The organism is Kaistella jeonii (genome assembly GCF_000812865.1).
In the GTDB taxonomy this organism is placed as follows: domain Bacteria; phylum Bacteroidota; class Bacteroidia; order Flavobacteriales; family Weeksellaceae; genus Kaistella; species Kaistella jeonii.
Genome location: NZ_JSYL01000002.1, coordinates 115,343 through 346,028, shown reverse-complemented (window position 1 = coordinate 346,028; position 230,686 = coordinate 115,343). Strand labels below are relative to the sequence as shown.

Genomic DNA, 230,686 nt, shown 5'->3' with positions numbered 1-230,686 from the left:
GGAAATCATTCTGCGTGGGATAATCCGCTTGCAACGCAGCATCCAGATTGGTACACGAAAACGAAGGAAGGAAATTTTCAGCCAACGCCTTGGTACGATTGGGATGATGTGATCGATTTTGATTACGACAATCCGGATTTTAGAAAATACATGACCGATGCTCTGAAATATTGGGTAAAAGAAACCAATATCGATGGTTATCGCGCCGATGTCGCGGGATTTATTCCCACCGATTTCTGGGAAAATGCGCGACAGGAACTGGATCAGATAAAGCCGGTATTTATGCTGGCGGAATGGGAGAGTCGCGATCTGTATAAAAAATCTTTCGACATGACGTATTCCTGGAGTTTGTGGGATCAACTGCGCGTTGCGACAAACCAACAGAAATTATCAGGTTTGGTCGAATACCTTTCTCACGATGTAAACACCGTCCCAAGAAATGCGTATCGAATGACTTTCACCGATAATCACGATAAAAATTCCTGGGAAGGAAATCCGTACTTGAATTTTGGGCCTGGCTTGAAAACTGCGATTGTAATGACTGGAGTCGTCAACGGCATGATGCTTTGCTATAGCGGTCAGGAAGCAGGTCTGAACAGAAGTCTGAAATTTTTTGAAAAAGATCCGATCGAATGGAAAGATGATGTAAATGCAGATTTATTTAGGAAATTATTTCATTTAAAACACGAGAATCAAGCGTTGTGGAATGGAAAATATGGCGGTGAAATGATTCATGTTGTGAATGATCAGCAGGATAAAATCATCTCCTTTTATAGAGAAAAAAATAAGGATGTTGTTTTTCCAATCTTGAATTTTTCAAATGAAACGGTTTCTGTAAACCTTGATACAAAATATGATCAGGGAAATTACAAAGAACTTTTTAGCGGAAAAATTTTCAATATCGAAGAAAAGACAAATTTAAAACTGGAACCGTGGTCTTATCTTGTTTTAGTGAAGGAATAATTATTGCTTAAAAAACTTAGAAAAACTTAAATATGAAAAAGATCCTTTTATTGATGATATTCTCCGCTGTTCTTTCGTGTAAGAAAGACAAAGAAAGCTTAGTGCAAAATGATGCCGATTCTACAAAATCAGTTCTCGACAGTATGCAAATTCCAGCCTTTAAAAACACTGAAGAATCTGTTGCTTTTAAAATTATACCTCAAAATATTACCAGCGAAAAAGGAAGAGCAATTTTTAAGCAAAACGGAAACGTACTCTTTTATTTTGATCAAAATTCCAACGAAGGCAATATAAGGATTGATGGAAAAGATTATCCTCTGAACAGATTTAATTTTACTGAAAACAACTATTCTATTTCTGGAAGTGGAGTAGAAATTGAGGCTACAAACGGTGATTTTAAGGATGGAAAAGATGATTGTATAGAAGGTGATTTCCAAGAAGTAAAAGTTTCGCTCAATGATAAAATAGTTAATCTAACCAATATTACTGCGGAAGATTGTCCGAACTACTAATTTAAAATTCTTCGTTTTCACTCCACTGCGATTCGTCGAAAGAATGGCTGTCTTGCGCCAAAAGTTCAGCTTCACGTTCCAGATATTCTTTCATCGTAAAAGTCACAGTATCGTTGCTTTTTTCTTTGGCCAATCTTCTCGTCACCGCTTTATCAATAAGCATAAACCGTTGTCCAAGTCTTCTCGCTGCATAAGCGCGCATTCCTGTAGCTTTCAAAATATCTACCGCCATATTTACTGCGGTTCCCAATGTTTCGCGGTAAATGTTATCGACTCCATTATTAATGAAATCATAAGCATCGAGACGATTTTTTGAACGAACAAAAAATTTCAGTTGCGGAAATTTTTCCCGAGCATATTCGAGAATAAATTTATTTTTCTCCGGACTGTCTAAACAAAGGATGAGCAAATCTGCAGTTTCTGCACCGGCTGAACGTAAAATTCCGGGTTTCGCAGCGTCTCCAAAATAAACTTTAAAGCCATTTTTTCTTAAAATATTTACACGCTCCGGATCATTATCCAAAACAGTAGCTTTCACTCCATTCACGCGCAGTAATCTTCCAACGGTACTTCCAAAATGGCCAAATCCAACAATAATTATTCTTTGTTGTTTGATGGGTTCGGCAATTTCGTCATCATTGTTTTGAGGTTTTGGCCATCTTGGTTCAATGAATTTATCATTAATGATTAGTAAAATTGGAGTAATACACATTGTGATCGCCGTAATTGCGAGAAGTTGTGCATTTAATTTTGGATCCAGTAAATACAGATTTGTGGAATAATTGATGAGTACAAAAGCAAATTCTCCAATTTGAGATAAGGCAAAAGCAACCATGAAATTTTGATCTATCTTTAACTTAAAGAATTTCCCAACGCCGAAAAGAACGCCAAATTTTACTGCTAAAACTACGATCGTGGTTGTGAAAATAAACATCGGATCTTCCATGATGACGAAGAAATTGATGGTTGCTCCAACACTAACAAAAAAAACAGCCAATAGTAATCCTTTAAATGGCTCGATCTGACTTTCAAGTTCATGACGAAATTCACTCGTAGCCAACATTACTCCGGCGATAAAAGCTCCAAGAGCCGGAGATAATCCGACAGCATTCATCAATTCTGAAACTCCAATAACGAGAAATAGGGAAGAAGCGGTCAATAATTCATTCATTCCCGACCGTGAAACGTATCTCAGAAACGGCACAAAAATATAACGGCCTAAAAAAATCAAAAGCAAAACTCCCAGAATAATCGAAAACGGCTGTAACCAATCGGGTAAATATTGCAGCAAGATCATTTGCTCTTTATCTGTTGGTCGTGAAGCTAAAACAGGCAATAAAGCTAAAATCGGAATCACAGCAATATCCTGAAACAGAAGGATCGAGAAGGAAGATTCACCGACTTCTGTGCGGAAAATATCTTTCTCTTTTAAAGTCTGCAACACGATCGCCGTAGAAGAAAGTGCAAAACACAAAGCCGCCACCAAAGCTTGATCAGGACGCCATTTTGCTACATAAAATATGAGGAAAAGTAAGGTCACTGTGATCAACATCTGACTCAAACCCATGCCGAAAATTTTCTTTCTGATGCGCCAGAATTTTTTGGGTTCAACTTCTAAGCCTATTAGGAAAAGCAACATGATCACGCCAAATTCTGTCGTATTCATGATGTCTTCGGAACCGCGACCTGTTAATTTTAAAACAAAAGGACCAATAATAATTCCGCCCAGAATAAATCCGATCACAGAACTCAAACCCAGTTTCCGGACCAATGGAACCATGATAATGGCTGCACCTAAAAAAATGAGGGCGGTCATTGCAAGTGAATTCTCCATTATCTAATGTTGAGGGTTTTTTTAATTTTTCCGGAAATATCCAAAAGTTCTTCTTTGGTTAGATCGTCGGAATTATGAACTGCGATTAATTCTTTTACTTCGATTTGATTTACTTTTAATGATAATGTAAGTGATTTTAATAGTTCTTCGATCGTGGTTTCATACATTCCTTCCGGCGTGTAATGTTCTGCTTTTCCGCCTACAGTTACGATGATGATTACATCTTTATTTTGAAGTGGATGGTTTTTTTCCATCGTCCACGTCATGTCGAAAACCTCGTCGATCCAAAGTTTAAGAAGCGGTGGAATCGAAAACCAGATCAGGGGAAAATGAAAAATGAGTCGCTCGTAGTCTCTGATTCTTTTTCTCTCTTTGAAAGCCTGAATGTGAAAATCAGGGTATTCTTCATACAAATCTTTGAAAACCAAATTTTCAACACCATCATATATTTTTACTAACTCTACGTTGGAAGTAGAATATTCAAAATAAGGATGTGCAAAAATAACAAGGGTTTTCTTCAAGATCTTCGATTTTTTTAAAAATACTGAAAAAAAACAAAAATTACAATTTTATTGAAAAAATAAATTGACTATTTTTGAAATATGAAGGTAGAAAAAGTGGTTTCTAAAGAACATAAGAAGGAATTTACAGAGTTTTCGGCACGTTTGTTTTCTGATGATTCAAATTATATTCGTCCGATTGATAAAGATATTGAGAGTGTTTTTGATACTAAAAGGAATAAATTTTTTCGCTTTGGAGAATGTGAACGTTTTCTCTTTTTAAATGATAAAAATAAAACGGTCGGCAAAATTGCAGTCTTCATTAATAAAAAATATGAACAGGATCAACCAACGGGTGGGATTGGTTTTTTTGACTGCATTAATGATCAGGAAACAGCCAATTTTATCTTTGATTTTGCGAAGGATCGGCTTCAGGGAAAAGGAATGGAGGCGATGGATGGACCGATTAATTTCGGGGAAAGGGATCGGTTTTGGGGACTTTTGATCGAAGGTTTTTCCGAACCACTTTTCGGGATGAATTATAATCCTCCTTATTATAAAGAACTTTTTGAGAATTATGGATTTCAGATTTATTTCAATCAATTATGTTTTGGCCGAAAGATCCATGATCCGGTTGCTGAAAATTTTCTGGAAATGCACGAAAGAATTTCAAAAGTAAAACCGATTTCTGCGAAAAGAATGAAAGCTAAAAATCTGGAAAAATTCGCTGTCGATTTTACGGAAGTTTATAATAAAGCCTGGGCAAATCATGGTGAAGGAAAACAACTTACTAATGCGCAAACGCTGAAACTATTTCTCACTTTGAAACCTGTTATCAACGATCATATTTCCTGGTTTATTTACGAAAATGAAAAACCCATCGCAATGTGGATGAATATTCCCGATCTCAATCAATGGTTCAAATATCTGGATGGAAAGTTTGGACTTTGGCAGAAACTGAAATTTCTTTTCGTTAAGAAGTTCAGAAAAAATAAGAAAATGGTCGGTTTGGTTTTTGGGATTGTTCCGGAATGGCAGAAAAAAGGCATCGACGGCTTTATGATCTGGGAAGGAACGAGACATTTTAGAAAAACCACTGATTTTGAAGATTACGAAATGCAGTGGATCGGTGATTTTAATCCAAAAATGATGAAGATCGCAGAGAATTTAGAAACTGAAGTGACGCGTAAATTAGCGACGTATCGTTATCTTTTTGATCGAGAGAAGGAATTTGAAAGGCATCCGATTTTGTAGAAATTTTTAATTTAAAATTAAATATAAGCTTTAATTAAATTTTACGTCTCGAATATTCAAATAATAAGTCACATTTCCTTTCCAGTGATTTTCTTCGGCGGTAAAGGCGATGTCGAAAGTCTTTTGTCGAAAATCATCGGCAAATTTTCCCAGTTTAAAACCTACACATTCAATGTTTTTTCCTGTAGAATCTTGTTTGATGAAGAATTTTAAATGATTATTATCTTTCCCCATCGTTTTCACATAACCCGAAACTTTTTGATTTTTTAAAACCAGAACGGGTTTCATATTGTTCGGACCAAATGGCGCTAATTTACGGTGGAAGTTGAAGAAATCTTTATCCAGATCATCGATCGTAACGTCGGAATCAATTTTTATGCTTGGTTCTTTTTGATGGTCCTGAATTTTTTGGGCAACTACTTTTTCAAACTTTTCTTTGAATAGTTCAAACTTGTCTTTTTCCATCGAAAGTCCTGCTGCTGCGGGATGACCGCCAAATTTTAGAAAAAGATCTGAACAGTTTTCCAGGGCATCATGCACATCGAAATCAGCAATTGACCGCGCCGAAGCGACCATTTCGCCGTTGTTTCCGTCTGCGAAAACAATAGTAGGTTTATAAAAAGTTTCAGTTAATCTTGAAGCTACGATTCCGATAACGCCTTTGTTCCATGTTGAACCGTAAACAACGGTAGAAAAATTTTGCAGTTGACCAGTTGTTTCTACTTGCAAAAGTGCTTCGATGGTACTGCTCGTATCCATTTCCCGGCGGGAATCATTGAGTGTTATAATGTCACTTACAATTTGATGCGCCTGTTTTAAATTATCGGAAACCATTAATTCTACGGCGGCTTTACCATGGGATATTCTTCCGGCAGCATTTATTTTTGGTGCGATTTCAAAAACGATGTTTGAGATCTCGAAAGTTGCCAGTTTATCTTCGGGGATCAACATTCTTAAGCCCAGATTTCTGGATTTTCTTAAAACTTTTAAACCCTGTTTCGCCAAAACTCTGTTTTCTCCCGTCATTGAAACGATGTCTGCGGCGATAGAAATTGCGAGTAAATCGGTCAATTCGAAAAGTTCAGCTTCCGGAATTTTATAAATGGTATTTAAACCCTGACATAATTTGAACCCAACTCCGCAACCAGACAATTCTTTGAACGGATAGCGGCAATCGACTCTTTTAGGATCTAGAACTGCGACCGCAGCAGGAATTTCTTCGCCGGGTAAATGGTGATCGCAAATAATAAAATCTACGCCTAAATTATTCGCGTATTCAACTTTATCGAGTGCTTTGATTCCGCAATCAAGTGCAATTATTACAGAGAAACCGTTTTCTTTTGCGAAATCGATTCCTTCGTTTGAAATCCCGTAACCTTCAATATTTCGGTCGGGAATATAATAAGTAAGGTATTTTTTATCTACAATTTTGCTGAGGTAAAGATACATCAAGGCAACTGCAGTGGTTCCGTCGACATCATAATCACCATAGACCATTATTTTTTCTCCATTTTCAATCGCTGTTGCAATGCGATCTACCGCAAGTTGCATATCCTTCATAAGGAATGGATTGTGAATATCGTTGAGGTTGGGTTTAAAGAATTCCCGCGCTTTTTGATAATTGTCGATTCCGCGCATGACGAGAATTTTGGATTCAAAGGTGCCGAAACCTAGAGATGTACTTAATCCATCAACAATTTCTTCATCGGGTTCGGGTTTGTAAATCCATTTTTGATTCATAATCTCACAAAAATAGAGTTTTTTTTTGAATTTTTTTTGTTGAAATCTTGATCATTGGATCCTAAGTTCAATTAAATATAAGTTCAATTTTCAGCAAACAAAATTATTTTTTTTAAAGTGAAAGCTAGAAAGAGGGTTCTAATTCAAATTCTTAAATAAATTTCAATAAAGCTTTTAACAATTGTTATTCTTTCATAAAAGAGGAACATTTGGTGCAGAAAAGTAAAAATTTGCCAAATTTAAAGTGCAGTAATTCAACGAAGTAACAATTATTCTGAATTTTTTATAAATAATTTAAATCTAAAAACTTTTGAGGCTCGTAATTTATATTAGAACCAAATTAAAAAATATTTATTATGGAAAAAACAGTTCATGTATCAAACAAAGGAGCAACTTTGGATACAAACAGAAGAAATTTTCTGAAGTTAGGTGGAGTCGGTCTCGTAGTAGCAGGACTTACTTTGGCCGGATGTAGAAATGATGATCCACCATATATGCCGCAAGATGCGATATTTGACCTAGGAGTAGGTGATGTGGGGATTTTAAATTATGCTTATGCATTAGAACAACTAGAAGCTGATTTTTACACGAAAGTGGTTAATAATTTTTACAGTGGTATTTCTGCAGCGGAAAAACAAGTTTTTATAGATATTTATAATCATGAGGTTATTCACAGAGATTTTTTCAAAGCCGCGATTACTGCAGCGGGTGCGACGCCGACACCAAAATTAGAATTTAAATATGACGGTATCGATTTCAGTAGTAGAACATCGATTCTTGCTACTGCCAAAGCATTGGAAGACACCGGTGTTGCAGCTTATAACGGTGCAGGTAGATTAATTAAAAATCTAGATTATTTAGTAATTGCAGGTAAAATAGTAAGTGTTGAAGCGAGACATGCTTCTGCGATTAGAGATATTATTAACCCTAATTCTATGGATTTCTCAGGAGATGACGTAGTTGGTGCAAATGGTTTGGATGTGGCAAAACCACCGAAAGACATTGTTGCAGCCGCTGGTGGATTTTTCAAAACACCATTTACTTGGAAAGAACAAGGAATTGGGTAGAATTTATTAATTTTTAAAACATTTATTATGAACTTACTTACAATATTAGATAAACTTTCGGACGATAAATTTTTCACAACCGAAACTTCAAGATTAGGGAGTCTGTCTCAATTTTCAGACTTCGGAAAAAAAGCCGCACTTGCTGCTATTCCATTAGGATTAGGATCATTTATGGCGACTTCGGCTAAAGCTGAGACAACACAAGAGATGCGTTTTGCGGCAGCTTCGGCTTTAACGGGCGCGCTTCAATTGGCTCTAACTTTAGAATATTTAGAAGACGAATATTACAGAACAGGTCTTGCTGCTTCGGGATTAATTCCTGCAGGAGATAAAGTAGTTTTTCAGCAAATCAGCAAACATGAAACAGCTCACGTTGCTTTCTTAAAAACTGCGCTGACTAATTTAGGAGAAACTCCAGGTACAAAACCAACTTTTGATTTTACAGTTGGTGGAACTTTTCAACCTTTTTCAGATTATCAAACTTTTTTGACTCTTGCGCAAGCTTTTGAAGATACAGGAGTTCGAGCTTATAAAGGACAAGCTGGAAACGTTGCATCAAACAAAGATGTTTTACAGGCAGCTTTGCAAATTCACTCTGTGGAAGCAAGACACGCTTCGAAAGTACGTAGAATGCGTATGAACAAAGGTTGGATCGAGCTTAATGTAGGTGGAAATATGCCTTCACAAACCGATGCAGTGTATGCAGGAGAAGAAAACATAACGCAAGCTGGTTATAATACTGCTACTTTATTTGGAGCTCCAGCTGGATCGGCTTCATTTGATGAAATACTTACCGGAGACCAAGCGGCTGCAATTGCAGGATTATTTATAGTGTAAAACACTCTCGATTATATTTAGTATCCTTTTCAAATTTTATTTGGAAAGGATTTCTTTTGACTAAAAAAAACCGTCTCATCAATTCATGATAAGACGATTTTTAAAATATGTAAACTATTTTAAGAATACATTTGCTGTTGTAATTCTTTTATTTTTTTATCATCCAAATACTCATCATAAGTCATTTGTCTGTCAATAATTCCTTTTGGAGTCAATTCAATAACTCTATTACAAACTGTTTCTAACATTTCATGATCATGAGAAGAAAGTAGAATGGTTCCTTTAAAGTTCGTCAATGAATTATTTAAAGTGGTGATACTTTCCAAATCCAGGTGATTTGTTGGTTCATCCATTAGTAGAACATTTGCTCTTTGTAACATCATTCGGCTAAACATACAACGCATTTTTTCTCCACCTGAAAGGACTTTACAAGATTTCAAAGCTTCATCTCCGGAGAAAAGCATCTTCCCTAAAAATCCACGCATATATTCTTCGTGACGCTCGTCATCGCTTTTTGTAAACTGGCGCAACCAATCAACAAGATTAATATCTTCCTCGAAAAAACTATTATTATCTAAAGGCATATACGATTGGTTTGTTGTAATTCCCCAATTATATTCGCCTTTATCTGCCTTAGTATTGCCAGATAGAATTTCAAAAAACTCTGTAATCGCTAAACTGTTTTTAGAAAGTACTGCGATTTTATCTCCTTTTTTCAGGTTTAGATCGATCTTCGAAAATAGAAGCTCACCATCTTTTGTTTTTTCCAGATTTTTGATCTCTAAAATTTGATCTCCGGCTTCACGTTCTGTATCAAAAATAATTGCAGGATATCTTCTGGAACTTGGCTTAATGTCATCAATATTTAATTTATCGATCATTTTTTTACGGGCAGTTGCCTGTTTCGCTTTTGCAACGTTAGAAGAGAAACGTGCGATAAAATCTTGCAATTCTTTCTTTTTATCCTCTGCTTTTTTGTTGGCTTGTTGTCTTTGTCTCGTCGCTAATTGTGACGCTTGATACCAGAAAGAGTAATTACCAGTATATAAATTCAATTTAGAATAATCTAAATCGGCAATGTTGGTACAAACGGTATCTAAAAAGTGACGGTCGTGAGAAACTACAATTACCGTGTTTTCATAAGTTGACAAAAAGTCTTCTAACCACGCAATTGTTTCAATATCAAGGTCATTCGTAGGTTCATCGAGAATTAGAACATCTGGATTTCCGAACAAAGCTTGTGCTAAAAGAACCTTTACTTTATTTTGATTTTCGAGTTCACTCATCATTTGATAATGCATCTCGTCTTTAACTCCAACATTAGAAAGCATTGTCATGGCATCAGATTCAGAATTCCAGCCACCCAGTTCATCGTAAGTTACTCCGAGTTCGCCTGCTTTTAAACCATCGGCATCAGAAAAATCTTCTTTTGCGTAGAGCGCGTCCATCTCTTCTTTTAATTTGAAAAGTTTCTCGTTACCTCTTAGCACGGTCTCTAATACAGTGAAATTATCGTAGGCAAAGTGATCTTGTTCTAAAACGGACATTCTTTTTCCCGGCTCAAGCGATATATTGCCCGTTGTTGGATCTTGATCTCCAGTTAATATTTTAAGGAATGTAGATTTTCCGGCACCATTTGCACCGATTATTCCGTAGCAGTTTCCTTTCGTAAACATAATGTTCACATCATCGAAAAGTATTCTCTTCCCGAATTGCAATGATAAATTAGATACTGTTAACATATAGTTTTGTAAATTTGGCGCAAAATTACGAAAAGAAATTGGGTTTTGAAGTTTCAATTTTAATGAGCTTATTTCAAGATATTGAAAAGAGACTGAATTTTTAAGATAATATTTAGTTAAAATTGCGTAAATTTAACATATCTTTAAATTATAAAGTAGGAAGTACAATGAAGATAGAAAAAACAATCAATATTTTTAACAAACGTGCTCGTTTCGAATATGAGTTATTAGATGAAATAGAGGCGGGAATGGTGCTTACAGGAACTGAGATTAAATCATTGCGTTCTTCAAAAGCTAGTATTACAGAAGCGTTTTGTCAATTTATTGATGGCGAACTTTACATAATTAATATGATGATTGACGAATATAAACTGGGGACATTTTATAATCACAAAACAAAAAGGGAACGGAAGTTGCTATTGCACAAACGGGAATTGCAAAAGTTTGAAAAAAAACTAAAAGATGTTGGAAATACTATTGTTCCTTTAAAACTATATATTAATGACAAAGGAAAAGCTAAAATTCTTATCGCACTTGGTCGAGGTAAGAAGCTATTCGACAAACGCGACAGTATAAAAGACAGAGAAAATAAACGCAATCTCGAAAGAATATTAAAGAAAAGTTAAAAAAAGACTAAAAATCTTTGTTTATAAAGAAAATTTATATTTATTTTGCATTATCAATTATTTAATCATTTAATTCTATGAAAAATCTAAAATTAGGAATTTCAGCATTGGCTCTTACAATTGCCTCTACTGTTTTCGCCCAGACTACCAGTAACCCGTGGTTAATCGGTGTTGGTGCTCACGGAGTAAATCATGCTGCGGCAGGAGGTAAAATTGGAAATGTTTTTTCTACTGCATTTGGTAGTGGAGATGGCGGTCAATTGTATAACATCAGCAACTTTACGATTACACCTCCACTTTCAAAGTTAACTGTAGCAAGAAACATTAATAAATTATTGGTTCTTGACTGGCAAACTTCCGTAGGGAACGTTGACAATAAAAGAATTGGAATGGGAAAAGAATTTTTCCTAATGACCGGTTTAGGTCTTCAATTCAAATTCAACGGTCTTTGGAACGAAGAATCTTGGTTTGATCCATATTTGAGAGTTGGTGCAAACTACATGAGACACGATTATACAGGTGTTACTTTTCCTTTAACTGATATTAATGGAGAATACTATCCTGGATTTTCTGACGGAATGGCTAGTACACAAAGAAGAAGCGATCACTTTACAGTTTCAACTGGTTTAGGATCTAACTTCTGGTTAACTAAAAACTTTGGTCTTGGTATTCAAGGTGATTACGTTTCTACACCAATTGACAAGTCAGATGTTGCTAACTTTTGGCAAGCTTCTGCTTCACTATTGTTTAGATTCGGTAACAACGATAGAGATAAAGACGGTATCTTAGATAAAGATGATAGATGTCCAGATACTCCAGGTTTAGCAGAATTCAAGGGTTGTCCTGATACTGATGGAGACGGAATTCCAGATATCGATGATCAATGTCCAGATGTTGCAGGTCCAGTTGAAAACAACGGTTGTCCTTGGCCAGATACTGACGGCGATGGAGTAATTGACAAAGATGATGCTTGTCCTACAGTTCCTGGTCCAGCAGAAAACAAAGGTTGTCCTTGGCCAGATACTGACGGTGACGGAATCTTAGATAAAGATGACGCTTGTCCTACAGTTTTCGGATTGAAAGAATACAACGGTTGTCCTAAACCTCAAACTGTAATAGCTGACGAAGCTACAGGAGCTCTTAAAGGAATCTTCTTTAACTTCGACAAAGCGACAATCAGACCAGAATCTAGTTCTAAATTAGATATGGCTTCTGACATTATTAAAAATTCTAACGGTGGTACTTTCTTATTGACAGGTGAAACTGACAAAAAAGGTGCTGATTCTTATAACTTGAAATTATCTAGAGAAAGAGCTGCTGCGGTAGTAAATGCTCTAGAAGCAAGAGGGGTATCTGCAACTCAATTGAAATCTAAAGGTGTTGGTGAAGCTAACGCAGTGGTTTCTGAGAAAGCATCGGATGCTGAAAGAATGACTGATAGAAAAGTAGTTGTAACTGCTGTTGATAGAGCTGCTTTTGACGCAATGGATAAGTCTGACTTACCAGTTGTTGTTAAAAAATCTGCTAAACCAGCGAAGAAAACAATGAAAAAGAAATCAATGAAAAAAAGAAAATAATCAAAAATTATTTCTAAATCATAAAAAAAACGCTCCCATTATTGGGGGCGTTTTTTATGATTTTATGTAAATTTGCAATATTAATAACTGAAACTTATGGGACGCGCATTCGAATATAGAAAAGCCTCAAAAATGGCCCGTTGGGACAAGATGGCCAAAACATTCTCCAAAATAGGAAAAGACATTGCTCTTGCCGTAAAAGCAGGTGGTCCAGATCCGGATTCTAATCCTTCTTTGAGAAGGTGTATGCAAAATGCCAAAGGCGCGAACATGCCAAAAGATAATGTAGAAAGAGCAATCAAAAAAGCCAGTGGTGTAGATGCAGAGCATTATGAGGAAATTACTTACGAAGGGTATGGTTTAGGTGGTGTTGCATTTTTTGTTGAATGTACTACAAACAACCCTACAAGAACCGTTGCGAACGTAAGAGCAATTTTCAATAAGTTTGACGGTAGTCTCGGAAAGAATGGAGAGTTAGCTTTTATCTTTGATAGAAAAGGAATTTTCTCGATTGATAAATCGTCAATCAAAATGGATTGGGATGATTTCGAAATGGAAATGATCGATGGTGGAGCAGAAGAAGTAGATAGTGATCACGAAGAAGTTATGATTACAACAGCATTCGAAGATTTTGGTGCGCTTTCGCACAAATTGGAAGAATTAGGAATGGAAGCAAAAAGTGCTGAATTAGAAAGAATTCCCAATAATTCCAAAGAAGTTACCGAAGAACAGTTTAAAGTCAATATGAAAATGTTAGATCGTTTCGAAGAAGACGATGACGTTCAGAATGTTTATCATAATATGGAAATCACCGACGCCTTACTGGATTCTTTATAAGAAAATAATATCCCATTCATCTTCAATTAACATGGAAGTCTTTTCTTTGCACAAAAGCGATGAAAAGAAATGTTGAGTTAGTTGTAATTTCAGATGTTCATTTAGGAACTTACGGTTGCAAGGCGAAAGAATTGTTAAGATATCTCAATTCCATTCAACCGAGGATCTTAGTTCTAAATGGAGATATCATCGATGTTTGGCAATTCAAAAAGTCCTATTTTCCTAAATCTCATTTGAAAGTCATCAAGAAAATACTTTCTTTCGCTACCAAAAATATTGAGGTTTACTATGTTACCGGAAATCATGATGAGATGTTTCGCAAGTTTGCTGATTTCGAATTAGGAAATCTTAAAATATGTAATAAAATTTGCCTTACTATTGATGAGAAAAAAACCTGGATTTTTCATGGTGATGTTTTCGATGCCTCTGTGCAGCATTCCAAATGGCTCGCAAAATTGGGCGGCAAAGGATACGATTTACTCATTCTTATCAATACGGTTATCAACTGGTTTTTGCAAAAGATGGGTAAAGAGAAATATTCATTTTCAAAAAAAATTAAAAACAACGTAAAAAAAGCAGTAAAATTTATCGGTGACTTCGAGTTAACTGCTTCTGAATTGGCGATTGACAATCATTATGATCATGTTATTTGCGGCCACATTCATCAACCGCAGATTCGGGAAGTCAACAACAAAAATGGATTCTGCATTTATATGAATTCCGGTGATTGGATCGAGAATCTATCGGCGCTCGAATACAACGATATGAAATGGAGTATATTCCATTATGAGAATCATAAGCATTTGTTGAAGGATGATGACAATGAAGAAATTCTGGAGATGAATCATCTAGAATTATTAAAAGTAGTAACCAATTTTTCCTGATGAAAATTCTATACCCATTTCAGGGAACGGGGAACGGACATATCGCAAGAGCGCAGGAAATTATTCCTCTTCTTAAAAAACATGTTGAAGTTGATACTTTAATGAGTGGTCATCAATCGCAACTAAAGACCGATTTTGATGTTAACTTCCATTACAAAGGAGTTTCGCTGCTATACAATAAAACAGGTGGTTTATCATATCGTAAAACATTTACAGGGAATAGTTTTGTTGAGGCTTTTAAAAACGGTAGAGACTTGCAACTTTCTCAGTACGATTTAATTATCAATGATTTCGAAGCTTTGACAGGATGGGCTTGTAAACTGAGAGATTTGCCCATGATGGAACTGAGTCATCAAGCTTCCCTGTGTTTTAAAGAAACTCCGAAACCGGAAAAAAAAGATTTTTTAGGCGAATTGATTTTAAATTATTATGTTCCAAGCGACCACAAAATCGGATTTCATTTTGAAAATTATCATCCGCAGATTAAAAAGCCTGTTATTAGAAAGAAAATTAGAAATCTAAATCCTGCGCGGAAAGGATATTATCTCGTTTACTTACCCAGCTTTTCCGACCAAAATATCATTGAGATCTTAAAGAATATTCCCGTTGAATGGAAGATCTTTTCAAAAGATAGCAAATTACAATATAAGCAAGAAAATCTGGAGATTTTCCCCATCGACGCAATTCAATTTTTACAATATTTTGAAAATTGTGATGGAATTTTGTGCAACGCAGGTTTTGAAACTCCCGCAGAAGCCCTGTTTATGGGTAAAAAGTTATTCGTTATTCCTATTCATAACCAATATGAGCAAGAATGTAATGCTTTTGCTTTAGAGAAAATGGGATTTCCAACCTCCAAAATATTAAATGCCGAAGAGATCAGAAAATGGGTCGATCATGACCATTATTTCACAGTTGATTATCCAGATGATATTGAAGAGATTTTACTCAATGAAGTCTTAACCTTCCAGTAAAATATCTTCCACATCAGTCATTCTGTTCATTACAGATCTTGCGTAAGAACAGTGTGGGTAAACTTTCCAGTTGTTTTCCCGAGCGAATTTAATGGCTTCTTCAACCAGATATTTCCCCATTCCACGACCTTCAAATTTTGCATGAACCAAAACAAAGGAAATAATGAGTTTATTTTCTTCCGGGAAAATGGTGTAAGTTAATCTTCCAACTTCGTCTTCATCATTATTCAACTTAAAAACTCCGCCGTTTCCTGACCGATCATTGGTGTATTTCATTTCTTTCGATTTTGTACTTTAAATTTAGGGAAAATAAATGAAAGCAGGATTTTAGATTTAATAAATCGTTTTGTTTTTCGCGATTGTTGCAGCCCAGCTTGAGCGGAAATCCTTTTTTGGGTCGTCATCTGACGAAACAAAAAAGATTGGGAGCGGAAGATGGATGAAGCTGCCCAGAAAACAATTGAAATTTAAATATCTTTTCCTGTGTAAAAATTGTAATCCTTAATGATGATATCGATGAATCGGCGCTCCGTAAATTTCGTGGAATCAATATCTAACTTCAGAATTTCTTTAATTTTACTCGAAAGTTTAGAAAGGATTTGTCTGTCATCGCTTTTTAGTGCCTTTTGATAATTTTCTTTGATGATTCTGACATCATTATCGGTAAGCGCGATGACTTGTGGAAAAACAGGCAAATAATCTTCTTTCAAATTTTCTAAAATAGTGTGCGAAATGGTAACGTGGTTTTTCAAAGATATGACGGCAGTCCCGGAAGCAATTCCTCCTAAACGCTGATTATTTTTCGATACGATCATGCTGATCAAACCAACCACGCCCGAATTTGAAAACACATCGACCAACCGGAAAAACCAACGAATTAGATAATCCCCAAATCCAGCCTGAAAGCCATCGATCTTTACCACTTTGATCCGAACTGCTTTTTTTCCAAAAGTTTGTCCTTCCAATAGACTTTCGCAAACCAAAGTGTAAATATGAATGGGCAAAGTAATGATGATGATCACGGCCATGACGGACCAGTTGTCGAGCGTATTAAAAAAAGCCCCAAGATTAAAAACGCGGAAGAATATCAGATAGGTGACCAGTAAATAAGCACCTTTGATGAGCATGTCGATGCCAAAAGCCAATATTCTCTCGCCAACACTCGCGGTATTGAAATTTATATTTACATTTTGTGAAGTATTTATGGCGATCAGCGACATATTTTTATTATTTTAGCTTCCTTATGAGAGAAGTGGCATTCATCAAACAAAATAAAGAAAAATGGTTGGGAATCGAGCAGGTTATCGCAGGAAAATTGAAAAAAAATCCCGATGATCTCTCTTCTTTGTACATTAATCTGGTGAATGATTTGTCTTTTGCACAAACGTATTATCCGAAAAGCAAAACCACAATTTATCTAAACAATCTTTCTTCTCTTATTTTTCAGAAAATTTATAAAACGAAACGGACAGAACAAAACCGTCTGCTGTATTTTTTTAAAACTGAAGTTCCGCTTTTAGTTTATCAGTATCGCAGATATTTATTTTATGCGTTTGGATTTTTTATATTATTCACTTTAATCGGATTTATTTCCGCGTATTATGATAAGGAATTTGTGAATATTATTCTGGGAGAAGAGTATGTAAACAAGACAATTGAAAATATTAAAAAAGGCAATGCAGTCGGCGTTTATCAACAAGGTTCTAATTGGGGAAGTACAATTGGAATTACCGTAAATAATCTGAAAGTTGGCGCCATTCTATTTCTTTATGGGGTTTTCGGCGGTGTCGGAACTTTGTATGCTTTGCTCCAGAATTGTATCATGCTTGGTTCGTTTCAATATTTTTTTCACGAACATGGCGCTTTAAAAGACAGTGCAAAAGGAATTTGGCTTCACGGCGTTTTCGAAATTTTCAGTATGGTTGTAGAAACAATGGCTGGATTAATTTTAGGCGCGTCCATTCTTTTTCCGAGAACTTTTTCCAGATTTAATTCCTTTAAATTAGGTTTTAAAGATGCTTTCAAAATATTTCTCAGCACCGTTCCATTTACTATTATGGCAGGAATGATCGAAGGTTATCTCACGAGATATGCTTTGGTAATGCCAGGAATTTTAAACTTTTTAATGATCTTTGGCGCATTTGCAATAATTGGCTCCTATTATTTTATTTATCCATATTACACTTCAAAAAAACACCTCAATGATGCAGTTTTATCAGAAACGGGACTTCGGAACTTTCATTAGCGATACTTTTACGTTTTTTAAAGAGAACGGTAAAAATTATTTCAAAAATTATTTAATGATAAACGGAGTTTTACTAATTCTAATGGTGGTAATTTTCGTATTTGGTTATCGCGAATTATTTTCTCAAATGATGGGTTCAAATACGCAAGGTCAAAATTATAATTTCCAGGCTTATTTTCAGGAAAACAGTGCGGTTTTGACTTTAGTTTCTGCGATCATGTTTATTCTTTTCTTAGTGGTAATGATGGTTTCCTATTCGTACCCGATTTTATACATGAAAAGATTGAGCGAAACTGGAAATAAAAATATCAAAGCTGACGAAATTTTAAGTGATTTAAAAAAGAATTCAGGCCGATTTATTAAGTTTTTTTTAGGTTTAATTTTTATTGTCGCGCCGCTTTCGATGATTATTTTAGGTCTTTCTGCAGTCTTGATATTTGTGGTGATTGGATTTTTTCTACTGATTTTAGTGGGACCAGCAATTATGAATGTTGTCAATTTTTTGATGTTCGATTATTTTAATACAAAGAAAGGTTTTTTCGAATCGCTCAGTTACGCTGTAAGAGCGCAGTTCTCCTATGGAAATGGAAGAGATAAATCTCCTTTTTGGAAATATTGGGGTTCAACAACGGTGATGTATTTTATGATTCAGACGATAACTTCTGTGTTTGCAGTAATTCCACTAATGATTATTTCCGGTGCAATGGTTACGATACCACAAAATGGAGGTCCACAAAATCTCATGGAAGGATCAATGGGAATTTTATTTTTCTCGATTTACGGAGTTTCAATATTGATTTCCTTTTTAATGATTAATGTGATCTTTGTAAACTCGGGTTTGCAATATTATGACAGCAGAACAGATCTTCACCGGAATCTTGATCTTTCCGAAATCGATGCGATTGGTACGAATGAAATTTAGAATATTTTTACTTTTATTACATTTTTCACTCTTCGGAATTTCTCAGAAAATTCCGGATGCTCCTTTTGCAGTAAAGGTTGATTCTTTGGTTTCTTCTTCATCAAAATATCGTGCAGATTCTCTTCTTAAAAAAAATCCTACCTCAAATAATATTGTTTTTCCTAAAAGTTTCGATGAAAAATTTCAGTCAAAATACAAAAGTTCCGATTTCGATTATACGACTGTAAAACCAAGAGAATCTTTCTGGCAGAAACTTACAAAGCGAATCAGAAAGTTTCTGGAGTCTATTTTTGGCGAAGTTGATCCAAACAAAGCTTCTTCGTACACCGAAATTATTTTGAGGCTTTCAGCCATTGTAATTATTGGTTCTGTGCTTTATTTCTTAATTAAATTTTTGCTGAATAAAGACGGAAATTTCTTTTTGGGGAAGAAGAATAAGAAATCCAATATTGCGAATCAAGATTTACAAGAGAATATTCATGAGATTAATTTTAAAGAATCCATCGAAAGATTTGAGCAAGAAAAGGATTATCGTTCTGCGATTCGTTATCATTTTCTTTTTGTTTTAAAGAAATTAGCGGATAAAAAACTCATCAATTGGAATCCCGAAAAAACGAATAAAGATTATTTCGCCGAATTAAAAACAGCCGATTTGAAAACCAGTTTTCAGGAATTGAGTTATATTTTCGATTACGTTTGGTACGGAGAATTTGAAGTAAATGAAGAGCGCTACAACCACTTTAAACAAAAGTTTTTACAATTTAAAATATAGTTATTAAGCGAAAGGATTTAGAAAGAATATGAACAAAACAGTCAAATTATACGGTATTATTTTCATCATCGTGATGTTGATTTTGGCTCTGCTGGAAATCAATAAAACAGAGGTGACGGATTGGCGTAAAAATTTTGATGTGAATCAGAAATCTCCTTTCGGTCTTTTCGTTTTTAATAAAGAAGTAAATAATTTGCTCGATAAAGAAGTAAAACGAACGGAACTTTCTCCTTACAATTACTATAAAACCAATAAGGAAAAGCCACACAATATTTTGATCATTCAATCTGAAATCGATTTTGAATCCTGGAAGAAAATATTAGAAACCGTAAAATCAGGTTCAGATGCATTGATCATTGCCGAAGATTTTCATCCGAAAATTGCAGATTCTCTCCGTTTTACGCCATCTTATGTAAGTGTTCGGAGTGAGAATGTTTTTAAACTTACCGACGAGAAATTTTCTGCAGATTCTATTAAGATTGATAAATTACCTGCAAATCAAGGTTTTTCGAGGATTGATAAAGCGCACGAGATTTTAGGAAAAGCAGTTCTCGATGGAGGAAAAGTGAATTTCATTAAAGTTAATTTTGGAAAAGGTCATTTGTATCTTCATACCGAACCTTTGATTTTAACCAATTATTATCTGTTGAAACCAGAAAATCAAAAGTATGTTCAAGATGTGTTTTCTTATCTGCCGAAACGCGAAACAGTTTGGTTTACCGAATCGAATAAAGCGGCTACAGAATCGCAATCACCGTTAAGATTTATTTTATCCAAACCTGCGCTTCGATTTGCGTGGTGGTTACTTTTGGCTGGACTTTTATTATTCGTTATTTTTAATGCGAAAAGAAAACAGCGAATTGTCCCCATAATCGAACCTTTAAAAAATAAATCGGTTGAATTTGTAAAAAGCATCGGAAATTTATATTTACAGGAGGGTGATTTCCATGATATGATGGCGAAAAAAGCGCAGTATTTTCTAAATAGGGTACGACTTGATTTCATGATCGACACGCAAAATTTAGATGAGAAATTCGCGCAAACATTACACTTGAAAACAGGAAAAAGTATTGAAAAAATAAATGAAGCAATTGATTTCATCAAAAGAGGGCAAGATCCTTACGCGAGTGTGATGAAAGAAGATCTTGTAAAAATGAATCGGTTGCTCGACGAAATATTAAAGTAAAAAACACGAATTTATTAAATATAAAATGATGAATTCATCTCGAAAAAATAAGTATGGAAAATTTTGAAAACCCAAGTTCAGAGCATATAATTCCTGAATTTCAACCGCGACTTGATATGACAGAACTTCAGCAAAGTTTGGAGGCCGTAAAAGCGGAAATTGGTAAAGTGATCGTTGGTCAGGAATCGATGATTGAACATTTGTTAGCAGCACTTTTATCCAACGGGCATGTTTTAATTGAAGGTGTTCCTGGAGTTGCAAAAACCATTACGGCAAAATTATTGGCAAAAACAGTTGATGTAGGTTTTAGTCGAATTCAGTTTACACCCGATCTGATGCCGTCGGATATTTTGGGAACTTCCATTTTTAATGTTAAGAATTCTGAATTTGAATTTAAAAAAGGGCCGATTTTTTCCAGTTTTATTTTGATTGATGAAATCAACCGTTCACCTGCAAAAACGCAGTCCGCTTTGTTTGAAGTCATGGAAGAGCGTCAAATTACAATGGATGGAAAGCAATATGAAATGCAGGAACCTTTTCTTGTCGTTGCAACGCAAAATCCGATTGAACATGAAGGAACGTATCGTCTTCCGGAAGCACAACTCGATCGTTTTCTTTTTAAAATAAATGTTGGTTATCCAAATCTTTTGCAGGAAGTTCAGATTATTAAAAATCAACACGAAAATAAATTAGAAGATAAAACCGATGCTGTTCAGAAAGTAATTTCGGGAGCTCAGCTGAAAAATTATCAACAGATTGTAAAAAATGTTCTTGTAGAGCCACAATTGCTGGAATATATTGCAAAAATCATCGTCAATACAAGAGAAAATCAATTCCTTTATTTAGGAGCTTCGCCAAGAGCGAGTTTGGCTTTATTGATCGCTTCGAAATCTTTTGCGGCAATCCGAGGAAGAGATTTTGTAACTCCGGAAGATATTAAAGAAGCAAGTACTGCAGTTTTGCGCCACAGAATAATGGTTTCTCCTGAACGCGAAATGGAAGGTTTGACCGCAGATGAAATAATACGACAAATTTTGGAGGCGATTGAAATCCCGAGATAAATAATCAGCAATAAGTAATTGGCAATGAGCAATATTAAATTATAAAAATTGAAAAACCTTTATCTCAATAACCGTTTTTTCTTCACGCTTTTCGGCGTGGGAATTACTTATGTTCTGGCTTTTTTCTTTCCGGTTTTAATGGGAGTTGCGCACGGATTTTTAATTTTATTTTTTCTAGCATTCATCGTAGATTACTTGCTTTTGTTCAATCATAAAAATGGAGTTCAGGCGCAAAGAATTTTACCGGAAAAATTGTCAAATGGCGACCAAAATTCAATAAAAATTGATCTTAAAAATAATTACTCTTTTCAAATTAAAGCGAAGGTAATTGATGAAATTCCTTTTCAGTTTCAAAAGAGGGATTTTAATATTGAAAGAATCATTAAACCTAAGAAAAATGTGCTTTTCGAATATATTTTAGAACCGAAAGAACGTGGAGAATACAGTTTTGGAAATCTGAATGTTTTTGCGCAATCCATTTTAGGATTTGTTTCTAGACGTTTTACCTTCCAAAAAGATGCTTTGGTGCCGAGTTATCCCTCGTTTATTCATTTAAGGAAATATGAATTAATGGCGCTTCAAAATGAATTTCTTTTGGGCGGAATTAAAAAAATTCGGAAGTTGGGACATACGATGGAGTTTGAGCAAATCAAAGAATATGTGCCCGGCGATGATATGAGAACAATCAACTGGAAAGCAACTTCGAAGCGAAATCAGTTGATGGTGAATCAGTTTCAGGACGAAAAATCGCAGCGAATTTTTATGCTTATTGATATTGGCAGAACGATGCAAATGCCTTTTAATGGGTTGAGTTTGCTCGATTATTCCATCAATGCGACGATGGCTTTGAGTCATATTATTCTGAAGAAAAATGACCGCGCCGGAATGATGACGTTTTCGAAAAAGGCTGAAAATAAAGTTGCTGCAGATAATAAATCAGGTCAACTGAAAAAAATTTCGCAAGCACTTTATAATATTCAGACCAATTTTTTCGAAAGTGATTTTAGCAGATTGTATCAGGAAGTGAGATTCAATATTGGACAACGGAGTTTGATTTTGCTTTTTACAAATTTTGAAACTTTAGATGCTGTCAACCGACAGATGAAATACCTTCGAGGAATTACTAAAAACCATTTATTAGTTATCATCTTCTTTAAAAACTCTGAGTTGCAAAGTGTAATGAATACCAATCCTGAAAGTATTCAGGAAGTTTATGACGAAATCATCGCAGAGAAATTTGAGTACGAAAAGAAATTGATTATTCAGGAATTGAAAAAATTTGGAATTTATACGATTTATACCCTTCCCGAAAATCTGAATATCGAGGTCATTAATAAGTATTTAGAAATAAAGGCAAGAGGAATTTTATAATTAAAACACTTTCCTTTTTGCTGCTACGTAACTTATAATCTTGTAAATAACCAAAATAAGAAGTAGAATTGTAAACCAGTTCATCTTTTTCAATTTACTACTAATTTAAAAATAGACAGCGTTTTGATATAGCGTTAAATCACCCAATCTTATGAAAATCACCCTCAACAGAATCAACGACGATTATTTATTTGAATGTAAAAATTCAATAGGAAATACAATTCTTTTAGATAATATTTCTCAATCTGAAGGTACGAAAGCAGTTTCTCCCATGGAATCACTTCTAATGGCAGTCGCAGGTTGCAGTGGAATCGATATGGTTTCGATCATGAAAAAACAAAGACAGGAACTCACCAGTTTTTCTGCGGAAGTGGAAGGCGAAAGAATTCAAATGGATGAAGCAAAACCTTTCAAGAATATCATGGTGAAATTCTTTTTGGAAGGAAAAATCGATCCAAAGAAAGCGCAGAAAGCAGCAGAACTTTCCTTTGAAAAATACTGTTCGGTTTCCAAAACTTTAGAACCTAATGTAACGGTGAGTTACGGGGTTTTTGTGAATGGAGAGAAAGTTGGAGTTTAAATTTTAAGAATTTTTACCGTGCTCTAGAACCCATTCTTGGTTGAATGAGTTTTGCAATCGTCGCCGTCCAACCTGTTTGATGAGATGCACCGATTCCTTTGCCTGTATCGCCATTGAAATATTCATAAAACATAATATAATTTTTGAAGAATTCATTATGATTAAGGAATTCATTTCCACCATTAAATGCACGGTTTCCGTTTTCATCTTTCTTAAAAATAGAGTAAAGCCGTTGACTTAAATCTGTGGCAACAAAATCGAGATTTCTCAGTGTACCACTATTTGCCGGATATTCAATTTGCAGATTGTCGCCATAATAATAATGAAAACGCTGTAAACTCTCAACAATTAAGAAATTTATAGGAAACCAGATAGGTCCACGCCAATTACTATTTCCACCAAACATACTGCTGTCACTTTCTGCCGGCGTATATTTTACGGTGAAATCTTTTCCCTCGGCTGAAAAAGTAAACGGATTTTCTCCGTAAACTTTAGATAATGATCGGATTCCGTAAGGGGAAAGAAATTCATTTTCATCTACCATTCGGTTTAAAACTCTGGTCAAACGGCTTTTGCGCAGAACGCTCATCAGATGTTTTCCGCCCTTTCCTTCAACTTCCCAATGGGAAACTAAATTGGCGAGTTCGGGTTTGTTTTTTAAAATCCATTCCATTCTTTTGCGAAAATTGGGTAGTTTTTGCAAGAGGTCATGTTCCACAACTTCTACTGCAAACATCGGAATTAATCCAACGATACTTCTCAATTTTAGAGAAACAGAATCGCCATCATTCAATTGTAAAAGATCGTAGAAGAAACCATCTTCTTCGTTCCAGAGACCATTTTTTGTTTCACCCAAATTGTCCATTGCTTCAGCGATATATAAATAATGTTCAAAAAATTTAATCGCCATGTCTTCATAAATCGGATTGTAAAGTGACAATTCCATCGAAATACGCATCATATTCAATGCATACATTGCCATCCAACTTGTTCCATCAGCTTGTTCTAGATGATCACCATTTTTAAATTCCATACTTCGGTCAAAAGCACCGATATTATCCAATCCTAAAAATCCGCCACCGAAAACATTATTGCCATTTTTATCTTTTCTATTCACCCACCAGGTGAAATTCAGTAATAGTTTCTGGAAAATACTTTCCAGGAAAGGAACGTCGGGTTTTCCATGAATCATTTGATCAATTTTAAAAACTCGAAAAGTAGACCAAGCGTGAACGGGCGGATTCACATCGCTGAAATCCCACTCATAAGCAGGAAGTTGGCCGTTTGGATGAATATACCATTCTTTCGTTAATAATTTTAATTGTTGTTTCGCAAAACCAGAATCCAGGATTGCATAAGGAACGCAGTGAAAAGCCAAATCCCAAGTCGCAAACCACGGATATTCCCACTTGTCTGGCATCGAGATAATATCTTTATTCTGCATGTGTTCCCATTCCGTATTTCGGACGTAATTATCAAAATCTCTTGGGTTTTCATATTTCGAATCTCCCTTCAACCATTTAGAAACGTTATAGTGATAGAATTGTTTGTTCCATAATAATCCTGAAAAAGCTTGTCTTTGCACATTTTTTTCTTCTTCGTCTTTGATCTCGGTCTGAATGTTACTATAGAATTCGTTGGCTTCCTCTTTTCTTAAACTAAGGATCTCGTCGAAGTTATAAAAAGCATCTTCCATATCATGCGGACTAAGGCGGAAATCACAAATCTTGATTTCTCCCGCTTCAATTTCTGACTCCATTAAGAAACTTGCTTTAGTTCCGAATTGTTCAGGATTAATTGCGTTTGCATCTTCATTAATGAGGAGATTATTAATCCCGTCTTTAAAATAGTTCGCAGAAGAATTAGTATTTGGAATTTTATCCGGATTTGTCTCATTATTACAAAATACAGAAGTGGTATTTTGGTCTCTTGCGTATAATCGTTTCAAAGGAATTGAGTCATGTTCGATGTCTATAATTCCGTTAACCGAAGACTTTAGTTGTGGCTCGTAACTTCCATGGCCCCAACTCCAGTTATTTCTAAACCAGATAGTTGGTAGAATTATTAAGGGTGCTTTTTCTTTACTCCGATTGATTACAGTTACTCTGATGAGAAAATCGTCATGATTGATTTTAGCGTATTCAATGAAAATATCAAAATAATTATTATCATTAAAAATGCCGGTATTAACTAATTCATACTCAGGATCCTGTTTCGATCTTCTTCCATTTTCTGCAATTAATTCATCGTAAGGAAATTCGCTGATTGGATATTTATACACCATTTTCATGTAAGAATGAGTGGGTGTATTATCTAAATAATAGAAGATCTCTTTTAAATCTTCGCCGTGATTTCCCTCGTAATTGCTTAATCCAAAGAAACGTTCCTTGATCATTTTATCTTTCCGGTTCCAAAATGAAAAAGCGAAACACAGTCGCTGTTTAGAGTCACAGATTCCTGCGATTCCATCTTCACTCCACCGATAAGCTCTACTGATTGCCTCGTTGTAAGTCGTGTAGCCCCAAGCATTTCCGTTTGGGCTATAATCTTCACGTACCGTTCCCCATTGCCTGTTGCTCACATAAGGACCCCATTTTTTCCAGTCGCTGTCGAGCATTCTTTCTCTTTCTGTCATTTTACCTAAAATTTCTTCTGCAAAATTAAGGAATAAAAATAATTGAAAAGTTTGTGAGTAATCATTTTAATTGCTTCCTTTGCACCAGATTAGTTCATATACATATTGAAAATGTTATCAAGAAAGGTGGAGAGATAAGACTCTATGAAACCTTGGCAACCCTTCGGAAACGGAGAAGGTGCTACATTCTTACCCATTTTGGGTGAAGATAACAGAAATTTTTTTTACCCTTCTCAGGTAGCATTTTCAATTTTAATTTTAATAAAAATTGGAAAATACGCTACAACATATCAAACTCAGAAATCAGAATTTAGTATCAGGAAAAATCCTTGATATTAATTTGTCATATCAAATTTTCGGACCGGATTTGCATTCGGCACCTATCATTTTGGTCAATCATGCTTTAACGGGAAACTCAAATGTTGCCGGTGAAAGCGGTTGGTGGAATTCCCTGATTGGTGAAAACAAAATTATCGATACCAATATTTATTCTGTCGTCTGTTTTAATATTCCCGGAAATGGTTTCGATGGAAATCTAATCGAGGAAGAAAATGTTTTCACGACAAAAGACATTGCCAATATTTTTCTAAAAGGTCTCGAATTTCTCAATATCGCTAAACTTCATACTCTTATCGGTGGTTCTATTGGTGGCGCAATCGCATGGGAAATGCTTGCAATTAAAACTAATTTAGCAAATCATTTTATTCCGATTGCTTGTGATTTTAAAACTTCAGACTGGCTTCATGCTCAATGTTTAGTTCAGCAATTTCTTTTAGACCATAAAGAGGATCCTTTGCAAAAAGCAAGACTGCATGCAATGTTGTGTTACCGAACTCCGGCATCTTTAAATCAACGTTTCAGAAATGAGTTTGATGCAGAAAAGCAAATTCTCAAATCGCACGACTGGCTCAATTTCCATGGAAAATCTTTAGGCGAAAGATTTAGTTTAAGTTCTTATCGATTGATGAATTATTTACTGATATCCATTAATGCCGATTTAGAAAAGCTGCCAGAGATTACTGCTAATATTCATTTCATCGCAGTAGATTCCGATTTATTTTTTCCAGCATTTGAAATGAAAAACTGCTGTGAATTTTTAAAGAAGAATAAACAAAATGTTTTCTATCACGAAGTAAAATCCATACATGGTCACGACGCTTTTTTAATGGAATACGAACAACTTAACCACCTCTTAAATAATATATTTTATGAAAAATAGAACAGAAATAAAAATCTTAAAACATAAATCCATCATCAAATTTGAAGGAACAGATTTCTCGGGAGAAGTTGGAATTGACGGTCGAATTTTTAAAGCTTTAACTTATGCAAGAATCAGCGTTGGCGTAATTTCCCAACAAGCTGCAGAAAATGGAATTTCAGTTTTAGTCAACGAAAGTGATTCTGAAAAAGCCGTAAATTGTTTGATCGATGAATTTGAAACTAAAAGAAAATCTGGTAAAGTAAGTCAGATCTACAGCATTAATCATGTTTCAGTGATGGGATTTATTGCCAAAGATTCAACTAAAATATTGTCAGAATTAGCGCGAAATAATATTTTCCCTTTAATTTTAAATCAAGTTGCTGCTGAAAGTAAAATGAATATTGTGGTGACATCTTCCCAAGATGAAAAAGCCAAAAACATCATTGAGGCAGAAATTTTTGCCAGACCGAAAACCGTTCATTTAGCCATAATCGGTCACGGAAAAGTGGGTTCTACCTTAATCGATCAAGTTCTCAATAATGCAGTAGAAATCCGAAACCGCAAAAAGTTAGATTTGAAAATTATCGCTGTTGCAAATTCAAGAAAAATGGCTTTTAATAAAGAAGGCTTTAATGAAAGTTGGTCAGATGATATTTTAGTTGCGGAAGAAGAAACCAATATGAATTCTCTGATTGAATTTTCTCAAAGAAATCAGTTAGAAAACTTAATCGTCATCGATAATACAGCCAGTGTAGATTTCGTGAAAAATTATACCGCCTTGGCAGAAAATGGTTTCGATCTGGTATCCTCCAACAAGATTTTTAACACGCTACCAATTTCAGAATACCGCGATTTCCGACATGTTTTAGCCAAGAGAAATAAAAAATACCTCTATGAAACTAATGTCGGAGCAGGTTTGCCTTTAATTGATACCATTAAATTGCTTCATCTTTCAGGAGAAAATATCACCAGAATAAAAGGTGTTTTTTCAGGTTCACTCAGTTATATCTTCAATAATTTTTCAGTTAGTGAAGAGAAGTTTTCCACCATTTTAAAAGAAGCGATGGAAAAAGGTTTCACAGAACCGGATCCACGCGAAGACTTGTCAGGAAATGATGTCGCCCGAAAACTTTTGATTTTAGCACGCGAACTCGATTTAAGCAATGAGTTCAGCGATATTAAAATTGAAAATTTAATTGCGGACGACCTTTCAAAATTGAATAAAGACCAATTTCTTGAAAGTTTAAATCTTTTAGATGAACATTTTGAAGAGGTTAAAAGAAATCAAAAAGAAGGTTACGTTTTGCGTTTCGTGGGAGACTTACACGGCGATTTGCAGCAGGAAAAAGGCGAACTCGATGTGAAATTAATTTCTGTTCCTGCCAATTCCGCACTCGGACAATTAAAAGGATCAGATTCAATTTTCGAAATCTACACTGAAAGTTACGGGGAAAATCCACTCGTGATTATGGGAGCCGGAGCCGGAGCAAAAGTAACTGCACGTGGAGTTTTCGGAGATATTTTAAGACTTTCAGAAAATAAATAATCATGGAAAATCAATTTTCAAATTTCGAAACTCAAGCAGTTCGAATCCAGTCAGAACGTTCGCATTTCGATGAACATTCTACGCCACTTTATCTCACTTCAAGTTTTGTATTTCAGGATGCAGAAGATATGCGCGCAAGTTTTGCCGAAGAAAAACAGAAAAATATTTACAGCCGATTTTCCAATCCAAATGTGAATGAATTCACCGCAAAAATGGTTCAATTGGAAGGTGCGGAAGATGGATATTCTTTTGCTACAGGAATGGCTGCAATCTTTTCCACATTTGGCGCACTCCTACATTCTGGCGATCATATTTTAAGTTGCCGTTCCGTTTTCGGTTCTACGCATACACTTTTCACGAAATATTTCCCAAAATGGAATATTGAAACCACTTATTTTGAAGCTTCCGAAACCGATCTCGAAAAATATTTGAAACCATCAACCAAAATCCTTTACATCGAAACGCCGACCAATCCCGCGATCGAAGTTTTAGATTTAGAATTATTAGGGAAATTTGCAAAAAAGCACAATGTGATTTTCATCGTAGATAATTGTTTTGCAACGCCTTATTTGCAACAACCGATAAAATTCGGCGCCGATTTGGTCATTCATTCCGCCACGAAATTAATTGATGGTCAAGGTCGAGTTTTGGGCGGAGTTACCGTTGGAAAAAAAGATTTGATCCGCGAAATTTATTTATTTGCCAGAAATACTGGACCTGCAATGTCGCCTTTCAACGCGTGGGTTTTGAGTAAAAGTCTAGAAACTTTAGCCGTTCGTGTCGATAAACATTGTGAAAATGCTTTAAAAGTTGCTGAGTTTTTAGAAACCCATCCAAATGTTTCTTTGGTAAAATATCCTTTTTTAAAATCGCATCCCAATTACGAAACTGCCAAAAATCAAATGAAAGCCGGTGGAAATATCGTCGCTTTCGAAGTAAAAGGCGGCATCGAAGCCGGTCGAAATTTCCTCAATAAAATAAAAATGTGTTCCCTTTCCGCCAATCTCGGCGACACCCGCACAATTGTCACGCATCCCGCTTCCACAACGCATTCCAAGCTTTCCGAAGCCGAGCGAAATCAAGTCGGAATTACGGCTGGGTTGGTGCGCTGTTCTGTCGGTTTAGAATATATTGATGATATTATTAATGATTTAAAACAAGCTTTAGATTAGAATTTTTTGGGCAGATATTTCCGCCTTCCACTCCCGCTTTTTTTTCTGGTAGTTTCGACTTCGCTCAACCACCAGAAAAAAAGAGCTCCGTTCAAGTCGGGCTGCAGGTAGTTTTTAAGAATGAAGACTTCAGTTAAAATTTAAAAAATGAAAAACACAAAACAATTATATAAAGCATTAAACGAAAGAATTCTCGTCCTCGATGGAGCGATGGGAACGATGCTTCAACGTTATAATTTCACAGAAGAAGATTACCGCGGCGAACGTTTCAAAGATTGGGAACATTCTTTAAAAGGAAACAACGATCTGCTTTCCTTAACGCAACCAGAAGCAATTGAAGAAGTTCACCGAAAATATTTAGAAGCCGATGCAGACATTATCGAAACCAATACTTTTTCCGGGACAACCATCGCAATGGCAGATTATCACATGGAAGAGTTGGTGTATGAACTCAATTACGAATCTGCAAAAATTGCCCGAAAAGTTTGTGATGAGTTCACTGCAAAAAATCCTGAAAAACCAAGATTTGTGGCAGGTTCCATCGGGCCAACAAACAGAACCGCAAGTTTAAGTCCGGATGTTAATGATCCCGGATTTCGAGCAATCACTTTTGATCAATTGCGAATTGCGTACAAACAACAAGCAGAAGCACTTTTAGATGGCGGTTCAGATATTTTATTAGTTGAAACAATCTTCGATACCTTAAATGCAAAAGCTGCACTGTTCGCCATTGATGAAATTCAGGATGAAAGAAATATAGAAATCCCGATTATGGTTTCCGGCACAATCACCGATGCTTCAGGAAGAACTTTGAGCGGGCAAACCGCAGAAGCATTTTTAATATCAGTTTCGCACCTCAATTTATTAAGCGTCGGCTTAAACTGCGCTTTAGGAGCGGAACAATTGACGCCTTATCTGGAAACTTTATCCAAAAATTCGGACTTCTTAATTTCTGCCTATCCAAATGCCGGACTTCCAAACGCTTTCGGACAATACGATGAAAGTCCAGAATTTATGGCGGAGCAGATTAAAGAGTACGCAGAAAAAGGATTGATCAATATTATCGGAGGTTGTTGTGGAACTACGCCCCCACATATTCAAGCAATTGCGGATTTGGTAAAAAATTATGAACCAAGGAAAGTCAGCGTAAATTTTTAGATTATTTATAATTGAATATCAAAAATCCACGAAGTGGCGCTATCAAAAAGCATCAGATAAACGAAACGCTGCCAAATGATAATGAAAAAGAATTGCCAAAAAAGTCTGAAAGACCGTAATCAAAAGCATTGGGTAAGCAAAGCGCCGCCCAATGAAAAAAGAAATATAAAAATAATTTAAGGTCTGAAAGACCGCGATTAAAATTAACCGATGAAATTTTAAAATAAAATCACAAAACATGTCTCAATCCCTAAATAAAATATATGTTCATCTGGTTTTCAGCACTAAACATAGAAATTCTTTGATATCCAATTCAATCAAAGAAGAACTGTTTAATTATTTAGGAGGCATTTGTAAAAATTTAGAATGCAATCCAATTCAAGTTGGCGGATATAAAGATCACGTTCATATTTTATGTTTATTATCCAAAAAAATTCCATTGATGAAACTTATTGAAGAGGTGAAGTCGCACTCTTCAAAATGGATTAAAACTAAAGGAAAAGAGTTTGAAAATTTTTATTGGCAAAATGGATATGGAGCATTTTCGGTAAATCCTAGCGAAATTGAAATTGTTAAAAATTATATTATGGTCCAGGATGAGCATCATAAGACGAAATCTTTTCAGGAAGAATTTTTGGCATTTTTAAAAAAATATGATATTAAATGTGATGAAAGATACATTTGGGATTGATAGTGCGAATGGGATTGCGCCACTTCGTGGCTTTTAAAAAATTAGAAAAGAAATGAAATATTTAAAATTATCCGGTCTCGAACCGCTCATTATAACGCCGGAATCCAATTTTATTAATATTGGTGAAAGAACCAATGTGGCGGGTTCCAAAAAATTCCTTCGGCTCATTAAAGAAGGCAACTATTCTGAAGCCCTGGATATTGCACGAAATCAAGTGGAAGGCGGTGCACAAATTCTGGATATTAATTTTGATGATGGTTTGCTGGATGGGAAATTTGCAATGGTGAAATTTCTCAATTTAATTGCGTCAGAACCCGATATTTCCAGGATTCCAATTATGATCGATTCTTCAAAATGGGAAATTTTAGAAGCCGGCTTGCAAGTTGTTCAAGGAAAATGTGTGGTGAATTCTATCAGTTTAAAAGAAGGTGAAGCAGAATTTATCAATCATGCGAAGAAAATAAAAAGATATGGTGCGGCGGTTATTGTAATGGCTTTTGATAAAAATGGTCAAGCCGATAACTTTGATAGAAGAGTAGAAATTTGCAAAAGATCTTATGACATTTTAGTCAATCAGGTGAAATTTGCGTCCGAAGATATAATTTTCGATTTGAATATTTTTCCTGTCGCAACTGGCATGGACGAACATCGAAGAAACGCTATCGATTTCATAGAAGCCACGAAATGGGTTCGAGAAAATTTACCCAATGTTTCTGTAAGTGGCGGAGTTTCTAATGTTTCGTTTTCGTTTCGGGGAAATGATAATGTTCGGGAAGCGATGCATTCCGTTTTTCTTTACCACGCCATAAAAGCTGGAATGAACATGGGAATCGTGAATCCGACCATGTTGGAAGTGTATGATGAAATTCCAAAGGAATTGCTTGAATTGGTAGAAGATGTGATGCTTGATCGACGAGAAGACGCCACTGAAAGACTTTTGGATTATTCTGAACGCGTAAAATCGACTAAAAAAGAATTCGTAGAAGAATTGGAATGGCGAAAAGAACCTTTACAAAATAGAATTACGCATGCTTTGGTAAAAGGTACCGATCGGTTTATAATTGAAGATGTAGAAGAAGCAAGATCTACTTCAAAACGGCCACTAGATGTTATTGAAATTAATTTAATGACAGGAATGGGCGTTGTTGGCGATTTATTCGGGAGCGGAAAAATGTTTTTGCCCCAAGTGGTAAAATCGGCTCGAGTAATGAAAAAAGCCGTGGCTTATTTGCAACCTTATATTGAGGCAGAAAAAGATGAGAAACAAAAACCGAATGGAAAGATATTAATGGCAACAGTAAAAGGCGACGTTCATGATATTGGAAAGAATATTGTGAGTGTAGTTTTGGGTTGTAATAATTATGAAATTATAGATTTGGGAGTGATGGTTCCAGTGGATAAAATTATTGCTGCTGCGATTGAACACAATGTTGACGTTATCGGTTTAAGCGGATTGATTACGCCGAGTTTAGATGAAATGGTACACGTTGCAGACGAATTGCAAAGAAAAAATTTGAATTTTCCATTATTAATTGGTGGCGCAACAACTTCAAAAGCGCATACCGCAGTGAAAATTTTTCCAAAATACGGAAATACAGTTGTTCATGTAAATGATGCTTCCAGAGCGGTCGGTGTGGTTTCTCAATTGTTGGATCATAATCACGAAAAATATAAAGCAGATCTGAAAATTGACTACGAAGATTTCCGTCAGAAATTTTTAGATCGTCAAATTGAAAAAGTTTATGTTACGATTGATGAAGCCAGAAAACAAAATTTCACCATCGATTGGGAAAGTGAAGTCATTACGAAACCAAAATTTTTAGGAGTTAAAGTAATTGAAAATCAGGATTTACGAGAATTGCTGGATTTTATGGATTGGTCTCCTTTTTTCCGAGCCTGGGAATTACATGGAAAATATCCGCAGATTTTAACGGATGAGGTTGTTGGCGAACAAGCGACCGAATTATTTGAAGAAGCAAAAGTTTTATTAGCTAAAATTTTAGATGAAAAATTGTTTACAGCGAAGGGGATTTTTGGAATTTTCCCTGCAAATGCGAATGAAGAAGACGATATCATAATTTACGATGAAGAGCAAAATGAGATTGCTAAATTTCATACTTTAAGACAACAATTAAAGAAATCTGCGGGAAAAGAATATTTGGCTTTAAGTGATTTTATTTCTCCAAAAACTTTTGGAAAGCAAGATTATATGGGTGCTTTTGCCGTAACAACAGGATTTGGGACGGAAGAGTTAGCGCAAAAATATTATGATGATGGCGATGATTACAACGCAATTATCGTGAAAGCTTTAGCAGATCGTCTCGCAGAAGCCTTTGCAGAATTTTTACATTATAAAGTTCGAACGGAATTTTGGGGTTACGATGAAAATGAAAATCTGGGAAATGAAGATTTGATCGCCGAGAAATATTTGGGAATTCGCCCTGCTCCTGGTTATCCTGCATGTCCAGACCACTTGGAAAAGAAAACAATTTGGGATTTATTAAAAGTTAAAGAAAATATCGAGTTGGAATTGACAGAAAGTTTGGCCATGTTTCCAACTGCAGCAGTTTCCGGATATTATTTTGGAAATCCCAAAGCGAAATATTTTGGTGTTGGAAAAATTAAAGAAGATCAATTGAAGGATTATGCCGAAAGAAAAGGAGTTGATCTGGAATTCGCGAGAAAATGGCTGAGTCCGAATTTAGCGGAATAATTCTTTTACATATTATAAAATCATGAGAAACGATTTTGATTTCACAGCTATGTTAAAATATAACACTACAGAAAAAGGTGGACAAATGACACCTGCAAAATCAGGTTATAGACCTCAAATTAAGTTTGACTTTGAAGAAAGTACAACTTCAGGAAGACAAATTTTTATTGGTACAGACTGGGTTTGTCCTGGAGAAAATGTTAAAGCTGAAATAACACTTTTGTTTCCGGAAATTTTTGAGAATAAATTATTCGAAGGATTAGAGTTTAAATTTATCGAAGGTCCGAAATTGATTGGAACTGGAAAAATATTGCAGATAAATAATAAAATTTTAATAAAAACATAATGCTCAGAGCCACGAAGTGGCGAAATCATCAGCAATGGGTGAAGCCCATTGTAAAAATATAAAAATCCGGTGTGAAGCCCTGAAAGGGCGCAATCAAAATGAGAGATTGAGACCTTCTGAACAAATGGAAGATTAATTAAACGCAAAATCTGCAGCCCGACTTGAACGGAGCTCTTTTTATGAAACGAAGTGGAACAAAAAAGCGGGAGTGGAAGGCGGAAATCGCTGCCCAAATAAATATTTAAAAATTAAAGTGAGATTGCTTCGATAATCCCACACTGACAAATAAACAATGAAGATCACAGAACATATAAAAAACGCTAACGGAAAAACCTTATTCTCCCTCGAAGTCGTTCCGCCACAAAAAGGAATTGGCATCGAAGATCTATATAAAAATATTGATCCTTTGATGGAATTTGAACCACCTTTCATTGACGTTACGACTTCTCGGGAAGAATATATTTACCTGGACAAAGGGAATGGTTTGATGGAGCGAAAAATTACGAGAATGCGTCCCGGAACTTTAGGGATTTGTTCTGCAATTCAGCATAAATATAATGTTGATACGGTTCCGCACGTTTTGTGTGGTGGTTTTACGCAGGAAGAGACGGAATATCTTTTGGTTGACTGTATGTATCTCGGAATCGAAAATGTGATGGCGTTGCGCGGTGATGCAATGAAAGGACAGCAATATTTTGAGCCAACTTCTGGCGGACATAAAAATGCGATGGATCTGGTGCATCAAATGAATGATTTGGGTCGCGGGAAATATTTGCACGATGAAAATATTCTGGATGAAAATAATAAATTCTGTATTGGTGTCGCGGGTTATCCGGAGAAGCATATTGAAGCGCCCTCAATGAATTATGATTTAAAATGGTTGAAGGAAAAAGTTGATGCAGGCGCAGACTACGTGGTAACTCAAATGTTTTTTGAAAATAAAAAATTTATGGAATTTGTGAAACAAGCACGTGAGATTGGAATTACCGTTCCAATAATTCCAGGAATTAAGCCGATTGCTACAAAGAGTCATCTGCAGATGTTACCGAAAGTTTTCAAAATAGATTTGCCGGAAGATTTAATTTCTGCCGTAGAAAAAGCTAAAGATAATACCGCTGTAAAACAGATCGGAATTGAATGGACCATCAATCAGTGCAGGCAATTACTCGATTTTGGAGTTCCAGTTTTGCATTTCTATTCGATGGGAAAAAGCGACAATATCAAAAAAATTGCTTCCGAACTGTTTTAAACTGAGAAATTTTTACAAAAAAAAAGCCACGTTTCAATCTTGAAGCGTGGCTTACTAATGTTTTCTGAATTATTGATTCAAAAAGGTTCCTAACTTTTTTAGATCTTCCTCATTGTTCAACTTGATGTTATTTTTACCGATAAAATCGGTAATTTCTTTTGCTTTGTCTGGGAAATGATTTGCGAACTCTTTCGCACTTTTATTAATTTTAAAAAACTCGTTTTCTGTTTTTATAAAATATAAAGGTTTTTGCGGAATAAAAACTGCTGAACTTCCTGCAATCATAGAATTCGGAGCCGGAGTTGCAGGTTGATATTTGATTATAACTTTCTTTAAAATTCGATATTTCCCGTCAGATAACTCAAAAAAATAGCCGGAATATAGATCGTCTGTTTTTACAAAAACTAATTTCTCTTTCGTACTTAAAAAAGTAAAATAAGGATTAGAGTTGTCTTTTGGAAGCTGATAAACATCCTCATTATTCACGATTTCTACGGTATCTAAAAAACTGTTATACCGAATAGGAGCGGAAGTTGTAGTGTCACCGATCCGTGCATTAATAAATTCTGGATAATAATAAGGAATTCCTTTGATGTCAGAATATTTAATTTTAGTCGCCCCATTATTTATTTCATCAATCAGTTTACCGAACTTTGCGGTTCTGGAAATTTCACCCAAACTGATTTGTTGAGCTTGTAAACCTACCATTACAAATAGAAGAAAAATGGAACTAAAAATTGTTTTCATAGCGTAATAAGCATTTTGAATTTTAAAAAGATCGCCTTTAAATTAAAAGGTCCGAATAATACGATTCAATTTTTTAATTAGAAGTGTTGAGAAAATTGACCAGTCTTGTAAGATCCGAATCCTCATTAAATTTGATTTTGTTTTTCTTCACGAAATCTGTAATTACGTCTTTTTTATCAGGCATTGCAGTCGTTAAATCTTTCACATTTTTAGTCAGTTTGATCACGTCAGAATCTGTTTTGATGTAATAAACAGGATTCAAATTCTCAAATCTTGGGAGAATTGCCGGAGTGAAAGAATTTACTGCAGGAGAACCTTCACGAAATTCAGCTTTCAGTTTTTTTAGCAAAGTATATTTCCCTTTTGCCAGTTCGAAATAATATCCTTGTGGAATATTGCCTGTTGTGACATAAACAAGTACAGCACTCGGGTTTATAAAAGTAATTCGGCCGTATTTTTGAGATTTAGGCAACTCGAAAATATCTTCGTTATTCTGTAATTCTACCGTATCAGTGTAGGTGTTGTATCTTGCTTTGATCAAACTCGTGGCGTTTTCGATATTCGCAGAAACGAAATTCTTTGCAAAATAAGCATTGCCCTCGATGTCAGCATACACCAATGCTAAACCTTTCGGAGCATTTACACGGTCTATAAATTTATTAAACCGGACCGCTTCATTAAAATAATTTGCCTGTGCACTTATACTAATTGCAGTAAATAGGGAAAGTGCTATTGTTGCTAATGATTTCATAGTTTGCATTTCTTTTTTGTAAATATACAGTTTAAAGCGAAAACCGAAAAATTATGTTAACTAACATTCGATTATGATCGTATTTGATGATTTAATTAACCAGAAGTTAGCTGAGGTTATTGTATTTCTTCATTAATTTTTCATAAAAAGTTTGCGACAAAAGCCATTTTAGAGGTACAGCAATTTTTTGTCCGAATTTCCCAAAGTAATAGTGAACTTTCCAGTTTTTTTTAGCTAATAATCTTTCGATATACGCTGCAACTTCCTCAGGTTCGCTGCCTTCATCGACATGAGAATTCATCAATTTATAAACTTTCTCAAAAGTTTTTTTGTAAGGTTCAGAAACTTTTGTTTTCACCCGATTTTCTGCAATATTTGTCTTAATGTCGCCCAAATGTAAAGCGCAGATCTCAATATTCCTAGGTGAAACTTCGTAGCGGATTGCTTCCGTCACTTTATCCAAAGCAGATTTTGAGGCTGAGTAAAATCCTCGAAAAGGCAATCCCATTTCTGAACCAATGCTAGAAATATTGATGATTTTCCCAGATTTCTGTTCCCTCATTTTTGGTAAAACAGCAGTCATCATTTGTACAGAACCAACCAGATTCAGATTAAATAATTTCAGAATTTCCTCCTGCGAAGAATCTTCTACAGCTCCAACCATTCCAATTCCGGCATTGTTGATGAGTACATCGATTCTTTTTTCAGTTTTTAAAATTTCAGAAATAGCGTTTTGAACTTGTTTGTTATCGGTGATATCAGTAAGAATGGTTTTGAAATGTTCAGAATCTGCGGGTTTTCTGCTCAGTCCAAAAACCTGATGCCCTTTTTTTCCAAAAAATTCAGCCAAAGCAAAACCTATTCCGGTAGAAGTTCCTGTAATTATGATCGTCATTTTTTAATCTAATTTTTCTAAGATATTGTCAAAATCTTCCCAGAAATCAGGATATGATTTTTTGACAACATCTTCGTTCTCAATGTTTAAACTTTTAATCAAGCAAAATGGTGCGAAACTCATCGCCATTCTGTGATCGTTGTAAGTTGCGATGGAAATGCTTTCATTTGCCTCAAAAAATTTCTGTGAAGTAATAGAATCATCGGTGATTTCTGCAATGCATCCTATTTTAAACAGTTCGTTTTTTAAAGCTAAAAGTCGGTCGGTTTCTTTTACTTTTAATGTTGATAAGCCTGTAATTTCAAACGGAATATTCATCGCCGTCGCCGTAATACAGATCGTTTGCGCGATATCTGGACAATCATTCATGTCTAAAATAATCTTTTCGGGATAATTAAAATAATATTCCGGGAAAAGTGAGATCCGGGATTCGGCACCTTCTGAGATGGTGTTCACTCCGAAATATTTCCAGTAAATTTCTCGTAAAATAGAATCGCCCTGCAAAGAGTAGGGTTTAAAATATCTCAAATTAATGGTGTCTCGTGCGATCGCCGCAATCGAGTAAAAATAAGAAGCAGAACTCCAGTCGCTTTCCACCACGAACGGAATGATTTGAGAACTTCTCATTGGATTCTGCATATCAGGAAAAATCTGAATGGTATTTTCTTCCCATTGATAGGAAATCCCTATGGTTCTCAAAATTTTCAAAGTCATTTCGAGGTAAGGTTTTGAAGTCACTTTTCCTACTAGATTTATTTCTAAACCATTTTCTAATTTCGCACCTATTAACATCAGTGAAGAAATAAACTGACTCGAAATATGCGCAGGAATCGTCACTGAACTCTTTTCAAATTTTTTACCCATTATTTTCAAAGGCGGAAATCCTTCATTTTCAAGATACGTAATATCAGCGCCTAAATCTCGCAAAGCATCAACCAAATATTGAATCGGGCGTTGTTTCATTCGGTCAGAACCAGTTAGTATAAACGTTTTCCCTTCCTGAATAGCGTAATATGACGTTAGAAATCGCATCGCAGTTCCAGCGTGATGAATGTCGATAATTTCTGAATTACTGTCAAGTGCATTTTGTAAAAGTTGAGTATCCTCAGAATTGGATAGATTCTCAATAATTATATTTTCAAACAACTTATTCAAAATCAACAAACGATTCGAAATACTTTTCGAACCGCTTATTTCTAAGGTTTTATTACCTATTAATTTAGATTTTTCTAATAACATTTAATAATTTAAAATTTATTTCAGCTTTTCATTATTTTGGTGGCGGTCTTTATCTCGATCTGTTTTCGCCTTCATTTTTTTATCAAATGCTTCCTGAAGGTTTGTGCCAGTTTGGTTCGCTAAACATAGCGTGACAAATAAAACGTCGGCTAATTCTTCGCCGAGATCTTTTGTTTTGTCAGATTCTTTTTCACTTTGCTCGCCATATCTTCTTGCAATAATTCTTGCGACTTCACCAACTTCCTCAGTCAACATTGCCATATTCGTGAGTTCATTAAAATAGCGAACACCAACTGTTTTTATCCATTCATCGACTTCATTTTGAAGTTTTGTAATTTCCATATTCAAAAATTATTGATTTCCGAAAGTCCAGATTAAAGCTTTCTCCTTAGTTGCACGGAAAATTGTATTATGATCTTCTTTTGGTTCTGGCGAATAATTCCATTTTACATTGGGAAGATTTGTTGCCTTTAAAATTTGGTCTAATTCAACCGTATATTCCGAAATCTCCTTTGTTCCGGAACCTGCAAACCAAAAACGTTTTTCTTCTTGGGGAAATTTCGCCAAATCATCTTTTGCGTTCTTTACTAAATGATGATCGTTCCACCATAAAGATGGATCAAAGGCAATATAATAATCAAACATTTCTGGATGTTCTAAAAAGGTTTCGGTTACAAAAAGCCCTGAAAGTGATTCGCCGATAATTCCTTTTTTCTCGGTTGTTCTGTATTTTTTGTTAATCACAGGAAATAATTCTTCCTTAATAAATGACCTGAATTCTTTGGAACCGCCAACAAATGGTGCGATTTTTTTATCCTCTGCAATCTTTGTGGAACCAGTTAAATCTCGTCTTCGTTGTGTATTTTCAATTCCTACTAAAATCATTGGCGGAATTTTTTTTGAAAGAATTAGTTCAGAAAGCGTATTTGCAATATGTGGAAAATCTTCCTTGATTCCACCATCTGCCATATAAAGAACCATGAGTTTTTCAGTACTGTTTGAATAATTTGGTGGCGTCCAAACATTAATTACTCTTTTCTCCCCAACAAATTTAGAGTCCACAGAAAAAGTTTCATGCACTGGGATTGAATCTTGAATCGGTGCAGAAGTTCTACAACCGATGAAGAAAAACAAAAAGAGTAGCGCACTATAAACTAATTTCATGTGTTTTTTTTGAATGGTATGTTTTATTGGTAAGCTCCTATTGTTGGTGGGTTTGTTCTTGTAACACCTGCAATGTCTGTGGAAAAAGCTGATAAATAAATACCTTTTCCTTTCGCCGGTGAATCAGCTTTTACTCTCAAATTTAATTTCTGAGTAAAATAATTTTCAAATTTCGGATCTTGATTTTTGATCGTTGCTGCATCTACCGTATAAGTTGATGTGCTTCCGTATTTTAGTAAACAGTTTTGGAATGTCGTTGTAAAAGGTTGTCCAGATGTTTGTTTAAATACGATGGAGTTATCCTTACTTCCATAAATAATAGAATTTTTAATATTTAGAGTTAATGGACCTTGCTCGATCGAAGTTCCATTATCATATTCATTGGTTGCGTAAATGCCGAGTGAAGGAAGAGAATTATTGAAATCCCAGTAATTTGCCAATGTTGAATGGGTAATAGTATAAGTTCCACCTTTGAAAATTCCTAAATCAGCTTCGCCACAATTATTCATGACTAAATTTGAAGCGGTAATAGTCGATTTTACGGCAAAAATTCCATATTCCTGATGGGTGTGAATAATAGAGTTGGTAATGATTGCTGTGGTTTCTTTCATTTCTAAACCTCTGGTTCCACCGAAAACTCGAGCGTAATTCATATTCAATTTAGATCCGACATCGAAAGAAATTCCTTGCCAGTTTTTAGGAATGGTGTCGTATTTTGTTTCACTTCTGTCGCCACGAAATACAACTTCGTTATTTAATTCTCCTTTAACATTCAGTTCCGCATTTTTACCAATTTTCAAACCGCTGTTTTTAAAGAAATAGACTTTCGTTCCTTTCTGAATGTCTAATTTTTTATTCGCATCCAACTTCAGATTCCCAAAAATAATTTTTACTTTTTCGTTTGTCCAGTTGGTGTCGGTTGTTAAAATATTCGGATTGGTTTTACTTTCGATATAAAATTCGGCATCCTGAACCACAGAAAATAAGGTCACATGTTGTTTTCCAGCTGGAGTTTCAACGTTGATCTGGTCTTCAGCAATCGCTTGCGGAGCATTTGCAATCGGCGCAATTTCTACAAAAATATAGAGACTGTCTTTTTTTCTCAGAGGAATATTGGTAAAATCGGTCCCCGCTTTTCCATCGACGTTGATTCTGTATAGTGAAGCATTTCCGCTTCCGAGTGAAATTTTTGGAATCATAACGTCTTTATCTTCGTTATTATAAATTTTCACTGCATACGTTTCAGAACGGACCTGGTTATAAACGGTATCGCAAAAAACAGTATCTGCAGAAAAACGAAGGAGTTGAGTAGGGCTTTCAAAACTGATATCATCTCTGTTACAGCTTACTGCCATTAGAAGAATCCAAAATGAGGCTCCAAGTAAAAGTTTAAATTTATTCATCGATATATAAAATAGGTAGAAGTTTCAAATTTAATTAAAATTGTTGAACATAAAAATTTAAAAATTATCATTGAAGGTATTTGGAGATTAAAAAAATATTTGTACTTTTGCGGTCTAAAATTTAGCAGAAGAATATCCATTACTACTTTCTGAAGCAAGACTCTAATTTATTAAAATTTTTATTATGAAAAACGGAATTCACCCGGAAAACTATAGACTTGTTGTTTTCAAAGATATGAGTAACGACGAGACTTTTCTTTGCAAATCTACTGCAGACACAAGAGACACCATCGAATTTGAAGGATCAACTTATCCTTTGATCAAAATGGAGATCTCTTCAACTTCTCACCCTTTTTACACAGGAAAAGTGAAGTTAGTTGATACTGCAGGTCGAGTTGACAAATTCATGAACAAATACAAAAAATTCGCACAATAATCAGTCGGATTTTTAAGAATATTTAAAGTCTTTCAGGTTTTCTGAAAGACTTTTTTTATTGTAAATTCGCTTGATCATAGAAACTAGATTCGAGAAAATCTAAAATCTAAAATTTGAATTTTAAAATTGTGACTATGCAGCTTGTTTTTTCCGATGCCCAGTTCTGGGAAGATTTTTTACCGCTTACTTTCACCAGACCCGTTGCAGAAATGCGGTGCGGAATTTTAACTTTCTCTGAAAGATGGCAGAAATTACTTGATATTTCAGAGGTTTCTTACCTGACCGAAGATTATCTGCAGGAAAAATTTAAAAAGCCAGAAGACAAAGAGAGTCTTTTGATCGTGCCGAATTTTTTGCCAACTGAAAGTATTTTGTTGCAGATCAAAGATTTGAAACTCGGTGAGGCGTTGGTTTACGACAATGAATTGCTTGCGGCAAAGATCAACATGAAAGATTTTTCTCTCAAGCAGATCGAAAAAATGACAGATATTCATGAGAAACTTCTATTCTTTAAACAACCAACAGATTTGTTTTCTTTTAATGATAAGGCAATCGATTTTGACTTCGAATTAATGACGAAAGGAAGAAATTCTGCCGAATTGTCGGAAACGAATGGATTCTTGGGTGAAGCTCAAAATTTATTTATTGAAGAAGGAGCAAGTGTAGAATTCTCCACCATCAATACGAAAAGTGGAAAAATTTATATCGGTAAAAATGCCGAAGTGATGGAAGGTTGTAATCTTCGTGGTCCAATTGCGCTTTGCGAAGAATCTAAGTTCAATATGGGTGCAAAAATTTACGGTTCCACAACGATCGGTCCATACTGTAAAGTTGGTGGTGAAGTTAATAATATCGTGATTTTCGGATATACCAATAAAGGTCACGATGGTTTTGTAGGAAATTCTGTGATCGGTGAATGGTGCAATATCGGTGCAGATACGAATTCTTCTAACCTTAAAAATAATTACGCTTCTGTAAAACTCTGGAACTATCGAACTAAAAGATTCGCAGATACAGGTTTGCAATTTGCAGGATTGATAATGGGCGATCATTCTAAAACTGCTATAAATACGCAGTTGAATACGGGAACAGTTGTTGGTGTTGCGGCGAATATTTTCAAAAGCGGTTTTCCACCCAATTTAATTGAAAGTTTTTCCTGGGGCGGAATGAAAGGTGATGAAAAATTTAAGCTGGAGAAAGCATATGAAGTTGCAGAATTATCGATGGCTAGAAGGAAAGTTGCTTTTACAGAAATTGACCGGAATATGTTAAAATATATTTACACGAACTTTTAGAGATTATCTAATCCTAATTTAATAAACGATAGAATATGAAAAGAACACTTTTACTATTTAATTTACTTTTCGCAACTTTCAGTATTGTAAACGCTCAAAATATTTACATTCCCGATGTAAATTTCAAAGCATTTCTTGTGGGAAGTTCGCAGATTAATACAAACGGTGACAATGAGATACAGATAACAGAAGCTGAAGCGTTTAGTTTCGGTATGGATTGTAGTGGTAAGAATATAAATGATCTTACGGGAATTGAAGCTTTTGTAAATCTTAGATTATTAAAGTGCTTTTATAATAACCTGGTAAGTGTTGATGTTACTAAAAACACTGCATTACTTGAGTTATGGTGCAATAATAACCAATTGTCTAGTTTAGACGTTAGTAAAAATATTTTCTTGCTAGAACTCCACGCAACAAGTAACAATATTAATTCTTTAGATATAAGCAAAAATATAGCTTTGGAATTTTTATCATGTGGAGAAAACAGTTTATCGAATTTGGATGTAACAAAGAATACGATGCTCCAGTTCCTTTACTGCAACAAAAATCAGATAACAACTTTGGATGTAAGCAAGAATTCAATGTTACAAATTTTGTGGTGCTATGAGAACCAGTTGAGTGCCTTGAACGCTAAAAATGGTAATAATACCACTCTTTCCGTATTTCGCACTTACGATAATCCACAACTTACTTGCATTCAAGTAGATGATGCTATTTATGCGAATAGCCAAATTGGTTTCTTGTGGTGGAAAGATGATTGGGCAAACTATAGTACAGATTGTAACTACATGGGTGTAAGAAATTTTACAAAAAAAGAAATCACATTATTTCCCAATCCTACTAATGATGTTCTCCACTTTTCAGAACAAGTTTCCGATATAAAAATAAGCGACTTCTCTGGTAAAGAAATAATGCAACTTTCCGGTTCGGTGAAATATATAAATCTCCTAAATCTTGCAAAAGGAACTTATATTATTAGTGCCACTATGAAATCTGGGAAAACCATTTCTGAGAAATTTTTGAAAGAATAGAATTGCTGTTTACATATAAATCCTTTCAGTAATAACTTACAGAATCTTTAGATATACATTGGAAACTTTGAATCTCAAATTTTCTTACCTTTGCAAAATTAATTTTCTCCCTTAAATCGTTTATAGCATGCAACTGTATAACACCTTAAGCGCAGAAGAAAGAGCTCAACTTATTGATGAAGCCGGTAAGCAACGTCTTACTTTGTCTTTCTATGCGTACGCCAAAATCTCAGATCCCAAAAAATTTCGCGACGAATTATTTATAGCCTGGAATGCACTTGATGCGCTCGGACGTATTTATGTTGCGCATGAAGGAATCAATGCTCAAATGAGTATTCCGGCAGATCAAATTGAAGCTTTCCGCAATACGCTGGAAGTTTATGATTTCATGAAAGGAATTCGCTTAAATGTAGCAATTGATCAGGACGATCATTCTTTCTTAAAGTTAACCATAAAAGTTCGATATAAAATTGTTGCTGATGGTTTAAATGATGAAACGTTTGATGTTACCAATAAAGGAATTCACCTCAAAGCACAGGAATTCAATAATTTAATGGGAGATCCAAATACGATTGTAGTCGATTTTAGAAATCATTATGAAAGTGAAGTCGGCCATTTTGAAGGCGCAATTACGCCGGATGTTGAAACTTTTAGAGAAAGTTTGCCAATCATTAACGAACAGTTACAAGATTTTAAAGAAGATAAAAACCTCCTCATGTATTGCACAGGCGGGATTCGATGTGAAAAAGCCAGTGCTTATTTTAAGCATCAAGGTTTTAAAAATGTGTATCAATTAGAGGGCGGAATTATCGAATATACCCGTCAAATCAAAGAAGAAGCTATTGAAAGTAAATTCATTGGAAAGAACTTTGTCTTTGACCACCGTTTAGGAGAAAGGATTACAGATGATATTGTTTCGCAATGTCATCAATGTGGAAAACCTTGTGACAATCACACGAACTGTGCGAACGAAGGTTGTCATTTGCTTTTTATTCAGTGTGATGACTGCAAAGTCGCCATGGAAAATTGTTGTTCAACCGAATGTTTGGACATTATTCATTTGCCTCTATCGGAACAGGTAAAGTTGAGAAAGGGAAAAGAAGTTGGAAATAAAGTTTTTAGAAAAGGAAAATCTGAGACTTTGAAATTTAAAAAATCAGGCGATTCACCGAATAAACCTTTAGCTAAAGTTGAAACAAAAAATATCCGTCAAAAAATAGCTGTAAAAAAAGTATTGGTTGGAAAAGCAGAACATTATTACACCAAATCAAAGATTGCACAATTTTTAATTGAAAATAATGAAATTTCTATCGGTGATAAAGTCTTGATTTCCGGCCCAACAACAGGTGAGCAAGAATTGAGGATTTCAAAAATTTTTGCTAATGGAGGTGCTTGTGAAACTGGAAAAATAGGAGATCAAATTACTTTTGAAATTCCGTTTAGAATTCGATTATCCGACAAATTATATAAAGTTTTAGGATAATGAAAACATCAGGAAAAATAGAGTTAATGTCTCCTGCAGGAGATTTTGCGTCGATGCAAGCTGCGATTGATAATGGAGCAGATTCAGTGTATTTTGGAGTAGAGCAATTAAACATGAGAGCGAGAGCTTCCATGAATTTTACTTTAGATGATTTACCAGAAATCTCCAGAAGATGTTCAGAGAAAGGAGTTCGAACTTATCTTACTTTAAATACGATTATTTACGATCACGATTTATCTTTAATCAAAACCCTTCTAGATAAAGCGAAAGCTGCTAATCTTACCGCGGTAATTGCGATGGATCAAGCCGTAATTTCTTATGCCCGACAAATCGGGATTGAAGTTCATATTTCTACGCAGATTAATATTACCAATATTGAAACCGTAAAATTCTACGCACTTTTTGCCGATACCATGGTGATGAGCCGGGAATTGAGCATGAGGCAAATTAAAAAAATCTGTGATCAGATTCTTAAAGAGCAAGTCAAAGGACCTTCTGGAAATTTAGTTGAAGTGGAGATTTTTGGTCATGGTGCGCTTTGTATGGCAGTTTCTGGGAAATGTTATTTGAGTTTACATTCAGCGAATTCGTCCGCAAATAGAGGTGCTTGCAAACAAAACTGCCGTAAAAAATATACGGTTATCGATCAGGAGACCGGTTTTGAAATAGAATTGGATAATGAATACATGATGTCGCCGAAAGATCTATGCACCATCAGTTTTCTAGATCAAATTGTAGACGCAGGTGTAAAAGTTTTAAAAATCGAAGGTCGCGGAAGAGCTCCAGAATATGTTGCGACGGTGACAAAATGTTACAGAGAAGCGATAGATTGTATTGAAGATGGAACATACGACCAGGAAAAAGTTGCAGAATGGATGAAACAACTTGAAACCGTTTATAACAGAGGTTTTTGGGGTGGTTATTATTTGGGACAAAAATTAGGAGAATGGTCTTCTGAGAACGGTTCTGCCGCAACTCAGAAAAAAATTTATATCGGAAAAGGAAGACATTTCTACCCGAAATCAAATATCGCAGAATTTTTAATTGAAGCCTACGATCTCAACGTTGGAGATAGAGTTTTGATTCAAGGTCCAACAACTGGTTCACAAAAAATGATTTTGGAATCAATGCAAATTAATGAAAAACCAGATGCAGAAAAAGCAACAAAATCTGATTTAGTAACTTTTAGAACAGATTTTAAAGTGAGATCTTCTGATAAATTGTATAAAATTGTATCAACAGAATCTATATAATGATTATAGCGAGATCTAACTATCAACCAACAAATATCAACTATCAACTTTAGAAATGATCATCGTAACGCTTCAACGTGAAAAATGTATCGGTTGCAATTACTGTGCAGAATTTGCTCCGGATTATTTTCGGATGTCTAAGAAAGATGGGAAATCTGTACTTTTAAAGACTGAAGATAGAAAAGGTTTTTATACTTTCAAAACTGCAAATGTCGAAGCATTAGAACCTTGTGAAAAAGCCGCGAAAGCTTGTCCCGTCAATATAATTTCAGTTAAATCAATTTAGAAATGACAAAATCTGAACTTAGAATAAAATATACAAAACAACGTGAAACCTTGTCGCAAGATGAGGTTTTATCTTTATCTGAAAAAATATTCTATAATTTTTTGGAGGAGTTCAAATTGGTAGAAAATCAAAAAGTACATTGCTTTTTATCAATGTTAGAAAAAAAAGAAATCGTCACCCGATTTTTTATGGAATATTTTTTTAAAAATAAAATTCGGGTGTTTGTTCCAAAAATTTTTAAAGGAAAATTGATTTCGGTAGAAATTACTCAAGAAACAGCTTTCATCAAAAGCTTTTACGGAATTACAGAACCTGAAAGTAATATCGATTCCGGCGAAAAAGATTTTGATTTTGTGATTACGCCTTTACTGTATTGCGATCAACACGGAAATAGAGTAGGATATGGAAAAGGATTTTACGATGAGTTTTTCGGAAGTATCAATCCAAATTCGATCAAAGTTGGCGTGGGATTGTTTCCACCGAACGAAAGTATTGATGATATTTGGGAAAAAGATTTTCCGCTGGATTATTTAGTAACGCCAGTTGAAGTGCTGTCTTTCTTAGGTTTAACATCGAAATCAACGAAATAAAACTTAAATTCTTTCTTAAATTTTACAGGAGAAAGCTTTAAAATATATTGGGCATTCTTTTCAAATTTGCCGATTAAGCGTTCTTTATTGTCAAAGTATTCGACATCAAATTTTGCAAAATCCAGCGTGTCATTTCCTATAATTTCTTTTTTTACACTGATGTTTCCCACTTTGGCAGTCTTCACCTTAAAACTATCGAGTTGATTTAATATTGGTTTCAACTCATTGGAATCACTTTCTGCAAAGTAACTTTTCATTTGGGCATAAATTACAGAATCGATTTCGGTGTCGCGGTTTCCGGAAGTGTAAAGTGTAGAAAGATCGAAGAGTTCCTGAATCTTTTGTTTCGTAATAAATGAAATTGCCTGCGCACTGTCCATTTTCGTGACAGGATAGGATTTTTCGTTATTATTATTTCTAACTTTTTGAAGATCAGATATTTCACTGTTTTCTTTCTTGCAGGAAAATACCAGAAAAGAAAGTGCAAAAAGCATTGCGATCAAATTATTTTTTTTCTTCATCTGTTCCGATTTTAAATTTAATCATTACTATTTTTCCAGCTTTATCCGTTTGGGTGTCAATTACTTCCAGTTTTTCCAAGGAAGTTGAAGGCAAAGTTACCAAATTAATGTAGCGTTGTTTGTCCATGGTTTCAACTCCATAAAATTGGTTGTCGAAAACCTGGTATATAAGAGCATTATCGCTGATCAGGTAATTCAAAGTAACTCTTTTCTTTTTCAAATCTTTGATCGATTTTGAGTAGTAGAAGAGCATAATTGCGTAATCATTTGGTTTCAACTCAATATTTTCAGCTTCTGGTGCATTTTCCAAATTTCTTTGAATGGTATCTGTTCTGTAATAAGGAGAAGATACGACCATTTTCAGCGTTTTCGACTTGGTTGTATAAACAAATGGCTCGTTCGGTTTTGCTACGTATAAGATAGGAGATTCATTGTCTTTCATTATTTGAACCTGCAATTCTGCGTTGATCTTTGAATTTCGGTCCGCATCAATAAAACTGTAGTAGAATTTTTTGCTGAAGAGTTCATCTTTAAAACCTAATAATCCAACCAATATTGCTAAAATTGCTGAAATACTTAGCCAAAGATATTTTTTTACAAGAGAAATTGTAGATTTTGGATTTGTATTCTTATCAGAATTTTCTTTTACTGAAATTGCTTTAAGGTTTTGATTTTCAGTGTTATTATTTTGTAAATCAATATTTTCAACAGTATTTATAGAGGCATTTACTGCTACTTTTTCACTTTTTTCAAATTTTCTGTCTTCAGCAGGTAAATCTTCTGAATTTACGACTTCACTCTCAAGTTTTTTGATCTCTGCTTCTTCTAGTTCTTCATGTTCTTTTAAGATCTCATCTGCAAAAAGATGGTTCTTTTTAAAGTCGTACCATGAGACGTAACCTGTATAAAGACAGAGGATATTGAGCATATCAATCCGTGGAAGTTTCGTTACGGGTGAATTTTTAAAGTAGGTGTAAAAAGATTTTTCGCTGATGTTTCCTTTCGCGATTTTGCGCAGGTCTTCCTGGAAATAAATGATATCAATGCCTTTCCATTTCGAAATATCATCGAAGGAAGGAGTGTGATTTGCTAGATATTGAGTTTGGACCTCGTTTTTTAGCTGTTCAAAGTGTAATAAATCTAAATCGCTCAATGGCTATAAATTGTATAAATCGTTGATAATCAATATTGTTTTCTTGTAAAACTGTTTTACAAATATATTACAATTAATTTTCTAAAACAAATTTAATTCTGAGTATACCTTTGTCCTGTTCGAAATGAGTAATTAGAACAACACGATCTTTAAAATAACAAACAATTTAAATTCAATTATTATGAAAAAGTCATTATTCGTAGCTGCTTTCGCTGCATTAGCTCTTGTAGCTTGTAAAAAAACTGAAACTGTAGAAACTGCTAACGCTGCTGATTCTGCTGCTGTTGCTGTAACTGATTCTGCTGCTGTTGTTGCTGATTCTGCTGCTACTGTTATCGATTCTGCTGCTGCTGTAACTGTTGATGCTGCTAAAGGTGCTGCTTCTTCAACTACTGCTGCTGGTGCTGAAATGAACAAAGATGCTGCTAAAGGTGCTGCAGAAGCTGCTAAAGGAGCTGCTGAAGCAACTAAAGGAGCAACTAAAGACGCTAAAGATGCTGTAAAAGACGCTGTTAAGAAATAATTAGCAACTACTTTTATAAAAAGATTAACCGTTTCTTTCGAGAAGCGGTTTTTTTTTGGTTATAATTTCTCACAATTATCTATCTAGCTGTTGTCTTAACATTTCATAGCAACTTATCGCAACCGCGTTGCTCAAATTCAAAGAATCAATACTTCCAGACATTGGGATTAAAGTATTTTCACCTTTGCCGATCCAGAAATCACTTAGACCAGAATGTTCGGTTCCGAAAAGTAAAGCTGTTTTTTGATTAAAATCTCTTTTATAAAGATCTTCTGCGCTTTCATCCATCAAAGTGGTGAATATTTTAAAATCGTTTTTTTGTAAAAATTGAAAAAGTTCTTCATTATTGGATTGAAAGATGTTCATTCCAAATAAACAGCCCACACTTGAACGAATTACGTTCGGATTATAGAAATCTGTTTTAGGATCAGTTACGATCAAAGCATCAATTCCGAAAGCTTCACAACTTCGAAGGATCGCGCCAAGATTTCCTGGCTTCTCGATACTTTCAACAATAATTAAAGACGCATTTTCTTTGGGCTGAAACTTATTTAAATCTTCAGTCATTGTTTTGTAGATTCCAATAATTCCTTCCGAACTTCCGCGGTAAGCGAGTTTTTCATATACTTTTTCCGAGACAAGCGTGACTTTTCCTTTTGGGAAATCGTCATCAAAAATACTTTCACAAATAAAAAATTCCTCCGCTTTATGCGCAAAATTTAGAGCGCGTTGATTTTCCTGCTTTCCTTCTATGGCAAAGAATCCTGAATTTTTCCTGAATCTATTGTCTGTAAGTAATCTTGTGAGATTTTTAACTTTTTCGTTATTGGTACTTTCAATTAGCATGGTGCAAATTTAGAAAAAATCTATTCACTGAAATCTATTTGATTATCAGCATTTTCAGTTAAAGTGGAAGGTAAAGTTTTTCTGTTTTTCGCACCTAATTGTTTGAGCTTTTGAGTTTGGGTAACCAGGTTATCATTTCCGGTTGCTAGTTGTTTGAAAGCGTCATTATAAGAATTCTTTGCGTTATCGATATTTTTACCAACCTTCTCCAGATTTTCTACAAAACTTACAAATTTATCATACAGTTTCCCGCCCCGTTCTGCGATTTCTAAAGCGTTTTGATTGTGATCTGCGCGTTTCCAAACATCAGAAATGAGTTTTAAATAGGCTATTAAATTGGTCGGACTGAGTAAAATAATATGTTTGTGATACGCATAATTCCAAAGTTGAGAATCAAATTGAACGGCAGTGAGAAAAGCAGGTTCCACCGGAACAAACATGATCGTAAAATCTAAAGATTCCTTTAGATCATCATATTTTTTCTGGGAAAGGGTGTCGATATGTTTTTTTACGGCAGCAATATGAAGACTTAAGTTTTGTTTTCTGTCTTCGTCATTTTCTGCAGAAACCATTCTTTCGTAAGCATTTAGGGAAACTTTAGAATCGATTATAACCAATTGATTTCCGGGAAGTTTGAGGACGAAGTCTGGACGTTGATTTTCTCCGGCTTCATTTTTAATGTTATATTGAGAATAATATTCTCGGTCTTTTGTTAATCCAGAGTCTTCTAAAATTCGTTCCAAAATCATTTCGCCCCAATCACCCTGAGTTTTGCTTTGACCTTTCAAAGCGGTGGCTAAATTGTTGGCTTCCTGACTAATTTTAGTTGTTTGTTCCATCATTAATTTGATGGTGCTGTTCAATGAAAATCTTTCGCGCGCTTCATTTTCATAAACTTCGTTTACTCTTTTTTTAAAAATTTTCAGGTTTTCGCCAAGGGGTTCTAAAATTGTTTTAAGTTGAGTTTGGTTGAGCGTCGTGAATTTTTCTGTCTTTTCTTCCAGGATTTTATTCGCTAAATTTTGGAATTCGATTTTTGCCAGTTCCTGCATTTTTGAAATTTCTTCTTTCTGCGTTTCTAAAAGAGATTGAAGATTTTCATTCTTTGCAGAAAGTTGTGATTTTGTAGTGATCAAATTTTCCTTCTCGTTTTGGAAATTCTTTATTTCTAAAATTAAATTTGAGTTCTGCGCTAAAAGTTCTTCTTTTTTCGAAGTAGAATTTTGCAGATCAGCATTTGACTTGATGAAGTTTTCATTCAATTCGTCATAAGAATTTCTAGAGACATTCGAAGATTTTAAAATAAAATAGATTAAAACAGCACCAAGAATAGCGCCGAGAGTAATACCAATAATTAACGTGGTGATTTTCATATTTCAAAAATACGAAAAGAAAGTTGTGAAAGTGAAAGTGAATTTTTTATTTTAAGGAAGAAGAATTTTGCCTACTTTTTCTGTTAGATCACCTTTAATAAAATAGTAAATCATTGAAGTTTGTATTTTGTTTACTAATTTAAATGTCTTGCCATTCGAAATATTGTCATAAGTTTCAATTTTTCTGCCAAGCGAATCGTAGAAATACACGGTGTAATTTTTTTCTTTCCCCAGGATTCTGAAATCACCATTTGTTTTAGAATAGATGAGCTGCGCATCACCTTTAATATTAGTGTTTTTTGCCGCCAATGTTAAATTGCGATCACAATTTTTCCCGTTCGCAAAATCTTCAAAACACTCAGAATAAAAACCAAGTTCAAAGATCTTGTCAGAATCAGGCAAACTTAACAAACTGGTTCTGTTACCAATTCCTTCGATAACATAAAGAGTTTCATTCGGTTGTCCCTGACTACCCGGAATATAATAGATCTTGAAAACTTTTCTTATTCTGCCAAAGATATTGGCAAAAGTAATTTGCGTAATGATCCCATAATTTGGGTCGGTGTAATTAATATTGTGTGGTTCTCGAAGGTTTTTGGGAATGGTGTCACCGATATTTAATGAAAAATCGTAAGCTAAAATCTCTTGCAAATTTGGATTGTATAGAACAAATACTTTTTCATTAGAAATATCTTCTCTCATATACAAAAAACCTTCGTCGTATTCGTAAGGGTAATAACTGTTTCCAAATGGACCGTCTGGACATATACTACACGCTGCATAGGAACTGCGGTTTATTTTTTTATAAATATGACCGTTAATAGTAGTTTCTCCCTGAACAGAGAGTTTGTATTTGATATATCGAAGATTAGTATTTCCAGAAGTATCTGCTTCAATTTCCCACCAAACATTGCCATCCTGAAGGAAAGGAATATAATTTTGAGCACTACTGCTACCGAAGTAAAATAGTAATAATAGTAGATATTTTTTCATCCTTCCTGTTTTGATAAAGGTAAGTGATTACAGATTGAACATAAGAATTATTTAAGCAATTTTTATTGCAGAAAGAATTTCAATATTTTTTGCCACATCTGAGCTTTCGAAAGATTTCATTTTCTTTAAAAGTTCTGGTGGCGTTTTGGCAGGAATGATAATATTTCGCGCAATCAGAGTCGCTGCATTATCAATCATATTAATTAAAGACGGACGAATAAATCCGATCGAATTTGATAAAATAATCGCTGTCGCCCAAGATGTTTGTCTGGCTTTTGAAATTGCAAAATCTAAAATTATATTATCTTGACCTTGAGAAATCTGATCAACAAGTTCGATCGGATAACAAATTTTGCTCAATGAATCCTGGACTTTTTGACTAATTGAAGCGATGACTTCATTGATTTTATTAAAATCATTTTCGAGAAGATTTACTTTTCGGTAAGGCATGATCGCCGCAGCGGAAACTCCCAGATCTAAATTAATATGCGCATTGATTCCGAGGATAATATGCTGCATGATGAGAAGATCTTTATTTTTTGAAGCTTCGAAAGCCGTAAACCAGGCATTGCTGCATTTTTTATTATTTTGATAATTTTCTAATGCTCCGAAATAGCGATCGGCAAAAGCGAGATCCAAAGTGACCATTCTGTTTCCATCTTCGAATTTTTTCTTTTTCACGCCGTCTAAAACGGCTAAAGTCATGCTTCGATAAGTGCAGGCAAAATATCCGATCGGACTTTTATTGGTAATGCTCCACGCGATTATTTCGTCTAGTTTTTTGATGACTTCTTCAATTGTTTTCATGGTTTGTGTTTTTAATTTTTTTGTCAATTTTAGCCTTAAATTTCATCTCGTTTTTAGAACGAAATGAATTTTTTTATCTGAAGACGCAAAATTTTACAGTGTTTTCTTGAAGTAAAATTAGAAAATTAAATTGTAAAATTTCGTTGAATTATATTGTAAGTTTCGAAATGAAATATAACCTTTTAGCCCCGATCGCAACGGCATCCTTTTTCTTTTTTCAGGATGGAAAATGCGATGGCAAAAAGAAAAAGACCTGCCTGTCGGCAGACAGGTATAGTGAAGAGTGGGATTAAGCTCCTAAAAAATTTAATTGTTGATCCTCAAAAATTCTTTAGCCAGCTCGATCATTTTCGGGTCACCCGTATATTTACCATGTTCGTCGGAAAGTTTTACGGTGGGAATCCAGTCGCCGTTGATAGATTGTGCGCCAATGAGTTTCATGACGATATTCATTGGTTTTAAGCCGACATCATTGGTTAAATTGGTGCCGATTCCGAAGGAAATTCCGATTCTTCCCTTGCAAGCTTTTGTAATTTCTGCTACTTTTTCTAAATTCAGACCATCTGAAAAAATAATATATTTGAAAAGCGGATTGATGCCATTAAGCTCGTAATGAGCAATTGTTTTATTAGCAAATTCTATGGGATCACCGCTGTCGTGACGAACGCCATCAAAGAGTTTGGCAAATTTTTTATCGAATTGGCGAAAGAAAACTTCTGTCGTATAAGTGTCGGAAAGTGCGACTCCCAAATCTCCACGATAAACATCGACCCAATGTTCCAGGGAAAGTGCGTTTGCCATTTTGAAACCATATTCTGCGCCGTGAAACATGAACCATTCGTGAGCATGCGTTCCAATCGGTTTTACGCCATATTTCATAGCAAAATGTACGTTGGAAGAACCTATGAAATTCCCTGTATTATTGTGTGTCAAAGCTTCGACGACCAAAGATTGTACTTGGTAAGAATGTCTTCTTCTGGTGCCAAATTCTGCAAAAGTTACTCCCAATTCATTGAGCTGATCTGCTTTTTCTAAGGTTTTTTGAATGACGATCTCATTGGATTCTCTTTCTAAAAAATTCGTTTCATAATACAGTTCAGAAATTAAGGCCAAAATTGGAACTTCCCATAAAATAGTGCGATACCATTCACCTTCAACCGTAACTTCCAACTCATTTTCTGTTTGTACGATTTTCACTTCGGATGGATCGTAATGATAACCTGCGAGGAAATCTAAATAAGGTAAATCGAGATATGGACAAGTTACACGCAGAAATTCTTTCTCCTCTTTGGTGAGTTTTAATTCTGCCATTGCGTTGACCGATTTTCGGAGTTCGTTTGCAAAACCTGCCGGGAAATGATGTTTTCCACGATTGATAAACTGGTATTTTACTTTTTCGTTGGGAAACAATTTGACCACGGCATTTTGCATGGTTATTTTATAGAAATCGTTGTCGAGAATTGATTTTAAACGAACTTCATTCATCTTGAAAAATATATTTAAACAAATGTAGAAATTCAAAACAAAAATCGCCTTAGAAAGACGATTTTTTAATATAATATTTTGGTGAAGTTATTTGGAAGATAATTAAATTCCTTTAATACCTTATTTTTTCTCCTTTATTGTGGTGTTTATCCATTTGATAAAGTATTCTATCCGATAATGTAAAATCAATATTCTTTTTTTCGCAAACTCCTTTTAATTTATCCAAATATAGTTCGATCTGTTTTTGAGCATTTGAAAAGTAAAGTGGTAAATTTTGTCCGTAAATAAATCGATATACTCTTTGGTCAATAATCTGATAAACGGAAGGATTTTTGAATCTCAAAATTGTTGATGCCATTGCTAACTTTATCCCATTAGTAGAGAGTAATCTACCTTAAATATCTTTAGTTAGATCCTCATCTAAAACATTATTGATTTTGGTAATTTTATTTAAAAGTTCTATTGTTTGTACGTCAAGTTTAGAATATCTACTCACTTTCCACAAAACGATTTCATTAATAATACTTTGATCAAAGTCGGAATCTAAAAAATCTAATGTTTTAGTTAATGCTGGTTGAAAATTATACTTTGTATTTTGGAAATCATCATCTGTTAATTCAATATCAAAAATCGTATTCATTATCCAATTCGTTTTCTGTTAATTTGTTTACATTGATTAAATACTCTACTTTTTCTTGGATAGTTTCGATGACGGTTATAATGTTTTTAACATTCAAATCATCTATTGACTTTAATAGGTGCAGATTAAATCTGAATTTATCATCGTTTTCGAAAGAGTCATCAAGATGTTCTAGTTCTCCAAACATACTTAGATTAAGTGCATTCGTAAAAAGAATTTGCTCAGTTTCAATTAAATTCTGAACAGACATAATAAGATGGTCTCGATAAAGCATGTAGATTTTTCTATAATATTCTGATTCAAATGATTACTTTTTAATAAACTTAAACGATTTCACACCGTCATAAGTTTTAATAGAAATAATATAATTTGCAGAAGGCAAATGACTGATGTTGATGTCTTTTTTATATTCGGTCATGATCAATTTCCCCGCAAGATCGAAAATAAACACTTTTTCAATATCAAGTTTTGAGGTTTTGATGTGGATGAAATCTGTGGCGGGATTTGGATAAACGACCAAACCACTTTGCACTTCTGAAGTTGCCAGGTCTTTCACTAAAGTAACCGGTTCGCGGTAAAAAGAAATTTCCATTAAAGCTTTTGGAAGGATTTCAAAAGTATAAGCTTCGCAAGTATAGGTAGAATAATCTTCTTCTTTAACGCTGTTGATATTATAACTTTCTGTTGTTGTAGGCGTTTTTAAACTAAGATCTTTGAACCAGGTGAACTGATATTCATCGCCCGAAAGTGATTGGGGCAAAGAAACAGTGCTGCCCAATGTAGCACTTATCGTTTTTATTTCATCATATCTTTGAGGAGAATAAGTGAAATCTGCTAAAACTTTGTTTTTAAGGATAAAATTTTTGATTTCCTGTTTTGTAAATCTGTTATTATCCAGAAAAGTGAGTGCAGGAATTTCATCCGGGATTTCGCCCGACAGTTGATTTCCGGTCAGAGAGATCATCTGCAATTGATCGAGTTGAAGCAATTGGCTCGGAAAACTTCCTGTGATTAAATTTTTGTCCAGATAGAGTTGTTCCAGCGATTTTAAAACCGAAAGACTGCCAAAACCGCCAGAAATTTGATTATCGGAAAAATTGAGATGAACCAATTTCGTCAGTTGAGAAAGTTCGGTTGGAAAAGTTGTAATTTGGTTCGAAGCCAAAGAAAGCCACTCCAGATTTTTCAGATTTGATAAAGTCGATGAATAATTGGTTGAAAATAAATTATGACTTACATCCAGAGAATTTAATGCGGTTAAACTCGAAAGGTCGGTAGGTATTTTGGTCAGTTGATTGCCGGATAAATTCAGTTCAGTCAATTTAATCAGCGTTGATAAATTGCTGAAATTTTGCGAAATCGTATTATTGCTTAGGTTGAGCGACTGCAATTTTGTTAAAGTTGAAATCTTCTGAGGTACAGCATTTAAGCCGATATGCGAGAGATCTAAAACTTCGAGTGCTGAAAAATTTTGGAGAAAATTATTGATATCGCTGAAGATAAACTGGTTATTGCCGACAGAAATTTCTTTCAAATTGAATAGGGGTAAAATCGTCGTGCTCGGATCACCGATTAATCGGTTATTGCTGATGTCCAGTCGAACCAAAGTCGTAAACGATGAAAGGGAAGGCGTAATTTCACCCTCTAATTGGTTGGAGCTCAGATCTAATTTCTGTAGTTTTGAAAATGGAGACACAAAAGCCGGAAAATTTCCTTTTAAAGCGTTCCCGCGAAGATTGATCTCAGTAACGTTGCCGTTTTTAATTTTGATGCCATACCAATATTTGGGATCTTTCTCCAGGTCCCAGGTTTGACTCCACTGTTCCCCGGAAGTTGAGGCGTAAAGGTTAACAAGCGCCGCTCTTTCTGCAAATGAGATACTGTATTTTTGCGAGAAAAAGAGTTGAGAAATGAATAAAAAGAATAGAATTTTCTTCACTGAATGTGTTTTTTTGAGTTACAAATATATATCAAAAGTTGGTATCTGAAATAAAATTTTTAAAATTCGCATATTTGCGAAACAAAGGTCAATATTTATAAGTGTTTATGAAGAAGTATGTTTTCTTATCGATTGCAATTGTTTTAATTTATTTTTTTCAGTCGTTCTTTAACGCGACTGGCAGAATAGGAGCGGACAGTCTTTCCTATTTTGGGATCGCTTCCGATTTGCCCAGATTGGAGACGAACCTTTTTCCATTGGGTTTTCCAGTGGTGATCGAATTTTTCCACAAGATTTTCGGTGATTATTTCTGGGCTTCGAAGATTCTCAATATTTCTATGGTCATCACGATCTTACTGTTTTCCTATTTCAGAAAATTTTATTTTAAAGAGACTGTTTTGCTTTTTGCTGGTAAAACACTGTTTTTTGCATTGAACTATGCTGCTTCCGAAGGTTTATTTGTTTTTATGCTTTATTTTTTGATCTACCTATTTCATGAGAGATTTCAGGATCGGATTAAACCTGTATCTTTTATAATTTTTGCTTCCTTATTATTTATTCTTTTATTTTCTGTGCGATATTCCGGGATCTATATATTTCTTGGATTTGGAATCTTTTTGTTGATGATGTTTTTGAAAAATCATTTTAATCCTTTAAATAGGGATTTTTTTAAAGTGATTTTATGGAGCGGATCTGGAATTTTCGCTTATCTATTTTTTAATCACTATATATATGGAAGTTTCACGGGAGAGAATCTTCGGGGTGTTCCTGCCCAATATTATCCTGTCTATATTTTACGCGATATTCTGGGAGTAACTAATGTTGTAGATCCTTTTGTTGGAATTAAACCTGCTTCCAACAGTTTAGTGAGTCTGAGTTTTCAAGTGGTACTGATGCTTTTTGATGTAATGCTTCTGCGGTATTTTATCAATTTAGTAAAGAGAAAAAAAACGGTTATCGATTTAGATTTTCATCGTTTGCTTTGGATCATTTCGGGTGTTTATACGATTACCGTTTTTGCTTCCGGATATTTTCAGCAAATTGAGGAGATGAATGTAAGAATGTTGGCTGCGGCGAACTTTATTCTGTTTTTCTCTTTTCTCATCATTTATTTCAAAAATTTAACATCGGATAAAGTCCTGTTTAGAATTGGATGTTTTTTTCTGGTCTTCCTCACTTTTTACATTTTAAAAATGCCGGAAAATTATTTTAAAAGTCGAAAACAGATCGAGCCTCAAATGTCAAAATTTGAGCATAAAAAATTTATGTTTAATAATGAAGAGAGAGCAGATATTTCATTGACAACTTATCATCTTCCGATCATTAATAAAACATTTCAGTACCAACATACTAATAATCAGAAGGGAGATATTAAACGCGCAATCGCTGGAACGATCAATCCTCAGATCAAATGGTTAAAGTACGATACCATTAAAGATAAGCGTCAGGTTTTGTATACTTCCGAGATAATTTTGAAATAAATTTCTGTCGGTTAATGCTGCAATTTTTTATTAATTAAATATTTATGATTGTAGATTTAAAAATTATTCCTATTTTTGCACCCTAAAATAAAAAGCAATTTAATGCCTACTATTCAACAATTAGTTAGAAAAGGAAGAGTCGCACTTACCAAGAAGAGTAAATCGGCTGCCCTTGATTCATGTCCACAAAGACGAGGTGTATGTACTAGAGTATATACAACTACTCCTAAGAAACCTAACTCTGCACTTAGAAAAGTTGCAAGGGTAAGACTTTCAAACGGTAAAGAGATCAACGCCTACATTCCCGGCGAAGGACATAATCTTCAAGAGCACTCGATAGTATTGGTACGCGGAGGAAGGGTGAAAGACCTACCGGGAGTACGTTATCACATTGTTCGTGGAGCTTTGGACACCGCAGGTGTAGCTGGAAGAACTCAAAGAAGATCTAAGTACGGAGCCAAAAGACCAAAACCAGGTCAGGCAGCTGCAGCACCAGCAAAAGGTAAGAAAAAGTAATCATTAATTTTTAAGAAACGAAACAATGAGAAAGACGAAAGCGAAAAAAAGACCGTTGTTACCTGATCCAAAATTTAATGATCAACTGGTAACAAGATTTGTAAACAATTTGATGTTTGATGGTAAAAAATCAATCGCATTCAAAATATTCTATGATGCAATGGATATCGTAGAAGCAAAAAAAGGAGAAAACGAAAAAGATTCTTTGGAGATCTGGAAAGATGCTTTAACTAACGTAATGCCACACGTAGAAGTACGTTCACGCAGAATCGGTGGTGCAAACTTCCAAATTCCTATGCCAATTAGAGCTGATAGAAAAATTTCTATGGCGATGAAATGGTTAATTAAATATTCTACTGCAAGAAATGATAAATCAATGGCTATGAAATTAGCTTCTGAAGTTATCGCTGCTGCAAAAGAAGAAGGTGCTGCGTACAAAAAGAAAACAGACACTCATAGAATGGCTGAAGCAAACAAAGCATTTTCACACTTTAAATTCTAATCTGAAATGGCAAGAGATCTTAAATTAACAAGAAACATCGGGATCGCTGCGCACATTGATGCAGGGAAAACCACCACTACAGAAAGAATATTATTCTACACCGGAGTTAATCATAAAATTGGAGAAGTACATGATGGTGCTTCTACAATGGACTGGATGGAGCAGGAAGCAGAACGAGGTATTACAATTACTTCTGCAGCAACTACTTGTGAATGGAATTTTCCAACAACGCAGGGAAAAGTTCTTCCGGAATCTAAATCTTATCACTTTAACATTATCGATACTCCTGGACACGTAGATTTTACGGTTGAGGTAAACAGATCTTTAAGAGTTTTAGACGGTTTGGTGTTTTTATTTTCAGCAGTTGATGGTGTTGAGCCACAATCTGAAACCAACTGGAGATTAGCTGATAATTACAACGTAGCGAGACTTGGTTTCGTAAATAAAATGGACCGTCAAGGTGCAGATTTTTTAAATGTTGTAAAGCAGGTAAAAGAAATGTTAGGTTCTAATGCAGTTCCTATCGTTTTGCCAATTGGATCTGAAGAAACATTTAAAGGTGTTGTAGATCTAATTAAAAACAGAGCAATCGTTTGGGATGAAGCAGGACAGGGTGCAACTTATGAAGTAGTGCCAATTCCTGAAGACATGAAAGCAGAAGTTCTGGAATACAGAGAAAAATTAGTAGAAGCTGTTGCAGATTACGATGATACTTTGATGGAGAAATTCTTCGAAGATCCGGATTCAATTTCAGAAGAAGAGATCAACGAAGCTTTGAGAAAAGCAACGATTGATTTATCTATTATACCAATGACTTGCGGTTCTTCCTTTAAAAATAAAGGAGTTCAGTTTATGTTAGATGCAGTTTGTAAATATCTTCCTTCTCCTATGGATAAAGATGATATCGTAGGAACAAATCCTGATACTGAATTAGAAGTTACAAGAAAACCTAGTGTTACAGAGCCTTTCGCTGCATTGGCTTTTAAAATTGCAACCGATCCTTTCGTAGGTAGATTAGCATTTTTTAGAGCATACTCTGGAAGATTAGATGCAGGTTCTTATGTTTTAAACACAAGATCTGGTAACAAAGAGAGGATTTCACGTATTTACCAGATGCATGCTAACAAGCAGAATCCGGTAGAATATATTGAAGCAGGAGATATTGGTGCAGCAGTAGGATTTAAATCTATCAAAACAGGGGATACTTTGTGCGATGAGAAATTTCCTATCGTTTTAGAATCTATGGTTTTCCCAGATCCAGTAATTGGTATCGCGGTAGAACCAAAAACTAAAGCTGACCAGGATAAAATGGGTAATGCTTTGGCTAAATTAGCTGAAGAAGATCCTACTTTCCAGGTTAAAACGGACGAGGCTTCTGGTCAAACGATCATTTCAGGAATGGGTGAACTTCACTTAGATATTCTTGTTGATCGTATGAGAAGAGAATTCAAAGTTGAGGTTAACCAAGGTCAACCACAAGTTGAGTACAAAGAAAACCTTACGCAGGAAGCCAATCATAGAGAAGTTTACAAAAAACAATCTGGTGGTCGTGGTAAATTTGCTGATATTGTTTTCACTATTGGTCCCGCTACAGATGGCAAACCAGGTTTGGAATTTGTAAATGAGATCAAAGGTGGTAACGTTCCAAAAGAATTTGTACCGGCTGTAGAAAAAGGATTTAAAGAATGTTTGAAAAACGGTCCTTTAGCAGGTTTTGAAGTAGAAGGCTTTAAAATTGTTTTAAAAGACGGTTCTTTCCACCCGGTGGATTCAGATGCTCTATCTTTTGAATTAGCAGCGAAGATCGGTTTCCGTGAAGCTGGTAAAAAAGCAAAACCTGTAATCATGGAACCTATCATGAAAATTGAAGTGGTAACACCGGAAGAATACATGGGAGACATCGTAGGTGACCTTAACAAAAGAAGAGGTACTATCAATGGAATGGATGACCGTAACAACGCGAAAGTAATCAAAGGATTCGTTCCACTTTCAGAAATGTTTGGTTATGTAACTACTCTTAGAACACTTTCTTCAGGAAGAGCAACTTCATCTATGGAATTCGAAAAATACGAAGCAGCACCGCAAAGTGTAGCTGAAGCTGTAATCGAAAAAGCAAGAGGTTAATATTTAAATTAGATTAAAATGTCACAAAGAATCAGAATAAAATTAAAATCTTACGATTACAATTTAGTAGACAAATCTGCTGAGAAGATCGTAAGAACGGTAAAAGCAACTGGCGCTATTGTTAATGGCCCAATTCCTTTGCCAACGAATAAGAGAATCTTCACTGTGTTGAGATCTCCACACGTAAACAAAAAAGCAAGAGAGCAATTTCAACTTTCTGCACACAAAAGATTGATGGATATTTATTCATCTTCTTCTAAAACTGTAGATGCGTTAATGAAATTAGAACTTCCTTCAGGAGTTGACGTAGAAATTAAAGTATGATGATTGTAGAGACGCGATTTCATCGTTGCTTGAAAAAATCTACCTAATATTTAAAATCCCTTTTCGAAAGATCAGGGATTTCTTACTTTGTCAAAGTTCCAAATCTTTGACAAAGTTGAGTAAAAGATATTTTAAATCTGCGCAGATCTGTGAAATCTGTGAGCTATAATTCAAGGAGCAAACAGATTATTTTCCATTCCAAAGATTACACCCGCTTTCCGCTCTATCTTTTCCTCGTCGTTCCTCCTCAAAAAAGGATGCCGCTGCAATCGGGGCTAAAATAAATATTTCTCTTATTTCCGACAGGTTTTTCAAAGTTTGTTTAACCTTGCCAAGGTTCCAAACCTTGACAAGGTTATTCAAATAAGTTTAAATAGAAAAAAGCAAAACCAAAATTCAGTATTTTCACCAAATGAAAGAAATGCTCATCGCCTATATTTTCGGAATATCGATTTTTACCCTTGCAGTTTTCGGCATTGATAAACGCAAAGCCCGAAAACACCAAAACAGGATCTCAGAAAACACTTTATTAATACTGACCTTTTTCGGTGGAACCATCGGTTCAATTGTAGGAATGATCGTCTTCAATCATAAAATTTCAAAACGAAGTTTTCTGTTCAAAATCTTCTTCGTCATCGCTCTTCAGATTTTATTGATCTGTTTAATTTACAACCATCAAAATATTTTTTAGATGCTTAGAAATCGATAAATTCCCGACGTATCTCAAATAAAAAAAGGAATCGCATTGATTCCTTTTTTGTTTAGTTTTTCTTCATGAAATAATCATAATAAGAACAACTCGTTTGCAAAGCCTTTGACGTTTGAGTTTGTACGTAGTTTTTCTTCAACTCAGCGAAATAGGTTCTGTATTTAGTATTTTTTGTTGATGCCATATTTTTCATGTAATCTTCCTGCTTCTTAGAATAATCCGGATCATCATAGTTTATTTCAGGAGAATTATTCGCTTCATACTGGTAATATTTTCCCTGTTCTGCACTTGCCATTTGAAACAGGATTCGCGCTTTCTGTTCATGATCATTAGAGTTTGTCAAGGCTTTATTGTAGAAGCTAACGGCAAGATCAAAATTATCCGGTTTAATGAAGACATTATTGCTGTAATTTTTATAATAATATTGAAACGGACTGTCGGTTGTACCGAAATAATATTTACCACCGTTTGCATTATCAAAATCCATCACAAAAACCTGGCGGAAATATCCGAGGATAGAAGTGTTGTATAATAAGTTTCCAATAAGTTGGTTTGCTTTTGCACCTTTTTCATCTTTTCCATTTCCAATTTTCTGCAGATCCAGAACCGCGGTAGCCAATTCAAGCTTCGTCATATTTGATTTGATCTGCGGAAACTGATTTACGAAATCTTCCGCTTTCATACTTTGCGCTGCATCACTCTGATAACTTTCCCAAACATTGTGCCCGAAAATTAATCCCGAAATATTATTGAAACCGTTATACAATTTACTCGCGTCGGTATATTTTTTATAGTCGTCGGTTGCGTAATCATATCGACCTTCAGGTAAAGGCAGCCCGGAAAATTGTTCGCCCTTTTCATAATATTTTTTGGCACTCGCAAAATCTGCAGAACGAATTGCGAAATCTCCGTAGATGACATTAAAGAAAGCTTCCGGATTTCCCACTTCATTTATATTCTTCGCTATAATTTCTTTCTCGAAATTCGTTTTATCTTTTTTATTACAGAAAACTTCCAGTTTTTTAGTCAGGTCTAAATTTGGATTATAACGCAGATCAGAGAGCTGGTTATTCATCAAAAATGATTTTGCATCATCGCCCTGAATAAAATATCGATTCGCTAAAATATCGCGTAAAAAATCGTTGGTGGATGGTTGCGAATATTCGTCATATCCGTAGTTTTCTGCCAAAGAATCTGTTTCTTTTTTAGGAACTTTAACGGCAAAAAAGTCTTTGTAATCTTTCATCAAATGATCTTCAAAACCAGAATTGATTTCGGGTTGCGATACAATATCATTGAGCATTTTCATTCGGTTAATCTGCGTAAGATATTCCGGGTTTGTGGTTTTGATCTGATCTAAAGTTTCTTTGCTTTTTTCGTAATCTTTCTTCAAAAAAGAAAGATAAGCATCAGTAATTTGCCAGAATTCATCGGCGGATTTCTCTTTTATCTTTGAGGTCAAGTTTTCAAAATCATTAATAAAATTGGCTGATTTATCATCACTGCCATAAACCTGGTTTTGCGTGTAAAACGGAATTCGGTTCGGATTATTAAGCAATTGATCATCACTTTGACCAGAACCTTTCGGTGAAGATTCGTTTTTATTGGAAGAAAATAAGTTGTTGAAGAAATTTTTGATCTTTTGCCAAAAACTAACCTCGCTAATTTCAACTTTATCCTTAACCGTATCTGAAGTTTTTTGATCAGCAGAATTAGCCTTGGAATTTCCTTTTGTCGGAGCGTTAAAGTAAATCGGCAAATAACTTCTCTCCAGTTCATTCACACTTCTTGCGGCGAGAACTTTTAGGATTTCAGAATTTGGATCATTATCGTACATTTTCTCCATCATCAGAATCGGATTGCTGTAATCTTCATAACCTAAAAGAAAATAAGCCATGTTTTTATCTTCCGGAGTCTGCGCTCTTTTTAGCAGATTGTTAAATGAAGCAGAATCGGTTAATTGCATCGAAATAAACGCGCTTTCTTTTCGGCTTTTGCTGTTCTTAAAAACCTGAAAAAAATTCCAGTTCGCCTCGCCTGTCATTTTCAAACCTCGTTGCGCACCGGCTAATTGATCCAAAGCTAAAAAGTATGGAGCGGTTTTTAACTGTAAAGGTTTTACGTATTTTTTGAAAGCCTGCGTCGAAGCTTCATAATTTCTGGTGTAATGATTAAACCGAACCAACTGATAACCATAACGTAATTTAATTTCCGGATTTTTCGCTGCATTATAAAGCGAGGTTAAAGCGGAAACTGTTTTGGCGTAATCGAGCTTCGTCGCATTTTTATCATTCTGCTCCGGAGTAAAATAGAAAGAGTCTGGACTTTCAACATAATTGATTCGCATGAAGGGTTCCAGATACTTGGCTTCGATTAAATAATCAATTGCTTCCGCGTATTTTTGATAAGAACCCAATTTGGAAAGGATTGTATTTCCGGAATTGCCTTTCTTAAAAGAATTCAGATCATTCATCGGTATTTTTTCTACCAAAGTTTGGGTTTCAACATAACTTAAATTATTGCCAAAGAATTTCTGCCAGCTTTCTATATTTTCACTTGGGATTTCGAAATGTTCATGACCATAAAATCTGTTTGATAAAGTATGCAGAAAAGGCAAGTAGGTTTTATCTTTAATGATGCTTTGGGTAAATAAATTGAAATATTCATAGTCTGGATCGTACCATGAACAAGCCACAACTTTCGATGACATTAAAAATAATACGGTAGCGGAAAGAATTAATTTTTTCATAACTAAAATTTGTGGTTGTTAACAAATTTACCATCTAAGTGATAATATACAATAGTGTAATCAGATAATTTTTTGTTTAGAAAGGCTTTGACTTCATTTAATTGATCGTCGGTGATTTCTTCAACTTTAATCGTGAAACCTTTGTTCAGATAATTCCCGAAATAAAAGCCGTCTTTTAAGATCTCAACTTTATCATTTCCGATTTTTTTAAAGTTCGGGTTTTCAAGATGTTTTGCTGAAAGTGCATTAATTAGTTTGTGTTTCCCAAAATGGTTGGTGACAATTCCCCAGGAATAAATAGGCAAAGCAACATCTAGATCTAAAGGATAATGATCAATGTTTTTCAGATAAACTTTTAAGGTTGGTAAATCTAAAATTGAATTTCTTGTGGAATTTTCTAAAGGTGATGATGTAGAGTAACACATCAAATAAACTTTATGAACCGGCGGGATCCCGGAAAGCTTGCTGTTTTTTACCTGATGAAGCCGAAGCGTACAGGTGATTTCTTTTCCGGTAATTTCTTTCAGTTCTTTTAAAAACTCAAAATATTCTTTGTTTGTTCCGGCGGTCCAGTCGCAGTCGATTTGAATTTCTCTTGAAACTTTAAAACCAAATTCTTTTTGTTTTTTAGTAATTAAAGAAGAAACGTTTTTTGCGAGAAAGTTAATTTCATCTAAAGTGATATCGTAGAAGACCTCATTTTTAATGAAAACTACGGGAACAATTTCTTTATCTGTTTTAAAGGTTTCGTCTTTAGTAATTACAGCAACGGGCTGAAATTTCCCATCTACTTTTTCAATATCGAAAAACCGCGTGTATAAATAAGGAAGGTCTGATTTTTTTAGCGCTTCTTTTTCAGCATTGTTTAAAGAAAGGGTCGTGCGCCAATAGTAAAAGGTGTAAGAATGCTTTTCAGAATTTTGGCAGGAGAGGATAAATGCGAAAAGAAAAATTAATCGGAATAATTTCATTCGATAAAAGTATAAAAAATTGTAATATGTTAAAAATCAAAATATTTTTACATGTAATATTGTCATTTCAAAAAATCTTCATACATTTGCACACTCAATTTAAGGAAGAAGTGCGCCTATTTCAAACGTAGAAATCACCACAACCTTGATTGATATTCAGTGAATATAAATAACATATATAAATAATGTCAGGTATTATTGGAAAAAAAATCGGGATGACTTCTCTGTTTGACGAAAACGGCAAAAATATGCCGTGCACCGTTATTCAAGCAGGTCCTTGCTCGGTTTTACAGGTCAGAACCATAGAAAAGGATGGGTACAAAGCTGCTCAACTTGGTTTCGATGACAAGAGTGAAAAGAACGTTGGTAAAGCGTTAATCGGCCATTTTAAAAAGGCTGGTTCTACTCCTAAAGCTAAATTGGTAGAATTCTATCATGCTTTCGTAGAAAAGTTAAGCGTAGGAGATGAAGTGAAAGTAGATCTATTCGCTCAAGGCGAATTTGTAGATGTTACTGGAACTTCAAAAGGTAAAGGTTTCCAAGGGGTTGTAAAAAGACACAACTTTGCGGGGGTAATGCAAGCAACTCACGGACAGCACAACCGATTAAGAGCCCCAGGTTCTATTGGTGCAGGTTCCGATCCATCCAGAGTATTCAAAGGAATGCGTATGGCTGGAAGAATGGGTGGTAAGCAAGTTACTGTACAAAATCTTCAAGTGTTAAGAGTGGATCAAGAACAAAATCTTTTAGTAGTAAAAGGAGCTGTTCCGGGAGCAAAAAATTCTTATGTAATTATTAGAAAATGGAATTAGTAGTACTTAATACATCAGGAAAAGAAACCGGAAGAAAAGTAACTCTTGACGAAACAATTTTCGGAATTGAGCCAAATCAACACGCGGTTTACTTAGAAGTAAAGCAATATCTTGCCGCTCAGCGTCAAGGTACACATAAATCAAAAGAAAGAAGCGAAATTGCAGGTTCAACTAAAAAGTTGAAAAAGCAAAAAGGTTCAGGTTCTGCAAGATATGGTGATATCAAATCTCCAATTTTCAGAGGTGGAGGTCGTATCTTCGGTCCAAAACCAAGAGATTACCGTTTCAAACTGAACAAAGCTTTGAAAAGATTAGCTAAAAAATCTGTACTTTCTGCAAAAATGAGAGACAATTCTATCATGGTATTAGAAAGCTTCAATTTTGATGCTCCTAAAACCAAAGAATTTATTACTTTGAATACTGCATTAGGATTCGAAGGTAAAAAAGCTCTTTATATCTTACCAGAAGCGAACAAAAATGTTTATTTGTCTTCAAGAAACTTAGCGAAAACTAAAGTTTTGACTTATAACGAAATTAGTTCTTATGACTTAGTTCATGCAGGTGAGATTATCTTTTTAGAAGGTGCTATCGAAAAATTTCAAGAAAATTTAAAGAAATAAATCATGTCTATTATTATTAAACCCATCATCTCAGAGAAAGCCAACTATCTTACTGATCTAAGAGGTGCTTATTCTTTCTTGGTTAATCCAAAGGCGAATAAAATCCAGGTTAGAAAAGCGATAGAAGTACTTTACGGTGTGAAAGTTTCAGACGTAAGAACAATGATTTACGCTCCGAAAGTTTCTTCGAAAAATACCAAAAAAGGATTGCAGGTTGGTAAAACCAGCAAATTGAAAAAAGCGATCGTTACCCTTGCAGAAGGAGAAGTGATCGATATTTTCGCAACAGCTTAGGTGATAACCTTCGCTTTATAAATACTATTTTATTAATTATAAATAATTGTAATGTCTGTTAGAAAATTAAAACCTATCACCCCGGGACAGAGATTCAGAGTTGTAAATAACTTTGAGGAAATTACTACCAACAAACCAGAGAAATCTCTAACCGTTGGTCTAAGTAAGTCAGGTGGTCGTAACAATACTGGTAAAATGACCATGCGTTACACCGGAGGTGGACACAAGAAAAAATACAGAATTATCGACTTCAAACGAAATAAATTCGATGTTGAAGCTACGGTAAAAACTGTGGAGTACGATCCAAACAGAACTGCTTTCATCGCTTTACTAGAGTACACAGACGGAGAGAAGAGATACATAATCGCTCCAAACGGTATCAAAGTAGAAATGACAGTAATTTCTGCTGAAACCGCAGAACCAAATGTTGGTAATGCAATGAAGTTGAAAAACATTCCTTTGGGAACTGTTGTTTCTTGTATCGAATTGCGACCTGGTCAAGGTGCAGTAATGGCAAGAAGTGCAGGCTCATCGGCACAGTTAACTTCAAGAGATGGTAAATACGCAATCGTTAAATTACCTTCAGGAGAATCTAGAATGATCCTTACTGAATGTATGGCAATGATTGGATCTGTTTCTAACTCTGATCACCAGCTTACCGTTTCTGGTAAAGCGGGTAGAAGCAGATGGTTAGGAAGAAGACCTAGAACAAGACCAGTTGTAATGAACCCTGTCGATCACCCAATGGGAGGTGGAGAAGGTAAATCTTCTGGAGGTCACCCAAGATCTAGAAACGGACAACCGTCTAAAGGTTACAAAACAAGAACTAAAAATAAAGCGTCTAACCGATTTATCGTATCTAAAAGAAAATAATTATGGCAAGATCACTTAAAAAAGGACCTTTCATTGCTCACACTTTAGATAAGAAGGTTCAGGCAAATATAGAGTCTAGTAAAAAGACAGTAATTAAAACTTGGTCTAGAGCATCAATGATCTCTCCAGACTTCGTAGGACAAACTATCGCAGTACACAACGGGAAATCATTTATCCCTGTTTATGTAACTGAAAACATGGTAGGTCACAAGTTAGGCGAATTTTCTCCGACAAGATCTTTTAGAGGTCACGGTGGTAACAAAAATAAAGGAGGTAGATAATCATGGGATCAAGAAAAAGAGAAAGTGCTTTGGCACGTAAAATAGCAAACCAGGATGTAGCGAAAGCTTTACATAACGATTGCCCGTCTTCCCCAAGAAAGATGAGATTAGTAGTTGATATTATCAGAGGAGTTGAAGTTGATAAAGCTTTGGCAATTCTTAAATTTTCGAAAAAAGACGCTTCTAATAAGTTAGAAAAAGTTTTACTTTCAGCAATGGCCAACTGGCAGTTGAAAAATGAAGGTGCGGATATTGAAGAAGCAAATTTAATCGTAAAAGAAATTATGGTTGATAGTGCAAGACAATTGAAGAGACTAAGACCAGCTCCACAAGGAAGAGGTCATAGAATCAGAAAAAGATCGAACCACATTACATTAATTTTGGGTAACAAAGAAACTAAATAATCAAGGTATGGGACAAAAGACAAATCCAATAGGCAACAGATTAGGGATCATCAGAGGATGGGATTCTAACTGGTATGGCGGAAAAGATTATGGTGACAGACTCGCTGAAGACTTTAAAATCCGAAGATACCTTGAAGCTCGTTTATCAAAAGGAGGAATTTCAAGAATTTATATTGAAAGAACTTTAAAACTAGTTACAATTACAATTACTACCGCTAGACCAGGTTTAATCATTGGTAAAGGTGGGCAGGAAGTTGATAAATTGAAAGAAGAATTGAAAAAATTGACGGATAAAGATATCCAGATCAATATTTTCGAAATCAAAAGACCTGAACTTGACGCGGTTTTAGTTGCAGACAGCATCGCAAAACAAATCGAGAACAGAATATCTTATAGAAGAGCTGTTAAAATGTCAATCCAAAGTACCATGAGAATGGGAGCTGAAGGAATCAAAGTTCAAATCTCCGGTAGATTGAATGGAGCTGAAATGGCAAGAAGTGAAAACTTCAAAGACGGTAGAATTCCTTTATCAACTTTTAGAGCAGATATCGATTATCATATCGGTGAAGCTTTAACTCAGTACGGTAAATTAGGAGTGAAAGTTTGGATTATGAAAGGTGAGGTTTACGGTAAACGTGACTTAATGCCATTAGTAGGACAACAGAAAAAAGGAGCACCTGCAGGAAGAGGAGACCGTAACGACAGAAATGATCGTGGTGACCGACCAGACAGAGGCGACAGAAGACCAAGAGATAGAAAATAATTACAAAATTTTAGAGGACAGTTTTAAATGACCGTTACTTTTTTAAAATCTAAATTCTAAAATCTAAAATTTAAGAAATTATGTTACAACCAAAAAGAACCAAATTCCGTAAAGTTCACAAGATGAAAATGAAGGGGGTTGCTCACAGAGGCAGTCAACTTGCTTACGGAACTTTCGGGATCAAAGCGAATGAAGGAGCTTGGATCACTGCAAGACAAATTGAAGCAGCGCGTATCGCAGCGACGAGATATATGAAAAGAGAAGGTCAGTTATGGATCAAAGTATTTCCAGATAAACCGATTACTAAAAAACCAGCCGAAGTACGGATGGGAAAAGGTAAAGGTGCTGTGGAATATTGGGTATCTGTAGTGAAACCTGGTAAAATAATGTTCGAAGTGGGAGGTGTTTCTTACGAAGTAGCAAAAGAAGCTTTGCGTCTTGCTGCTCAGAAACTTCCTGTAACTACAAGATTTGTAGTGGCGAATGATTTTGTTCAACCTCAATAATCTGAATTATTATGAAAAAAGCTGACATCAAAAATCTAAGCGCAGGAGACATTCAAAACAAGTTGACTGAAGTAAGAGCAGATTTCAATAAAATGAAAATGTCTCACAGCATCAGTCCAATTGAAAATCCTATTCAAATCAGAGACATGAGAAAAACAATCGCACGTCTGGAAACTGAATTAACACTAAAACAACAATAGAATTTCCTTTTATCATGGATAGAAATTTAAGAAAAGAGAGAATCGGAATTGTTTCCAGCAATAAAATGGAAAAGACCATTGTTGTAAGTGAAACTACAAGAGTAAAACACCCAATGTACGGTAAATTCGTTTTGAAAACGAAAAAATATACCGCTCACGATGAGAACAACGAGTGTACTGAAGGTGATACTGTAATGATTACAGAAACAAGACCTTTAAGTAAAAGTAAGAGATGGAGATTAGTACGAATCATTGAAAAAGCTAAGTAATGTTACAAACCGAATCAAGAATAAAAGTTGCTGATAACACAGGTGCCAAAGAAGTACTGGTTATTAGAGTTCTAGGAGGAACTAGAAGAAGATATGCTTCAGTTGGTGATAAAGTAGTAGTTACTATCAAAGATTCTGCACCACAAGGACAAGCGAAAAAAGGAACTGTTTCTAAAGCAGTTGTAGTAAGAACCAAAAAAGCAGTACGTAGAAAAGATGGATCATACATCAAATTCGACGATAATGCTTGTGTTCTGTTAAATGCTGCAGGTGAAATGAGAGGAACACGTGTTTTCGGACCCGTTGCTCGTGAACTAAGAGACAAAGAATACATGAAAGTTATTTCATTAGCTCCAGAAGTGCTTTAATTTTAAAATTTACAAAAATGACAAAGTTAAAAATCAAAAAAGGAGATAACGTAATCATCACTACCGGAAAAAAAGAAATTAAAGGTAAAAAAGGTGAAGTTATTGAAGTGATCAGAAAAGAAGGCAAAGACGCTAGAGTAATTATAGCAGGTTTAAATATTGTTAAAAAACATACTAAACCATCTGCAGGTAATCCACAAGGCGGAATTGTAGAGAAAGAAGCATCCATCCATATTTCAAATGTAATGCTTATCGATAAAAACGGTAAGACGACTAAAACAGGATCTAAGGTTGACGGTGATAAAAAAGTAAGAGTTGCGAAATCAACCGGTGAAACTTTATAATTATAAAAGACGATGGAATATATAGTAAGACCAAAACAACAATATAAAGAGAAAATTGTTCCTGCAATGATGGAAGAATTTGGGTACAAATCTGTTATGCAGGTTCCTAAATTACTTAAAATCGTTGTATCACAAGGTTTGGGTGCTGCATCTGCTGACAAGAAAATTGTTGATTATGCAATCGAAGAATTAACAGCGATCACCGGTCAAAAAGCGGTAGGAACTATTTCTAAGAAAGATGAAGCTGCTTTTAAATTAAGAAAAGGAATGCCGATTGGTGCAAGAGTTACTCTTAGAGCTAATCAAATGTATGAGTTTCTTGATAGATTAAATTCTTCAGCTTTACCACGAATCCGTGATTTTAACGGAATCAAAGCTGATGGTTTCGACGGAAGAGGAAATTACAATTTAGGGATTACTGAGCAGATCATTTTTCCTGAGATCGTAATTGACAAAGTAAAAAAAATCCAGGGGATGGACATTACTTTTGTAACTTCTGCGAAAACTGATAAAGAAGCGAAATCATTATTAACGCATTTTGGTATGCCTTTTAAAAAGAACTAAAAGATGGCTAAAGAATCAATGAAAGCGCGTGAGCGCAAAAGAGAAGCTACGGTAGCAAAATATGCTGAGAAAAGAAAAGCTTTGAAAGAAGCTAATGATTATCTTGGTTTACAAAAATTGCCGAAAGATGCTTCACCAGTAAGACTACACAACAGATGTAAATTAACTGGAAGACCAAGAGGTTACATGAGAACATTCGGTCTTTCAAGAGTAACTTTCAGAGAAATGGCCAACAACGGTCTTATCCCGGGAGTGAAAAAAGCAAGTTGGTAATAATTTAGAACAATCGAGGTGATCAAGTTGATTTGATTGCGGTGAAAATATATTTTGAAAACAGACTTCGGTCTTGGCTCTCTTTAATTTTTACTAAACTCTTATCAAAACTGCTCATCACAAACCAATAATTTAAAATAGAAAAATGGTAACAGATCCAATTTCAGATTTCCTAACCAGAGTAAGGAACGCACAAAGCGCAGGCCACAAAGTGGTGGATATTCCTGCATCGAAAATCAAAAAGGAGATTACAAAAATTTTGTTTGACCAGGGTTTTATCTTGAACTACAAGTTCGAGGAAAGCGCTGTTCAGGGAAATATCAAAATCGCTTTAAAGTACGACAAAACAACCAACAAACCGGTTATTAAAAGCATTCAACGTGCTTCTAGACCAGGTTTGAGACAATACAAAGGGTCAGGAGAACTGCCTAGAGTATTAAACGGATTGGGTATCGCTATTATCTCAACTTCAAGAGGAGTTATGACAGATAAAAAAGCACGTCAGGAAAAAGTGGGTGGAGAAGTAATCTGCTATGTTTATTAATAAATAATCAAAGGAAAATGTCAAGAATTGGTAAAGCAATTATAGAAATTCCCGCTAATGTTACTGTAACCGAGAAAAACGGACTGGTAACTGTGAAAGGACCGAAAGGCGAACTTACACAGCAATTAGAAGAGGGGATCACTCTAAAACAAGAAGACGGAATCTTAACTTTAGACCGTCCATCTGAATCAAAATCACACAAAGCATTACACGGTCTTTACAGAGCGTTAATCAATAATATGGTTTTAGGAACTTCCGAAGGTTGGTCTAAAAAACTAGAATTAGTAGGAGTAGGATATAGAGCATCTAATCAAGGAAACAAATTAGAATTAGCTTTAGGATTCTCTCACGGGATCGTACTGGATCTTCCGAAAGAAATCGTGGTAGAAACTTTATCCGAAAAAGGTAAAAACCCTGTCATCACCTTGTCATCATTTGACAAACAATTATTAGGAATGGTTGCTGCGAAGATCAGATCTTTCAGAAAGCCAGAACCATATAAAGGAAAGGGTGTTAGATTCGTTGGAGAAATTGTAAGACGTAAAGCTGGTAAATCTGCTTAATTTTTAAACTTAAGAACATGGCACTAAGCAAAGTACAAAAAAGAAATAGAATTAAAAGAAGAGTAAGAGGGAAAATCTCTGGCTCTGCTGAATTACCAAGATTATCTGTTTACAAAAGCAATAAAGAAATTTACGCTCAATTGATCGACGATAAAGATGGTAAAACCTTAGCTTCAGCTTCGTCAAGAGCGTTGACTGCTAAAGGAAACAAAGTAGAAATCTCTGCAGAAGTTGGAAAAGCGATCGCTGAAAAAGCTAAAGCTGCAGGAATTGAAAAAATAGTGTTCGACAGAAACGGATTTGTATATCATGGTAGAGTGAAAGCTTTAGCAGACGGTGCAAGAGAAGGCGGACTAAAATTCTAATCATTAAATTTCGGAAATATGTTAGGACTAGATAATATAGAAAAAGTAAAACCGGGAGGATTAGAACTTAAAGATCGTCTCGTTTCAGTAAACAGAGTTACCAAAGTAACCAAAGGAGGTAGAGCTTTCGGGTTTTCTGCAATCGTGGTTGTAGGTGATGAAGCTGGAACCGTAGGTTTCGGATTAGGAAAATCTAAAGAAGTAGCTTCAGCTATTGCAAAAGCAGTAGAAGACGCTAAGAAAAATTTAGTAAAAGTTCCTGTTGTAAATCATACCATCCCTCACCAAACTTCCGCTCGTTACGGTGGTGCAGATATCTTCTTGAGACCTGCAACTCATGGTACCGGTGTAATCGCAGGTGGTACTGTTCGTATGGTAGTTGAAGCTGCTGGAATCAAAGATATTCTTTCAAAATCTAAAGGATCATCTAACCCACATAACGTTGTGAAAGCTACTTTCAAAGCATTATTGGATATCAGAAGACCTGAAGAAATTGCAAAATTGAGAGGTATTTCATTAGATAAAGTGTTTAACGGTTAATTTAAAAAAATGGCAAAGATTCAAGTAAAACAGGTAAAAAGTGCTATTAATAGAACTAAAACCCAAAAAAGAACGCTAGAAGCATTAGGATTAAAAAAACTTCACCAAGTAGTGGAACATGATGATACTCCTTCCATCTTAGGAATGGTAGCTTCAGTTGCTCACCTCGTAGAAGTTGTAAAATAGAAATAGATCAAGAGACAAGAGACTCTAATTAATTAAAGTCTCTTTCTCTAATCTTAAAATCTCAAATCTAAAATATAATGAATTTAAATAATATTAGACCTGCAGCAGGTTCTACTCACAGTACAAAAAGAATCGGAAGAGGACAAGGTAGTGGTAAAGGGGGTACAGCTGGAAAAGGTCACAATGGTCAGCAAGCAAGAGCTGGTTATTCACAAAAAATCGGTTTTGAAGGGGGTCAAATGCCTTTGCAAAGAAGATTGCCTAAATTCGGTTTTACCAACGTAAACAGAAAAGAGTACAGAGCAATCAATATTGATACTATTCAAGTTTTAGCTGATACTAAGAATATCACTGACTTTACTCAAGAAGTATTAGTACAAAACGGATTAGCGAAGAAAAACGAAATCGTAAAGATTTTGGGAAGAGGAGAATTGAAATCAGGTGTTTCCATCTCTGCTCACAAATTCACAAAATCTGCTGAAGAAGCAATTGCTAAAGCAGGCGGTAAAGCAATTACTCTATAATTACGACAATGAAAGAATTTATACAAACACTAAAAAACATTTGGAGTCTTAAGGAATTGAGGGATAAAATTATGTTTACTCTCGGTATCATCCTTGTGTATAGATTCGCATCTTATATTTCTTTACCTGCCATTAACATGTCAGAAGTAGGGAATCTTTTGGATATTTACAAACAGCAAGGAGGCAACAAGCAAGGAGCAGGACTTCTTGGCTTGCTTTCTTCGTTTACAGGTGGTGCATTCTCCAGAGCCTCAATTATGGCGCTCGGGATCATGCCTTATATTTCTGCTTCCATTATTGTGCAGTTGATGGGTATGGCAATTCCGTACCTTCAGAAATTGCAGAAAGATGGGGAAAGTGGTAGAAATACTTTGAACCAAATTACAAGATGGTTAACAATTGCAGTTTGTTTGGTACAGGCTCCTTCTTATCTTACTTCGATCACTCAGATGTTTTTGCCGCATGCACAGTTTGCTTCTGCATATTTTGTACATCCGGAATCAATTATGTTCTGGTTGCCAAGTATCGTAATTCTGGTAGCAGGTTCGGTATTTGCAATGTGGTTAGGAGAAAAAATTACAGATAAGGGAATAGGAAACGGTATCTCGATCTTAATTATGGTTGGTATTTTAGCAGATCTACCTGGAGCATTTATTCAGGAAATCGCTACACAAACCGGAAAAGGAGGATTTGGTACGATCATGATTCTTATTGAAGTTTTATTCTGGATGGTAGTAGTATTATTAGCGATTATATTATCGGTTGCAGTACGAAAAATTCCTATCCAGTATGTAAGCAGAGCACAGGCAAGAGGTGGAGTAACAAAAAATTTGATGCAGGGCGCAAGACAGTGGATTCCTTTAAAGGTAAATGCTGCCGGAGTTATGCCGATCATTTTTGCTCAGGCCTTAATGTTTGTTCCTGGACTTTTAACGAAAGTTGATGAGTCTAATACCTTCTTGGCAGGATTCAAAAATGTTTTTAGTTGGCAATACAATGTATTATTTGCGATATTAATTATCATCTTCTCTTTCTTCTATACTGCGATCACGATTCCTGTGAATCAAATGGCAGATGATCTGAAGAGAAACGGTGGTCTAATTCCAAAGGTAAGACCTGGGAAAGAAACCTCTGATTATCTGGATGATATCCTCTCAAAAATAACTTTGCCAGGTTCGATGTTTTTAGCTATCTTTGCAATCCTTCCGGCAATAGTGCACGGAGCGTTTGTTCAGACGGATAGATTTGCTCTTTTCTTCGGTGGAACATCACTATTAATCATGGTTGGTGTAATACTGGATACGATTCAGCAGATCAATACGTACTTATTAAATCATCATTATGATGGCTTGATGCAGTCGAAATTATCCAGAACAAGCAACAATCTGTAAATAATAAATGGCTAAACAAAAACATATTGAACAAGACGGCGTGATCACGGAAGCACTTTCGAACGCGCAGTTTCGTGTAGAACTGGAAAATGGGCATGTTCTTATCGCTCATATTTCTGGGAAAATGCGAATGCATTACATCAAACTTTTACCTGGAGACAAGGTAAAATTAGAACTTTCTCCTTACGATTTATCGAAAGGAAGAATCACCTTCAGATATTAATTTCAGGTTAACTGAATTTAACTATAAACGAGAACTTGTAGAATTACATAATTTTATTGAAGTTCTAAATTTAAACAAAATGGGAATGATTCCGTAAGATCTCATTTAACCGTTGTAAAATTAAAAAAGAAAAGTAACGAATGAAAGTTAGAGCATCTATCAAAAAAAGAAGTGCTGATTGCAAGATCGTTCGCCGGAAAGGCGTTCTGTTCGTGATCAACAAGAAGAACCCAAAATTTAAACAAAGACAAGGCTAAAATTAAATTATGGCGAGAATTTCCGGTATTGATTTACCAAAGAACAAAAGAGGCGTTATCGGCTTAACCTATATTTTTGGAGTTGGAAGAAGTACTTCTTCTAAAATCCTTAAAGCTGCCGGTATCAGCGAAGACAAGAAAGTCAACGAATGGAATGACGATGAATTGGCATTGATCAGAACCTACATCACTGAACACGTAAAAGTAGAAGGTGAATTGCGTACTGAAACTTCAACTAATATCAAGCGATTGATGGATATTGGTTGCCAACGAGGAATACGTCACAGACTGGGATTACCTTTAAGAGGACAAAGAACTAAAAATAATTCTAGAACCCGAAAAGGAAAGAGAAAAACTGTTGCTAACAAGAAAAAAGCAAGTAAATAATCGGTAAGAATTATGGCAAAACAGACAAAAGCAGTTAAGAAAAGAAAAGTTAAAGTTGAAGCAATTGGGGAAGCTCATATTCAGGCAACTTTTAACAATATCATTATTTCTTTAACGAATAAAAACGGAGAAGTAATCTCTTGGGCATCTGCCGGAAAAATGGGATTCAGAGGTTCTAAAAAGAATACTCCCTTCGCAGCACAAATGGCTGCAGAAAATTGCTCTACAGTAGCTCACGACGCTGGACTACGCAGAGTAAAGGTTTACGTGAAAGGTCCTGGTGCAGGTAGAGAATCTGCCATCAGAACTATTCACAATTCAGGAATTGAAGTTAGTGAAATCGTTGACGTGACTCCTATGCCACATAACGGATGTAGACCACCAAAAAGAAGAAGAGTATAATCTATTATTTTATGTTTTAGTTTTAAATTCTTAATGGTAAACCCATTCTAATCTAAAATCTAAAATCTAGAATCTAAAATCTTAAAAAATATGGCAAGATATATTGGACCTAAAACGAAAATTGCAAGAAAATTTGGTGCTGCAATTTACGGAGATGACAAAAACTTCGAGAAAAGAAAGAACCAACCACCAGGACAACATGGTGTGAACAAAAGAAGAGGATCTAAGAAATCCGAGTATGCTGTTCAGTTAATGGAAAAGCAGAAAGCTAAATATACCTATGGTATCTTAGAGAAACAATTTGCGAACTTATACGAAAAAGCCAACCGAGCAAAAGGTGTTACAGGTGAAGTTCTATTGCAATTGTGTGAATCTAGATTAGACAATGTAGTGTACAGATTCGGGTTTGCAAAAACCAGAGCAGGTGCAAGACAATTGGTTTCTCACAGACACATCACAGTAAATGGAGAATTAGTAAACATCGCATCTTACACTCTTAAAGCTGGAGACGTGGTAGCAATCAGAGAGAAATCAAAATCTTTGGAAGTTATTGCTGATTCATTAGCTTATAAGTCAAGTTATGAGTGGTTACAATTCAACGACGAAACTAAACAAGGTACTTTCATAGCAGCTCCCGAGAGAATTCAAATCCCGGAAGACTTGAAAGAACAGTTGATCGTCGAACTTTACTCTAAATAATAATTTTTTCAAATTTTTGCTCAACCCAAATTATATGGCAATTTTAACATTTATTAAACCCGATAAAGTAATCCTTCTTAACTCCGATGATTTCAAAGGTCAATTTGAATTTAGACCATTGGAGCCAGGATTTGGACTTACGATCGGTAATGCTTTGAGAAGAGTATTGCTTTCTTCTCTAGAAGGATATGCTATTTCCTCTATCAAAATAGAAGGCGTAGAGCACGAATTTTCAACAATTCCGGGTGTTATAGAAGATGTTACAGAAATCATTCTGAATCTTAAACAGTTAAGACTTAAAGCGAAAACTGAAGCTGCTACTGCAGAATCAGTGACTGCAAAAGTTTCCGGACAAACTACCGTAACTGCAGGAGATTTAGGAAAATCAATTCAAGGTTTCGAAATTTTGAACCCAGAGTTGATCATCTGTAATCTTAACAAGGATGTGAAATTTGAAATTACATTCAACGTAGAAAAAGGAAGAGGTTATGTTCCATCGGATCAAAACAAAACTAGTAATGCTGCCATTGGTACCATTGCTATTGACTCTATCTTTACTCCGATCAAGAAAGTACAGTACAGTGTTGAGAATTATCGTGTAGAGCAAAAAACAGACTACGAAAAACTCGTTTTAGATATTGAGACTGATGGTTCCATCTCTCCTCAAAACGCTTTAACTGAAGCTTCTAAGATATTAATTTATCACTTCATGTTGTTCTCCGACGAGAGAATTACACTAGAAACTGAAGCTGTAAAAGCATCTATTCAATACGATGAAGAAACTTTACATACAAGACAACTCCTTAAATCTAAATTAACAGATATGGACTTGTCCGTAAGAGCACTAAACTGCTTGAAAGCTGCTGAAGTAGAAACTTTAGGAGAACTGGTTTCTTACACGAAGTCTGATTTGATGAAATTCCGAAATTTCGGTAAAAAATCATTAACAGAATTAGAAGAATTAGTGCATGCAAAAGGTCTTAACTTCGGTTTCGACGTTGCTAAATATAAATTAGACGCTGACAAATAAATAACAATGAGACACGGTAAAAAATTCAATCACTTATCTAGAACAGCTTCACACAGAAGTGCGATGCTTTCTAATATGGCTTGTTCTCTTATTGAGCATAAAAGAATCATGACTACTGTTGCAAAAGCGAAAGCTTTGAGAGTGTACGTTGAGCCTATCCTTACAAAATCGAAAGACGATACTACACACAACAGAAGAACGGTTTTCTCCTACTTGCAAAGCAAAGAAGCAGTTACTGAATTATTCAGAACAGTTGCTCCGAAAATTGCAGGAAGACCGGGAGGTTATACAAGAATCATTAAAACAGGATTTAGACAAGGAGATGCTGCCGATATGGCAATGATCGAATTGGTAGATTTCAATGAGCTTTACAACCCGAATGCTGAAGAGAAAAAAGTAACAAGAAGAAGCAGAAGAGCGGCTCCAAAAGCGACAGAAACTGTAGCTGAAGCAGCAACGATCCCTGGCAAAGAAGTTAAAACTGAAGAGCCAACAGCAGAAGCTGCTGATTCAACAGAAGAAAAGGCTGCGGAATAATTATCCCAACTTTTATATACTAAAAAGCCATTCATTTATTTGAATGGCTTTTTTTAGCTTAATCCCGCTTGCCGCTATATCTTTTTATTTTTCAGAGCAAAAATAAAAAGGATGCCGCTGCAATCGGGGCTATTAAATTATGCGTTAATTAATACTTTTTCGAAAAAGAAAAACATAACTGGTTTCGTAAAAATATTTTAACTTTTTGATAATCCTCAAATCCTCAAATCCTCAAATCCTCAAATCCTCAAATCCTCAAATCCTCAAATCCTCAAATCCTCAAATCCTCAAATCCTCAAATCCTCAAATCCTCAAATCCTCAAATCCTCAAATTCTCAAATCCTCAACTACTTTTCACTTGACTCTTTTTACTTTTCACTTGGCTCTTCTACCTACTGTCCTCTCGCTTTCTTCAACTTAATAATATTATTTCCCTGCGTAATCGTAATACTATCGGTTTTCGCCATAATCTCAAAATCATAGTTTCCGTAAATCGCGCCATCTGAAGTTTTCTTTTTCTCCGGTGCAGAGATCGTTTTATTATTGCTTCTAATGCTGATGCTTTTTTCTTTATCCGTATTTTTAAAGGTGACCAAAGCAGATGAGCCATCATCAGCAACATAACGGTCTGTATATTCCTGTGCAGTTTTATCTCCGGCATTTTCTGTAACAGTCATACTGTCTTTGGGCAGATTTTCCGAATATCCATTTTCCTGTTTGATAACACCTTTATTACCCTCTGTACTTTTATTACAGCTAAATGTCAACAGAAGTAAGGAAGTTGATAGGGTGATGATTGTCTTTTTCATTGGTAGTGATTTTGTCGTTAATTCAAATTTAATGATAACTTTTCTAATTCTCAGTTAAGCCGTAGAATTAACTAAATTTTAACTCAAACCCTGCTAAAATCATTGCAGAAATCAACGGCAATCATTCAATTTTAACTAAATTTGTAATCATTAATAAAACTTAAAATAAATACAATGAGTTACATTTCTTACATTGAAGCAAGACAAATTTTTGATTCCAGAGGCAATCCTACAATCGAAGTTGATGTTTTCACAGAAAGTGGTGCAATGGGAAGAGCTGCTGTTCCTTCCGGTGCTTCTACAGGCGAACATGAAGCTGTAGAATTACGTGATGGTTCGAAAGAATATGGTGGAAAAGGAGTTTTGAAAGCCATAGAAAATGTAAGAGAAGTTATCGCTCCAGAATTGATTGGGACTTCTGTTTTTGAGCAAAATTTTATCGATCAGCTGATGATTGAGTTAGATGGAACTCCAAACAAAGCCAACCTTGGTGCAAATGCAATTTTGGGTGTTTCTTTAGCAGTGGCAAAAGCTGCGGCGATAGAATTGAAAATCCCCTTGTATAAATATATTGGCGGTGTAAATGCAAATACGCTTCCAGTACCAATGATGAATGTTATTAATGGCGGTTCGCATTCAGATGCTCCAATAGCTTTTCAGGAATTTATGATTATGCCTGTAAAAGCTGATTCATTTTCTCATGCTTTGCAAAAAGGGACAGAGATTTTCCATGAATTGAAATCAATCTTAAAAAAGAGAAATCTTTCTACCGCAGTTGGCGATGAAGGTGGTTTTGCACCAAAATTCCACGGAACTGAAGATGCTTTAGATACTTTAACCCAAGCAATTGCAAATGCTGGTTATAAAGCTGGAGACGATATTATGTTTGCCTTAGATTCAGCAGCTTCAGAATTTTATGTAGATGGAAAATACGATTATAGAAAATTTGAAGGTGAAAATGGTGCCTGCAGAACTCGTGAAGAACAAGTTGATTATTTAGCTGAATTAGCTTCAAAATATCCGATCATTTCCATCGAAGATGGTATGGACGAAAACGATTGGGAAGGTTGGAAATTATTAACGGAAAGATTAGGAAAAACAGTACAGATCGTTGGTGATGATTTATTTGTAACCAATACCGAAATTTTAGCCAAAGGAATTGCCGGAGATATCGCCAATTCAATTTTGATTAAAGTAAACCAGATCGGTACTTTATCTGAAACGATGGCGGCTGTACAAATGGCGCAACATAATAAATATACCACTATAATTTCTCACAGATCCGGAGAAACAGAAGATTCAACGATTGCTGATTTAGCAGTAGCAATGAATTGTGGACAGATCAAAACCGGCTCCGCTTCGCGTTCAGACAGAATGGCAAAGTATAATCAGCTTTTGAGAATTGAAGAGGCTTTAGGAGATACAGCAATTTTTCCAGGATTAGATGCTTTCAAAATAAAACGATAATAGATAAAATTAATCGAGAATGAAAAAAATCGTTTGTGGTTTTCTCTTAATATTCATAAATTAGTAAAAAAATAAATTATAATGTCAGATAACAAAGTTATATTAAATTATGATGGGAAAGCATTTGAGTACCCTATCATAGAAAGTACAATCGGTGACAGAGGAATCGATATCTCAAAACTGAGAGACCAAACTGGATTAATTACTTTAGATTTAGGATATAAAAATACAGGCGCTACTATTAGTGATATCACTTATTTAGATGGTGATAATGGAGAATTATATTACAGAGGTTATCCAATCGAGCAAATTGCAGAAAAATCTAACTTTACGGAAGTTATTTACCTTTTATTGAATGGTAGTTTGCCAACAACCGATCAGTTTGCAGGTTTCGAAAAAGGAATTAAAAAATATAATTTCGTTGCTGATGAGATGAAAAGACTCATCGACGTTTTCCCTCGTTCAGCTCATCCAATGGGAGTTTTGTCCTCTTTAACTTCTGCTTTAACTGCCTTTAATCCAAAAGCGGTAGATGTAACTTCAAAAGAAGATATGGATCACGCTGCAGAAATGCTGATCGCTAAATTCTCTCACCTTTGTGCTTGGACGTACCGTAAAAAAATGGGACTATCCATCAATCATGGAGATGACAGTTTAAATTATGTAGAAAATTTCTACAAAATGTGTTTCCGTCGGCCAAATCAAGAATTTCATTTAGATCCAGTTGTTGTTGGTGCCTTAGACAAATTATTAATTCTTCACGCAGATCATGAGCAAAACTGTTCTACATCAACTGTAAGAATGGTTGGTTCAGCGCATACCGGCTTATTCGCTTCAGTTTCCGCAGGGATTTCTGCGCTTTGGGGTCCACTTCACGGTGGTGCAAATCAGGCAGTAATCGAAATGCTTGAAATGATCGAAAAAGATGGAGGCGATGTCGCAAAATATGTAGAAAAAGCAAAAAATAAAGACGATAATTTCCGTTTAATGGGATTTGGTCACCGAGTTTACAAAAACTTCGATCCAAGAGCACGAATTATCAAAAAAGCTGCAGATGATATTCTAACTTCATTAGGAGTTGAAGATAAAGCCTTAGATATCGCACTACAATTAGAAAAAGTAGCCTTAGAAGATGAATATTTCATCGAAAGAAAATTGTATCCAAACGTAGATTTCTATTCCGGCATTATTTACCGCGCTTTAGGAATTCCTACAGAAATGTTCACCGTAATGTTCGCCTTAGGAAGATTACCAGGATGGATTTCCCAGTGGAAAGAAATGCGTTTACACAACGATCCGATCGGAAGACCAAGACAAGTTTATCAGGGAGCTCAAAAACGCGATTACGTGGACATGAGCCAAAGATAAATTCTTTAAATACCTACAGATTCCCTTTCAATTTATTTTGAGAGGGAATTTTTTTTATTTTTTTTGGGCGCCTCTTTCCACCTACCACTCCCGCTTTTTTGCTCCTCGTTCCTCCTCGCAAAAAGAGCTCCGTTCAAGTTGGGGCGCAGATTATGCGAAAAAGAAAATTTTAGCAAAATTGAAAATTTATGTATCTTAACGATCTGAAAAAAAGCGTTACTCAAGGCATTAAGAACGGACTTTAGTACGTGCAAATTTCGAATTAGTCATTGGCTCTAGCCGAAAAGCTTCCATTATAAAAATCATCAATGTTTAAAAATTCTAACAAAAAAAAATGGATCATTTCCGGAATAATTATTTTACTTCCACTCAATTTTCTGGCTGTCTATCTCATCAAACAAAGCATCGGAATTACAGAGGCATTAGGACATGTTGATAATCAAAAAGCAGCAGAATATCTTCATCAAAAAGTTCTTGCTTATAATGTTTTTGCAGCGGTGGTGATTACCCTCGATTTTGTTTTTATTTTAATTTTGCTCTATTTTTTATTTAAAATCATTACTAAAAATTTTAAAAATTCTCATCAATAATGAAACTTAAAAATTACATATACGGAGAATGGGTTGAAGGCTCCGGAGACGGAACTCAACTCTATAATTCAGTGAACGGTGAAAAAGTTGCCGTTGTCGACACGAAAGGAATTAATTTCGAGCACGCTCTAGATTTCGGTCGAACTGTAGGTTACAAAAATTTAGCTTCGATGACTTTTTATGATCGGGGTGAAATGTTGAAGAATATCGCATTATATCTTCTCGAAAGAAAAAAAAAATATTACGAAATCTCCTACAAAACGGGTGCAACTCACGCAGATTCCTGGGTAGATATAGAAGGAGGTTTCGGAACTTTTTTTACCTATTCAGGTTTGGCAAAAAGAATGTTACCGAACACGCCTTTTTGGGTCGATGGTGATACCCAGAAACTTGGAGCAAACGGAACTTTTCTCGGAACACATATTCTCACGCCAAGTGAAGGAATTTCGGTACAAATAAATGCCTACAATTTTCCGGTTTGGGGAATGTTAGAAAAACTTTCGACCTCTCTTTTAGCGGGAGTTCCGAGTGTCGTAAAGCCTGCAACTCCTACAAGTTATTTAACGCACGCAGTTTTTGAAGATATTATAGAAAGCGGAATTCTTCCGGAAGGTTCACTTCAACTCATTTGTGGAAGCGCCGGAAATATGCTGGAATATATGAAAGACGGAGATTCTGTGCTTTTCACAGGTTCTGCTTCCACCGGGAAAAAATTAAAATCAATGCCTTCAATCGCGCAAAATTCAGTGCGATTTAATATGGAAGCAGATTCCTTAAATTGTTCCATCCTTGGATTGGATGCAAAACTTGGAACTCCAGAATTTGATCTTTTTATCAAAGAGGTTCGAAATGAAATGACCACCAAATCTGGTCAGAAATGTACCGCCATTCGAAGAATCATCGTGCCTGAAAATTTAATTGCAGAGGTACAGAATGCTTTAATAAAATCTTTAGATCAGGTAAAAATCGGAAATCCTTTAAGCCGCGAAACTAGAATGGGCGCTCTCGCTGGAAAAGATCAATTCGCTGAAGTTTCAGAAAAAATCGAATTATTAAAAACAGAAACCGAATTAATTTACGACGGAAAACAGGATTTAGTCGATGCTAATTACGAAAGCGGTTCATTTATGAGTCCGAAATTATTCTTAAATGACAAACCTTTCGAAAAAAATATTTCCCATGATGTAGAAGCTTTCGGCCCGGTTTCCACAATAATGCCTTACAAAGATGCGGAAGAAGCTGCAGCTTTGGCAAAACGCGGAAAAGGAAGTTTGGTCGGTTCTATCATTTCTCACGACGAAAAATTTGTAGCAGAAACTGCCTGGAAAATGGCAACAACGCACGGAAGAATTTTTGTTTTAAACCGAGATAACGCGAAAGAATCAACAGGTCACGGTTCGCCTTTGCCAACATTAATGCACGGTGGTCCAGGAAGAGCAGGTGGCGGAGAAGAAATGGGGGGCTTAAATGGACTTCATTTTTTTCTACAGAAAACTGCGATTCAAGGTTCACCAGATATTTTAACTGCGATCACCAAAGTTTATCAGCAAGGAGCAACACCGACTTATTCAGAAAAACATCCATTCAGAAAATATTTTGAAGAAGTAGAAATCGGAGATTCCCTAGAAACCGCTGGAAGAACTGTAACGGAAGCAGATATCGTAAATTTCGGAAATGTTTCCTGGGATCATTTTTATGCTCATACTGATTCGACTTCATTGAACGGAACTATTTTCGACAAAACTGTTGCACATGGATATTTCATACTTTCCGCAGCTGCAGGATTATTTGTTTCCGGAAAAAAAGGTCCGGTTATCGCAAACTATGGATTAGAAAACGCTAATTTCTTCAAACCGGTTTATGCAGGAGATACGATCACTGTTTATTTAACAGCGAAAGAAAGAATCAACAAAGGTGTAAAAGGTAGAAATGTTCCAAGTGGCGTTGTAAAATGGCTGGTTGAAGTCGTGAATCAAAGAGAAGAAACCGTTTGCATCGCTACGATTTTAACTTTGGTCGCGAAAAAATCTCCTTTCATCAAAATTGACTACAAAGATTTTGCAAAACGATTGAATAATTTAACTGAGAAAACTTTGCCAAATTGGGGAAGAATGAAAGCGCAGGAAATGCTCGAACATTTGGAAGCGACAATGAAATACAGCACCGGAGAATTAGAAACCTCGGAATGTAAAACTCCGACTGAACATATCGAAATGTATCAAGATTCGCTTTATAACTTTAGAAAAATGCCGCAAGATTTCCCTGCACCTTTTTTAGAAGACGATAAATTACCGGATTTGAAATATAAAAACTTAGAAGAAGCCAAAACACATTTCATTGAATCGGTAAAAAACTATCAGATTTATTACCGGGAAAATCCAGACGCTGAACATTTACATTTTGTTTTCGGAACTTTGAATAAAGAGATGATGGAGTTGTTTCACCAGAAACATGTAACGCATCACTTTGAACAATTTGGCTTAGTAGCAGGCTAGTTCTAATTATTTCTGGAGCACAGATTTACACGGAATTATCTGTGGAAATTCGTGTAATCCGTGAGACATTTAGCGTATTTACATAATGACTTTATGGATATTTATAAAGTAATCCATCAAAGCCGGTGGAATCTGTTAAATATAAATTACAAATTATGACTGAAAATGAAATGTCCTATTTGATAAGGAGAGCGATTTTCGAAGTTTATAATACACTTGGACCCGGATTGGTGGAAAGTGTTTAAGAAAAGGAATTAGGATTGGAACTTGAAAATCAGAGTTTAGCAATTAAATTTCAGTTTCCCATTTCAGTCATTTATAAAGGAACTGATTTAGGTTTAGGTTTTCGTACAGATATTTTAGTTGAAGATAGAATTATTATAGAAATAAAATCGGTGTCAGAATTAGCGCCAATTCATCACAAACAATTATTAAATTATCTAAAATTAACCGATCTTCATTTAGGGATTTTAGTTAATTTCAACACCGATGATTTACCAAGAAATATTGTTAGAATTGTAAACGGATACCTGTAAACAAAGATCTGTGCAAATCAGTGAAATCTGTGAGCTATTTCTCGTACAGATTTGACAGATTTTCACAGAAAAATGAAAATAAGTGGAAAAAACCATCGGCGAAAAAGTAGTAGCATTCAACAAGAAATTACATTATTCTGGAGAGCTTCCTGAAGGTTTCGATGTGCTCAATCCTTTCTTCGATAATCCCGAAACTTTAACGGTGATGACCGATTTTTATAAAAAATTCTACAATGATCACAATCAAAGAAAATTCATCATCGGAATCAATCCCAGTCGTCACGGAGCAGGAGTTACCGGCGTTCCATTCACTGATACAAAACGATTGGAAAGTATCTGTGGAATTGAAATGAAATCTGCGCATACGCATGAAATTTCTTCTGTTTATCTCTACGATGTCATTATGAACTTTGGAGGTCCAGAACTTTTTTATAAAGAATTTTACATTAATTCACCTTTTCCTTTGGCAATTATTCGAAAGACTTTAAAAGGTGGATTAAACGCTAATTATTATGATGACAAAAAACTCTTCGAAGCCGTAAAACCTTTTATAATCCAGAGTTTAAAAGATCACATCAGTTTGGGTTTAGACACTTCGGAAGTTTTTATTTTAGGAAAAAAGAACGCCACTTTCATTGATAAGATCAACAGTCAGGAACATTTCTTTGATAAACTGACCGTGTTGGAACATCCAAGATATATCCAGCAATATAAAAGCAAAGAAAAACAATTATACATCGATAAATATTTAATCGCCCTAAATAAAGCATAATGAACAACGGATTCGTCAATCAGGAACTTAAAAATAATATTTCAGAAATCACTTTTGGAACCCCAAAAAGCAATTCTTTGCCGGGAGAAATTTTAGAATTACTCGCTCAAACTATTTTGGAAGAAGGTTTGAAAAAAGAAGTAAAAGCAATTTTATTAAAAAGTGAAGGGGAAAAATCATTTTGCGCCGGAGCTAGCTTCGATGAATTGCTAGAAATTGAAAAACTGGAAAAATCCAAAATATTCTTCGGAGGTTTTGCTAAAGTTTTAAATGCCATGAGATCTTGCGGTAAATTAGTCATAGTGAGAGTTCAGGGAAAAACAACTGGCGGCGGAGTTGGAATTGCATGTGCAGCAGATTATTGTTTTGCCACGAAAGATGCAGCTTTGGCTTTAACGGAATTAAATTTAGGAATTGGACCTTTCGTAATCGGACCCTTTGTAGAAAGAAAAATTGGCAAATCCGCTTATTCTGCAATGTCGATAGACGCAGATTTTCGCAGTGCAGAATGGTGTGAAAGACACGATATTTATCAGTCTGTTTCCGAAAATATTCCGGAGATGGATTCTAAAATTGAAAAATTTATTGAAGTTCTTTCCAATCGAAGTTCAGACGCTTTGGCTTTAATTAAAAAAGTTTCCTGGGAAGGAACAGAACATTTCGAACAGTTGATGCCCGAAAGAATTTTGATGAGCGCGAGTTTAATTTTAGAAGATTCTGCGAAAGAAAATATTGGTAAAATTAAAGAAAGACTTCGCGCCAAATAGTCGATGAATAATAATTCCACCAAAACCGTCCTCATTTTAGGCGCCAATTCCGATGTGGCAAAACAATGTATTTTGCAATATCTGGAAAAGGATTTCTCCATCATTGCTTCTTCTCGAAATTTAAAATCGTTGGAAAATTTCGTTAAGGAACATAAGCTTGACTCCTCCAAAATAAAGTTAAATTATTTCGACGCAACCGATTTTTCCTCCCATCATAAATTTTATGATGAACTGCCTTCAAAACCACATATTGTAATTTATGCTGCTGGCTTTTTAGTTGAAAATCAGAAAGCTTTAAAAGATTTTGAGGGAGCAAAACAAATGATGGAAGTCAATTATATGGGCGCAGTTTCCATTTTAAATATTATTGCGACAGATGACTCCAATAAAAATTTAAAAAGAATTATTGGTTTGTCTTCGCTTTCTGGAGTTCGTGGACGAAAAAGTAATTTTATTTATGGAAGTACAAAATCGGCGTTTACTCAATATTTGGCAGGACTTCGACAAGAGTTGGCTTCTAGAAATATTACGGTAAATGTTTTGGTGAGCGGTTACATTAATACGAAAATTAACGAAGGTTTAAACCTCAATAAATCTTTATTGATGGAACCAGCTTATGTAGCGAAACATATCGTGAATGCCGGAAATTATTTCTCGATCGTTCCCAATTTTAAATGGAAAATCATTTATTATATTTTGAAAATACTTCCGGAAAGTTTAGTTTCAAAATTGCCTTAAAAAATCGGAAAAATTAATTTTCCGCTTCTGATTTTAAAAAAAAACTCTAAAGATTCATAAATGATAGATCTTTATTTTAAATTTTTTTTCTCTTCCCATTTATAGAAAGCAACTGCGATATTTATTTCAAAGTAAGTAAATTCTTCTCCTAATTCTTCTTTGATCGCTTTCAATGATTGAATAGTTTGAGTTTTTGCAATAGCAATTATGGGATCTATTTTGGTCACATCTATCAACTCGCTTGGTTTAATCGTTCCCAATTCTACGAAATTAGCCAAGTGATTTTGAATAGTATTTAAAGACAAATTCCTGATTTTCGCAATCTCTTCCAAGTTATTTCCAGCTTTGTACAGATCGAAAGTTATTGTGTATGTTCCTGCCAGACTTTTATTCTCTTGTTTCGGCGCACGTTGTTTTTTCGGTGTTTTCTCTGATATTTTACTGCTCAAATTATGGTTTGTGCAATAATTTACAATTACTTTTAAAAATAAATCTCCATATTTTTCTATTTTAAAGGCGCCAAATCCACTAATTTCCCCAAGCTCGTCAATCGTAGTAGGAAGATAACCCGCCATTTCCATTAAAGTTGCATCGGAGAAAATCACGTACGGTGGCACATTTTCTTTCTCGGCTTGTTGTCTTCTCAAAATTCTTAGTTCATCAAACAATTCCTGATTTGCATCGATTTCATTGGTTTGATAAGTGGTTTCTATTTCTTCGACTGACACTGCTTTTGCCAATTCTTTTACTTTCTGTAAATTGACTTTTCTCTTTTTAAATAAAACTTCATTGCTGCTTTCCGTTAGTTTTAAAACAGAAAATTCACCTTCTGAATCCCTTAAAAATCCATTTATTGTTAATTGTTTAATTAAATTTTGCCAATGTGTTTTATCTGAATTTGCGCCAATTCCATACGTTGGTAAACCTTTCATGTACTCGGTGATTTTTACACCTTTTGAACCTCGTAAAAAATCAATAATCAAATTTTTTCCGTAGCGTTCTTTTAATCTAAATATTGCACTTAACAATTTTTGAGCATCCAATGTGGCGTCCCAACTTTCAAAATCACTCAAACAATAATCGCAGGAATTACAATTTCCAGGATGAGATTCTCCGAAGTATTCCATCAGATATTGTCGTCTGCATTTTTGCATCTCGGCAAAATCGGTCATTTGTTGCACTTTCCGAAGCATTAAACTCGACTGTTCTTCATTTCCTTCGACCATTGCAAATTTTTTCAGCTTCATCACATCCGCAATGGAATAGAACAAAATGGCTTCACTCGGCAATCCATCTCTTCCGGCTCTTCCTGTTTCCTGATAATAACTTTCGATGTTTTTAGGGAGATCTGCGTGGATTACAAAACGAACGTTACTTTTGTCTATTCCCATTCCAAAGGCAATTGTAGCAACCATGACCCGAGTTTTGTCTTTTATAAAATCATCCTGAACTTTAGCTCTTTCTATTGAAGAAATTCCTGCATGATAAAATTCTGCATCAACACCGTTTTCTTTCAAATTATTCGCCAGATCTTCCGTTCCTTTTCGGGATAAACAGTAAATAATTCCCGAATCGTTTGGATGCTCTTTTAAATATTGCAGAATATGAGTTAAAACCGACTGCTTTGGTTGCACAAAATATTTAATATTAGGTCTGTCAAAAGAGGATATTAAAACAGTCGGATTTTGAAGATTTAATTGTTTGATGATATCTTGCCGTGTTATTTCGTCGGCACTTGCGGTTAATGCAATGATTGGCGTTTCTGAAAATCCTTTTTTAATTCCATTTAAAAATAAATAATCCGGACGAAAATCATGTCCCCAATGTGAAACACAGTGCGCTTCATCTACTGCAAAAAGGGAAATTTTGATTTCTTTCAGTAAATTTAAAAAGTGACCATTATCTGCGCTCAACTTTTCGGGCGCAACATACAACAGTTTTAATTCACCATTTTTCAATTGACGAAAAGTTTCATTTTGCTCATTTGGATTCATCGAAGAATTTAGAAATGCTGCAGAAATTCCATTGACGCGCAAAGCATCAACCTGATCTTTCATCAAAGCAATTAAGGGGGAAATAACAATCGCAGTTCCTTCCAATACCAAAGCTGGAATTTGATAGCACAAAGATTTTCCACCGCCAGTTGGCATCAAGACGAAGGTGTCTTTTTTCGCAATTACATTTTCAACTGCGCTCGCTTGATAGAGTCGGAAACTATCGTAACCAAAGTATTGTTGAAGTATTGCTAAAGGAGATTTCATAAGATTCAAAATTTGTGCAGATTTAAAATTAATTAATTTTTGAGACTTTTTATTCTAATTTTGAATGTCAATTTTACTTAAATTATAAAAGATGGAAGAGTTCGTCGGCAAAATGAGTGTTCCTATCGGTAAAGTTTTCAAAGAATAGCAACGTACGATAATTTTGACAAAAAATTAAAAGATATGTCATTATTTACACCACTCATTTGGATTCTTATCATCCTTCCAATTATTATTTTAGCTATTTTTAGGTCAGAAAAGGTCAATCTGAAATATTTGGGATTGTTCGTTCTTTATTTTTTAACGGATTCTTACATTCAGCATTTGTCGAAACTCTATTTTGATTTAGACTTTTTAGGATTAAAATTCTCTTGGATTGGTAAAATTTTCAGTTTATGTTTTGCTTTGATTGTTATTTTTTCTGTTTCAAAAAAAGACAGAGAAGAAATTGGATTTACAACGAAAACAAATTCAAAAAGTCAGGTAAAATCTGGAATTCTAATTTTTATAGGATTTCTGGCTTTCGATTTTATATTCAAAATGATTCTGTTTCCGAAAGGTGGTAATTTCGATTTAGAAACTTTTGCTTTTCAAATGACAATGCCCGGTTTAACGGAGGAATTGGTTTTTAGAGGGATTTTATTTTGGCTTTTAGACAAAGCTTTCGCCCCGAAATGGAATTTCAAAGGCATAAAATTTGGTTGGGGATTTGTGATTGTTACCATACTTTTTGCAGAAGCACACGGTGTTGTGCTTACAGAAAATTATGAATTCAAGTTTGATATTATTACAATTCTTTACTTAGCCATTATTTCGTCTCTCAGTCTCGGGATTTTGCGCAAACTTTCGGGGAATCTTATTTTTCCCATTATGGGACATAATATCATCAACACGATGAATGCAATTGTTAGAATTTTATAGAAATCATCAATCAAACAGCTTCAAAAAACTATCTTTGAAGCTGTTTTTCAATTAGAAAATTATGCAAAAAATATCTTCAAATTATTTTACCGAAGGTATTGGTGAATTTGATTTTGAACAATTTTACACCAAGCAAAAAAGAGTAATATTTCATTCTTTAATGTGGTTGAGTTTTGCTTTTTTATTATTTTTAAGTTATCGATTAGCGTATCAACTCACCTATTTCAACAGCTTCATTCTTACAGTTCGGATGTGCATTGTCAATATGATTGTTTTCTATTTATTTTTCTATTTACTTCTTCCAAAAATTTTAAAATTATCGTTCGGATTTGCATTGTTTTATTTGATTGTCAGTTTTCCTGTGTTTGTAATTATTTGGCTGTTATCTACTTATGCTTTTTCTCTTATTTATCACAGTCTCGGATTTGAAATTTTAGAAGGAGAATTGAAAGGTGCAATTAAAGCAAGTGCAAGCCAAACTTTCTGGGAATCTATTTCTTTTGAAAGAATAATTTCTCAGACAATTATCTTTATTTCGATTTTATCACCGTTCTTTTTTATTAAAATCTTATTTGAAATTACTAAACTTTATAGCAGAACGATAAAGATTCAAAACCAAAAAAATCTATTGGAAATTAAAAATATTAATATTGAAAAAGATTTTTTGAAATCTCAACTCAATCCACATTTTCTTTTTAATACTTTGAATAATTTATACAGTTTAAGTCTTAAAAAAGACAATGCTGTTCCAGACGTGATTCTTAATCTTTCCGATACAATGAGTTATACTTTGTACGAATCGAACAGTGAAAAAGTAGAACTTTGGAAAGAAGTAGAATTTGTTAAAAACTATTTTGAGCTCGAAAAAATGCGTTATTCTGCGGATAGGAAAATTAATTATGAGTTTCCAACTGAAACAGATTGTAAGAATTTAAAGATTGCCCCACTTTTGACTTTCACTTTTATAGAAAATGCTTTTAAATATGGTTTAAAATCAAAAGAATCAGCTTTTTTAAATCTTAAAATAAAAGTTGAAAACGGGAATTTTATTTTTGTAATCAAAAATGATTTTGAAGAATACAAAAAAGAAAATATTCACGGTGGAATCGGAATTGAAAATGTAAAAAAACGCCTTCAGCTTTTATATCCGAATGATTTTCAGTTAGAAATTCTAAGTTCAAAAAATATTTTTAAAGTGGAGTTAATAATCAATTTAATCAAATAATGGAGAAAATAAATTGTATCATTATCGATGACGAACCACTTGGAAGAGACCTTGTAGAATCATTTGCCAAAGAAGTTTCGTATCTTAATATTCTGGGAATTTTTGAAAACCCGGTGACAGCTTTAGCTTTTCTTCAAGAAAATCCGGTAGACCTTGTTTTCAGTGATATTGAAATGCCAAAAATAAATGGGTTGGATTTTCTACGAACACTAGAAAATCCGCCGGTTTTTATTTAGGAAAAATCATCAAAATTTTGTTGTTAGAAATTTTATACATCGAAGCGCAAGGCGATTATTTGAATGTTAATACAGCATCGCAAAACTATTCAACCCAAATGACACTTAATTCAATGGAAGAGGTTTTACAAAACAAAAAATTCTTTAGAATTCAGCGTTCTTTTATCTTGAATCTTGATTTTGTAAGAAGCATTCACGGAAATATGGTGGAATTACTGAACGGAAAATCGATATCTGTTTCTGTTAATAAAAAGGAAGAACTTTACAAATTGTTAGGATTGTAATTTCTTAAAATAAAAAAGCGAAGAAAAATTTCCTCGCTTCTAATTTATGCTTTTAAATTCAATTTCAACTCCAATTCATCTAACTGCTCATCCGCAATCGAACTCGGCGCATCAATCATAACATCCCGTCCTGAATTATTTTTTGGGAAAGCGATGTAATCTCTGATCACTTCATTTCCATCAAGAATTGCAACCAATCTATCAAAACCTAAAGCCAAACCTGCGTGAGGAGGTGCGCCATATTGGAATGCATTCATCAAGAATCCGAATTGTGCTTCTGCATCTTCTTTGGTGAATCCTAAAAGATTAAACATTTTCGCCTGTAAATCTTTATCGAAAATTCTTACTGAACCACCACCAATTTCATTTCCGTTTAGAATTAAATCGTAAGCGTTTGCTCTTGCTTTTCCTGGATCGGTTTCTAATAAATGAACATCTTCCGGTTTTGGTGCAGTAAACGGATGGTGCATTGCGTGATAACGGTTAGTTTCTTCATCCCATTCTAATAATGGGAAATCGATTACCCAAAGTGGTGCGAATTCTTTTGGATTTCTTAATCCTAATCTGTTCCCCAATTCCATTCTTAAAGCGGAAAGTTGAGTTCTTACTTTATTTTCGTTTCCGGACATTAGGAAAATTAAATCTCCTGCTTTCGCGCCGAATTTTTCTGTTATTTTCTTTAAGTCTTCTTCGTTGTAAAATTTATTGACGGAAGAAGTAACAACACCATCGTTTTGGAATTTGATCCAAATCATTCCGTTTGCGCCAACTTGCGGACGTTTTACCCAATCGATCAATTCGTCGATTTGTTTTCTCGTATATTCTGCACAACCTTCTACATTGATTCCTACCACCAATTCTGCCTCGTCGAATATTTTGAAATCTTTTCCTTTCACCAATTCGTTTACTTCCACGAATTCCATCCCGAATCTGATGTCCGGTTTATCGTTTCCGTATTTTTTCATCGCATCGGCGAAAGTCATTCTTGGGAATTTCCCGAATTCTTTTCCGGCAATATCTTTCAATAAAGTTGCGGTCATTCCTTCGAAGATCTCCAAAACATCTTCCTGCTCAACAAATGCCATTTCACAATCGATCTGTGTAAATTCCGGTTGGCGGTCGGCTCTTAAATCTTCATCACGGAAACATTTTACAATCTGAAAATAACGGTCCATTCCACCGATCATTAACAACTGTTTGAATGTTTGTGGAGATTGTGGCAATGCATAAAATTGTCCCGGATTCATACGACTTGGAACAACGAAATCTCTCGCTCCCTCCGGAGTTGATTTAATAAGAACCGGAGTTTCAACTTCAATAAAATTTTGTTCTGATAAATAGTTGCGGACTTTCTGCGCCATTTTGTGACGGAAGATCAATTTGTCTTTTACCGGATTACGACGAATATCTAAATATCTGTATTTCATACGAAGTTCTTCGCCACCATCAGTTTGGTCTTCAATGGTAAATGGTGGAACTTCTGAGGCGTTCAAAATGGTCAGTTTCTCCACTAAAATTTCGATATTTCCGGTGGCGATTTTAGGATTTTTACTTTGTCGTTCAATTACTTTTCCTTCAATTTGAATCACAAATTCGCGTCCTAATTTTCCAGCAGATTCCAGTAATTCTTTTGAAGATCTGTCTGCATCAAATACCAATTGCGTAATTCCGTACCGGTCGCGAAGATCGATCCACATCATAAAACCTTTGTCCCGAATGGTTTGAACCCAGCCGGAAAGGGTGACTTTTTGATCAATATTTTGGGAGTTTAATTCTCCGTTGGTGTGCGTACGAAACATAATTTTCAGATATTAGAAGTTAAAATTGAAATTGAGATTTACTCTGAAATTTCAGGTGCAAAGATAAGTTTTTTGGATGATTTTTAGAAGTGATTTTTCAGCGATTCCCTGCGTGAGGGATTATCTCTATCTGTTTTTTTGAGGCTGATTCGATGAATGTTTCACATTTGCAATGGAAATCCCGGAATGGAACAAAGTGGAATGAGGAATTGTAATGGAAAGCCCGACCCGCGCGGCTGGAAGTATTTACGGCATAATTATAAGCGCTGGAAAGGGTCACGCCCAAAACTTTATGATTATTTAAGAAGTGCTTGCCAAATTATTATTTTAACTTTGATATAATCAATACATTAAAAATAATTAATTATGGGAAAAGGAGACAAAAAATCAAGAAAAGGAAAAATTACAGCGGGAAGCTACGGTAACAAAAGACCAAGAAAAGCCAGTTCTGTCATAGACATCCCAGTTAAAGTATTAGATGAAAATGATAAAAAAGCGCCGAAAGAGAAAGTGAAAAAAGTAGTCGCTTCTCCAGTAGAGAAAACTGAAAATGCAGAATTAGAAAAAAAACCGAAAGTTGCTGCAAAACCGAAAGCAGATAAAAAAGAAGACACCGAAGAGGTGAAAACTAAAGAGTAGATATAAAAAAAACCGAAGATTAATCCTCGGTTTTTTTTATGATTTGATTTTTGTAGAATTATTTTCCGCCGAAGAGACCGCCTAAAAGTGTACCTAAACCGCCTTGCTCCTGGTTTTGTTGGCCACCACCAAGAACGCTTTCAAGAATTCCTCCGAGACCACCGCCTGAACTTTGGTTCGCGCCACCAAGAACACTTCCTAAAATATCAGTTATAGGATTTGAGCCGCCTTGCGATTGTTGCTGCTGAACCTGGCTGCTTGCGTTGCCCAAAATTCCGCCAAGTAAATCTCCTAAACCACCGCCGGAAGTTATGCCGTTCGATTGCTTTTCCTTACCAATAAATCCCATAATGACAGGAGCCAACATTGCCAAAATTGGTCCGATCTTATCCATTGAAATCCCGGTATTCTGCGAAAGTTGATTTTCTACGGTTGATTTTTGCTCTCCAAAAACATGATCTAAAATTGAACTTCCTTCTTGCTGCCGATCTGCTGCCTGAGAAGGATCGTTCAAGATACTTCCGTCGTGATCTTTGTCAAGCGCTGTATTTAATGCTTCTGCATCTGCAGGACTGTCTTGTGATTTTTTTCTTAAGTAAGAAATAACAAGTGGTGCGGCTACTGCCAATAAAGCGATAACCTGCGTGTTGCTGATTCCGAATTTGTTTTCAGCATCAGAAGCAACTTGGTTTCCTGTGCTGCCTGTGATTAAATCGAGTAAGCTCATAGTGTTTTATTTTTAAGTTAATGATATATGACAATCAAAGTTATCAATAATTAGTCCTAATATTTTTCCCAAAAACTTAAATAAATGTTAAACTTTAATTTTTAAAGATGGGAACATTCGAACAAGCTTCACCAAACATTAGTGATTTTACGAGCGGTTTTAACTGTTCAACCAATTCAATATAAGCGTTCTCTGGAATTGATTCGTCGGAACATCCTTTGACCAAAACCCGCTTACCAATCATTTCTGTAAAATCGTAGGTTTGAACAGCATTGTGCATCAAGAGAACTTCTAAATCTTCGCGATTTCCAAATACTATCTTTTTTGAAGTTTCGGTCAGTTTTGCGGTGAGAAGAAAATAGGCCCAAAGTGGAACGATTGCATCTGCAGAATTATAAATGTAGATATAAGCATCTTTATATTCTTCTGCATTAATGTTCGCAATTTTTTCTCTGAAATCTTTTTCTTTTAAAATCAGTTCTTCGAAAAGGAAATCTTTTAAATCGATACCTATTCTTTTTCCTTTTGGCACCAATTGGGAGAGATCAAAATTGACCAATCCGCTTTCGGCTATTTTATTTTTTATTTCTAAATCAGACATTTTTTTATTTTATCTTTGAACAAAATTAAGGTAAATAATCGGTTTTAATTTGATGGTTGAAAGATCCTAAAACTAAAATTTAAATTCAAAATATCAATTGAAATATTATATCATCGCAGGAGAAGCCTCTGGAGATCTGCACGCTTCAAATTTAATGAAGTCGATTTTGAAAAAAGATCCAACTGCAGAATTTCGTTTCTGGGGTGGAGATTTAATGACTGAAGTTGCGGGATTTCCGCCCGTGAAACATTATCGGGATTTAGCGTTCATGGGATTTCTGGAAGTTGCCAAGAATTTGGGAACAATTCTAAAAAACATTAGATTTTGCAAAGAAGATATTCAGAATTACAAACCTGATGTTTTAATTTTGGTTGATTATCCTGGATTTAATTTAAGGATTGCTGAATTTGGAAAAAATTTGGGAATTAGAATTATCTATTATATTTCGCCGCAACTGTGGGCCTGGAAAGAAGGCAGAGTGGAAAAAATTAGAAAATTTGTAGACGAAATGTTGGTGATCTTACCTTTTGAAAAAGACTTTTACAAAAAACACCACGTTGATGCGCATTTCACAGGACATCCTTTATTAGATGCGATTTCAGATTTAAAGGAAATAAATATTCAGAAATTTAAATCTGATAATAATTTAAACGAAAAGGAAATTATCGCACTTTTACCAGGTTCTCGTGAACAGGAAGTGACGAAAATGTTAGAATTGATGCTTTCGGTTCGTCCATATTTTAAAGAATATCAGTTTGTAATTGCAGGAGCGCCAAGTTTACCGAAAGAATTTTATCAGAAATATGTTGATGAAAATGTGCATTTCGTTTCCAATAAAACCTACGATTTATTGAGATGTTCGAAAGCGGCGTTAGTTACTTCAGGAACAGCAACTTTGGAAACAGCTTTGCTTAATATTCCCGAAGTAGTTTGTTACAGAAGTAGCCGAATCTCCTATGAAATCGGGAAAAGAGTTGTTAAAAACATCAAGTATATTTCTTTGGTTAATTTAATTATGGATCAGGAAGTTGTGACTGAATTGATTCAAAGTGATCTCAACACTAAGAATTTAGTGAAAGAATTGCAATTAATTTTAGAAGGAAAATCCAGAGATAAGATGTTGCAGGATTTTGAACTTTTACGAAAAAAACTGGGCGGAAAAGGAGCAAGCGACCACGCTGCAGATATTATTGTAAAAGGGTGATTTCACGCGTGATTTTATCAGTTGAAGTTGATAATTTTACACGAAAACACCATTGCAAAAACAACCACTATTTATCCTTTCTATTTGTTTTATTCTTGGAATTTTCTTTCAGGATTTTTTCAGCATGGAAAGTGAATTCGTTTACCTCTTTGTAGGATTCAGCTTTTTTACGCTCTTCGTTTTTTTAGTAAAGAGATTTTACTATTATCAATTGCGCCATCTTTCGCTCTTCATTTTGTTTTTCTCTTTGGGAATTTTCGCACACTCTCTGAATTCGCAAAAACCGAAACTTCCAGAATTGAAGAGTAAGGAGAATATTATTTTTAAGATCACAAAAAAACTAAATTCTAATCAAAAAAGCCGTCGTTATGAAATTGAAGCTTGGAAGGGTAATGAATCTTTTAAAAGTGTTTTATCAATTCCTAAAGACGAAAAAGAATTCGATTATCTTCATTATTACAAAGCCGAAGTTTATATCAACAAAATTGAAAAACCGTACAGCGATTTTCAGTTTGATTACGGAAGATATTTAGCGAGAAAAGATATTTATTTTCAAAGTTATTTGCCCAATTCTTTTCAATCAAGTAAACGGGATGATCTTTCTTTTCCGGAGAAAATACGTCAGAAGCGCTTAGAAACTTTAATTAAAATTGACGCTACAAATTTAAATAAAGCCAGTCGGGAATTTACGAAAGGAATTATTCTCGCCGACCGGACAGAAATGGATAAAGAAATTGTTCGGGATTTCAGCAAATCTGGTTTAGTACATATTTTAGCGATTTCTGGTTCTCACATGGCGATTATTTTTTGGTTGATTTTACTTGTTTTGAATCCTATTTTTCCACCTAAACTAAGGAATTACAAAATTGTAATTTCACTTTTATTGATTTGGAGTTTTGCCATATTTATTGATTACGGGAGTTCTGTAGTTCGGAGTTGCGTGATGATTTCTGCTTATTACACTTTTATTTTATTGCAAAGAAAAACAGATTTGCTACATTCCATGGCAATCGCGGGGCTCGCAATTTTAATTACGGATACCAATCAACTTTTTGATGTGGGTTTTCAATTAAGTTTTCTGGCGGTTTTGGGAATATTTTGGTTTAACCAACCTATTTTGAAATATTTACCGAAACCTAAAAATAATTTTCAGAATTTTTTTATGAATATCGTTTCGATTAGTATTTCGGCACAGTTGGCGACACTTCCTTTGGTGATCTATTATTTTCACCAGTATTCTTTTATTTCAATTATTGCGAACTTAGTAGTAATTCCTTTTTCAGAGATTTTGATTATTTTTGCTTTGTTAATGACTTTGCTGACTGCATTTTCTTTGCAATTCACTTTCTTAAATTTGATTTATGATTTCTGCGTAACTTACACTTTGAAAGTAATTCATTTTTTCGCAGATATTGATTTTGCTTTTTATAAAATTATTCCGTTGACGCTTTTAGAAGTTTTCGTGTCTTTTATTATCATCTATTTATTAAGATTTGCGATTTTAAAATTCAATGTTAAAAATCTTCTTCGAGTAACTTATTTTGTTTTGACGTTTATCGCTTTACGTTTGGTTTTAAATTTTAAAGCGAATCAGATCGATGAGATTTTAGCTCATCAATATTTTAAAGAAGCTGTTATTTCGGTAAAAAGTAATAATAAAGTTCAGTTTATTATGCGTGAAAATTCAAATCCGGAAAAAATTGAGCAATATGTGATTGAGCCTTATTTAACATCAAGAAGAACCAAAAATTTTGAAATTGTTCAAATTCCAAAGTCAGTTCATCAGGTCAATATTAATGGAGTAAAGTATAATTTAAAGTAGTTCTCTCAATCAAAAATATTCTTAATTATGAATTAGCTTTTGAACTACTTGATATTAAAGCTTGTTATTTAGAAGTATTACAAACTAAAAGATTGTGACTTTTCTCATCTCCAAATAGCTTAACATTTTTTTAACTTTGTGAAAATTCAAATATAAATATTAATTATGGCAGGATACACAAGTTCTACTATTGGTAGAAAGTACGCAATGGCATTGTCTGCAATGTTTTTGCTCATATTCCTTATCATCCACCTTTCGGTCAACCTACTTTCAGTTTTTGGAAAAGATGGTCCTTACAATTCGGCTTCAGAATTTATGGGGTATAATCCGTTGATTCAGTTTTTAATGCAGCCTATTCTAGGTTTTGCAGTTGTTTTTCACTTTGTGATGGGATTTGTTCTTGAGCTTAAAAACAGAAGTGCAAGACCAATTAAATACGATATGAACAATGGTGCTGCGAATTCTACATGGATGTCGCGTAACATGATCATTTCAGGATTGGTTGTTTTGGCTTTTTTAGGCCTTCACTTTTATGATTTTTGGTGGCATGAGATGAACTTCAAATATATTGAAGGAAACACACCGGACGAAGCGAGATTCTGGCCAGAAATTCATGAAAAATTTGCAGATTTATGGAGAGTAGTGATTTATGTGGTTGCTTTTGTTTTATTAGGACTGCATTTAGCGCACGGTTTTCAATCATCGTTTCAGTCGATCGGTGCAAGACATCCGAAATACACACCTATCATTAAAGCTGTAGGAACTTGGTATTCTATCCTTATTCCTGCAGGATTTATTTTCATTGCATTATATCATTTTTTAACTCAATAGGATTTTAGATTTTATATTAAAGTTTAAAATACGAAGTATTCACGATCTCAAATTTTTATTTTGAAATTCGGGAGTATAATAAAAATTCAAAATTTCTGAAAATGAGCAAATTAGATTCAAAAATTCCAGCTGGCCCTATCGCGGACAAATGGACAAATCATAAAAATCACATGAACCTTGTTTCACCCAACAATCGAGATAAAATCGATATTATAGTTGTTGGAACAGGTTTAGCAGGAGGTTCTGCCGCTGCAACTTTAGCCGAGCAAGGCTACAATGTAAAAGCATTTTGCTATCAAGATTCTCCTAGAAGAGCGCATTCAATCGCTGCTCAAGGTGGAATAAATGCCGCGAAAAATTATCAGGGAGATGGTGATTCTACCTATAGATTGTTTTACGATACCGTAAAAGGTGGTGATTATCGTTCTAGAGAAGGTAATGTTTATCGATTGGCAGAAGTTTCCGGAAGTATTATTGACCAGTGTGTTTCCCAAGGTGTTCCGTTCGGAAGAGATTACGGCGGACAATTAGATAACCGATCTTTCGGTGGGGTTCAGGTAAAAAGAACTTTTTATGCAAAAGGTCAAACCGGACAACAGCTTTTACTGGGGGCTTATTCTGCAATGAGTCGCCAAATCGGAAAAGGAAGAATAAAAATGTATAACCGTCACGAAATGCTTGATTTAGTAATCGTAGACGGAAAAGCAAGAGGAATTATCGCAAGAAATTTAGTGACCGGAGAAATTGAAAGACATTCTGCACATGCAGTTGTTATCGCTTCCGGTGGTTACGGAAATGTTTATTTTCTTTCTACTAATGCAATGGGTTCAAATGTTTCCGCCGCGTGGAAAATTCATAAAAAAGGAGCCTATTTCGCAAATCCTTGTTATGTGCAAATTCACCCAACTTGTATTCCAGTTCACGGTACAGCACAATCGAAACTGACTTTAATGTCAGAATCTTTAAGAAATTCCGGTAGAATCTGGGTTCCTAAAAATATTGAAGATGCAGTAGCAATTCGGGAAGGCAAATTGAAAGCAGAAAGCATTACTCCAGAAAATCGTGATTATTATTTGGAAAGAAGATATCCAGCTTTTGGAAATCTTGTTCCGCGTGATGTTGCTTCGAGAGCAGCTAAAGAAAGATGTGACGCAGGTTACGGAATCGAAAATAATGATACTCAGGAAGGGGTTTTCCTTGATTTCTCTACCGAAATCATTAAAAAAGGAAAAGAGGCCGCTCTTGAACAAAATATTCACAATCCTACTGAACAACAAATTAGTGATTTAGGAAAAGCTTGGATCGAAGAAAAATACGGAAATCTTTTCGTGATGTATGAAAAAATTACAGGCGAAAATCCTTACGTAACTCCGATGAAGATTTATCCTGCAGTTCATTACACGATGGGTGGAGTTTGGGTAGATTACAATTTACAGTCAACCATTCCAGGATGTTTTGTGATTGGTGAAGCTAATTTCTCCGATCACGGTGCAAACAGATTAGGTGCTTCGGCTTTGATGCAAGGTTTGGCAGATGGTTATTTTGTACTTCCTTATACCATTGCAGATTATCTTGCTGCAGATATTACAACAGGTGCAATTCCGACGAACGGTGCTGATTTTGATGTGGCTGAAAAAGGAGTTCAGGAAAAAGTTGATTTCTTTTTAAATAATAACGGAACGCATTCTGTAGATCACTTCCACAAACTATTGGGACACATTATGTGGAATAAAGTAGGAATGGGAAGAACTCCTGAAGGTTTGAGAGAGGCAATTCAGGAAATTGAAGAAGTTAGAAATGATTTCTGGAAAAATGTAAAAGTTATCGGTGACGCAAATAGTTTGAATCCTGAATTAGAAAAAGCTTTTAGAGTAGCTGACTTTTTAGAATTGGGTCAATTGATGGCAATCGATGCTTTGAACAGAGAAGAATCTTGTGGTGGGCATTTCCGCTGGGATCACTCAACACCTGAAGGTGAAGCCAAAAGAGATGATGAACATTACAAATTTGTTTCTTCGTGGGAATATCAAGGACCAGACATTAAGCAAGAGGTTTTACATAAGGAAGATTTGATTTATGAAAACATCGAAGTTAAAACAAGAAGTTATAAATAATCTCCAAAAAAGTAAATAAGAAAATGAGTACACAAAAAGGATTAAACCTGACTCTAAAAATTTGGAGACAGAAAAATAATAAAACAAAAGGTCAATTCGAAACCCACAAAATTTCCGATGTCTCCACGGATTCATCATTCTTGGAAATGTTGGACATGCTTAATGAGCAATTGATCAACGAAGGGAAAGAATCAATCGCTTTTGACCACGATTGTCGCGAAGGAATTTGCGGAATGTGTTCGCTATATATAAACGGAAGACCTCACGGTCCAGATACAGGAATCACAACTTGCCAACTTCACATGAGAATGTTCAAAGATGGCGAAACCATTCATATCGAACCTTGGAGAAGTGCTGCTTTTCCAGTAATCAAAGATTTGGTGGTAGACAGAAGTTCTTTTGATCGAGTGATGGCTGCAGGTGGATTTATTTCTATAAATACGTCTGGACATACTACCGATGCAAATTCAATTTTAGTTCCGAAAGAAGATGCTGATAAAGCGATGGATGCAGCAGCTTGCATCGGTTGTGGAGCTTGTGTTGCCACTTGTAAAAATGGTTCTGCCATGTTATTTGTAGGAGCAAAAGTTTCTCAGTATGCACTACTTCCTCAAGGTAGAGTAGAAGCGAAAAGAAGAGTTTTAAATATGGTGAAAGCAATGGACGAAGAAGGTTTCGGAAACTGCTCTAATACAGGTGCTTGCGAAGTAGAATGTCCGAAAGGAATTACGCTCGAAGTAATCGCAAGATTGAACCGAGAATTTGCAGTAGCCAATATCGAGAAAGAATAAAATATTATTTACCTAATAAATCAAATCGTCTTTTTAACAGAAGGCGATTTTTTTTGTTCTAAATTTTAGATTAATTGTAATCATTTATTTTAATCTTATCAATATAATCACACTATTTTCCTTTTCTTAAAGATTTTCTCCATTAATAATTAATTGTAAATGAATTAGATATGATGTATATATAAATTATTTATTAAAATTGTTAGACTAATCTAACAAATTATGTTTTATTACAAAAACTTTTTTCTATATTTGCCCATACAATAATTTATGAAGCAAATATCTACACTCATTTTAGTACTGTTATGTACATTGCAACTCTCTGCACAAACGGGAAGTTTAGCTGGAGCCGTAAGTTCTAAACAAAAAACTATATCCGATATTTCAGTTAGTATTTTAAAAACATCTTACTCAAAAGTTACAGATTCAGTAGGTAATTATGAAATGGATAATCTTCCCATAGGAAATTATCAAGCAGTAATTTCTTCAGATGGGTACAAAAAAAATATAAAACCTTTCACTATTAAAGAAAATCAAACGACGACTTTAGATTTTGATTTAATTTCTGAATTACATTCAATAGAACAGGTTGTTATTACCGGAACCCGAACTCCGAAAAGAAAAACAAATTCTGCCGTGATCGTAAATCTCATTAACAGTAAAACTTTAGATCAGGTAGTTGCAACTACATTATCTGAGGGTTTAAAATATCAGCCGGGATTAAGGGTAGAAACCGATTGTCAAACGTGTAATTATACGCAGTTAAGAATTAATGGATTGCAAGGTGGTTATTCCCAAATTCTGATTAACAGCCGACCAATTTTTAGTCCTTTGATGGGATTGTACGGAATGGAACAGATTCCTACCAACATGATTGATCGGATAGAAGTCGTTCGTGGTGGAGTTTCGGCACTTTATGGATCAAGTGCAATTGGTGGAACGGTGAATGTAATTACGAAAATTCCCGATGGTAATAATTATAGTTTTACAAATACGCTCCAAAGTATAAAAGGCAAAACAACCGATAATATCATCACTGGAAATGCCTCCTTTGTCAATGAAGACCGGAACATGGGCGTCAGTTTATTTGTGAACAACAGAAACAGAGGACAGTACGATGCAAATGGTGACAACTATTCCGAACTTCCTGAGCTGAAAGACAATACTTTTGGTGCAAATTTTTTCTTTAAACCTGCCATGAATCAAAAATTGGAGTTAAGTTTAAGCAGCATCAACGAATACAGATTTGGTGGTGAAATTGTAGATAAACCAGCTTATTTGGCAAAACAGTCAGAAGAAAGAACGCATAATATTTTGATGGGAAGTGCAGACTATACCATCGGTTTTAATGATAATAAAAATTCATTAAGTTTTTTCTACGGCGGCCAGAAAACTGACCGTAAACATTATACAGGAATTAATCCCGACGATCCCGACGAATTGGCAGCCTTTTTTGCAAATCCTCCTTATGGCACTTCCGACGTAATTACGCATCAAGGTGGAGTTCAGTTCAATAATAAATTTGAAAAATTCATTGTCGGAAGTTCTGTTTTAACCGCCGGTGCAGAATATGTTTACGATAAAGTCTTCGATGAAATCCCAACGTACAGATATGAGATCGATCAAACCACGAAAAATTTTGGAGCTTACGTTCAGAATGATTGGGACATTACGCCAACCTTAAATTTCCTCACCGGATTTCGATTAGATAAACACAATTTGGTCAATCATGCGATTTTTAGTCCTAGAATTTCTCTGCTTTACAAAGGACTTGCAAATACTCAGTTCAGAGCGGGATGGGGAACAGGTTTTCGCGCACCACAAGCTTTTGATACCGATTTGCATATCGCTTTTGCAGGAGGTGGAGTTTCCAGAATTTCTTTGTCTCCAAATTTAAAAGAGGAAAGATCGAATAGTTTCACAGGTTCTGTCAATTATGATAAAGCGACGGAACATTTTATCGCAGGATTTACTGTTGAAGGTTTTTACACGAGATTGAAAGATGCTTTTTTCCAGTTTCCTTTAGGCAAAGATGAATTCGGAGATATTTTTGAAAAAAGAAATGGCGATGAAGCTGTTGTTAAAGGAATTACCATCGAAGCGCGTGCAAATTTTGATTATGTGGTGCAGCTGGATGGCGGATTTACTTTTCAAAAAAGTCAGTTTAAAACTCCGGTTTCAAATGTCGAAGGTTTAGAGCCGAGAAGAGAATTTTTGCGTACACCAAATAATTACGGTTATGCAACGATCACTTACAATCCAAATAAAAACTGGAACATTAGTGCCAATGGAGTTTTCACGGGTAAAATGGTTCTTGCTCACGTTGCGGCCGAAGGAACAGGACAGGATGTTGATGAATATTTCAACGCGAAATCTTTTACAGATTTAGGGTTTCGCGCTGGTCATACTTTCAATTTCCCTAAAATTAAATCCGGAATTGAAATATTTGGTGGAATGAAAAATATTTTTGATTCCTATCAGAAGACTTTTGACACGGGTAAAAACCGGGACAGCAACTTTATTTACGGACCGAATATGCCCCGAACTTTGTTTTTAGGAATACGTATAAAATCTATATAAATTTTTTTTTGGTTTGAATCGTTCAGCTTGTTTAATAATATTGTTTTTTCTCTTTGGTGGAAATCTTGCTTGCTCGCAAAAATTCGCCGAGAAAGTTCATTGGTTAAATTTTACACAGCTGAACGATTCTTTATTATTAAAACCGAAGAAAGTGTTTGTGAATTTTTATGCTGATTGGTGCATGTACTGTAAAGAAATGGAGCGCACAACTTTTCAGGATACAGCAGTGATCAAAGTTTTAAACGAAGAGTATTACGCTGTGAAAATGAATGTTGAAACCAAGGAAAGCTTTGTCTTCGGAAATCAAACCTTTACCAATAAAAGAGTCAAAAAATTAAATCCCGTTCACGAACTTCCGTTACTGCTCGCGAGTAGAAAAAATAAACCATTTTCTTTGCCCGCTTTTATTTTTTTTGATGAAAATTTTCAGGCTCAGTCGAGGTATTTTCAATTCTTAGACAAAGTGGCACTTTTAAAATTATTACATAAAGAGTAGAAATTCAAAGAGAATCATAGATCTTCAAAGATTTACAGCTTTTAAAGTTTATTCTTATTTTCAAATTAAAATGCATTGAATCATTTGAATTGCAGTAAATCTTAACGTTTTTTTGTGAATTGATAGGGGATACATTCAAAATAAAACACCTATTTTTGCGGAAATTTAAATTTAAAAGATGAAAAATTATTTGTTGATGCTTTTCGTTGCTATTGCCACGATATCATGTTCAAAAAAAGTAGAAGTAAAAGGTAATTTTGCAGGCGGTTCTCCATTAGAAAGAATCGAATTTGTAGAAGCTTCAGGTGTTGCAACTTTACCGCTTGTAAATATGGGTGTTGACGCGAAAGGAAGTTTTTCCGGAAGTTTCGATGCACCGAAAGACGGAATGTACATTATGTCGTACGCCGGAAAAACTGCTATGGTTTATCTGAAAGGTGGTCAGACATTTAATATTTCCGGAAAAGCTGAGAATTTCCCAAATCAATTTACCATTACTGGTGATGCAAAAAAGAACAACGATTTTCTTTTGGAAGTTCAAAAGTTCATTCAGACTTACGCTGCTAAAATTAATGTAGGAGAACTGGTTGCGAAAGATGAAGCTAATTTTTTGAAAGAAGCTGACAAAATCAAAACTGACATTGAAAAAAATATCGATGCTTCTGCAAAGAATACTTCAGCGGACAGCGAAGTTGTAAAATGGAAAAAAGACGAATTGAATGCAAGTATCTTAGGATTGATGAATCAGTACGAAACGAATCATGCACAAGCTGCACAGGACGTTGCTTACAAACCTTCTCAGAAATTCAAAGATGCTGTAAAAAAATTGGAGGGCGACAGCGACCGATTATTAAAAGAGCAGCCTATTTACAGAAATTATCTTTTAGGAAAATTAAGTCCGGAAATTCAAACATTTAGTACGACTAACAAAAAAGAAGGCGAACTTCCTTCTTCTATGTTTTCTAGATTTTTAGATACGAAAAAAGACCTGTCACAAATTACCAAAGATTATCTTTTAGCATATGTTATTGGTGGTGATCTTGCGCCGGGAATGACTGCAGAACATGCTGCTGCCGTCGCAAACACCATTAAAGATAAGATCAAAGACGCCGGGATCAAAAAAGATTTAGAGCATCTTCAGTTTGTGATTAGCGGACCGAAAATCGGAGAAGCGGTTCCAACTGCAAAATTGATCAAGCAAGATGGCAGCGATTTTAAACTTGCAGATGTTAAAGGAAAACCAACATTGGTAATGTTTTACGCTTCCTGGAATCCTTATATTTCTGAAGCTACCATTCCTGTTTTGAAAGAAGTTGCTAATTTCTACAAATCAAAAATGGATTTCACTTATGTGAATTTCGATGATACCAAAGATCAGTTCATCAAAACCAGCAATGCAATGTTGAAAGGACTTCCTGGAAATAATGCTTATGCTGATGGTGGATTAAATTCTCAGGTTGCGAAAGATCTAGGACTTTATGGTTTCAAACTTCCTTCTTTCGTTGTTTTAGATAAAGATGGAAAAATTGCAAGCAGATTCTTTAATAATTTAGGAGATCCTGAATTGATCACGGCATTAGATAAAGTTTCTGGTTTGAAAGCGCCGACTGCGCAACCACAAGCACAATTGCAAAATGATTTATTAGCGCCACAACCACAGGCTCAACAGCAGCAGGCTCCACAACCTGCTCCAGCGAAATAAAAATTTCATCAATCATATAATTCCTGACAGATTTTTCTGTCAGGAATTTTTTTTATATTTGATGAAATTCTACTATGAAAACAAAACTACTTATTCCAGCAAACATTTTGATTCCGCTTGCCTTATTTGGTGCAATTTTTACCGTTTTTACAGTGTCATTCGATCTGACATCTTTTGGAATTCCACTCGCAGCCGGAAAATTTCTGACGTATATCGCTTTTCTGTGCAGTTTTCTTGTCGCTCTTGTTTTAATATCTGATGTTTTCAGAAACAACATTCCGGGGAAATATCTCTGGACTTTAGGGTTTTTGATTTCAGGTGGAATTACAGGTTTATTTTATCTGCGAAGCCGGCCGAAATATTTTGTCCAGGCTTGAGGTGAAAGTTTTCTAAATCGATAGGATTCAAAATATTAAAGAGTTTCTTTAAACACTTAATTTGAAAGAGAAGGCGATTTATCGTCTTTTTTTTATTTTAAAACCTTACTTTTGCCACCATTAAAATTTCCATGAGAAGAAAAAAGCAAAATATCGTTTTAGAAAATATTAGATTGGTTTCAGCAGGATCAAAAGGTATTGCAGTAGGAAGAACGGAGGAAGGGAAAACCGTTCTGGTTTCCGGCGCAGTTCCTGGCGATCTGGTCAATGTACGCGTGAAGAAATCGAAATCAAATTATTTTGAAGCTGAAATGATAGAGATTTTAGAAAAGTCGCCTTTCAGAGTAGAGCCAAAATGTATTCACTTCGGAGTTTGCGGCGGTTGCAAATGGCAAAATCTTTCTTATGAAAAACAACTTGATATTAAACAGGACGAAGTTTTTAATAATATTAAAAGAATTGGCGGTTTAGAAGATTTCGAAACATTACCGATTCTCGGAAGTGAAGAGCAGTATTTTTACCGCAATAAAATGGAATTTTCTTTTTCCAACGCACGTTGGTTAACGCAATATGAGATCAGTTCTGAGGAAAATTTTGGTAATCGTGATGCTTTAGGTTTTCATATTCCCGGAATGTGGAGCAAGATTCTTGATCTGAAAGAATGTTGGTTGCAAGAAGAACCTTCTAATTCTATTCGACTTGCAGTGAGAGATTATGCGATCAATAATGGGTTTGAATTTTTCGATGTTAAAGAACAAAAGGGATTTCTTCGAACTTTAATGCTTCGTCAGAATTCCAAAGGAGAATGGATGGTTTTGTTTCAGCTGTATCGGAAAGATGAGGCAAACCGCACGAAATTATTTGATTTCTTACTGGAAAAATTCCCGCAGATCAAAACGTTGGTTTACTGTATCAATTCAAAACAAAATGATTCAATTTACGATCAGGATGTTCAGACTTATTTCGGTGAAGGATTTATCATGGAAGAAATGGATGGTCTGCGATTCAAGATCGGACCGAAATCTTTTTTCCAGACGAATTACAAACAAGCACTAGAATTATACCGTAAAACTTTAGAATTTGCTGATTTAAAAGGCCATGAAGTTGTTTACGATTTATATACCGGAACTGGAACGATTGCGCAATATGTTGCCAGAAATGCGAAACAGGTTATTGGAATAGAATCCGTTCCCGAGGCGATTGAAGCTGCAAAAGAACACGCTAAATTAAATGGTTTAGATAACTGTACTTTTTATTGTGGTGATATGAAAGCTATTTTTAACGATGAATTTTTAGAAAATCATCCAAGAGCTGATGTATTGATCACTGATCCACCAAGAGACGGAATGCATCAAAAAGTAGTGGAGCAAATTCTAAAACTGGCTCCGGAGAAAATTGTTTATGTAAGTTGTAATTCTGCCACACAAGCGAGAGATCTGGCTTTGATGAAAGAACAGTATAAATTGGTGAAAATTCTTCCGGTCGATATGTTTCCACAAACGCATCACGTAGAAAATATTGCACTTTTGGTAAAAATTTAAATTCTACATTTGTTTCATGAAATTTCTTAAAATATTCTGGATATCGATCTTTTTAATTTCCCTCTTTTCCTGCGGAAGTGATGATGATATTTGTCTCGGCGGTGAAGCAACTCCAAGAATGAAACTGAGATTTAAAACCCAGTCTACAGGCAAGCTGAAAACGATGGATTCGCTTTACGTGAATGTAGATTACGGAAATGGTCCGATTTCGGTGGTGGCAAAATCTAAAGTTGATTCTGTACTAATCCCGTTGCGGGTTGATGATGTTCCTTTTACCAAAATTTATGTGGGCATCACAAAAAAGGCGGTAACTTCTGAAATTAAAATTAATTATACCACGAAATCGCAGTACGTTTCTCCTGCGTGTGGAGTTAAAAGAATATATGAAAATGTGACTTCAGTTCTAGACGTTCCGAACCCTGTCTTAGCTGTTGAACAGAATCAAAACCAAATTACCGATGAATCAAAAACTCATTTTTACCTTCTTTTTTAGCCTCTTGTTTTCCTTTGGTTTTGCACAAAAAAAAGACCAGGATACTTTAAAGACAAAATGGAAATATCAACCCAATTTTATGGTTGGTTTTGATCTTTTGAATGCGGGAATTGGAGCATTCTCTGATCGTAAACTTTTTCAGGGATTTGTTTCGTCCCGAATTACCAAAAATATTCATGCCGTGGCTGATGTAGGTTTTGAAAAAAATATTTACCAGAAAAATGGATATGATGCTTCTGCAAATGGTCCTTTTTTGAAATTAGGAGCTTTTTATATGTTGGCGAATGATCGGGAAAATGAACTGAACGGTTTCTACGCGGGCGGAAAAGTGGGAGCTTCATTTTACAAGCAGGAATATAAAGCAGTTCCCGTTCGTGGATTTGGTGGAAGCGCAACTTCTATAGCTTTCCCGCCCTCTTCTCAAAGTTCTTACTGGATCGAAGCAACCATTGGTGGAAGAGTTCAACTTTTTGAATCTCCTTTTTATATTGATATCAATGTACAGCCTAAATATTTAGTGTATTCAACTACGCAGGATGAAATTAAACCGATGATCGTTCCGGGCTTTGGTAAAAGTTCGGCGAAATTCAATATGGGCTTTTCCTGGAATATTGCCTATCACTTTTAAAAGAATACGCATACTATGCAATGAATATCTTATTGATATTTTTTTCGCTGTTATTTTACAATTATTTTCTTAATCTTTTTTGTTCATTTAGATATTCTATAAATTTTCGGTGATATCGATATAAATAAGCTATTAATAGTTCTTATGACTTGTCTTATTTTTTAAAAAATACAAGAAAGTTTAACATTTTTATTTTGATTAGAAGGGAAAAAAATCTACTTTTGGGAAACAATTTTAATAAATTAATCTTATGAAGAAAATTTTTACTTCTTTGCTTTGCGGATTGATGACTACGGCTGCTTTTGCACAATGGAGCCCGACCTCAATGCAAGGTGACAGAATCCGCGCGACATCTAATGTCACAAGTTATTATTCACTAGATCTTGCAACGATGAGATCTACACTTGCCAAAGCGCAAGAAACCGGAAAAAATTCGGTTCCAGTTGAAATTAAAATCCCTACGTTAGATGGTAAAATTGAAAGATTTGCCGTGTACAGTGCGCCCGTAGTTGTAAAAAGTTTGGCAGACCGTTACCAGTTAGGCTCTTATGTAGGAGTAGGTATCGATGATCCAACTGCTCATATTCGTTTTTCTGTTGCTCCAAACGATTTTCAATCGATGGTAGTGAGAAATGGAAAATATGAATTTATCGAGCCTCAAAATAAAGACAAGTCTGTTTACGGAGTTCATCCAAAAACAAACAAATCTGAAGCTGACAAAGCTTTTGTTTGTTCAACATCTGAAGCTCCTTTAACGAAGCAGCAAATTGATAAATTATACATGTCTGGTAAAAGTTTTAACAATAATCCCTCGGATTTTAGCAAAGCTTCTGACAAAAAATACAGAACAATGCGTCTTGCAATGACTACAAATGGAGAATATACTACTTATTTTGGTGGTGTTGCCGGAGCGTTGACTCAAATTAATGCTACAATAACCCGTTGCAATGGTGTTTTCGAAATGGACTTTGGTCTTCATGTGATTCTTCAGGATTTCCCTGCTTTAATTTATACCAATGCTGCGACAGATCCATTTACAACTGCAACACCAACTGGCGTTCCTGCAGCATGGAATTTAGAAACTCAAAAAGCTATTACTGCTGTAGCAGGAGAAGGTAATTACGACATTGGTCATATGTTCGGTGCTTTCGGAGGTGGTGGAAATGCAGGTTGTATTGGTTGTGTTTGTATAAGCCCTACCTTAAATGGAACTGGTATTCCTACTAACAACGGGAAAGGATCAGGTATCACTTCTCCTGCAGATGGAATTCCACAGGGAGATAACTTTGATATTGATTATGTTGCCCACGAAATGGGTCATCAATTAGGAGCAAATCATACTTTTTCTCAAGGTCTGGAAGGTACAGGTCAAAATGTAGAACCAGGTTCTGGATCTACGATTATGGGTTATGCTGGGATTACAGGAGCGAATACAGATGTACAAGCACATTCAGATGCTTATTTCCATATCAATTCTATCATCCAGGTTCAAACGAATTTAATATCTAAAACGTGTGATATTGAAGTGCCAGTTGCTAATAATCCAGCGGTTATTACGCCAATGCCTGATGTTACTATTCCGAAAGGAACTGCTTTTGTATTAACAGCTGAGGCAACGGATCCGGATGGCAATCCAATGACTTACACTTGGGAAGAAGTTGACAATGCAACGGTTGCAATCTCAAAAACTAATTTAGGAACTACAACTTCTGGTGCAAGTTTCCGATCAATTACTGGAACAGCAAGTCCGATACGCTATTTCCCAAAATTTGCAACGGTAATGTCTGGAGTATTAAGTAATCCAAACGGTTGGGAAGCAGTTTCTTCTGTAGCAAGAGCTTCTAATTACAGAGTTACCGTAAGAGATACTCCCGCAGATCCAAAGCAAAGACAAACGCAACAAGCTTTACAGAAAGTAACTGTTAGTGCTAATGGACCTTTCAAAATTACTTCTACGAAAGTGTATAACAACGCTCCAGGACCATTAACTTGGGATGTGGTAGGAACTAATGCAGCTCCTTTTAATGTAGCAAATGTAAAGATTGACTATACGATGGACAATGGAACATCATGGACTGTTTTATCTGCATCTACCCTAAATGATGGGTCAGAAGATTTCAGTTTTGCTTCTTTGCCAACAAATACAGCCTTAAAGATTAGAATTTCTGCAATTGGTAACGTATTTTATGCAGTAGCTCCAGTAACAGTTTCTGCTCTTGTTGCTTGTGACGGAACTGCTCCTGCAGGTCTTGCCGCATCTTCAATTACGACAGTTGGTGCAACAGTTTCTTGGGATCCAATTGCATCTGCAACTTATATCGTAAGATACAAAAAAGCAACAGATGCTACGTGGACTGAAGTAGCAGTAGCAACAAATTCTTATGCTATTACAGGTTTAGAAGAAGGTACTGCATATAATGTGCAAGTTGCAGCAGTTTGTACTGGTACAACCGGTGCTTATTCCGCAACTGTTAATTTTACGACATCAATGATCGCTTATTGTACACTGACTTCTACAAATTCAAATGATGAGTATATTTCTAATGTATCAATTAATGCGGAAGGTGCTGCAGGAGTAAACAGTACTTCTGGTGCCTCTAATTATACCAATTATTCAGCAGATCCTACAAGATTGGTGAAATTGGCGAAAGGAACAACCAATAATACGATTTCCGTAACAAAAGCGTGGCCTTCTACGCAATGGAATGATGCTGTTACTGTATGGATTGATTTTGATAGAAGTGGAACTTTTGATGCGAACGAGGTCGTAATGGCTACAGTTGCAGATAAAACAACACCGGTTACCGAAACTTTCTCTGTTCCAGCAGCGGCTTACTCTGGTAGTAAAACAGTTGGAATGAGAGTAGCTTTAAGATTTAGTACTCCTCAAGCAACACCTTGCGGTACTTATACTTACGGTGAAGTAGAAGATTATGCGGTTCTGATCTCTCCAACCCTTGGAGTAAATGCAGCTACTGTGCAGTCTGCTCAAGTTTATCCAAATCCAGCAATTGATTTGTTAAATATTACTAAAGTTTCCGACAAAGCAACTTACACGATTGTCAATATGGCTGGTCAAGTTGTTGCAAAAGGAAAAATAATTAACAATAAAGTGCAGGTTTCACAATTAGTAAAAGGAGTTTATGTCATTGCTGTTGATAACGGTGGTGAAGTAAGCCAAGTGAAATTTATTAAGAAATAATAATTTTTTCTAAATATTGAAATCCCCAGAATTTTCTGGGGATTTTTTTTGCTGTTTATGGAATTTTTTTTAATTTATATTTAACAGTATTTGGTACTATTTAACCAAACTTTAACCACCGATTTTTACCCAAATTAACGTATTTGTGCGAAAATTCAATTATTTTTGCGCTCTATATGAAGAAACTTTTTCTGCTCGCCACTTTATTTCTTTTAACAGAAGTTCATGCCCAATTCTTTTCCGGGGATATTATCATCAGAGATAATTCTGTGTATTACCTTAATCAGGTATATGTCACCAATATTACGGATCAAAAAACAGTCTATACCGACTATTTTGGTGCATTTAAAATTCCTGCTAAAGTGGGTGATGTTATCCGATTCACTTCTATCATTACTGATCGAAAAGATGTAACAGTTACCGCAGAAAATATTCAAAACATCAATAACTTTGTTGAGCTGAAAGTTGCTTATTACGATATTCAGGAAGTAGTTATTAGCAGATTCAGACCTACAGGAAATCTTCGAAAGGACGTAAGCTCCTTAAAAACTGGGGAGAAAACTTTAGCACTGCAAAAAATGCTTGGTCTTCCTTCTCCGAAAGGAGACGGAACGCCGACCCAACTCCCTGTCGCTGGACTTTCTGGTGGCGGATTAACATTTGGTTTAGACAGTATTTATGACATTCTTTCTGGCGAACGCAAAAAGAAGGAACGAGCTAGCCAATATGAAAAAATGAATGCTACCATTACTGGTATCAAGAATTATTATGGTACTGAATATTTTACGAATCTAAAAATTCCTGCGCCTCTGATTGATAATTTCCTGCAGTTTATCTATACTTCCGATAATCTGTATCCTTACATTCAAGCGAATAATTATGAAGCGGTCGCTATTTATATTGAGAAATATCTGCCGATTTATCAGCGAAGATTAAAAAACTCTCATTTGATGGATTTTAAATAAGGAATAATTTCTTAACTAATATGATTTTCAATATTTTTTTTTAATTTCGCTAACATAACTGTTTATCAATAATTTAATTCTAAATTAGAATCGAATGAATAGCAGTTATGCTGTAAAAATACTAAGTCAAATGTTTTCATTTAAAAATATTTTCTTTCTTTTAATCCTCTTGTCATTTTCTAATCTTTCTGCGCAGAAGAAGAGTAAAGATTACTCCAATATTCTTAACAGTACCAATATTTATGAGATTGATGCCTATTTAAGAGATGCTCATCCCGACGATCCGAAACGGACTGTATTGAAACCCAAACTGGTGAAGATGCTGAAAGAATACATCAGAACTGCGCATGTTGGAGATCAAAGGGTAAAAGATTTTCAGGAAAAAATTGTCTTGTTGCGGAAACGATCTTCTACACGGATCAGTTTCGAGGAGCTGAATGAAATAATTCGCCAGAAGCAAATTGCTAAATTCAAAGAAGAATTACGAAAGAAAGATGGAAGTTCTATCACTTATATCACGACCGTTTATGGCAGTGAATCTGTACCCAATAACGCAACAACTTTTGGCAATTCTGTAGATACCGAAGTTGAGGAGTTTAAGATGTTATTATCTGTAAGTCCCATCGAACATAAAAATAATACGGTAAAAATCCTCAATTCACTTTTTGATAATAATCCAGAAAGCAAGGAAAGTATTGTAATGATTGAAAATCGATCCGACTGTAATCTCATTATGAGAATCGAAGGTGTGGGAAATATGAAATATCGTTTAGCAGTTCCGGCGCATGCACAAAATACAATTGTAGTTTCAAAAGGTGATTATCTTTTCTCCAGTCTGGTTTGTGGAGCGCAGTATGCTTCTCAAAAGACCGTTCAAAAGGCGATCATGGTTGCATTAGGTGATTCTCCTGCAAAATAATTTTAATTAAAAAATAGAAAAGCGTGCAAACTCAAAAATTGTGCGTTTCTGAATAAGAAATGGGTAAAAATAAACAAAAAAGATTCGACGAAAATAAAACGCTTCCCAATGTTTTTCAACCAACCAGAGCTGAAGCAGTCGAAGGCTTTAATATAAAAGGAAAGTGGCGTAGTGAAGTCTTTAAAAATGATAATCCAATTGTTTTGGAATTGGGTTGCGGAAAAGGAGAGTATTCCATAGGTTTGGCAAAAGCGTTCCCAGAGAAAAATTTTATTGGAATTGATATCAAAGGAGCAAGATTTTGGTTCGGTGCCAAAGAAGCTATTGAGAAAAATCTAACCAACGTTGCATTTCTGCGAACTCAAATTGAATTGGTAGACAACTTTTTTGAAACTGATGAGGTCGATGAAATTTGGATCACTTTCCCCGATCCGCAAATTAAATACCGAAGAACGAAACACCGAATGACGCATCCTGAATTTCTGGAAAGGTATCAGAAAATCTTAAAAAAAGACGGCATCATGCACTTGAAAACTGATTCTGAATTTCTGCATGGTTACACTTTAGGTCTGCTTCAAGGTCAAAATCGGGAAATTCTGTTTGCTAATCATGATATTTATGGAGCACCAGAATTCGATCCGGAAACTCCATTGTTAAGAGAAATTAAAACGTATTACGAAACTTTATTCGAGTCAAAAGGAAAAACGATCACCTATATCAAATTTAAATTATAATTTCCCGTTAGAGCATTAATGAAAAAAATTATTTTTACACTCACTGTAGTTACGAGTCTGTCACTTTCAGCACAGAAAAAAAATAAAGATATTTTAAACAGCAAAAACATCAAGGAAATCGAAAGTTTCCTGAAAACGGCACATCCGGATGATGGCAGAAGAACGGTATTGAAATCGAAACTGATCGCACTTAAAAATGCGGCTTGGATGAAGCCCGATCAGCAGAAAGCATTCAATTTAAAACCATCCTATATCGAAATTCCGAAAGCTGTTATGCAGCAAAAAGATAATAATGAAGTAGAAGAATTTAAAAAACTCCTCTCAGAAAATTCCAAAAAGCACGAAGAGAAAACGGTGAAATTATTAAATCAGCTTTTCGAAAACGATGTTACAAATAAAGAGGCAATTCTTTTGATGCAAAATAATTCGGACTGTAATATGATCGTGAGAATTCAAGGTAAAGAATTTTACAATTTAGCGGTTCCGGCTCATGGCGAAAATTCGGTGGTCATTAAAAAAGGCGATTATCAATTGAGAAGTAATGTTTGTGATGCCTTTTATACCTCTACCAAATCGATCGCTAAGAATATGTTGGTCATTCTAAATAAACCAGTGGTTAATTTTCTGAGTACAACTTATGCGCAAAATAAAAATGGTGCTTCTTATTAATAGAAAGTAAACCCTTTTACTTACCAAAAACAAGGCACAAAAACAAGTCACAAAAAAAGGTTCAGAAGTAATTCTGAACCTTTTTATATTTGAAGATAAAATCTTATTCTGCTGCAGTTGCAGGAGTTTCAGAATCGAAATCAGCATCAGCATCAGCTGAAACTTTTTCTCCTTCTTCTTTAGATTTTTCTTTATCTGCTTTTCTTTGAGACAAACCATCTTTGATAGAAGCTGAAACAACGCTCAACAACATATCGATAGATTTAGATGCATCATCATTTCCAGGAATTACATATTCTACTTTTCTTGGATCAGAGTTTGTATCAACGATCGCAAAAATTGGAATACCCAATTTTTTAGCCTCAGTTACAGCGATATGTTCTTTCATAATATCAACAATAAATAATGCTGATGGAAGACGCACCATGTCAGAAATTGAACCTAAATTTTTCTCCAGGTTTGCTCTTTGACGATCAACCTGTAGTCTTTCTTTTTTAGATAAAGTTTCGAAAGTACCATCTTTCTTCATTTTATCAATGTGGTTCATTTTCTTAACAGCTTTACGGATGGTAACAAAGTTTGTTAACATTCCTCCTGGCCATCTTTCAGTAATATAAGGCATATTAAGTTCAGCTGCATATTTCGCTACAACTTCTTTCGCTTGCTTTTTAGTCGCTACGAAAAGAACTTTTTTACCTGCAGAAGTGATTTTTTCTAAAGCTGTACAAGCTTCATCTAATTTCACTGCCGTTTTATGTAAGTCTACGATGTGAATACCGTTTTTCTCCATAAAAATGTATGGAGCCATATTTGGATTCCACTTTCTGGTCATGTGACCAAAGTGTACTCCTGCCTCTAAAAGGTCTTTAACATTTGCTTTTGCCATGTCTCTTTTTTGTTTTTAGTTTACGTGCCGCTTTATGCAATCAACGATTTCTTTGATGGGAGAAATGTTTGGGTGCTAAACTAACGGGGCATTTTGTGATTAAAAATAAATTTTTGTAAAAAGAATTGAAATAAGAAAATAAATTCTCTGATCTCTGTTCTCCAAATCTCACGTTGAATATTAACGTTTTGAGAACTGGAATTTCTTTCTTGCTTTTTTCTGACCTGGTTTCTTTCTTTCTACCATTCTTGCGTCTCTCGTAAGCAATCCGTGTGGCTTCAAAAGCAAACGGTTTTCTTCATTGATTTCGCACATAGCTCTAGAAATAGCGAGTCTGATTGCTTCAGCCTGACCTGTAATTCCACCACCGAAAACATTCACAGTTACGTCATATTGACCTACTGTTTCTGTTAACAAAAATGCCTGATTCACTTTGTAAACCAAAACGTCAGTTCCGAAGTATTCCTTAGAATCCTTTTTGTTTATCGTGATCGCACCAGAACCTGGTCTCACGTAAACTCTTGCAACAGAAGTTTTTCTTCTTCCGATTTTATGAACTATTGACATATTAATTATTTGAATTCGTTAATATTAATTACTTTCGGCTGCTGAGCTTCATGTTTATGTTCTGTTCCTTCATATAAATAAAGGTTCTTGAACAATTGATTCCCTAATTTAGTTTTTGGGATCATTCCTTTTACAGATTTTTCCAATACTTTCAAAGAATCTTTCTTTTGAAGTTCGAGCGCAGTCATTGACTTTTGACCACCTGGATAACCAGTATGCCAAATGTAAGTTTTGTCAGCCCACTTGTTTCCGGAAAGAGTAATCTTTCCAGCATTCAAAACGATCACATTGTCTCCGCAATCTGCGTGAGGGGTGAAATTCGTTTTGTGCTTACCTCTCAAAATCTTTGCAACCTTAGAAGCTAATCTTCCTAAAGGTTGTCCTTCAGCGTCTACCACAACCCATTCTTTATTTGCAGTAGCTTTGTTAGCTGAGACGGTTTTGTAACTTAATGTATTCACACTTTTTTCGTTTACGATTAAACATAATTTTTCCCTTAAAAAGGGTGTGCAAAGCTATGAAATATTTTTCTATCTGAAAACCTTTTGCCAATATTTATTGCAATCATTTGGAAAAGAAAATCTTAGAAGTTGTGATCGTTCTCTATCTTAATGGTTAATAGCACGATAAATTGCCTAATTCCGCAGTGATTTTGAAGGTTTGAAGCTTGCGATCAAATAGTACGCAACGAAAACCATGGAGAATTTAATGACTGAAGGTACAGCGAGTTCCAGACCGAAAAGCAAAAATCCGATCAGGACTAACAAGCCCATTCCAAGAAAAGAAATTCCCAGTTTTTGAGGCAATGTAAATTTTGGATCATCCAGAAAATAAGCCATTCCCCACGCAGAACCAAACGCAAATCCGTAATACAGATCCAGTTCCCAGCCTTGACTTCCCAAGAGAAAGTAATTCAATAAAAAACTGACTGCGGTTCCACCTGTTAAATAAAGGAGTGCTCTTTTCATTCTTAAATTTTGGCAAAAATATCGAAAATTAAATAATCCCTGGCTTTAAATTGATTTTCTGTTAAACCTGGAAAAGAATATTTTATTTTAACGGTCTTTCATTCAATTGTTTAAGATAACTTTTAAAATTTTATTTAATTCATTATCTTTGAAGACAACCGAAATTATATTATGAATCAAGAAAAATATACGCCGAAAAATAAAGTGAGAGTCGTAACCGCCGCTTCTTTATTTGATGGACACGACGCTGCTATTAATATTATGAGAAGAATGATTCAGGCGACAGGAGCCGAAGTTATTCATCTTGGCCACGATAAATCTGCGGAAGAAGTGGTGGATTGCGCGATTCAGGAAGATGCAAATGCGATCGCCTTAACTTCTTACCAAGGTGGTCACAACGAATATTTCAAGTATATCTACGATCTTCTGCGCGAAAAAGGTGCACCTCAAATTAAGATTTTTGGTGGTGGTGGTGGAGTAATTCTTCCGGAAGAAATCAGAGAATTAATGGAGTACGGGATCGATCGTATTTATTCGCCAGATGATGGCCGCGAAATGGGATTACAGGGAATGATCAATGATCTGGTACAGAAATCTGATTTTGCCACTGGAGAACATATCCAAGTTTCAGATTTGGACAAAATTAAATTTGAAGATTCAAAATCAATCGCAGAAGTAATTTCAGCCGTAGAAAATTTCTCTGATGAAAAACCTGATCTCGTAAAAGCAATTGACGAACAAGCAAAAGATTCTAAAATTCCAATTATCGGAATCACCGGAACGGGTGGAGCTGGAAAATCTTCTTTAACGGATGAACTGGTTCGCCGATTTTTACGTTCCAATCCGGAGCAGAAAATTGCCATTGTTTCTGTAGATCCTTCCAAAAAGAAAACAGGTGGAGCTTTGTTAGGTGATAGAATTCGAATGAATTCCATTAATGATCCGCGTGTTTACATGCGTTCAATGGCAACTCGGGAGAATAACGTTTCTGTTTCCCCATATATTCATTCGGCTTTAAATATTTTAAAATTAGCTAAACCTGATGTTATCATTTTGGAAACTTCCGGAATTGGACAATCGGGTTCCGAAATTACTGATATTGCAGATGTTTCCATGTATGTTATGACGCCTGAATATGGTGCATCCACGCAGCTGGAAAAAATTGACATGCTGGATTATGCAGATCTGATCGCTTTAAATAAATCGGATAAACGTGGCGCTTTAGATGCGTTGCAGGCAGTTCGTAAAACCTATCAGAGAAATCACACGGCATTTGATAAACCTTTGGAAGAAATGCCGGTTTTCTTTACGAAAGCCAGTCAGTTCAATGATTACGGAACCACCGAATTATACAATGCTTTAATTAACAAAGTCAACGAAAAATTAGTTGAGACTGTTGGTGAAAATTCACCGAAGTTTCAAGAATTTGTGGAACAGAATATTTCTGAAGACACTACCGTAATTCCACCAAAACGGGTGCGATACCTTTCTGAAATCGTAGAAAGCAATCACGCTTATGATAAAGAAGTAGAAAATCAGGCTTTGATCGCAAAGAAAATGTATTTGTTAGAAGGCGCAAGAGTTTTGATCACCGACGATCAGCACACAACCGATAAACTGGAAAAAGTTTTCCTCAAAACTAAAAAGGAACTCTCTGAAGAAAATATCGCTTTTCTAAAAGGCTGGAAACATTTCAAAGAAGAAATGTCCGGAGATGCTTATTCTTACTTCGTGCGTGGAAAAGAAATCAAAGTAGAAACGAAATATGAATCTTTATCCCATTTAAAAATTCCAAAACTTTCTTTACCGAAATTTCAGGATTGGGGTGATCTGTTACGTTGGAAAGGTCAGGAAAATGTTCCGGGACAATTTCCTTACACGGCAGGATTATTTCCTTTTAAAAGAACGGGTGAAGATCCAACAAGAATGTTTGCCGGAGAAGGCGGACCGGAAAGAACGAATCGTAGATTCCATTATGTTTCCGCAGATATGGACGCAAAACGTTTGTCAACCGCTTTTGATTCAGTGACTTTATACGGACAAGATCCCGCTTTACCACCGGATATTTATGGGAAGATCGGAAATGCCGGAGTTTCTATCGCAACATTAGATGATGCGAAAAAGTTGTATTCAGGTTTTGATTTGGTGAATGCGATGACTTCTGTTTCAATGACGATTAATGGTCCAGCTCCAATGTTGCTCGCCTTTTTCATGAATGCGGCCATCGATCAGAATGTAGAAAAATATTTATCAGAAAATAATCTTTGGGACGGAGTTGAGGCAAAATTAAAAGTCAAATTTGATGATCAAGGTTTAAAAAGACCAGCTTACGAAGGCGAACTTCCAAAAGGAAATAATGGTTTAGGTTTAAAATTATTAGGAATTACAGGTGATGAAGTAATTGATGCCGAAGTCTACAATAAAATTAAAGCAGAAACCATCGCAAATGTTCGTGGAACGGTTCAGGCAGATATATTAAAGGAAGATCAGGCACAAAATACCTGTATTTTTTCAACTGAATTTGCTTTAAGATTAATGGGCGATGTTCAGCAATATTTCATTGATGAGAAAGTGAGAAATTTTTATTCAGTTTCAATTTCCGGGTATCACATTGCAGAAGCGGGGGCAAATCCGATTTCTCAGTTGGCATTTACTTTGGCAAATGGATTCACGTACGTAGAATATTATTTGAGCCGCGGAATGAATATCAATGATTTCGCACCGAATTTATCTTTCTTCTTTTCTAATGGACTGGATCCGGAATATGCTGTAATTGGTAGAGTAGCGCGTAGAATCTGGGCAAAAGCAATGAAATTGAAATACCACGCCAACGAAAGATCTCAAATGTTGAAATATCATATTCAAACCTCCGGAAGATCTTTGCATGCGCAGGAAATTGACTTTAATGATATCAGAACGACATTGCAGGCATTGTATGCGATTTATGATAACTGTAATTCGCTTCATACCAATGCTTATGATGAGGCAATCACGACTCCGACTGAAGATTCAGTTCGTAGAGCAATGGCAATTCAGCTCATCATTAATAAGGAATTAGGTTTAGCAAAAAACGAAAATCCGTTGCAAGGCTCATTTATTATTGAAGAATTAACAGATTTAGTAGAGGATTCAGTTTATACCGAATTCGACAGAATCACTGAAAGAGGCGGCGTTCTTGGTGCGATGGAAACCATGTATCAACGTTCAAAAATTCAGGAGGAAAGTATGCATTACGAAATGCTGAAACACACCGGAGAATTTCCGATTATCGGCGTGAATACCTTCTTAGGAAAAGATGGTTCACCAACGGTTCGTCCCGGTGAAGTTATTCGTTCGACGGAAGAAGAAAAGCAGGTTCAAATTAAAAATTTAGAAAACTTCCAGAAATCTCACGCTGATAAAAGCGACGGGATTTTGAAAGATCTACAGACTTCCGCCATCAATCAGGAAAATTTATTTGCAAAAATGATGGAAGCCGTGAAATACTGTTCACTCGGACAAATCACCAATGCTTTATTTGAAGTGGGCGGAATGTATCGAAGAAATATGTAGATCAATTATTTAAATCTTCATTTATTTACCAACCGTGTCAAATTTCAAAATCTTGACACGGTTTTTTTTATTAATTTTTTCAATGACGTTAATTTTCGTTAAATCAGATAATTACGATCTTCCTTTGAAAATCATTTTTTACATTTACGTCAATATTAATTTAATAGAAATTATGGAAAATACGAATTGTACCTGCAACTGCGAATCTTGCAAATCAGGAGACTGTAAAAAATGTACGTGTACCAATTGTACTTGCAAAGGCTGTACGTGCGAAAAGTAGGTCATTGAGAGAACAACAATAATTAATATATAGGGCCATCAAATTTTTAAAGGTTTGAGGGTCTTTTTTATACTTTTTAAAAGCAAAAATTTAAACAAATAAAAAATTTAGTAAATGAATATTACGTTATCGCAAGCTGAAAAATTGATTTCAGCAGCACAGGAAAAAGCCAGATCAATCGAATGTAAAATGAATATCGCCGTAGTCGACGGTGGCGCAAACTTAGTTGCTTTCGCAAGAATGGACGGCGCTTGGTTAGGATCATTGGATATCTCAATTAAGAAAGCAAAAACAGCAAGATTTTTTGATATGAATTCCGGGGAGATCGGAAATCTTTCTCAACCCGGAGGTTCGCTTTACAACATCGAACATTCCAACGGTGGTTTAATTACTTTCCCGGGCGGAATTCCAATTAAAAATGCTGAAGGTGAAATTATTGGCGCGATTGGAGTAAGCGGAAGTTCTGTTGAAAATGATCATGCGGTTGCAAGTGCAGGTTCAGAAGCCTTGTAAAGTTTAAAAAAATGCAGGGGTAGATCCTAAAAAATAATCACAGTTTGAAAAATTTTTAATGGATTATTTAAAATAAATTTATTTTTTATGATCTTGTTACTATGCATTGGACGGTATCTTCAAATTTTAGTAACTTTATAAAAAATTAATATGAAAAAGTTAGCGGTATTTTTAATGATTGCTTCTTCCAGCATAATTTATGCGCAATCGATTCTTGGAACTTATACGCAATCGGCTTTTCTGGCACCGGACAAAATTCGGGATGCCGCTACAAAAGATCTCGTAATTACAAAAGATCCGGTGAAGAAAAATGTGATCTGGATCTCTAATTTATTAGGAAACAGTAGAATTTATGCCGTAGCCAATACAAAAACTGAAGATGCCGAAGTATATAGTATTCCTCCACAGACTGCTTTTGGATATGCGGTAAAGTTAGGGTGCATCGCTTACAAAACCGAGGACAGCGAAATCAGTATTTCCCTGAATAACAAAACCAATTGTCTGGGCATGTCACAATCAGATTACAGCAATATCTCTGTCGGAAAAAATGGAATAAAAACGAAGGATATTTCCATGAATTCAAAAGGAGCAAAAATTGACGTAGCAAAGGTTTTGGCGGGTGTTCAATATGTCGGTAAGAAGAATTAATTAAAATTTTTTTGTAAAATTTGAAAAGTCTCAATATTTCTTTGAGACTTTTTTTTGTGTAAAATTTAGAAAAGTCTGTGCTTCAATATTCTTTTTTTTATATTTGAAAAAATGCCGGTTTTTATGAATTCAAAAAAAATTCTATATTTTGCTTTTCTGCTCTTCATTATTTCCTGTAAATCTGAAAAGGAAAAATTTGCGGCGCAACCAATTTCTCCCGAAGTTATTGTTGAAAATGCCGTCAATCAGTTCGAAAAAAGTATATTGAAAGATAAAATTGATTCTGTCTTTTCCAAGTATCATTTCAACGGTTCTGTGGCAGTTCTGAAAGGTGAAAATATGTTATATCAAAAAAGTGAAGGATTTCAAAATTTTAAGGATAAGGCTAAACTCGATAGCAATTCGGTTTTTGCAATTGCCTCCATCAGTAAACAATTTACCGCGGTTCTAATATTGCTTCAGGAAGATCAAGTCCAACTTAACACAGAAGATAAAGTTTCAAAATATCTGAAAGGCTTTGAAAAAAACGGCTTTGAAAATATCAGCATTAAGAATTTATTAAATCATACCTCAGGAATCAGTGATTCTGGAAATGGATTGCTTTCAAAACCCGGAGAAAAATTTCATTATTCTAACAAAGGATATCGGCTGTTGGGCGAAATTATTGAAAAAGTTTCAGGGAAATCTTACGATGAAAACGCGCTCGAACTTTTTAAAAAAGTTGGAATGACCAATTCTTCTACTGCTAATTTATCGCAGGGAAATCATCTTGCAGGAGCTTTCTTAGGGAATTCCAAAAAATTTCAGGAAATTGTAAATATGCCGAAACGTCTTGCCAACAAAGAAATCTCCGTTCCTGCCGGCGGAATATTGACCACCGTTTCTGATCTTCATCTCTGGAATACCAAACTATATGGCGGCCAAATTCTGAAGCCGGAAACTTTAAAAAAAATGACTGAAAAATCAGCGGATAGAAATCATCCGGTTTTTGGAAAAATGGAATATGGTTTCGGAATTATGATTAATACTGCACCTCGTTCTTATTTTCATTCAGGTTATGTAAAAGGTGCGCCGTCGCTCAATATTTATTATCCCGAAACTAAAACCTCAGTCATTATTTTGTCCAATATTGCTAATGAGGCGATAGGAAAAAATGCGATTTTTAATCCTCATAAAGAAATAAAAAAGATTACAGATTCAGCTCAAAACAAAGTAGTTGAGTTGCGGACGGAAATGTTGAAGCCACTTTCTTCGCTGTAATAGATTTCTTTTCATTCCAAAAAAAATGGTTTCAGCACTGCCGAAACCATTTTTTAATACTATCTCTGAAAGTTCTTAAGATTGAAAACCATCCATCACTTTTAATGATGCTAAGGCTTTGTCCACCGAATTTTTCTGAGTTTGAACCATATCTTTTACATCTTGTGGTAAAACTTCTTTGGTTAACATGTCTCCGTACTCTGCGGAAAATGCTTCTTCACCACGAATTGCTTCTGCGTAGATCGCATTGTCTCCATCTGTAAATGCGTCTCTGATTGCGATCCAGGTTCTGTGCAGATCTCCCACAATACTTGTTCCTTTGTGCGGTTCGCCACCATATTTAGAAATTAATGCTTTGATCTGATGTCCGAAATCATATCTGTTTTGAGCTTGAGCATCAAAATAAGATTTCAGAGAAGTGTGCTCAATTTTTTCAGCAACTTCTTTATATCCTTTTTCAGCGTCGTAATTTTTGGTCAGTAAATCGTTTAATAAGCTAACTACTTTGTCGTTTTCCATTGTAATATTATTTAATGTTATTTCCTTTATTAGTGCACAAAACATTCCAATTTCAGAGGAATAGTAAGATTTAACTTAGTTTAACAATAGTAAATTTCTCGATGGAAAAAAAATTAAAATTCGAACTCTCCAATCAAAACGCCATCGCCGTTTCCTTCTTTTGATTTTTTCTGATTTTGAAAAATAACGAGTTTTCTTTCCTGTTTTCCGGTAGCGTAATTAAGATAGATCTCCGCTAAGATCGCAGTTGGTCCACTCAAAGTCACCTGGTTTTCTCCATAGAAATTGGTTTCTATTTTATATTTTCCTTTGATGGCTTTCTTTAATAAAAATTGTTCCGGTCCGAATCCTCCCGTGAAATCATCGCTCAATCTTCCGCCGAGCGCCGTTTTTTTATTAGAATACATGCATTTTTCCCCGTTCGGATCGGTCACCCAAAGATCAATATCGGTATTGTCTTTATTCCAGTTCAGAACGACGCGAATATTGACAGGTAGATCTGTTATTAATTTTGGATTAATTTTACTTAGATCGAGTTTATTGCCGTTTCTGGAGACCAATTCATTTAATTCCATGATGATGGTTTCTTCTATTCCATTATCTCGGTTTGCGAGTTCCTGCGTGTACGATCTATTCAAAATTTTGTAAAGATTATTCAAAGCTTCCTGTGGTTTCCCCTCATCTTCCAGTGCTAATGCATAATCGCGGTAACTGTGAGGATCCATCGGTCGCCACTCCATAATTTTTTTAGCGATCCAGACTTGTTTGTCATTGATATTCTGTTCTTTTAATTTGTAAATCAGGAGTTTGTACAATTCTTCATTTTCAAGATCCAGATCCGCAATTGAACTCAAAACCTTTAAACCTAATTTTCCATTATTTTTTTGCAAGAGCAGATTTGCCACATCAAAATAGAAAGTCGGTGTTTGAATATAATTTTCTCTTTGCACCAAATATTGCGAATAAATACTTTCTGCAGAATTTAATTTGTCAAAAAACTTCATGTATTCCTGATCAGATTTCACATCGATGGTAGTGATCTTTCCTTTTGCGATGTTTTCTATTTCAGCGGATTTGTTATTACTGACTTCATCGTCACTCCTGCTTTTATTACTGGCTGAACTAATTCCTCTAACTGTGACTACTTCCTGAATATCTTGAGTCCGCTCTGCAGAATTATTTCCACGAATTTGAACGCCCTGAACCTGACCGGATAATTCGGTGTGAACTTCAGAATTATTGACTGATGGCGCTTGATTTTGACGATCCAACGGTTTTGGATATTTTTTCGAACTTTTAAAATCAGTATTCCACCATTTTTTCAGATCTTCCGTCATCAGTTCCGCTTTCTCCATCAAATTCGTCATTCGGGCATCTCTTTGATCTCGGTTTCCTTTTATGATTTGATCATATTCTGCCCGCAATTCTGCAGGTGGAAAAATTTCGTAACGTGCATAATCCTGTACATTTTCTAAGACAATTAAACTCGTGTTATTGGTGGCGATACCAAACTGTTTACCTAAATCCTCAATATCTTCTTTATTTTTCTCTCCAAAAAGCTCCAGTTCAGAAATCTTTTTTTGTGCCCAAAATTTCGAAATATCCCAGTCTTTGGTGCTTTGGTTTTCAGCGTTAATGGTGATTACTATTTCTTGAGAAACCTTATTTCCAAAGCCGAAAAGTAAAGTGATTGAAGTTTTTCCCTGATTTGAAATCCCGGTCAATACCACGTTATTATTAATAGTTTGTGGAAGTTGTGGATAAACTTCACTCACATCCGAACCAGGTTTAATACCCAGAAATTTTAGATTTTGGAAAAGTAATTTTTTTACTTCCTGCGCAGGTAAATTTTGATTGATATTTAAAAGTTCACCACCTGTTTTTAAACTGATGAATTTCATCTGACTGAAGTTAGCTTTCGGCGAAGAAATGATGGTATAAACGGGTTTGTTTAAAGTTAGATTTAAATCACCAAAAGTAGAGAGTCCATCAGAAAAGAGAACATATTCCTCCACATTCAGATTCTTTATTTCTCCGAAGTCTGTTCCTCCATCGTAGGTTAGAGTTTTTAAAAAAGTTTTTAATTCCGCCCAGTTTCCATTAGTAATTTTAAAGCTTTTGCTTTCTTCAAATTCATTGCTGAGAAGTGCTAATTTGACATTGATATTTTTTGCCACTTTAAAATATTCCTCCAGTAATTCAAATTCTTTTTCGTGATCGCGTTTTAAACCACTCAAAGAATTATCCCAAATAATGCCGATCGTCTGCGGAATTTTTTTTGAAATTGAAGAAGCCGTCACGGGAACATTTGCTAAAAAATAAAATTGATCGTCACTCGCTTTCTGCATCAAAACAGAATTTTCTTCATTATTTTGAGGAAGATTAATTCGCAGGTTTTCTGTCGTTTTATAATTAGATCTTTTAGTTTCGGCAACCCAAACATTTCCATTCTTTTTAAAATCAAAACTTCCATCGGGTCTTTCTTCTAATTGTGGCATTGTGCTGTTTTCAAAAACCGTAGTTTTTAAACTAAAAAGAGGAATAGGAGCTTTATAATCCAGCGGTAAAAAATACTCGAGATTATTTCCCGATTTTTTTAATTCTTGATTATAAGTAATTTGAACGGTTCTTTCTCCATTGGCGAGAACGGGATAAATACGCGTCCGAAAATTATTTCCCTCTACTTTTTCCAAAATTCCGGGATCAACGCTTCTTTTCTCAATACTTTCAAAAACTTCTTTCGCCCTGGCTTTTTCAACGGGAACTGCATTGCGTAATTTTCCGTTAATATCTAAAGCGTAACCACTTACGGAAACGTTTTCCGGCAAAGGAAATGTTATTCTGCCTTCTAATATTCTGCTGGAATTATTTTTAAAAACCATTGTTGCAACGGTGGTAGAAATATTTCCCGTGATCTTAATGTCATAATTCAAACTTTGAAGAATTACCTCGTTATTCATTTTATAATCTCCATTTTTCGAAGCAATTTCTAAGATGGGAATTTGAGCGAAAAACAAATTTGAAAACAGCAAAAACGAGAAAAGAGTTGACAATTTTTTCATAAGACAGAAGATTTTTTATTTGACATCACGTATTGTTTAAAGTTAAAAAGATTTCCCCTTTTTTACAGAGAAATTTCCCAAAAAAAATCCGGCGCATTTTTGAACCGGATTAATCAAACTTTAATTTTTGTCCTACTTCTTATTGAAATCCCCTGCATACACAGAAGTCAAACGATCTAAAGTCAGATATTTTCTCAGTGCCGCATTTACTTCCTCTTGTTTTAAATTGGCGATCTTAGAATTTAAAGCGTCATATTCATCTAGAGAAACGCCGTACTGTAATTTTTTATTAACCAGATTGATCAGCGTATTATCCATTCCCAACATGGTTTTCTGAATGTTGGCGTAACTCTTTTTATTGGTCGTAACTTCATCTGCAGTAAAACCGTCTTTCAAAGCTTTGCTTACTTCATCTTTCACCGCACTTTCTACCGCATCTCTTTTTGTCGGATTTAATAAAGCATAAAATCCCCAGGAAGCTACATCATTGGAAACAGGGACATTTAAAAATGAACCAACTCCGTAACTTATTCCTTCTTTTTCACGCAGTCTCATCGGTAATCTTGCCGATAAAAATCCGCCACTTCCCAATATTTCATTTGCCAAAAGTAACGCTGGATAATCTGCACTCTTTTGATCCATTTTGAAACTTTCTGTTCCTAAAGCCATGGCATTTTCTTTGTCAGGCGTCAAGAAATTTTTATCAATTTTTTTAGTATCAAAATAGGTAGGTTTTATTTCGGTGTATTTCGATTTTGCATTCCATTTTCCGAAAGTGTTTTCTAAGGAAGAAGCTGCAATTTTCGGATCAAGATTTCCTAGAACCGTTCCGAAGCCGGTGTTTGCTCCCATAATGTTTTCGTAGAAATTTACGATTTGATCGCGGGTGACTTTTCTGGTATTATCAATTTCTTCCTGTAAAGATGCGGTGTAAAAAACGCTTTCTTTTGGATATGGCATTGCTAAACGTTGCAGTTCATTTTGCGCAAGTGCTTGTGGGTCCTTTAGTTGACCTTCTAAAGCAGTGGTATATTCTGATATCGTTTTCGTTAATTCATTTTGTGGAAAAGTAGAATTAGCCAACATATCTTTTAAAATATCCATCACTTCCGGATAATTATTTTTGTAAGTTGACAAACTAATAAATAAGTTCTGTCCGCTAATTCTTGTGTCAATAGATGATTTTAATTGATCAAGTTTATCCTGAATCTGTTCTTTTGTTTTGGTCTTGGTTCCTGCTTTTAACAGATCTGCAGTTAAGTCACCAATGGTATTTTTGCCGGCCAGATCTTTTTCGTTTCCGAGTAGAAACTTAAAAGTAGCCATTACTTTATCACCTTTCACTTCTTTATTGATGAGACCATATTTCATTCCATTGGAAAGAACGCCTTCTGTTACATTTTTCTTCAGATTCGCAATAGAAGCTTCAAACGGTGCAGCTTCTTTTTCTAAATCTTTTCCCTTATAATTGGAGGTTAAAGAGGCGATTTGACTGGGTAAATACTCTGAAGGTTTCACCCGCATTTCATTCGCACTTGGAACAAAAAGCCCAATTGTTCTGTTGTTGCTTTTAAAATATTTCTGCGCCACATTTTTAATGTCGGCAAGTGTTAATTTTTCTACATTGTCGCGATATAAAAATGCCAGTTTGTAATTCCCTGCTCCGACAATTTCCGTCAGGGAGATCGCATAACCGATGGTATTATTTTTGGTGTCTGCGATCTGTTTTACGAGTTTAGATTTTGCGCGAGCTAAATCCTCTTCTGTATAATTAGTAGTGGCGATTTTATCTAATTCAGTTTTTACCAATTTTTCAGTGACGTCTAAATTTTTGTCTTTAGGGACATCAAAGTTAAAATACATCATGCCTGGATCTCTTGATTCCGGAGAATAAGCCCAGATCGCAGAAACTTTTTGTGTTTCTACCAAACTTTTATATAAATATCCGGAAGGATTTCCTGTTAAAATTTCGCTGAGAGCCGCCAAAGCTGCAAAATCTTTATCCGCGTAAGCGGAAGTATGATAAGCTGCGGCAACCAGTTTACTTTCTCCGGCGCGATTCAGAACTACCGTTTTTTCTCCGTCTTGTGGTGGTTCAACGGTGTAAGTTCCGCCCAATTCTCTGGTTGGTTTTGGTAAGTTTGAAAAATTTTCCGCAATATATTTTAAAGCATTGTTTTCATCAAATTTGCCCGCAATGATCAAGGTTGCGTTATCGGGTTGATAATATTTTTCGTAAAATTTTCGGAGCGTATTTGCTTTTACACGTTCGATATCCTCTTTGCTTCCAATCGTAGAATTTCCGTAATTATGCCACATGTACGCCGTAGAAAATACCTTTTCCATCAAAACGCCGGAAGGATTGTTTTCCCCGATCTCAAATTCATTTCTAACCACAGAAAATTCTTTGTCTAAGTCGGTTTGCAAAATGGTCGCGTTGATCATTCGATCGGCTTCCATATTAATTGCCCACTTCAGATTCTCATCATTAGAAGGAAAAATTTCGTAATAATTGGTTCGGTCATAATAAGTGGTTCCGTTTGCAGCACCGCCTTTGTCGGATAATTGTTTCTTAATATCACCCAGGTTTTTCGTGCTTTTAAAAAGCATGTGTTCCAGCAAATGCGCCATTCCTTTTTCTCCATAACCTTCATCTTTGGAACCTACATGGTAAATAATGTTAACGACCATATTGCTCTGTGAACCGTCTGGAATCAACAAAACTCTCATTCCGTTGGTTAAAGAATATTCTTTTATTCCTTCAATGTTTCCGACAAATTTCGGATTTTCGGTTTTTTGAGCAAACGTAAAATTGGAAAGTGCGAATGTTCCCATTAAACTTAGACCCAGTAGAAGTTTTTTCATGTTTTTATTTTTAATATGACCAAATTTAATACTATTCTTTAATGTATTGATACTGAAAATTATAAATGTTTGTTAAATATCCAATGATTGCAAATAAAGTTTAAATAAAAAAATCCGGAATTCCATAAGGATCCGGATTTTTATGAATTAAAAAATAAATTTATTCTTTTATGATTTTTTGGGTCAAGATCAAAGATTTATTTTCGTACACTTTGATAAAATAGGTTTGTGGCAAAAGTCCTTCAACATCTACAGAAACTTCACCTGAACTCAAAAGTTCTACTTTCGGAGTTCTTAAACTTCGACCTGAAGCATCAAGAATCTCTACTGAGATATTCTTTAAACTTTTATTTTGATCTTTAATAAAAATCTGGGATTTCACAGGATTTGGATAAAGGGTAAAATTTCTTTGCGTAGCATTTACATCAATTGCAGCAAGTGTTTTAGTTACCGTCCAGGAAACGGTTCCAACATGTAGAGAGGGGTGATTGTCAACCTTCAATAAGCTATTGTTATCCACTACCGAAAAAAGCACCGTGTTATTTCCCATATTAAAACTTGCAGGATTAATGGTGGTCGCGTTTGATGTTTCCGCCAAAGAAGTTCCATTTAAACTCCAGGAATTTGCCAAAGTATTTGGGACCGGTAAAATTTCGGTTACATTAAACGTTATTGGAGCAGTAAGATTAATTGCAGCTGCATTGCTCGGTGTAAAGGAATCGATCGGATTTTGTAAAGTATGAACTCTTTCGATCAACTGCTGTTTGCAAACTGAGCAAAATTCGCGGTTTAAATAACGCATTTCGCAATTTTGATTAGGTCTGAACCAGGTCGGACTTTCCTCATACGGAAACATGCCGATTGAATTAATTCCCAACCAGTTTTTCCATCTGTTGGTTGCAGCATTATTGTCTTTCGTTTTGTTTGGAGATTCACCCGTTCCTGAAAACCAGTATTCATCGGCTAAATTTCCAAAAGAATGTCCAAGTTCATGCACTACAATTTCGGGCGCGGAAGGATGATTGGATAAGAAAGCGTACGTTCCGCCGCAACCGCCATATTCCGGAGAATTTCCTAACACAAATGCAATGTCAAAATCAGGTACATTACTCGCCAAAACACCGGTTACTTTATTCGTCGTGTTTGAATACACGCAGCGATGAACGCCAACGTCGAAGGTTGTTCCTAAAAAATTATTGGGATTACTTACAGGAAATACAGGTTCTGTTACATCAGTTGCCGTTCCCGGATGTTTTACGCCGGATTCCAAAGAGATTACTTTGATCGCGTACACATTAAAATAGTTTTTGTACTGATTAAAAGGTGATTTTGCGAAAATGTAGTTGACGAGAGTAGTGGCGTCTGCGATAAAATTTGCCTGTTGCGCCGCAGTAAATCCATCTCCGATTACCACCATATTGATTCTTTTATCTCTGGGTCCGTTCTCTATAATTGGGACGGTTTCAAAAACTTGAGAAAAGCACAACTGGCTCATCATCAAAAATAGTAGAATTTTTTTCATCGGTTAAAGTTTTAAGGTTATTAAATTGTTTTTTGAGGTTGTAGTTATTTTTTCGATTTTTACGGAAGAGATCTCTCCCTTTTGATTAAATCTTACGCTGAACTCAGCTTTTGATAAATTGACTTTATTCTTACTCAATCCATCTTCTGCAAACACTTCAAGAACAGGATTGAGCGGATCTTCGATAATTCTTTCTTCCAAAACTTCTCCACCTTTTCCGAGCATGGTGATCAGGAGATTTCCTGCCTTATTTTCTTTGTTGTCAATGGAGGTGTTCTTAATAATTCCTTTTGTTATTCTCGTTTCGGTATGTGTTACTTTTTCAGAGCCAGACGGTGTTTTTTCAATTCCAAAAAAAAGATAAACAATGCTGTTTTCAGGGGCAACACCTTTCGGAATTGAGCCAGAATTGTTGGGCACGGCAGTTTGTACATTGCAGGAACCCATCAAAATTAACAGAGGCAGGTAACAAAAAGAAAGAAGTCGGACCATAGCGCAATAATTTCTAAACAAAATTAATATAAAATACTAAATTATAAGTATTTATCTGAAGTTATTAAATTAAACGGATTATTTTTGCAGCGTGCAAACAGAAAAAATTATTTTAGGAATCGATCCCGGAACCACGATTATGGGCTTCGGATTGATCTCAGTGAAAGGAAACAAAATAGAAATGATTTCTATGCATGAACTTATTCTAAAGAAATATCCCAATCACGAAACCAAGCTGAAATATATTTTCGAGCGAACTTTATCTTTAATTGATGAGTTTCATCCCGATGAGGTTGCGCTAGAAGCTCCTTTCTTTGGAAAAAATGTACAGTCGATGCTGAAATTAGGTCGCGCGCAAGGAGTTGCAATGGCAGCGTCTCTTTATCGCGATGTTCCGATTACCGAGTATTCTCCCAAAAAGATTAAAATGGCGATTACAGGAAACGGAAATGCGAGCAAGGAACAGGTTGCAGGTATGCTGAAACATCTTTTAAACCTGAAAGAATTTCCCACCAAATATTTGGATGCTTCCGATGGTTTGGCCGTTGCCGTTTGTCATCATTTTAATTCGGCTACCATCTCTCTTGATAAATCTTACACCGGATGGGATAGTTTTCTAAAACAAAATCCCGATCGTTTAAAATAGATCAATCTTTTAATTTTCAGTTACTTACTTTTTAAAGTTGATTTACAAATAATACACAAAAGATTTACTTGGCTAAACCTAATACTATCTGTAACATTGTTGCGTTTTCTAAGACAGATTAGTTAAAGTTTTAATTTTTAAACCGATGAAAAATCAAAAAATAAATCCAGTAATTCAAACCGCTCATTCGATGAACTGGTTTCAGAAATTTCTGATGATTTGTTCCGGAAGCAACATCCATATTTTAAGAAAAACACCGAGCGAATGGAATAAGTTTGCGGGAATAGGCGGAATCGTTTTGTTCACCGCAGTTTTTGCGACGCTTTCTGCGGGGTATGCAATGTTTACAATTTTCGATAATATCTGGACTTCCGGTGGATTTGCAATTCTCTGGGGTTTAATGATCTTCAATCTTGACCGGTATATTGTTTCCTCCATCAAAAAAACGGGGACTTGGTGGAATCAAATTTTGATGGCCATTCCCAGGTTGATATTGGCGACTTTTTTGGGAATCATTATTTCGAAGCCTTTAGAATTAAAAATATTTGAAAAAGAAGTCAACAAACAATTGAACACCATTATTCAGAAGAATAAAACCCAGCTTCAAGCCGAAATGAACGGCAGGATTTTGCAGCAATCCGGTCCATTTGACACGGAGAAAAAACAAATTCAGAACAAAGTTGTCGAGTATCAAAAATCCTATGATTCTGCTTCAGTGGAATTAGAGAAAGAAATTTTAGGCAAACAAAGTGGCTTAACCAGTGGAAAAATTGGTTATGGAACAAATGCCAAAAGGAAAGCTGAATTAAAAGAACAGCGTCGACAGGATCTGGAAAATTATCAAAAACAAATTGGTCCCCGACTGGAATATCTGGACAAAGAAGTTTCAAAAGTGTACACCAATATCGAAAAGGAAAGAGATAAAACAGAAACCTTCGAAGATCAATTCAACGGTTTTGCGGCAAGACTTCAAGCTTTAGATGAATTGGGTAAAAATTCTGCGATCATAGGAGTTGCGGCCGCTTTTATTATGGGGCTATTTATCACTTTAGAAATTTCGCCAGTTTTGGTTAAACTAATTTCTTCGGTTGGACCTTATGATTATCTTTTAGAAAAAACGGAAAATGATTTTAAATTATACGCTAAAGAAAAAATAGAAAAAGGAAATGCTTTAACCGATTTTCGAATCGATGATTTTAAAGATAAACTGGGGAAATAAACCAAAAGATTTTCACAAAAAAATACCTGCAAAATTTCTTCAGCAGGCATTAATGGTTGTTTTAGTGTTATTTTAATTCAGACCATTTACTGTTTTCGCGATCGCATCAGAATTTACAGTTCCTTCTTCCTGACTCACCATTTCGCCCTTTTTATTAAAGATCGAAATTATATTGGAGTGAGAAAAAATAATCGGTGTGATCTTTTTGTATTTCACCGCCAGAACATTTGCAAATTCCCGCGTTGATTCAAGATCGCTGCGGAGGAAAACCCAGGGTTCGCCATACATATCTCTTTTTTGAGCGTATTTTTTCAAAACTTCCGGAGTATCATTGGTAGGATCGATGGTGATCAGAACCATTGAAGTATTTTTAAGTTTGTCTTTCGTAATTTTACCTTCTACTTTTTTCATATCGGCCACCAAAAGCGGACAAGCTGTTTGACAACTCGTGAAAATCATTACGACTACCAAATTTTTACCTTTTAAATCTTTCAGCTGAATTTCCTTGCCATCTTGATTTTGCCATTTAGAGTCTAATAAGAAAATAGAATCTGTTGTTTTTGCTTTGATCTCTTCTGGTTTTTCAGAATTGTCTTTGCAGGCAAAAAGGAGAAGAACAGAGAAAATGAGTATGATGAAATTTTTCATTTTATTTTTTTTGAAGGTCTTTTGCACATCTGAATCCCAAGTTTTCTACCGTGAAATTGGCTTTTAAACTTGATCTGAAAGCGTATCTCATAAACGAGGCATAGTTCAGAACATCAGTTGCGCTTGTTGCTGCAGAAGCACAAAATAATCCTTTGTCATCGAATTCGCCATTTCTGGAATCCGCGGTCGACATGATCGAATTGAAATCGTCCGTCCATTCCCAAACCAGATCAAACATATTGTAAACGCCGTAAAAGTTCGGTTTTGAAATCATTACTTTATTTTTCTCTCTTAATTTTTCATTATAAAGATTGATGAGATGAGCAGAATACGTAGGTTTTTTTCGGGCATTTGCAATTTCTTCGTCTGCCATTGCTACAAATTCCCATTCGTCTAAAGTCGGCAATCTTTTTCCGGCACTTTTTGCAAAAGCTTTTGCTGCAAACCACGAAACAAAAGTGATTGGTGCATCTGGATCAGCATTTTTTGGAAGAGTTTCGTCATTTTGCCAATTTTTCAAGTATGTGTCGTCTGCAAAAATTGTTTTGATGTTGCTGCGTTTCCATTTCGGATTTTTGATTACAAAATCACGGAATTCCTTATTTGTTACTGGTCTTTCATCCAAAAGAAAATCATCCACTTTAACCAGAGAACTGTCCCCGTAAAAAGGTAAATAACTTCCGCCTTTAATGGAGATCATTTTCACGTTTGGGTGAATTGCGGCTTCCTGAGTAATAGCAGCAGGAACTTTTTTTGAAGAAATTTCCGTGCCTTTTTTATTGCAGGATATTAGAATAAAAAAGAAACCGCCGATGTACAGAAATATTTTGAAAATTGATGACATGGCAGTTTCTTTTATTTGATATTTAAGATTTTCGATTATTGTACTTTATTGTAAACTTTCGGATTTTTCTCTCCCGTAACTTTTAACTTACCGATCGCTCCTTTATTGAAGGCTCTGAAAATAGAGTGGTCGACAATCACATATTCTCCCGGTTCCTCTACTTTGAATTCTACCATTGCTGCTCCACCTGCAGGAATTACTGTGGTCTGCACATTTTCATTATATTTTGTTCCACCTTCTGCATACACTTTGTCGAAGATTTCCCCGATAACGTGGAATGAAGATACTAAGTTTGGTCCCGCGTTTCCTATGAAAATACGTACGGTTTCGCCCACTTTTGCCTGAAGCATTTTTTCACCCATCAAAGCATTTTTCTTACCGTTGAAGACTACATAAGTTGGTCTTTCGTCGAGTGCTTTGTCCTGGTCAAATTCCTGTAGACCTTTATCATCGGTTTTTCCTTTCGTATAGAATTCACCCTGCATGATGTAATATTCTTTGTCAACTTTAGCTAAACCTCCTTCTGGTTCCACTAAAATTAAACCATACATTCCGTTAGCAATGTGCAATGGAACCGGAGCTGCAGCACAATGATAAACAAAAAGTCCTGGATTTAAAGCTTTAAAATTAAAGATGGCTTCTTTTCCTGGAGCAACATTGGTAGCTTCTGCACCTCCACCTGGACCGTTTACGGCGTGAAGATCAATATTGTGGGGCATCACACTGTTACTTGCGTTTTTCAAGTGAAGTTCAACTTCGTCGCCGACTCTAATTCTGATAAATGATCCCGGAACGGTTCCGTTAAAAGTCCAGAATTTGTAGGTCGCGCCATCCGCAAGTTCGCCAACTTCTTCGGTTGCTTCTAAATGTACGATCACTTTTTTGGCAGCTCTGTCGCCAACTGGTGCAGGAACTGTAGGAGGATTTACTGGCTTTTGGTCTTCAGTTTCACCACTTACTTTTATTTCCATTGCAGCGGTTTCTGATTTTGCAGCGGAAGTTTCGTTCGGATTTTGTTTGCACGCCTGAAGCGCTAAAAGAGCGAGTGCAAAGGTTGTAAGAATGTTTTTCATTGATTGATATTTAACTGTTTTTTTTTAATAGGACAAAATTATCCGAATTAGATTTATTTTCAAAGTTTTCAGATATGAGTTTTATCAGAAATGAAAAATAATTGTTTCTCTCGCCGCTGTTATATTAATTGCAGGTCTTTCCGTGCTTTCACTTTTTCTATTCAACTTTGACTAATTTTTAGAAAGTTTCAGACTCAGTGGATCCAGAATATTTTTCTGTGAATAATATTTTGCAGCGCAAATATTTGATCTCAAGGTATAACTGCCTTTTTGAATAACGAATTGATTTTTGGAGTTTGCAGAAATCGGCAGATTGTAGATTTGATTATTAGATTTTCCGACCAGTCTTACAATGATATTACAGTTCGAGTTATTTTCGATAACTGCTGCTGTGTTTTTTTCGGCAGGATTTGAATCATTCAATAAGTAAGTTAAAACTTCAGCATTTACGCGGGTTTTGTTGATCTGATCTTTCTCCATTAAAGTTCTAAATTCCTGCACTTCATTATTTGAGGAAGAATTACCGCCATAACTGGGAGTATTGGGAATGACATCGCAACTTGCGAAAAGCAGAAAAATAAAGAGAAAGTAGTAAGACTTCATTGCTGATTTTAGTAGGACGTAAATATAAACTGATTTTGAGCAATCCGAAAAAAAAACCGACGTTTTTAAATAGTCGGCCTTATATATTTTATTTATTTAAAGGGAATAATTCGGAGCTTCCTGCGTAATGATCACATCATGTGGATGAGATTCTTTCAAACCACTTCCGGTTATCATAACCATTTTTCCGTCTTTTTGTAAAGTGTTGATATCTTTTGTTCCGCAGTAACCCATTCCTGCGCGAATTCCACCCGTTAACTGGAATACAACTTCTTCTAATTTACCTTTGTGCGGAACTCTGCCTTCAATTCCTTCAGGAACAAATTTTTTGGCTTCACTTTGAAAATATCTTTCTTTTCCACCGCGTCTCATGGCAGAAAGTGAGCCCATTCCTTGATAAGCTTTGAATTTTCGCCCCTGGAAAATAATTTCTTCACCCGGCGCTTCATCAGTTCCGGCTAATAAAGAACCGAGCATCACGGCACTTGCACCGGAAGCTAAAGCTTTTACGATATCTCCGGATAATTTAATTCCACCATCGGCAATCACGGCAACGTTTTTAGTTTTAGCATATTCGAAAACATTATAGATCGCAGTCAATTGAGGAACTCCAACACCAGCTACAACGCGGGTTGTACAAATCGAACCTGGACCAACACCAACTTTTAGAATATTTGCACCAGCTTCAATTAAATCTTTCGCAGCTTCTGCAGTGACTATATTACCACCAACAATATCCAGATCTGGAAAATGTTTTCTAATTTCTGTTACTTTATCGAGAACTCCTTTTGAATGTCCGTGCGCAGAATCTACGGCGATGATATCAACTCCAGCGTTTACCAGAGCGGTAACGCGATCTATGGTATCGTCACCAACTCCCACGCCAGCTCCAACGATCAGTCGACCATTTTTATCTTTATTGGCATTGGGATATTCCATTTGATTGTCGATATCTTTGATGGTGATTAAACCAACTAGTTTAAAATCTTTGTCGACGATCGGAAGTTTTTCTACGCGATTTTTTAAAAGAATTTCTTTGGCTTCATCCAGATTTGTGGCTTTATCGGAAGTAATGAGTTTATCTTTCGTCATTAATTCTTCTACCTTCAAATCTAAATTTTCCTGATATTTTACATCACGATTCGTAATAATTCCAATCAAAGTATTCGTCTCATCAACTACAGGAAGTCCGGAAATTTTAAATCTCGTCATTAATTCTTTGGCTTCGGCTAAAGTATGATCTTTCGATAAAGTCACAGGATCAGAAATCATCCCGTTTTCAGAACGTTTTACATTGTAAACTTGAGTTGCCTGTTCCTCAATCGGCATATTTTTATGTATAAAACCAATTCCACCAACTCTCGCCAAAGCAATTGCCATTTCAGCTTCTGTAACCGTATCCATTGCTGCGGAAACGATGGGAACATTGAGCGTAATTTTATCGGAAAGTCGTGATTTTAGGGAAACCTGATTAGGCAAAACTTCTGAATAAGAAGGAATTAAGAGAACGTCATCGAAAGTGATGGCAGTTTCTACGATTTTGTTGTGAATAGACATCTTTTACTTTCTGTGCGAAATTAAGTTATTTTTTTTTAAAATGAAAGTTTTTGGTTTTTATGAACAATATTTAATTTAAAACGGAGTCGTAACTAGCCCTTATTGACTCATTTTAGTTATATTTTATAATTGAATCGTCTAAACTCGTTCTTGTTTTGAAACGAAAAGTTCGCTATGAACTGCGAGTAAAGCGACTGCTGAAATTAAGAATTGGGATGGAAAGCATCTCGTCTTAAGGACGGGTCGACTCATAATAAAAATAGCCACAAAAAAAATTGAGGCTATTTTCTACTGAAATCTCATTTATTTCGAAACCAATTTCTTTATATCGTTTTTCTCTGAATAGTTAATAATTCTCGAAATATCATCTGCTGTAAATTTTCCCGAAACATCTACATAAACCAGATCCTTCTCGGAAGCTATCGTGATGAGTAATCGTCGAATTTCTTCTCCTTTTTGTTTCGCCTGAAATTTGATGATTTCCTTATCCTTCTTTATCGTCATCCATTCTTCGTAATTATTTTTGGTTAGATATTTTGCGTAATCAGAAACCATATTTTCGTTTCCATTTTCCACAGTCATTACTTTGATGTCTGATACTTTTTTGATGAGGTTAATGAGTTCTTCACTTTCACCATCTTCACGCAAAGCTCTTTTTACAATGGGTTTTGCCAGAAACATCGGCACATTTACACTTATGAATTTTACGTCTTTGTTGTCATAATTAGAATGATCAAAGAAATCCATTTTTGGTTTTTGAGAAACGATACAGGATTGAAGTGTAATTATTAGTAATAAAAAAGCACTTAAAGAATACAATTTTTTCATGACTTTAATTTAAAGGTTTTACACTTCCGCCGCTCACTGATGATTTTTCTCCCTGGAAATTTTGTGGATTTCCTTTGTACCGAATAGAGGCACCCGAAGTTGCATTTGCATTTAAAGTTTCAATTGCATGAACTTTGACCGTAGCGCCGGAAGAAGCACGAACCATTGCAGTTTTTGCTACCAGGTTCTGCGCATTACAAGCCGCTGCACTTGATAAATCGATGGAGATTTTTTCTGCATTTCCTTCGATGGTGGCCATTGAACCGCTGCTACCATCAACTTCTATGGTTTTAGAATTCACCTCAATTCTCGCACTGGAACCGGAACTGATATCCACTTTCACACTGTTCGCAATATTTAGATCTGCATTCAGATTGGCGCCGGAAGAAATTTTGGTCTCGAAATCATTTTCATTAATGGTATTTAATGTGGTGAGCAATGATCCCGAACTCACTTTTACAGAAGAAAGTCGAGGCGCCTCAATGGTTACCAATAACTTTTTGAAATTCAGATTCTTGTTGTCTTTATTTTTAACTGAAATGGTTAAGATTCCGTTTTGAACTTCTGTGGAAACATATTTCTGCAAATTTGAATCGGTATCCACAATGACAGATTGATTATTTCCCTGTGTGAAATTCACTTTAATTCCGCTTGAAACTGAAACGCCTGTAAATTTTCCTACGTTCCGAACCTGCATATTAGCATTTGAACTGATGTTTTGGGAAGTAACTGAACTGATCGGCGTAGAATTCTGAGCTTCGTTGACTAAGTTATTCACATCATCCATAGAAATTTTCCCTTCCAGCATCAGCAACATTGTATTTCCTTCTGAATTAATGCTGAGCAAGAGATCATCTAAAATCCCATTCGCAGCATCCGAAGACAGGAATTTTATTTTATTGTCTTTGTTATTTACCGTGATGAGTTCTTCGTACTTCATGTTTTTCAAAGAACTTGTAATGTCGGCCTGTAATTTTTGAAACTGCAATTGCTGTTTTTGATCTTCTGGCTTAGCAGAAACTTTTGGTTTTTCGACAATCAGGATCTTCAAACCATTGATTTTACTGAGCAAAGGTTTAATTTGAGACAGTTCGTCATCGGCAATATTTAATTTGTTGAGCATATTAAACATTGGTTTTGCAATCTTGATGGAGGTAACTCCTTCCGCTTCCTGATATTTTTCAAAAAGCTGATCCAGTTTATCTTTCTGCGCATTAATTTGAAAGAAATGCGAAAAGAAAAGGGCGAATATGATAAGTAATTTTTGCATGATATTATATTTTAGTAATCATTTTTAAAGTTGTTTAGGACATCGGTTTGAGCCACTGTTTTCGAAACATTTTCAGACAGAATTCGGAAGGAATACTTCGTCAAGTCAATTGCTTCCTGTTCACTTTCTATTTTCTGACCATTAATTATTACGTAATTAGATTTATAGTCAGAGTTTTCAGTTTTTGATGCAGTCTTAGTCGGCGTTGAATTTTTCGCATATCTCGGTCTCGAATCTCTTCTGATTCGACCTCGTTTGGGTAAAATTTGATTCATAATATCGGTCTCATTCTGGTCTACGGTAGAAGCAGAGTCAGAAATGATGCTGTCGGATTTTATTTTTAAAGAATCATTGGTGAGGTTGATTGCCAGTTGGGATTCCTTTTGGAAAGTATCTTTCTGTTTCAGGATTTCATTTTGAACCAAATTATCCTGTTCTTTAACTGATTTCTTAGTTTCATAATTAAAGAAAATTCCTATAGATAGAAGAAAAATTACACTTGCAGCCATCCAAAACGTTTTCGGGAAAGAACCGCCTTTCGTTTTATTAACGAGAGGAATTATTTTTTCACTTTCTTCAGTTTTTTTCAGAAAATCTTCAAAGTCCCAGTTCATTTTCTCTTCCTTAAGTTCCTGGGTGATTTCCTTGTATTTATCTTGAGATCTATCTTTTTCCATGATAATAATTGTTATAAATTTTCAATCATTCTATTTTCGAAATCCATCAGTTTCAGGATTTGTTCTTTTACTTTTGTTCTTGCCCGCATCAGATTTACGCGAACTGCATTTTGCTCCATTTCCAGAATTTCTGCAATCTCTACGACATCGAAATCCTCTACATCTTTCAGGTGAATCACCGCTTTCTGTTTCTCTGGAAGTTCATTAATAAAACCGATGATCTGGTCTTTCATATTATTCGATTCCACTTCATGAATTTCACTTCTGTGTTTTTGAAAATCTGCGAAACCCATTTTTACGTCTTCGTGTTTCAATCGGTTCAGGCATTCATTCTTTACCGATTTCATCGCGTACGATTTCAAGTTCCCAAAACCTGCGAGCTCCTCTTTTTTCTGCCAGAATTTCATCATCAGATCCTGCACAACATCTTCCGCTTCGTCACTGCTGATCACGAATCTTTTCGCAAAACGATACATCTCATCCTTGAGACAGAATACCGTGTTTTTAAAAATATCGTGGGTCATTGTTTAGTTTCTATAAGTAAGACAACTAATTTCCGAAATATATTACATCAAAATAAAAAAAACTTCAAAATAGTTTTGAAGTTCGATTTTCCTCGAAATTGGCTGGGAAAAATTTTCTCTATTTAGGCAGACATTTGACTAAGTCGAATGTCCATTTATCATTTTTTGTGGCAGACATTTCCGCCTTCCACTCCCGCTTTTTTTATTGTTATCTTCGACTTCGCTCAGACAACAATAAAAAAGAGCTCCGTTCAAGTCGGGCTGCAGATTAGGTTTTAAGATAACTTGGAGTTATGCGTGAAAAAATATTATTTAAAATTACTATTCATTCAAGCGGTTTTCAATATCCATTCTTTGGTGAAGTATTCTGATGATTTCTATAGTATCTCTTTTTGATTTTCGGTAAAAAATAAGATGAGATTTTACTTTTGTAGAGCGATAACCTTTTCTAATATGTTCAAATGATTTACCACTTTCAAAATTCTCAGTGATGTATTCAATCTCATTTAGGATAAGATTATAATAGCGGTCTGCCTGTTCTTGCGACCAATTTTCATAAGTGTATAACCAAATGTTTTCAAGATCTTCATTTGCTTTCTCACTTATTTCAAAAATCATTTGATTAAATGTTTGGAGTGAATTTTATTTAAATTTTCATTCCGGTCAAAATCTTTGACGATTCCACTTTTTTCACCGATTTTAAGTTCGTTGATCAAGGTCTTCGTTTTATTTTCTTCATTCTCCATTAAACGCAACGCATTTCTAATGACTTCACTTACAGACGAAAATTTTCCGGAAGTAATTTTTTCATTGACAAAATTTTCAAAATAGTCGCCAAGTAATATTGATGTGTTTTTTCCCATTTCGATTTTATTTAAAACAAATGTACCAAGATTTGGTATAAATAACAAATCATTTTGTATATGTTTTAAATTATAATCTCTATGATTATTAGATGGTTAATTAAGTTGTCTAGCCCTTAAATCTACAAATCCGTCACCTTCTTCTCAATTTTATAAACCGTTCCCCGAAAAGTCGCCACCAAAACTTTATGCTGATTTGTAATCGAAATATCATAAACCCCGGTTTTTCTGGTATCGGAAATCAAAACACTTTCTGCGGTTAAAATATCACCCAATCGAATCGCTTTCGTAAAATTCATTGAACAATGTAGCGCAACGGAGGCTTCATTCGTATTATTACTTGAAAAAGCCAAAGCAGAATCTGCGAGGGAAAAAGTAACGCCACCGTGAACCGTTCGCAATCCGTTGATCATTTCTTGTTTTACAGGCATTTCAATCAGACAATATTTCTCCCGAATTTCGATGAGTTTTATTCCCATCCATTGCGAGAAAGCATCTTGATTGAGCATGTATTGAGCGAGTTCGTGTGGAGTCATGTTTATATTTTTTCTGTGCAGATCCGTGAAATCGGTGTGATAATTTTATTGCTCACAGATTTACCCAGATGTTAGATTAGTTTTCGCAACAAAGGACTTTGACGATAACGTTCTTCCTGATAAGTGTTGTAAAGATTTTGAAGCGTGTCTGAAATTTTTTGGTAACCAATTTCTTTTCCCCACTGCAATAAACCTTTTGGATAATTCACGCCTTTTTGCATCGCTAATTCTATGGCTTCATCATCTGCAATTCCGAGTCGTTTTGCTTCTACGGCTTCGTTTATTAACATTGATAAAATCCTCATAAAGATTTCTTGATACAATTCTTCGTCTTTTATAGGAGTTGGTTTTATGGCGTTTTCTGAATAGTCGTAAAAACCTTTTCTTGTTTTTCTGCCGTGTAATTTAGCCTCGCTCATTCTTTGTTGAAGCAAACTCGGCTTGTATTTCGGATCGAAAAAATAATCAGCGTAAACCGTTTTTGTAACTGAGAAATTGACGTCAATTCCTATTAAATCCATCAGTTCAAAAGGTCCCATTTTGAAATTCCCCAAAGTTCGCATCGCATCATCGATCTGTTCCGGTGTTGCAATATTTTCTTCAGCAATTCTTAAAGCTTCTCCATAAAATGGACGCGCAATTCTGTTCACAATAAATCCGGGAACATCTTTCGCAATCACAGGAATTTTACCCCAACTTTTCATTAAAGAAACAATTTCTTCAGCTAAATTTTTCTCCGTTAAAAGTCCAGGAATTACTTCCACCAAAGGCATTAAAGGAGCTGGATTGAAAAAATGAATACCAATAAAACGTTTAGGGTTTTTTAATTCTGAAGAAAGGGAAGTGATAGAAATCGAAGACGTATTGCTCGAAATAATACAGTCCTCAGAAACAATTTCTTCTAATTGTTGAAAAACTTTCGTTTTGATTTCTTTGTTTTCAATAATGGCTTCGATCACCAAATCGCAATCTTTGAAGTCTTTAAGTTCTGTACAAAATTTGATTCGATTGTAAATGTTTTCACTTTCTTCGAAACCAATTTTATTTTTTTCTACTAATCTTGTTAAAACTTTTTGAAGTCCTTCTAAAGATTTTTCGGTTTGCTCCGCGTTTTGATCGTAAAGAAAAACATTACATTGATTCATGGCTGCGACTTGTGCAATGCCAATTCCCATGGTTCCAGAACCTATAATTCCAATTTTATTCATTGTCCTATTTTTGTAAAAAGTAAAATGTCGGATGTAGAAAGTATTTTACATTTTACATTGTACATCCGACATGCTACTATGTTCTATTTTCCTTTGTATTCTGGTTTTCTTTTTTCCAGAAATGCAGAAACTCCCTCCATAAAATCTTCTGATTCTGCGGCTTCCTGCTGAAGAATTCCTTCGATATCCAATTGTTTATTTAAAGAATTATCGTAAGATTCATTGAACGCTTTTTTGGTAAGCGAAATCGCTTTCGTCGGTAAATTTGAAATTTGAATCAGAACTTCCATTGCGTTGTCCATGAAATTTTCATCTGCAAAAACATCTGCGATCAAACCTAAACTTTTAGCTTCCGTTGCTGATAATTTTTTCCCTGTAAACGCAAGATAGTTTGCTTGTTGTCTTCCCAAAAGTTTTGGTAACCAATAAGTTCCGCCGGTATCTGGAATCAATCCAATATTAACAAAAGCCTGAGAAAAATAAGAAGATTCTGTGGCCAAAGTAAAATCACAGATCAAAGCCAACATCGCTCCAGCTCCTACAGCAGGACCGTTTACCAAAGAAATTACCGGTTTTCTGGCGTTTGCAATTTCTTTTACCAAAGGATTATAAAAATCGATCACCATTCTCTGAATTACCCGATCTTCATCAGGATCGCTGAAGGACATCGCGTCTTTTAAATTTTGTCCGGAACAGAAAGCTTTTCCACGACCTGAGATCGCAAGACAACGAACATTTTCATCACGACTTCCATCATGAATAAAAGTTCGTAGTTCCGAAAGTAAAGTTTTATTTAAACTGTTAAAAGTTTTTTCGTCGTTCAAATAAGCGATTTGAAGTTTCCCGTCCAGGTGAGATTCTATTTCGAGTTGTGTGTACATATTAATGTGTTGATGTGTTGATTTGGTGATGTGTTAATGTGAGTGGGTTTTTCCCGTTTATTATTAGGATTCTAACAAAGATAAAACTTTAATTATATAAAAAATAATGCTTAGAATAGCGATTTTTAATCCTCAAATTAGCACATTATCTAATCCTCAAATCATATCAATGACATTTAAAATAATCAAAAGGTTCCAGACAATCGTTACATTGATAACTGGCTTTGCAAAGCGTAGAACCAAATCGGCTGATTTGTTTGGTGTTTTCAGATCCACATCTCGGGCATTTTTTCGGAACATTTAAATGATCTTCATGAGAACCTTTTTCGGGTGGTGTAATTCCGTAAACGCGAAGTTTTTCTCTCGCTTCATCGGTGATCCAATCGGTTGTCCAAATTGGGGCAATTCTGGAAATTACTTTGGCCTGAATTCCTTTTTCCTTAAAGAGTTTGATAATATCTTCTTCAATATTAAACATCGCGGGGCAAGCGGAATAAGTGGGAGTAATCACGATTTCTACTTCGTTGTCGGAAACCATTTTTGCTTCCCTAACAATGCCGAGTTCCACGATATTGATAACCGGAATTTCTGGATCAGGAATTTGGGAAAGTATCTCTAATAAGTTTGCTTGATTAACCACGGGATTTTTAAATTAATTATTTTAAACAACAAAAGTCACAAAAGTTTTATGATTATTAAAGTTAAAATTATGCTTCAGAAAAGTTCACAAAAACTGAAAATTAATAATTTATCAACTATCAACTAAAATTACCACGCGCAGTTAGGATAGGTTTTCTGCATAAACTGCAATTCACATAAAATAAAACCGAAATATTCGGTGTGATAACCAGTTCTGGAACCTTTCTGCATAAATTCACTTTCTGGGATTTCTATTCCAAAATTTTGGAAATCTTCTTTAACAGTTTTTGTCCATAGTTCGTGAATTTCTTTTCCGTTCGGAACTACATCTAATTTTGCTAAATCTTCTTCGCCTATAGTTTCTGCAAACATTCCGCCGGTATACTCCCAAAGATTTTCAACCGCATTTTTAACTCTGTTTTTGCTTTCTTCAGTTCCGCCAGCAAACATTTTAATCCAGGTTGAAGTATGCGTATAATGGTATTTTACTTCTTTCAAAGATTTTTCCGCAATCGCAGAAAGTTGTTCATCGCTGCTTTTCATTAATTCTGAATAAAGAATTTTTTGATAAACAGAAAAGAAATAAACCTTCAAAATCGTCTGTGCATAATCGCCGTTCGGGATTTCTGTCAACTGACAATTCAGATATTCTTTTTCCAAACGCAAAAAAGCCAAATCATCTTCTGATTTTCCAAGATCCTGAATTTGTGCGGTGTATTTATAAAAATTATTGGACTGTCCGAGATAGTCTAGAGCGATATTTGTCAAGGCGATATCTTCTTCTAGATAGGGACCCTGTCCGCACAATTCGCCCAACCTTTGACCAAAAATCAAGGTATCATCGGCTAATTTTAAAGTATAATTAAAAAGTGGATTCATTTGTAATGTTAGGTGTTTGATGTTAGATGTTAGGTGTTGGATGATTGGCGCTGTCAAAAACATCTGACATCCTTCATCCATCATCCTTCATTTACATGTTTTTCACATCATTTGGGATTTCGTAAAAAGTTGGGTGGCGATAGAGTTTATCATCTGCCGGATCGAAAAATGCTTCTTTATCGATTCCTTCAGAGGTCACCAAATATTTACTTGGAACGACCCAAATTGAAGTTCCTTCCATTCTTCTGGTGTACACGTCTCTTGCATTTTGCAGTGCCATTTCTGCAGTTGCAGCTTGTACTATTCCTGCGTGTTTATGAGAAAGTCCGGGTTTTGTCTGGATAAAAACTTCCCACATATCTAAGTTGCTCATTGCTGTAAATTTTATGGTTTAAAGATAAGGGTTTTTTTAAACTTTTTCGCCGTCAATATAAACAGATTGCGCTTTTAAACTTCCCTGGTGATAAAGAATACTCTGGAAATTATCAGTTTTAAAAGTGACGAAATCTGCTTTCTTTCCTTTTTCTAAAGTTCCGCGATCTTCTAAACTCAGCGCAAAGGCCGACCGGAAAGTAATTCCTGCCAAAACTTCTGCCGTAGATAATTTTTCAAAAGTTGCTAAAATACTCGCTTGAGTAATCAAATTTCCCATCGGTGCAGAACCCGGATTCCAATCGGAGGCGATGGCAAAAATTCCACCAGCATCTAAAATTTTTCTGGCAGGTGTAAATTTTTCTCCCAAGCCTAAACTCGCTCCCGGAAGTGCGGTTGCCACCGTTTCAGATTTCGCTAAAAATTGAATATCTTCATCAATCGTTGCTTCTAAATGATCGGCGGATTTTGCACCAACTTCAACGGCGATTCTTGAACTTCCTGAGGTGAATTGATCGGCGTGAACGGTTATTTCAAAACCTAATTCTTTTGCTTTTAATAAAAACGCTTTACTTTCTTCCGGTAGAAATGCAGATTTTTCAATGAAAATATCAACTCTTTTTGCGAGATTTTCTTCTTTTACTTTTGGTAAAATTTCAGTAATAATATAGTTTAGATATTCTTCTGAACTTCCTTCAAAATCTCTTGGTTTTAAATGTGCCGAAAGACAAGTTGGAACTAAAGTCGCTTTTGTAAAAGTTTGTGCTTTTTTAATGACGCGTAACATTTTTAATTCATTTTCAACATCTAAACCATAACCGGATTTTATTTCAATTGTCGTAATTCCTTGTGAAATCAGGAAGTTGATTCTTTCTAAAGTCGTTTTTAATAATTCTTCTTCGCTCGCTTCTCTAGTATGTAGAACAGAACTCCAGATTCCGCCGCCACTTTCTGCGATTTCTAAATAAGTTTTTCCAGCGTTTCGCATAGCAAAATCATTCGCGCGATTTCCACCAAAACAAATATGCGTATGAGAATCGGTAAATGCAGGCAAACAGATTTGTTCCCCTTCAATATTTTCGATTTCGATATTTGGAAATTGTTTCTTTAAATCTTGAAAAGAAGCAGCGGTTTCAATTTTCTCCTCTTTAATTAAAAGTCCGCTATCATTGATGATTTCGAGTTGATCATCAGAAAGTTTTCCACGCAACGGAAGATTGGCAAGCGTAACAATTTGTTTGAAAGGACCGATTAATTTCATGAGGTTGTTTTTAAAATTGCAGTATAGATTTTATCAAAAAGAAATTTAAACACATAAGTCACATTAGCAAATTACATTTCTTAAAATTATTAGAGCACATTAGTTTTAAAAATCTTTGATTTTTATCTTTTGTGAACTTTTTTATTAAGATTATTTTTTCTTAAAACTTATGTGACTTATGTGGTTAAAAAATTAAATGTGCTGTAAATTTTTTCATCAATTTAGTTCGTTTTCTTTAAATGATCAAAAACCATTTTAGAAAGTGGAATAAACATGATTCCCGCGACAATAAATGTGATAAATGCTTTCTGCAATCCAAACGCACTTGCAAGATAACCAATAATCGGTGGTCCTAAAAACATACCCACCGTAGAATACGTGCTGATAATGGAAATCACAATGGGAACTGAATATTTTTTAGCTTTCCCAGCGAGGATAAAAGTCATAGGAAAAAGGCCGGAAACTCCAAAACCAACCATGCAAAATCCAATAAGAACCGGAACAAGGAAGGGAAATACTATTGCGATCAGAACTCCGGAAATGATCAGGATTGAACTTGTAATGAAAAGTTTTTGCATGCCAAATCTACTCATCAAATTATCGATGGTTAATCTGGAAATCGTCATACAAACCATGAATAGTAAGTACCCATAAGTGAACACTTCCTGTTTTACGATTTCTTTTAAATAAACGCCATTCCAGTCGTACATTCCGCCCTCACAAACTGCAGCGAAAAAGACCATGAATCCTAACAGGGAAATGTATTTACTGGGTTTTTGAAATTTGAAAGGATTACTTGTTTTGACTTTATCATTTTTAATGAGGAAAGGAAACATGCAAATAATTATCAAAAGCCCAAAAAGCATGATCATCAAAAAGTGCCAGAAGATCGAGACTTCATATTTGAGCATAATTGTTGAGAAAAGTACGCCGGCAATACCACCAATGCTCCAGACGCCATGAAATTTTCCCATGATCCTTTTCTTGAATTTTTGCTGTATCGAGAGTGATTGCGTATTAATTGCGACGTTAATAATTCGGAGCGCAATTGAGAATAATACAAGAGAAATTACAAGTCCAATCAAGGAAAATCCCCAACCGATTGAAAATAAAGACAAAAGGAATAGTACACTCGCTAATTGCAAAGGAATTCTGCTATCATATTTTGCAACCAACCAGCCAGAAAGAGGAATTCCAACAATGGCACTTGCAGGCATGATCATTAGAAGATTTCCTAAATCTCCTTCTGTAAGATTAAAAATAGATTTGATGGTGGGAATTCTGGAAGCCCAGGTAGAAAAACAAAGTCCAGATAAAAAGAAATAGGATGATAATGCAATTCTTTGCTTTTGAGGTGTTGAAAACATATCGCGCAAAATTACGATATTAGACTTTTAGATTTCGAGTGTTTACTACATTAATTTGGAGATTGAAGGAGAAAAAGTAAGTTCTGACTTTTTTATTTTAAAGAAATAGAAGAATATTTCCGTTCTAAAATTTTCTATCTTTGAACAAATTTATTAAATGACCGATTTTTTGCATCCCGATCAAGAAAATTTTTCCGAGGATGAATTGATTTTAGAAGAAAAAATCCGTCCGCAGAGTTTTCAGGATTTTGCCGGACAGCGCAAAACTTTGGATAATTTAGAAGTGTTTGTTGCAGCGGCGAAAAACCGTGGTGGCGCATTGGATCACGTTCTTTTACACGGTCCTCCCGGATTGGGAAAAACGACTTTAGCACATATTATTGCGAATGAATTGGGAGTTGGTTGCAAAATAACTTCAGGTCCTGTTTTGGATAAACCAGGAAGTTTGGCCGGATTGCTCACGAACTTAGAAGAAAATGATGTTTTATTTATCGATGAAATCCATAGACTTTCACCGATTGTAGAAGAATATTTGTATTCGGCGATGGAAGATTATAAAATCGACATCATGCTGGAAAGTGGTCCGAATGCGAGAAGTGTTCAGATTGGTTTAAACCCTTTTACTTTGGTTGGAGCAACGACGAGAAGTGGAATGTTGACCAAACCGATGTTGGCAAGATTTGGAATTCAGTCGCGATTGGAATATTATACCATTGAACTTTTATCAATGATCATTGAAAGAAGTGCGCGCGTTTTAGATGTTAAAATCTATGAAGATGCTGCTTTGGAAATTGCAAGAAGAAGTCGTGGAACGCCCAGAATTGCAAATGCTCTATTGAGAAGAGTTCGGGATTTTGCTGAGATAAAAGGAAATGGTGAAATTGAAATTAATATTACGAAATTCGCTTTGAACTCATTGAACGTCGATGAATTCGGGTTGGATGATATGGACAATAGAATTATGCGTGTGATGATTGAAAATTTCCGGGGGAAACCGGTGGGAATTTCTGCATTGGCAACGTCGATCGGAGAAAATCCGGAAACTTTGGAAGAGGTTTATGAACCGTTTTTGATTCAGGAAGGTTTTATTATTCGAACTCCAAGAGGAAGAGAAGTGACTGAAAAAGCGTATAAACATCTAAATATTACGATGCCGAGAAGACCGGATGAGTTGTTTTAAAGAGCCAAGTAAAAAGAGCCAAGTGAAAAGAGCAAATACTTATATTTATAAATCTCTTTTTTAAGTCGCGAAAATCTACAGCCCGACTTGAGTGGAGCTCATTTTTTTCGTTGGCAAAAGCATTGGTAAAAAAATAGCGGGAACGGAAGGCGGAAAAAGCTGCCCAAATAAAAATAGATAAGAATTTAAAAGATAAAATTTTATGAAACTCTATCCTATACAGTGTGGAAAATTTAAATTAGATGGTGGTGCCATGTTTGGTGTTGTTCCAAAAACCCTTTGGCAACGGACAAATCCGGCTGATGAAAATAATTTGATTGAATTGGGAACGCGTTCACTTTTGGTGGAAGATGGTAAAAAACTGATCCTCATCGATTGTGGTCTGGGAAATAAACAGGACGAAAAATTCTTTGGACATTACTCTCTTTGGGGCGATGATACTTTAGATAAAAACCTGAAAAAATATGGTTTTGTAAAAGATGATATTACTGATGTTTTTTTGACGCATCTCCATTTTGACCATTGCGGTGGTGCGATTGAGTGGAATGACGACAGAAGCGGTTATAGATCTGCTTTTAAAAACGCCCATTTTTGGTCGAATGAAGAACATTGGAAATGGGCAACAGAACCGAATCCGAGAGAAAAGGCAAGTTTTTTGAAGGAGAATATTCTGCCGATGCAGGAAAGCGGTCAATTGAATTTTCTCCCAACACCTCAAAATGGAAATTATGGTTTCGCTCCAGATTTAAAAATGGATGTCATTTTTGTGGATGGACACACCGAAAAACAGATGCTTCCTGTCATTCGATATCAGGAAAAGACGATTGTTTTTGCCGCAGATTTAATTCCGACTGTTGGACATATTCCTCAGGTTTATGTGATGGGTTACGATACTCGACCGCTCTTAACCATGGAAGAAAAAGCGAAGTTTTTGAAGCAATGTGTTGATAATGATTACCTTTTGTTTTTTGAACATGATGCACACAACGAACTGGCGAGTTTGAAAATGACTGAAAAAGGAATTCGCTTAGACCAAACTTTTAGCATGAACGAAGTTTTTGGTTATTAAAATAGAACAACTTATAAAATTATGATAGAAGAAGAAGCCGAACCCGAACCCAGGGAAAACGCAAAAATTATTGGAATTACCGGCGGAATTGGTTCCGGAAAAACAACCGTCTCAAAATTCATAGAAGAAGCAGGGTTTCCTGTTTATTACTCGGATGTGCGTGCGAAAACAATCGTTAACGACGATGCAGAACTTCAGAAAAACATCAAAGCTCTTTTAGGAGAAAATTCTTACGATGATAACGGTTTTTATAACCGCAGATATGTGGGTGAAATTATATTTAATGATGAAGAATTGCGTTTAAAACTGAATTCTTTAATTCATCCGGCAGTAAAAATTAATTTTGAAAAATGGGTTTCGCAGCAAAAAACTCCTTTTATATTTAAAGAAACTGCGCTTTTATTTGAATTAAAATTAAATCAAAGTTGCTACAAATCTATTTTGGTGACAGCAGATGATAACTGTCGCCTTAAAAGAGTGATGGATCGTGATGAGAAAACATATCGTGAAGTTGAAGCGGTGATGAATAAACAAATGCCGGAAAAAGACAAAATTAAATTCGCTGATTTTGTAATTTACAATAATGATGGTTTAGATGAACTTCACGAAGAAACGATGATGATCTTAAGTGAAATAAAAACTTTATAAACCTTCGAGATAATTTTAAAGAAAACCTGAATTCAAAAAAGAATTCAGGTTTTTTAATGCCAGTTTTTAGTCTCTATTTTTTACCAGAACCCAGCCTTTATATTGGGTAAATGTTTCGTGACCAGGTTCTTTCCAGGAAATTATGAACCAATATGTTCCGGTATTTACCAATCTGCCAGAAAATTTTCCGTTCCAAATAAATTGATTGTTTTTGTCCCCGCTGAATACCAATTGTCCGTATCGATTGTAAATCTGCAGAGAAGCGTCATCTTTTTTCAATAAACCTGAGTAGTCGAGGATATCATTAATTCCGTCATAATTTGGCGTAATGGCGTTGTAGAGCTGAATCACATTGATGTCGACAGAAACCGGAATGCAATTATCAGCAGAAATTACATAAATCTTATGATCACCACCACGAACATTTAAAAATACATTAGAAGACTGATAATTAAGATTGTCGATCGCGTATTGATAAGGAGGATTTCCGCCGGAAACATTCACAGTCACTGTAGAACCTACAATATCGATGCGGATAATTTTTGGCAGTTCAACCGCTGTTACGGAAACATTTTGTCGGTAAATACAACCATTGAAATATAAATCGACCCAATAATTACCCAATGGAACGTTTTGTATAATCTGGGTTTTTTCCCCGGTGCTCCAAAGATATCCATCAAAACCAAAACCTGCATCAAGACTGGTTTTTGATATGGTACAAATTTCTTTATCCACCAAAACCGTGGATTTTTTTGGTTGTCTGATTTTTAAATTTAATGTTCCTACAACGTCGCAAAAACCAGGTTTTTTTAATCGGTAATAAAAGATTTTGTTGCCAGTTATGATTTTGTTTGCCGAAATATTTTCACCCGGGAAGTTTTTTTGAGCCTTTATTAAATCATCAAAATAGATTGCCGTAATACCAGAATCACTTGTAAAAAGTGAAATGTAGGAGGCTAAATTGATGGTCACTTCATTATCGAAATCGTTATCACATGCAAAATCTGACACTGCATTATTAATATTTAATTTAGTTCCAATTTGCAGGATGATTTTTTTGATTACTGGTGGACAAACATTTGGAGCATCAACTCTGATCCAAATTTCATTAGTAGTACTTGTAAAAACATAAACTCCTGTAATATTATCACTTCCACCAATGATTGCTTTTGTCTCATTGTCGTAATATCGAATGTTTAAACCAAGAGGATTTGGAACAACAAAGGGAATTATGGAATTTACATTTACTTTGTATTTCCCATCGATAATGCCATCTAAATCTTCATCGCAGTGGTTTTTGGTATAAAGATTTTCGGTAACAATTGGTGGAATATCTATTTTTAAAGTGATGGTCGCAACAGCATCACAGCCGAAATTATTTTTAATATAAACGTAAACCACATCGCCATCAACAGCAAGATAATTCGCAAGTTGATTATTTGGAATTTGATTTTGTAAAGCCGCATCGCTATAATATTTTTTTAGCGCTGTATTGTCTGGAGTTAAGATTGCATCATTCAAATTAAAAATGACATTGTTGATCGCGCTGCATTTTTTCAAGACAACATTATTGGTTATGACTTGATTAAGTTGAATGGTTGCCTGAACGACTTCGCAGTCTGAGATTGCACCAACTCCACAAAAAGTATAACGAAAAGTATCAATTCCAGTTTCGTTTTTGTTTGCTTTGTAGGTGATGGTTCCATCTGCAGCAATTGTTACGACCCCTTTTGTGGGCGGAATCGTGACTTGAACCGTGGAAGGATTTATCGTCTGAGTGCTTAAAACAAATTTTGGGATGATCGTTTGATTGGCGCAGGTTGTATAATTATAATTAGTGTAATTCGTACAGTTAAAAAACTTGTAATCTTCTGTTTGAACTTCGGGACAAAAACCTTGTTTAATTTTCACCGCATAAATCCCAGCTTGTGGCGGATAATAAAAGTAATCGGTATTGGAAGGGTGTTTTACAGTAACGGGTGCATTAATATAAATATTTCCCACTTTTTGCAACCATTGATAATGATCAAAACCTTCTATCACAGCAAGTTTCACATCATCTGGAAGACAGTCGCCTTCAATTTTATTAATCAATGGAGTGGAGGAAAATCCCGCGAAAAATCCGCCATAACCAACCGCATCATTTCCGGCAGTTATTCCTGCTGTAACGGCAAGTGAAGAAATTAAAGAGATGTTTCCAGAAATATTAGGGATAGAATAAGTAACCCAACTGCTGTTTCCGGTTACGTTAAAAGGACCATTTGCAGGGGAAAGAGTAAGCGCGGTTCCGTTGCTTTTAACGGTTATTGTGGCCCCTTTTTCTGTAATAATATTCAGTTTTGTAGGAACTGTTGCGCTGTATGGTACATTATTACTGCTATACTCGTTTTCATCGATGAATCCAATTTCATCTATTTTTCTTGGGAGATAACAACTTAAAGGCGGGATATAATTAAAACCACCAGTTGCAACACTACTTGAGCCGCTTAATCCTGCCAAAAGTTGATAGACATAAATATTTTCAGTGGCCTCAATGGACATATTGAAATGACCGGAACCTTGATCAACATAACTATTTGGCGGAGTTTCGAAAAATTCGCCGGTGTTGATCGTTGCAGCAGGAGTCGCACTTCCGTTGAGATAAATTTTGGTATTATCTTTTACAGCTACGATAATTGCCCGTTCCATTGTTGTTAATATTCCACCATCAGATAAGCTGTTATCTCCGTTTCCCTTCACCAAAATAAAAGTTTTCCCCAGTTTATTGATAGGAACCGTCTGATCCATTAAGATATCAGATGAACTGGTAAAATTTCCGGCATATTGACCATTGAAATTTCCGTTGGTTACAACAACCGCTTTATCAGAAACTATTTTTGCACCGATATAACCTGTACTATTTTCGCTGTAACTATCGGTTCCTTCAATAATATAAGATTGTCCTTTGTTTAATTCAAATGTAATTTCAGTTCTGGGGATTTCGTCAGTAAAAGTAACATTGGGTTTGAATTCATTAATAATAACTTTGGTATGATCTTCGGTCGCCATTACACTATTAATGAAATTCAGCGATCCAGTCGAAGCCGTAATTGGTGCCACTACAACTCTGAATTCTGTACCCAAAGCTGCAGTTCCTTTTGAGGTTTGAATTTCGCCATGATTTAATACTGAAAACCTTAAACTTGCAAAAAAGGGTTTCTCTCCTTTTAAATAAAATCCCATCGACACAGGTGTAAATAAACCAACAGTCGGATTGGTCGCATTGCCTTTTATGATAATTTTATTTCGATCAGCGGATGAAATGATATGTTTTTGAGGATTATTTTTGCTAACCATGTAAGTTGCTACAACCAGATTATCGAAATAAACATCTACTTTGAAAGGAGTAATTTCTCCAGTTGAAATATAAATAGTTTGGTAATTTACGGTCGAACTGTTGCTTACTCGATCAACCATAGGTCCAAACCAATGTTCCCGATCAAGCTGCGCTTGGGAAAATAAGGAAAAGAAGATTAAGAGAGCAAGTAGAAATTTTTTCATTTATGAAATTAATGGTGTAACAAAAGTAACTTTTTCTTCTAAAAGATAGTTGACGCAAATATTTTTAAATCTACAATAAAATAGATCTACTTGTTGAATTGATTGGTGATATTAAAGTAGAAGAATCTTCAACAATTATTCTTCTGATGAGGTTGTTTTAATAGAAATTGATATCTAAGACTACTACATTGATGTTTAAGACTGCTAGATTGACGTTTAAGACTAGTAAATAGATGTTTAAGACTGCTAAATAGACGTTTAATACGACTAAATAGATGCCTAAGACTGATAAATTGGTGTTTAATACTAATAATTAAGTGCTTTGTACCTATAAAATAGCGTCTAAAACGTATAATTTGAAAAGTAAAACTGATATTTTTAATCTAAATCAAATATGAAAAAATGCATCGATTGTAACAATACCCTAATCAACGATTTGTTTGAAGGGTAAAAGCAGTAATACAATACGTTAGCTTTCTACTTTTTAAAGAAATTTTTAAGGATCCATTTCTAAAAACTTTCACACTCAAAATAAAAAAGCCTGAGTTCAATTCGAATTCAGGCTTTTTTAGTTTTAGGAATTTTATGTTATTTATTCTCTGTTTTTTACGAGAACCCAACCACTATATTGGGTAACAGTATTGAATCCAGGTTCGATCCATTTCATGATATACCAATAGCTCTCTGTATTGACTAGTTTTCCGAAGGCTTTCCCATCCCAGGAAAATCGGTTGTTTTTATCACCTGTGAAAACTAATTTTCCGTATCGATCATAAATTTGAAGGAAAGGTTCCTCTTTTTTCAATAATGCAGAATAATTAAGGATATCATTAATTCCATCGCCATTTGGCGTAATCACATTGTATAATTCCACCACATCAATATCTGCAGAAACCGGCGTACAATTGTCTGCCGAAATCACGTAAATCGTATGATCACCTCCGCGAACATTGGTAAATATATTTGATGTTTGGTAACTACCATTGTCTATCGCATATTGATAAGGAGGATTTCCACCCGTAACAGTTACTGTAACTGTAGAACCTTTAATTTCTATGCTCGTAATTGTTGGCAATGCAACTGCTTTTACAGAAACATTTTGCTTGTAAGTACAGCCATTAGTAGTTAATTCAACCCAGTAACTTCCTACAGGAACTTCGATGGTTTGCGTTTTTTCTCCGGTGCTCCACAAATACTTGTCGAAACCAGGTCCTGCATCTAAAATTACAGTTGCTTCCGGACAAATATCAAGTTTTTGATTCTCAAGTAGCTCTGATTTTTTTGCTTTTTGAATGTTGATGGTTAATTTACCAATCGCATCGCAGAATAAATTTTTGTGAAATCTTAAATAATAAATTCCAGAAGTGGTTACCGTTACAGGATTTGAAACTGGGTTTACTTTATTTTGAGCATCGACTAAAGAGCTATAATAGGAAACACTTACACCAGAATCTGCTGTAAATTCAGGAATGAAAGTCGACAGATTCACCGCTTTAATTCCATCGAAATCATCATCACAAACCTTCGCAGTCACATCATTTTTAAGCAAAGGAAGATCGTTCCCAAATTTAAAATCGATTGATTTGGTCTCCGCCGGACAATAAGGTGAAGTTGCTCTCACATAAATCGTAGTATTTGCAGAGTAAGTCCAGTTGGTAGGATTTGTTATCAGATTTTGTAATGCTGAATCTGTAAAATATTCTACGGTGAAGAAAGCAAAATTCGGCAAAATCACTGGAGTAACTGTTGAAAGATCAATGGTAATAATTCCATCAAAATTTTCATCACAATTGGTAGCGTTATAAGTAGAAACCTTCCAGATCGGTTTCGGCGCTTCTACAATGGTGATGTTTTTTGTAAAGACGCAACCTGAGGTATTTGTGAATGAAACGGTATAAACTCCCACAGAGAGAACCGCAGTTCGTGTCGTCGAAATTGTTGTTGTTCCTTTTTTCCAAAGATATGCGGTGTAAGTAGATTCCGCGTTTAATGTTTGTGAACTTCCGGCACAAACAGTATAAGAATTGAGCAATGCAGTTGGAGTAGAAGCTTTAAAAGTAATATTTAAAGTTCCGATCATATCACAAACTCCAGCTTTAGAAAATCTATAATAGAAAGTTTTATCGCCAGTAATGGTTTGTGTGGCTGAAATTGCTGCAGTATTATTCTGAGCATTTGCTAACGTCGCAAAATATTTTACAGTTGCAGCTGCATCTAAAGTAAAGAGGTTTCTGTAATTTCCTAAATTAATATTTTCGGTATTGTTCAAATCATTATCACAAGTACTTGTCGCGACAATATCTTTAATTAAAGGCAATTTTGCACCAATTTTAAAATCGATTTGTCGGGTTTCAGTCGGACAAATTGCAGAAACTGCACGAACATAAACAGTTGTATTTACAGAGTAAGTCCAGTCATTTGGTAAAAGAGTAGAGAAATTAGCGAATAAAGAATATTCCACTGTAAACAAAGCAAAATTTGGTAAAATTACGGGTGTAATTGTCGAAAATTTCACTTTAATAATTCCATCGAAATTATCATCGCAATTCGTAGCGTTGTAAGCGGTAATATTAAATTGTGCTTTTGGAGTATCTTTTACGATTACATTTTGGCGATAAACACAACCAGAAGCATTTGTTAAATCGACGAAATAATTTCCGACACCAACAGTAATGGTGGTTGAAGTTGCACCTGTACTCCAAAGAACATTGGTATAACCGGAACCGACATTTAAAGTAGTTGTACTTCCTGCACAAATTGTAACAGTTGCTGCAAGAAGAGTTGAAGGAGTAGAAGCTTTAAAAGTAATATTCAAAGTTCCGATCACATCACAAACTCCACCTTTAGAAAATCTGTAATAGAAAGTTTTATCTCCAGTAATCGTTTGTGCCGCTGAAATTGCTGCAGTATTATTCTGAGCATTTGCTAACGTCGCAAAATATTTTACAGTCGCAGTTGCATCTAAAGTAAAGAGGTTTCTATAATTTAGTAAATTAATATTTTCGGTATTGTTCAAATCGTTATCACAAGTATTTGTCGCGACAATATCTTTAATTAAAGGCAATTTTGCACCAATTTTAAAATCAATTGTTTTAAATTCTGTAGGACAAACCGTCGATTTTGCTCTAACATAAATAGTTGTATTTGCAGAATAGGTCCAGTTATTTGGTAACGGAATGGTGAAAGCTGCATCTGCAAAATACTCTACAGTAAATAAAGCGAAGTTTGGCAAAATCACTGGAGTTATGGTAGTCAAATTAATATTAATGATTCCATCAAAATTATCATCACAATTTGTGGCATTGTAAGCTGCGATGTTCCATTGGGGTTTCGGAGAATCAACTACTGTCACATTTTGGCGGTAAACACAACCAGAAGCATTAGTTAAGTCTACGTAATAAGTTCCAGCACCAACTGTAATGGTGGTTGAAGTTGCACCGGTACTCCAAAGAACATTTGTATAACCGGAACCGACATTTAAAGTAGTTGAACTTCCCTCGCAAACGGGAACAGATGCCGGAAGAAGGGTTGAAGGCGTAGAAGTTTTAAATGAGATACTTAGCGTTCCGATCGCATCACAAACACCTGCTTTTGAGAAACGGTAATAAAATGTTTTATCTCCCGTAATTGTTTGTGCCGCTGAAATCGGAGCTGTGTTATTCTGAGCATTGGCTAACGTTGCAAAATATTTTACGGTTGCTGTGGTATCGTTCGTAAATAAACTTGTTAAAAATGAAAGATCTATATTTTCTGTGTTATTCAAATCATTATCGCAAACATTTAAGTGAGGAGAATCATAAATACTGTATTTAGTTCCTCTTGTTAACATAATTTCTTTAACAACAGGTGAACAACCATTTTTCGGATCTACTCTTATCCAGACTGAAATGTTGGCAGTAAAACTAAAAATTCCTGTTATATTATCTGCTAATCCTGCATTGGCTTTTGTTTGATTGGCGTAATAACGAACAACATGATCTGAAGGACTGAATAAAACGATGGGAGTAATGGTATTTAAATCTAATTTATAAATACCGTCAATAATTCCATCCAGATCTTCATCGCAAGTACTTTTCGTAAAAAGCTCCGGTTTTAAATCTGCGGCTAATTTCGATTTTAATTCAATAGTCGCAACTGTTGTACAACCATAAGAATTTTTCATGTGTACATAAACGAAACGATTTGCACTTGTAAAATTAGTAAAATTGGTAATCAATTCTGCAGGAATTTCGTTTTGCGCTCCATTTAAAGTTTGATAGTAAGCTTTAGTAACAGTCGCATCCGGAGAAACTGCCGCTGAACTTAAATCATAAGTAGCAATTCCGGTCAATGTACATTCCGATAGCGTTACATCATATTTTACGATCTGATTCAAGTTTACCGTCGCCTGAACCGTTTCGCAATCTGGAATTGCACCTGATCCGCAAAAAGAAAACTTGAACGTATCGCTTCCTGTTGCATTCGGATTTGCTGTGTAAGTAATGGTTCCATTTGCATTTATAACAACGGTTCCTTTTGTAGGTTGCGTGTCAATTTTTATTGTTGGCACGTTTACCAATTGAGAACTTAACGCAAAATTGACCGGAACAACTTGACTTGTACAAGTCGTATAATTATAATTGGTATAAGTGGTACAATTGTAGAATTTGTAATCTTTGGTTTGAATTTCTGGACAAGACCCCTGCTTTACTTTTACAGCATAAATTCCTGCTTGGGTTGGAGAATACTCAAAAGTATTGTTGATTCCTGGCGCAGGAACATAAGTTGCGCCTACTTTGATCAGCCATTCGTAAGAATCGAAACCTGCGGTAACCTCTAATTTTACACCAGGAAGACATTCGCCATCAGTTTTTAAAATTAAAGGAATGGAAGAAAATCCAGCAAAATAACCACCATAACCTACTGCATCATTGCCGGCAGAAATTCCTGCAGTAACTGCATTTGAGGAAAATATTGCAATATTTCCTGTGATATCTGGAATAGAATAAGTTACCCAATTGCTATTTCCTAAAACAGGGAAAGGTCCATTACTCGAATTTAATAATAAAGAAATTCCGTTTCGTTTTACATCAACTGTAGCACCACTTTCAGTGATGATATTGAGTTTGGTAGGAACGGTTAAACTGTAAGAAACTCCATTGGAAGAATATTCATTTTCTTCAATTTTACCAATTTCATCAATTTTTTTCGGAAGATAACAGTTTAATGGTGGAATATAATTAAAACCTCCGGTCGCCTCTGTTGATGAATTATTGGCTCCTGCTAATAATTGATAAACATACACGTTTTTGGTAGCACGAATAAACATATTATAATTCCCGAACCCCTGATTGATATATGCAGAATTATCTGTTTCGTAATATTGTCCTGCATTCAACGTAGCTACAGGTGTGCCAGAACCGTTGATGTAAATTTCTGTACCATTTTCTGTCGCTAAAATAAGTCCTTTTTCCATGTTGGAACTTGGATCGCCATTTCCTTTCATCAAAACAAATTCCTGTCCCAATTTATCGATGGGAACTCCCTGATCCATTAGAATATCTGATGAACTGCCAAAATTTCCGGCATATTGCCCATTAAAATTACCATTTGCAATAATTACAGGTTTATCTGAAACTATTTTTGCACCAATATATCCCGTGAAATTTGCAGAATAGTCGCCAGTTCCTTCTATAATATAAGATTGTCCTTTATTTAATTTGAAAGAAAATTGTATTCTGGGAACAAAATCTGAAAAAGTAATATTGGGATCAAAATTTGTAATGGTAACATTTGTATTATCTTCGGTTGCCATTATACTATTCATGAAATTTAAAATTCCATTACTTACCGTAATCGGAGCCATAACCGCACGAAATTCTGTCCCTAAAGCAGCCGTTCCCTTGGAAGTTTGCATTTCTCCATGATTTTTTATGGAAAATCTTAAACTCGCAAAAAAGGGTTTAGCTCCTTTCAAATAAAATCCCATTGCGACTGGCTTGAAAAGATCACTATTGCTTGTAGTAATGATTCTGCCTCTTTGTGCGTTTGCAATGCTATATTTTACAGGATTATTTTTGCTGATCGTGACTGAAGCAACAACTACATTATTGGAATAAATATCAACATTAAAGGGAACAGCCTCGTTTGTTGACATGTAAATTGACTGATATTGATTGCCATTTCCTACTTCATCCATCATTGGTGCAAACCAATGCTCCCGATCAAGCTGAGCGTAAGAATTCAAAGAAATTGCAACGAAAAGGAAGAATAGAAGTTTTTTCATAATAAAGAATAGAAATCTTCACAAATGTAGTATTTTCTTAACAAGATTTAACTCATTTTCTATTTTTGTTATGAAGGTCATAAAATTCAATATTTTAAATCTCGAATTCTTCTCTAATGTAAAGCAGAAATCTATAATTTTAAAAATATTTAGTTCATCTTATTTTAATCGATTTCCTTTACATTTGTTAACCAATTCGAACCAATGAAAAAATTATTTGCTCTCTTGTTTTCAGTGCTTTTTATAGTTGGATCTGCACAAACAGATACCGCGCAAGTTGTTGTACCGAACAGAAAAAATTCAGTTGAAGCGCTTGCGAAACCTTATGTCATTTTAATATCTGCAGATGGTTTTAGATATGATTATGCTAAAAAATATAAAGCTGAAAACATTCTCAATTATGCTAAAATCGGCGTTGCTGCAAAAGCCATGATTCCGAGTTTTCCCTCCATTACTTTCCCGAATCACTGGAGTTTAATTACGGGTTTGTATCCTGCGCATCATGGTTTGATCGATAATTATTTCTATGATTACAAAAAGCAGAAATTCTACGCCATGAGCAGCAAAGAAAATGCAGAAGATGGTTCCTGGTACGGCGGAATTCCACTTTGGAGTTTGGCGGAAAAAGAAGGAGTGCTTTCCGCTTCAATGATGTGGGTGGGTTCGGCAAGTGATGCGGGAGGAATGAGATCAAGTTATTATTACCACTATCATGAGAAATTCAGTCCAAACGAAAAAGTAGATAAGGTGATCAATTGGTTAAAATTACCGGAGGAAAATCGGCCCCACTTTATTTCTCTTTATTTCCCTGAAGTGGATGCAGCAGGACATCGTTTCGGACCAGATTCTCCGGAAACCGAAAAAGCCGTTCATTTAATAGATGATGCCCTTAAAAAATTAGTGGAAAAAGTAAAGGAGTTAGGTCTGAAAAATATTAATTTTATTTTTGTAGCAGATCATGGAATGATAAAAGTTGATACTGAAAAACCTCTTGAAATTCCAGAAATTTTGTTTGATAAGAAACGTTTTGATTTCTATAATTCCCAAACTTTACTGCGGGTTGAGGTTAAAGATCCTGGAGAAGTAAAAGCGGTTTATAGGGCATTGAAGAAAAATAAAACCAATAACTACGATGTTTATTTGGACAAAAGATTTCCACGGAAATTAAATTTTGGCCAGCGAGACGATCGTTACAACAGAATCGGACAAATTTTAATCGTTCCGAAACCTTCCAAAATATTTTTAGAAAAAGGCAAAAAAACCTCATCCGGAAAACATGGGTACAATCCTTACGAGGTTCCGGAAATGAAAGCGGTTTTCGTAGCTTTCGGTCCAGCTTTTAAGAAAGATAAAGAAATTGGGGAATTTCAGAATGTAAATGTTTATCCGATTGTTACCGATATTTTAGGATTAAAAATTACAGAACCCATCGATGGAACTCAAAAAGTAGCAAAAGCGATTCTTAAATAATTTCACAAAAAAATCCAGCTGAATATTTCAACTGGATTTATATAAGTTTCGAATAGTTCTAATTTTTTAAAGACTGCATATCAATCACAAAACGATAGCGAACATCGCTTTTCAACATTCTTTCATAAGCTTCATTAATATCCTGCATGTTGATCATTTCGATTTCCGGCAAAATATTATGTTCACCGCAGAAATCAAGCATTTCCTGAGTTTCTTTAATTCCACCGATCACAGAACCCGCAACAGATCTTCTTCCCAAAATCATAGGAGGAGTAAATAATGCTTCTTCCATTTTACCGATGTATCCGACCAAAACTAAAGTTCCACTGATGTTCAAAGTAGCAACATAAGGATTAATGTCGTGATCATAAGGAACGGTATCGATGATCAAATCGAATTTTCCTTTTACACTTTCCATTTCGTTATCGTAGGTAGAAATCACGACTGTATCTGCACCTAAATCCAAAGCGTCCTGAATTTTATCCGGGCTTCTAGAAAATAAAGTTACTTCTGCACCTAAACCTTTTGCTAACTTAATCGCCATGTGACCCAATCCGCCTAGACCTACGACTGCAACTTTGCTGCCTTCTTTTACATTCCAGTGTTTCAAAGGTGACCAGGTTGTAATACCAGCACACAATAAAGGAGCAACTGCTTTCAAGTCTAAATTTTCTGGAATTTTCAAACAGAATGCTTCAGTAACAACGACTTTTTCAGAATATCCTCCGAACGTATGACCTTGCAAATGTTTATCTGCACCGTTATAAGTTCCGGTGGAACCGGTTAAACAGTATTGTTCTAAATCCTGCTTACAACTTTCGCATTCTTTGCAGGAATCGACTAAACAACCAACTCCGGCTAAATCGCCTACATTAAATTTGGTAACATCAGATCCAACTTTGGTAATTCTTCCTACGATCTCATGTCCTGGAACAGAAGGGTATTTCGTTCCGCCCCAATCATTTCTGGCAGTATGCAAATCACTGTGACAAACGCCACAAAATAAAATTTCAATTTCAATATCAGTCGCGGTAAGTTCTCGCCGTTCGATTTGCATTTCTTTCAAATCATCATCTTTAGAAGTAGTTCCGTATGCTTTTACGTTAAATGTATTCATATAATTTTTTCTCTTTTAAAGAGCAAAGGTAAGGTGTTGTAAAAGGAATTGATGTTAAAGAAGTAATAAAAGAATTTAATCTTCCGGAACCCAAATAGAAACATTTCCAGCCGGAACTGGGAAACTTCCCCAACCATTTTCATCGATGGTCACTTTATCTGGAAACCAACCCACAAAATCATAAAAATTTTTCCCCGCATATTGTTTACCCATTTCCATGGCTTTTGTATAAGCATCTTTGTTGCTTAGAACAACTGCGCAACCATTATGATCTTCATCACCTTCGCGAATCCAACCTAAACAATTGGCATCTTCAAAATAATCCCGCTGATTTCCGTAAGCAAATTGTTGACGGGCTTTTAACAGTTCTTCGATTTTTTCTACTTTATCTAAAAATATTTCCTGATCATTGCCTTCTTTGTCTTTATCGGTATAATTTGCGCCAAATAAATCGGGATAAAAAACGCATGGATAACCATCTTTCCTCAATAAAATTAATGCGTATGCCAAAGGTTTGAACCATTTTTCTACAGGCGCTTCTAATGCTTGCAGTGGTTGCGTATCGTGATTATCAACCAACGTTACCGATAAAAGTGGGTTGGCTAAAGTCAAAGTATCATCAAATATTTTTCTTAAATCATACGCTGCACCTTCCAAAGAAGCGACATGAAAATTGCGGTGCAATGATGAATCGAACAAACTCATAGACCCTTCTGTGGCTTCAATATATTTCTCCAAAAGTGGCAATTCTCCCGGAGCCCAATATTCTCCAACCGCGAAAACATTTTTCCCCGTGTTAACTCGTAATTTGTAAAGCCATTCCTGATAAAATTCGGGAGATTGATGTTTCACGGCATCCAAACGAACACCATCAAAATGAACCTGATCGTGGTACCATTTTCCCCAGTTATTCAGTTCTTCGCGTACAAAAGGATTTCTTTGATCGATATCATCGTACATCAGATAATCATAATTTCCTTTTTCATCATCAATCATTTCTTCCCAACCATCACCATAATCATTGATGGTTTGGTAAATTCCTTTTTCCTGACCTTCAGCAAAATCAACTCCAGAAAAACATTGAAAATTCCATTTGAAATTTGAATATTTCTCACCTCTCCCCGGAAATGTAAATTTAGTGTAAGATTCTATTTCAAAAGGTTCAGAAATATTTTGTTGACGGTTTTCAGGATTCACTTTTACCGCATGAAACTTCTCTTTTTCGTCGCCACCTGCTTTATGATTAAGGACAATATCTGCAATAATTGAAATGCCATTCTCCTGCAAAGTTTTGCAAGAATCTAAATATTGTTCTTTCGTTCCGTATTTTGTTTGGATCGTTCCTTTTTGATCAAATTCACCTAAATCAAATAAATCGTAGGGATCATAACCTACAGAGTAACCACCACCTGCACCTTTATAAGCCGGTGGAAACCAAACTGCAGAAATTCCTAATTCTTTTAAATAAGGCGCTGAATTTTTTGCTTCATCATATAATTTTGAATCTCCTTCGGAATACCAATGGAAAAACTGAATCATGGTCGGGTTCATAAGTAAAGTTTTAAAAATCTTCAGATAGCAAAAATTATCCCAAATTTTTTTAGAAGAAAATAAATTGTTATCACTAAAAAATTTGAGAGTTTTTTTTAATTTTTACTCGAACTCCTCAAAAGGGATTTTCAGTTGAACAGAAATTTGTTTTTTCTCTTGCGTATTCAAATTAGAAAGTGATAATCCTAATAACCGAACCGGTTTGTCAAAAGGTCTAAGTTCCCAAAGTTTTTTGGCCGTTTTGTAAAAATCTTTTGCATTATCGTAATAAATTTCTTGTGTTTTACTTCTGGTATAAACTGTGAAATCTTTGTATTTAATTTTTAATGTTAAAGACTTTCCTTTGATTTCTTTGTTGGAAAGACGCGTTTCTAAATCTTCACTAATGATTTTAAGTTGTTTAAAAACGGCTTCTTCATCCAATAAATTTTCCCAGAAAGTTTCTTCAACACCCACACTTTTCTGGATGCGATGAGGTTTTACTTCACTGTTATGTATTCCGCGAACGACATTATGATAGTAGTTTCCAGACTTTCCAAAAAGGCGAATTAGTTCTTCCAAAGATTTCTCCTTTAAATGTGCTCCTTTGAATATATGTAATTCATGCATTTTATTCGCCGTCACTTTTCCAATTCCATGAAATTTCTCGATCGGAAGTTCTTCCATAAACTCCAGAATCTGCGTTGGATGGATGGTTTTCTGGCCGTTCGGTTTGTTATAATCTGAAGCGACTTTTGCCAAAAATTTATTGATCGAAATCCCCGCAGAAGCAGTTAATCCTGTTTCTTCAAAAATTCTCTTGCGGATTTCTCTTGCGATATCGTTCGCCGATTCCATGTGTTTTTTATTCTCAGTCACGTCGAGATAGGCTTCATCCAACGATAGGGGTTCAACCAGATCGGTGAATTCGTAAAAAATCGCTCGAATTTGCTGTGAAATTTCTTTATACCGATGAAACCGGGGTTTAACAACAATTAAGTGCGGACACTTTTCTAAAGCCAGTCTTCCCGGCATCGCAGAACGGACGCCAAATTTTCGGGCTTCATAACTTGCGGCTGCAACCACACCATACATTCCACCGCCGACTGCCAAAGGTTTGCCTTTCAGTTCCGGGAAATCATGTTGCTCCACAGAAGCGTAAAACGCATCCATATCGACGTGAATTATTTTTCGGTCGTTTTGCACGCTGCAAAATTAGGGAATGGCTTTCGGATTATCATCATTTATAATTGATTCAGATAAATGCCGTAAATTTGGCTACAAGTGACATACAACTTATATAAATTCAAAAATAATGACCGACCAAAAATTAGCAGTCCTCATCGACGCAGATAACGTGCCCTATAAAAATGTGAAAGAAATGTTGGAGGAAATTTCCAAAAATGGAACTCCAACAATTAAAAGGATTTATGCAGACTGGACGAAACCAACCGTTTCTGGATGGAAAAATGTTTTGCTCGAAAATGCCATTACTCCAATCCAACAATACAGCTATACGACCGGAAAAAACTCCAGCGACAGTGCATTAATTATTGACGCGATGGATATTTTGTATTCGGAAAAAGTAACAGGATTTTGTATTGTTTCCAGCGATAGTGATTTTACGAGACTGGCGACAAGACTTCGGGAAGCCGGAATGATGGTGATGGGATTTGGCGAAAAGAAAACACCAAAACCTTTTATTTCTGCTTGCGATAAATTTATTTATTTGGAAATTTTAAACAACACTGAAGAAACAGAAAATACAGAACACACAGAAGAGCCTGAAAATACGGTTACCAAAAAAACGGAGAAACCAAAGCGCAAAAAAGAACCGCTTAGTAAAGTAGATTTTAAAACCATTAAATTGATTACGGAAAGTATAAACGATTTAGGTGACGAAGAAGGCTGGACTTTTCTTGGAAATCTCGGCAGTTTTATCATTAAGAAAAAACCAGATTTTGATCCGCGAAACTTTGGTTTTGCAAAATTGTTGCCGTTAATTAAAAGTATTGGAAAGATTGAAATTGATGAAAGAGAAACCGGTGTTAATAATATTCGACACATTTATGTGAAAGTAAAATAGCCTTTGAAACAAAAAGAAACGCATCTCCGAAAAGATGCGTTTCTTTAATTTATATGCTTGATGAAAATTAAGCGTTATAATTTTTGACCAAACCTTTAACGATTTTAATCACATGGGGCATTGCTTTATCAGCAGCTTGCAACACTTCTTCGTGAGAAACCGTAAAAGCGATATCTGGTCCACCAACATCGGTAATAATAGAAATTCCGAAGCAATTCATTCCCTGATGTTTTGCGACAATGACTTCAGGAACGGTACTCATTCCAACTGCATCTCCACCAATTGCTTTGATCATTCCATATTCTGCCGGAGTTTCAAAAGTTGGTCCCTGCAACGCAACGTAACAACCTTGATGTGCTTTGATCCCTAAATCTTTCGCAACATTTGCCGCAACTTCAATCATTTTTTTATTGTAAGGTTCGCTCATATCCACAAATCGTGGTCCGAATTTTTCCAGATTTTTTCCACGCAAAGGATGTTCCGGCATCATGTTAATATGATCATTAATGATCATAATATCTGCAACATGAAAATTAGGATTTACGCCACCACAAGCGTTTGAAACAATCAAGTTTTTAATTCCCAAAAGATTAAAAACCCGAATTGGGAAAACCACCGTTTGAATATCGTGACCTTCATAATAATGAAATCTGCCACTCATCATCAACACTTTTTTACCTTCCAAAATTCCGTAAATTAACTCGCCGCCATGTCCAACTACAGTCGTTTGCGGAAAATTTGCGATATCGTGATATTCTAAAGTGTGAATTGCCTGAACTTCATTTTTCAGCGCACCCAAACCGGAACCTAACACGATTGCGAATTCGGGAGTGTCTTGAATAATATTTTTGATGAAATCTGCGGTCTCTTTAATTTTTGCTAACATAACTGAGAATGATTTGGTTAAACTCTTCCTTTTTGTCAATATGAACATTGATCGGCCAATAATAAACAAGTTCCCGAAGATAATCAAAAGTTTTCAGCCGTACATAATCCTTTTCTGTAGTGAGAATGAGTTTGTATTCGCCTAATTTTTTGTACTCCGCAATAATGTTTTTAATATCCTGATCGCTGAAATTATGGTGATCTTTAAATTTTAAATGTTTTACACGCTGCGAAAATTTCGACAAGTGATTTAGCAACGGTTTCGGGTTTGCAATTCCTGTAATTAATAAGATATCGTAATAACTTAAATTATTATCGGGTAGAAATTGATTGTGTGCGTATACATTTTCATCATAACCAATGCTCGAAAAAAATACTTTTTGATGATGTTGCGGTTTTATTCTCGAAATATAATACTGCTTTTTTTCGTCCGTTAAATCATTCGGACACTTTGAAACCATGATGATCTGAGCTCTTCTTGCGCCACTTCTGCTTTCTCTTAAATCTCCTGCAGGAAGAAGAAAATCTTTAAAATAAGGATCATTATAATCGGTCATCAAAATATTAAATCCAGGTTTGATGGCTCTGTGCTGATAAGCGTCATCTAAAACCAAAACATTCAGATCCATATCATCGATCATTTTTTTTGCGCCCGGAACTCTTTCTTCAGAAACACCAATGACAAATTTATTTTTGAATCTTTCAAAAAGCTGCATTGCTTCGTCGCCTACTGTTTTATAATTGCTGTCGTAATTTGTTATTCCGTAACCTTTGGTGATTCGTCCGTAACCCCGGGAAAGCACGCCGGTTTTGTAAGTTTTGGATAAAAATTCTGCCAGATACATGACCATCGGAGATTTTCCGCTTCCGCCCACCGAAAGATTTCCGACATTGATGATCGGAGTTTTAAATGTGGTCGATTTTGAGATTCCCCAATCATACATTAAGTTTCTTAGACTTGTTACGAAATGATAACCAAGGGAAAAAGGGTAGAGATACCATCTTTTCATAGCCTGCAAAATTACATATTTTTAACAGGAAAATAAAATAGTAGAAAGGCCAATTTTTTCTCTAATTCAACATAATTTCCTTTTAGATATAATAATTGCCCGCTTCAACCGGAATTTTAAACATTTTGACTAAATTTGCTTCTATAGATAAAATCGTATGAACAAGAAAAATGTAGCCGTGGTCATGGGCGGTTATTCCGACGAATATAAAGTATCACTGAAAAGTGGACAACTGATTTATGATTCCCTCGACCGCGATTTGTACAACGTTTACAAAGTGGTGATCTTAAGAGATGAATGGTATTTCCTTGATGACAGAGGACAAAAAGCGGCTATCAATAAAGCTGATTTTTCTGTGAATTTGAGCAGCGGTTTCGATGTTAAATTTGATGTTTGCTTTAATATCATTCATGGGAAACCTGGCGAGAATGGTGAACTTCAAGCTTATTGGGACACGATCGGACAAAAATATACAGGTTGCGATTTTTATCAAAGTGCCTTAACATTTAATAAAAAAGATACTTTGGCAGTACTTTCGAAATACGAAATTCCGTCTGCCGAAAGCGTTTATCTGCGCAAAAATGAATATATTGACGAAGAGGAAATTATTACAAAATTAGGATTGCCATTGTTTGTAAAACCAAATCAATCTGGTTCTTCTCTAGGGATTACAAAGGTTAAGGACAAATTTGAATTTAGGCAAGCTTTAGATTTTGCTTTTGCGGAAGATGACGAGATTTTAATTGAAAGTTTCTTAGATGGAATGGAAGTTTCCGTTGGTGTTTTAGATTATAAAGGACAAACCATCGTTTTGGGAATCACTGAAATTGTTCCTCACAACGAATTTTTCGATTACGAAGCGAAATATGAAGGTGCTTCCGAAGAAATTACTCCCGCCAGAATTGATGACGAAACCCGCAGAAAAGTAGAAGAGATTGCGAGAAAAGCTTATGATTCTTTAGGAATGAGCGGTTTTTCCAGAAGCGAATTTATTATCATGAACGGCATTCCTTACATGCTCGAAATGAATACCAATCCAGGTTTTTCGCCTGCTTCAATCCTTCCACAACAGGCAAAAATTTATGGTATTTCACTAAAAGATTTATGTGGAAACGAGGTAGATAAAGCTTTGCAAAAAAGGAAATAAAACAAAAATATTTTAGATTTGAAAAAGATAGTGATCTAAAATTTATAATTCAAAATCTAAAATTATTTTATGAGAGTTGCAATTTTTCCCGGCTCATTTGATCCAATTACTCTTGGACATTACGATATTGTAGAAAGAGCGACACCGCTTTTCGATAAAATTATTATCGCTATTGGTCAAAATTCGCAGAAAAAATATATGTTTTCTCTGGAACAGAGAATGGAATTCATTCGAAAAACTTTTAAGGATTTTCCAAATGTTGAAGTTGATCATTTTGAAGGTTTAACTATTGATTACTGCCATAGTAAAAATGTTAGTTTTATTTTGAGAGGACTTCGAAATCCCTCCGATTTCGAGTTTGAAAAAGCCATCGCACAAACAAATCGAGAATTGACTCAAGATAATAAAGTGGAAACAATATTCTTGTTAACTTCGGCGAGTAAGTCGTTCATCAGTTCAAGTATTGTGCGTGAAATTTTAACTTTCGGTGGCCACTACGAATTATTGGTTCCGGATTCTGTTAGAATTTAAATATATAGTAAACATTCAAAAAACTAAAAAGCTTATAAAAATTTTAATAATTTGGAAATTCATCAAAATTTTAATTTGATCATCGAAATTCTGGGTACGATTTCCTTCGCGATGTCGGGAAGTTTTGCTGCGATGCAGAAACGCCTTGATCCATTTGGAGTTTTAATTATCGCTTTTGTAACCGCAGTTGGCGGCGGAACAGTGAGGGATGTTTTGTTAGATGTTCCTGTTTTTTGGATGCACGATATGATTATGTGTTCGCTAATTTTTTTCACATGTTTAATTTCAATGATTTTTAAATCAGTAGAAAGAAAATTTCGCGTAACCCTTTTTTTGTTTGACAGTTTTGGATTGGGTTTATTTACGATTGTGGGAATTCAAAAAGGATTGAGTGCGGAACTCCATCCCTTAATCTGCCTAACTTTGGGAACGATTACCGGCTGTTTCGGTGGAATCATTCGAGATATATTATTGAATAGAATTCCATTGATTTTCCGAAAAGAAATTTATGCAACAGCTAGTCTTTTAGGCGGCAGTGTTTTTCTTTTATTCGTAAATTACAGCAGGTTCTCATATACTTTTGTACAGATTTCAACAATTCTTCTCATCGTCGGAATTCGGACTTTGGCCGTGAAATATCAGTGGCAGATACCGAAATTTTATGGATCGGAACAGAATTCTGAGATGTAGATTTTTATGAGTAAAGTAAAAAGTAAGAAGAGCCAAGGTAGTATTGATAAGAGTCTTTAAACAGGTCTATAATTTTCATTTTTTGTAAACATCCATCCAGCATCTTCCATCTTCCATCTTCCAACAAAAAAATCCCGCAATTTGCAAGATTTATATAAATGTAAAATATGATTTTTTAGAAAGATTTTCCTCGTTGTCTCATATTCGGATTATGCACATGTTTCTGCATCGATGGCATTTTCAGCTGACTCTTCATCATTTTGATCTGCTCCGTCATCATTCCTGCAGTATCTAATTTTTTCGCTTCTTCCAACAGTTTTATCGCTTCCTGTCTTCTTCCTTTTTGCAAAGCGCCTGCAGCGATATTTAAAGTAGCCATTGCTCGGTCATGTTTCATATTAAGACCAAATTCCAAAGCTTTTTTCATCAAAGGTTCTACTTTTTCTGGATGTTTCTCTGCTAAAGTTAAACCTTGTAAATAATGAAAGTAGCCAAACTGAGATTTATGAAGTTGTGATTCATAATTGGTGATTTTCGAAAGCCAGAGATTTGCCTTTGCTGTATTTTGTTTTCTCAAAAACCAGAATGATAAAAGAATAAGCTCATTTTTAAAAAACAAAAAGATAGGAACAGCAGACAAAATAACCACAACAATTCCCCACCCAATATTTCGGTTCATCATCAGATAAACTCCGGCGGCAATCATTAAAGCTGCGATAACGAATTTTAGGTATTTGTTCATTGTTTAAATTTTAGTGGTGCAAAGATAATAATTTGAAGTAAGGATGAAAATCCAATTGCAGAAGATTTAACTTATTATTAAAGAGCCTCTTTTCTCTCATACGTTTGAAAGCAAAAATCAAACTCATTTTTCTCGTCTTTTTCGTAGCAAATTTCTTCTGTTTTGTTCCATATTTTCATGCTGATCTTTGGGAAGAAAACATCTGCTTTTAAATTGGTTTTTACTAAAGTAACCTGAAGTTTGTCGCATAAATCCATCGTTTGTTCGTAAATGTTTCCACCGCCAATAATGAATATTTCCTCGTCGATTTTTTTAGCAAACTTGATGGCTTCTTTTACGCTGCCTACGATCAAAATCCCCTCTTCAAACCAGTCTTTTCTTTTTGAGACTACAATATTGGTGCGGTTTGGTAAAGGCTTGCCAATACTTTCATAAGTTTTTCGTCCCATGATGATCGGGTGATTGGTAGTAGTTTCTTTAAAATATTTTAAATCTTTTGGTAGATGCCAAAGCAATTGGTTGTCAGCTCCAATTTCATTATCTAAACCCATCGCTACGACGATTGTTATCATTTTTCTGTAATTTTCACAAATTTAGCACATAATTTGTATATTTGGGTATCGATTTTAAACATTAAAAACTTTTAACTATGAGAAATAAAGGATGTATGAGCGCCGGAACGATCGGTATCGCTCTACTTGTAATTGCCGCTGTATTGTTTTTTTGGGGCAAGAATGGGTATAACAGTTTTACCACAAAAGAACAGAACGTAAATACAAAATGGTCCAACGTGGAAACCGTTTACCAAAAACGTGCGAATTTGATTCCGAACTTAGAAAGAACGGTAAAATCCTATTCTCAATTTGAGCAGGAAACTTTGACCAAAGTAGTTGAGGCCCGTTCAAAAGCAACATCAATTACCATCGATCCTACGAATATGACCGAAGCAGATATGGCGAAATTTCAAGCTGCGCAAGGTGAATTAAGTGGTTCACTGAGCAGATTAATGGCGGTTGTAGAAAGTTATCCTAATTTGAAAGCCGATCAGCAGTACATTAATTTTCAGAGAGAATATACTGCGATTGAAAACAGCATCCGAAGCGAAACCGTTTATTTCAATGAAGCTGCGCAGGACTATAACACTTCAATAAAAACTTTCCCAAATAATATTTTGGCAAGTTTCACAAACTTTAAAGAAAAACCGTATTTCAAAGCTGCAGTTGGTGCCGAAAAAGCGCCGGAAGTTTTCACAAAATAATGAACGATTTTTTAACAGATCAACAAATGGCTTCTCTCGTAGAAGCCATTCAAACGGCGGAAGATTATTCCAGCGGTGAGATCCGTATTCATATTGATTCAAACACTGAGGGAAATAATGCAGAGATCGCTTTTGAAGTCTTTAAAAGACTTTGTAAAGACAAAACTGTTGCAAGGAATGCCGTTCTCTTTCATGTAAATTTTGAGCAGAAATATTTGACCATTATTGGCGACGAAGGAATTCATGAAAAAGTAAATCAAAATTTCTGGGAGCGAATGCACGATAGAATTACCGCTGAGTTTTCAAAAGGAAATTTTCATGATGGTTTAAAAAATGCGGTACTAGAAACTGGTCTTGAACTCAAAAAATATTTCCCTATCACGGGAGAAAATCCCAATGAACTTCCGAATGAGATTACTTTCTCTTAAAAATTTTATCACTTTTTTTCTCCTTGGCTTAAGCATTTTTGTTTTTGCCCAAAAAGTTCCAGAGAAACCAAAAATTCTTTATCCTGTTACCGATAATGCAGGTTTGTTAACGCAAACTGAGAAGGATGAACTGAATCAAAAACTGATTAAATTTTCCGACTCTACTTCCACAGAAATTGCAGTCATCATTATTCCTACAACAGGCGGTGAAGACGTCAATTATCTAGCAACAATGTATGGTGAAAAGTGGAAAATTGGTCAGAAAGGAATCGACAACGGAATTGTTTTTCTCATCGCGACAGAAGATCATACCATGGCGATACAGCAAGGTAGAGCTGTTGAACAATATTTAACTGCTTCGGTTGCAGGGCAAATTTTGGATTATATCGTAACACCAAATTTCAAAAAAGGACTTTGGTATGAAGGTATAAATCGCGGAACTACGGCTTTAATGGAAGCAGTTCAGGGAAAGTTTAAGCCGATCACTAAAACTTCGCAGGAAAAAGGTTTAACTCCTGCGCAAATGGTGATGATCGCTTTCTTTATCATAATGATACTGAGCTTTTTCTTCAAGAATCGAGGCGGTGGCGGAAATAACGGCGATGATGATGAAATGCTTTCCGGACGCGGCAGAAGAACTTATCCAGGCGGATTCTTTCCTTTTCCAGGAAGTTTTGGTGGTGGTGGATTTGGCGGTGGTTCCAGCGGCGGCGGCGGATTCGGCGGGTTTGGCGGCGGCGGAAGTTTCGGTGGTGGTGGCGCTTCCGGAGGTTGGTAATATTTTTATCGCAGGGACAAGTCGCGACTTGTCCAAGCCGAGTTAAAATAAAAAAGAGCCAAAATAGAATATCTTTTAATTAAAAAATTTTATTATAATTTTCAATAGGAACGGGCTTTAGCCCGTTTTTTCATTAAAACATTGCATTGGCTTTAGCCAAAACTCATTGTAAAATAAAAATTAATTTCAGATTGTTATCATCTTATTTTCACTAAGTCATATTTTCATCAATTTTCTAAAAAACCCTTTCAGTCTTTCAAAGGCTGAAACGATTGAATTCTAATTTAGAAATACCCGAAAATAATTACCACAAAAAAATTCAGCTTCGATATTCCGAAGCTGAATTTCCATTTATTTGAAAACAATACTTCCTACTGAATCGAAACGCTTCCACCACTGCTTTCCTTTTTGCTGACAACATTCAAATTGCCTTTTCGGGTAATATTAATGTCTCCTGAAGAACTCGCAGAAGCATTTAATTGGTTCGAAACAGAAACACTCACATCTCCTGAACTAGAAGCTTCGATATTTGCATTTTCAGCGGTCATTTTTTGTGCGTTCAAAGTTCCCGAAGAAGAAGCGCTAAGATTTGCGTTTTTCGCTTTACCCGAAATATCGATATCTCCGGAGGAAGTGACTTCAGATTTTAAATTAACTGCCCAAATTTGCCCCGTGAAACTTCCTGAACTCGAAACATCGATTGACATTTCATTAGCTTCTAAATTTCCGGTAACATCTCCTGAACTTGAAGCTTCAATATTCATTTTGTCCTGCGTGAATTTATCTTTTATATTAATAGATGCTGAAGAACTTGCTTTTACAGCTGAAAAATCTTTAGCAAAAATTTTCGCAGATACATTTCTCGCAGAAATATTTGATCCTGATTTGAAATGGATGTATAATTTTCCATCAGAATTTTCGACCAAAATATCATCTAAAATATCAGAAGGTGCTGTGATCACAACTTTTTCCTCCTCCGATTTTACCACTTCAGCAGAAATTGATTGAGCCACTTTGATCTCATCAAAAGACATTTTATATTCTTTATTTTTAATGATTCCCTTTCCTTCTTTGGTCGTAATATTAAAAGGAAATCCATTGTCAGTTTTGATGTTGCAGGACGAAAGAGTTAAAAATGCAGAGAGCATAGAGATTGTTAATGTTTTCATAGTTTTTATTTTTAGCGAAGATTTATTATGTTAAAGATAAAATTTAAATTAATATCTTTATCCTTTAATAACAATTTACGAATGAAAAATATTACATCAGTTTTTTTAATTTCTTCTTTGGCAATAACTTCTGCCTGTACCACAATGAAAACGACCAATAATTCCGCTACCGAAATTCCTGCGCCCGACGCAAGTTTATCTTCTAATCCTTTTATGAAAAAAAGTTCGCTGCAATATCAAGCACCCGAATTTGATAAAATTAAGGACGAACATTTCAAGCCGGCTTTTGATTATGGTATGAAAGTTCAGATGGTTGAAGTTGACAAAATTGCAAATAATTCTGCGGCTCCAACTTTTGAAAACACCATCGTTGCGTTAGAAAATAGTGGAGAAGTTTTAAAAAGAGCTCAAATCGTATTTTATAATCTGACAGGATCAAATACGAATCCGACTTTACAGAAACTGGAAGAGGAATACGCACCGGTTTTTTCAGCATTGAGCGATAAAATTCTTTTGAATGAGAAATTATATGCGAGAATTAAAGTGATTAAAACAGAAGGTTTAGGTTCTGAAGAAAAACGGGTTTTAGATTTGTATACGACCAATTTCGAAATTGCCGGAGCTAATCTTTCTCCTGAAAATAAAGCAAAAGTTAAAAAAATTAACGAGGAATTAGCCACGCTTTCCACGCAATATTCCAGTAAATTATTGGATGCCAGAAAAGACGGCGCATTACTTATTACTGATGTTAAAGAATTAGACGGGCTTTCTCCGGATGAAATTGAAGCAGCGAAAACAGATGCGAAAACAGCCGGGAAAACTGGGTATTTATTAGCGTTGCAAAATACGACGCAGCAACCAATGCTTCAGAATTTAAAAAATAGAGCAACAAGAGAAAAACTCTTCAAAGCATCCTGGTACAGAGCTGAAAAAGGCGATGCTGATGACACAAGAAGTATTTTGGAAAGACTCGCAAAAATTCGAATGGACAAAGGACATTTGATGGGTAAAAAATCATTTGCTGAATGGAAATTGCAGGATCAAATGGCGAAAAATCCGGAGAATGCAATGAATCTTTTGGCAAGACTGGCAACTCCAGCTGTGGAAACTGCGAAAAGAGAAAGCGACGAGATTCAAGCTTTAATTGATAAACAAAAAGGCGGTTTCACCGTAGAACCTTGGGACTGGAATTTTTACGCAGAACAGGTTCGTAAAGAAAAATACGATTTAGATGAAAATCAAATTAAACCTTATTTTGAAGTAAGAACTGTTTTAGAGAAAGGTGTTTTCTATGCAGCTGAAAAATTTTACGGAATTACCTTTAAAGAGAGAAATGATCTTCCCGTTTATCACCCAGACGTGAAAGCGTACGAAGTTTTCGATAGAGACGGAAAATCTTTAGCGATCTATTATTTAGATTTCTATACCAGAAACAATAAAAATGGTGGCGCTTGGATGAGTAATTTTGTTGAGCAATCGCATTTGTTAGGCCAAAAACCTGTGATCGTAAATGTTTTCAATTTCCAGAAACCGGCAGAAGGTAAACCGTCACTTATCTCTTATGATGATGTTTCTACGATGTTTCACGAATTTGGACATACTTTACACGGATTATTTGCGGATCAAAAATATATTTCAATTTCAGGAACCAGTGTTCCACGAGATTTTGTAGAATTTCCTTCACAAATTAATGAGTTTTTCGCTTTGGAACCTTCTGTGTTGAAAAATTACGCACTGCATTATCAAACGAAACAACCGATGCCACAAGCTTTAGTTGATAAAATTAAGAAAGCCGGAACTTTTAATCAAGGATATTCTACGACAGAATTAGTTTCTGCTGCGACGCTTGATATGAACTGGCATTCTGTAACCGATGCATCTCAATTTAAACCAACTTTGGAATTCGAAAAAGATGTTTTGGCTAAATATGGTTTTAACTTAAAAGAAGTTCCGCCAAGATACCATACTCCGTATTTCGCTCACATTTGGGGCGGTGGATATTCCGCAGGATATTACGCTTATATGTGGAGTGATATGTTGAATGCTGATGCGTGGGACTGGATCACGACGCACGGTGGAATGACGCGTGAAAATGGCGACCGTTTCCGTAAATATATTTTATCAGTCGGAAATTCGATGGATTTGAATACGGCATTTAAGAACTTTACCGGAAGAGATCCTGATTTGAAACCGTTGTTGAAAAGCAAAGGATTTATTAAATAGTCTTTTTTAAAATTGATTAATATGAACCGCAGATTTTTCTGCGGTTTTTTTATTTGTAAATTTCAGTAATTTTAAGTTTCTAAATTTTTTAAAAAATAGAATGATGAAAGATTATAAACCAAAAGATTACAATTCGCTTTCCGCTTATTTGATAGTGGATGATGCGGATCAACTTGCAGCACAACTCAAAAGTATTTTTGATGCAGAACAGTTGCGCAGAATTGAACTCGAAGGAAGGGTGCAACATCTTGAGCTCAAAATTGATGACACGGTTTTGATGATGAGCAACAGCGTTCCTGGTTATCCGGCGCAAAAGGTAATGCTGCATTGTTATGTTCCCGATGTATTTGAAACTTTTGAAAAAGCTTTGGCAAATGGTGCTGAAAAAATTGAAGAACCTCATCAAAGGGAAGATGACGATGATATCCGCGGCGCTTTTTGTGATTTAGCAGGCAATTATTGGGCGATTTCTACACAGAAAGACTGAGTCTCTTTTTGGAAAGGCAAAATACCTGAACTTTTAGCCCGGATCGAAAAGGAAATCCTTTTTTTTGAAGCTGGAGAAGGAAAGGCAAAAAAAGATTGTAATGAAGAGCCGGAACGATTTTTCAAAAAAGCAAAAATAGTTTTGCTCCAAAAAAAATTCTTAATTTTGCAAAAAATATATCAGAATGCCAAAAATTTCTCACAGAGCACAAAATATGCCCGCTTCGCCAGTTCGAAAACTCGTTCCTTTTGCATTAAAAGCGAAACAAAAAGGAATAAAAGTTTATCATTTAAATATTGGTCAACCCGATATTGAAACACCGCAAACTGCATTGGATGCTGTGAAAAATAATGATTTGAAAATTTTCGAATACGCGCTTTCTGAAGGAAATTTAGAGTACAGAACGGCGCTAAACAATTATTATCATTCACTTGGTTTTACGGATCTTACGACCGATAATTTTATTGTAACTAATGGTGGTTCGGAAGCTTTGAACTTTGCAATTTCTACTTTGTGTGATGATGGCGACGAAATTATTATTCCGGAACCTTATTACGCGAATTATAACGGTTTCGCAAACACTTTCAATGTAAACGTCGTTGCGGTTTCTTCTACGATCGATACGGGATTTGCTTTGCCACCGATTGAAGATTTTGAGAAGAAAATCACACCGAAAACAAGAGCGATTTTAATTTGTAATCCTGGAAATCCGACGGGTTATCTTTATACAAGAGAAGAATTACAGAAGTTGGCGGATATTGCTTTGAAGCATGATATCGTGATTATTTCTGATGAGGTTTACAGAGAATATGTGTATGATGGAAAACAGCAGGTTTCTATGTTTGAATTTCCGGAAATTGCCGAAAACTGTATTATTATTGATTCTGAATCAAAACGTTACTCAATGTGTGGCGTTCGAATTGGATGTTTGATTACCCGTTCGAAAAAAATTCATGATGCTGCGATGCTTTTTGCACAGGCAAGATTAAGTCCGGTTCTTTTGGGTCAAATTGCAGCAACTGCAGCACACGTAAATGATTCGGAATATATTTTGAAAGTTCGGGCGGAATATACGCATCGCAGAAATGTTTTGGTAGATCTACTGAATGGAATTCCGGGTGTGATTTGTCCGAAACCAAAAGGAGCATTTTATTGTGCGGTTGAACTTCCGGTTGATGATACTGATAAATTTGCACAGTGGCTTTTGGAAAGTTATTCCCACAATAATGAAACAATCATGGTTGCTCCGATGAGCGGTTTTTACAGCAATCCAGAATTGGGTAAAAAACAGGTGCGAATTGCTTACGTTTTGAATGAAGCAGATCTGAGAAGAAGTGTAGAATTATTGAATGACGCGCTACAGAAATATAAAATTGAATTTAATTTGTAATAAAATAAATTCATGGTTAAAAAAATAAAAAATTTCGCGCTTTTATCATTGCTTACTTTTTTAGTTTGCAGTTGTTCAAGCACGATGCAGAATAATTCATCGAAAAGTAGCGACATTAAATCCGTTTCTTATTCAAAAACTTTAGGACGAGCTGGTTTTCTGAAAATAGTCGCGACGAAAGATTCTTTAATTTCCACAAAATTCGGAACTGCTTTCAATGATATTCCAGAGGTTAAAAAGAAAATCAATGCTGAAGACTGGAATAAAATGGTGTCCGCTCTTAATTTAGAGATGGTCAAAAAAACCAAAAGTGGTGATGGAAGAGGATATTATGATGGTCCAGATGAAACATTTGAAATTGCAACTTCAGATCAAAAATATACGTTGATCAATGTGGCAGATTCCACACAATACAAGCAGCTTGGAAATCTGAGAGACGCTATTAAAAAAATCGCCACCTCCCAAAAATAATGCAGGAAAACATTTCATTAAAACCTTACAATACTTTTGGCGTTGATGTTTCTGCAATATATTTCGCAGAAGTAAATACTTCGGAAGAACTTCTTGAAGCGCTTAATTTATCAAAAACTCAAAAACTTCCGCTTCTCCTTCTTGGTGGCGGAAGTAATCTGTTGTTGACGAAAGATTTTGATGGATTGGTAATTCAAGTGAATTTGAAGGGAATTTCTGAGGAAGTTATTAGTGAAAATGTAGTTTTAGTCACGTCAAAAGCCGGAGAAAACTGGCATGAATTTGTTCAGTTCTGTTTGGATAGAAATTACGGTGGTTTAGAAAATTTATCACTCATTCCGGGAAACGTCGGAACTTCGCCCATGCAAAATATTGGTGCGTACGGAACTGAAATTAAAGACACTTTTGTTAGTTGTAAAGTGTTGAATTTGGAAACTTTGGAAGTGGAGGAATTCGATCATCAAAAATGCAATTTCGGATATCGGGAATCAATTTTCAAGAGAGAAGGAAAAGGGAAATATATTATTTTGGATGTTACTTTTAAACTGACTACGAAAGACCATTCCATCAAAACAGAATATGGCGCTATTCAATCTGAATTACAAAATTTGGGAATTGAAAATCCAACCATTCAGGATATTTCGAAAGCTGTTATCAATATCAGACAAAGTAAATTACCTGATCCGAAAGTCATCGGAAATGCGGGAAGTTTTTTTAAAAATCCGACGATTCCTTTAATGCAATTTGAAGTTTTAAAACAGAAATTCTCAACTATTCCAGGTTATCCGAACGGAGAATTTGTGAAAGTTCCTGCAGGTTGGCTCATCGAACAATGCGGTTGGAAAGGAAAACAAATCGGGAATGTCGCGTCGCACAAATTACAGGCTCTGGTTCTTGTCAATGCAACCGGAAATGCTTCTGGAAAAGAAATTTTTGATTTTTCTACGATGATCATTGATTCCGTAAAAGAAAAATTCGGGATAGAACTGGAAAGGGAAGTGAATATTATTTGATGTGATAGTGCGATGATACAGAAATTTGATAATCTCAAATTATTAATTAACGACAGAATAAACCATCCAATCACCACTTTCTCACCTCGTCAAATCAATACATCAAATTATGAAAATAGCAGTTCTCGGAGCCGGAAATATGGGATTATCTTTTTCAAAATCTTTTTTGAAATACGAACTTATTCTCCCCGAAAATCTTCATTTAATTACCCGCAAAAAAGAAAAGGTTAACAAAATATCAAAACTATTTCCAGGATCAAAAGTTTCTGCTTTTGAAGATGTGAAAGAAATTGAGTCAGATTTAATAATTATTGCCGTGAAACCACAAGATTTTTATTTTGTTGTGGAGAATATGTCTTTTCAATTGAAGGAAGATCAAATGTTACTTTCCATCATGGCGGGAATTAAAATCGAAAAAATTCAGCATCATTTTAACCATAAAAAAGTAGTTCGAGCCATGCCAAATTCACCCACGCTTTTGGGAATGGGAATTACCGGTTATACTGCGGCAGAAGGAATTTCTTTTCCCGATCTAATGCAGATCGAACGATTTTTAAACTCGACGGGACGTTCTGTTTATTTAGAAGATGAAAATCTTTTGGATGGTGTTACAGCACTATCAGGAAGTGGACCTGCTTATTTTTATTATATCGTCGACGCGATGATCAAAGCCGGAACAGAGATGGGAATTGAGGAAAATCTTGCCAAACTTTTTGTAAAACAAACCATGCTTGGCGCTTATCATTTGATCAATAATTCCGATAAAAATTTAGAAGAACTCATCAAAGATGTCGCCTCAAAAGGCGGAACAACTGAAGCTGCTTTGAAAGCTTTTGAGGAAAATGAACTGAAAGAAACTTTAAGAAAAGGAATTTTAGCAGCAGAAAAGCGATCAAAAGAATTGAGTAATTAATTATCTTAATGTAAATTTTAGTGACGCAAATAATGTAAAATTCTACAGAATTAATTTCATAAATATTTGTCTATTTGAAATTTTCTTCGTTATTTTGCACTCTCAAATATTCATAAGAAATAAGAACATCCAGATATGTCAAGAATTTGCCAAATAACAGGAAAGCGTGCAATGGTAGGAAACAATGTTTCTCACGCTAATAACAAAACGAAGCGTCGTTTTGAAATTAACTTATTAGAGAAGAAATTTTACCTTCCAGAGCAAGAGAAATCTGTAACTTTAAAAGTTACTGCTCACGGATTGAGAATTATTAATCGAATTGGGATTGAAGAAGCGATCCTAAGAGCAACTAGAAACGGATTTATTAAATAATTAGAATCATGGCAAAAAAAGGAAATAGAGTACAGGTGATTTTGGAGTGCACTGAGCACAAAGAAACAGGTGTTGCAGGAATGTCAAGATACATCACTACGAAAAATAAAAAGAACACTACTGAGAGATTAGAATTGAAAAAATTTAATCCGGTTCTTAAGAAATACACCCTTCACAAAGAAATCAAGTAATTTTTTAAAAGAATAAAAGATGGCAAAGAAAGTAGTAGCAACGCTTCAAGGTGGTGCAGGTTCAAAAAAAATGACCAAAGTAGTGAAAATGGTAAAATCCGCTAAAAGTGGTGCTTACGTTTTCGAAGAGAAAGTAATGAACGCAGAAGAAGTTGAAGGTTTTTTGAAAAAATAATTTTCTGCTTAGCGAGAATATATAAAACTATCCAATTGGGTAGTTTTTTTATTTTATCTTTGTTTGTAGTCTGTAACGGACGGCAAGTCTTAATATTAAATTTGTAATTTTTGGAATGAGCTGGTTTAAAAAAGTATTTAAAAAAGAAGAGAAAGAAACTTTAGATAAAGGTTTGGAAAAATCGAACCAAGGTTTTTTTGAAAAAATCTCGAAAGCAGTTGTCGGAAAAAGTACGGTTGATGATGAGGTTTTAGATGATCTGGAAGAAGTTCTTATCGCCTCAGATGTTGGTGCTTCAACAACCATTAAAATTATTGAAAGAATTGAAGCCCGCGTTGCCAAAGATAAATTTGTAGGGACGGATGAACTTGATAAAATTCTGCGCGAAGAAATCACAGGCTTACTTTTAGAAAATCCACATGCCGGAACTGGTAATATTGACGAAAGCAAAAAGCCTTACGTCATTATGGTTGTCGGCGTAAATGGCGTAGGAAAAACCACAACGATCGGTAAATTAGCGCATCAATTTAAATCGGAAGGAAGAAATGTTCTTTTGGGAGCCGCAGATACTTTCCGGGCAGCTGCGACAGAACAGTTAACTATTTGGAGTGAAAGAGTCGGAGTTCCGATCGTAAAACAAAATATGGGATCTGATCCTGCTTCGGTTGCGTTTGATACGGTTCAAAGTGCAGTAGCAAATAATTCAGATGTTGTGATCATTGATACTGCAGGAAGACTTCATAATAAAGTCAACTTAATGAACGAGCTGACCAAAATTAAAAGAGTCATGCAAAAAATTATTCCGGATGCTCCACACGAAATTTTATTGGTACTCGATGGTTCAACAGGACAAAATGCTTTTGAACAGGCGAAACAGTTTACTGCTGCGACAGAAGTTAACGCTTTGGCTGTGACGAAATTAGATGGAACCGCAAAAGGTGGAGTCGTTATTGGGATTTCGGATCAGTTCCAGATTCCGGTAAAATATATTGGCGTTGGAGAAAAAATGACAGACTTGCAATTATTTAATGGAACAGAATTTGTAGATTCTTTTTTTAGAAAACGAAATTAAATATTATTATTTAATTTTTTTTGCTAAATTTATTTAAACATTTACAAATTATTAACATTAAATTTTTAAAACTATGGGAATTTTAACTTGGATCATTTTTGGTCTTATCGCAGGTGCAATCGCTAAAATGATTATGCCGGGAAATCAGGGAATGGGTTGGCTCTTAACCATCATCCTTGGAATTGTAGGAGCGTACGTTGGTGCGTTTATCGGACAACTTTTAGGATTAGGAGATGTGACAGGATTTAATATCGGAAGCATGTTTCTAGCCATCGGTGGTGCATTAGTTGTTCTCTGGATATACGGAATGGCGACCAAAAGAGGTTAATCAGCATTTTATAAAAAAAATCCCGACTTGAATTTCAAGTCGGGATTTTTTATGGAGTTAATCGAATTTAATGTGATACGGCATTTCCATCATCACACTGCTCTGTAATTTAGGACTGGTAATCTGCTCGAAAACTTTGTAATTATCGATTCCGATCTTGTTTTTTATAACTCTTGCGGAGATCTCATCTTCGCTCATGTCTTTAAACAACTGTTCGAATTTGCTCACTTTTTTCGGATAAGTTGCAACGTTGTAATCTTTTAGTTTTACTTTTTGAGCGGCAAAAGTTATGGCATCGTTCAGTGTTCCAAGATCATCTACCAAACCAATTTCTTTGGCTCTGGTTCCACTCCAAACTCTTCCACCACCGACTTCATCAATTTGATCGAAAGATTTTTTACGGTTCACCGTTACAAAATGGACAAATCTTTTGTAAGTCTGCTCCACACTTTTAGTCATCATTGAGATTCCACCTGGAGTAATCCCGTTGATCGGCGAATACATATTTGAATTAGCGTTCGTATTTACAGCGTAAGAATTTAAGCCATTTTTGTTAGCGAGTTCTTTAAAATAAGGAATCATTCCGAAAACACCGATTGAACCTGTTAAAGTATTGGGTTCTGAATAAATCTTATCTGCAGCCATTGCAATATAGTAACCTCCGGAAGCTGCATAATCACCAAAAGAAGCGATCAATGGTTTCTTCTTTTTCAATTGTTGAAGTTCGAAAAGTATTTCATCAGAAGCATTTGCGCTTCCACCAGGAGAGTTGATTCTGAAAACTACAGCTTTAACTTTATCGTCATCGGAAAGCTTTTTTATTTCTTTTACAAAATTTTCTGCGTACACTGCGTCATAACCTTCGCCGTTATAAATTGCTCCTGATGCGTAAAGAACCGCGATCTGATTGTCTTTTTTAACATTGTCGTTGTCTAAATTTCCGATATAGGTATTGAAAGATATTTTATTGAGTTTGTCTTTCTCCTTCAGATTTAATTTTGATTTTAAAAGGTTATCGTATTCAGTTTTCTGAATGAGTTGGTCGGCCAATTTATATTTTAAACTTAAATCGGGAATCATTCCATAAAGACTGTCAACAACTGTTTTGAACTGCGCAGTATCAATTTTCCTGGAATTCGCCATTTTCGCGGAATTAATGGACCAGATATCATTTAATAAGGTGGAAAGTTGCTCCCTGTTTTCTGGAGACATGTCATCTCTTAAAAATGGTTCTACCGCAGATTTATATTTTCCGTGACGTATAACTTGAATTCCAATCCCGTATTTTTCGGCGAAACTCTTCATGTACAAAACTTCTGTAGTCAAACCCTTTAAATCGATTCCACCTGCAGGATTCAGGAAATATTTGTCGGCTACAGAACCTAGATAATATGCGGGTTGAGAAACTACATTCCCGTAAGCATACACAAATTTTCCACTTTTCTTAAAGTCTTCCAAAGAACTTCTAATGTCATCAAGCTGAGTGATTCCGGCTTTAATTCCGTCGGTCTCAATACTGATACCTTTTATCTTATCATCTGTTTTTGCATTTTTAATGGCTTTGACAATATCAAAAACCATAATGTTTTTCTGCTTCTCATTTAATGAAAAAAGTTGTTGATTATCCTCAGAAGGACTATCAATAATTTGAGTTCTGAAATCTAAAATTAGAACGGAATTCTTTTTAATATTTGGTTTCGAATCAGAACTGAAAGCACTTGCCGCAATCACCATCACTAAAAATAGGAGAAAAACTGCTCCAATAATCATAATTGCCACTATATTTGCTAGGACATTCTTAAAAAAACTTTTCATAATTTTTTAAATATTTTCTAATATGTCGCAACATGATGTTACTTTGTTACTCGGTAGCAATCTCGGAGATACAGAGAGAAATATCGAAACTGCATTAAATTTTATTGAAATAGAAGTTGGTCCTATTATAAGGAGAAGTAATATTTTATTTACAAAACCTGTAGAGTTTGCTAGTAATAATATTTTTTGTAATATTGTAGTATTAATAAAAACACAATTTTCTCCTGTTAATCTGTTGAATTTCATAAAAAGAATTGAGTTAGACATGGGGAGGAAAGAAGATTCATCTGTTACAAATGCTTATGTAGACAGGATTATCGACATCGATATCGTACTTTATGGGGACCTTAAGTTTGAATGTAAAACTTTACAAATTCCTCATAAAAAACATTTGTATGAACGTGAGTTTTCACGAAATTTGTTAATGAGTATAAAAACACATTAAAAACAACAAATATGAAATTAGGTTTATTTTTAGCATTAACCTTTCCTATTGCTTTCTACGCACAAGATCGCTCAGGAGTTACAGGTAACAATGAGTATCCTAATACTTTCTCTAGCGGTTCTGCAAAAGTTCAGAAATTTGACAATTCCGCGAGAAGGTTTAACGATTGGGCAGTCTCTGTAGGTGGTGGTTCAGCCTTGATGGCCAAATCAGATTTAACATCTTTTTATGATGGTAAAATTAATTGGGGATGGAATGCGTACGTAAGTTTAGACAAACAAATTACTCATACTTTCGGGTTGAGTTTACAGTATGCAATGGGGAAAAGTAACCAGCGTGGACAATTACCTGGTGCGGAAGGAATCAAAGCTGGTGTTGCTGAAGCTTGGACTAAGTATAGACAGGTTTCTTTAATAGGAGATATTAATTTTTCCAATCTATTAAGACGAGTTGATAATCATTCTCCTTACCGATGGGCTTTGCATGGCTATCTGGGAGCTGGTTTTCAAGGATATGAAACTTTACTTCTTGACAATGATATTTCAAATTACAACCCTAGAACATTTCCTCTTTCTGTAGATCAGAAATTAGGGATTTCATCATTCTTCTATCAAGGAGGTCTTGGATTGAAATATAAAGTTTCAAAACTGATCGACTTGGAATTGAGAAGCATGTATATTTTAAGTGGAGATGAAGAGTTTGATGGTGGTGGTGATTTACGCGATACTGGTAATCCTAGAATTAATTATAATCTTATCAACGATACTACTTCTGATGATATGTTGACTGTTAATTTAGGTTTAACATTTAAATTAGGTAAACATAATTCACATCTTTCTTGGCATGATCCTTTACAGGAAGCTTATTATAAAATCAACGTTTTAGAAAATGCATCTGATGATTTCGTTGTTTGTCAAAAAGGCGATAAAGATAACGATGGTGTTTGCGACGATTGGGATAGACAACTAGATACTCCTGCAGGTGCAAGGGTTGATGGTGCTGGTGTGGCTTTAGATATGGATTTAGATGGCGTTATCGATCTTTACGACAAATGCGTCACTGTTCCAGGTCCTGTAGAAAACAATGGATGCCCTGTTAATACTCCGACAACCAAATAATAATCACGAAAATTAATAAAAGTAAATTTTATTATGGTATATTAATTGCTGACGTCACGAACTGAATTACACAGTGACATTAAGGCAATTGTGATAAATATATACCATCATTTATAATTAATTAAAATACAAATTAAAATACACATTATGAAACTAAATTTAGCAATCGTGGCCTTAGCTGTAGCCTTACCTACTGCTATCTTCGCGCAAGATTCAGTAGCAGTTTCTACCGGAGGATATCCTAACACATTCTCTTCGGGATCTGCAAATGTATCTCCGTTTACTCAGAGTTCAAAAAGATTTAATGATTGGGCAATATCAGTCGGTGGTGGTGTTCCACTTTTACAGTCTGCTGATTTAACTTCTATCAAAAATGGTAACGGTAAGAATCTTTTCGGATATTCTGCTTATGTAAGTGTTGATAAGGCAATTACCCATGCTTTTGGTTTAAATCTTCAGTATGACCACGGTGAAACTAGACAAGGATGGTTTAATACCAAATCAGAGAATGCTGCTCCTGGAGCGATTGGTTACCAAAATGTTGGTGCGAGAACACAATATGATGCAATCTCTATATTAGGAGATTTGAATTTTTCTAATCTTTTGAGAAGAGTTGATAATAAATCGCCTTATAGATGGGCTTTACATGGCTACGCAGGTATCGGTACTTTAGCGTATAGAGCTTATTTAGAAGATGGTGCAGGACAAAGATTAATGACGGAAATTAAACCATTCCAGCTAGGTTCAATGTTTGGTCAAGCTGGTGCAGGATTAAAATATAAAGTGAACAGAAGAATAGATCTTGAAGGTAGAGTGATGTATGTAGTTACTGGAGATGATGAATTTGATGGTGGTGGTGCACAGTATAGTGCAATCAACAAAAGAGAAGAGCAGATTTCAGATAACTTCTTCAACGCAACTTTAGGTCTTTCTCTAAAATTAGGAAAACACCAGTCTCACTTAATGTGGCATGATCCGTTGCAAGAGATTTATTACAAACTAGACGTGTTGGCTGATAAAAACCAAGATGTAGAAGTTTGTAAAAAAGGTGATGCAGATAATGACGGAGTTTGCGACGATTGGGACAGACAACTTGATACTCCTGCAGGTGCAAGAGTTGATGGTGCAGGTGTAGCTTTAGATACTGATTTAGATGGAGTAATCGATCTTTATGACAAATGTGTAACAGTTCCTGGTCCTGTAGAAAATAATGGTTGTCCTTTAAATACTACTTCCAAAATTACAGACACTACAAGAACAATGGAAGGAATCGAATTCGATTTGAATTCTGATAAAATTCTTCCTTCTAACACGCCAATTTTGAATAACGCGGTTAGTTATATTAACTCTTCAACTGGATCATATAATGTAATTGGTGCAACAGACACAAGAGCTTCAGATGCTTATAACCAAAAATTATCTGAAAGAAGAGCAAACAGTGTTAAAAATTATTTAATGCAGAACGGCGTAGAGTCTGGTAAATTAAACGCAATAGGTAGAGGTGAAAAAGACCTTAAATATCCAGAATGTGAACCAGCTACAAAATGTCCGGAATGGAAAAACAGAGCGAACAGAAGAGTTTACTTTGAAGCAAAATAATTTTTTAGAAATTATATAAATTAAAAGTCACGCATTGCGTGGCTTTTTTTGTTTTCTGTAATTTCTTTCAGTATTTTTACTCCATGATTTCTCCGCAAGATTTTCATCAACTCAAATTTCAGACCTTAAAACATTTTTGGGGTTATGAAACTTTTAGAGATTCTCAAGAAGAAATCATCAATTCTCTAATTGAAGGAAAAGACACTTTGGTTCTTCTTCCTACGGGTGGCGGAAAATCTTTATGCTATCAACTTCCTGCGCTCATTTTAGAAGGCACTTGTCTAGTAATTTCTCCCCTTTTGGCCTTGATGAAAGACCAGGTTTATCAGCTTAAAATTAATGGCATAGAAGCAGAATATTTATCCTCTGAACTCGATGAATTTGATGCTGAATCCATTTTCAACAGATGTAAAAATGGTTTAACCAAACTACTATATATTTCCCCGGAAAGACTTACCAACAGAATTTTTTTACAGAAAATAGAAGAAATTCAAATTTCTTTTTTAGCAGTTGATGAAGCACACTGTATTTCCGAATGGGGACAGGATTTTCGGCCAAGTTATCAAAATATCAAACAATTTCGGGAGAATTTAAAAAATATTCCTGTGTTGGCGCTTACTGCAACGGCAACTCCAAAGGTTTTAGAAGAGATTCAACTTAAATTAAATTTAAAGAACGCCAAAATATTTCAGCGAAGTTTTCGACGAACCAATATCAAAATTATAGCCGATAAAATTGCCGATAAGTACGAAAGGGTTTTAAATATTATGAAATACAATAATTCATCAGGGATTATTTACGTCAGAAGTCGAAAAGAAACTGAAGAATTGACCAAATTTCTCCAAAGAAATCAAATTCAAAATGTAGATTTTTTTCACGCAGGTTTACCTTTAAAGGAAAAAAACGCCAAACAGAAATTGTGGATTCAAAGTCAAAATAACGTTTTGGTTTCTACAAATGCTTTCGGAATGGGGATCGATAAAGATCAGGTTCGTTTCGTTATTCACTTTTCCCCTGCGCAATCGCTGGAAAATTATTACCAGGAAATTGGTAGAGCCGGTCGCGATGGTTTAGAATCTTACGCTTTTCTACTTTGGAATGAGCAGGAATTAACTAATTTTGATCAGATTTTAAGAAACCAAATTCCCTCAAAAGCTGAGTTTTTAAAAATTGTTTCGTATCTCTATTCGACATTTCAAATTGCGGAAAATGATCTCCCTGAAAACGTTTTTCAACTTCCTATTCAGAGAATTCAAAATTTTACAAAAACGTCTTTGGCTAAAATTAGAAACGTTTTAAATTTTCTGCATAATCAGGAATTTATTTTCTTCAACAGCAATCAGTCTCTTTCTTCTCTGGAACTGAAAATTTCTCCGGATGAACTCGATCTGCTTTCTCAAAATGATTCTTATTTTATCGAACTGTTGCTTCGGAGTTTTTCTGGATTTACAACGCATAAGATTATGTTCAGCGAGAAAACTTTAAGCAATAAAATAGATTCAGATCCGCATTTGATCAAAGAAAGGCTCAAAGAACTTCAGCGAAAAGGATATTTAGAATATATTGATGGTGCTCTGTCGAGTGTTAAATTTCTGAAGCCTCGTGAAGACCGGCATTTCAATGGTAAATATTGGAATCTTTTCGAACAGATCCAAAAAAATAAATTACAGAAATGGGAAGAAATGAAATTCTTTGTGGAAGATTCAGATTTTTGTAAGATGAAGCTTATTTTGTCTTATTTTGGAGAAAAAGATGTCAAGAATTGCGGTAAATGTTCCGTGTGTGAGAAACAGAAAGAAAGTATTTTCGGACGAAATATATCAGCTGAGATCATTGAAACACTCCAGCAAAAACCATCGAACGTGGAGGAGATCGCCATTAAACTGAATTATTACGAAAAAGAAAATATTCTGGAAAATCTTATTTATCTGCTGGATTCTGGCAAAGTAAAAATGCTCAATTTCAGAACGTACGCGGTTAATCATGAGTCATAAAAAATAAGTAATCAGTAATTTTCAACTATCAACTATAAATGAAAGCATTAAAAGTCGTATTCTTCGGAACGCCCGAATTCGCAAAATCGTGTTTAGACGCTATTCACCAATCTGCACATGAAGTTGTCGGCGTAGTAACAGTCGCGGACAAAGCAAGCGGTCGTGGCCAAAAACTTAATCAATCTGCAGCAAAACTTTTCGCAGTAGAAAATGATCTTGCCGTTTTTCAACCTGAAAAACTAAGAAACCCAGAATTTTTAGAAGAAATTCAAAAATTAAACGCCGATGTTTTCGTGGTTGTTGCTTTTCGAATGATGCCGAAAGTTTTATTTGAAATGCCAAGACTGGGAACTTTTAATCTTCATGCGTCATTGCTTCCCGATTATCGTGGTGCTGCACCGATCAATTATGCGGTAATTAATGCCGAGAAAAAAACGGGCGCGACGACTTTTTTTATTAATGAAAAAATTGATGAAGGGAATATTCTTTTACAGGAAGAACTTGAAATTTCACCGACCGAAAATGCTGGTTCTTTGCATGACCGTTTAATGGCGTTGGGTGCAAAACTCGTTGTAAAAACGCTGGATGGTTTGGCTGAAAATTCTATTCAGGAAAAACCGCAGCCTGAAGTTGAACATCCGAAAAATGCTTTTAAAATTTTCAAAGAAGACACCAAAATCAACTGGGATCAAAATTCTGAAAATGTTCACAATTTTATCCGGGGAATGTCTCCTTATCCTTGTGCATTCACCAGTTTGAAAATTGGCGAGGATGGTAAAACTTTAAAAATTTATGAAGGAAAATTCGAAGTTTCAACCCATGAAAAAGATGCCGGAACATTGGAGATCGACAAACATCAATTCAAAATTTATACAAAAGATGGTTTTTATCTTCCGGAAGAATTACAGCTTGAAGGCAAGAAAAGAATGTCGGTGAAGGATTTTCTAAATGGTTTCCAAAATTTTGATCTTATTTCAAAAACCATTCAGTCTTAGAAATTCTAATTTCTGTTTTTAAGTACGATCCAGCCTTTGTAAGAGACCGGTAGATTGGTGTCGGGTTCAGTCCAGTTCAGAATATACCAGTAATTTCCTGTTGGTAAAGCTCTTCCGTTCAACTTTCCGTCCCAGATGAACTGTTGATTTTGTGATTTAAAAACCTGACTTCCGAACCGGTCATAGATTGAGATACTGACGTCTTTTTTTATATTGAGATCTGAATAATCGAGGAAATCATTTAAACCATCATTATTTGGAGTGATCACGTTGATTAAATTTATGACCAAAAATTCTTTTTCAATAATTTCACAATTTGCATCATCTTTAACAAAAATCTTATGAACTCCGCGTTGAATATTCGTAAAAATATTTGAAGTTTGATAATTTCCATTATCCAAGGCATATTGATAAGGAGGTTTTCCGCCGGTTACAAAAACGGTCGCTGTATTTCCGGTTACGTCAATGTTGATGATTTGAGGCAGTTCTGCAGCGATTACTTCAACTTTTTGAATTAGAGAACAGCCATTCATGGAAGTCAGTTCCACCGAATATTTCCCCACCGGAATATTGTCAACGAAATTTATTAATGCGCCTTGAGCGATGATATCACCGTTTTCGCGCATCCATTTATAATTTTTGAATCCAACTTCTGCTTCTAATTTTGCGGTCGCATTTTGACAAATTTTTTGGTCATCGAGAATGAGGGATTTTTTTGGAGTGTATAGATGAACAACCTGCTTAACTTTCGCGCAATTTCCACTTTCAACTTCTGCATAAATATCAACGTCTGAAGTATAAGAAAAGTTATCGGACAGCGGGATCAAACAGGCAGAATCCTGAAAGTATTTGACCTTAAAATAGTCTTTAAGATTAGAAACGATCAGCGTATTTAAATCCTGTAATTTGACGGAAATTGAATTTCCCTCATTGTAATTGCAAAATGTTTTCTCTATAACGACTGGTTTTTCAGCAAATTCAATTTTAATGGAGCCTTTTTGCTGGCATCCGGAATCGTCGATCATCACCTCATAATCTCCGGAAGTTGCCACAGTATAAGTTCCTGAAGTTGCTCCAGCAATTAAAACGCCATCTTTATACCACTGATAAGTCGCACCGGAAGTCGTAGCATTCAATTGCAAAGTAGAATTTTCGCAGAGCGCGCTTCCTGTGGATATTAAACGGTCGCTTCCAAGATCTTTATTTCCCAAAAAACTTCCAGCCTTTAGAAAAACTGCGGAGTCAAAAAGTCCCGTCGTATCGCCATGATCGGCAATCACTAATTTAATATGATACTTTACTCCAATTTCAACATCGGCTTTTGCAGAAAGTATTTTGGTTTGTCCGTTGAAATTCGTGGGAGTTTTTACATCATTATAACTTCCGAAATAACCTGTGTTTTGCGGACAACCCGCAGAAGCATTAATGGTGAGCGTAGAAACAGGAATGGTAGTACCCGGAACGACGGCGATATTCAGGTAAGGATCTGTGTTGTTGGCTTTTTTGATAAGAAAGGCAAATGCGTCGGAATATTTGCAATTCCCTTCCCGATACTCTTCGGAAAGAAACATGTATTCAAAACTGATCTTATTACTTTTTAAAGCAGTAAAATCGAATTCTAAAGTCGTTGCATTTAAAATATCATCGTAATTTAAATTAGATTGTGCGAGAACATCAACCAAATCCTGATCTCCCGCCCAACTTGAATTAGCAAAAGGACTGTTCCGATCAGCTGTTTGAATATAGGAGTTCGGACCAACTGCTGTTAAAGCACTTCCGGTGGAAAGAATGATTCCGTCTGACATCTCAAAATTACTCCCGTTTTTATTAAAGTAACCGAAACTTTTATTTCCGAAACCGAAATCAAAACCGGTAACGGTTACATTATCTACAGAAATGCAATTTGCATTCTGACTTCCAAAAAAAATGTCTTTCACCAGCTGATCAGCAGTATAAGTGGTATTTACACTGATATATTGCGCATTCAACATCGTGATGCTCAAAGTACAAATGACGCTGATAAAAAAGGTGAAAATTCTGATAAATTTCATAAAGGAAAATGGACTGCAAAAATAGCCCTTATTAACCGCAAAAAAAAATCTCTTTCTACAAATAGAAAGAGATTTTAATCATTTATTTTTTAGTGCAATTACGTAAGACTTACTCTTACGAAACCTACTACTTTTAAATCGCTGTTTACAGATTTTACGTAATCGGCAACTGACATATTTCCGTCTTTAATAAAAGCCTGGTGAACCAATGTGTTGTCTTTGTAGAATTTCTGCATTTTTCCTTTCAAGATATTATCGATGATGTTTGCAGGTTTCCCTTCTTTAATCAATAATTCTTTTTCGATCTCTAATTCTTTATCGATTGTTTCCTGAGAAACCATCGTTTCATCTAAAGCGATCGGCTTCATTGCAGCAACCTGCATAGAAACAGATTTTGCAACTTCAGCAGCACCGTCAACATCACCAGAAAGTGAAGTGATTGCAGCAATTTTATTTCCTGCGTGAATATAAGCTCCTAAATAAGGACCTTCAATTCTTTCGAAAGAACCGATCTCAATTTTTTCTCCGATCAAACCTGTTTGCTCAATTAATTTTTCAGCAACAGTCATTCCGTGGAAATCAGAAGCAAAGAACTCGTCTTTATTTGCATAAAAAACAGCTTGTTCAGCAAGTTCGTGTGCTAATTCTACGAAATTATCATTTTTTGCAACGAAATCTGTTTCGCAATTCAAAGCGATGATCGCGCCCATGGTGTTATCTTCGTTTACTTTCGCAATTACAGCACCTTCATGAGAATCTCTGTCTGCTCTGTTAGCGGCAACTTTCTGTCCTTTTTTTCTTAGGTTTTCAATTGCTTTGTCAAAGTCTCCTTCAGCTTCTACCAATGCTTTTTTGCAGTCCATCATTCCTGCTCCTGTAATGTTTCTTAATTTCGCTACATCTGCAGCAACCGGTGTATACATATATTTATTTTTTATATTAAAATTTTGATTAATTTAGCTTTTTTAGAGTGGTGCAAAGATAATAAATTTCACACAAACTAAAAAGAAGATTTATTCGTTATCAGTAAAATTGTATCCGCTAAAAAATCCTTATTTTTATGTACAAATATCTATTGTTTTTCGGCTTATTTTTCTCCTCTATAGCTTGCGCGCAGTCTACCTATACCGCAGATCAGGTGGAAAAAAGTACAGATCCACAGGTTATAGCTAATTTCATTAAATATAATCCGACCCATCCCAGAACTCCAGAATTCAAAAGAAAATTATTGGCTGTTATCAACAATGATAAATCACCTGCTAAAAAGGCTGCAGTTGCAAAACCTACAGTGAAAGCTATAAATACCGAAAAATTGGAAAAGGCAGTAATTAGGGGTGCTGCAAAAGGAGAACCTTCTGAAAAAAATAAAAGAACTGCAGAATTATTAACTCATATTTTCAGTAACGATACTTCGAGCAAGACCGCTTATGTTCAGATTATCAATAAATCCAAGTGTAATTTAATTGTGAAAATCAGCGGAAAAAGATTCTACAATCTGGATGTTCCTGCTCATAATCAAAATTTTGTTTTGGTTGATAAAGGAACTTATATTTTGACAACTTCCGTCTGTGACGCGAAATACTCTTCCAGCAAAAATATCAATAAAGATATTGTGGTAACGCTGAATCCTCCTAAATAAAATCAAAATCTTCTACTTTTGAAAGAGATGAAAATCTTTCGTCAGTTCTAAATATTGTTCACTATAAACTCGCGGAGATCTTTCAATCGTGAATTGCTCTTCTGAGATTTCTCTCTGATCAAAACCGAATTCAAGAATCCACCTTTTTGGCGCAGAATTTTTGATGCCGAAAATTTGAATTTTGCGCGAGAGAAAGAGTTTGTTGTTAAGAGAAAGTTCTTCAAAATCAGCTCCGGATTCGAACGGAATGATGACTGCCAATCGACCTTTTTCCGATAAAATTTCAGCAGACTTTTCAATTAAATTTTCAAATGAAAGTTCAGTTTGTTGTCTGGCCAAAATATCTTTGTCGGAAGAATTTTCTTTAAAATATGGTGGATTTGAAATAATTAGATCAAATCGTTGCTGCGTTTTAAAATCCTTGAAATCCTGTAATTCTATGCTTAATCTTTCACCAAAAGGAGAGTTTCTGAAATTTTCATCTGCGATATTTTTCGCTTCTTCATTGATATCGAGTGCAAGAATTCTCGCGGTGAGATTTCTTTGAGTCAACATTAGAGAAACTAAACCCGTTCCGGTTCCAACTTCCAAAATTGTTTGTACATTTTCTACGCTCGATAAAGCGCCCAATAAAACGCCATCAGTTCCGACACGGAAAACTTTTTTGGATTGATTAATGCTGAAATTCTTAAACAGGAAAGGTTTCATTAGTTGCTAAGAAAATTACAGATTGGTCGGAAGTAAAATCGTAAATGTTGAGCCTTTTCCAACTTCAGATTTAACTGAAATTTCACCTTTATAATCTTCCACCATTTTTCTAACCATCGTTAAACCAAGTCCTGTTCCACTTGTTTTGGATGTAAAATTAGGTTCAAAAATGCGATCATACAAGTCTTCAGAAATACCGATACCGTTATCTTCAATCGTAATAATTATTCGTTTTTGGCGCAGTTCTAAATCAACATTAATGATATTTTCTCGGTCATCGTGTCGCGCTTGTCTTGCATTGGCAACAAGATTTGTGATAATTCTGGATAAATAAATTTTGTCCATTTCGATCATTACATTTTCACTGTTAGCATGGAAATAAATTCGTTCATCACTGAAAATAGTGATGATATTCTTTATTTCTCTATTAAGATTGAAAACTTCATTATTTTTTTCTGGGAGTTGCGCAAACTGGGAAAAAGCACTCGCAACTTTCGCGACCAAATCAATCTGATCTGCGATGGTTTTACTCAGATGTTTTACTTTTTCGCGAATATCCGGGTCATTTGGATCAAATTTTCTCTCAAAATTTTGAATGGTAAGCTTCATCGGTGTTAACGGATTCTTCACTTCATGTGCAACCTGTTTTGCCATTTCGCGCCACGCTTCTTCTTTTTCCCTGAAGCTTAACCTTTCTTTCTGTTCTTTGATCTGAAGAATCATTTTGTTATACGCTTTGACCAACTGGCTTAATTCATCACGTTCATAATAGCGAATTGCTTGTGGCTCCTTATCGAAAAGAGTAACGCGGTTCACTAAATCAGAAAATTTGGTGACTGCTTTCGTCAGGTTATTTGAGATGATCCAGCTTAACCAGATTGCAAAAGCAATGATAAATAAATTGACGATGAGAATATAATTCACGTATTTGTTGAAGACATTAAAGTAAGAACCATCATTATGATAAAATGGAAAATATACAATAGCAATAGTTTCCAGCATATTGTTTTTCAGTAAAATATAAGATGACGTAATATTGGCATCAGTTTTTTTATCATATTTTTGAAAATCGACTCTCCGATCGCTTTTTAATACGCGATTTACGATAGCGAGCGGTATTTTTTTCTCCGCAATAAGATGGCTGTCTTTGTTCGAAATTAAAAGATTTCCTTTTAAATCATAAATAACAATATCCTGATTGTTAATATCGGCAATTTCAAAAATATCATTATTTAAAATAGTGGGTAGATCTGAAGTTTGAACCTGTGTATGGCTCACTCCGTAATCCAATGCAGACATCATGGATTCCGATTTTTTTTGCATATCGGTACGACTTTGCTCAACCGCATTATTTTTTAAAATAAAAAAAGATAGGATAGAAGAACCCAAAATACTCAGTAGGCAAATCAGCAGAAAACCACCGAAAACCTTATTTCTTAAACTATAACCTTTGTATTTAGAGAACGGCATTTTTTTTCATCAATTTTGTTACATATTTACCAATAATGTCGAATTCGAGATTAACCATATCGCCAATTTGAAGATTTTTCATGTTCGTAAATTCCCACGTGTAAGGAATTATTGCAACAGAAAATTGTCCATTTCCACTTTCTGCAACTGTCAAACTAATTCCATTGACCGTGATCGAACCTTGTGAAACCGTAGTAAAATCATCAGTTTCATCATATTGAATGGTGATAAAAAAGCTTCCACCTCGGTCTTCAATATTTTTTACAACTCCGGTTTTATCGACATGACCTTGAACGAGGTGTCCATCGAGTCTACCATCGAACTTCAAACAACGTTCCAAATTGACTTCAGTTCCTATTATCCATTCATTAAGATTGGTTTTTTCTAATGTTTCTGCAATTGCGGTTACGCTGTATTGATCACCTGAAATCTCTACAACAGTAAGGCAACAACCGTTGTGCGCCAAACTCTGATCAATTTTTAATTCATCTGTAAAAGGACAGCTTAAAGTAAAGTGTATGTTTTCGGCACGTTTCTCAATTTTTTGAATGATAGCCGTAGATTCGATAATTCCTGTGAACATAAAAAAGAAATTTTCTGGTGAAAAATATTTAGTTTAGAAATAAAATGGGATAGTTATTTCTATTTTCCTAAATTTGTGAAATTCTATTAATTTTCAAAGATAATTAAAAATGAGTCTGAAACATCATAAAGTACGAGTGGGAATTTCTATTGGAGATTTCAATGGGATTGGTCCCGAAATTATCATGAAGTCGCTCAACGACAAAACAATTACCGATTTTTTTACTCCAATTATTTTTGGTTCCGGAAAGTTGTTTACCTATCAGAAAAATATTTTCAAACTCAACCATAACTTTCATTATATCACAGAAACTTCGCAGGCTCAGAGTGATAAAATTAATATGGTCAATCTTTGGAAAGATAATGTGAATGTAGATTTAGGGAAGCCTACAGAAGAATCTACAAAAATGGCGATTGAGTCCTTAGAAGCCGCGACAAATGCTTTGATGAATGGCGAGATTGACGTTTTGGTCACTGCTCCGATCAATAAAGAAGAAATGATGAAGCATGGTTTTGCACACGCAGGGCACACCGGTTATTTAGAAGAGAAATTTGGTAAAAAGGGATTGATGTTTTTGGTCACTGAAGATTTGAAAGTAGCAGTTTCAACGCATCATATTCCTATTTCGCAAGTCGCTGAAAACATTTCAAAGGAAAAAATTAAAAAGCAGATCAAAATGCTTAACCAATGTTTGATCGAAGATTTTCAGGTAGAAAGACCAAAAATCGCAATTTTAGGTTTAAATCCTCATGCGGGAGATGGAGGAGCAATTGGGAATGAAGAAATTGAGATCATCGAACCTGCAATTCGCGAACTTTTTGACAACGGAATTTTAGCTTTCGGACCTTTTCCGGCAGATAGTTTTTTTCAGCCCAATAAATATAAAAATTACGACGCTGTATTGGCGATGTATCACGATCAGGGTTTAGCGCCATTTAAAACACTTGCATACGAAGAAGGGGTGAATTTCACCGCTGGATTGCCATATATCCGAACTTCTCCAGATCACGGAGTTGCCTATGACATCGCGGGACAAAATATCGCAGACGAACAAAGTTTTAGCGAGGCGATCTTCATGGCGATCAAAATTTTTAAAAACAGACAGGAATATAATGATTTGATGAATAACCGAATGCAGCCAAGAAGAAATGCTTCTTCCCATGGTTTTGACGAGGATTTACCGAGAGAAAATCATCATTAAAAATTAGAAAATAGAATTTCTAAAATATTTGTTTGAGAAATCATTTGTAATATTAAAAAATTTGCATATTTTTGCACACTCATTTTATGGACAGACTAAGAAACTACGACATCGTGTTTTCGGGACTGAAAAACGGTAAACACGAATTCAAATTTGAGATAGATAAGGAGTTCTTTCAACTTTTCGATACTGAACAGGAATTTACAGAACCGAAGGTCGTTGCTGATGTTTTAATGGAAAAACACACGACTTTCTTAGAATTTTGGATAAAGACAGGAGGTATGGTTAATTTAGTTTGTGACATTACAAACGACCAATTTGATCATCCGATAGAAAACGAAATGAAGGTCTTAGTGAAATTCGGAGAAGAATATGATGACAGCGAAATTGATGTAATTACAATTCCAAGCAAAGATCACGCGTTCAATATAGCGCAGTTGATTTATGAAAATGTAATGTTGTCGATCCCGATGAAAAAAGTTTCTCCTAATATTTCAAAAGAAGATTTAGAGATATTAGAAAAGTTCAGTCCAAAAGACGAAATAGTAGAAGAACCGAAAAGCGACCCGAGATGGGAAGCACTGAAGAATTTAAAAGATAATAATAAATAGTTTAAAATGATGAGGATTGAGCAATCAACGACTCATCGCTCATCAAATTAAAAATATAAGAAATGGCACATCCTAAAAGAAGACAATCCTCCACGAGAAGAGATAAGAGAAGAACTCACTACAAAGCAGTAGTTCCTCAATTGGCAAAAGATGCAACATCAGGTGAAATGCACTTGTACCACAGAGCACACTGGTCTGAAGGAAAAATGTACTACAGAGGTAAAGTAGTAATGGAAAAAACAGTAGAAGCTATCGAAGAAAACTAAGCGTAAAACTTAGAAAAACTTCAATTTTATACTAAAACCACTCGATTTTTTGAATTTTGAGTGGTTTTTTGTTGTTTTTTATTATCTTTGGCATATAAATAAATACCAACTATATGGACATTAAAGACATCCAAAATCTTATAAAATTTGTTTCTAAAGCGGAAGTTTCCGAAGTAAAATACAAAACAAAAGATTTTGAAATTACCATTAAAACTCCACTTGGAGGAAACGAAATGACCTATATGCAGCAACCTGCAGTTTATCATTCTGCACCTCAACAACAATCTGCACCTTCTCAAAGTTTTCCGCCAGTTGCAAATTCTCCTGTTGCGGAAAATGTTTCTGACGATAATAAATTTATTACTATTAAATCTCCGATGATTGGGACTTTCTACAGAAAACCTTCTCCAGACAAAGACGTTTTTGTAAATGTTGGAGACGAGGTTTCTATGGGTAAAGTAGTTTGTGTGATTGAAGCAATGAAATTATTCAACCAGATCGAATCTGAAATTTCAGGAAAAATCGTGAAAATTTTGGTAGATGATATGACTCCTGTAGAGTACGATCAGCCATTATTCTTAGTTGATCCTTCTTAATATAATTGATAAGTAATCATTGATTATACAGATATTGATGATTTTCAAATTTTCAAATTATTAAATTTTCAAATTAAATTAAGATGTTCAAAAAAATATTAATAGCTAACCGCGGCGAAATTGCAATGCGGATTCTTCGCACCTGCAAAGAAATGGGAATCAAAACCGTTGCTGTTTATTCTACAGCTGATAAAGACAGTCTTCATGTACGTTTTGCGGATGAAGCGGTTTGCATCGGTCCACCAGCAAGCAAAGATTCTTATCTTAAAATTTCAAACATTATTGCAGCTGCAGAAATTACCAATGCAGATGCGATTCATCCAGGATATGGTTTTTTATCAGAAAATTCTAATTTTTCCAGAATTTGTCAGGAAAATGGAATTAAATTTATTGGAGCAACTCCAGATCAGATCGATCGAATGGGAGATAAAGCCAATGCAAAGAAGACGATGAAAGAAGCCGGCGTTCCTTGTGTTCCCGGTTCTGAAGGTTTAATTGATGGATATGAAGAAGCTGCAATTTTAGCTGCAGAAATGGGTTATCCTGTTATGATCAAAGCAACTGCAGGTGGCGGTGGAAAAGGAATGCGTGCTGTCTGGAAAGCTGAAGATCTTCACGAACTTTGGGATTCTGCAGTTCAGGAAGCAACTGCTGCTTTCGGAAATGGTGGAATGTACATGGAAAAATTGATTCAAGAACCGCGACATATTGAAATTCAAATTGCTGGTGATCAATACGGAAGAGCTTGTCACTTATCTGAAAGAGACTGTTCTGTACAGCGTAGAAATCAAAAACTGACAGAAGAGACACCTTCCCCTTTTATGACCAATGAACTTCGTGAGAAAATGGGTGCAGCTGCAGTGAAAGCCGCAGAATATATCGCTTACGAAGGAGTAGGAACAATTGAGTTTTTGGTTGACAAAGACCGTAATTTCTATTTCATGGAAATGAATACCAGAATTCAGGTAGAGCATCCGATTACAGAGCAAGTTGTAGATTACGATCTGATTCGCGAGCAGATTCTTTTAGCTTCAGGAACAGCAATTTCTGGAATTAATTATTTGCCGAAATTGCATTCCATTGAATGCAGAATTAATGCGGAAGATCCTTACAATGATTTCAGACCATCTCCAGGTAAAATTACGGAATTGAATATTCCCGGTGGACATGGAATTCGTGTTGATACGCATGTTTACTCAGGTTACACGATTCCATCCAATTACGATTCTATGATTGCAAAGTTGATTACAACAGCGCAAACACGTGATGAAGCGATCGCGAAAATGAAACGCGCTTTAGAAGAATTTTATATTGAAGGCGTAAAAACGACGATTCCTTTCCACAGACAATTGATGGAAGATGAAGACTATCTTGCCGGAAATTACACTACAAAATTCATGGAAGATTTCGTGATGGATAAAAAATTTAATTACTAAAAGTTATTTTCCTTTATAATAGATGCCTCTCTTTTGAGGCATTTTTTGTTTTATAACATTTGATTAATTATCATTAAATTTGCAAAAAGTAAAAATATGTCAGAAACAGCAGTCTTAAAAAATTCTCAATATTATATTGATTTAGAAAACGAACACGGTGCTCATAACTATCATCCACTTCCTGTGGTTTTAGAAAAAGGAGAAGGAGTCTACGTTTGGGACGTTGAAGGAAAAAAATATTACGATTTTCTTTCGGCTTATTCAGCGGTGAATCAAGGACATTCTCATCCAAAAATTTTGGAAGCTTTGGTGAATCAAGCGAGCAAATTAGCTTTAACATCAAGAGCTTTTCATAATTCCAGTTTAGGCGAATACGAAAAAAAAATTACTACTCTTTTCGGATATGATAAAGTTTTACCAATGAATTCTGGTGCTGAAGCTGTGGAAACTGCAGTGAAATTAGCTCGTAAATGGAGTTATGAAGTGAAAGGAATTGCTGAAAATGCTGCTAAAATTATCGTGTGCGAAAATAACTTTCACGGAAGAACAACTACTATAGTTTCTTTTTCTAATGATCCGGATGCAAGCAAAAATTACGGCCCTTTTACTCCTGGTTTTGTTAAAATTCCTTATAATGATTTGAATGCATTAGAAGAAATTTTAAAAAATGATTCTCAAAATATTGCAGGATTTTTAGTAGAACCAATTCAAGGTGAAGCTGGAGTTTACGTTCCGGATGAAGGTTATTTGAAAAGTGCAGCCAACTTGTGCAAAAATTATAATGTTCTTTTCATTGCGGATGAAGTTCAAACTGGAATTGCGAGAACTGGACAGTTAATCGCATGTTATCATGAAGACGTTCAACCTGATATTTTGGTTTTAGGAAAAGCGATTTCTGGTGGAATGTATCCAGTTTCTGCAGTTTTGGCGAACGATGAAATTATGCACGTCATTCAACCTGGACAACACGGTTCTACTTTTGGTGGAAATCCAATCGCTTGCGCAGTTGCAGTTGCAGCTTTACAAGTGGTTGCAGACGAAAATCTTTCCGAAAGAGCTGAAAAACTAGGACAACTTTTCCGTTCAGAAATTGAAAAAGTAATTGCAAAATCTGATCTTATTACGAAAGTTCGTGGTAAAGGTTTATTAAACGCAATTCTTATTAATGATACGCCAGAAAGCAAAACTGCTTGGAATCTTTGTTTAGCTTTAAAAGAAAATGGACTTCTTGCAAAACCAACGCACGGAAATATTATTCGTCTTGCGCCACCTTTGGTGATTACGGAGGAACAGATTTTAGAATGTGTTGCTATTATTGAGAAAACATTTCTGGAATTTAAGAAATAGATTTCTCTAAAATCTCTTCATAAAATTTAAGATAATTATTGGACATTACTTTATAATCATATTGTTTTGTCCAATTTTTTATTTTTAAAGATAAATCTTCTTCATTTTCCTCGTAAAATTTCATTTTTTCAGTAAAGAATTCCGCCATTTTTTGCGGCTCGAAATTTTCAAAATAAAAAGCTGCATCGCCACCAATTTCTGGCAGACTTGTAAAGGTGGAAAGAAAAACCGGTTTGCCAAAAGCCATCGCTTCAATAGGCGGAATTCCGAAACCTTCAGCAATACTCGGATGACACATCGCATCACAATTTTGAATGAGCGCATATTTTTCCTCTTCCGAAATATTTCTTAGAAAATGAACTCTATTTTCTAATTTCAACTCTTTTATTCTAGTTCGCAAATTTTCTGCGTAAGGATTCTTTTCGTCTGAAGCGATTAATACCAGATCATCATCAATGAAAGGAAGCATTTCTACTAATGAAAGCTGATTTTTTTTATCGAAAAGAACACCAATATTCAGGATATATTTTTTTTGATTTAAAAATGAAAATTTCCCCAAATCATAGATTCGATCTTCAGGAAGTTCTACACCGTTATGAATGACAACGATTTCTTTTAATTTATTAAAAGTAAGAAGATGTTTGTTTTCTTCGACATCTTTTTTAGCATACTCTGAAATACAAACCAAATAATCTGTATTTTTCAGATTATTATTTACTTTTTTCAGCATTTTTCTTCTCTTCTTATCTGAAAGATTTTCATGCAGAAAATTGAGATCATGAACCGTCACCACTTTAATTGAATTTTTATAGTTCTTTTGGAAGTATGACGATAATTGATGACTTACATGAATAATATCAAATTTCTGACTAAAATTTTCGTAAAATTTATGCCACTTCTTCCACTCAATTATATTGGAAAGTTTGAAATCTAAAGCTGAAAAATCCCCAAAATATGTAATATCGAATTGTTGATTTTTATTCTCAGAACCTTTGGCTAAATTCCGAAAAACATTTGCAATCCCGGAATAAGGATAGCGAAGACGTTCTAAATCGAGGAGTATTTTTTTTTTGGACAAAATTTAAATATTAGTACTACAAATTTAACTTATATGTGGCAATCTTATTACATTTGTAACAATGAAAAAGAAATTAGTTCTTGTTTTACCAGTACATTTTAAACTTTATGAAGGAATTGTAAATAATTTAAGAAATAGCAATTATGAAATATCTTTGCTTTTTTTAACTGATCAACCTTATAAATATAAAAGCTTCCGCGAAAAACTCTACGCTCTAATTCAAAAAAATATTTTTAACAGGAAGGATATCAAATATCAGTTGGCTAAAATAAAAAACGGCAAAGATATTGAGATCGAATTTGAAAAGCAGCAAGAAATTTTTGATTATGTTTTTATCATAAGACCCGACCTTTTTACCAGAGAAACCTTATTGAAGCTCAAATCCAAGACAAAAAAGATAGTTGCTTATCAATGGGACGGTCTGAATAGATTTAGTGATGTTTTCTATCTTATCTCTATTTTCGATCGTTTCGGGGTTTTTGATATTGACGATTATTCAAAATACAAAAATATTCATAAAAACATTGTTTTAGTACCCAATTTTTATTTGGAAGACAAAGAATTTTCGAACAGTAATCCTGAGGAAAAAGTTTTTTTTATTGGGAGTTTTTTGGCAGAACGAATCGAAGATATTGTTAAGATCGCAAAATATTTAAAATCTATAGATATAGTAACAGATATAAGAATTTATAGCAACAGCAGAAGTACTCAAAATAAATACAATAGTGATATCGATTTTTTTACTGAAAAAGTCAACTATTTAGACGTTTTGAAATTGGTTAAAAATAGCACGGTCTTGCTTGATTTTGAAAATAGAATCCATAATGGTTTATCGTTTCGAATTTTTGAAGGCATTTATTATAAAAAGAAAATTCTCACTAATAATCCTTTAGTAAAATCATATGATTTCTACCATCCAAATAATATCTTTGTTCTGGAAAATAATAATTTCGCTGAAATAAAAACGTTTCTATCTTTAGAATATGTTGATATTGATGAATCTGTTATAGAAAAATATTCCTTTTCTAATTGGTTAGATACCATTTTAGATAATGTTAGTCAACGAAATACATAAAAAGTGATAAAATAATTATGGGACTTTTAAAAATAATTAAATATTTTAAAGAAAAAAAAGAGCGAATTGAAAAATTGGAATCTATAAATTATGCAGTTTCAATCCCTAATGAACTAAGTCCTATCGCACTCAATTTTCCTTTACATACCCAACCCAAAGTTTCGATAATTATTCCGTTTTTCAATCAGGAAAACTATACTTGGGCCTGCTTAAAATCGATCTTCGAGAATCTACCAGAAGTATCCTTCGAAATTATATTGGTCGATGATCACAGTCCCGATGCTTACGATTTCTCATTAGTCAATAATATTACGATTTTAAAAAATAGTTCAAATCTTGGTTTTCTAAGAAGCTGCAATAAAAGTATTTCTCAGGCGAAAGGCGAATATATTTATCTTTTAAATAATGACACCATCGTTTTGAAAGGCTTTCTGGATGAGTTAGTATCTGTCTTTAATAACTTTGATAATGTTGGTGCAGTCGGATCAATGCTAATAAATGCTGATAACAGTTTGCAGGAAGCAGGAAGTGTTATCATGAAAAATGAGAAGATTGAGCAAATTGTTACCAATAAAAAAACTTTTTATCCTGAAATCAATTACATCTACAAAGTAGATTACTGTTCCGGCTGTAGTTTGCTTTTTAAGAAGAATGATGATCGTGGCGGAATCAATTATTTTGATGAGCAATTTGCACCTGCTTATTTTGAAGAGACCGATTTGTGTTTCCGTCTAAAGTATGAACAGGGAAAAGACACTTACTATACTCCTTTTTCTAAATTAATTCATTTTAATGGAGTTTCTTATCATCAAATGAAAGATAATACTCCAACTGAAAAGGATAAATTATTTGAAAGAAATCTTTCTTTATTCAAACAAAAGTGGCAAACTCAATTAGATGCGATTCAATCTAAGACCGTTCAAGAAAGAGTTTTAGAATTGAATAATGATAATAATATCTTTTTTTATAATAATGAATTGCCGCATTTTGACAAAAACTCTGGTGATCTTCGACTAACAGAAATTATAAAAGCCTATAAAAGACAGGGATTTAATGTGTTTTATGTAGTAAGAAATAACCTCATCGACAATCCTTATAACGAATATTTTCAAAGACTGGGAGTTTGTGTTTATTATGAACATCTCCCTTTAAAGGATTTCAAACAATTTTATAAAAGAGTATCGGTCAAAAAATCAATTGCCTGGTTTTATGCGGGTTATGTTTTCTATAAACAGTATGGTAGCGTAAGGGAAATGTTTGACAAATGTTTTATGGTTTATGATATGGTCGATATTCATCATCTTCGGTTTAAGAGGACGCTCGAAAATTCGCCGAACGATAAATTCTATAAAAGGAGTTATGATAAATTCTTAAAGTATGAGCGGATCTCCGCGGAGAAAGCTGATTTAGTAATTCCTATTTCAGAGGACGAAAAATCATATATGGAAAAATTTGTGCATTCTAAAGATTATCTTGTTATCAGCAATATTCATTACGTCAAAATACAAGAGTTGGAAGCTCCTAGCTTTGCATCTCGAAAAGATATTCTTTTTATAGGATCGAAGCATCATCCAAATATTGATGCGGTTTATTTTTTAGTAAACGAAATACTTCCATTTGTTTGGAAGAAAATCCCAGATCTAAAACTAAACATCATCGGAAATGTTAAAGATGAAATTAATGATATTATAAATGATAAAGTTAATTTTTTAGGCTTTGTTCCAGATGTTAAAGATCAATTTCTCAATAACAGACTTATGGTTGCACCTATAAGATTTGGTGCTGGTGTAAAAGGGAAAATAGGGCAGGCTTTTGAATATTTCTTACCAGTAGTTAGTAGCACTATTGGAGCAGAAGGAATGAAGCTGACAGATTATAAAAATGCTTTGATTGAAGATGATGCGCAGTTATTTGCTGAAAAAATCATACAATTATATACGGATGAAAATCTTTGGAATGTGTTGAAAAATAATTCTGAAGAAAGCCTTTATCCCTTTTCAATTGACCATTTACAGAATCAATTAGAAAAAATAAATATGAAAGCAAAAGCATCATTCAAAAAATAACTTTAATAGAATTTTAGAAAGATCAAAAGGTTTTAGAAATTTGGGGGCAGATGATTTTTTTTAATTCTTGCTTGAATTCCTGTAATAAGTTTAATGATTGCGAAATTTAATTTCTTTCGTAATCATCATCTAACCGCACGATATCATCTTCGCCGAAATAAGTTCCGGTTTGTACTTCTACAAAAACTACCGATTTTGAACTTCTATTTTCGATGCGATGTTTTGCTCCTAAAGGAATATGAATGCTTTCTCCGTATTTCAAGTGATGTTCGATCTCATCAAGAATTACAACTGCTTCACCTTCTACGATCGTCCAAAATTCCTGCCGATGATGATGATATTGGTAAGAAAGTCTTTGGCCTGGATTAACTTCAATTCTTTTTAATTTATAGTGAGGTTCATCTGCTAAAACGTAATATTTTCCCCATGGTCTTTCGCCAATTTCTAACATAGTTGCTTTATTTATTTACAAAAATAAGTAATTTTATGAAATATGATGTTTAGAATTTTTAGCCCGTTGAAAAATTATTGAGAAAGTGTTTAGTGTTATTGCTTAAAACAATAGGATTTAAGATACAAATGGAGGATTTTTCTTTAAATTTGCAACTTAAATTTTAAGAAAAATGAGCAAAGTAAGAGTGCGTTTTGCACCAAGTCCGACCGGACCTTTACATTTAGGAGGAGTAAGAACCGCTTTATACGATTATCTTTTTGCGAAAAATCAAGGCGGAGATTTTGTTTTAAGAATCGAAGATACCGATACCGCAAGATTTGTAGAAGGTGCCGAAGAATATATTTTAGAAGCATTGGAATGGTGTGGAATTATTCCCGATGAAAGTCCGAAACATGGTGGCAAATTTGCGCCTTACCGACAATCTGAAAGAAAGGATATTTATGATAAACATTTGGTTGAACTCCTTAAAACAGATTTTGCTTATCTCGCCTTTGATACGCCGGAAGAATTGGATGAGATACGCAACGAGTTTGAAAAAAACGGTGAAGTTTTCGCCTACAACTATATCACAAGAAATCGGTTAAAAAATTCTTTGACTTTATCTAAAGAAGAAGTTCAGAAATTAATTGACGAAAAAGTTCCTTACGTTGTTCGTTTCAAAATGCCCGTAGATCGAATTTTAAATCTGGAAGATATTATTCGAGGGAAATCTTCTGTAAATACTAATACTTTAGATGATAAAGTGTTGGTAAAAAACGACGGAATGCCGACTTATCATTTTGCCAATGTTGTCGATGATCACGAAATGGAAATTTCTCACGTTATTCGTGGTGAAGAATGGCTTCCTTCTCTTGGTTTGCATTACTTATTATATGAAGCGATGGGTTGGGAAAAGCCTGAATTTGCTCATTTATCTTTAATTCTGAAGCCTGAAGGAAAAGGAAAACTCAGTAAAAGAGATGGCGATAAATTTGGATTCCCAGTATTTCCTTTAAATTTTAAAGATGCTGAAACTGGAAATATTTCTAAAGGATTTCGTGAAGAAGGTTATCTTCCGGAAGCATTTATCAATATGGTTGCACTGCTTGGTTGGAGTCCGGCAAACGACCGGGAGATTTTGACTTTGGAAGAAATGGGGAAAGAATTCGATTTAAATAAAGTTCATAAAGCCGGCGCAAGATTCAATAAAGAAAAAGCGGAATGGTTTAACCACGAATATTTGAAAGTAAAATCTAACGAAGATGTTTTAGTATTATTAAGGAATGTTGAAGGAATTAATCTTAAAAATTCAAGTGATGCTCAATTATTGAAAATTATTTCATTAATGAAAGAAAGAGCCACTTTTGTTAAAGATATTTTTAACGAAGGAAAATTCTTCTTTGAAGCTCCAACCGAATATGAGGAGAAAGCAGTGAAAAAATCATGGAGTGAAGGAACTTCAGAAGTGATGAAAGATTTTATTTTAAAGCTACAGAATTCTGACTTCGAGGCTGAAATATTAAAACAAGACATTCATGATTTTGCAGAAAGCAAAGGATTGGGAATGGGAAAAGTGATGATGCCACTACGATTAAGTCTCGTTGGCGAATTAAAAGGACCAGATGTTCCGGATATTATGCAAATCCTTGGGAAAGATGAGAGTATCGCAAGAATTCAAAATGCAGTGAATAATATTTCCTGATTTCCTATATTTTTCCCTAAATTTGAAAGATAATTTTTAATTACAAAAATGGAATATTTAAGTTTTGAACTTCCGGTTAAAGAATTGATGGATCAGTATCAAACCTGTTCATTGGTTGGTGAAGAAAGTGGAGTAGATGTAAAACTCGCTTGCTCGCAAATCGAAGATAAAATTATAGAAAAAAAGAAGGAAATATATTTGAATCTTACGCCTTGGCAAAGGGTTCAGCTTTCCCGTCATCCAGATCGTCCTTATACTTTAGATTTTATTAAAGGAATTACGGATAAAGACAGTTTTTTAGAATTGCACGGCGACCGTAATTTTGCAGATGATCCCGCAATGATCGGCGGTTTAGCAACAATCGATGGAGAAAGAGTAATGATTATCGGGACGCAAAAAGGAAGAACAACGAAAGAAAGACAATTTCGTAGGTTCGGAATGAGTAATCCGGAAGGCTACCGAAAAGCGTTAAGATTAATGAAATTGGCTGAGAAATTTAAAATTCCTGTGATTTCTTTAATCGATACACCTGGAGCTTATCCTGGTTTAGAAGCCGAAGAACGCGGACAAGGTGAAGCAATTGCAAGAAATATTTTTGAAATGACGATGTTAAAAACGCCGCTTTTTGTTTATATCATTGGTGAAGGAGCAAGTGGTGGTGCATTAGGAATTGGCGTTGGAAATAAAGTGTACATGTTGGAAAATACTTGGTACACCGTAATTGCGCCAGAAAGTTGTTCATCAATTCTTTGGAGAAACTGGGATCATAAAGAAGATGCAGCCAATGCTTTGAAATTAACCCCTGCTGATGCATTGAAAGAAAAATTCATCGATGGAATTATTGAAGAACCTCTTGGTGGAGCACAATACGATCCACAAGTTGCTTACGACCATTTGAAAGTTTCTATTCTGCAAAACATTAAAGCTTTTTCTAAATTTACAGGAAAAGAGTTGGAAACTCAAAGACAGGACAAATTTATTGCAATGGGTCAATTCAAAGGATAAGAATAAAATTGTAAGATTTAGATAATTGTAGATAAGAATCAATAGGAACGGGCTTTAGCCCGTTTTTTTATTTAAATTATGGTTGGCTTTAGCCAAAACTTATCATATTTCTATAAAAGAAAAATCCTGTAGTTATTAATTACAGGATCTTTTATATTTAAAAACGTTTTTAAAATTATTCAAAAAGTTCAGCGGTATCTAAAACCGTCACTTTTCCATCTTCACAACGGATTGCTTCACCTGGGAAGTTTTGAATCATGTGATAATCGTGCGTTGCCATAACTACCGCAGAATTATTTTCAAAAGCTACTTGTTTTAAAAGGGTCATAATCTCGTTTGAAGTTTCTGGATCCAGGTTACCAGTAGGTTCGTCTGCCAATATCACTTCAGGATGGTTCAATAGTGCTCTCGCAATGGCGATACGCTGTTGTTCACCACCAGAAAGTTCATGCGGCATTTTGTGTTTTTTAGATTTCATTCCTACACTTCCGAGGACTTCATTGATTCTGTCATCCATTTTAGTCTTATCAGTCCAACCTGTGGCTTCTAAAACAAATTTTAGATTTTTCTCAACAGTTCGGTCTGGTAATAATTGAAAGTCCTGAAAAACAATTCCTAATTTTCGTCTTAAGTTTGGTACGTCAGAAGTTCGAAGTTTTTGCAAATCAAATCCAGCAACATTGCCTTGACCGGAACTTAAAGGAATGTGTCCATAAAGCGTCTTCAATAAAGAGCTTTTTCCGGATCCCGTTTTCCCGATGAGATAGCAGAATCTCCCTTTTTTAATATGAAGATTCACCTCATTTAAAACAGTGAAGTTTTTCTGTGCAATTTTTGCATTGGTTAGATGAATTACGTCTTGGCCTTCTTGAGAAGAATGTGGCATATTTTTGTTTGATTGAAGTTGATAAAATTGAAAGTGGTTTAACAGCAATCCAAAAGTAGAGAAAAGTTTCTTTTTCTGCTAAATATTGGCAAATTTTAACAAACAAAAAATGCCTGAAAAATTACTTTCAAGCATATTTCGTATATGATAATTCCTGAGATTATCTCTTAGCGCGCTGTGCACTTACAGTTAAACTCTTTCTGCCTTTCGCTCTTCTCGCCGCCAAAATTCTTCTACCGTTAGGTGTTGACATTCTTAGACGGAAACCGTGTTTGTTTCTCTTTTTTCTTTCCGATGGTTGAAACGTTCTCTTGCTCATTGCTAATATTTTTAGTAAAAACTATATCTTATTTTTCAGATTGCAAATATAAGAAACTTTTTATTTTCTACAAACTATATCTCTTGTTTTTATAAAGAAAAAGAGATTTACTTATAAAGGTAAATCTCTTCTCTATTTTAAAAAACTATTTCTATTTTTTAATAAATTTGGTAGTTGTACTATTTCCGTCTTTATCTTTCATTTGAAGTAAATAATTACCTTTTGCTAATCCTTCTACATTAATCTGATTTTCAGTACTTTTCACTGCAATCAATTTTCCACTTACATCATAAACTTTAGCATCATTCACTTTCATTCCGTTTACAAAAAGTATTGTTTTTACTGGATTTGGGTAAATGCTGACACTTTTTCCTCCCACTTCTCCTGTTCTTAAGATTCCTCCGCAGTTCGTAGAGAGTATATCCAGGGTATAATCTACACTAAATGTGCTATTTGCAACAGCTTCATTTGCTACAATCACCATTGTTGAATTTGCGGGCATCGTAATGCTCATTGTTGCTACTGAACTACCAAAACTACTTGTTCCAGAATCACCAATATAATTTAGAGCAATATTAGCTGGATTAAAAGAACCAGAGTAAGCTACTAAATGAACTTGATTAGTTGGGTCTGGGTTTGTTAAATTTACAGTTACACAATTTGTTGTTGACAGCGTATTTTGTATAGTATACGATTTATAATGATAATTGCCTGAAAATGCTGGAGTCGGATAAACTTTTGTAGTTCCACAAACTGATGGAACTGCGTCTCTATAAAGTCTTGTTGTTTCTGTGAGATCTGTACTAAGAATTCTTCCTACATACGTTTTACAAGGAGCTGCAACAGCATTGGTTTCTATACCATCCAGACTGAACTGAAGATCTTTTAACTGACCTGCGATGCAAATGGATCCAGTATTCCATACCGTATTACAGGGAGTTGCAAAACCATTTCCTGGGTTAGTCCATGCAAATGGTGCGCTTAACGTTGCGGTATCAGTATAAGTTTCCCAATACCATTGTCCGCCACCTGTAAAATCTAACACAGCCTGTACAGAAACCCAGTATTTACCCGCAGCGAGTGTCAGTGCAGTAGCAAGGGGTAAAGCGGGGCTATTAGAGCCTGCTGCCAACATCACATTTTCTGTGCGAACTATTGTTCCCGGTAAATTAGAAGCGGTATTGGTATAAAAAGTAACATTGTACGAAGTAGGATAAACAGGTGAAACGGAATATCCTCGCACGTAAACGGCACTAACTTGCCAGGATTTACCTGCAGGAACTGTGAAATCATCTGCTGCATTAGAACTGTACTGAGCATTTGCTGCTTCAAACTGTTGCGAGGTTATAGTACTGGTGCCAATCGGGGGAAATTGTCCGTACAACAATGGAGCATTTATATTTTGGGAATTAAATGCTTTATTGTAAGCATCCAAAGTTACGTAGGGTTTCGTGGGGGTGTTGTAAACAACTGGAAGTTGTTGTACCGTTTTCTGAACATCCGAGTTTCGATTGGTTTGTGAAAACAAAAGCAAGTTGCAAGCGGTGAGCAACAAAAGAGTAATTTTTTTCATGATCATTATTATTTTGGGTTAAGAAATTTTATTAATTCTGCTATAGAAATGTTCGACTTTAAATTAAGTAATAGAAAATACACGAACAACCAATTTTATAGGGGTGTTACATCTTGTAATCAATAGCTACAAAAATTAGCATACCAAAATTGCCACTTTTAATTCAATTTTAATGCTGGGAAATCACCCATGTTTGTCAGGTGAAATGACCCTATTTATGTAGGTGTTTTAACGGTACATCTTTTTTTTATTGTTGAATTCTGTGAAATTAACAGCGAAACCTACCTTTTATTAAAAGGAAATAAATTCTTCTCAACTACTTTTTTAAATGTTTATTGATAGATGTAAAAACTGAATCGTAAGAAAGAACTATTTTTTATATATCCTATTTAAGTCTTAGTGAAAAAATAAAAAAAGTCTGCTTATGAAAATAAGCAGACCCTTTTAATAAAGATGATTGTTTAATTTTTAATAAACTTATCTTGATATACTTTCCCAGATTTGTCTTTCATTTGAAGTAAATAATTTCCTTTAGTAAGTCCTTCTACATTGATCTGATTTTCTGTACTTTTCACTGGGATTAGTTTTCCGCTTGCGTCATATACTTTCGCTTCATTCATCTTCATCCCGTTCACATAAAGTAAAGTTCTAACAGGGTTTGGATAAATACTCACGTTGGAGCCGGTAACTTCGCCAGTTTTCAAAATGCTTCCGCAGTTTCCAGCAATTACACTTAAAGTATAATTGTTGATGAATGTAGTGTTAACCACAACCTCACTAACTACCAAAACTACTGTAGAACTTGCGGGCATCGTAAATGCCATATTAGATGAACTGCCACTAAATGGACTGGAACCTATATCTGCTAAGTAGTTCTGTGATAAATTTGCAGGATTGAAAGTACCGCTATAAGCAACTACAAACATCTGATTTGCTTCTGGATTTGTTATAATAATATTAACGCATTGAGCTGATGCAGCAGTATTTTGTATCGTATATTTTTTATAATGATAATTTCCAGATCCTATATTACCGGGATAAACTTTTGGGGTACCGCAAACCGAAGGATTTCCGTCTCGCGTTACTCTAGGAGTTTGGGTAGGATCGGTAGAAACAATTTTATCCGTAAATGTTTTACAAGATGATAAGATATTACCATTCAATGTAAAACTTAAATCTTTAGCAGATCCTGGTGAACATACGGATCCTACTCCCCAATTTGCGGAGCAAGTTGTCCCAAAACCATTTCCTGGGTTTATCCAAACAAAAGGAGAGCCGAGTGTAGAGCTGTCTGCATAGGTTTGCCAAAACCAGTCACCGGGTAAATCTGCAACTGCCTGAACAGAAATCCAATATCTTCCTGGATTTAAAAGCAAGCTAGTGCCTAAAGATAAATTAGGACTTTGCGTTCCCGCAGAAGGCTGTATATTTTCCTGTCTGATAATAGTTCCCGGTAAATTGGTGCCACTATTTGCGTAAATAATGACATTATAAGAATCAGGATTTTTTGCTGTCAGAATGTAACCATCAGCAGCAATATTTTTTATCTCCCATATTTGTCCCGCGGGAACTGTAAAATCATCTGCTGCCGTGCAGTCATACGTGGCATTTGCCGCATCAAATTTTTGGGATCTGATTGAATTGACAAATGGAACCTGTCCATAAACGCGGGGATCCAAATTATTGAGAAGTGCAAAATCATCACTATATTCTTTCGAAGTTTTGAAAATTTTGGTCGGCAATTTTTGAATGTTTTTTGTAACAGTCATTGGTGTCGGCATTTTGTTATCGGTGCCGTCATTTTGAGCAAACATCAGAATGCTGCAAATTGTTAAGAGAAACAGAGTAATTTTTTTCATGGTGTAAAGTTTTAATTGGTTTATATAAAATTATTATTGCAAAGCTTTAATTTTCAATTCAATAATGAAATATCAAATCGACCAACGACGAAAATAAACGACGAATGACACTTTCTTTTAAATTTCTGAAAGAAGATTAGTATTGCAAATTTCTTCCTTATTTTATTTATGAGAGCGGTGAAAACACCCTTTTTCGTCAAGCTAAATCACCCTAAATCGCAGATTGAAATTTTAGCGCGGCTTAAATTTGTCAAAAACAAAGATTATCTTTGCAATTCCAAAAAATTGTACTAAATGTTTACTTCTACAGAAATTTCCGAAATTCAAAAACTGTTAACACCAGAGAAAAAGATTGTAATTATCACCCATTATAATCCCGATGGAGATGCTATTGGATCCAGTTTGGGTCTGAAACATTTTTTAAAACAGAAAGGTTTAGAAGCTGATGTTATCGTTCCAAACGATTTCCCTAAATTTTTGAAATGGATGCCCGAATCCAAACAAATTATTATTGCAGATTATAAAAGAAAGCAAGCCGGAGAAGCAATTTATAACGCTGATGTTATTTTTATTTTAGATTTTAATGCTTCTCACAGAAGTGGTAATTTAGTTGGTCCGTGGATTGAGAAAGCGAGAGCGAAAAAGATATTGATCGATCATCATCAACAACCTGATGATTTTCATTATGTGTATTCCGATGTTACAATACCTGCGACTTCGCAAATGGTATATCATTTTATACAAGAATTAAACGAAGAAAATTTAGTAAATAAAGATATCGCAGAATGTCTTTATACCGGCATTATGACTGATACTGGAGGTTTCCGTTTTCGATCAACCAGCGCGACAACTCACCGAATTGTGGCTAATTTAATTGAAAAAGGCGCAGATCCAGCAATGATTACTTCTAATACTTGGGATACAAATACGGTTTCAAGACTTCATCTTTTAGCCTTAATTTTAGGTAGAATTGAAGTAGTGAAAGACGGAAAAGTTGCCATTCTTTGGTTGAAACGGGACGAATTGAAAGAATTTGGTTTCCAGAAAGGAGATACGGAAGGTTTTGTAAATTACGGTTTAAGCATCATGGGAACACAAGTTGCCGCATTTTTTATGGAAGATTTATATGATGATTTTATCAAAATTTCTTTCCGTTCCAAAGATGAGGTTGATGTAAATCAGTTTTCCCGAAACTATTTCAACGGCGGTGGTCACATCAACGCAGCCGGTGGAAAATATATGAAAACCATCGAAGAAACCATCGTTGATTTCAAAGAGAAAATAGAAGCTGAATATTTTTAAAATATTAAATTTTTCGGTAAATTGTGAAGAAGTTCAGTATTAATAATTTCTGCACAGATTGTCGGCTTTTCCCAATGTCCATTATGCCCGCAATCTAAAACGTAAGATTTAATATTCGTTTTTTCTGGTAAGTTTTTTGTGGTTTTTTCCACGTTTATTGCATTGTCGTGTTTCCCGCAAAGCACCAAAATTTTACCTTCAAAATTCTCCAGCACCGATTTTTTGTCGGTTCTTTCTATCATTCCTTTTACCGCTGCTAAAACGCCCTCATTTTTTGTAGAAAGAGCGATTTCTTTTGCGAGATTTATCTTCCCTTCCAAAATATCTTTTTCATTTGGATTAAATAGATTGGGAACTCCTGCACTTACATAAGTAGGAAAGGCTTCTTTGATGATTCGGAGACTTTTCTTCCGTTGTTCTTTTTTCTCTTCGTCATCTGCAAAATAAGTGGAGAAAAATAAAGTCACACTTTTCAGAATCTCTGGATATTTTTCGGCAAACGCCAACGAAACATAACCTCCCATTGAATGACCGAGAAGGTGAAAATTTTTGAGTTTTAAATAATCCGTCACTTTTTTTACTTCTTCCGCCATCAATTCCATCGAATGAATATCGGAATAAATTTTAGATAGACCATGTCCAGGAAGATCAATTTTTATGAGTGTAAAATCTTTTGAAAGACCCACTTCCAAATCCTCCCAAATAAGTAGATTTTCCATAAAACCATGTAACATGACAAGGTTTTCTTTTCCTTTTCCAGCTATTTCGTAATTCAACATCAGAGGTGATTTTTAAAAGTAAATATCGATATAGTCAGCAAATCCGGAACCATTAATTTTATTCTGTAATCTCCAGTATTTTCCTTTTCCTTCATCAAAGAAGGTTGTTTTTTTAGTTCTTTTAAAAACAACTCCGTTAATTTTTTGTGTGATTTCTCCTTCAAAATTAAGATGTTTTTCAGAAACTCTTTTTATGGTGCCTTTTATTTCTAAAGTATTTTTGCCTGATTTCGCATTTCCGTTAAGCGTGTATAAATCACGACCAGTTTTTTCGAAGTTTGCCGTTCCAGCAAATGCAGACGTTTCATCTGAAGTGAATTTAAGCTGATGGCTTCCGCTCAGATCTTTGAAAATATTTTGTTGATTTAAAATTTCAATACTGTCATTCATTTTTTTACGTACGATATTTACAGATTCGATTTTTTTAGCTTCCGGAGAAAGAACTTCTGTTTGATCATTATCTTTTTTTGAACAGGATATTATTGATATCGCAGAAATTAAAAGGATAGTTCGCTTCATATATTTAATAGTATTTTCATCAAATTTAATTAAAAATAAGAGTTGTTTTTGAAGTGGAATGAAATTTAATTTAAAGTTTCGTTTTAGAATCCATCACGATTGTTACCGGACCATCATTCAATAAAGAAACTTTCATGTCTGCACCGAATATGCCGCTTTCAATTTTCAAATTTGATTTTGAAATTTCAGTTTTAAAATATTCAAATAACGGAATGGCTTTCTCTGGTTTAGCTGCCTTTATGAAAGAAGGTCGATTTCCTTTCTTATAATCTGCAATTAAAGTAAACTGACTGATGCAAAGAATTTCACCGGAAATATCCAGAATCGATAGATTTAGTTTGCCATCCTGATCACCAAAAATTCTGAGATTCAAAATTTTCTGAACAAGCCAGTTCGCATCACTTGATTCATCTTCTTCATCAACGCCAATTAATAAAAGCAAACCGTTCGAAATTTCGCCCACGATTTCACCATCAACTGTTACACTCGCTTCAGAAACTCTTTGAATAGCTGCTTTCATTAAAAAATAAGATTTAGGAAAAAAAATTAATCAAAAATAGAAAGAATTCCGGAAGTTGAATCGAAATTGTATCGGTAAGTTTTCGGCGCAATTTGGGCAACATTAGTAGGTTCACCCGTAATGAGAATCCATGTTGCATTGTCTTTTGGACAAACTACTTTGATGTTGTTTTCGACAACCAAAGTAGTGTTGTTATCAGGACAAATGTGAGGAGCATTTCTATCATATACTTTAAAGCCGTTTGTTGTTCTTACGACAATCAAACCGCGTGTTCCAGATTCTTGTTGGTTAACATAGATCCATCCATTTACATTTTGTAGATCGTAATACGCGGGAAGATTAAGGTTTAAAACAACGTTGATAGGAATTTTAGGAAAACAACTGACTGTTTCTTCCCGACTGCTGCATGAATTAAGATTTAAGGCGCTGAAAATGAGTAATATTGGGAAAAGTAAGATTGAAATATTTCTTTTCATTTAAAATAAATTTATATCTTTGTAAAACGATCAACGCAAAAAAACATTGTCCGACAAATGTCGGATTATTTTTTTATACTAACGCTAAATATAAGAACTTATGGCAAGTTATGTTACCAAAGATGGATTAGATAAAATGAAAGCTGAACTGGAGCTGCTGGAAACCATCGAAAGACCAAAAATTACACAGCAAATTGCTGAAGCTAGAGATAAAGGCGACCTTTCTGAAAACGCAGAATACGATGCTGCAAAGGAAGCACAGGGAATGTTAGAAATGAGAATTTCGAAATTAAAAAATTTACTGGCAGATGCAAAAGTAATCGATGAAACTAATTTAGATACTTCCAAAGTATCCATTTTGACGACTGTACGTTTGAAAAATATGGTAACGAAAGGAGAACAGAAATTCACTTTAGTTCCTGATAATGAAAGCGATTTGAAAGCTGGAAAAATTTCAATAAATACACCGATCGCAAAAGGACTTTTGGGTAAAGTAATTGGTCAGACCGCAGATATTGTTTTGCCAAACGGAAATAAACTTTCCTTCGAAGTGCTGGAAATTTCTATCTAAAATTTTAAATGATTTTAGACAAAGTTTTACGAAGTCTTTAACAATCAATTTTTTAATTAAATTGTAATTTTGCAATATTATAGAAACTGAGGTGGTTGTGTACTTTAAATAGTTTCTAAAATATAATTACAAATACCAAAATCATGAGTTCCATATTTACAAAAATTATAAAAAATGAAATCCCTTCCTATAAAATTGCGGAAGACGAAAAATATTTAGCTTTTCTGGATGCAATGCCTTTGGTGAAAGGTCACACTTTAGTCATTCCGAAGCAGGAAATCGATTTTATTTTTGATCTGGAAAATGAAGATTTCAGAAATCTTTGGAGTTTTGCGCAAACTGTTGCAAAAAAACTGCAGAAAACTTATCCCGACAAAAGAATTACTGTATCTGTAATCGGATTAGAAGTGCCACACGCACATATTCATCTCATTCCTATTACCGAAATGGGTGACATGAATTTTAAAAATGTACGTTTGAAATTTTCTAATGAAGAATATCGCGAGATTCAAAACTCGATTCTTAATTTCTGAAAATACGATTTTGTCAAAGTGTTTATACTTTGACAAAATTTTTTAATTTAACTCTTAACTTATTATTATATATGAATTCAAACGAGTGTTCTTTTTGTGGAAGAAAACGAACTGAAGTACAAATGCTGATTTCCGGAAACAACGGATTTATCTGCGAAAACTGTATCGAACAAGCTCATGCAATTGTAGCGGAAGGCGCTTCAGATTCAAAATTTTCGCCGGCAGAAACTATGGCAGATTTAAAAAAGCCCAAAGAAATTAAAGCATTTCTAGATCTTTATGTTATTGGACAAGATCAGGCAAAAAAGCAGCTTTCTATTGCAGTCTATAATCATTACAAACGTATTTTACATGCCAAGAATGAGAACAGGGAAGTTGAAATAGAAAAATCCAACATCATTATGATTGGTGAAACTGGGACCGGCAAAACGCTTCTAGCAAAAACAATTGCTAAAGAATTAAATGTTCCGTTCTGTATCGTCGATGCTACTATTCTTACCGAGGCAGGTTATGTTGGAGAAGATGTAGAAAGTATTCTATCGCGTCTATTGATGGTTGCTGATTATGATGTAGAAAAAGCCGAAAAAGGTATTGTTTTTATTGATGAGATCGACAAAATTGCCAGAAAATCTGATAATCCAAGTATAACAAGAGACGTTTCCGGTGAAGGAGTGCAACAAGGATTGCTTAAATTATTAGAGGGAAGTATTGTAAATGTTCCGCCACAAGGAGGTAGAAAGCATCCTGATCAAAAATATATTCAGGTAAACACTCAAAATATTTTATTCATTGCAGGTGGTGCTTTCGATGGAATTAAAGAAATTATTGAAAAACGTCTGAATAAACAAGCTATTGGATTCAGCATGGACAAATTAAATAAAGTTGAAGACGAAGATTATATTCTGCGTCAGATCAATGCAATCGATCTGCGAAAATTCGGTCTAATTCCAGAGCTTTTGGGGC

230 protein-coding genes and 1 riboswitch (2 of these 231 cut by a window edge) are annotated in these 230,686 nt (G+C 35.1%); of the genes, 145 read left to right on the top strand and 85 right to left on the bottom strand.

The window, feature by feature from the left end:
* Together OA86_RS04245 and OA86_RS04240 are read left to right on the top strand one after the other, a co-directional pair.
* Positions 1-963: the 3' portion of an alpha-amylase family glycosyl hydrolase gene (locus OA86_RS04245; RefSeq protein ID WP_052257379.1), read on the top strand. Its footprint begins 408 nt before the window's first position; 963 of the gene's 1,371 nt are visible here — the last part of the coding sequence; its start codon lies beyond the left edge, outside the window; the stop codon is at positions 961-963.
* Between the two features lie 32 nt (positions 964-995).
* The gene (locus OA86_RS04240) at positions 996-1,475 is read left to right on the top strand and encodes a hypothetical protein (protein WP_039349356.1); all 480 of its coding nucleotides are present in this window, start codon (positions 996-998) and stop codon (positions 1,473-1,475) included.
* A gap of 1 nt (position 1,476) precedes the next feature.
* Here OA86_RS04240 and OA86_RS04235 read toward each other — a convergent pair whose 3' ends face one another.
* Both OA86_RS04235 and OA86_RS04230 read right to left on the bottom strand, forming a co-directional pair.
* The gene (locus tag OA86_RS04235) at positions 1,477-3,309 is read right to left on the bottom strand and encodes a monovalent cation:proton antiporter-2 (CPA2) family protein (protein ID WP_039349353.1); all 1,833 of its coding nucleotides are present in this window, start codon (positions 3,307-3,309) and stop codon (positions 1,477-1,479) included.
* Positions 3,309-3,830 (bottom strand): NAD(P)H-dependent oxidoreductase, encoded by a 522-nt coding sequence (locus tag OA86_RS04230; protein WP_039349351.1) that lies wholly within the window; start codon positions 3,828-3,830, stop codon positions 3,309-3,311. Before OA86_RS04230 ends, OA86_RS04235 begins: the two co-directional genes overlap by 1 nt.
* Before the next feature lie 81 nt (positions 3,831-3,911).
* Between OA86_RS04230 and OA86_RS04225 the strand changes: the two genes are divergently transcribed.
* Positions 3,912-5,063, top strand: coding sequence for a hypothetical protein (locus OA86_RS04225; protein WP_039349348.1), 1,152 nt, complete (start codon positions 3,912-3,914; stop codon positions 5,061-5,063).
* Positions 5,064-5,093: 30 nt separating this feature from the next.
* Here the strand turns inward: OA86_RS04225 and recJ are convergent, their stop codons facing one another.
* Complete coding sequence (recJ, locus tag OA86_RS04220) at positions 5,094-6,803, bottom strand: single-stranded-DNA-specific exonuclease RecJ (RefSeq protein ID WP_039349345.1); 1,710 nt, start codon at positions 6,801-6,803, stop codon at positions 5,094-5,096.
* Between the two features lie 356 nt (positions 6,804-7,159).
* Between recJ and OA86_RS04215 the strand changes: the two genes are divergently transcribed.
* The gene (locus OA86_RS04215; RefSeq protein WP_039349342.1) at positions 7,160-7,870 is read left to right on the top strand and encodes a ferritin-like domain-containing protein; all 711 of its coding nucleotides are present in this window, start codon (positions 7,160-7,162) and stop codon (positions 7,868-7,870) included.
* A 27-nt stretch (positions 7,871-7,897) separates the two neighbouring features.
* A complete protein-coding gene (locus tag OA86_RS04210) occupies positions 7,898-8,707 on the top strand; it encodes a ferritin-like domain-containing protein (protein ID WP_039349339.1) in 810 nt (269 codons plus the stop codon).
* 119 nt (positions 8,708-8,826) lie between these two features.
* Here OA86_RS04210 and OA86_RS04205 read toward each other — a convergent pair whose 3' ends face one another.
* Positions 8,827-10,449 (bottom strand): ABC-F family ATP-binding cassette domain-containing protein, encoded by a 1,623-nt coding sequence (locus tag OA86_RS04205; RefSeq protein ID WP_039349336.1) that lies wholly within the window; start codon positions 10,447-10,449, stop codon positions 8,827-8,829.
* A gap of 167 nt (positions 10,450-10,616) precedes the next feature.
* Here OA86_RS04205 and smpB point away from each other — a divergent pair, with 167 nt between their 5' ends.
* The 5 genes from smpB (at position 10,617) to OA86_RS04180 (ending at position 15,347) form a co-directional block, all read left to right on the top strand.
* The gene (gene smpB, locus OA86_RS04200) at positions 10,617-11,075 is read left to right on the top strand and encodes an SsrA-binding protein SmpB (RefSeq protein WP_039349333.1); all 459 of its coding nucleotides are present in this window, start codon (positions 10,617-10,619) and stop codon (positions 11,073-11,075) included.
* A 77-nt stretch (positions 11,076-11,152) separates the two neighbouring features.
* A complete protein-coding gene (locus OA86_RS04195) occupies positions 11,153-12,652 on the top strand; it encodes an OmpA family protein (protein WP_039349330.1) in 1,500 nt (499 codons plus the stop codon).
* A 96-nt stretch (positions 12,653-12,748) separates the two neighbouring features.
* Entirely contained in the window at positions 12,749-13,489 is a 741-nt protein-coding gene (locus tag OA86_RS04190) for a YebC/PmpR family DNA-binding transcriptional regulator (protein WP_039349327.1), read from the top strand.
* Between the two features lie 59 nt (positions 13,490-13,548).
* Complete coding sequence (locus tag OA86_RS04185; RefSeq protein ID WP_039349324.1) at positions 13,549-14,373, top strand: UDP-2,3-diacylglucosamine diphosphatase; 825 nt, start codon at positions 13,549-13,551, stop codon at positions 14,371-14,373.
* Complete coding sequence (locus OA86_RS04180) at positions 14,373-15,347, top strand: glycosyltransferase family protein (protein WP_039349321.1); 975 nt, start codon at positions 14,373-14,375, stop codon at positions 15,345-15,347. The genes OA86_RS04185 and OA86_RS04180 overlap by 1 nt, the downstream gene beginning before the upstream one ends.
* Here OA86_RS04180 and OA86_RS04175 read toward each other — a convergent pair.
* A complete protein-coding gene (locus OA86_RS04175; RefSeq protein ID WP_039349318.1) occupies positions 15,333-15,623 on the bottom strand; it encodes a GNAT family N-acetyltransferase in 291 nt (96 codons plus the stop codon). The genes OA86_RS04180 and OA86_RS04175 overlap by 15 nt on opposite strands.
* 191 nt (positions 15,624-15,814) lie before the next feature.
* On the bottom strand, positions 15,815-16,567 hold the full coding sequence (locus OA86_RS04170; protein WP_039349315.1) for an RDD family protein: 753 nt from the start codon (positions 16,565-16,567) through the stop codon (positions 15,815-15,817).
* A gap of 23 nt (positions 16,568-16,590) precedes the next feature.
* On the opposite strand from OA86_RS04170, the gene OA86_RS04165 reads away from it, so the two are divergent.
* From OA86_RS04165 to OA86_RS04135, 7 genes are all read left to right on the top strand, one after another.
* Complete coding sequence (locus tag OA86_RS04165; RefSeq protein WP_039349312.1) at positions 16,591-17,592, top strand: stage II sporulation protein M; 1,002 nt, start codon at positions 16,591-16,593, stop codon at positions 17,590-17,592.
* Entirely contained in the window at positions 17,549-18,514 is a 966-nt protein-coding gene (locus tag OA86_RS04160) for a DUF4013 domain-containing protein (protein ID WP_039349310.1), read from the top strand. The genes OA86_RS04165 and OA86_RS04160 overlap by 44 nt, the downstream gene beginning before the upstream one ends.
* Positions 18,504-19,286 carry a DUF4129 domain-containing protein gene (locus tag OA86_RS04155; protein ID WP_052257378.1) on the top strand — a complete coding sequence of 261 codons (783 nt, stop codon included), beginning with the start codon at positions 18,504-18,506 and terminating at the stop codon, positions 19,284-19,286. Before OA86_RS04160 ends, OA86_RS04155 begins: the two co-directional genes overlap by 11 nt.
* Positions 19,287-19,314: 28 nt before the next feature.
* Entirely contained in the window at positions 19,315-20,472 is a 1,158-nt protein-coding gene (locus OA86_RS04150) for a DUF4350 domain-containing protein (protein WP_039349307.1), read from the top strand.
* Positions 20,473-20,525: 53 nt separating this feature from the next.
* Positions 20,526-21,533: an AAA family ATPase gene (locus OA86_RS04145; protein ID WP_039349304.1), complete on the top strand. Its 1,008-nt coding sequence runs from the start codon at positions 20,526-20,528 to the stop codon at positions 21,531-21,533.
* A 48-nt stretch (positions 21,534-21,581) separates the two neighbouring features.
* Entirely contained in the window at positions 21,582-22,904 is a 1,323-nt protein-coding gene (locus OA86_RS04140) for a DUF58 domain-containing protein (protein WP_039349301.1), read from the top strand.
* 151 nt (positions 22,905-23,055) lie between these two features.
* Positions 23,056-23,484, top strand: a complete 429-nt coding sequence (locus OA86_RS04135) for an OsmC family protein (protein ID WP_039349298.1) — start codon at positions 23,056-23,058, stop codon at positions 23,482-23,484.
* Positions 23,485-23,497: 13 nt separating this feature from the next.
* On the opposite strand, the gene OA86_RS04130 is transcribed toward OA86_RS04135, so the two are convergent.
* On the bottom strand, positions 23,498-26,119 hold the full coding sequence (locus OA86_RS04130) for an MGH1-like glycoside hydrolase domain-containing protein (RefSeq protein ID WP_039349295.1): 2,622 nt from the start codon (positions 26,117-26,119) through the stop codon (positions 23,498-23,500).
* Positions 26,120-26,230: 111 nt separating this feature from the next.
* Positions 26,231-26,334, top strand: a riboswitch (SAM riboswitch).
* A 53-nt stretch (positions 26,335-26,387) separates the two neighbouring features.
* On the opposite strand from OA86_RS04130, the gene OA86_RS16100 reads away from it, so the two are divergent.
* From OA86_RS16100 to metF, 8 genes are all read left to right on the top strand, one after another.
* A complete protein-coding gene (locus OA86_RS16100; RefSeq protein WP_039349293.1) occupies positions 26,388-27,338 on the top strand; it encodes an alpha/beta fold hydrolase in 951 nt (316 codons plus the stop codon).
* Positions 27,328-28,866, top strand: coding sequence for an ACT domain-containing protein (locus tag OA86_RS16095; protein WP_039349290.1), 1,539 nt, complete (start codon positions 27,328-27,330; stop codon positions 28,864-28,866). Before OA86_RS16100 ends, OA86_RS16095 begins: the two co-directional genes overlap by 11 nt.
* Before the next feature lie 2 nt (positions 28,867-28,868).
* Positions 28,869-30,038: a trans-sulfuration enzyme family protein gene (locus OA86_RS04115; protein WP_039349287.1), complete on the top strand. Its 1,170-nt coding sequence runs from the start codon at positions 28,869-28,871 to the stop codon at positions 30,036-30,038.
* A gap of 147 nt (positions 30,039-30,185) precedes the next feature.
* On the top strand, positions 30,186-31,196 hold the full coding sequence (locus OA86_RS04110) for a homocysteine S-methyltransferase family protein (protein ID WP_039349283.1): 1,011 nt from the start codon (positions 30,186-30,188) through the stop codon (positions 31,194-31,196).
* A gap of 238 nt (positions 31,197-31,434) precedes the next feature.
* Positions 31,435-31,887: an IS200/IS605 family transposase gene (gene tnpA / locus OA86_RS04100; RefSeq protein WP_039349276.1), complete on the top strand. Its 453-nt coding sequence runs from the start codon at positions 31,435-31,437 to the stop codon at positions 31,885-31,887.
* Between the two features lie 52 nt (positions 31,888-31,939).
* The gene (metH, locus tag OA86_RS04095; protein ID WP_052257377.1) at positions 31,940-34,600 is read left to right on the top strand and encodes a methionine synthase; all 2,661 of its coding nucleotides are present in this window, start codon (positions 31,940-31,942) and stop codon (positions 34,598-34,600) included.
* A gap of 22 nt (positions 34,601-34,622) precedes the next feature.
* On the top strand, positions 34,623-34,946 hold the full coding sequence (locus OA86_RS04090) for a hypothetical protein (RefSeq protein WP_052257376.1): 324 nt from the start codon (positions 34,623-34,625) through the stop codon (positions 34,944-34,946).
* A 292-nt stretch (positions 34,947-35,238) separates the two neighbouring features.
* The gene (metF, locus tag OA86_RS04085) at positions 35,239-36,195 is read left to right on the top strand and encodes a methylenetetrahydrofolate reductase [NAD(P)H] (protein WP_039349273.1); all 957 of its coding nucleotides are present in this window, start codon (positions 35,239-35,241) and stop codon (positions 36,193-36,195) included.
* Between the two features lie 69 nt (positions 36,196-36,264).
* On the opposite strand, the gene OA86_RS04080 is transcribed toward metF, so the two are convergent.
* The 7 genes from OA86_RS04080 to OA86_RS04050 all read right to left on the bottom strand — a co-directional run bounded on the left by OA86_RS04080 (position 36,265) and on the right by OA86_RS04050 (position 42,394).
* On the bottom strand, positions 36,265-36,942 hold the full coding sequence (locus OA86_RS04080) for a hypothetical protein (RefSeq protein WP_039349270.1): 678 nt from the start codon (positions 36,940-36,942) through the stop codon (positions 36,265-36,267).
* Between the two features lie 73 nt (positions 36,943-37,015).
* Complete coding sequence (locus OA86_RS04075) at positions 37,016-37,693, bottom strand: hypothetical protein (protein WP_039349267.1); 678 nt, start codon at positions 37,691-37,693, stop codon at positions 37,016-37,018.
* 106 nt (positions 37,694-37,799) lie between these two features.
* Entirely contained in the window at positions 37,800-38,588 is a 789-nt protein-coding gene (locus tag OA86_RS04070; protein WP_039349264.1) for an SDR family oxidoreductase, read from the bottom strand.
* A gap of 3 nt (positions 38,589-38,591) precedes the next feature.
* Positions 38,592-39,827, bottom strand: coding sequence for a 3-phosphoshikimate 1-carboxyvinyltransferase (locus OA86_RS04065; RefSeq protein WP_039349261.1), 1,236 nt, complete (start codon positions 39,825-39,827; stop codon positions 38,592-38,594).
* A gap of 15 nt (positions 39,828-39,842) precedes the next feature.
* Entirely contained in the window at positions 39,843-40,169 is a 327-nt protein-coding gene (locus tag OA86_RS04060; RefSeq protein WP_039349258.1) for a nucleotide pyrophosphohydrolase, read from the bottom strand.
* A 9-nt stretch (positions 40,170-40,178) separates the two neighbouring features.
* The gene (locus OA86_RS04055) at positions 40,179-40,991 is read right to left on the bottom strand and encodes an alpha/beta hydrolase (RefSeq protein ID WP_039349256.1); all 813 of its coding nucleotides are present in this window, start codon (positions 40,989-40,991) and stop codon (positions 40,179-40,181) included.
* A gap of 23 nt (positions 40,992-41,014) precedes the next feature.
* Complete coding sequence (locus tag OA86_RS04050; RefSeq protein WP_039349253.1) at positions 41,015-42,394, bottom strand: hypothetical protein; 1,380 nt, start codon at positions 42,392-42,394, stop codon at positions 41,015-41,017.
* Positions 42,395-42,578: 184 nt separating this feature from the next.
* Between OA86_RS04050 and OA86_RS04045 the strand changes: the two genes are divergently transcribed.
* The 7 genes from OA86_RS04045 (at position 42,579) to OA86_RS04015 (ending at position 48,768) form a co-directional block, all read left to right on the top strand.
* The gene (locus tag OA86_RS04045; RefSeq protein WP_039349249.1) at positions 42,579-42,830 is read left to right on the top strand and encodes a type B 50S ribosomal protein L31; all 252 of its coding nucleotides are present in this window, start codon (positions 42,579-42,581) and stop codon (positions 42,828-42,830) included.
* A 134-nt stretch (positions 42,831-42,964) separates the two neighbouring features.
* Positions 42,965-44,125 carry a GlmU family protein gene (locus OA86_RS04040; protein WP_039349246.1) on the top strand — a complete coding sequence of 387 codons (1,161 nt, stop codon included), beginning with the start codon at positions 42,965-42,967 and terminating at the stop codon, positions 44,123-44,125.
* 35 nt (positions 44,126-44,160) lie between these two features.
* The gene (locus OA86_RS15235) at positions 44,161-45,156 is read left to right on the top strand and encodes a T9SS type A sorting domain-containing protein (RefSeq protein ID WP_052257375.1); all 996 of its coding nucleotides are present in this window, start codon (positions 44,161-44,163) and stop codon (positions 45,154-45,156) included.
* Positions 45,157-45,283: 127 nt separating this feature from the next.
* Positions 45,284-46,639 (top strand): oxygen-dependent tRNA uridine(34) hydroxylase TrhO, encoded by a 1,356-nt coding sequence (trhO, locus tag OA86_RS04030; RefSeq protein ID WP_039349243.1) that lies wholly within the window; start codon positions 45,284-45,286, stop codon positions 46,637-46,639.
* Positions 46,639-47,892, top strand: coding sequence for a peptidase U32 family protein (locus OA86_RS04025; protein WP_039349233.1), 1,254 nt, complete (start codon positions 46,639-46,641; stop codon positions 47,890-47,892). The genes trhO and OA86_RS04025 overlap by 1 nt, the downstream gene beginning before the upstream one ends.
* A gap of 55 nt (positions 47,893-47,947) precedes the next feature.
* Positions 47,948-48,178 carry a ferredoxin gene (locus OA86_RS04020; RefSeq protein WP_039349230.1) on the top strand — a complete coding sequence of 77 codons (231 nt, stop codon included), beginning with the start codon at positions 47,948-47,950 and terminating at the stop codon, positions 48,176-48,178.
* A gap of 2 nt (positions 48,179-48,180) precedes the next feature.
* On the top strand, positions 48,181-48,768 hold the full coding sequence (locus OA86_RS04015) for a 5-formyltetrahydrofolate cyclo-ligase (RefSeq protein WP_039349226.1): 588 nt from the start codon (positions 48,181-48,183) through the stop codon (positions 48,766-48,768).
* Here OA86_RS04015 and OA86_RS04010 read toward each other — a convergent pair.
* Entirely contained in the window at positions 48,705-49,289 is a 585-nt protein-coding gene (locus OA86_RS04010) for a hypothetical protein (protein WP_039349224.1), read from the bottom strand. The two genes, OA86_RS04015 and OA86_RS04010, sit on opposite strands and share 64 nt — an antisense overlap.
* Entirely contained in the window at positions 49,273-50,442 is a 1,170-nt protein-coding gene (locus OA86_RS04005) for a hypothetical protein (protein ID WP_039349220.1), read from the bottom strand. The genes OA86_RS04010 and OA86_RS04005 overlap by 17 nt, the downstream gene beginning before the upstream one ends.
* A 181-nt stretch (positions 50,443-50,623) precedes the next feature.
* On the opposite strand from OA86_RS04005, the gene OA86_RS04000 reads away from it, so the two are divergent.
* A complete protein-coding gene (locus OA86_RS04000; protein ID WP_039349217.1) occupies positions 50,624-50,965 on the top strand; it encodes a hypothetical protein in 342 nt (113 codons plus the stop codon).
* Positions 50,966-51,040: 75 nt separating this feature from the next.
* Here the strand turns inward: OA86_RS04000 and OA86_RS03995 are convergent, their stop codons facing one another.
* The 8 genes from OA86_RS03995 to OA86_RS03960 all read right to left on the bottom strand — a co-directional run bounded on the left by OA86_RS03995 (position 51,041) and on the right by OA86_RS03960 (position 59,048).
* On the bottom strand, positions 51,041-51,811 hold the full coding sequence (locus tag OA86_RS03995; protein WP_039349215.1) for a TrmH family RNA methyltransferase: 771 nt from the start codon (positions 51,809-51,811) through the stop codon (positions 51,041-51,043).
* A gap of 20 nt (positions 51,812-51,831) precedes the next feature.
* Entirely contained in the window at positions 51,832-53,184 is a 1,353-nt protein-coding gene (locus OA86_RS03990) for a DNA recombination protein RmuC (protein ID WP_039349213.1), read from the bottom strand.
* 51 nt (positions 53,185-53,235) lie between these two features.
* Positions 53,236-54,177, bottom strand: coding sequence for a hypothetical protein (locus tag OA86_RS03985; RefSeq protein WP_039349210.1), 942 nt, complete (start codon positions 54,175-54,177; stop codon positions 53,236-53,238).
* A 51-nt stretch (positions 54,178-54,228) separates the two neighbouring features.
* Entirely contained in the window at positions 54,229-54,984 is a 756-nt protein-coding gene (locus tag OA86_RS03980; RefSeq protein WP_039349208.1) for a DUF5995 family protein, read from the bottom strand.
* Positions 54,985-55,290: 306 nt separating this feature from the next.
* Positions 55,291-56,469, bottom strand: a complete 1,179-nt coding sequence (gene pncB / locus OA86_RS03975) for a nicotinate phosphoribosyltransferase (protein WP_039349204.1) — start codon at positions 56,467-56,469, stop codon at positions 55,291-55,293.
* A 112-nt stretch (positions 56,470-56,581) separates the two neighbouring features.
* Positions 56,582-56,827, bottom strand: coding sequence for a hypothetical protein (locus OA86_RS15230; protein ID WP_052257374.1), 246 nt, complete (start codon positions 56,825-56,827; stop codon positions 56,582-56,584).
* 36 nt (positions 56,828-56,863) lie between these two features.
* Positions 56,864-57,109 (bottom strand): hypothetical protein, encoded by a 246-nt coding sequence (locus tag OA86_RS15225; protein ID WP_052257373.1) that lies wholly within the window; start codon positions 57,107-57,109, stop codon positions 56,864-56,866.
* Between the two features lie 307 nt (positions 57,110-57,416).
* Complete coding sequence (locus OA86_RS03960; protein ID WP_039349198.1) at positions 57,417-59,048, bottom strand: leucine-rich repeat domain-containing protein; 1,632 nt, start codon at positions 59,046-59,048, stop codon at positions 57,417-57,419.
* A 107-nt stretch (positions 59,049-59,155) separates the two neighbouring features.
* On the opposite strand from OA86_RS03960, the gene OA86_RS03955 reads away from it, so the two are divergent.
* From OA86_RS03955 to OA86_RS03930, 6 genes are all read left to right on the top strand, one after another.
* Entirely contained in the window at positions 59,156-60,529 is a 1,374-nt protein-coding gene (locus OA86_RS03955; protein ID WP_039349195.1) for a hypothetical protein, read from the top strand.
* A gap of 102 nt (positions 60,530-60,631) precedes the next feature.
* Positions 60,632-61,045, top strand: coding sequence for a 30S ribosomal protein S12 (rpsL, locus tag OA86_RS03950; RefSeq protein ID WP_039349192.1), 414 nt, complete (start codon positions 60,632-60,634; stop codon positions 61,043-61,045).
* A gap of 25 nt (positions 61,046-61,070) precedes the next feature.
* On the top strand, positions 61,071-61,547 hold the full coding sequence (rpsG, locus tag OA86_RS03945; RefSeq protein ID WP_039349189.1) for a 30S ribosomal protein S7: 477 nt from the start codon (positions 61,071-61,073) through the stop codon (positions 61,545-61,547).
* Positions 61,548-61,553: 6 nt separating this feature from the next.
* Positions 61,554-63,671, top strand: coding sequence for an elongation factor G (fusA, locus tag OA86_RS03940; protein ID WP_039349186.1), 2,118 nt, complete (start codon positions 61,554-61,556; stop codon positions 63,669-63,671).
* A gap of 18 nt (positions 63,672-63,689) precedes the next feature.
* Complete coding sequence (gene rpsJ, locus OA86_RS03935; protein ID WP_039349183.1) at positions 63,690-63,995, top strand: 30S ribosomal protein S10; 306 nt, start codon at positions 63,690-63,692, stop codon at positions 63,993-63,995.
* A gap of 412 nt (positions 63,996-64,407) precedes the next feature.
* Positions 64,408-64,686, top strand: a complete 279-nt coding sequence (locus OA86_RS03930; RefSeq protein WP_039349181.1) for a DUF1294 domain-containing protein — start codon at positions 64,408-64,410, stop codon at positions 64,684-64,686.
* Positions 64,687-64,756: 70 nt separating this feature from the next.
* Here the strand turns inward: OA86_RS03930 and OA86_RS03925 are convergent, their stop codons facing one another.
* Both OA86_RS03925 and OA86_RS03920 read right to left on the bottom strand, forming a co-directional pair.
* Positions 64,757-67,453 (bottom strand): hypothetical protein, encoded by a 2,697-nt coding sequence (locus OA86_RS03925; protein WP_039349177.1) that lies wholly within the window; start codon positions 67,451-67,453, stop codon positions 64,757-64,759.
* Positions 67,454-67,455: 2 nt separating this feature from the next.
* Positions 67,456-68,424 carry a hypothetical protein gene (locus tag OA86_RS03920; RefSeq protein ID WP_039349174.1) on the bottom strand — a complete coding sequence of 323 codons (969 nt, stop codon included), beginning with the start codon at positions 68,422-68,424 and terminating at the stop codon, positions 67,456-67,458.
* 185 nt (positions 68,425-68,609) lie between these two features.
* Between OA86_RS03920 and rplC the strand changes: the two genes are divergently transcribed.
* From rplC to rplQ, 28 genes are all read left to right on the top strand, one after another.
* Positions 68,610-69,236 carry a 50S ribosomal protein L3 gene (gene rplC / locus OA86_RS03915; RefSeq protein ID WP_039349171.1) on the top strand — a complete coding sequence of 209 codons (627 nt, stop codon included), beginning with the start codon at positions 68,610-68,612 and terminating at the stop codon, positions 69,234-69,236.
* Positions 69,227-69,856, top strand: a complete 630-nt coding sequence (rplD, locus tag OA86_RS03910; RefSeq protein ID WP_039349168.1) for a 50S ribosomal protein L4 — start codon at positions 69,227-69,229, stop codon at positions 69,854-69,856. Before rplC ends, rplD begins: the two co-directional genes overlap by 10 nt.
* 3 nt (positions 69,857-69,859) lie before the next feature.
* Positions 69,860-70,150 (top strand): 50S ribosomal protein L23, encoded by a 291-nt coding sequence (gene rplW / locus OA86_RS03905; protein WP_039349165.1) that lies wholly within the window; start codon positions 69,860-69,862, stop codon positions 70,148-70,150.
* A 51-nt stretch (positions 70,151-70,201) separates the two neighbouring features.
* Positions 70,202-71,023 (top strand): 50S ribosomal protein L2, encoded by an 822-nt coding sequence (gene rplB / locus OA86_RS03900; RefSeq protein WP_039349163.1) that lies wholly within the window; start codon positions 70,202-70,204, stop codon positions 71,021-71,023.
* Positions 71,024-71,025: 2 nt separating this feature from the next.
* On the top strand, positions 71,026-71,304 hold the full coding sequence (gene rpsS, locus OA86_RS03895) for a 30S ribosomal protein S19 (RefSeq protein ID WP_039349160.1): 279 nt from the start codon (positions 71,026-71,028) through the stop codon (positions 71,302-71,304).
* Between the two features lie 2 nt (positions 71,305-71,306).
* The gene (gene rplV / locus OA86_RS03890; RefSeq protein ID WP_039349157.1) at positions 71,307-71,708 is read left to right on the top strand and encodes a 50S ribosomal protein L22; all 402 of its coding nucleotides are present in this window, start codon (positions 71,307-71,309) and stop codon (positions 71,706-71,708) included.
* Between the two features lie 7 nt (positions 71,709-71,715).
* Complete coding sequence (rpsC, locus tag OA86_RS03885) at positions 71,716-72,471, top strand: 30S ribosomal protein S3 (protein WP_039349155.1); 756 nt, start codon at positions 71,716-71,718, stop codon at positions 72,469-72,471.
* Between the two features lie 80 nt (positions 72,472-72,551).
* Positions 72,552-72,977 (top strand): 50S ribosomal protein L16, encoded by a 426-nt coding sequence (rplP, locus tag OA86_RS03880; RefSeq protein WP_039349150.1) that lies wholly within the window; start codon positions 72,552-72,554, stop codon positions 72,975-72,977.
* Between the two features lie 11 nt (positions 72,978-72,988).
* Positions 72,989-73,177, top strand: a complete 189-nt coding sequence (gene rpmC / locus OA86_RS03875; protein WP_039349147.1) for a 50S ribosomal protein L29 — start codon at positions 72,989-72,991, stop codon at positions 73,175-73,177.
* Between the two features lie 11 nt (positions 73,178-73,188).
* Positions 73,189-73,446, top strand: coding sequence for a 30S ribosomal protein S17 (rpsQ, locus tag OA86_RS03870; RefSeq protein WP_126337186.1), 258 nt, complete (start codon positions 73,189-73,191; stop codon positions 73,444-73,446).
* Positions 73,446-73,814: a 50S ribosomal protein L14 gene (gene rplN / locus OA86_RS03865; RefSeq protein WP_039349143.1), complete on the top strand. Its 369-nt coding sequence runs from the start codon at positions 73,446-73,448 to the stop codon at positions 73,812-73,814. The genes rpsQ and rplN overlap by 1 nt, the downstream gene beginning before the upstream one ends.
* 17 nt (positions 73,815-73,831) lie before the next feature.
* Positions 73,832-74,158 (top strand): 50S ribosomal protein L24, encoded by a 327-nt coding sequence (gene rplX / locus OA86_RS03860; protein ID WP_039349140.1) that lies wholly within the window; start codon positions 73,832-73,834, stop codon positions 74,156-74,158.
* Positions 74,159-74,170: 12 nt separating this feature from the next.
* Positions 74,171-74,722 carry a 50S ribosomal protein L5 gene (rplE, locus tag OA86_RS03855; protein ID WP_039349138.1) on the top strand — a complete coding sequence of 184 codons (552 nt, stop codon included), beginning with the start codon at positions 74,171-74,173 and terminating at the stop codon, positions 74,720-74,722.
* Between the two features lie 3 nt (positions 74,723-74,725).
* Positions 74,726-74,995 (top strand): 30S ribosomal protein S14, encoded by a 270-nt coding sequence (gene rpsN, locus OA86_RS03850; protein ID WP_039349136.1) that lies wholly within the window; start codon positions 74,726-74,728, stop codon positions 74,993-74,995.
* Positions 74,996-75,140: 145 nt separating this feature from the next.
* Positions 75,141-75,539, top strand: a complete 399-nt coding sequence (rpsH, locus tag OA86_RS03845; protein WP_039349134.1) for a 30S ribosomal protein S8 — start codon at positions 75,141-75,143, stop codon at positions 75,537-75,539.
* Between the two features lie 17 nt (positions 75,540-75,556).
* Positions 75,557-76,102, top strand: coding sequence for a 50S ribosomal protein L6 (gene rplF / locus OA86_RS03840; protein ID WP_039349132.1), 546 nt, complete (start codon positions 75,557-75,559; stop codon positions 76,100-76,102).
* 17 nt (positions 76,103-76,119) lie between these two features.
* Positions 76,120-76,467: a 50S ribosomal protein L18 gene (gene rplR / locus OA86_RS03835; protein WP_039349130.1), complete on the top strand. Its 348-nt coding sequence runs from the start codon at positions 76,120-76,122 to the stop codon at positions 76,465-76,467.
* An 18-nt stretch (positions 76,468-76,485) separates the two neighbouring features.
* Entirely contained in the window at positions 76,486-77,007 is a 522-nt protein-coding gene (gene rpsE, locus OA86_RS03830) for a 30S ribosomal protein S5 (protein ID WP_039349128.1), read from the top strand.
* Between the two features lie 9 nt (positions 77,008-77,016).
* A complete protein-coding gene (gene rpmD / locus OA86_RS03825) occupies positions 77,017-77,193 on the top strand; it encodes a 50S ribosomal protein L30 (RefSeq protein WP_039349125.1) in 177 nt (58 codons plus the stop codon).
* A 77-nt stretch (positions 77,194-77,270) separates the two neighbouring features.
* Positions 77,271-77,717, top strand: coding sequence for a 50S ribosomal protein L15 (gene rplO / locus OA86_RS03820; RefSeq protein ID WP_039349122.1), 447 nt, complete (start codon positions 77,271-77,273; stop codon positions 77,715-77,717).
* An 8-nt stretch (positions 77,718-77,725) separates the two neighbouring features.
* A complete protein-coding gene (gene secY, locus OA86_RS03815; protein ID WP_039349117.1) occupies positions 77,726-79,108 on the top strand; it encodes a preprotein translocase subunit SecY in 1,383 nt (460 codons plus the stop codon).
* 7 nt (positions 79,109-79,115) lie between these two features.
* A complete protein-coding gene (gene infA, locus OA86_RS03810; protein WP_031503426.1) occupies positions 79,116-79,331 on the top strand; it encodes a translation initiation factor IF-1 in 216 nt (71 codons plus the stop codon).
* 140 nt (positions 79,332-79,471) lie between these two features.
* Positions 79,472-79,588: a 50S ribosomal protein L36 gene (rpmJ, locus tag OA86_RS15505; protein ID WP_007839480.1), complete on the top strand. Its 117-nt coding sequence runs from the start codon at positions 79,472-79,474 to the stop codon at positions 79,586-79,588.
* A gap of 9 nt (positions 79,589-79,597) precedes the next feature.
* Positions 79,598-79,975: a 30S ribosomal protein S13 gene (rpsM, locus tag OA86_RS03805; RefSeq protein ID WP_039349114.1), complete on the top strand. Its 378-nt coding sequence runs from the start codon at positions 79,598-79,600 to the stop codon at positions 79,973-79,975.
* Positions 79,976-79,987: 12 nt separating this feature from the next.
* Positions 79,988-80,377 carry a 30S ribosomal protein S11 gene (gene rpsK, locus OA86_RS03800; RefSeq protein WP_039349111.1) on the top strand — a complete coding sequence of 130 codons (390 nt, stop codon included), beginning with the start codon at positions 79,988-79,990 and terminating at the stop codon, positions 80,375-80,377.
* 90 nt (positions 80,378-80,467) lie between these two features.
* A complete protein-coding gene (gene rpsD, locus OA86_RS03795) occupies positions 80,468-81,076 on the top strand; it encodes a 30S ribosomal protein S4 (protein ID WP_039349107.1) in 609 nt (202 codons plus the stop codon).
* A 34-nt stretch (positions 81,077-81,110) separates the two neighbouring features.
* Positions 81,111-82,106: a DNA-directed RNA polymerase subunit alpha gene (locus tag OA86_RS03790; protein WP_039349105.1), complete on the top strand. Its 996-nt coding sequence runs from the start codon at positions 81,111-81,113 to the stop codon at positions 82,104-82,106.
* Between the two features lie 6 nt (positions 82,107-82,112).
* Complete coding sequence (gene rplQ / locus OA86_RS03785; RefSeq protein ID WP_039349103.1) at positions 82,113-82,643, top strand: 50S ribosomal protein L17; 531 nt, start codon at positions 82,113-82,115, stop codon at positions 82,641-82,643.
* Positions 82,644-83,035: 392 nt separating this feature from the next.
* On the opposite strand, the gene OA86_RS03780 is transcribed toward rplQ, so the two are convergent.
* Entirely contained in the window at positions 83,036-83,452 is a 417-nt protein-coding gene (locus OA86_RS03780) for a hypothetical protein (protein ID WP_039349101.1), read from the bottom strand.
* A gap of 174 nt (positions 83,453-83,626) precedes the next feature.
* On the opposite strand from OA86_RS03780, the gene eno reads away from it, so the two are divergent.
* The 8 genes from eno (at position 83,627) to OA86_RS03740 (ending at position 92,185) form a co-directional block, all read left to right on the top strand.
* Positions 83,627-84,919, top strand: coding sequence for a phosphopyruvate hydratase (gene eno, locus OA86_RS03775; RefSeq protein WP_039349098.1), 1,293 nt, complete (start codon positions 83,627-83,629; stop codon positions 84,917-84,919).
* 81 nt (positions 84,920-85,000) lie between these two features.
* The gene (locus tag OA86_RS03770; RefSeq protein WP_039349095.1) at positions 85,001-86,287 is read left to right on the top strand and encodes a citrate synthase; all 1,287 of its coding nucleotides are present in this window, start codon (positions 85,001-85,003) and stop codon (positions 86,285-86,287) included.
* A gap of 308 nt (positions 86,288-86,595) precedes the next feature.
* Positions 86,596-86,877: a hypothetical protein gene (locus OA86_RS03765; protein WP_039349093.1), complete on the top strand. Its 282-nt coding sequence runs from the start codon at positions 86,596-86,598 to the stop codon at positions 86,875-86,877.
* Positions 86,874-89,372, top strand: a complete 2,499-nt coding sequence (gene paaZ, locus OA86_RS03760; protein WP_039349092.1) for a phenylacetic acid degradation bifunctional protein PaaZ — start codon at positions 86,874-86,876, stop codon at positions 89,370-89,372. Before OA86_RS03765 ends, paaZ begins: the two co-directional genes overlap by 4 nt.
* Positions 89,373-89,632: 260 nt before the next feature.
* A complete protein-coding gene (locus tag OA86_RS03755) occupies positions 89,633-89,908 on the top strand; it encodes a GxxExxY protein (RefSeq protein ID WP_246008021.1) in 276 nt (91 codons plus the stop codon).
* Between the two features lie 82 nt (positions 89,909-89,990).
* Entirely contained in the window at positions 89,991-90,680 is a 690-nt protein-coding gene (locus OA86_RS03750) for an SMUG2 DNA glycosylase family protein (RefSeq protein WP_039349091.1), read from the top strand.
* Positions 90,680-91,447: an enoyl-CoA hydratase/isomerase family protein gene (locus tag OA86_RS03745; RefSeq protein WP_039349090.1), complete on the top strand. Its 768-nt coding sequence runs from the start codon at positions 90,680-90,682 to the stop codon at positions 91,445-91,447. Before OA86_RS03750 ends, OA86_RS03745 begins: the two co-directional genes overlap by 1 nt.
* Before the next feature lie 3 nt (positions 91,448-91,450).
* The gene (locus tag OA86_RS03740) at positions 91,451-92,185 is read left to right on the top strand and encodes an SDR family NAD(P)-dependent oxidoreductase (protein WP_039349088.1); all 735 of its coding nucleotides are present in this window, start codon (positions 91,451-91,453) and stop codon (positions 92,183-92,185) included.
* A 71-nt stretch (positions 92,186-92,256) separates the two neighbouring features.
* On the opposite strand, the gene recQ is transcribed toward OA86_RS03740, so the two are convergent.
* Complete coding sequence (recQ, locus tag OA86_RS03735; RefSeq protein ID WP_039349071.1) at positions 92,257-94,446, bottom strand: DNA helicase RecQ; 2,190 nt, start codon at positions 94,444-94,446, stop codon at positions 92,257-92,259.
* A gap of 183 nt (positions 94,447-94,629) precedes the next feature.
* On the opposite strand from recQ, the gene OA86_RS03730 reads away from it, so the two are divergent.
* From OA86_RS03730 to OA86_RS15940, 4 genes are all read left to right on the top strand, one after another.
* Positions 94,630-95,367 (top strand): CPBP family intramembrane glutamic endopeptidase, encoded by a 738-nt coding sequence (locus tag OA86_RS03730; protein WP_039349068.1) that lies wholly within the window; start codon positions 94,630-94,632, stop codon positions 95,365-95,367.
* Positions 95,368-95,428: 61 nt separating this feature from the next.
* Positions 95,429-96,592, top strand: a complete 1,164-nt coding sequence (locus tag OA86_RS03725) for a sensor histidine kinase (protein ID WP_177187110.1) — start codon at positions 95,429-95,431, stop codon at positions 96,590-96,592.
* Entirely contained in the window at positions 96,592-96,828 is a 237-nt protein-coding gene (locus tag OA86_RS15945) for a LytR/AlgR family response regulator transcription factor (RefSeq protein ID WP_052257371.1), read from the top strand. Before OA86_RS03725 ends, OA86_RS15945 begins: the two co-directional genes overlap by 1 nt.
* 20 nt (positions 96,829-96,848) lie before the next feature.
* The gene (locus OA86_RS15940) at positions 96,849-97,112 is read left to right on the top strand and encodes a LytR/AlgR family response regulator transcription factor (protein ID WP_052257370.1); all 264 of its coding nucleotides are present in this window, start codon (positions 96,849-96,851) and stop codon (positions 97,110-97,112) included.
* A gap of 44 nt (positions 97,113-97,156) precedes the next feature.
* On the opposite strand, the gene aspS is transcribed toward OA86_RS15940, so the two are convergent.
* A complete protein-coding gene (aspS, locus tag OA86_RS03715) occupies positions 97,157-98,911 on the bottom strand; it encodes an aspartate--tRNA ligase (protein ID WP_039349065.1) in 1,755 nt (584 codons plus the stop codon).
* A gap of 366 nt (positions 98,912-99,277) precedes the next feature.
* On the opposite strand from aspS, the gene OA86_RS16160 reads away from it, so the two are divergent.
* On the top strand, positions 99,278-99,550 hold the full coding sequence (locus tag OA86_RS16160; RefSeq protein ID WP_039349062.1) for a 30S ribosomal protein THX: 273 nt from the start codon (positions 99,278-99,280) through the stop codon (positions 99,548-99,550).
* Between the two features lie 58 nt (positions 99,551-99,608).
* On the opposite strand, the gene OA86_RS03705 is transcribed toward OA86_RS16160, so the two are convergent.
* Together OA86_RS03705 and OA86_RS03700 are read right to left on the bottom strand one after the other, a co-directional pair.
* Positions 99,609-100,277, bottom strand: a complete 669-nt coding sequence (locus tag OA86_RS03705) for a DUF937 domain-containing protein (protein WP_039349059.1) — start codon at positions 100,275-100,277, stop codon at positions 99,609-99,611.
* 94 nt (positions 100,278-100,371) lie between these two features.
* On the bottom strand, positions 100,372-100,878 hold the full coding sequence (locus tag OA86_RS03700) for a DUF2480 family protein (RefSeq protein WP_039349056.1): 507 nt from the start codon (positions 100,876-100,878) through the stop codon (positions 100,372-100,374).
* Between the two features lie 97 nt (positions 100,879-100,975).
* Between OA86_RS03700 and lpxB the strand changes: the two genes are divergently transcribed.
* The 17 genes from lpxB to OA86_RS03615 all read left to right on the top strand — a co-directional run bounded on the left by lpxB (position 100,976) and on the right by OA86_RS03615 (position 121,946).
* Positions 100,976-102,082, top strand: coding sequence for a lipid-A-disaccharide synthase (gene lpxB / locus OA86_RS03695; RefSeq protein WP_039349053.1), 1,107 nt, complete (start codon positions 100,976-100,978; stop codon positions 102,080-102,082).
* 124 nt (positions 102,083-102,206) lie between these two features.
* Positions 102,207-103,904, top strand: a complete 1,698-nt coding sequence (locus tag OA86_RS03690) for a ComEC/Rec2 family competence protein (RefSeq protein WP_082017289.1) — start codon at positions 102,207-102,209, stop codon at positions 103,902-103,904.
* Positions 103,905-104,069: 165 nt separating this feature from the next.
* The gene (locus OA86_RS03685) at positions 104,070-104,735 is read left to right on the top strand and encodes a succinate dehydrogenase cytochrome b subunit (RefSeq protein WP_039349047.1); all 666 of its coding nucleotides are present in this window, start codon (positions 104,070-104,072) and stop codon (positions 104,733-104,735) included.
* A gap of 101 nt (positions 104,736-104,836) precedes the next feature.
* On the top strand, positions 104,837-106,849 hold the full coding sequence (locus tag OA86_RS03680; RefSeq protein ID WP_039349044.1) for a fumarate reductase/succinate dehydrogenase flavoprotein subunit: 2,013 nt from the start codon (positions 104,837-104,839) through the stop codon (positions 106,847-106,849).
* A gap of 23 nt (positions 106,850-106,872) precedes the next feature.
* On the top strand, positions 106,873-107,640 hold the full coding sequence (locus OA86_RS03675) for a succinate dehydrogenase/fumarate reductase iron-sulfur subunit (protein WP_039349040.1): 768 nt from the start codon (positions 106,873-106,875) through the stop codon (positions 107,638-107,640).
* A gap of 270 nt (positions 107,641-107,910) precedes the next feature.
* A complete protein-coding gene (locus tag OA86_RS03670; RefSeq protein ID WP_039349037.1) occupies positions 107,911-110,220 on the top strand; it encodes a TonB-dependent receptor in 2,310 nt (769 codons plus the stop codon).
* Positions 110,221-110,260: 40 nt separating this feature from the next.
* Positions 110,261-110,716: a thioredoxin fold domain-containing protein gene (locus OA86_RS03665; RefSeq protein ID WP_246008020.1), complete on the top strand. Its 456-nt coding sequence runs from the start codon at positions 110,261-110,263 to the stop codon at positions 110,714-110,716.
* 178 nt (positions 110,717-110,894) lie between these two features.
* Entirely contained in the window at positions 110,895-112,418 is a 1,524-nt protein-coding gene (locus OA86_RS03660; RefSeq protein WP_039349030.1) for a TlpA family protein disulfide reductase, read from the top strand.
* A gap of 74 nt (positions 112,419-112,492) precedes the next feature.
* Positions 112,493-112,795 carry a hypothetical protein gene (locus OA86_RS03655; RefSeq protein ID WP_039349025.1) on the top strand — a complete coding sequence of 101 codons (303 nt, stop codon included), beginning with the start codon at positions 112,493-112,495 and terminating at the stop codon, positions 112,793-112,795.
* Between the two features lie 131 nt (positions 112,796-112,926).
* Complete coding sequence (gene rlmD / locus OA86_RS03650; RefSeq protein ID WP_039349020.1) at positions 112,927-114,336, top strand: 23S rRNA (uracil(1939)-C(5))-methyltransferase RlmD; 1,410 nt, start codon at positions 112,927-112,929, stop codon at positions 114,334-114,336.
* Between the two features lie 16 nt (positions 114,337-114,352).
* Positions 114,353-114,829, top strand: coding sequence for a DUF6452 family protein (locus OA86_RS03645; protein WP_039349017.1), 477 nt, complete (start codon positions 114,353-114,355; stop codon positions 114,827-114,829).
* Positions 114,795-115,457, top strand: coding sequence for a DUF6048 family protein (locus OA86_RS03640; protein ID WP_039349015.1), 663 nt, complete (start codon positions 114,795-114,797; stop codon positions 115,455-115,457). Before OA86_RS03645 ends, OA86_RS03640 begins: the two co-directional genes overlap by 35 nt.
* A 250-nt stretch (positions 115,458-115,707) precedes the next feature.
* On the top strand, positions 115,708-118,659 hold the full coding sequence (locus tag OA86_RS03635) for a reprolysin-like metallopeptidase (RefSeq protein WP_039349012.1): 2,952 nt from the start codon (positions 115,708-115,710) through the stop codon (positions 118,657-118,659).
* 176 nt (positions 118,660-118,835) lie between these two features.
* A complete protein-coding gene (locus tag OA86_RS03630) occupies positions 118,836-119,624 on the top strand; it encodes a hypothetical protein (protein WP_039349009.1) in 789 nt (262 codons plus the stop codon).
* A gap of 94 nt (positions 119,625-119,718) precedes the next feature.
* Complete coding sequence (locus tag OA86_RS03625) at positions 119,719-120,543, top strand: DUF6759 domain-containing protein (RefSeq protein ID WP_246008019.1); 825 nt, start codon at positions 119,719-119,721, stop codon at positions 120,541-120,543.
* Between the two features lie 59 nt (positions 120,544-120,602).
* A complete protein-coding gene (trmB, locus tag OA86_RS03620) occupies positions 120,603-121,277 on the top strand; it encodes a tRNA (guanosine(46)-N7)-methyltransferase TrmB (protein WP_039349006.1) in 675 nt (224 codons plus the stop codon).
* 18 nt (positions 121,278-121,295) lie between these two features.
* Positions 121,296-121,946, top strand: coding sequence for a DUF6759 domain-containing protein (locus OA86_RS03615; RefSeq protein ID WP_039349003.1), 651 nt, complete (start codon positions 121,296-121,298; stop codon positions 121,944-121,946).
* A gap of 103 nt (positions 121,947-122,049) precedes the next feature.
* On the opposite strand, the gene rpsB is transcribed toward OA86_RS03615, so the two are convergent.
* From rpsB to OA86_RS03595, 4 genes are all read right to left on the bottom strand, one after another.
* Positions 122,050-122,832, bottom strand: coding sequence for a 30S ribosomal protein S2 (rpsB, locus tag OA86_RS03610; RefSeq protein WP_039349000.1), 783 nt, complete (start codon positions 122,830-122,832; stop codon positions 122,050-122,052).
* Positions 122,833-123,012: 180 nt separating this feature from the next.
* Positions 123,013-123,399 carry a 30S ribosomal protein S9 gene (rpsI, locus tag OA86_RS03605; RefSeq protein WP_039348997.1) on the bottom strand — a complete coding sequence of 129 codons (387 nt, stop codon included), beginning with the start codon at positions 123,397-123,399 and terminating at the stop codon, positions 123,013-123,015.
* A gap of 5 nt (positions 123,400-123,404) precedes the next feature.
* Positions 123,405-123,860, bottom strand: a complete 456-nt coding sequence (rplM, locus tag OA86_RS03600; RefSeq protein WP_034721149.1) for a 50S ribosomal protein L13 — start codon at positions 123,858-123,860, stop codon at positions 123,405-123,407.
* 174 nt (positions 123,861-124,034) lie between these two features.
* Complete coding sequence (locus OA86_RS03595; RefSeq protein ID WP_039348990.1) at positions 124,035-124,367, bottom strand: hypothetical protein; 333 nt, start codon at positions 124,365-124,367, stop codon at positions 124,035-124,037.
* Between the two features lie 171 nt (positions 124,368-124,538).
* Here OA86_RS03595 and OA86_RS03590 point away from each other — a divergent pair, with 171 nt between their 5' ends.
* The 4 genes from OA86_RS03590 to OA86_RS03575 all read left to right on the top strand — a co-directional run bounded on the left by OA86_RS03590 (position 124,539) and on the right by OA86_RS03575 (position 130,620).
* Positions 124,539-127,919 carry a methylmalonyl-CoA mutase family protein gene (locus OA86_RS03590; protein WP_039348987.1) on the top strand — a complete coding sequence of 1,127 codons (3,381 nt, stop codon included), beginning with the start codon at positions 124,539-124,541 and terminating at the stop codon, positions 127,917-127,919.
* 394 nt (positions 127,920-128,313) lie between these two features.
* Positions 128,314-128,712, top strand: coding sequence for a GlcG/HbpS family heme-binding protein (locus OA86_RS03585; RefSeq protein ID WP_039348984.1), 399 nt, complete (start codon positions 128,314-128,316; stop codon positions 128,710-128,712).
* 150 nt (positions 128,713-128,862) lie between these two features.
* The gene (locus OA86_RS03580; protein WP_039348980.1) at positions 128,863-129,360 is read left to right on the top strand and encodes a hypothetical protein; all 498 of its coding nucleotides are present in this window, start codon (positions 128,863-128,865) and stop codon (positions 129,358-129,360) included.
* A 123-nt stretch (positions 129,361-129,483) separates the two neighbouring features.
* Positions 129,484-130,620: a serine hydrolase domain-containing protein gene (locus OA86_RS03575; RefSeq protein ID WP_052257416.1), complete on the top strand. Its 1,137-nt coding sequence runs from the start codon at positions 129,484-129,486 to the stop codon at positions 130,618-130,620.
* Between the two features lie 75 nt (positions 130,621-130,695).
* Here OA86_RS03575 and OA86_RS03570 read toward each other — a convergent pair whose 3' ends face one another.
* From OA86_RS03570 to OA86_RS03550, 5 genes are all read right to left on the bottom strand, one after another.
* Positions 130,696-131,139 carry a ferritin-like domain-containing protein gene (locus tag OA86_RS03570; protein ID WP_039348977.1) on the bottom strand — a complete coding sequence of 148 codons (444 nt, stop codon included), beginning with the start codon at positions 131,137-131,139 and terminating at the stop codon, positions 130,696-130,698.
* 113 nt (positions 131,140-131,252) lie between these two features.
* The gene (locus OA86_RS03565; protein WP_039348972.1) at positions 131,253-134,201 is read right to left on the bottom strand and encodes a DUF2135 domain-containing protein; all 2,949 of its coding nucleotides are present in this window, start codon (positions 134,199-134,201) and stop codon (positions 131,253-131,255) included.
* A gap of 132 nt (positions 134,202-134,333) precedes the next feature.
* Entirely contained in the window at positions 134,334-137,066 is a 2,733-nt protein-coding gene (locus tag OA86_RS03560) for a M16 family metallopeptidase (protein WP_039348969.1), read from the bottom strand.
* A gap of 160 nt (positions 137,067-137,226) precedes the next feature.
* The gene (locus OA86_RS03555; protein WP_039348967.1) at positions 137,227-138,588 is read right to left on the bottom strand and encodes a peptidase M64 domain-containing protein; all 1,362 of its coding nucleotides are present in this window, start codon (positions 138,586-138,588) and stop codon (positions 137,227-137,229) included.
* 3 nt (positions 138,589-138,591) lie between these two features.
* Positions 138,592-139,080 (bottom strand): hypothetical protein, encoded by a 489-nt coding sequence (locus OA86_RS03550; protein WP_143071371.1) that lies wholly within the window; start codon positions 139,078-139,080, stop codon positions 138,592-138,594.
* A gap of 91 nt (positions 139,081-139,171) precedes the next feature.
* Between OA86_RS03550 and ruvC the strand changes: the two genes are divergently transcribed.
* Both ruvC and OA86_RS03540 read left to right on the top strand, forming a co-directional pair.
* Positions 139,172-139,726, top strand: a complete 555-nt coding sequence (gene ruvC / locus OA86_RS03545) for a crossover junction endodeoxyribonuclease RuvC (RefSeq protein ID WP_039348960.1) — start codon at positions 139,172-139,174, stop codon at positions 139,724-139,726.
* 145 nt (positions 139,727-139,871) lie between these two features.
* The gene (locus OA86_RS03540) at positions 139,872-140,945 is read left to right on the top strand and encodes a DUF4407 domain-containing protein (protein WP_039348956.1); all 1,074 of its coding nucleotides are present in this window, start codon (positions 139,872-139,874) and stop codon (positions 140,943-140,945) included.
* A 72-nt stretch (positions 140,946-141,017) separates the two neighbouring features.
* On the opposite strand, the gene OA86_RS03535 is transcribed toward OA86_RS03540, so the two are convergent.
* From OA86_RS03535 to OA86_RS03445, 19 genes are all read right to left on the bottom strand, one after another.
* Positions 141,018-141,593, bottom strand: a complete 576-nt coding sequence (locus tag OA86_RS03535) for an SCO family protein (RefSeq protein ID WP_039350435.1) — start codon at positions 141,591-141,593, stop codon at positions 141,018-141,020.
* A 1-nt stretch (position 141,594) separates the two neighbouring features.
* Positions 141,595-142,437 carry a formylglycine-generating enzyme family protein gene (locus OA86_RS03530; RefSeq protein WP_039348953.1) on the bottom strand — a complete coding sequence of 281 codons (843 nt, stop codon included), beginning with the start codon at positions 142,435-142,437 and terminating at the stop codon, positions 141,595-141,597.
* A gap of 35 nt (positions 142,438-142,472) precedes the next feature.
* The gene (nirK, locus tag OA86_RS03525) at positions 142,473-143,510 is read right to left on the bottom strand and encodes a copper-containing nitrite reductase (protein ID WP_039348950.1); all 1,038 of its coding nucleotides are present in this window, start codon (positions 143,508-143,510) and stop codon (positions 142,473-142,475) included.
* A gap of 171 nt (positions 143,511-143,681) precedes the next feature.
* On the bottom strand, positions 143,682-144,113 hold the full coding sequence (locus OA86_RS03520; RefSeq protein ID WP_039348948.1) for a DUF6759 domain-containing protein: 432 nt from the start codon (positions 144,111-144,113) through the stop codon (positions 143,682-143,684).
* A 96-nt stretch (positions 144,114-144,209) separates the two neighbouring features.
* Positions 144,210-145,670, bottom strand: coding sequence for an IMP dehydrogenase (guaB, locus tag OA86_RS03515; protein WP_039348945.1), 1,461 nt, complete (start codon positions 145,668-145,670; stop codon positions 144,210-144,212).
* Between the two features lie 303 nt (positions 145,671-145,973).
* The gene (locus OA86_RS03510) at positions 145,974-146,498 is read right to left on the bottom strand and encodes a DUF4252 domain-containing protein (RefSeq protein ID WP_039348942.1); all 525 of its coding nucleotides are present in this window, start codon (positions 146,496-146,498) and stop codon (positions 145,974-145,976) included.
* Between the two features lie 4 nt (positions 146,499-146,502).
* A complete protein-coding gene (locus OA86_RS15775; protein WP_052257369.1) occupies positions 146,503-147,768 on the bottom strand; it encodes a DUF4252 domain-containing protein in 1,266 nt (421 codons plus the stop codon).
* 11 nt (positions 147,769-147,779) lie between these two features.
* Entirely contained in the window at positions 147,780-148,445 is a 666-nt protein-coding gene (locus OA86_RS03500; protein ID WP_039348941.1) for a hypothetical protein, read from the bottom strand.
* Positions 148,446-148,456: 11 nt separating this feature from the next.
* Positions 148,457-148,969, bottom strand: a complete 513-nt coding sequence (locus OA86_RS03495) for a GFO_1088 family ECF-type sigma factor (protein WP_039348938.1) — start codon at positions 148,967-148,969, stop codon at positions 148,457-148,459.
* Between the two features lie 321 nt (positions 148,970-149,290).
* Positions 149,291-149,587, bottom strand: coding sequence for a type II toxin-antitoxin system RelE/ParE family toxin (locus tag OA86_RS03490; protein WP_039348934.1), 297 nt, complete (start codon positions 149,585-149,587; stop codon positions 149,291-149,293).
* A complete protein-coding gene (locus OA86_RS03485) occupies positions 149,584-149,832 on the bottom strand; it encodes a type II toxin-antitoxin system ParD family antitoxin (protein WP_039348931.1) in 249 nt (82 codons plus the stop codon). Before OA86_RS03485 ends, OA86_RS03490 begins: the two co-directional genes overlap by 4 nt.
* A 122-nt stretch (positions 149,833-149,954) precedes the next feature.
* On the bottom strand, positions 149,955-150,368 hold the full coding sequence (locus OA86_RS03480; protein WP_039348928.1) for a PaaI family thioesterase: 414 nt from the start codon (positions 150,366-150,368) through the stop codon (positions 149,955-149,957).
* Positions 150,369-150,439: 71 nt separating this feature from the next.
* Entirely contained in the window at positions 150,440-151,576 is a 1,137-nt protein-coding gene (locus OA86_RS03475) for a 3-hydroxyacyl-CoA dehydrogenase NAD-binding domain-containing protein (RefSeq protein ID WP_039348924.1), read from the bottom strand.
* 83 nt (positions 151,577-151,659) lie between these two features.
* A complete protein-coding gene (locus OA86_RS03470; RefSeq protein WP_039348922.1) occupies positions 151,660-152,457 on the bottom strand; it encodes an enoyl-CoA hydratase-related protein in 798 nt (265 codons plus the stop codon).
* Between the two features lie 166 nt (positions 152,458-152,623).
* Positions 152,624-153,097 (bottom strand): 1,2-phenylacetyl-CoA epoxidase subunit PaaD, encoded by a 474-nt coding sequence (gene paaD / locus OA86_RS03465; protein ID WP_039348920.1) that lies wholly within the window; start codon positions 153,095-153,097, stop codon positions 152,624-152,626.
* Between the two features lie 128 nt (positions 153,098-153,225).
* Positions 153,226-153,975: a 1,2-phenylacetyl-CoA epoxidase subunit PaaC gene (gene paaC / locus OA86_RS03460; RefSeq protein WP_039348917.1), complete on the bottom strand. Its 750-nt coding sequence runs from the start codon at positions 153,973-153,975 to the stop codon at positions 153,226-153,228.
* 91 nt (positions 153,976-154,066) lie between these two features.
* Positions 154,067-154,348, bottom strand: a complete 282-nt coding sequence (gene paaB / locus OA86_RS03455) for a 1,2-phenylacetyl-CoA epoxidase subunit PaaB (protein ID WP_039348914.1) — start codon at positions 154,346-154,348, stop codon at positions 154,067-154,069.
* Between the two features lie 36 nt (positions 154,349-154,384).
* Positions 154,385-155,608, bottom strand: a complete 1,224-nt coding sequence (gene hutI, locus OA86_RS03450; RefSeq protein ID WP_039348912.1) for an imidazolonepropionase — start codon at positions 155,606-155,608, stop codon at positions 154,385-154,387.
* A 221-nt stretch (positions 155,609-155,829) separates the two neighbouring features.
* Positions 155,830-156,975 (bottom strand): MFS transporter, encoded by a 1,146-nt coding sequence (locus OA86_RS03445; RefSeq protein ID WP_039348910.1) that lies wholly within the window; start codon positions 156,973-156,975, stop codon positions 155,830-155,832.
* 157 nt (positions 156,976-157,132) lie between these two features.
* On the opposite strand from OA86_RS03445, the gene ruvB reads away from it, so the two are divergent.
* From ruvB to coaE, 3 genes are all read left to right on the top strand, one after another.
* Positions 157,133-158,155 (top strand): Holliday junction branch migration DNA helicase RuvB, encoded by a 1,023-nt coding sequence (gene ruvB, locus OA86_RS03440; RefSeq protein ID WP_039348907.1) that lies wholly within the window; start codon positions 157,133-157,135, stop codon positions 158,153-158,155.
* A gap of 202 nt (positions 158,156-158,357) precedes the next feature.
* Positions 158,358-159,224, top strand: a complete 867-nt coding sequence (locus OA86_RS03435) for an MBL fold metallo-hydrolase (protein WP_039348904.1) — start codon at positions 158,358-158,360, stop codon at positions 159,222-159,224.
* A gap of 21 nt (positions 159,225-159,245) precedes the next feature.
* The gene (coaE, locus tag OA86_RS03430; RefSeq protein WP_052257368.1) at positions 159,246-159,872 is read left to right on the top strand and encodes a dephospho-CoA kinase; all 627 of its coding nucleotides are present in this window, start codon (positions 159,246-159,248) and stop codon (positions 159,870-159,872) included.
* 66 nt (positions 159,873-159,938) lie between these two features.
* Here coaE and OA86_RS03425 read toward each other — a convergent pair whose 3' ends face one another.
* Positions 159,939-163,412, bottom strand: a complete 3,474-nt coding sequence (locus OA86_RS03425) for a T9SS C-terminal target domain-containing protein (RefSeq protein WP_039348900.1) — start codon at positions 163,410-163,412, stop codon at positions 159,939-159,941.
* A gap of 592 nt (positions 163,413-164,004) precedes the next feature.
* On the bottom strand, positions 164,005-169,677 hold the full coding sequence (locus OA86_RS15205; RefSeq protein ID WP_052257367.1) for an FIDD domain-containing protein: 5,673 nt from the start codon (positions 169,675-169,677) through the stop codon (positions 164,005-164,007).
* A 204-nt stretch (positions 169,678-169,881) separates the two neighbouring features.
* Between OA86_RS15205 and OA86_RS03410 the strand changes: the two genes are divergently transcribed.
* Positions 169,882-171,147, top strand: coding sequence for an alkaline phosphatase family protein (locus OA86_RS03410; RefSeq protein ID WP_039348896.1), 1,266 nt, complete (start codon positions 169,882-169,884; stop codon positions 171,145-171,147).
* Between the two features lie 58 nt (positions 171,148-171,205).
* Here the strand turns inward: OA86_RS03410 and OA86_RS03405 are convergent, their stop codons facing one another.
* The 3 genes from OA86_RS03405 to dinB all read right to left on the bottom strand — a co-directional run bounded on the left by OA86_RS03405 (position 171,206) and on the right by dinB (position 174,967).
* Positions 171,206-172,264 (bottom strand): NAD(P)-dependent alcohol dehydrogenase, encoded by a 1,059-nt coding sequence (locus tag OA86_RS03405; protein WP_039348893.1) that lies wholly within the window; start codon positions 172,262-172,264, stop codon positions 171,206-171,208.
* Between the two features lie 75 nt (positions 172,265-172,339).
* On the bottom strand, positions 172,340-173,815 hold the full coding sequence (locus OA86_RS03400; protein ID WP_039348890.1) for an alpha-amylase: 1,476 nt from the start codon (positions 173,813-173,815) through the stop codon (positions 172,340-172,342).
* A 102-nt stretch (positions 173,816-173,917) separates the two neighbouring features.
* Positions 173,918-174,967: a DNA polymerase IV gene (dinB, locus tag OA86_RS03395; RefSeq protein WP_052257414.1), complete on the bottom strand. Its 1,050-nt coding sequence runs from the start codon at positions 174,965-174,967 to the stop codon at positions 173,918-173,920.
* A gap of 142 nt (positions 174,968-175,109) precedes the next feature.
* Here dinB and OA86_RS03390 point away from each other — a divergent pair, with 142 nt between their 5' ends.
* Positions 175,110-175,880 (top strand): NYN domain-containing protein, encoded by a 771-nt coding sequence (locus OA86_RS03390; protein WP_039348885.1) that lies wholly within the window; start codon positions 175,110-175,112, stop codon positions 175,878-175,880.
* A 67-nt stretch (positions 175,881-175,947) separates the two neighbouring features.
* Here the strand turns inward: OA86_RS03390 and OA86_RS03385 are convergent, their stop codons facing one another.
* Positions 175,948-176,766 (bottom strand): purine-nucleoside phosphorylase, encoded by an 819-nt coding sequence (locus tag OA86_RS03385; RefSeq protein ID WP_039348882.1) that lies wholly within the window; start codon positions 176,764-176,766, stop codon positions 175,948-175,950.
* Positions 176,750-177,775: a tetraacyldisaccharide 4'-kinase gene (gene lpxK, locus OA86_RS03380; RefSeq protein WP_039348879.1), complete on the bottom strand. Its 1,026-nt coding sequence runs from the start codon at positions 177,773-177,775 to the stop codon at positions 176,750-176,752. Before lpxK ends, OA86_RS03385 begins: the two co-directional genes overlap by 17 nt.
* A 157-nt stretch (positions 177,776-177,932) precedes the next feature.
* Between lpxK and OA86_RS03375 the strand changes: the two genes are divergently transcribed.
* The 3 genes from OA86_RS03375 to OA86_RS03365 all read left to right on the top strand — a co-directional run bounded on the left by OA86_RS03375 (position 177,933) and on the right by OA86_RS03365 (position 180,143).
* On the top strand, positions 177,933-178,922 hold the full coding sequence (locus OA86_RS03375; protein WP_039348875.1) for a D-alanine--D-alanine ligase: 990 nt from the start codon (positions 177,933-177,935) through the stop codon (positions 178,920-178,922).
* A gap of 69 nt (positions 178,923-178,991) precedes the next feature.
* The gene (coaD, locus tag OA86_RS03370; protein ID WP_039348872.1) at positions 178,992-179,453 is read left to right on the top strand and encodes a pantetheine-phosphate adenylyltransferase; all 462 of its coding nucleotides are present in this window, start codon (positions 178,992-178,994) and stop codon (positions 179,451-179,453) included.
* Between the two features lie 57 nt (positions 179,454-179,510).
* Positions 179,511-180,143 carry a trimeric intracellular cation channel family protein gene (locus OA86_RS03365; RefSeq protein ID WP_039350422.1) on the top strand — a complete coding sequence of 211 codons (633 nt, stop codon included), beginning with the start codon at positions 179,511-179,513 and terminating at the stop codon, positions 180,141-180,143.
* 175 nt (positions 180,144-180,318) lie between these two features.
* On the opposite strand, the gene OA86_RS03360 is transcribed toward OA86_RS03365, so the two are convergent.
* Positions 180,319-180,885 (bottom strand): hypothetical protein, encoded by a 567-nt coding sequence (locus OA86_RS03360; protein WP_039348869.1) that lies wholly within the window; start codon positions 180,883-180,885, stop codon positions 180,319-180,321.
* 77 nt (positions 180,886-180,962) lie between these two features.
* The gene (locus OA86_RS03355) at positions 180,963-181,457 is read right to left on the bottom strand and encodes a dihydrofolate reductase (RefSeq protein WP_039348865.1); all 495 of its coding nucleotides are present in this window, start codon (positions 181,455-181,457) and stop codon (positions 180,963-180,965) included.
* A gap of 77 nt (positions 181,458-181,534) precedes the next feature.
* Here OA86_RS03355 and OA86_RS03350 point away from each other — a divergent pair, with 77 nt between their 5' ends.
* Genes OA86_RS03350 through OA86_RS03340 form a run of 3 tightly spaced genes read left to right on the top strand, consistent with a single transcriptional unit; the run spans position 181,535 to position 183,349 of the window.
* Entirely contained in the window at positions 181,535-182,143 is a 609-nt protein-coding gene (locus OA86_RS03350; protein WP_039348862.1) for a LemA family protein, read from the top strand.
* On the top strand, positions 182,140-182,571 hold the full coding sequence (locus OA86_RS03345) for a TPM domain-containing protein (protein ID WP_039348859.1): 432 nt from the start codon (positions 182,140-182,142) through the stop codon (positions 182,569-182,571). The genes OA86_RS03350 and OA86_RS03345 overlap by 4 nt, the downstream gene beginning before the upstream one ends.
* Complete coding sequence (locus OA86_RS03340) at positions 182,552-183,349, top strand: TPM domain-containing protein (protein WP_039348857.1); 798 nt, start codon at positions 182,552-182,554, stop codon at positions 183,347-183,349. The genes OA86_RS03345 and OA86_RS03340 overlap by 20 nt, the downstream gene beginning before the upstream one ends.
* A gap of 371 nt (positions 183,350-183,720) precedes the next feature.
* On the opposite strand, the gene OA86_RS03335 is transcribed toward OA86_RS03340, so the two are convergent.
* Entirely contained in the window at positions 183,721-184,518 is a 798-nt protein-coding gene (locus OA86_RS03335) for a head GIN domain-containing protein (protein ID WP_039348855.1), read from the bottom strand.
* An 81-nt stretch (positions 184,519-184,599) separates the two neighbouring features.
* On the opposite strand from OA86_RS03335, the gene OA86_RS03330 reads away from it, so the two are divergent.
* From OA86_RS03330 to OA86_RS03285, 11 genes are all read left to right on the top strand, one after another.
* Complete coding sequence (locus OA86_RS03330; RefSeq protein WP_039348852.1) at positions 184,600-186,741, top strand: M3 family metallopeptidase; 2,142 nt, start codon at positions 184,600-184,602, stop codon at positions 186,739-186,741.
* A 100-nt stretch (positions 186,742-186,841) separates the two neighbouring features.
* Complete coding sequence (locus OA86_RS03325; RefSeq protein ID WP_039348849.1) at positions 186,842-187,228, top strand: VOC family protein; 387 nt, start codon at positions 186,842-186,844, stop codon at positions 187,226-187,228.
* Positions 187,229-187,412: 184 nt separating this feature from the next.
* A complete protein-coding gene (locus OA86_RS03320; protein ID WP_039348847.1) occupies positions 187,413-188,618 on the top strand; it encodes a pyridoxal phosphate-dependent aminotransferase in 1,206 nt (401 codons plus the stop codon).
* A 12-nt stretch (positions 188,619-188,630) separates the two neighbouring features.
* Positions 188,631-189,089: a hypothetical protein gene (locus tag OA86_RS03315; RefSeq protein ID WP_039348845.1), complete on the top strand. Its 459-nt coding sequence runs from the start codon at positions 188,631-188,633 to the stop codon at positions 189,087-189,089.
* On the top strand, positions 189,089-190,102 hold the full coding sequence (gene murB, locus OA86_RS03310) for a UDP-N-acetylmuramate dehydrogenase (RefSeq protein ID WP_039348842.1): 1,014 nt from the start codon (positions 189,089-189,091) through the stop codon (positions 190,100-190,102). The genes OA86_RS03315 and murB overlap by 1 nt, the downstream gene beginning before the upstream one ends.
* Before the next feature lie 109 nt (positions 190,103-190,211).
* Entirely contained in the window at positions 190,212-191,015 is an 804-nt protein-coding gene (gene proC, locus OA86_RS03305) for a pyrroline-5-carboxylate reductase (protein WP_039348839.1), read from the top strand.
* Between the two features lie 135 nt (positions 191,016-191,150).
* Positions 191,151-191,387 carry a 50S ribosomal protein L28 gene (gene rpmB, locus OA86_RS03300; protein WP_039348836.1) on the top strand — a complete coding sequence of 79 codons (237 nt, stop codon included), beginning with the start codon at positions 191,151-191,153 and terminating at the stop codon, positions 191,385-191,387.
* A gap of 8 nt (positions 191,388-191,395) precedes the next feature.
* On the top strand, positions 191,396-191,578 hold the full coding sequence (gene rpmG / locus OA86_RS03295; RefSeq protein WP_015806891.1) for a 50S ribosomal protein L33: 183 nt from the start codon (positions 191,396-191,398) through the stop codon (positions 191,576-191,578).
* Positions 191,579-191,597: 19 nt separating this feature from the next.
* Positions 191,598-191,753, top strand: a complete 156-nt coding sequence (locus OA86_RS15490; RefSeq protein WP_074781385.1) for a DUF4295 family protein — start codon at positions 191,598-191,600, stop codon at positions 191,751-191,753.
* Between the two features lie 115 nt (positions 191,754-191,868).
* Positions 191,869-192,825, top strand: coding sequence for a signal recognition particle-docking protein FtsY (ftsY, locus tag OA86_RS03290; protein WP_039348831.1), 957 nt, complete (start codon positions 191,869-191,871; stop codon positions 192,823-192,825).
* A gap of 73 nt (positions 192,826-192,898) precedes the next feature.
* Positions 192,899-193,153 (top strand): GlsB/YeaQ/YmgE family stress response membrane protein, encoded by a 255-nt coding sequence (locus tag OA86_RS03285; RefSeq protein ID WP_039348828.1) that lies wholly within the window; start codon positions 192,899-192,901, stop codon positions 193,151-193,153.
* A 57-nt stretch (positions 193,154-193,210) separates the two neighbouring features.
* Here OA86_RS03285 and sppA read toward each other — a convergent pair whose 3' ends face one another.
* Positions 193,211-194,968 carry a signal peptide peptidase SppA gene (sppA, locus tag OA86_RS03280; protein WP_039348826.1) on the bottom strand — a complete coding sequence of 586 codons (1,758 nt, stop codon included), beginning with the start codon at positions 194,966-194,968 and terminating at the stop codon, positions 193,211-193,213.
* A gap of 22 nt (positions 194,969-194,990) precedes the next feature.
* Between sppA and folK the strand changes: the two genes are divergently transcribed.
* The 5 genes from folK to fmt all read left to right on the top strand — a co-directional run bounded on the left by folK (position 194,991) and on the right by fmt (position 201,119).
* Positions 194,991-195,413: a 2-amino-4-hydroxy-6-hydroxymethyldihydropteridine diphosphokinase gene (folK, locus tag OA86_RS03275; protein WP_039348823.1), complete on the top strand. Its 423-nt coding sequence runs from the start codon at positions 194,991-194,993 to the stop codon at positions 195,411-195,413.
* 11 nt (positions 195,414-195,424) lie between these two features.
* The gene (locus OA86_RS03270) at positions 195,425-196,531 is read left to right on the top strand and encodes a hypothetical protein (RefSeq protein ID WP_039348820.1); all 1,107 of its coding nucleotides are present in this window, start codon (positions 195,425-195,427) and stop codon (positions 196,529-196,531) included.
* Positions 196,532-196,678: 147 nt separating this feature from the next.
* On the top strand, positions 196,679-198,130 hold the full coding sequence (locus OA86_RS03265; protein ID WP_039348817.1) for an OmpA family protein: 1,452 nt from the start codon (positions 196,679-196,681) through the stop codon (positions 198,128-198,130).
* Between the two features lie 83 nt (positions 198,131-198,213).
* Positions 198,214-200,124 (top strand): RecQ family ATP-dependent DNA helicase, encoded by a 1,911-nt coding sequence (locus tag OA86_RS03260; RefSeq protein WP_039348813.1) that lies wholly within the window; start codon positions 198,214-198,216, stop codon positions 200,122-200,124.
* 38 nt (positions 200,125-200,162) lie between these two features.
* Positions 200,163-201,119: a methionyl-tRNA formyltransferase gene (gene fmt, locus OA86_RS03255; protein WP_039348810.1), complete on the top strand. Its 957-nt coding sequence runs from the start codon at positions 200,163-200,165 to the stop codon at positions 201,117-201,119.
* 5 nt (positions 201,120-201,124) lie between these two features.
* Here the strand turns inward: fmt and OA86_RS03250 are convergent, their stop codons facing one another.
* Both OA86_RS03250 and tsf read right to left on the bottom strand, forming a co-directional pair.
* Entirely contained in the window at positions 201,125-203,170 is a 2,046-nt protein-coding gene (locus tag OA86_RS03250) for a T9SS C-terminal target domain-containing protein (RefSeq protein ID WP_039348807.1), read from the bottom strand.
* 98 nt (positions 203,171-203,268) lie between these two features.
* Positions 203,269-204,093: a translation elongation factor Ts gene (gene tsf / locus OA86_RS03245; RefSeq protein WP_039348804.1), complete on the bottom strand. Its 825-nt coding sequence runs from the start codon at positions 204,091-204,093 to the stop codon at positions 203,269-203,271.
* A gap of 137 nt (positions 204,094-204,230) precedes the next feature.
* Here tsf and OA86_RS03240 point away from each other — a divergent pair, with 137 nt between their 5' ends.
* On the top strand, positions 204,231-204,809 hold the full coding sequence (locus tag OA86_RS03240; protein WP_074781387.1) for a DUF6759 domain-containing protein: 579 nt from the start codon (positions 204,231-204,233) through the stop codon (positions 204,807-204,809).
* A 12-nt stretch (positions 204,810-204,821) separates the two neighbouring features.
* Here the strand turns inward: OA86_RS03240 and OA86_RS03235 are convergent, their stop codons facing one another.
* The 3 genes from OA86_RS03235 to OA86_RS03225 are packed head-to-tail and all read right to left on the bottom strand — an operon-like array spanning position 204,822 to position 207,570.
* Positions 204,822-205,517, bottom strand: a complete 696-nt coding sequence (locus tag OA86_RS03235) for a tRNA1(Val) (adenine(37)-N6)-methyltransferase (RefSeq protein WP_039348802.1) — start codon at positions 205,515-205,517, stop codon at positions 204,822-204,824.
* 15 nt (positions 205,518-205,532) lie between these two features.
* Entirely contained in the window at positions 205,533-206,987 is a 1,455-nt protein-coding gene (locus tag OA86_RS03230; protein ID WP_039348799.1) for a sensor histidine kinase, read from the bottom strand.
* The gene (locus OA86_RS03225) at positions 206,974-207,570 is read right to left on the bottom strand and encodes a riboflavin synthase (RefSeq protein ID WP_039348796.1); all 597 of its coding nucleotides are present in this window, start codon (positions 207,568-207,570) and stop codon (positions 206,974-206,976) included. Before OA86_RS03225 ends, OA86_RS03230 begins: the two co-directional genes overlap by 14 nt.
* A gap of 109 nt (positions 207,571-207,679) precedes the next feature.
* On the opposite strand from OA86_RS03225, the gene pdxA reads away from it, so the two are divergent.
* The 6 genes from pdxA to rocD all read left to right on the top strand — a co-directional run bounded on the left by pdxA (position 207,680) and on the right by rocD (position 213,027).
* Positions 207,680-208,771: a 4-hydroxythreonine-4-phosphate dehydrogenase PdxA gene (gene pdxA / locus OA86_RS03220; RefSeq protein WP_039348794.1), complete on the top strand. Its 1,092-nt coding sequence runs from the start codon at positions 207,680-207,682 to the stop codon at positions 208,769-208,771.
* An 86-nt stretch (positions 208,772-208,857) separates the two neighbouring features.
* On the top strand, positions 208,858-209,382 hold the full coding sequence (locus tag OA86_RS03215; RefSeq protein WP_039348790.1) for a YceD family protein: 525 nt from the start codon (positions 208,858-208,860) through the stop codon (positions 209,380-209,382).
* Between the two features lie 62 nt (positions 209,383-209,444).
* Positions 209,445-209,648, top strand: a complete 204-nt coding sequence (gene rpmF / locus OA86_RS03210; RefSeq protein ID WP_039348787.1) for a 50S ribosomal protein L32 — start codon at positions 209,445-209,447, stop codon at positions 209,646-209,648.
* A 113-nt stretch (positions 209,649-209,761) separates the two neighbouring features.
* Positions 209,762-210,244, top strand: coding sequence for an acetyl-CoA carboxylase biotin carboxyl carrier protein (accB, locus tag OA86_RS03205; protein WP_039348784.1), 483 nt, complete (start codon positions 209,762-209,764; stop codon positions 210,242-210,244).
* Between the two features lie 83 nt (positions 210,245-210,327).
* The gene (accC, locus tag OA86_RS03200) at positions 210,328-211,680 is read left to right on the top strand and encodes an acetyl-CoA carboxylase biotin carboxylase subunit (RefSeq protein ID WP_039348780.1); all 1,353 of its coding nucleotides are present in this window, start codon (positions 210,328-210,330) and stop codon (positions 211,678-211,680) included.
* A 96-nt stretch (positions 211,681-211,776) separates the two neighbouring features.
* A complete protein-coding gene (rocD, locus tag OA86_RS03195) occupies positions 211,777-213,027 on the top strand; it encodes an ornithine--oxo-acid transaminase (protein WP_039348777.1) in 1,251 nt (416 codons plus the stop codon).
* Here the strand turns inward: rocD and OA86_RS03190 are convergent.
* Positions 213,017-214,105, bottom strand: a complete 1,089-nt coding sequence (locus OA86_RS03190) for a glycosyltransferase family 4 protein (RefSeq protein ID WP_039348774.1) — start codon at positions 214,103-214,105, stop codon at positions 213,017-213,019. The genes rocD and OA86_RS03190 overlap by 11 nt on opposite strands.
* 61 nt (positions 214,106-214,166) lie before the next feature.
* On the opposite strand from OA86_RS03190, the gene OA86_RS03185 reads away from it, so the two are divergent.
* A complete protein-coding gene (locus tag OA86_RS03185) occupies positions 214,167-215,180 on the top strand; it encodes a WaaS/CpsH family glycosyltransferase (protein WP_039348770.1) in 1,014 nt (337 codons plus the stop codon).
* Positions 215,181-215,197: 17 nt separating this feature from the next.
* A complete protein-coding gene (locus OA86_RS03180; protein ID WP_039348767.1) occupies positions 215,198-217,246 on the top strand; it encodes a glycosyltransferase in 2,049 nt (682 codons plus the stop codon).
* A gap of 106 nt (positions 217,247-217,352) precedes the next feature.
* Here OA86_RS03180 and OA86_RS03175 read toward each other — a convergent pair whose 3' ends face one another.
* On the bottom strand, positions 217,353-217,697 hold the full coding sequence (locus OA86_RS03175; protein ID WP_039348764.1) for a phosphomannose isomerase type II C-terminal cupin domain: 345 nt from the start codon (positions 217,695-217,697) through the stop codon (positions 217,353-217,355).
* 172 nt (positions 217,698-217,869) lie between these two features.
* Between OA86_RS03175 and gltX the strand changes: the two genes are divergently transcribed.
* Positions 217,870-219,381 carry a glutamate--tRNA ligase gene (gene gltX / locus OA86_RS03170; RefSeq protein WP_039348761.1) on the top strand — a complete coding sequence of 504 codons (1,512 nt, stop codon included), beginning with the start codon at positions 217,870-217,872 and terminating at the stop codon, positions 219,379-219,381.
* A gap of 48 nt (positions 219,382-219,429) precedes the next feature.
* Positions 219,430-220,386, top strand: a complete 957-nt coding sequence (locus tag OA86_RS03165) for an acetyl-CoA carboxylase carboxyltransferase subunit alpha (RefSeq protein WP_039348758.1) — start codon at positions 219,430-219,432, stop codon at positions 220,384-220,386.
* Positions 220,387-220,561: 175 nt separating this feature from the next.
* Here the strand turns inward: OA86_RS03165 and OA86_RS03160 are convergent, their stop codons facing one another.
* From OA86_RS03160 to OA86_RS03150, 4 genes are all read right to left on the bottom strand, one after another.
* The gene (locus OA86_RS03160) at positions 220,562-221,272 is read right to left on the bottom strand and encodes a cell division ATP-binding protein FtsE (protein WP_039348755.1); all 711 of its coding nucleotides are present in this window, start codon (positions 221,270-221,272) and stop codon (positions 220,562-220,564) included.
* A gap of 160 nt (positions 221,273-221,432) precedes the next feature.
* Entirely contained in the window at positions 221,433-221,591 is a 159-nt protein-coding gene (gene rpmH / locus OA86_RS15485; RefSeq protein WP_074781389.1) for a 50S ribosomal protein L34, read from the bottom strand.
* Between the two features lie 151 nt (positions 221,592-221,742).
* Positions 221,743-223,164 (bottom strand): T9SS type A sorting domain-containing protein, encoded by a 1,422-nt coding sequence (locus tag OA86_RS03155; protein WP_169743939.1) that lies wholly within the window; start codon positions 223,162-223,164, stop codon positions 221,743-221,745.
* 461 nt (positions 223,165-223,625) lie between these two features.
* A complete protein-coding gene (locus OA86_RS03150; protein ID WP_082017287.1) occupies positions 223,626-225,023 on the bottom strand; it encodes a T9SS type A sorting domain-containing protein in 1,398 nt (465 codons plus the stop codon).
* A gap of 294 nt (positions 225,024-225,317) precedes the next feature.
* Here OA86_RS03150 and OA86_RS03145 point away from each other — a divergent pair, with 294 nt between their 5' ends.
* Positions 225,318-226,325, top strand: a complete 1,008-nt coding sequence (locus OA86_RS03145; protein WP_039348745.1) for a DHH family phosphoesterase — start codon at positions 225,318-225,320, stop codon at positions 226,323-226,325.
* Here OA86_RS03145 and OA86_RS03140 read toward each other — a convergent pair.
* The 4 genes from OA86_RS03140 to OA86_RS03125 all read right to left on the bottom strand — a co-directional run bounded on the left by OA86_RS03140 (position 226,322) and on the right by OA86_RS03125 (position 228,619).
* Complete coding sequence (locus OA86_RS03140; protein WP_039348741.1) at positions 226,322-227,104, bottom strand: alpha/beta fold hydrolase; 783 nt, start codon at positions 227,102-227,104, stop codon at positions 226,322-226,324. The two genes, OA86_RS03145 and OA86_RS03140, sit on opposite strands and share 4 nt — an antisense overlap.
* 12 nt (positions 227,105-227,116) lie before the next feature.
* Positions 227,117-227,623, bottom strand: a complete 507-nt coding sequence (locus OA86_RS03135; RefSeq protein ID WP_039348738.1) for a hypothetical protein — start codon at positions 227,621-227,623, stop codon at positions 227,117-227,119.
* A 70-nt stretch (positions 227,624-227,693) separates the two neighbouring features.
* On the bottom strand, positions 227,694-228,143 hold the full coding sequence (gene dtd / locus OA86_RS03130) for a D-aminoacyl-tRNA deacylase (protein WP_039348735.1): 450 nt from the start codon (positions 228,141-228,143) through the stop codon (positions 227,694-227,696).
* 26 nt (positions 228,144-228,169) lie between these two features.
* Complete coding sequence (locus OA86_RS03125; RefSeq protein ID WP_039348732.1) at positions 228,170-228,619, bottom strand: hypothetical protein; 450 nt, start codon at positions 228,617-228,619, stop codon at positions 228,170-228,172.
* Between the two features lie 100 nt (positions 228,620-228,719).
* Here OA86_RS03125 and greA point away from each other — a divergent pair, with 100 nt between their 5' ends.
* The 3 genes from greA to clpX form a co-directional block, all read left to right on the top strand.
* Entirely contained in the window at positions 228,720-229,190 is a 471-nt protein-coding gene (greA, locus tag OA86_RS03120) for a transcription elongation factor GreA (protein ID WP_039348722.1), read from the top strand.
* A 143-nt stretch (positions 229,191-229,333) separates the two neighbouring features.
* Positions 229,334-229,723, top strand: coding sequence for an HIT family protein (locus tag OA86_RS03115; RefSeq protein ID WP_039348719.1), 390 nt, complete (start codon positions 229,334-229,336; stop codon positions 229,721-229,723).
* A 71-nt stretch (positions 229,724-229,794) separates the two neighbouring features.
* Positions 229,795-230,686, top strand: the 5' portion of a protein-coding gene (gene clpX, locus OA86_RS03110; RefSeq protein ID WP_039348717.1) for an ATP-dependent Clp protease ATP-binding subunit ClpX. 290 nt of this gene lie beyond the right edge of the window; the window shows 892 of its 1,182 coding nt (coding positions 1-892); the start codon lies at positions 229,795-229,797; its stop codon lies beyond the right edge, outside the window.

Excerpts from the sequence above, each read along its gene's own strand:
- OA86_RS04240 (WP_039349356.1), top strand. The coding sequence starts at position 996 with ATGAAAAAGATCCTTTTATTGATGATATTCTCCGCTGTTCTTTCGTGT.
- OA86_RS04235 (WP_039349353.1), bottom strand. The coding sequence starts at position 3,309 with ATGGAGAATTCACTTGCAATGACCGCCCTCATTTTTTTAGGTGCAGCC.
- OA86_RS04225 (WP_039349348.1), top strand. The coding sequence starts at position 3,912 with ATGAAGGTAGAAAAAGTGGTTTCTAAAGAACATAAGAAGGAATTTACA.
- recJ (WP_039349345.1), bottom strand. The coding sequence starts at position 6,803 with ATGAATCAAAAATGGATTTACAAACCCGAACCCGATGAAGAAATTGTT.
- OA86_RS04215 (WP_039349342.1), top strand. The coding sequence starts at position 7,160 with ATGGAAAAAACAGTTCATGTATCAAACAAAGGAGCAACTTTGGATACA.
- OA86_RS04210 (WP_039349339.1), top strand. The coding sequence starts at position 7,898 with ATGAACTTACTTACAATATTAGATAAACTTTCGGACGATAAATTTTTC.
- OA86_RS04205 (WP_039349336.1), bottom strand. The coding sequence starts at position 10,449 with ATGTTAACAGTATCTAATTTATCATTGCAATTCGGGAAGAGAATACTT.
- smpB (WP_039349333.1), top strand. The coding sequence starts at position 10,617 with ATGAAGATAGAAAAAACAATCAATATTTTTAACAAACGTGCTCGTTTC.
- OA86_RS04195 (WP_039349330.1), top strand. The coding sequence starts at position 11,153 with ATGAAAAATCTAAAATTAGGAATTTCAGCATTGGCTCTTACAATTGCC.
- OA86_RS04190 (WP_039349327.1), top strand. The coding sequence starts at position 12,749 with ATGGGACGCGCATTCGAATATAGAAAAGCCTCAAAAATGGCCCGTTGG.
- OA86_RS04185 (WP_039349324.1), top strand. The coding sequence starts at position 13,549 with ATGAAAAGAAATGTTGAGTTAGTTGTAATTTCAGATGTTCATTTAGGA.
- OA86_RS04180 (WP_039349321.1), top strand. The coding sequence starts at position 14,373 with ATGAAAATTCTATACCCATTTCAGGGAACGGGGAACGGACATATCGCA.
- OA86_RS04175 (WP_039349318.1), bottom strand. The coding sequence starts at position 15,623 with ATGAAATACACCAATGATCGGTCAGGAAACGGCGGAGTTTTTAAGTTG.
- OA86_RS04170 (WP_039349315.1), bottom strand. The coding sequence starts at position 16,567 with ATGTCGCTGATCGCCATAAATACTTCACAAAATGTAAATATAAATTTC.
- OA86_RS04165 (WP_039349312.1), top strand. The coding sequence starts at position 16,591 with ATGAGAGAAGTGGCATTCATCAAACAAAATAAAGAAAAATGGTTGGGA.
- OA86_RS04160 (WP_039349310.1), top strand. The coding sequence starts at position 17,549 with ATGATGCAGTTTTATCAGAAACGGGACTTCGGAACTTTCATTAGCGAT.
- OA86_RS04155 (WP_052257378.1), top strand. The coding sequence starts at position 18,504 with ATGAAATTTAGAATATTTTTACTTTTATTACATTTTTCACTCTTCGGA.
- OA86_RS04150 (WP_039349307.1), top strand. The coding sequence starts at position 19,315 with ATGAACAAAACAGTCAAATTATACGGTATTATTTTCATCATCGTGATG.
- OA86_RS04145 (WP_039349304.1), top strand. The coding sequence starts at position 20,526 with ATGGAAAATTTTGAAAACCCAAGTTCAGAGCATATAATTCCTGAATTT.
- OA86_RS04135 (WP_039349298.1), top strand. The coding sequence starts at position 23,056 with ATGAAAATCACCCTCAACAGAATCAACGACGATTATTTATTTGAATGT.
- OA86_RS04130 (WP_039349295.1), bottom strand. The coding sequence starts at position 26,119 with ATGACAGAAAGAGAAAGAATGCTCGACAGCGACTGGAAAAAATGGGGT.
- OA86_RS16095 (WP_039349290.1), top strand. The coding sequence starts at position 27,328 with ATGAAAAATAGAACAGAAATAAAAATCTTAAAACATAAATCCATCATC.
- OA86_RS04115 (WP_039349287.1), top strand. The coding sequence starts at position 28,869 with ATGGAAAATCAATTTTCAAATTTCGAAACTCAAGCAGTTCGAATCCAG.
- OA86_RS04110 (WP_039349283.1), top strand. The coding sequence starts at position 30,186 with ATGAAAAACACAAAACAATTATATAAAGCATTAAACGAAAGAATTCTC.
- tnpA (WP_039349276.1), top strand. The coding sequence starts at position 31,435 with ATGTCTCAATCCCTAAATAAAATATATGTTCATCTGGTTTTCAGCACT.
- metH (WP_052257377.1), top strand. The coding sequence starts at position 31,940 with ATGAAATATTTAAAATTATCCGGTCTCGAACCGCTCATTATAACGCCG.
- OA86_RS04090 (WP_052257376.1), top strand. The coding sequence starts at position 34,623 with ATGAGAAACGATTTTGATTTCACAGCTATGTTAAAATATAACACTACA.
- metF (WP_039349273.1), top strand. The coding sequence starts at position 35,239 with ATGAAGATCACAGAACATATAAAAAACGCTAACGGAAAAACCTTATTC.
- OA86_RS04080 (WP_039349270.1), bottom strand. The coding sequence starts at position 36,942 with ATGAAAACAATTTTTAGTTCCATTTTTCTTCTATTTGTAATGGTAGGT.
- OA86_RS04075 (WP_039349267.1), bottom strand. The coding sequence starts at position 37,693 with ATGAAATCATTAGCAACAATAGCACTTTCCCTATTTACTGCAATTAGT.
- OA86_RS04070 (WP_039349264.1), bottom strand. The coding sequence starts at position 38,588 with ATGACGATCATAATTACAGGAACTTCTACCGGAATAGGTTTTGCTTTG.
- OA86_RS04065 (WP_039349261.1), bottom strand. The coding sequence starts at position 39,827 with ATGTTATTAGAAAAATCTAAATTAATAGGTAATAAAACCTTAGAAATA.
- OA86_RS04060 (WP_039349258.1), bottom strand. The coding sequence starts at position 40,169 with ATGGAAATTACAAAACTTCAAAATGAAGTCGATGAATGGATAAAAACA.
- OA86_RS04055 (WP_039349256.1), bottom strand. The coding sequence starts at position 40,991 with ATGAAATTAGTTTATAGTGCGCTACTCTTTTTGTTTTTCTTCATCGGT.
- OA86_RS04050 (WP_039349253.1), bottom strand. The coding sequence starts at position 42,394 with ATGAATAAATTTAAACTTTTACTTGGAGCCTCATTTTGGATTCTTCTA.
- OA86_RS04045 (WP_039349249.1), top strand. The coding sequence starts at position 42,579 with ATGAAAAACGGAATTCACCCGGAAAACTATAGACTTGTTGTTTTCAAA.
- OA86_RS04040 (WP_039349246.1), top strand. The coding sequence starts at position 42,965 with ATGCAGCTTGTTTTTTCCGATGCCCAGTTCTGGGAAGATTTTTTACCG.
- OA86_RS15235 (WP_052257375.1), top strand. The coding sequence starts at position 44,161 with ATGAAAAGAACACTTTTACTATTTAATTTACTTTTCGCAACTTTCAGT.
- trhO (WP_039349243.1), top strand. The coding sequence starts at position 45,284 with ATGCAACTGTATAACACCTTAAGCGCAGAAGAAAGAGCTCAACTTATT.
- OA86_RS04025 (WP_039349233.1), top strand. The coding sequence starts at position 46,639 with ATGAAAACATCAGGAAAAATAGAGTTAATGTCTCCTGCAGGAGATTTT.
- OA86_RS04020 (WP_039349230.1), top strand. The coding sequence starts at position 47,948 with ATGATCATCGTAACGCTTCAACGTGAAAAATGTATCGGTTGCAATTAC.
- OA86_RS04015 (WP_039349226.1), top strand. The coding sequence starts at position 48,181 with ATGACAAAATCTGAACTTAGAATAAAATATACAAAACAACGTGAAACC.
- OA86_RS04010 (WP_039349224.1), bottom strand. The coding sequence starts at position 49,289 with ATGAAGAAAAAAAATAATTTGATCGCAATGCTTTTTGCACTTTCTTTT.
- OA86_RS04000 (WP_039349217.1), top strand. The coding sequence starts at position 50,624 with ATGAAAAAGTCATTATTCGTAGCTGCTTTCGCTGCATTAGCTCTTGTA.
- OA86_RS03995 (WP_039349215.1), bottom strand. The coding sequence starts at position 51,811 with ATGCTAATTGAAAGTACCAATAACGAAAAAGTTAAAAATCTCACAAGA.
- OA86_RS03990 (WP_039349213.1), bottom strand. The coding sequence starts at position 53,184 with ATGAAAATCACCACGTTAATTATTGGTATTACTCTCGGCGCTATTCTT.
- OA86_RS03985 (WP_039349210.1), bottom strand. The coding sequence starts at position 54,177 with ATGAAAAAATATCTACTATTATTACTATTTTACTTCGGTAGCAGTAGT.
- OA86_RS03980 (WP_039349208.1), bottom strand. The coding sequence starts at position 54,984 with ATGAAAACAATTGAAGAAGTCATCAAAAAACTAGACGAAATAATCGCG.
- pncB (WP_039349204.1), bottom strand. The coding sequence starts at position 56,469 with ATGAATGAAGTTCGTTTAAAATCAATTCTCGACAACGATTTCTATAAA.
- OA86_RS15230 (WP_052257374.1), bottom strand. The coding sequence starts at position 56,827 with ATGGCATCAACAATTTTGAGATTCAAAAATCCTTCCGTTTATCAGATT.
- OA86_RS15225 (WP_052257373.1), bottom strand. The coding sequence starts at position 57,109 with ATGAATACGATTTTTGATATTGAATTAACAGATGATGATTTCCAAAAT.
- OA86_RS03955 (WP_039349195.1), top strand. The coding sequence starts at position 59,156 with ATGAAGAAGTATGTTTTCTTATCGATTGCAATTGTTTTAATTTATTTT.
- rpsL (WP_039349192.1), top strand. The coding sequence starts at position 60,632 with ATGCCTACTATTCAACAATTAGTTAGAAAAGGAAGAGTCGCACTTACC.
- rpsG (WP_039349189.1), top strand. The coding sequence starts at position 61,071 with ATGAGAAAGACGAAAGCGAAAAAAAGACCGTTGTTACCTGATCCAAAA.
- fusA (WP_039349186.1), top strand. The coding sequence starts at position 61,554 with ATGGCAAGAGATCTTAAATTAACAAGAAACATCGGGATCGCTGCGCAC.
- rpsJ (WP_039349183.1), top strand. The coding sequence starts at position 63,690 with ATGTCACAAAGAATCAGAATAAAATTAAAATCTTACGATTACAATTTA.
- OA86_RS03930 (WP_039349181.1), top strand. The coding sequence starts at position 64,408 with ATGAAAGAAATGCTCATCGCCTATATTTTCGGAATATCGATTTTTACC.
- OA86_RS03925 (WP_039349177.1), bottom strand. The coding sequence starts at position 67,453 with ATGAAAAAATTAATTCTTTCCGCTACCGTATTATTTTTAATGTCATCG.
- OA86_RS03920 (WP_039349174.1), bottom strand. The coding sequence starts at position 68,424 with ATGAAATTATTCCGATTAATTTTTCTTTTCGCATTTATCCTCTCCTGC.
- rplC (WP_039349171.1), top strand. The coding sequence starts at position 68,610 with ATGTCAGGTATTATTGGAAAAAAAATCGGGATGACTTCTCTGTTTGAC.
- rplD (WP_039349168.1), top strand. The coding sequence starts at position 69,227 with ATGGAATTAGTAGTACTTAATACATCAGGAAAAGAAACCGGAAGAAAA.
- rplW (WP_039349165.1), top strand. The coding sequence starts at position 69,860 with ATGTCTATTATTATTAAACCCATCATCTCAGAGAAAGCCAACTATCTT.
- rplB (WP_039349163.1), top strand. The coding sequence starts at position 70,202 with ATGTCTGTTAGAAAATTAAAACCTATCACCCCGGGACAGAGATTCAGA.
- rpsS (WP_039349160.1), top strand. The coding sequence starts at position 71,026 with ATGGCAAGATCACTTAAAAAAGGACCTTTCATTGCTCACACTTTAGAT.
- rplV (WP_039349157.1), top strand. The coding sequence starts at position 71,307 with ATGGGATCAAGAAAAAGAGAAAGTGCTTTGGCACGTAAAATAGCAAAC.
- rpsC (WP_039349155.1), top strand. The coding sequence starts at position 71,716 with ATGGGACAAAAGACAAATCCAATAGGCAACAGATTAGGGATCATCAGA.
- rplP (WP_039349150.1), top strand. The coding sequence starts at position 72,552 with ATGTTACAACCAAAAAGAACCAAATTCCGTAAAGTTCACAAGATGAAA.
- rpmC (WP_039349147.1), top strand. The coding sequence starts at position 72,989 with ATGAAAAAAGCTGACATCAAAAATCTAAGCGCAGGAGACATTCAAAAC.
- rplN (WP_039349143.1), top strand. The coding sequence starts at position 73,446 with ATGTTACAAACCGAATCAAGAATAAAAGTTGCTGATAACACAGGTGCC.
- rplX (WP_039349140.1), top strand. The coding sequence starts at position 73,832 with ATGACAAAGTTAAAAATCAAAAAAGGAGATAACGTAATCATCACTACC.
- rplE (WP_039349138.1), top strand. The coding sequence starts at position 74,171 with ATGGAATATATAGTAAGACCAAAACAACAATATAAAGAGAAAATTGTT.
- rpsN (WP_039349136.1), top strand. The coding sequence starts at position 74,726 with ATGGCTAAAGAATCAATGAAAGCGCGTGAGCGCAAAAGAGAAGCTACG.
- rpsH (WP_039349134.1), top strand. The coding sequence starts at position 75,141 with ATGGTAACAGATCCAATTTCAGATTTCCTAACCAGAGTAAGGAACGCA.
- rplF (WP_039349132.1), top strand. The coding sequence starts at position 75,557 with ATGTCAAGAATTGGTAAAGCAATTATAGAAATTCCCGCTAATGTTACT.
- rplR (WP_039349130.1), top strand. The coding sequence starts at position 76,120 with ATGGCACTAAGCAAAGTACAAAAAAGAAATAGAATTAAAAGAAGAGTA.
- rpsE (WP_039349128.1), top strand. The coding sequence starts at position 76,486 with ATGTTAGGACTAGATAATATAGAAAAAGTAAAACCGGGAGGATTAGAA.
- rpmD (WP_039349125.1), top strand. The coding sequence starts at position 77,017 with ATGGCAAAGATTCAAGTAAAACAGGTAAAAAGTGCTATTAATAGAACT.
- rplO (WP_039349122.1), top strand. The coding sequence starts at position 77,271 with ATGAATTTAAATAATATTAGACCTGCAGCAGGTTCTACTCACAGTACA.
- secY (WP_039349117.1), top strand. The coding sequence starts at position 77,726 with ATGAAAGAATTTATACAAACACTAAAAAACATTTGGAGTCTTAAGGAA.
- infA (WP_031503426.1), top strand. The coding sequence starts at position 79,116 with ATGGCTAAACAAAAACATATTGAACAAGACGGCGTGATCACGGAAGCA.
- rpmJ (WP_007839480.1), top strand. The coding sequence starts at position 79,472 with ATGAAAGTTAGAGCATCTATCAAAAAAAGAAGTGCTGATTGCAAGATC.
- rpsM (WP_039349114.1), top strand. The coding sequence starts at position 79,598 with ATGGCGAGAATTTCCGGTATTGATTTACCAAAGAACAAAAGAGGCGTT.
- rpsK (WP_039349111.1), top strand. The coding sequence starts at position 79,988 with ATGGCAAAACAGACAAAAGCAGTTAAGAAAAGAAAAGTTAAAGTTGAA.
- rpsD (WP_039349107.1), top strand. The coding sequence starts at position 80,468 with ATGGCAAGATATATTGGACCTAAAACGAAAATTGCAAGAAAATTTGGT.
- OA86_RS03790 (WP_039349105.1), top strand. The coding sequence starts at position 81,111 with ATGGCAATTTTAACATTTATTAAACCCGATAAAGTAATCCTTCTTAAC.
- rplQ (WP_039349103.1), top strand. The coding sequence starts at position 82,113 with ATGAGACACGGTAAAAAATTCAATCACTTATCTAGAACAGCTTCACAC.
- OA86_RS03780 (WP_039349101.1), bottom strand. The coding sequence starts at position 83,452 with ATGAAAAAGACAATCATCACCCTATCAACTTCCTTACTTCTGTTGACA.
- eno (WP_039349098.1), top strand. The coding sequence starts at position 83,627 with ATGAGTTACATTTCTTACATTGAAGCAAGACAAATTTTTGATTCCAGA.
- OA86_RS03770 (WP_039349095.1), top strand. The coding sequence starts at position 85,001 with ATGTCAGATAACAAAGTTATATTAAATTATGATGGGAAAGCATTTGAG.
- OA86_RS03765 (WP_039349093.1), top strand. The coding sequence starts at position 86,596 with ATGTTTAAAAATTCTAACAAAAAAAAATGGATCATTTCCGGAATAATT.
- OA86_RS03745 (WP_039349090.1), top strand. The coding sequence starts at position 90,680 with ATGAACAACGGATTCGTCAATCAGGAACTTAAAAATAATATTTCAGAA.
- OA86_RS03740 (WP_039349088.1), top strand. The coding sequence starts at position 91,451 with ATGAATAATAATTCCACCAAAACCGTCCTCATTTTAGGCGCCAATTCC.
- recQ (WP_039349071.1), bottom strand. The coding sequence starts at position 94,446 with ATGAAATCTCCTTTAGCAATACTTCAACAATACTTTGGTTACGATAGT.
- OA86_RS03730 (WP_039349068.1), top strand. The coding sequence starts at position 94,630 with ATGTCATTATTTACACCACTCATTTGGATTCTTATCATCCTTCCAATT.
- OA86_RS03725 (WP_177187110.1), top strand. The coding sequence starts at position 95,429 with ATGCAAAAAATATCTTCAAATTATTTTACCGAAGGTATTGGTGAATTT.
- OA86_RS15945 (WP_052257371.1), top strand. The coding sequence starts at position 96,592 with ATGGAGAAAATAAATTGTATCATTATCGATGACGAACCACTTGGAAGA.
- aspS (WP_039349065.1), bottom strand. The coding sequence starts at position 98,911 with ATGTTTCGTACGCACACCAACGGAGAATTAAACTCCCAAAATATTGAT.
- OA86_RS16160 (WP_039349062.1), top strand. The coding sequence starts at position 99,278 with ATGGGAAAAGGAGACAAAAAATCAAGAAAAGGAAAAATTACAGCGGGA.
- OA86_RS03705 (WP_039349059.1), bottom strand. The coding sequence starts at position 100,277 with ATGAGCTTACTCGATTTAATCACAGGCAGCACAGGAAACCAAGTTGCT.
- OA86_RS03700 (WP_039349056.1), bottom strand. The coding sequence starts at position 100,878 with ATGTCTGATTTAGAAATAAAAAATAAAATAGCCGAAAGCGGATTGGTC.
- OA86_RS03690 (WP_082017289.1), top strand. The coding sequence starts at position 102,207 with ATGGAAAGTGAATTCGTTTACCTCTTTGTAGGATTCAGCTTTTTTACG.
- OA86_RS03685 (WP_039349047.1), top strand. The coding sequence starts at position 104,070 with ATGGCAGGATACACAAGTTCTACTATTGGTAGAAAGTACGCAATGGCA.
- OA86_RS03680 (WP_039349044.1), top strand. The coding sequence starts at position 104,837 with ATGAGCAAATTAGATTCAAAAATTCCAGCTGGCCCTATCGCGGACAAA.
- OA86_RS03675 (WP_039349040.1), top strand. The coding sequence starts at position 106,873 with ATGAGTACACAAAAAGGATTAAACCTGACTCTAAAAATTTGGAGACAG.
- OA86_RS03670 (WP_039349037.1), top strand. The coding sequence starts at position 107,911 with ATGAAGCAAATATCTACACTCATTTTAGTACTGTTATGTACATTGCAA.
- OA86_RS03660 (WP_039349030.1), top strand. The coding sequence starts at position 110,895 with ATGAAAAATTATTTGTTGATGCTTTTCGTTGCTATTGCCACGATATCA.
- OA86_RS03655 (WP_039349025.1), top strand. The coding sequence starts at position 112,493 with ATGAAAACAAAACTACTTATTCCAGCAAACATTTTGATTCCGCTTGCC.
- rlmD (WP_039349020.1), top strand. The coding sequence starts at position 112,927 with ATGAGAAGAAAAAAGCAAAATATCGTTTTAGAAAATATTAGATTGGTT.
- OA86_RS03645 (WP_039349017.1), top strand. The coding sequence starts at position 114,353 with ATGAAATTTCTTAAAATATTCTGGATATCGATCTTTTTAATTTCCCTC.
- OA86_RS03640 (WP_039349015.1), top strand. The coding sequence starts at position 114,795 with ATGAATCAAAAACTCATTTTTACCTTCTTTTTTAGCCTCTTGTTTTCC.
- OA86_RS03635 (WP_039349012.1), top strand. The coding sequence starts at position 115,708 with ATGAAGAAAATTTTTACTTCTTTGCTTTGCGGATTGATGACTACGGCT.
- OA86_RS03630 (WP_039349009.1), top strand. The coding sequence starts at position 118,836 with ATGAAGAAACTTTTTCTGCTCGCCACTTTATTTCTTTTAACAGAAGTT.
- OA86_RS03625 (WP_246008019.1), top strand. The coding sequence starts at position 119,719 with ATGAATAGCAGTTATGCTGTAAAAATACTAAGTCAAATGTTTTCATTT.
- trmB (WP_039349006.1), top strand. The coding sequence starts at position 120,603 with ATGGGTAAAAATAAACAAAAAAGATTCGACGAAAATAAAACGCTTCCC.
- OA86_RS03615 (WP_039349003.1), top strand. The coding sequence starts at position 121,296 with ATGAAAAAAATTATTTTTACACTCACTGTAGTTACGAGTCTGTCACTT.
- rpsB (WP_039349000.1), bottom strand. The coding sequence starts at position 122,832 with ATGGCAAAAGCAAATGTTAAAGACCTTTTAGAGGCAGGAGTACACTTT.
- rpsI (WP_039348997.1), bottom strand. The coding sequence starts at position 123,399 with ATGTCAATAGTTCATAAAATCGGAAGAAGAAAAACTTCTGTTGCAAGA.
- OA86_RS03595 (WP_039348990.1), bottom strand. The coding sequence starts at position 124,367 with ATGAAAAGAGCACTCCTTTATTTAACAGGTGGAACCGCAGTCAGTTTT.
- OA86_RS03590 (WP_039348987.1), top strand. The coding sequence starts at position 124,539 with ATGAATCAAGAAAAATATACGCCGAAAAATAAAGTGAGAGTCGTAACC.
- OA86_RS03585 (WP_039348984.1), top strand. The coding sequence starts at position 128,314 with ATGAATATTACGTTATCGCAAGCTGAAAAATTGATTTCAGCAGCACAG.
- OA86_RS03580 (WP_039348980.1), top strand. The coding sequence starts at position 128,863 with ATGAAAAAGTTAGCGGTATTTTTAATGATTGCTTCTTCCAGCATAATT.
- OA86_RS03575 (WP_052257416.1), top strand. The coding sequence starts at position 129,484 with ATGAATTCAAAAAAAATTCTATATTTTGCTTTTCTGCTCTTCATTATT.
- OA86_RS03570 (WP_039348977.1), bottom strand. The coding sequence starts at position 131,139 with ATGGAAAACGACAAAGTAGTTAGCTTATTAAACGATTTACTGACCAAA.
- OA86_RS03565 (WP_039348972.1), bottom strand. The coding sequence starts at position 134,201 with ATGAAAAAATTGTCAACTCTTTTCTCGTTTTTGCTGTTTTCAAATTTG.
- OA86_RS03560 (WP_039348969.1), bottom strand. The coding sequence starts at position 137,066 with ATGAAAAAACTTCTACTGGGTCTAAGTTTAATGGGAACATTCGCACTT.
- OA86_RS03555 (WP_039348967.1), bottom strand. The coding sequence starts at position 138,588 with ATGAAAAAAATTCTACTATTTTTGATGATGAGCCAGTTGTGCTTTTCT.
- OA86_RS03550 (WP_143071371.1), bottom strand. The coding sequence starts at position 139,080 with ATGGTCCGACTTCTTTCTTTTTGTTACCTGCCTCTGTTAATTTTGATG.
- OA86_RS03540 (WP_039348956.1), top strand. The coding sequence starts at position 139,872 with ATGAAAAATCAAAAAATAAATCCAGTAATTCAAACCGCTCATTCGATG.
- OA86_RS03535 (WP_039350435.1), bottom strand. The coding sequence starts at position 141,593 with ATGAAAAATTTCATCATACTCATTTTCTCTGTTCTTCTCCTTTTTGCC.
- OA86_RS03530 (WP_039348953.1), bottom strand. The coding sequence starts at position 142,437 with ATGTCATCAATTTTCAAAATATTTCTGTACATCGGCGGTTTCTTTTTT.
- nirK (WP_039348950.1), bottom strand. The coding sequence starts at position 143,510 with ATGAAAAACATTCTTACAACCTTTGCACTCGCTCTTTTAGCGCTTCAG.
- OA86_RS03520 (WP_039348948.1), bottom strand. The coding sequence starts at position 144,113 with ATGAAGTCTTACTACTTTCTCTTTATTTTTCTGCTTTTCGCAAGTTGC.
- guaB (WP_039348945.1), bottom strand. The coding sequence starts at position 145,670 with ATGTCTATTCACAACAAAATCGTAGAAACTGCCATCACTTTCGATGAC.
- OA86_RS03510 (WP_039348942.1), bottom strand. The coding sequence starts at position 146,498 with ATGAAAAAATTGTATTCTTTAAGTGCTTTTTTATTACTAATAATTACA.
- OA86_RS15775 (WP_052257369.1), bottom strand. The coding sequence starts at position 147,768 with ATGCAAAAATTACTTATCATATTCGCCCTTTTCTTTTCGCATTTCTTT.
- OA86_RS03500 (WP_039348941.1), bottom strand. The coding sequence starts at position 148,445 with ATGGAAAAAGATAGATCTCAAGATAAATACAAGGAAATCACCCAGGAA.
- OA86_RS03495 (WP_039348938.1), bottom strand. The coding sequence starts at position 148,969 with ATGACCCACGATATTTTTAAAAACACGGTATTCTGTCTCAAGGATGAG.
- OA86_RS03490 (WP_039348934.1), bottom strand. The coding sequence starts at position 149,587 with ATGATTTTTGAAATAAGTGAGAAAGCAAATGAAGATCTTGAAAACATT.
- OA86_RS03485 (WP_039348931.1), bottom strand. The coding sequence starts at position 149,832 with ATGGGAAAAAACACATCAATATTACTTGGCGACTATTTTGAAAATTTT.
- OA86_RS03480 (WP_039348928.1), bottom strand. The coding sequence starts at position 150,368 with ATGACTCCACACGAACTCGCTCAATACATGCTCAATCAAGATGCTTTC.
- OA86_RS03475 (WP_039348924.1), bottom strand. The coding sequence starts at position 151,576 with ATGAATAAAATTGGAATTATAGGTTCTGGAACCATGGGAATTGGCATT.
- OA86_RS03470 (WP_039348922.1), bottom strand. The coding sequence starts at position 152,457 with ATGTACACACAACTCGAAATAGAATCTCACCTGGACGGGAAACTTCAA.
- paaC (WP_039348917.1), bottom strand. The coding sequence starts at position 153,975 with ATGAATCCACTTTTTAATTATACTTTAAAATTAGCCGATGATACCTTG.
- paaB (WP_039348914.1), bottom strand. The coding sequence starts at position 154,348 with ATGAGCAACTTAGATATGTGGGAAGTTTTTATCCAGACAAAACCCGGA.
- hutI (WP_039348912.1), bottom strand. The coding sequence starts at position 155,608 with ATGAAATTAATCGGTCCTTTCAAACAAATTGTTACGCTTGCCAATCTT.
- OA86_RS03445 (WP_039348910.1), bottom strand. The coding sequence starts at position 156,975 with ATGTTTTCAACACCTCAAAAGCAAAGAATTGCATTATCATCCTATTTC.
- ruvB (WP_039348907.1), top strand. The coding sequence starts at position 157,133 with ATGACCGATTTTTTGCATCCCGATCAAGAAAATTTTTCCGAGGATGAA.
- OA86_RS03435 (WP_039348904.1), top strand. The coding sequence starts at position 158,358 with ATGAAACTCTATCCTATACAGTGTGGAAAATTTAAATTAGATGGTGGT.
- coaE (WP_052257368.1), top strand. The coding sequence starts at position 159,246 with ATGATAGAAGAAGAAGCCGAACCCGAACCCAGGGAAAACGCAAAAATT.
- OA86_RS03425 (WP_039348900.1), bottom strand. The coding sequence starts at position 163,412 with ATGAAAAAATTTCTACTTGCTCTCTTAATCTTCTTTTCCTTATTTTCC.
- OA86_RS15205 (WP_052257367.1), bottom strand. The coding sequence starts at position 169,677 with ATGAAAAAACTTCTATTCTTCCTTTTCGTTGCAATTTCTTTGAATTCT.
- OA86_RS03410 (WP_039348896.1), top strand. The coding sequence starts at position 169,882 with ATGAAAAAATTATTTGCTCTCTTGTTTTCAGTGCTTTTTATAGTTGGA.
- OA86_RS03405 (WP_039348893.1), bottom strand. The coding sequence starts at position 172,264 with ATGAATACATTTAACGTAAAAGCATACGGAACTACTTCTAAAGATGAT.
- OA86_RS03400 (WP_039348890.1), bottom strand. The coding sequence starts at position 173,815 with ATGAACCCGACCATGATTCAGTTTTTCCATTGGTATTCCGAAGGAGAT.
- dinB (WP_052257414.1), bottom strand. The coding sequence starts at position 174,967 with ATGGATGCGTTTTACGCTTCTGTGGAGCAACATGATTTCCCGGAACTG.
- OA86_RS03390 (WP_039348885.1), top strand. The coding sequence starts at position 175,110 with ATGACCGACCAAAAATTAGCAGTCCTCATCGACGCAGATAACGTGCCC.
- OA86_RS03385 (WP_039348882.1), bottom strand. The coding sequence starts at position 176,766 with ATGTTAGCAAAAATTAAAGAGACCGCAGATTTCATCAAAAATATTATT.
- lpxK (WP_039348879.1), bottom strand. The coding sequence starts at position 177,775 with ATGAAAAGATGGTATCTCTACCCTTTTTCCCTTGGTTATCATTTCGTA.
- OA86_RS03375 (WP_039348875.1), top strand. The coding sequence starts at position 177,933 with ATGAACAAGAAAAATGTAGCCGTGGTCATGGGCGGTTATTCCGACGAA.
- coaD (WP_039348872.1), top strand. The coding sequence starts at position 178,992 with ATGAGAGTTGCAATTTTTCCCGGCTCATTTGATCCAATTACTCTTGGA.
- OA86_RS03360 (WP_039348869.1), bottom strand. The coding sequence starts at position 180,885 with ATGAACAAATACCTAAAATTCGTTATCGCAGCTTTAATGATTGCCGCC.
- OA86_RS03355 (WP_039348865.1), bottom strand. The coding sequence starts at position 181,457 with ATGATAACAATCGTCGTAGCGATGGGTTTAGATAATGAAATTGGAGCT.
- OA86_RS03350 (WP_039348862.1), top strand. The coding sequence starts at position 181,535 with ATGAGAAATAAAGGATGTATGAGCGCCGGAACGATCGGTATCGCTCTA.
- OA86_RS03340 (WP_039348857.1), top strand. The coding sequence starts at position 182,552 with ATGAGATTACTTTCTCTTAAAAATTTTATCACTTTTTTTCTCCTTGGC.
- OA86_RS03335 (WP_039348855.1), bottom strand. The coding sequence starts at position 184,518 with ATGAAAACATTAACAATCTCTATGCTCTCTGCATTTTTAACTCTTTCG.
- OA86_RS03330 (WP_039348852.1), top strand. The coding sequence starts at position 184,600 with ATGAAAAATATTACATCAGTTTTTTTAATTTCTTCTTTGGCAATAACT.
- OA86_RS03325 (WP_039348849.1), top strand. The coding sequence starts at position 186,842 with ATGATGAAAGATTATAAACCAAAAGATTACAATTCGCTTTCCGCTTAT.
- OA86_RS03320 (WP_039348847.1), top strand. The coding sequence starts at position 187,413 with ATGCCAAAAATTTCTCACAGAGCACAAAATATGCCCGCTTCGCCAGTT.
- OA86_RS03315 (WP_039348845.1), top strand. The coding sequence starts at position 188,631 with ATGGTTAAAAAAATAAAAAATTTCGCGCTTTTATCATTGCTTACTTTT.
- murB (WP_039348842.1), top strand. The coding sequence starts at position 189,089 with ATGCAGGAAAACATTTCATTAAAACCTTACAATACTTTTGGCGTTGAT.
- proC (WP_039348839.1), top strand. The coding sequence starts at position 190,212 with ATGAAAATAGCAGTTCTCGGAGCCGGAAATATGGGATTATCTTTTTCA.
- rpmB (WP_039348836.1), top strand. The coding sequence starts at position 191,151 with ATGTCAAGAATTTGCCAAATAACAGGAAAGCGTGCAATGGTAGGAAAC.
- rpmG (WP_015806891.1), top strand. The coding sequence starts at position 191,396 with ATGGCAAAAAAAGGAAATAGAGTACAGGTGATTTTGGAGTGCACTGAG.
- OA86_RS15490 (WP_074781385.1), top strand. The coding sequence starts at position 191,598 with ATGGCAAAGAAAGTAGTAGCAACGCTTCAAGGTGGTGCAGGTTCAAAA.
- ftsY (WP_039348831.1), top strand. The coding sequence starts at position 191,869 with ATGAGCTGGTTTAAAAAAGTATTTAAAAAAGAAGAGAAAGAAACTTTA.
- OA86_RS03285 (WP_039348828.1), top strand. The coding sequence starts at position 192,899 with ATGGGAATTTTAACTTGGATCATTTTTGGTCTTATCGCAGGTGCAATC.
- sppA (WP_039348826.1), bottom strand. The coding sequence starts at position 194,968 with ATGAAAAGTTTTTTTAAGAATGTCCTAGCAAATATAGTGGCAATTATG.
- folK (WP_039348823.1), top strand. The coding sequence starts at position 194,991 with ATGTCGCAACATGATGTTACTTTGTTACTCGGTAGCAATCTCGGAGAT.
- OA86_RS03270 (WP_039348820.1), top strand. The coding sequence starts at position 195,425 with ATGAAATTAGGTTTATTTTTAGCATTAACCTTTCCTATTGCTTTCTAC.
- OA86_RS03265 (WP_039348817.1), top strand. The coding sequence starts at position 196,679 with ATGAAACTAAATTTAGCAATCGTGGCCTTAGCTGTAGCCTTACCTACT.
- OA86_RS03260 (WP_039348813.1), top strand. The coding sequence starts at position 198,214 with ATGATTTCTCCGCAAGATTTTCATCAACTCAAATTTCAGACCTTAAAA.
- fmt (WP_039348810.1), top strand. The coding sequence starts at position 200,163 with ATGAAAGCATTAAAAGTCGTATTCTTCGGAACGCCCGAATTCGCAAAA.
- OA86_RS03250 (WP_039348807.1), bottom strand. The coding sequence starts at position 203,170 with ATGAAATTTATCAGAATTTTCACCTTTTTTATCAGCGTCATTTGTACT.
- tsf (WP_039348804.1), bottom strand. The coding sequence starts at position 204,093 with ATGTATACACCGGTTGCTGCAGATGTAGCGAAATTAAGAAACATTACA.
- OA86_RS03240 (WP_074781387.1), top strand. The coding sequence starts at position 204,231 with ATGTACAAATATCTATTGTTTTTCGGCTTATTTTTCTCCTCTATAGCT.
- OA86_RS03235 (WP_039348802.1), bottom strand. The coding sequence starts at position 205,517 with ATGAAACCTTTCCTGTTTAAGAATTTCAGCATTAATCAATCCAAAAAA.
- OA86_RS03230 (WP_039348799.1), bottom strand. The coding sequence starts at position 206,987 with ATGCCGTTCTCTAAATACAAAGGTTATAGTTTAAGAAATAAGGTTTTC.
- OA86_RS03225 (WP_039348796.1), bottom strand. The coding sequence starts at position 207,570 with ATGTTCACAGGAATTATCGAATCTACGGCTATCATTCAAAAAATTGAG.
- pdxA (WP_039348794.1), top strand. The coding sequence starts at position 207,680 with ATGAGTCTGAAACATCATAAAGTACGAGTGGGAATTTCTATTGGAGAT.
- OA86_RS03215 (WP_039348790.1), top strand. The coding sequence starts at position 208,858 with ATGGACAGACTAAGAAACTACGACATCGTGTTTTCGGGACTGAAAAAC.
- rpmF (WP_039348787.1), top strand. The coding sequence starts at position 209,445 with ATGGCACATCCTAAAAGAAGACAATCCTCCACGAGAAGAGATAAGAGA.
- accB (WP_039348784.1), top strand. The coding sequence starts at position 209,762 with ATGGACATTAAAGACATCCAAAATCTTATAAAATTTGTTTCTAAAGCG.
- accC (WP_039348780.1), top strand. The coding sequence starts at position 210,328 with ATGTTCAAAAAAATATTAATAGCTAACCGCGGCGAAATTGCAATGCGG.
- rocD (WP_039348777.1), top strand. The coding sequence starts at position 211,777 with ATGTCAGAAACAGCAGTCTTAAAAAATTCTCAATATTATATTGATTTA.
- OA86_RS03185 (WP_039348770.1), top strand. The coding sequence starts at position 214,167 with ATGAAAAAGAAATTAGTTCTTGTTTTACCAGTACATTTTAAACTTTAT.
- OA86_RS03180 (WP_039348767.1), top strand. The coding sequence starts at position 215,198 with ATGGGACTTTTAAAAATAATTAAATATTTTAAAGAAAAAAAAGAGCGA.
- OA86_RS03175 (WP_039348764.1), bottom strand. The coding sequence starts at position 217,697 with ATGTTAGAAATTGGCGAAAGACCATGGGGAAAATATTACGTTTTAGCA.
- gltX (WP_039348761.1), top strand. The coding sequence starts at position 217,870 with ATGAGCAAAGTAAGAGTGCGTTTTGCACCAAGTCCGACCGGACCTTTA.
- OA86_RS03165 (WP_039348758.1), top strand. The coding sequence starts at position 219,430 with ATGGAATATTTAAGTTTTGAACTTCCGGTTAAAGAATTGATGGATCAG.
- OA86_RS03160 (WP_039348755.1), bottom strand. The coding sequence starts at position 221,272 with ATGCCACATTCTTCTCAAGAAGGCCAAGACGTAATTCATCTAACCAAT.
- rpmH (WP_074781389.1), bottom strand. The coding sequence starts at position 221,591 with ATGAGCAAGAGAACGTTTCAACCATCGGAAAGAAAAAAGAGAAACAAA.
- OA86_RS03155 (WP_169743939.1), bottom strand. The coding sequence starts at position 223,164 with ATGAAAAAAATTACTCTTTTGTTGCTCACCGCTTGCAACTTGCTTTTG.
- OA86_RS03150 (WP_082017287.1), bottom strand. The coding sequence starts at position 225,023 with ATGAAAAAAATTACTCTGTTTCTCTTAACAATTTGCAGCATTCTGATG.
- OA86_RS03145 (WP_039348745.1), top strand. The coding sequence starts at position 225,318 with ATGTTTACTTCTACAGAAATTTCCGAAATTCAAAAACTGTTAACACCA.
- OA86_RS03140 (WP_039348741.1), bottom strand. The coding sequence starts at position 227,104 with ATGTTGAATTACGAAATAGCTGGAAAAGGAAAAGAAAACCTTGTCATG.
- OA86_RS03135 (WP_039348738.1), bottom strand. The coding sequence starts at position 227,623 with ATGAAGCGAACTATCCTTTTAATTTCTGCGATATCAATAATATCCTGT.
- dtd (WP_039348735.1), bottom strand. The coding sequence starts at position 228,143 with ATGAAAGCAGCTATTCAAAGAGTTTCTGAAGCGAGTGTAACAGTTGAT.
- OA86_RS03125 (WP_039348732.1), bottom strand. The coding sequence starts at position 228,619 with ATGAAAAGAAATATTTCAATCTTACTTTTCCCAATATTACTCATTTTC.
- greA (WP_039348722.1), top strand. The coding sequence starts at position 228,720 with ATGGCAAGTTATGTTACCAAAGATGGATTAGATAAAATGAAAGCTGAA.
- OA86_RS03115 (WP_039348719.1), top strand. The coding sequence starts at position 229,334 with ATGAGTTCCATATTTACAAAAATTATAAAAAATGAAATCCCTTCCTAT.